This window comes from Dorea sp. AF36-15AT (assembly GCF_003477705.1).
Taxonomy (GTDB): domain Bacteria; phylum Bacillota; class Clostridia; order Lachnospirales; family Lachnospiraceae; genus Claveliimonas; species Claveliimonas ammoniilytica.
In genome coordinates, this window is record NZ_QUDV01000006.1 from 1 (window position 1) to 175,808 (window position 175,808).

At 44.2% G+C, this 175,808-nt stretch carries 170 protein-coding genes, 2 pseudogenes and 3 riboswitches; of the genes and pseudogenes, 161 read left to right on the top strand and 11 right to left on the bottom strand.

Annotation, left to right across the window (positions count from 1 at the left end; genetic code table 11):
* Nucleotides 1–240: 240 nt before the first annotated feature.
* From DWZ93_RS09520 to DWZ93_RS09740, 46 genes are all read left to right on the top strand, one after another.
* Nucleotides 241–1,107 carry a YitT family protein gene (locus DWZ93_RS09520; RefSeq protein WP_330421760.1) on the top strand — a complete coding sequence of 289 codons (867 nt, stop codon included), beginning with the start codon at nt 241–243 and terminating at the stop codon, nt 1,105–1,107.
* Between the two features lie 63 nt (nt 1,108–1,170).
* Complete coding sequence (locus DWZ93_RS09525) at nt 1,171–2,382, top strand: carboxylate--amine ligase (protein WP_118452750.1); 1,212 nt, start codon at nt 1,171–1,173, stop codon at nt 2,380–2,382.
* 18 nt (nt 2,383–2,400) lie between these two features.
* Entirely contained in the window at nt 2,401–3,120 is a 720-nt protein-coding gene (locus DWZ93_RS09530) for an aspartate/glutamate racemase family protein (RefSeq protein WP_118452751.1), read from the top strand.
* A 41-nt stretch (nt 3,121–3,161) separates the two neighbouring features.
* Nucleotides 3,162–4,685 carry a Mur ligase family protein gene (locus DWZ93_RS09535; protein WP_243061256.1) on the top strand — a complete coding sequence of 508 codons (1,524 nt, stop codon included), beginning with the start codon at nt 3,162–3,164 and terminating at the stop codon, nt 4,683–4,685.
* A gap of 78 nt (nt 4,686–4,763) precedes the next feature.
* Nucleotides 4,764–5,390 (top strand): hypothetical protein, encoded by a 627-nt coding sequence (locus DWZ93_RS09540; RefSeq protein WP_118452752.1) that lies wholly within the window; start codon nt 4,764–4,766, stop codon nt 5,388–5,390.
* A 106-nt stretch (nt 5,391–5,496) separates the two neighbouring features.
* On the top strand, nt 5,497–7,023 hold the full coding sequence (locus DWZ93_RS09545) for a UDP-N-acetylmuramoyl-L-alanyl-D-glutamate--2,6-diaminopimelate ligase (protein ID WP_118452753.1): 1,527 nt from the start codon (nt 5,497–5,499) through the stop codon (nt 7,021–7,023).
* Nucleotides 7,002–9,227 carry a replication restart helicase PriA gene (gene priA, locus DWZ93_RS09550; protein WP_118452754.1) on the top strand — a complete coding sequence of 742 codons (2,226 nt, stop codon included), beginning with the start codon at nt 7,002–7,004 and terminating at the stop codon, nt 9,225–9,227. The genes DWZ93_RS09545 and priA overlap by 22 nt, the downstream gene beginning before the upstream one ends.
* 44 nt (nt 9,228–9,271) lie before the next feature.
* A complete protein-coding gene (def, locus tag DWZ93_RS09555; RefSeq protein ID WP_118452755.1) occupies nt 9,272–9,742 on the top strand; it encodes a peptide deformylase in 471 nt (156 codons plus the stop codon).
* A 2-nt stretch (nt 9,743–9,744) separates the two neighbouring features.
* A complete protein-coding gene (gene fmt / locus DWZ93_RS09560; RefSeq protein ID WP_118452756.1) occupies nt 9,745–10,671 on the top strand; it encodes a methionyl-tRNA formyltransferase in 927 nt (308 codons plus the stop codon).
* Nucleotides 10,672–10,746: 75 nt separating this feature from the next.
* Nucleotides 10,747–11,448: a zinc metallopeptidase gene (locus DWZ93_RS09565; protein WP_118452757.1), complete on the top strand. Its 702-nt coding sequence runs from the start codon at nt 10,747–10,749 to the stop codon at nt 11,446–11,448.
* A 29-nt stretch (nt 11,449–11,477) separates the two neighbouring features.
* Nucleotides 11,478–12,779: a 16S rRNA (cytosine(967)-C(5))-methyltransferase RsmB gene (gene rsmB, locus DWZ93_RS09570; RefSeq protein ID WP_118452758.1), complete on the top strand. Its 1,302-nt coding sequence runs from the start codon at nt 11,478–11,480 to the stop codon at nt 12,777–12,779.
* A 34-nt stretch (nt 12,780–12,813) separates the two neighbouring features.
* The gene (rlmN, locus tag DWZ93_RS09575; RefSeq protein ID WP_118452759.1) at nt 12,814–13,872 is read left to right on the top strand and encodes a 23S rRNA (adenine(2503)-C(2))-methyltransferase RlmN; all 1,059 of its coding nucleotides are present in this window, start codon (nt 12,814–12,816) and stop codon (nt 13,870–13,872) included.
* A complete protein-coding gene (locus DWZ93_RS09580; protein ID WP_118452760.1) occupies nt 13,873–14,616 on the top strand; it encodes a Stp1/IreP family PP2C-type Ser/Thr phosphatase in 744 nt (247 codons plus the stop codon).
* On the top strand, nt 14,613–16,616 hold the full coding sequence (gene pknB, locus DWZ93_RS09585; RefSeq protein WP_279220013.1) for a Stk1 family PASTA domain-containing Ser/Thr kinase: 2,004 nt from the start codon (nt 14,613–14,615) through the stop codon (nt 16,614–16,616). Before DWZ93_RS09580 ends, pknB begins: the two co-directional genes overlap by 4 nt.
* A gap of 2 nt (nt 16,617–16,618) precedes the next feature.
* Nucleotides 16,619–17,497: a ribosome small subunit-dependent GTPase A gene (gene rsgA / locus DWZ93_RS09590; RefSeq protein ID WP_118452761.1), complete on the top strand. Its 879-nt coding sequence runs from the start codon at nt 16,619–16,621 to the stop codon at nt 17,495–17,497.
* A 2-nt stretch (nt 17,498–17,499) separates the two neighbouring features.
* Entirely contained in the window at nt 17,500–18,162 is a 663-nt protein-coding gene (gene rpe, locus DWZ93_RS09595; protein WP_118452762.1) for a ribulose-phosphate 3-epimerase, read from the top strand.
* The gene (locus DWZ93_RS09600) at nt 18,155–18,817 is read left to right on the top strand and encodes a thiamine diphosphokinase (protein ID WP_118382816.1); all 663 of its coding nucleotides are present in this window, start codon (nt 18,155–18,157) and stop codon (nt 18,815–18,817) included. Before rpe ends, DWZ93_RS09600 begins: the two co-directional genes overlap by 8 nt.
* Before the next feature lie 245 nt (nt 18,818–19,062).
* A complete protein-coding gene (locus DWZ93_RS09605; protein ID WP_118382815.1) occupies nt 19,063–20,355 on the top strand; it encodes a substrate-binding domain-containing protein in 1,293 nt (430 codons plus the stop codon).
* Between the two features lie 85 nt (nt 20,356–20,440).
* Nucleotides 20,441–21,949, top strand: coding sequence for a sugar ABC transporter ATP-binding protein (locus DWZ93_RS09610; protein WP_118452763.1), 1,509 nt, complete (start codon nt 20,441–20,443; stop codon nt 21,947–21,949).
* A gap of 18 nt (nt 21,950–21,967) precedes the next feature.
* The gene (locus DWZ93_RS09615; protein WP_118452764.1) at nt 21,968–23,620 is read left to right on the top strand and encodes an ABC transporter permease subunit; all 1,653 of its coding nucleotides are present in this window, start codon (nt 21,968–21,970) and stop codon (nt 23,618–23,620) included.
* Between the two features lie 143 nt (nt 23,621–23,763).
* Nucleotides 23,764–25,368: a response regulator gene (locus tag DWZ93_RS09620; protein ID WP_118452765.1), complete on the top strand. Its 1,605-nt coding sequence runs from the start codon at nt 23,764–23,766 to the stop codon at nt 25,366–25,368.
* Between the two features lie 23 nt (nt 25,369–25,391).
* Nucleotides 25,392–27,239, top strand: coding sequence for a cache domain-containing sensor histidine kinase (locus DWZ93_RS09625; RefSeq protein ID WP_330421761.1), 1,848 nt, complete (start codon nt 25,392–25,394; stop codon nt 27,237–27,239).
* The gene (locus tag DWZ93_RS09630; protein ID WP_118382810.1) at nt 27,226–28,182 is read left to right on the top strand and encodes a substrate-binding domain-containing protein; all 957 of its coding nucleotides are present in this window, start codon (nt 27,226–27,228) and stop codon (nt 28,180–28,182) included. Before DWZ93_RS09625 ends, DWZ93_RS09630 begins: the two co-directional genes overlap by 14 nt.
* Entirely contained in the window at nt 28,145–29,221 is a 1,077-nt protein-coding gene (locus tag DWZ93_RS09635; protein ID WP_330421762.1) for a galactose ABC transporter substrate-binding protein, read from the top strand. Before DWZ93_RS09630 ends, DWZ93_RS09635 begins: the two co-directional genes overlap by 38 nt.
* Nucleotides 29,218–29,805 (top strand): DUF6553 family protein, encoded by a 588-nt coding sequence (locus DWZ93_RS09640; RefSeq protein WP_243007022.1) that lies wholly within the window; start codon nt 29,218–29,220, stop codon nt 29,803–29,805. Before DWZ93_RS09635 ends, DWZ93_RS09640 begins: the two co-directional genes overlap by 4 nt.
* A gap of 22 nt (nt 29,806–29,827) precedes the next feature.
* A complete protein-coding gene (locus tag DWZ93_RS09645; protein WP_118452766.1) occupies nt 29,828–31,108 on the top strand; it encodes a galactokinase in 1,281 nt (426 codons plus the stop codon).
* Nucleotides 31,109–31,138: 30 nt separating this feature from the next.
* Nucleotides 31,139–32,635: a UDP-glucose--hexose-1-phosphate uridylyltransferase gene (gene galT, locus DWZ93_RS09650; protein WP_118452767.1), complete on the top strand. Its 1,497-nt coding sequence runs from the start codon at nt 31,139–31,141 to the stop codon at nt 32,633–32,635.
* A 225-nt stretch (nt 32,636–32,860) separates the two neighbouring features.
* The gene (locus DWZ93_RS09655; protein WP_118452768.1) at nt 32,861–33,793 is read left to right on the top strand and encodes an AEC family transporter; all 933 of its coding nucleotides are present in this window, start codon (nt 32,861–32,863) and stop codon (nt 33,791–33,793) included.
* Nucleotides 33,794–33,945: 152 nt separating this feature from the next.
* Nucleotides 33,946–34,590 (top strand): vWA domain-containing protein, encoded by a 645-nt coding sequence (locus DWZ93_RS09660; protein ID WP_118452769.1) that lies wholly within the window; start codon nt 33,946–33,948, stop codon nt 34,588–34,590.
* Nucleotides 34,587–35,402 carry an ADP-ribosylglycohydrolase family protein gene (locus DWZ93_RS09665; RefSeq protein WP_118452770.1) on the top strand — a complete coding sequence of 272 codons (816 nt, stop codon included), beginning with the start codon at nt 34,587–34,589 and terminating at the stop codon, nt 35,400–35,402. The genes DWZ93_RS09660 and DWZ93_RS09665 overlap by 4 nt, the downstream gene beginning before the upstream one ends.
* Nucleotides 35,403–35,828: 426 nt before the next feature.
* A complete protein-coding gene (gene ychF / locus DWZ93_RS09670) occupies nt 35,829–36,929 on the top strand; it encodes a redox-regulated ATPase YchF (protein ID WP_118452771.1) in 1,101 nt (366 codons plus the stop codon).
* Nucleotides 36,930–36,963: 34 nt separating this feature from the next.
* Nucleotides 36,964–37,830: a prolipoprotein diacylglyceryl transferase gene (gene lgt, locus DWZ93_RS09675; protein ID WP_118452772.1), complete on the top strand. Its 867-nt coding sequence runs from the start codon at nt 36,964–36,966 to the stop codon at nt 37,828–37,830.
* A 185-nt stretch (nt 37,831–38,015) separates the two neighbouring features.
* A complete protein-coding gene (gene nifJ / locus DWZ93_RS09680) occupies nt 38,016–41,552 on the top strand; it encodes a pyruvate:ferredoxin (flavodoxin) oxidoreductase (protein WP_118452773.1) in 3,537 nt (1,178 codons plus the stop codon).
* Between the two features lie 78 nt (nt 41,553–41,630).
* On the top strand, nt 41,631–42,428 hold the full coding sequence (locus DWZ93_RS09685) for an SseB family protein (protein ID WP_118452774.1): 798 nt from the start codon (nt 41,631–41,633) through the stop codon (nt 42,426–42,428).
* A 97-nt stretch (nt 42,429–42,525) separates the two neighbouring features.
* Nucleotides 42,526–42,691, top strand: a riboswitch (Lysine riboswitch).
* A gap of 147 nt (nt 42,692–42,838) precedes the next feature.
* Nucleotides 42,839–44,449: a Na+/H+ antiporter NhaC family protein gene (locus DWZ93_RS09690; RefSeq protein WP_442873180.1), complete on the top strand. Its 1,611-nt coding sequence runs from the start codon at nt 42,839–42,841 to the stop codon at nt 44,447–44,449.
* Between the two features lie 115 nt (nt 44,450–44,564).
* Nucleotides 44,565–44,756, top strand: a riboswitch (cobalamin riboswitch).
* A 152-nt stretch (nt 44,757–44,908) separates the two neighbouring features.
* Nucleotides 44,909–46,111, top strand: a complete 1,203-nt coding sequence (locus DWZ93_RS09695; protein ID WP_118452776.1) for a sirohydrochlorin cobaltochelatase — start codon at nt 44,909–44,911, stop codon at nt 46,109–46,111.
* A 19-nt stretch (nt 46,112–46,130) separates the two neighbouring features.
* Entirely contained in the window at nt 46,131–46,682 is a 552-nt protein-coding gene (locus DWZ93_RS09700) for a hypothetical protein (protein ID WP_118452777.1), read from the top strand.
* 169 nt (nt 46,683–46,851) lie between these two features.
* Nucleotides 46,852–49,776, top strand: coding sequence for an insulinase family protein (locus DWZ93_RS09705; protein ID WP_118452778.1), 2,925 nt, complete (start codon nt 46,852–46,854; stop codon nt 49,774–49,776).
* Between the two features lie 36 nt (nt 49,777–49,812).
* The gene (gene era / locus DWZ93_RS09710; RefSeq protein WP_118382752.1) at nt 49,813–50,709 is read left to right on the top strand and encodes a GTPase Era; all 897 of its coding nucleotides are present in this window, start codon (nt 49,813–49,815) and stop codon (nt 50,707–50,709) included.
* A gap of 53 nt (nt 50,710–50,762) precedes the next feature.
* Nucleotides 50,763–50,960 (top strand): hypothetical protein, encoded by a 198-nt coding sequence (locus tag DWZ93_RS14640; protein WP_147345566.1) that lies wholly within the window; start codon nt 50,763–50,765, stop codon nt 50,958–50,960.
* Complete coding sequence (gene recO, locus DWZ93_RS09715) at nt 50,902–51,642, top strand: DNA repair protein RecO (protein ID WP_118452779.1); 741 nt, start codon at nt 50,902–50,904, stop codon at nt 51,640–51,642. Before DWZ93_RS14640 ends, recO begins: the two co-directional genes overlap by 59 nt.
* 78 nt (nt 51,643–51,720) lie before the next feature.
* Nucleotides 51,721–53,121: a glycine--tRNA ligase gene (locus DWZ93_RS09720; protein ID WP_118452780.1), complete on the top strand. Its 1,401-nt coding sequence runs from the start codon at nt 51,721–51,723 to the stop codon at nt 53,119–53,121.
* Nucleotides 53,122–53,280: 159 nt separating this feature from the next.
* Nucleotides 53,281–54,432, top strand: a complete 1,152-nt coding sequence (locus DWZ93_RS09725) for an aminotransferase class V-fold PLP-dependent enzyme (protein ID WP_118452781.1) — start codon at nt 53,281–53,283, stop codon at nt 54,430–54,432.
* 107 nt (nt 54,433–54,539) lie between these two features.
* Nucleotides 54,540–55,814, top strand: coding sequence for a double-cubane-cluster-containing anaerobic reductase (locus DWZ93_RS09730; RefSeq protein ID WP_118452782.1), 1,275 nt, complete (start codon nt 54,540–54,542; stop codon nt 55,812–55,814).
* Nucleotides 55,815–55,829: 15 nt separating this feature from the next.
* Nucleotides 55,830–56,090 carry a DUF3343 domain-containing protein gene (locus DWZ93_RS09735; protein ID WP_118382747.1) on the top strand — a complete coding sequence of 87 codons (261 nt, stop codon included), beginning with the start codon at nt 55,830–55,832 and terminating at the stop codon, nt 56,088–56,090.
* Between the two features lie 41 nt (nt 56,091–56,131).
* Nucleotides 56,132–56,902: an acyl-CoA dehydratase activase gene (locus DWZ93_RS09740; protein WP_118382746.1), complete on the top strand. Its 771-nt coding sequence runs from the start codon at nt 56,132–56,134 to the stop codon at nt 56,900–56,902.
* Between the two features lie 68 nt (nt 56,903–56,970).
* Here DWZ93_RS09740 and DWZ93_RS09745 read toward each other — a convergent pair whose 3' ends face one another.
* The gene (locus DWZ93_RS09745; RefSeq protein ID WP_118382745.1) at nt 56,971–57,204 is read right to left on the bottom strand and encodes a polya polymerase; all 234 of its coding nucleotides are present in this window, start codon (nt 57,202–57,204) and stop codon (nt 56,971–56,973) included.
* Nucleotides 57,205–57,534: 330 nt separating this feature from the next.
* Here DWZ93_RS09745 and DWZ93_RS09750 point away from each other — a divergent pair, with 330 nt between their 5' ends.
* From DWZ93_RS09750 to sdaAA, 59 genes and pseudogenes are all read left to right on the top strand, one after another.
* On the top strand, nt 57,535–58,452 hold the full coding sequence (locus tag DWZ93_RS09750; RefSeq protein ID WP_118452783.1) for a beta-ketoacyl-ACP synthase III: 918 nt from the start codon (nt 57,535–57,537) through the stop codon (nt 58,450–58,452).
* A gap of 90 nt (nt 58,453–58,542) precedes the next feature.
* Nucleotides 58,543–58,761 (top strand): acyl carrier protein, encoded by a 219-nt coding sequence (acpP, locus tag DWZ93_RS09755; RefSeq protein ID WP_118382744.1) that lies wholly within the window; start codon nt 58,543–58,545, stop codon nt 58,759–58,761.
* A gap of 12 nt (nt 58,762–58,773) precedes the next feature.
* Entirely contained in the window at nt 58,774–59,712 is a 939-nt protein-coding gene (gene fabK / locus DWZ93_RS09760) for an enoyl-[acyl-carrier-protein] reductase FabK (RefSeq protein WP_118452784.1), read from the top strand.
* Complete coding sequence (gene fabD, locus DWZ93_RS09765; RefSeq protein WP_118452785.1) at nt 59,705–60,634, top strand: ACP S-malonyltransferase; 930 nt, start codon at nt 59,705–59,707, stop codon at nt 60,632–60,634. Before fabK ends, fabD begins: the two co-directional genes overlap by 8 nt.
* Nucleotides 60,619–61,356, top strand: a complete 738-nt coding sequence (fabG, locus tag DWZ93_RS09770) for a 3-oxoacyl-[acyl-carrier-protein] reductase (RefSeq protein WP_118452786.1) — start codon at nt 60,619–60,621, stop codon at nt 61,354–61,356. The genes fabD and fabG overlap by 16 nt, the downstream gene beginning before the upstream one ends.
* Nucleotides 61,357–61,370: 14 nt before the next feature.
* The gene (gene fabF, locus DWZ93_RS09775; RefSeq protein ID WP_118452787.1) at nt 61,371–62,609 is read left to right on the top strand and encodes a beta-ketoacyl-ACP synthase II; all 1,239 of its coding nucleotides are present in this window, start codon (nt 61,371–61,373) and stop codon (nt 62,607–62,609) included.
* Between the two features lie 11 nt (nt 62,610–62,620).
* Nucleotides 62,621–63,058: an acetyl-CoA carboxylase biotin carboxyl carrier protein gene (gene accB / locus DWZ93_RS09780; RefSeq protein WP_118452788.1), complete on the top strand. Its 438-nt coding sequence runs from the start codon at nt 62,621–62,623 to the stop codon at nt 63,056–63,058.
* A gap of 16 nt (nt 63,059–63,074) precedes the next feature.
* Complete coding sequence (gene fabZ, locus DWZ93_RS09785; RefSeq protein ID WP_118452789.1) at nt 63,075–63,515, top strand: 3-hydroxyacyl-ACP dehydratase FabZ; 441 nt, start codon at nt 63,075–63,077, stop codon at nt 63,513–63,515.
* The gene (locus DWZ93_RS09790; protein WP_118452790.1) at nt 63,508–64,857 is read left to right on the top strand and encodes an acetyl-CoA carboxylase biotin carboxylase subunit; all 1,350 of its coding nucleotides are present in this window, start codon (nt 63,508–63,510) and stop codon (nt 64,855–64,857) included. The genes fabZ and DWZ93_RS09790 overlap by 8 nt, the downstream gene beginning before the upstream one ends.
* Nucleotides 64,854–66,551: an acetyl-CoA carboxylase carboxyltransferase subunit alpha gene (locus DWZ93_RS09795; RefSeq protein WP_118452791.1), complete on the top strand. Its 1,698-nt coding sequence runs from the start codon at nt 64,854–64,856 to the stop codon at nt 66,549–66,551. Before DWZ93_RS09790 ends, DWZ93_RS09795 begins: the two co-directional genes overlap by 4 nt.
* A 72-nt stretch (nt 66,552–66,623) precedes the next feature.
* Complete coding sequence (locus DWZ93_RS09800) at nt 66,624–67,061, top strand: MarR family winged helix-turn-helix transcriptional regulator (RefSeq protein WP_118382736.1); 438 nt, start codon at nt 66,624–66,626, stop codon at nt 67,059–67,061.
* A gap of 190 nt (nt 67,062–67,251) precedes the next feature.
* Complete coding sequence (locus tag DWZ93_RS09805) at nt 67,252–67,734, top strand: hypothetical protein (RefSeq protein WP_118382735.1); 483 nt, start codon at nt 67,252–67,254, stop codon at nt 67,732–67,734.
* Nucleotides 67,735–68,012: 278 nt separating this feature from the next.
* The gene (locus tag DWZ93_RS09810) at nt 68,013–69,077 is read left to right on the top strand and encodes a cobalt-precorrin 5A hydrolase (RefSeq protein WP_118452792.1); all 1,065 of its coding nucleotides are present in this window, start codon (nt 68,013–68,015) and stop codon (nt 69,075–69,077) included.
* Nucleotides 69,078–69,558: 481 nt separating this feature from the next.
* Entirely contained in the window at nt 69,559–70,353 is a 795-nt protein-coding gene (cobK, locus tag DWZ93_RS09815; RefSeq protein ID WP_118452793.1) for a precorrin-6A reductase, read from the top strand.
* 2 nt (nt 70,354–70,355) lie between these two features.
* A complete protein-coding gene (gene cbiD, locus DWZ93_RS09820) occupies nt 70,356–71,516 on the top strand; it encodes a cobalt-precorrin-5B (C(1))-methyltransferase CbiD (RefSeq protein ID WP_118452794.1) in 1,161 nt (386 codons plus the stop codon).
* Complete coding sequence (gene cobI / locus DWZ93_RS09825) at nt 71,516–72,220, top strand: precorrin-2 C(20)-methyltransferase (RefSeq protein ID WP_118452795.1); 705 nt, start codon at nt 71,516–71,518, stop codon at nt 72,218–72,220. The genes cbiD and cobI overlap by 1 nt, the downstream gene beginning before the upstream one ends.
* A complete protein-coding gene (cobM, locus tag DWZ93_RS09830) occupies nt 72,217–73,719 on the top strand; it encodes a precorrin-4 C(11)-methyltransferase (protein WP_118452796.1) in 1,503 nt (500 codons plus the stop codon). Before cobI ends, cobM begins: the two co-directional genes overlap by 4 nt.
* Nucleotides 73,712–74,947: a precorrin-6Y C5,15-methyltransferase (decarboxylating) subunit CbiT gene (gene cbiT / locus DWZ93_RS09835; protein ID WP_118452797.1), complete on the top strand. Its 1,236-nt coding sequence runs from the start codon at nt 73,712–73,714 to the stop codon at nt 74,945–74,947. Before cobM ends, cbiT begins: the two co-directional genes overlap by 8 nt.
* Nucleotides 74,944–76,344 (top strand): cobyrinate a,c-diamide synthase, encoded by a 1,401-nt coding sequence (locus tag DWZ93_RS09840; protein ID WP_118452798.1) that lies wholly within the window; start codon nt 74,944–74,946, stop codon nt 76,342–76,344. Before cbiT ends, DWZ93_RS09840 begins: the two co-directional genes overlap by 4 nt.
* Before the next feature lie 12 nt (nt 76,345–76,356).
* On the top strand, nt 76,357–77,412 hold the full coding sequence (gene cobT / locus DWZ93_RS09845; protein WP_118452799.1) for a nicotinate-nucleotide--dimethylbenzimidazole phosphoribosyltransferase: 1,056 nt from the start codon (nt 76,357–76,359) through the stop codon (nt 77,410–77,412).
* 14 nt (nt 77,413–77,426) lie between these two features.
* Nucleotides 77,427–78,188 (top strand): adenosylcobinamide-GDP ribazoletransferase, encoded by a 762-nt coding sequence (locus DWZ93_RS09850; RefSeq protein WP_118452800.1) that lies wholly within the window; start codon nt 77,427–77,429, stop codon nt 78,186–78,188.
* Between the two features lie 3 nt (nt 78,189–78,191).
* Nucleotides 78,192–78,812 (top strand): histidine phosphatase family protein, encoded by a 621-nt coding sequence (locus tag DWZ93_RS09855; RefSeq protein ID WP_118452801.1) that lies wholly within the window; start codon nt 78,192–78,194, stop codon nt 78,810–78,812.
* Complete coding sequence (gene cbiB / locus DWZ93_RS09860; RefSeq protein WP_118452802.1) at nt 78,809–79,771, top strand: adenosylcobinamide-phosphate synthase CbiB; 963 nt, start codon at nt 78,809–78,811, stop codon at nt 79,769–79,771. The genes DWZ93_RS09855 and cbiB overlap by 4 nt, the downstream gene beginning before the upstream one ends.
* Before the next feature lie 27 nt (nt 79,772–79,798).
* Nucleotides 79,799–80,863 (top strand): pyridoxal phosphate-dependent aminotransferase, encoded by a 1,065-nt coding sequence (locus DWZ93_RS09865; protein ID WP_118452803.1) that lies wholly within the window; start codon nt 79,799–79,801, stop codon nt 80,861–80,863.
* 11 nt (nt 80,864–80,874) lie between these two features.
* Complete coding sequence (locus DWZ93_RS09870; protein ID WP_118452804.1) at nt 80,875–82,377, top strand: cobyric acid synthase; 1,503 nt, start codon at nt 80,875–80,877, stop codon at nt 82,375–82,377.
* Nucleotides 82,377–82,907: a bifunctional adenosylcobinamide kinase/adenosylcobinamide-phosphate guanylyltransferase gene (locus tag DWZ93_RS09875; protein WP_118452805.1), complete on the top strand. Its 531-nt coding sequence runs from the start codon at nt 82,377–82,379 to the stop codon at nt 82,905–82,907. Before DWZ93_RS09870 ends, DWZ93_RS09875 begins: the two co-directional genes overlap by 1 nt.
* Nucleotides 82,904–83,284 (top strand): bifunctional adenosylcobinamide kinase/adenosylcobinamide-phosphate guanylyltransferase, encoded by a 381-nt coding sequence (locus DWZ93_RS09880; protein ID WP_118452806.1) that lies wholly within the window; start codon nt 82,904–82,906, stop codon nt 83,282–83,284. The genes DWZ93_RS09875 and DWZ93_RS09880 overlap by 4 nt, the downstream gene beginning before the upstream one ends.
* 5 nt (nt 83,285–83,289) lie before the next feature.
* The gene (locus DWZ93_RS09885; protein ID WP_330421764.1) at nt 83,290–83,943 is read left to right on the top strand and encodes a precorrin-8X methylmutase; all 654 of its coding nucleotides are present in this window, start codon (nt 83,290–83,292) and stop codon (nt 83,941–83,943) included.
* Nucleotides 83,944–83,945: 2 nt separating this feature from the next.
* The gene (locus tag DWZ93_RS09890) at nt 83,946–84,566 is read left to right on the top strand and encodes a TetR/AcrR family transcriptional regulator (RefSeq protein ID WP_118452807.1); all 621 of its coding nucleotides are present in this window, start codon (nt 83,946–83,948) and stop codon (nt 84,564–84,566) included.
* Nucleotides 84,567–84,743: 177 nt separating this feature from the next.
* Nucleotides 84,744–86,501: an ABC transporter ATP-binding protein gene (locus tag DWZ93_RS09895; RefSeq protein WP_118452808.1), complete on the top strand. Its 1,758-nt coding sequence runs from the start codon at nt 84,744–84,746 to the stop codon at nt 86,499–86,501.
* 1 nt (nt 86,502) lies between these two features.
* Entirely contained in the window at nt 86,503–88,236 is a 1,734-nt protein-coding gene (locus DWZ93_RS09900) for an ABC transporter ATP-binding protein (protein WP_199665927.1), read from the top strand.
* Nucleotides 88,237–88,472: 236 nt separating this feature from the next.
* Nucleotides 88,473–89,516, top strand: a complete 1,044-nt coding sequence (locus tag DWZ93_RS09905; RefSeq protein ID WP_118452810.1) for a helix-turn-helix domain-containing protein — start codon at nt 88,473–88,475, stop codon at nt 89,514–89,516.
* 310 nt (nt 89,517–89,826) lie between these two features.
* Nucleotides 89,827–91,215 carry an aminopeptidase gene (locus DWZ93_RS09910; protein ID WP_118452811.1) on the top strand — a complete coding sequence of 463 codons (1,389 nt, stop codon included), beginning with the start codon at nt 89,827–89,829 and terminating at the stop codon, nt 91,213–91,215.
* A gap of 168 nt (nt 91,216–91,383) precedes the next feature.
* Complete coding sequence (locus tag DWZ93_RS09915) at nt 91,384–92,076, top strand: HAD family hydrolase (protein WP_118452812.1); 693 nt, start codon at nt 91,384–91,386, stop codon at nt 92,074–92,076.
* A gap of 407 nt (nt 92,077–92,483) precedes the next feature.
* Nucleotides 92,484–93,002, top strand: a complete 519-nt coding sequence (locus DWZ93_RS09920; RefSeq protein WP_243061259.1) for a hypothetical protein — start codon at nt 92,484–92,486, stop codon at nt 93,000–93,002.
* 109 nt (nt 93,003–93,111) lie between these two features.
* A riboswitch (cobalamin riboswitch) is annotated at nt 93,112–93,328 on the top strand.
* Between the two features lie 165 nt (nt 93,329–93,493).
* Entirely contained in the window at nt 93,494–96,373 is a 2,880-nt protein-coding gene (locus DWZ93_RS09925) for a hypothetical protein (protein ID WP_118452813.1), read from the top strand.
* On the top strand, nt 96,374–97,573 hold the full coding sequence (locus DWZ93_RS09930; protein ID WP_118452814.1) for an ABC transporter substrate-binding protein: 1,200 nt from the start codon (nt 96,374–96,376) through the stop codon (nt 97,571–97,573). It abuts the gene before it with no gap.
* A gap of 10 nt (nt 97,574–97,583) precedes the next feature.
* The gene (locus tag DWZ93_RS09935; RefSeq protein WP_118452815.1) at nt 97,584–98,645 is read left to right on the top strand and encodes a FecCD family ABC transporter permease; all 1,062 of its coding nucleotides are present in this window, start codon (nt 97,584–97,586) and stop codon (nt 98,643–98,645) included.
* Nucleotides 98,646–98,649: 4 nt separating this feature from the next.
* Entirely contained in the window at nt 98,650–99,756 is a 1,107-nt protein-coding gene (locus DWZ93_RS09940) for an ABC transporter ATP-binding protein (protein WP_118452816.1), read from the top strand.
* A 107-nt stretch (nt 99,757–99,863) separates the two neighbouring features.
* Nucleotides 99,864–102,497, top strand: coding sequence for a pyruvate, phosphate dikinase (gene ppdK / locus DWZ93_RS09945; protein ID WP_118452817.1), 2,634 nt, complete (start codon nt 99,864–99,866; stop codon nt 102,495–102,497).
* A 396-nt stretch (nt 102,498–102,893) separates the two neighbouring features.
* The gene (locus tag DWZ93_RS09950) at nt 102,894–103,655 is read left to right on the top strand and encodes a nucleotide-binding protein (protein ID WP_118452818.1); all 762 of its coding nucleotides are present in this window, start codon (nt 102,894–102,896) and stop codon (nt 103,653–103,655) included.
* The gene (locus DWZ93_RS09955; RefSeq protein WP_118452819.1) at nt 103,652–104,932 is read left to right on the top strand and encodes a nitrogenase component 1; all 1,281 of its coding nucleotides are present in this window, start codon (nt 103,652–103,654) and stop codon (nt 104,930–104,932) included. The genes DWZ93_RS09950 and DWZ93_RS09955 overlap by 4 nt, the downstream gene beginning before the upstream one ends.
* A gap of 4 nt (nt 104,933–104,936) precedes the next feature.
* Nucleotides 104,937–105,974: a nitrogenase component 1 gene (locus DWZ93_RS09960; protein ID WP_118452820.1), complete on the top strand. Its 1,038-nt coding sequence runs from the start codon at nt 104,937–104,939 to the stop codon at nt 105,972–105,974.
* Nucleotides 105,975–105,993: 19 nt separating this feature from the next.
* The gene (gene hypF / locus DWZ93_RS09965) at nt 105,994–108,342 is read left to right on the top strand and encodes a carbamoyltransferase HypF (RefSeq protein WP_118452821.1); all 2,349 of its coding nucleotides are present in this window, start codon (nt 105,994–105,996) and stop codon (nt 108,340–108,342) included.
* 39 nt (nt 108,343–108,381) lie between these two features.
* Complete coding sequence (locus tag DWZ93_RS09970) at nt 108,382–108,591, top strand: HypC/HybG/HupF family hydrogenase formation chaperone (protein WP_021738051.1); 210 nt, start codon at nt 108,382–108,384, stop codon at nt 108,589–108,591.
* Nucleotides 108,591–109,646, top strand: coding sequence for a hydrogenase formation protein HypD (hypD, locus tag DWZ93_RS09975; RefSeq protein ID WP_118452822.1), 1,056 nt, complete (start codon nt 108,591–108,593; stop codon nt 109,644–109,646). Before DWZ93_RS09970 ends, hypD begins: the two co-directional genes overlap by 1 nt.
* 17 nt (nt 109,647–109,663) lie before the next feature.
* Nucleotides 109,664–110,671 carry a hydrogenase expression/formation protein HypE gene (hypE, locus tag DWZ93_RS09980; protein ID WP_118452823.1) on the top strand — a complete coding sequence of 336 codons (1,008 nt, stop codon included), beginning with the start codon at nt 109,664–109,666 and terminating at the stop codon, nt 110,669–110,671.
* A gap of 3 nt (nt 110,672–110,674) precedes the next feature.
* Entirely contained in the window at nt 110,675–110,848 is a 174-nt protein-coding gene (locus tag DWZ93_RS15265) for a DUF6455 family protein (RefSeq protein WP_243061260.1), read from the top strand.
* Nucleotides 110,841–111,116, top strand: a complete 276-nt coding sequence (locus DWZ93_RS09985) for a TM1266 family iron-only hydrogenase system putative regulator (protein ID WP_118382703.1) — start codon at nt 110,841–110,843, stop codon at nt 111,114–111,116. The genes DWZ93_RS15265 and DWZ93_RS09985 overlap by 8 nt, the downstream gene beginning before the upstream one ends.
* Complete coding sequence (locus DWZ93_RS09990) at nt 111,113–111,874, top strand: nitrogenase iron protein NifH (RefSeq protein ID WP_118452824.1); 762 nt, start codon at nt 111,113–111,115, stop codon at nt 111,872–111,874. Before DWZ93_RS09985 ends, DWZ93_RS09990 begins: the two co-directional genes overlap by 4 nt.
* Nucleotides 111,875–113,212, top strand: coding sequence for a nitrogenase component 1 (locus tag DWZ93_RS09995; RefSeq protein WP_118452825.1), 1,338 nt, complete (start codon nt 111,875–111,877; stop codon nt 113,210–113,212). It begins immediately after the preceding gene.
* Entirely contained in the window at nt 113,209–114,315 is a 1,107-nt protein-coding gene (locus DWZ93_RS10000; protein ID WP_118452826.1) for a nitrogenase component 1, read from the top strand. Before DWZ93_RS09995 ends, DWZ93_RS10000 begins: the two co-directional genes overlap by 4 nt.
* A gap of 329 nt (nt 114,316–114,644) precedes the next feature.
* A complete protein-coding gene (locus tag DWZ93_RS10005; protein WP_158574307.1) occupies nt 114,645–116,021 on the top strand; it encodes a Na+/H+ antiporter NhaC family protein in 1,377 nt (458 codons plus the stop codon).
* Nucleotides 116,022–116,023: 2 nt separating this feature from the next.
* On the top strand, nt 116,024–117,190 hold the full coding sequence (locus DWZ93_RS10010; RefSeq protein ID WP_118452828.1) for a MalY/PatB family protein: 1,167 nt from the start codon (nt 116,024–116,026) through the stop codon (nt 117,188–117,190).
* Nucleotides 117,191–117,302: 112 nt separating this feature from the next.
* A pseudogene (locus tag DWZ93_RS15270) lies at nt 117,303–117,431 on the top strand (type II toxin-antitoxin system HicB family antitoxin); the annotation flags it as partial.
* Between the two features lie 139 nt (nt 117,432–117,570).
* Nucleotides 117,571–118,629 carry a coiled-coil domain-containing protein gene (locus DWZ93_RS10015; RefSeq protein ID WP_118452829.1) on the top strand — a complete coding sequence of 353 codons (1,059 nt, stop codon included), beginning with the start codon at nt 117,571–117,573 and terminating at the stop codon, nt 118,627–118,629.
* A 139-nt stretch (nt 118,630–118,768) separates the two neighbouring features.
* The gene (locus tag DWZ93_RS10020; RefSeq protein WP_118452885.1) at nt 118,769–120,103 is read left to right on the top strand and encodes an MATE family efflux transporter; all 1,335 of its coding nucleotides are present in this window, start codon (nt 118,769–118,771) and stop codon (nt 120,101–120,103) included.
* A 14-nt stretch (nt 120,104–120,117) separates the two neighbouring features.
* Complete coding sequence (gene sdaAB, locus DWZ93_RS10025; protein ID WP_118452830.1) at nt 120,118–120,786, top strand: L-serine ammonia-lyase, iron-sulfur-dependent subunit beta; 669 nt, start codon at nt 120,118–120,120, stop codon at nt 120,784–120,786.
* Complete coding sequence (gene sdaAA, locus DWZ93_RS10030; protein WP_118452831.1) at nt 120,787–121,668, top strand: L-serine ammonia-lyase, iron-sulfur-dependent, subunit alpha; 882 nt, start codon at nt 120,787–120,789, stop codon at nt 121,666–121,668.
* 38 nt (nt 121,669–121,706) lie between these two features.
* Here sdaAA and DWZ93_RS10035 read toward each other — a convergent pair whose 3' ends face one another.
* Nucleotides 121,707–122,075 carry a metal-dependent transcriptional regulator gene (locus DWZ93_RS10035; protein ID WP_118382695.1) on the bottom strand — a complete coding sequence of 123 codons (369 nt, stop codon included), beginning with the start codon at nt 122,073–122,075 and terminating at the stop codon, nt 121,707–121,709.
* A 229-nt stretch (nt 122,076–122,304) separates the two neighbouring features.
* On the opposite strand from DWZ93_RS10035, the gene DWZ93_RS10040 reads away from it, so the two are divergent.
* The 5 genes and pseudogenes from DWZ93_RS10040 to DWZ93_RS10060 all read left to right on the top strand — a co-directional run.
* Nucleotides 122,305–122,517, top strand: a complete 213-nt coding sequence (locus tag DWZ93_RS10040; RefSeq protein WP_118382694.1) for a FeoA family protein — start codon at nt 122,305–122,307, stop codon at nt 122,515–122,517.
* A 23-nt stretch (nt 122,518–122,540) separates the two neighbouring features.
* On the top strand, nt 122,541–122,762 hold the full coding sequence (locus tag DWZ93_RS10045; RefSeq protein ID WP_118382693.1) for a FeoA family protein: 222 nt from the start codon (nt 122,541–122,543) through the stop codon (nt 122,760–122,762).
* 72 nt (nt 122,763–122,834) lie between these two features.
* Nucleotides 122,835–125,015, top strand: a complete 2,181-nt coding sequence (gene feoB, locus DWZ93_RS10050) for a ferrous iron transport protein B (RefSeq protein ID WP_118452832.1) — start codon at nt 122,835–122,837, stop codon at nt 125,013–125,015.
* A gap of 29 nt (nt 125,016–125,044) precedes the next feature.
* Nucleotides 125,045–125,221: a FeoB-associated Cys-rich membrane protein gene (locus DWZ93_RS10055; protein WP_199665535.1), complete on the top strand. Its 177-nt coding sequence runs from the start codon at nt 125,045–125,047 to the stop codon at nt 125,219–125,221.
* An 11-nt stretch (nt 125,222–125,232) separates the two neighbouring features.
* Nucleotides 125,233–125,460: pseudogene (locus DWZ93_RS10060) on the top strand (transcriptional repressor); the annotation flags it as partial.
* A gap of 133 nt (nt 125,461–125,593) precedes the next feature.
* On the opposite strand, the gene DWZ93_RS10065 reads toward DWZ93_RS10060, so the two are convergent.
* The 3 genes from DWZ93_RS10065 to DWZ93_RS10075 are packed head-to-tail and all read right to left on the bottom strand — an operon-like array spanning nt 125,594 to nt 128,208.
* A complete protein-coding gene (locus DWZ93_RS10065; RefSeq protein WP_118382689.1) occupies nt 125,594–126,109 on the bottom strand; it encodes a DUF4364 family protein in 516 nt (171 codons plus the stop codon).
* The gene (locus DWZ93_RS10070) at nt 126,084–127,058 is read right to left on the bottom strand and encodes a TIGR01212 family radical SAM protein (protein ID WP_118382688.1); all 975 of its coding nucleotides are present in this window, start codon (nt 127,056–127,058) and stop codon (nt 126,084–126,086) included. Before DWZ93_RS10070 ends, DWZ93_RS10065 begins: the two co-directional genes overlap by 26 nt.
* A 1-nt stretch (nt 127,059) precedes the next feature.
* Complete coding sequence (locus DWZ93_RS10075; protein WP_118452833.1) at nt 127,060–128,208, bottom strand: NAD(P)-dependent malic enzyme; 1,149 nt, start codon at nt 128,206–128,208, stop codon at nt 127,060–127,062.
* 305 nt (nt 128,209–128,513) lie between these two features.
* Between DWZ93_RS10075 and rho the strand changes: the two genes are divergently transcribed.
* The 11 genes from rho (at nt 128,514) to DWZ93_RS10130 (ending at nt 140,337) form a co-directional block, all read left to right on the top strand.
* Nucleotides 128,514–129,839 carry a transcription termination factor Rho gene (gene rho / locus DWZ93_RS10080; protein ID WP_118382686.1) on the top strand — a complete coding sequence of 442 codons (1,326 nt, stop codon included), beginning with the start codon at nt 128,514–128,516 and terminating at the stop codon, nt 129,837–129,839.
* A 95-nt stretch (nt 129,840–129,934) separates the two neighbouring features.
* Nucleotides 129,935–130,135, top strand: coding sequence for a 50S ribosomal protein L31 (rpmE, locus tag DWZ93_RS10085; RefSeq protein ID WP_118382685.1), 201 nt, complete (start codon nt 129,935–129,937; stop codon nt 130,133–130,135).
* Nucleotides 130,136–130,201: 66 nt separating this feature from the next.
* The gene (locus tag DWZ93_RS10090) at nt 130,202–131,140 is read left to right on the top strand and encodes a DUF1385 domain-containing protein (protein ID WP_118452834.1); all 939 of its coding nucleotides are present in this window, start codon (nt 130,202–130,204) and stop codon (nt 131,138–131,140) included.
* Nucleotides 131,103–131,972 carry a peptide chain release factor N(5)-glutamine methyltransferase gene (gene prmC, locus DWZ93_RS10095; RefSeq protein ID WP_118452835.1) on the top strand — a complete coding sequence of 290 codons (870 nt, stop codon included), beginning with the start codon at nt 131,103–131,105 and terminating at the stop codon, nt 131,970–131,972. Before DWZ93_RS10090 ends, prmC begins: the two co-directional genes overlap by 38 nt.
* 43 nt (nt 131,973–132,015) lie before the next feature.
* Entirely contained in the window at nt 132,016–133,089 is a 1,074-nt protein-coding gene (gene prfA, locus DWZ93_RS10100) for a peptide chain release factor 1 (protein ID WP_118382682.1), read from the top strand.
* Nucleotides 133,090–133,257: 168 nt separating this feature from the next.
* Entirely contained in the window at nt 133,258–135,249 is a 1,992-nt protein-coding gene (locus DWZ93_RS10105; RefSeq protein ID WP_243061262.1) for a bifunctional metallophosphatase/5'-nucleotidase, read from the top strand.
* Nucleotides 135,250–135,274: 25 nt separating this feature from the next.
* Nucleotides 135,275–136,210 carry a DUF2156 domain-containing protein gene (locus DWZ93_RS10110; RefSeq protein ID WP_118452837.1) on the top strand — a complete coding sequence of 312 codons (936 nt, stop codon included), beginning with the start codon at nt 135,275–135,277 and terminating at the stop codon, nt 136,208–136,210.
* Nucleotides 136,207–137,394, top strand: a complete 1,188-nt coding sequence (locus DWZ93_RS10115) for a pyridoxal phosphate-dependent aminotransferase (RefSeq protein WP_118382678.1) — start codon at nt 136,207–136,209, stop codon at nt 137,392–137,394. The genes DWZ93_RS10110 and DWZ93_RS10115 overlap by 4 nt, the downstream gene beginning before the upstream one ends.
* Before the next feature lie 3 nt (nt 137,395–137,397).
* Nucleotides 137,398–138,456: a histidinol-phosphate transaminase gene (gene hisC / locus DWZ93_RS10120; protein WP_118452838.1), complete on the top strand. Its 1,059-nt coding sequence runs from the start codon at nt 137,398–137,400 to the stop codon at nt 138,454–138,456.
* Between the two features lie 2 nt (nt 138,457–138,458).
* Nucleotides 138,459–138,971, top strand: a complete 513-nt coding sequence (locus tag DWZ93_RS10125) for a COG2426 family protein (RefSeq protein ID WP_118382676.1) — start codon at nt 138,459–138,461, stop codon at nt 138,969–138,971.
* Nucleotides 138,972–138,975: 4 nt separating this feature from the next.
* Entirely contained in the window at nt 138,976–140,337 is a 1,362-nt protein-coding gene (locus DWZ93_RS10130) for an MATE family efflux transporter (protein ID WP_118452839.1), read from the top strand.
* 179 nt (nt 140,338–140,516) lie between these two features.
* On the opposite strand, the gene DWZ93_RS14850 is transcribed toward DWZ93_RS10130, so the two are convergent.
* From DWZ93_RS14850 to DWZ93_RS10150, 4 genes are all read right to left on the bottom strand, one after another.
* On the bottom strand, nt 140,517–141,674 hold the full coding sequence (locus DWZ93_RS14850; RefSeq protein WP_199665929.1) for a tyrosine-type recombinase/integrase: 1,158 nt from the start codon (nt 141,672–141,674) through the stop codon (nt 140,517–140,519).
* Nucleotides 141,675–141,853: 179 nt separating this feature from the next.
* On the bottom strand, nt 141,854–142,231 hold the full coding sequence (locus tag DWZ93_RS10140; RefSeq protein WP_118452840.1) for a PH domain-containing protein: 378 nt from the start codon (nt 142,229–142,231) through the stop codon (nt 141,854–141,856).
* Between the two features lie 226 nt (nt 142,232–142,457).
* Nucleotides 142,458–142,922, bottom strand: coding sequence for an ImmA/IrrE family metallo-endopeptidase (locus DWZ93_RS10145; protein ID WP_118452841.1), 465 nt, complete (start codon nt 142,920–142,922; stop codon nt 142,458–142,460).
* 44 nt (nt 142,923–142,966) lie between these two features.
* Nucleotides 142,967–143,311, bottom strand: coding sequence for a helix-turn-helix domain-containing protein (locus DWZ93_RS10150; RefSeq protein WP_118452842.1), 345 nt, complete (start codon nt 143,309–143,311; stop codon nt 142,967–142,969).
* 159 nt (nt 143,312–143,470) lie between these two features.
* Here DWZ93_RS10150 and DWZ93_RS10155 point away from each other — a divergent pair, with 159 nt between their 5' ends.
* Entirely contained in the window at nt 143,471–143,713 is a 243-nt protein-coding gene (locus tag DWZ93_RS10155) for a helix-turn-helix transcriptional regulator (protein ID WP_118452843.1), read from the top strand.
* Between the two features lie 122 nt (nt 143,714–143,835).
* Here DWZ93_RS10155 and DWZ93_RS10160 read toward each other — a convergent pair whose 3' ends face one another.
* Nucleotides 143,836–144,255, bottom strand: coding sequence for a hypothetical protein (locus tag DWZ93_RS10160; protein ID WP_118452844.1), 420 nt, complete (start codon nt 144,253–144,255; stop codon nt 143,836–143,838).
* Nucleotides 144,256–144,350: 95 nt separating this feature from the next.
* Between DWZ93_RS10160 and DWZ93_RS10165 the strand changes: the two genes are divergently transcribed.
* From DWZ93_RS10165 to DWZ93_RS10350, 38 genes are all read left to right on the top strand, one after another.
* Complete coding sequence (locus DWZ93_RS10165) at nt 144,351–144,554, top strand: hypothetical protein (protein WP_118452845.1); 204 nt, start codon at nt 144,351–144,353, stop codon at nt 144,552–144,554.
* Nucleotides 144,555–144,776: a hypothetical protein gene (locus DWZ93_RS10170; RefSeq protein WP_118452846.1), complete on the top strand. Its 222-nt coding sequence runs from the start codon at nt 144,555–144,557 to the stop codon at nt 144,774–144,776. It abuts the gene before it with no gap.
* Nucleotides 144,773–144,967: a hypothetical protein gene (locus tag DWZ93_RS10175; protein ID WP_118452847.1), complete on the top strand. Its 195-nt coding sequence runs from the start codon at nt 144,773–144,775 to the stop codon at nt 144,965–144,967. The genes DWZ93_RS10170 and DWZ93_RS10175 overlap by 4 nt, the downstream gene beginning before the upstream one ends.
* Nucleotides 144,957–145,160: a hypothetical protein gene (locus tag DWZ93_RS10180; RefSeq protein WP_118452848.1), complete on the top strand. Its 204-nt coding sequence runs from the start codon at nt 144,957–144,959 to the stop codon at nt 145,158–145,160. Before DWZ93_RS10175 ends, DWZ93_RS10180 begins: the two co-directional genes overlap by 11 nt.
* An 83-nt stretch (nt 145,161–145,243) precedes the next feature.
* On the top strand, nt 145,244–145,624 hold the full coding sequence (locus DWZ93_RS10185; protein WP_158574308.1) for a DUF3846 domain-containing protein: 381 nt from the start codon (nt 145,244–145,246) through the stop codon (nt 145,622–145,624).
* Nucleotides 145,611–145,847, top strand: a complete 237-nt coding sequence (locus DWZ93_RS10190; protein ID WP_118452850.1) for a YdbC family protein — start codon at nt 145,611–145,613, stop codon at nt 145,845–145,847. Before DWZ93_RS10185 ends, DWZ93_RS10190 begins: the two co-directional genes overlap by 14 nt.
* Entirely contained in the window at nt 145,847–146,272 is a 426-nt protein-coding gene (locus tag DWZ93_RS10195) for a hypothetical protein (protein WP_118452851.1), read from the top strand. Before DWZ93_RS10190 ends, DWZ93_RS10195 begins: the two co-directional genes overlap by 1 nt.
* On the top strand, nt 146,272–147,447 hold the full coding sequence (locus DWZ93_RS10200; protein WP_118452852.1) for a DUF2800 domain-containing protein: 1,176 nt from the start codon (nt 146,272–146,274) through the stop codon (nt 147,445–147,447). The genes DWZ93_RS10195 and DWZ93_RS10200 overlap by 1 nt, the downstream gene beginning before the upstream one ends.
* A 1-nt stretch (nt 147,448) precedes the next feature.
* Nucleotides 147,449–148,054 carry a DUF2815 family protein gene (locus tag DWZ93_RS10205; protein WP_118452853.1) on the top strand — a complete coding sequence of 202 codons (606 nt, stop codon included), beginning with the start codon at nt 147,449–147,451 and terminating at the stop codon, nt 148,052–148,054.
* A gap of 46 nt (nt 148,055–148,100) precedes the next feature.
* Nucleotides 148,101–150,071: a DNA polymerase gene (locus tag DWZ93_RS10210; protein WP_330421766.1), complete on the top strand. Its 1,971-nt coding sequence runs from the start codon at nt 148,101–148,103 to the stop codon at nt 150,069–150,071.
* Nucleotides 150,072–150,082: 11 nt separating this feature from the next.
* Nucleotides 150,083–152,503 carry a virulence-associated E family protein gene (locus DWZ93_RS10215; protein ID WP_118452855.1) on the top strand — a complete coding sequence of 807 codons (2,421 nt, stop codon included), beginning with the start codon at nt 150,083–150,085 and terminating at the stop codon, nt 152,501–152,503.
* Nucleotides 152,504–152,765: 262 nt separating this feature from the next.
* Entirely contained in the window at nt 152,766–153,050 is a 285-nt protein-coding gene (locus tag DWZ93_RS10220) for a VRR-NUC domain-containing protein (protein WP_118452856.1), read from the top strand.
* The gene (locus tag DWZ93_RS10225) at nt 153,040–154,422 is read left to right on the top strand and encodes a DEAD/DEAH box helicase (RefSeq protein ID WP_118452857.1); all 1,383 of its coding nucleotides are present in this window, start codon (nt 153,040–153,042) and stop codon (nt 154,420–154,422) included. Before DWZ93_RS10220 ends, DWZ93_RS10225 begins: the two co-directional genes overlap by 11 nt.
* Before the next feature lie 210 nt (nt 154,423–154,632).
* Nucleotides 154,633–154,956: a hypothetical protein gene (locus DWZ93_RS10235; protein WP_118452859.1), complete on the top strand. Its 324-nt coding sequence runs from the start codon at nt 154,633–154,635 to the stop codon at nt 154,954–154,956.
* Nucleotides 154,919–155,125 (top strand): hypothetical protein, encoded by a 207-nt coding sequence (locus DWZ93_RS10240; RefSeq protein ID WP_118452860.1) that lies wholly within the window; start codon nt 154,919–154,921, stop codon nt 155,123–155,125. The genes DWZ93_RS10235 and DWZ93_RS10240 overlap by 38 nt, the downstream gene beginning before the upstream one ends.
* A gap of 5 nt (nt 155,126–155,130) precedes the next feature.
* Complete coding sequence (locus tag DWZ93_RS10245; protein ID WP_118452887.1) at nt 155,131–155,571, top strand: hypothetical protein; 441 nt, start codon at nt 155,131–155,133, stop codon at nt 155,569–155,571.
* A gap of 129 nt (nt 155,572–155,700) precedes the next feature.
* Nucleotides 155,701–157,848 (top strand): hypothetical protein, encoded by a 2,148-nt coding sequence (locus tag DWZ93_RS10250; protein WP_118452861.1) that lies wholly within the window; start codon nt 155,701–155,703, stop codon nt 157,846–157,848.
* Between the two features lie 95 nt (nt 157,849–157,943).
* A complete protein-coding gene (gene terS / locus DWZ93_RS10255; protein ID WP_118452862.1) occupies nt 157,944–158,711 on the top strand; it encodes a phage terminase small subunit in 768 nt (255 codons plus the stop codon).
* Nucleotides 158,650–160,023: a PBSX family phage terminase large subunit gene (locus DWZ93_RS10260; protein ID WP_243061264.1), complete on the top strand. Its 1,374-nt coding sequence runs from the start codon at nt 158,650–158,652 to the stop codon at nt 160,021–160,023. Before terS ends, DWZ93_RS10260 begins: the two co-directional genes overlap by 62 nt.
* On the top strand, nt 160,007–161,419 hold the full coding sequence (locus DWZ93_RS10265) for a phage portal protein (protein ID WP_243061266.1): 1,413 nt from the start codon (nt 160,007–160,009) through the stop codon (nt 161,417–161,419). The genes DWZ93_RS10260 and DWZ93_RS10265 overlap by 17 nt, the downstream gene beginning before the upstream one ends.
* A gap of 1 nt (nt 161,420) precedes the next feature.
* Nucleotides 161,421–163,088 carry a phage minor capsid protein gene (locus DWZ93_RS10270; RefSeq protein ID WP_118452864.1) on the top strand — a complete coding sequence of 556 codons (1,668 nt, stop codon included), beginning with the start codon at nt 161,421–161,423 and terminating at the stop codon, nt 163,086–163,088.
* Nucleotides 163,081–163,347 (top strand): hypothetical protein, encoded by a 267-nt coding sequence (locus tag DWZ93_RS10275; protein WP_118145225.1) that lies wholly within the window; start codon nt 163,081–163,083, stop codon nt 163,345–163,347. The genes DWZ93_RS10270 and DWZ93_RS10275 overlap by 8 nt, the downstream gene beginning before the upstream one ends.
* Nucleotides 163,348–163,412: 65 nt before the next feature.
* Nucleotides 163,413–163,688, top strand: a complete 276-nt coding sequence (locus DWZ93_RS10280) for a hypothetical protein (RefSeq protein WP_118452865.1) — start codon at nt 163,413–163,415, stop codon at nt 163,686–163,688.
* A 9-nt stretch (nt 163,689–163,697) separates the two neighbouring features.
* Nucleotides 163,698–163,985 carry a ribosomal-processing cysteine protease Prp gene (locus tag DWZ93_RS10285; RefSeq protein WP_118452866.1) on the top strand — a complete coding sequence of 96 codons (288 nt, stop codon included), beginning with the start codon at nt 163,698–163,700 and terminating at the stop codon, nt 163,983–163,985.
* Nucleotides 163,986–164,069: 84 nt separating this feature from the next.
* Nucleotides 164,070–164,666 carry a hypothetical protein gene (locus tag DWZ93_RS10290; RefSeq protein WP_118452867.1) on the top strand — a complete coding sequence of 199 codons (597 nt, stop codon included), beginning with the start codon at nt 164,070–164,072 and terminating at the stop codon, nt 164,664–164,666.
* A 16-nt stretch (nt 164,667–164,682) separates the two neighbouring features.
* Nucleotides 164,683–165,663 carry a phage major capsid protein gene (locus DWZ93_RS10295; protein WP_118452868.1) on the top strand — a complete coding sequence of 327 codons (981 nt, stop codon included), beginning with the start codon at nt 164,683–164,685 and terminating at the stop codon, nt 165,661–165,663.
* A 13-nt stretch (nt 165,664–165,676) separates the two neighbouring features.
* Nucleotides 165,677–166,087, top strand: a complete 411-nt coding sequence (locus tag DWZ93_RS10300; protein WP_118452869.1) for a hypothetical protein — start codon at nt 165,677–165,679, stop codon at nt 166,085–166,087.
* Entirely contained in the window at nt 166,056–166,460 is a 405-nt protein-coding gene (locus tag DWZ93_RS10305) for a DUF6751 family protein (RefSeq protein ID WP_118452870.1), read from the top strand. Before DWZ93_RS10300 ends, DWZ93_RS10305 begins: the two co-directional genes overlap by 32 nt.
* 1 nt (nt 166,461) lies before the next feature.
* Nucleotides 166,462–166,845 carry a hypothetical protein gene (locus tag DWZ93_RS10310; protein WP_118452871.1) on the top strand — a complete coding sequence of 128 codons (384 nt, stop codon included), beginning with the start codon at nt 166,462–166,464 and terminating at the stop codon, nt 166,843–166,845.
* Nucleotides 166,832–167,251 carry a hypothetical protein gene (locus tag DWZ93_RS10315; protein WP_118452872.1) on the top strand — a complete coding sequence of 140 codons (420 nt, stop codon included), beginning with the start codon at nt 166,832–166,834 and terminating at the stop codon, nt 167,249–167,251. The genes DWZ93_RS10310 and DWZ93_RS10315 overlap by 14 nt, the downstream gene beginning before the upstream one ends.
* A gap of 10 nt (nt 167,252–167,261) precedes the next feature.
* Nucleotides 167,262–167,771, top strand: a complete 510-nt coding sequence (locus tag DWZ93_RS10320) for a hypothetical protein (RefSeq protein ID WP_118452873.1) — start codon at nt 167,262–167,264, stop codon at nt 167,769–167,771.
* A gap of 20 nt (nt 167,772–167,791) precedes the next feature.
* Nucleotides 167,792–168,211: a DUF6673 family protein gene (locus DWZ93_RS10325; RefSeq protein ID WP_118452874.1), complete on the top strand. Its 420-nt coding sequence runs from the start codon at nt 167,792–167,794 to the stop codon at nt 168,209–168,211.
* Nucleotides 168,212–168,217: 6 nt separating this feature from the next.
* Nucleotides 168,218–168,778 carry a bacteriophage Gp15 family protein gene (locus DWZ93_RS10330; protein WP_118452875.1) on the top strand — a complete coding sequence of 187 codons (561 nt, stop codon included), beginning with the start codon at nt 168,218–168,220 and terminating at the stop codon, nt 168,776–168,778.
* Nucleotides 168,775–168,927: a hypothetical protein gene (locus DWZ93_RS14855; RefSeq protein ID WP_199665931.1), complete on the top strand. Its 153-nt coding sequence runs from the start codon at nt 168,775–168,777 to the stop codon at nt 168,925–168,927. The genes DWZ93_RS10330 and DWZ93_RS14855 overlap by 4 nt, the downstream gene beginning before the upstream one ends.
* 64 nt (nt 168,928–168,991) lie before the next feature.
* Nucleotides 168,992–171,604, top strand: a complete 2,613-nt coding sequence (locus tag DWZ93_RS10335) for a phage tail protein (protein WP_243061267.1) — start codon at nt 168,992–168,994, stop codon at nt 171,602–171,604.
* A complete protein-coding gene (locus DWZ93_RS10340; protein ID WP_118452877.1) occupies nt 171,601–172,386 on the top strand; it encodes a hypothetical protein in 786 nt (261 codons plus the stop codon). The genes DWZ93_RS10335 and DWZ93_RS10340 overlap by 4 nt, the downstream gene beginning before the upstream one ends.
* On the top strand, nt 172,380–173,381 hold the full coding sequence (locus DWZ93_RS10345; protein WP_118452878.1) for a Gp37-like protein: 1,002 nt from the start codon (nt 172,380–172,382) through the stop codon (nt 173,379–173,381). The genes DWZ93_RS10340 and DWZ93_RS10345 overlap by 7 nt, the downstream gene beginning before the upstream one ends.
* Nucleotides 173,368–174,333, top strand: coding sequence for a hypothetical protein (locus DWZ93_RS10350; protein ID WP_243061268.1), 966 nt, complete (start codon nt 173,368–173,370; stop codon nt 174,331–174,333). Before DWZ93_RS10345 ends, DWZ93_RS10350 begins: the two co-directional genes overlap by 14 nt.
* On the opposite strand, the gene DWZ93_RS14735 is transcribed toward DWZ93_RS10350, so the two are convergent.
* Nucleotides 174,330–174,485: a hypothetical protein gene (locus tag DWZ93_RS14735; protein ID WP_158574309.1), complete on the bottom strand. Its 156-nt coding sequence runs from the start codon at nt 174,483–174,485 to the stop codon at nt 174,330–174,332. The genes DWZ93_RS10350 and DWZ93_RS14735 overlap by 4 nt on opposite strands.
* 211 nt (nt 174,486–174,696) lie before the next feature.
* On the opposite strand from DWZ93_RS14735, the gene DWZ93_RS10355 reads away from it, so the two are divergent.
* A complete protein-coding gene (locus tag DWZ93_RS10355; protein ID WP_118452880.1) occupies nt 174,697–175,683 on the top strand; it encodes a tyrosine-type recombinase/integrase in 987 nt (328 codons plus the stop codon).
* Nucleotides 175,684–175,808 lie beyond the last annotated feature (125 nt).

The following is a 175,808-nucleotide window of genomic DNA, read 5'->3' on the forward strand; positions in this document are numbered from 1 at the left end:
GGTAAGAAGATGTAGAGTTTCTTGTATACGGTTTTGAAGGTATATATGATGAGGCTGTAAGTTGAAAGACTTGCAGTCTTTTTTGTTGCGTTCAGGGCCAGGCAGAAGTGCCACACCCTTGACAATATGTGAAATTAAGCCTAGAATGAATAGCGGAAAGAGCAGTTGCGGATTATAGATTTATGAGTTAGATTTATAGTTTGTGGCTGTTTTTTATTATTATGGAGCAGGAGGTACATGATGGAGAATGCAAAGGTAAAAGACTGGGTACTTGATATAGGAGCTGATCTGCTCGGCGGTATGCTGATAGCACTGGGAATTTATAATTTTGCTTTGCATGCGAATTTCCCGGTTGCAGGATTTTCGGGTATTGCGATTATTTTATATCATGTATTTGGACTCCCAATTGGTATAGGAACAATTCTGTTGAATATTCCGGTATCCATATTCTGTTATAAGTTTTTAGGAAAGGGATTTTTCTTCCGTTCGGTCAAGTCTATGGTGATTTCATCATTGCTGATGGACTATGTGGCACCATTGTTTCCGGTATACGATGGAGAAAGACTGCTTGCTGCATTGTGTATGGGTGTGCTCTGTGGTCTGGGATATGCGTTGATCTTTATGCGGGATTCTTCAACAGGAGGTCAGGATTTCATCACAGTGTCCATTCGTAAGATTCGTCCGCATCTGACACTTGGCGTACTTACGATGATCTTTGACAGTACGACGATTTTGTTGGGTACATTGATTGTCTTCCATGAAATTGATGGGTTGTTATATGGTATTATTGTAACGTTTCTGATCTCAACGGTTATGGATCATTTCATGTATGGTATTTATAAAGGGAAACTTACTTTTGTAGTGACGGAACATGGCAAGGCAGTTGTAGATGCGATCGATAAGATCAGTGGCAGAGGAGCGACAATCGTTAAGGGAGTAGGTGGATATTCGCTGAAAGAAAAGGATATCGTTTTATGTGCATGTAATAATAAAGAAATGTATCAGATCAAGCGTCGTGTGCATGAAATCGATCCGGATGCATTTACGATGATTGTAGAGTCTAATGAGGTCGTGGGAGAAGGATTCCAGGAAGGGTCATTCGATTGACACCAGATAGGGTACGGAGTATAATAAACTGACAGTATTTCGACAAAGGGGAATATATAAATTATGGAATTTAAAGAAAGAGAATTTATCCCGGTGTTGCTGGGTGGGGATATTAACACTTACAGTGTTGCACGGGCATTTTATGAACAATATCAGGTGAAATCATATGTATTCGGTAAGTATCAGACCGGACCGAGTTTTAGGAGTAAGATCACGATTTATGAAGGGAATCAGGCAATCGATACGGACGATTATTTTATGAAGCGGATTAATCGTTTCGCGAATGAACATAAGGATAAGAAGATTCTTCTGATTGGCTGTGGAGATAGCTATGTGGCACTTGCAAGCCGCCATAAGAATGAGCTTCCGGCTAATGTAATTGCACCATATATTGATTTTGACCTGATGGATAGTTTACAGCAGAAGGAACGTTTCTATGAATTGTGTGAGAAACATGGTGTAGCATATCCTAAGACGATTGTATACAAGCGTGAGATGGGACTGGATTTTGCATGTGATTATCCATATCCGGTAATTTTAAAGCCATCGAACAGTATCGCATATTGGGAGCACCCATTTGAGACACAGAAGAAGATATATAAGATCAAAGATCGTGCAGAGCTTGAAAAGGTAATTGAAGAGATTTACGGCGCAGGTTATGATGATGATCTTATTATTCAGGATATGATCCCGGGTAATGATGAATATATGCGTGTGCTGACTTCTTATTCAGACCGTGATGGTAAGGTGAAGATGATGTGCCTGGGTCATGTGCTGTTGGAAGAACATACACCACATGGTTTGGGCAATCATGCGGTTATCATTACAGAGCCGAATAAGGAACTGATGGGACGTGTGAAGAATCTGCTGGAAGATCTGCATTATGTGGGATTTTCTAATTTTGATATCAAATATGATCAGAGAGATAACACATATCGTTTCTTTGAAATTAATACCAGACAGGGAAGAAGTAATTACTATGTAACCGGATCTGGCTTTAATGTAGCGAAGTATTTTGTAGAAGATTATATTTATCACAACGAACTTCCGTATGAAGAAGCAACAGAGGAACACCTCTGGATGACTGTTCCTAAGGGAGTCGCTTATAAACATGTGAAGAATCCGGAATATGTAGCGAAGATGAAGAAGCTGGTATCGGAAGGCAAGATGGTGAATCCTGTATTTAAGAAGGGGGATCTTGGAATGAACCGTTTCCTTAGAATGGTAAAAACACATCTGAAACAGTATAAGTACTTTGACACGTATTATAACTAGAGGTATCTAAAGAATAAAATGGAAGAATTAAAGAACAGAAAGATGTTGGGGATCATAGGCGGTATGGGACCGGAGGCCAGCTGTTATTTCTACGAGAATGTAATTGCACATACGAAAGCGGAAAAGGATCAGGAGCACATCGATATGGTGCTGTTGAGTCATGCGTCCATGCCGGATCGTACAGAAGCGATCCGTACAGGAGATGACACACATTTGATCAATCTGCTGTGTAATGATGCCAGAACACTGGAAACGTTGGGAGCATCGAATATTGCAATCACCTGTAATACATCGCATTATTTTTATAAACATATACAGAATGCAGTCAAGATTCCGGTGATCAATATGATTCAGGAGAGTGTGAACTATGCGGTACATAGGTATGACAATGTGAAGCGTGTGGGAATCATGGCGACAGATGGAACAATCGGCTCTAAGATTTATCACAAAGCCTGTAGAAAAGCAGGGGTGACGCCTGTACAGCCATCAGCAGAACGGCAGGCGGATGTGATGTCACTGATCTACGATGATATCAAGGCAGGGAAGAGCGGAGACCGTGCAAAATTTGATCGTGTGGTCAGTGAGTTTATGCGCAAAGGATGCGATGTGATCATCCTGGCATGTACAGAATTATCCGTGTTTAAGGGTAAGCATGAAGTGGCATCTATTTGCCTGGATGCAATGGATGTACTGGTGGAAGAATCCATCCGCAGATCCGGAGCGGAGTATGTGGAATAACGTAATAAAGCAGAAAGATCTGTTTTAACAGGAGGAAAAAAATGGCAGAGATGAAGCATTATACACTTGGGGAATATGTGAAGCTGCTGGAGGAAAAAGGTATGCTTGCAGAATATGATCTGCAGGGAAAAGACGGAGAAGAAATCGAACTTCTTACTTATGATTCCAGAGAAGTTACACGGGGAACGCTCTTTATCTGCAAGGGCGCTGCATTTAAGGCAGAGTACCTGAAGAATTCAATGAATCAGGGAGCAGTATGTTACGTCAGTGAAAAGAAATATGAATTAGAAAAAGAAGTACCGTATATTCTGGTGAAGGGTATCAGAGATGCAATGGCGGTACTTGCTAATTTCTTCTATAATAAGCCGTGGGAAGATCTTGAAGTGATCGGATTTGGCGGAACAAAGGGCAAATCTACTTCAACATATTATATGAAAGCGGTTGTAGATGATTATCTGGCGGCACAGGACAAGCCGGAAAGTGCCGTGATCTCAACAATCGACATATACGATGGTAAATCAAAAGTAGAATCACATATTACTACACCGGAGGCAGTAGAGTTACAGATGCATCTGCGCAATGCGTTGGACTGTAACATTGAATATGCGGAGATGGAGATCTCTTCACAGGCATTAAAGTATGGTCGTGTAGATGAGATGCAGTTTGATGTATCTGTATTTTTGAATATTTCGGAAGATCATATTAGTCCGATTGAACATCCCGATTTTGAAGATTATTTCCAGTCTAAGATGAAGATGTTTGAGAAGTCCAAGACTGCAGTTGTGAATCTGGACGCAGATTATATTGATCGGATTCTGGAAGCATCAAAAGCAGCCGGAGAGGTCGTGACATTCAGCACAAAGAATCCAGACGCAGATTATTATGCTTATGATATTCATAAAGAGGGAAAAGATATTCATTTTTCGGTAAAATGTGAAGCATTTGATGAAGAATTTGTACTTACCATGCCAGGCTTCTTTAATGTGGAGAATGCGCTTGGCGTAGTTGCAGCATCTGTGAAACTTGGCATTCCGACAGAATATATTCATTCTGGACTTCGACGTGCAAGATCCAGTGGACGTATGGAGTTTTATCACAGCAAGGACCATGAGGTCATGGCAATTGTAGATTATGCACATAACAAGCTAAGCTTTGAAAAGTTATTTTCGGCTATGAAAGAGGAATTTCCGGATTATGGACTGGTAGCTATCTTTGGATGTCCTGGCAAGAAGTCACTTCTTCGTAGAAAGTATCTGGGAACGATTGCCGGTCAGTATTCTAATATGGTATACTTAGTGGCAGAGGATCCGGGATATGAACCGGTGGAAGATATTTCCAAAGAGATCGCGCAGTATGTAGAAGCCCAGAATTGTCCGTATAAGATGATTGAGGACCGCGGTGAGGCGATCAAGGATGCGATCGAGACGGCAGAAGGTAAGACACTTCTTCTGGTTACAGGTAAAGGAGCTGAGACCAGACAGAAGTATGGCTGTGAATATCTGGACTGTCCTTCAGACGTAGAGTATGTACAGCGTTATCTGGCCGAGTATGACAGCAGACATTAGAAAGTTACAAAAGAATAAGGATTTAATGCCGATGGCGTAAATCATAAATGCGGAATGAGCGAAAGGAGAACATGTATCATGAAGAAACTGGTAGCAGCGTTATTAGCTGGAGTGATGGTATTTTCACTTGCAGCCTGCGGAGAAGAAGAGGATTTTGACGCAAAAGGTTATGTGGAGGGTGTGCTGGACGCAACCTATCATGGAGAATATGCGGCACATGCGGAGGATGTAGGCGAGAGCGAAGAGGATATTAAGAAAGAGCTGGAAGATAATAATATTCAGGTTGCCAAAGATGCTCTGGCTCAGTCCGGACTGACTGCAACAGACGATGAGATTGCGGCATATGTTGCTATGATTGAAGATGGATATAAGAAGATTACCTGGACAGTAAAAGACGCAGTCAAAGATGACAATGATAATTTTACTGTAGATGTAGAGATTACTCCGGTAGGTCTTCTGGATAATCTGCAGACAATCTTCACGAACAAGCTTCAGGAAGCAGTGGCAAATGGCGTAGATGAAAGTGGTTATATGGCAGTCTTTAATGAGGCTGTACAGGAAAGTATCAATCAGGCACAGACTTATGATCCACAGACAGTGACACTCAATGTTACTTATGAAGAGAATTCAGATGGTGATCATGTATACTCTATTAATGAGAGTGATATGGAGAAATTAGATTCTATCGCAACACATATGAACTAATGTAGATGTGAATACGGATAAAAGAGGCAGAGTAATCTGCCTCTTTTGTTACCATACAAGGCTTTCGGCATAAGATGATAGCAAGGAAGTTGTGGGATGTACGGAAATGAGTATTCGCATAAAGGAATTGATTTCAGGAGTTGAATATCGAGTTATACAGGGAACAACAGAGACGGTTGTGATGGAGATCGCATATGATTCCAGAAAAACAAAGTCCGGCAGTATGTTTGTATGTATCAAAGGATATCGGACAGATGGGCATGATTATATCGAAGAAGCTGTAAGGCGAGGAGCAGTTGCGATAGTTGTACAGCAATCATATGATTGGAAAAAAGACCGGCTGCCAGAGCAGATTGCAGTGATAGCAGTCCTGGATACGCGTATTGCACTGGCAGAGATAGCAGCAGCATTTTATCGTTATCCTGCAAAAGAAATGCAGATCATAGGTGTGACCGGGACGAAAGGAAAGACGACCACTACCTACATGATACGGGAAGGTCTTAGACAGGCAGGACATAAAACAGGATTGATAGGGACGATCGAAGTTGATGCTGATGGCGCAGAGACAGGGAGAGTTCAGGCAGAGACTCATACCACGCCGGAATCACCTGAGCTTCAGCAGTATCTCCGGATTATGGCAGATGCTGGATGTGATTCAGTGGTGATGGAAGTGTCTTCTCAGGCATTAAAGATGCATCGGGTAGAAGGAATTCATTTTACGGCAACGGTATTTACCAATCTGGGAGAGGACCATATTGGACCGGGAGAACATGCGGATATGCAGGAGTATCTGGAATGTAAGCGTAAATTGTTTTTACAGACAGAGTTCGCAGCCGGCAACCAGAATGATGTGCTTCTGGAGGAAGTGTGGGCGCAGACCCTTTGTAGAAAGGTCCGTTATATGGTAAGAGATGGGGAATGTGATGGACAGAATACGCAGATGGCAGATTACGTTGCAGAGCAGATTGAGTATATTAATTTGCAGGAAGAACTTGGAATAACCTGTAATGTGAGTGGGAATATGTCGGGAAGACTTACATTATCCATGCCGGGACAGTATAATATATCCAATGGGCTTGCTGCAATGGCAGTGTTGAAAGAAATGGGAGTGTCGGATGCAGTGATCTTTGAGGCCTTGCGGACAGTGCAGGTTCCGGGACGGATGGAGCAGATAAAACTTCCGATATTGACAGGATATAGAATTCTGGTGGATTATGCTCATAATGCTATGAGTCTGAAGAATAGTCTGAAGACATTACGGAATTATCAGCCGAAGAGAATTGTTGTCATCTTTGGATGTGGCGGCAACCGGTCAAAATCCAGAAGGATGGCGATGGGAGAGACGGCTGGGAGATATGCGGATCAGGTGATCGTGACGACAGATAATCCAAGATACGAAGATCCGGAAGCTATTATGAAAGAGATAGAAATAGGTTTGTTAAAAACAAATGTTTATTATACAATGATTGCAGACAGGAAAGAAGCAGTTTATTATGCAATCGAACATGCGCAGTCAGGAGATATGATCCTGATCGCGGGGAAAGGACATGAGAATTATCAGGAGATACGGGGCATCCGTTATCCGATGGATGATAAAGAGCTGGTGAGAGAATGTATGCAGATGTTATTGTAGATATTACACATGAAAAACTAGATAAAGTATTTCAGTATCGGATACCAGATACGCTGAAGGATCGTCTGTGTATTGGTTCGGAAGTAATCGTGTCATTTGGAAAAGGTGATCGAAAGATTCGTGGATATGTAGTTGGATTTTCTGAGAAACCGGACTATGCGCCGGAGAAGATTAAGCCGATTCTTGAGATTGATGAAAAGGGCATGGCAATTGAATCCAGACTGGTACGTCTGGCAGCATGGATGAAGGAAGCTTATGGCGGTACTATGATCCAGGCATTAAAGACGGTACTTCCAATCAAGAAAAAGGAACAGGAGCGGACGAAACGTACCCTGCGTCTGTGTCTTACAGAGCAGGAAGGAAAAGAGAGACTTGAACGGTATCTGGAGAAGAATCAGAAGGCAAGAGCCAGGGTACTTGCGGCACTTTTAGACAGTCCGGAAATGGATTACGGTCTGGCAGTGAAGAAGCTTCATGTGACCGCATCGGTAGTGCGTGCGCTGGAAGAGCAGGGCGTGTTGAAGGTGGAGTCTGAACGGGAATACCGGAACCCAAAGATCCAGAAGCGGGAACAGAACGTGCCGATCCGGTATACGCCGGAACAGCAGCAGGCAATTGAACAATTTCAGAGGGAATATCTGGCTGGGGATTATGGCACTTACTTGATACACGGAGTGACCGGGAGCGGCAAGACGGAAGTATATATGGAAATGATCCGGACGGTGGCAGCAGAGGGCCGACAGGCGATCGTACTCATACCGGAGATTGCGCTGACCTGGCAGACGGTGATGCGCTTTTATCAGATATTTGGTGCCCGTGTGTCGGTGATGCATTCCCGGATGTCGGCGGGTGAGCGGTACGATCAGATGCAGCGGGCAGCAAATGGTGAGCTGGATGTGATGATCGGGCCGAGATCTGCACTCTTTACCCCATTTCCGAATCTGGGATTGATCGTTATTGACGAGGAACATGAGAACAGTTATAAGAGTGAACAGGTACCGAGATACCATGCCAGAGAGACGGCGATCGCAAGAGCGGAGATGGAACATGCAAGTGTGGTACTGGGTTCGGCCACACCGTCTATGGAAAGCTATTACCGGTGCCAAATGCGGGAATATCGTCTGATAGAACTGAAGGAGCGAGTGGGAAACAGGCCGCTCCCGACAGTACATACGACGGATATGCGGGAAGAACTGGCACATGGTAACCGGTCAATCTTCAGTGATCTGCTCCGAGAGAAGATCAGAGACCGGCTGGAAAAGGGGCAGCAGACGATGTTGTTCATCAACCGGAGAGGCTATGCAGGATTTGTATCCTGTCGTTCCTGTGGATATGTGGTGAAATGTCCACATTGTGATGTGTCATTGTCAGCACATCGGAATGGCAAGCTGCTCTGCCATTACTGCGGTTATGAAGAACCGATGATAAAAGTATGCCCATCCTGTGGATCTCGTCATGTGGGCGGATTCAAGGCAGGAACTCAGCAGATCGAGGATCTGGTGAAACGGGAATTTCCGGAAGCCAGAGTCCTGCGAATGGATATGGATACGACGAAGAATAAAGATGGTCATGAAAGAATATTATCTGCATTTGCGGATGGCGAAGCAGATATTCTGGTTGGTACGCAGATGATCGTGAAGGGACATGATTTTCCGGCAGTGACGCTGGTGGGAGTGCTGGCAGCAGATATGTCGTTATATTCTTCAGATTACAGATCCGGGGAGCGTACATTCCAGCTGCTTGTGCAGGCAGCTGGTCGTGCGGGAAGAGGAAGTGCGCCGGGTGAAGTAGTGATCCAGACTTATGATCCGGAGCACTACAGCATTAAAACAGCGGCAAAGCAGGATTATCAGGCGTTTTATCGGGAAGAACTGGAATTTCGTGACCGGATGGGATATCCACCGGTGGAGAATATGCTGGCAGTGCTTATGATGGGAGAAGAGGAGAACCTTCTGAATACAGCGGCAGAATATCTGAAGGCTTATGCTGAGCGGAGTGGTGGCAATTATCTGGAAGTAATCGGTCCGGCAGTACCGTATGTCGGTAAGGTCAGTGACATTTACCGAAAGATTCTCTATCTAAAATGTCCGAAATATGGTATGCTGATAAGAGTGAAAAATCAGCTGGAACGTTATATTAAGGTTAATTCCGGGTTTCAGACACTGAGAATTCAGTTTGATTTTAATCCGATGAATATATTTTAAGTGGTTCGGTTCTGGTGACCGGATCTGTGAAAGGAGAACAATAAATGGCACTGAGAGACATACGCGTGATGGGAGACGGGGTTCTGAATAAGACCTGCAAGGAAGTGACTAAGATGACACTTCGTACCAAGTTATTGATCCACGACATGCTGGATACAATGTACGATGCAGGAGGAGTTGGACTGGCAGCACCACAGGTGGGCATTCTTAAACGTATTGTTGTAATTGACATAGGCGAAGGACCGATCGTTCTGGTGAATCCGGAGATCGTTGAGGAGTCCGGAGAACAGACAGGAGAAGAGGGATGCTTAAGCGTTCCTGGCAAATCTGGCATTGTAACACGTCCGAATCATGTAAAAGTCAAAGCATTTAATGAAGATATGGAGCCGATCGAACTGGAAGGAGAAGAATTGCTTGCAAGAGCATTCTGTCATGAGATCGATCATCTGGATGGACATCTCTATGTGGAACTCGCAAAAGATGGCATCCATGATGTGGAGTACGAGGAGGACTAAGAATGAGAGTTATTTTCATGGGAACGCCGGATTTTTCGGTGGGAACACTGGAAGCACTTATAGAAGCAGGGCATGAGATTGTACTGGCAGTAACACAGCCGGACAAGCCGAGAGGACGCGGTAAGGAGATGCAGTACTCCCCGGTAAAAGAGGCGGCACTCGCACACGATATTCCGGTGTATCAGCCACAGCGGATTCGCAATGCAGAATGTGTGGAAGAATTAAAGAAATATCCGGCAGATGTGATGGTAGTTATCGCATTTGGACAGATTTTACCAAAAGAGATCCTGGATATGACAAAGTATGGCTGTATTAATGTACATGCTTCACTGCTTCCGGATTATCGCGGCGCAGCACCGATCCAGTGGGCGGTGATCAATGGTGAACCGGTCAGTGGCGTGACAACTATGCAGATGGATGAGGGACTGGATACCGGTGATATGATCATGAAGACGGAAATCGTGCTGGATGAGAAAGAAACTGGTGGTTCTTTACATGATAAGCTGGCAGAGGCCGGAGCAAAGCTGTGTGTGGAGACGTTAAAGGCGGTGGAAGACGGTACTGCAGTTCGCACGAAACAGGGCGAGACCGGTACGGATTATGCGAAGCAGCTGAATAAGAAGATGGGAGATATCGACTGGACAAAGCCTGCGGTAGAGATCGAGCGGCTGATTCGTGGACTGAATCCATGGCCAAGCGCATATACTTCATGGAGTGATAAGACTATGAAGATCTGGGAGGCTGAGGTTCTGGATAAAGAGTCAGGACAGGCACCGGGTACAGTTGCAGAAGTGGATAAGAAGACATTTGCAGTGCAGACCGGAAAAGGGATGCTGAAGATACTGAGTCTGCAGCTTCCAGGCAAGAAAAGAATGGATACCGATGCATTTCTGCGGGGTAATCAGATAAAAATAGGCGAAACATTGTAAAAAAAGTGTGAAAAACAGGTTATTGGCCTGTTTTTCGACTATAATAAGGAAAACGCATTACAGGGGGTAAGAACAATGTTTTATTATTATATGGATCCTACGTATATACTGGTGCTGATCGGTGTGGTAATCTGCATGGCAGCATCGTCTAAGATGAACCGTACATTTCAGAAGTATTCCAGAGTGCGCAGCCACAATGGAATGACCGGAAGAGAAGCTGCGGAGCGTATTCTGCACAGCCAGGGAATCTATGATGTGCGTGTAGAGCATGTATCCGGCAATCTGACAGATCATTATGATCCGAGAAATAAAGTACTGCGTCTGTCAGATGCTACATGGCAGTCTACATCTGTTGCGGCTATTGGAGTTGCAGCGCATGAGTGCGGTCACGCATTACAGCATGCAAGGGGATATGTGCCGCTTTCTATCCGAAGCACACTGGCACCAGTAGCAAGTTTTGGAAGCGGTATTGCATGGCCATTGATCATTCTGGGACTGATCTTTAACAATCATATGTCAGTGACATTACTGAATCTTGGTATTCTTGCGTTTTCACTGGCGGTACTGTTTCAGATTGTGACTCTTCCGGTAGAATTTAATGCATCCAGAAGAGCACTGCATCTGCTTGGCAGTACGGGAATGCTCTATGAACCAGAGGTATCCGATGTGCGTAAGGTACTGACGGCGGCAGCACTGACTTATGTGGCAGGAACAGCATCTGCAATCTTACAGCTGCTCAGAATTCTTATTCTGACTGGCGGAAGACGCAATGATTAAGAGCCTGAACAGTTACAAAAGGAGTATATATGGGAAATACAGTAAATGACCGGGAACTGATACTTGAGATCCTTCTGGCGGTAACCAGAGATGGAGAGTATAGTCATATTGCCCTTCGGAATGTGCTGGAGAATTACCAGTATCTGGATAAATCGGAGCGGGCATTTATTACGAGAGTAACCGAGGGTACATTAGAACGTATGATAGAACTGGATTACATTATTAACCAGTTCTCCAAGACAAAAGTCAATAAAATGAAACCGGTGATCCGGACGATTATCAGGAGCGCAGTCTATCAGCTGAAGTATATGGACAGCGTTCCTGATTCAGCTGTCTGTAATGAGGCAGTGAAGCTGGCTGGTAAGAGAGGATTTTCCGGATTAAAAGGATTTGTCAATGGCGTGCTGCGCAATATCAGCCGTAACCTGGACAGTGTGAAGTATCCGGATAAGTCAGATACGGTAAAGTGGCTGTCCGTAATGTACTCAATGCCGGAATGGATCATTACCGAATGGCTGAAGAATTATGATTGTGAGATGGTAGAGAAGATGCTGCAGGCATTTCTGGCTGAACGTCCAACAACGATCCGATGCAATCTGAGCCAGATAAGCAGAGATGAGCTTGCGGAAGAATTGAAGAAGGAAGGCGTGAAAGTACGCCTGTGTGATACCGTCGACAGTGCACTGTTTATCAGTGGATATGATTATCTGGGAGCATTGAAAAGCTTCAGAGCGGGACATTTCCAAGTTCAGGATATCAGTTCTATGGAAGTGGCAGAATGGGCAGATCCGAAAGAGGACGAGTATATTATCGATGTGTGTGCAGCACCGGGCGGCAAGTCGTTGCATCTGGCAGATAAGCTTACAGGAAAGGGACATGTAGAAGCGAGGGATCTGACGCCGTACAAGGTAGACCTGATCCGTGATAATATTGCGCGTATAGGCATAGATAATATAGAAGCTGTGTGTCAGGATGCAACGGTATACGACGAAGCATCTGAGAAGAAGGCAGACATTCTGATCGCGGATCTGCCGTGTTCGGGACTTGGTGTACTTGGTAAAAAGACGGATCTGAAATATAAAATGAATCCGGATACACAGGAAGAACTGGTTCATTTGCAGAGAGAGATCCTGTCTGTGGTACACCGCTATGTCAAGTCCGGCGGTAAGCTGTTATACAGCACCTGTACGATCCATAGGGCAGAGAATCAGGAGAACGCAGCGTGGTTTGCAGAGCAGTATCCGGAGTTTGAACTGGTAAGAGAACGACAGTTCCTTCCAGGAGTGGATGACAGTGATGGATTCTATATTGCTGAGTTTGTCAGAAAGTAAATACAGCATAGTCTGAAGAAATGAGAGAATGACGATGGAAAAGACAATCGAGAAAGTAGATGTACGTTCCTTGGATTATAAAGAACTGCAGGAAGAAATGACGAGAATTGGAGAAAAAGCCTTTCGGGGGAAACAGATCTATGAATGGCTGCATGTGAAGCTGGCAGACAGCTTTCAGGAAATGACCAATCTTTCCAGGAGCCTGCGGGAAAGGCTGGAAGCACAGTATGTGATCCGCAAGGTGGATATGCTGGAGCATCAGATATCGAAGAAGGATCCTACGGAAAAGTTCCTCTTTGAGCTGGAAGACGGCAATGTGGTAGAGAGTGTACTAATGAAATATAATTATGGCAATTCAGTTTGCATTTCATCACAGGTCGGATGCCGGATGGGATGCAAGTTCTGTGCCTCGACGATTGGTGGGAAGGTACGAAATCTGACTACATCAGAGATGCTGGGACAGGTGTACCGAATTCAGAAAATCAGCGGAGAGCGGGTATCCAATATCGTAGTCATGGGAACCGGAGAGCCATTAGATAACTATGATAATTTTCTGAAGTTTATCCATATGGTCAGTGATGAACATGGACTGCATATCAGCCAGCGCAATATCACAGCATCGACCTGTGGGATCGTGCCTAATATTAAGCGGCTTGCAGAAGAAAAGCTGCAGATCACACTGGCTTTGTCACTACATGGTTCCAGTCAGGAAAAACGACAGGAACTGATGCCGATCGCTTATCAGTATGATCTGTCAGAGGTACTTGCGGCATGTGAGGAGTATTTTGAGAAGACAGGACGGCGCATCACATTTGAATACAGCCTGGTGCAGGGTGTCAATGATACAGCGGAGGATGCGGCAAGACTGATTAAGATGTTGGGACATATGAATTGTCATATGAATCTGATTCCGGTGAATCCGATCAAAGAGCGCGCATTCCAGAAACCTAGCCGCAAAAATGCGGAGGAATTCAAAAATAAACTTGAACATAGTGGAATAAATGTTACAATAAGAAGAGAACGCGGTTCTGATATAGATGGGGCCTGCGGTCAATTGAGACGACGTCATATTACTTCTAAAAAGGAGAACTAGATGAAATATTATGCAATGACTGATGTCGGAAGACGGCGTGAAATGAATCAGGATTATGTATATGCAATGGGGCAGCCGATTGGTCCGTTCCCAAACCTGCTGGTGGTAGCCGATGGAATGGGAGGACACAAAGCGGGTGATTTTGCATCCAAATTCACAGTAGAAGTTGTAAAGCGTGAGATCGCAGGAAGCCGGAGCAGAAAGCCGGAGAAAGTACTGCATGACGCGATACAGGTTGCCAATCGGGAGCTGATCCGTGTGGCATCGAGGGATGTGAAGCTGGAAGGCATGGGTACGACACTTGTAGTTGCAACGGTGATCGGTGATACGCTGTATTTTGCCAATATCGGTGACAGCCGTCTCTATTTGATAGATGATAATATAAAGCAGTTGTCCAAGGATCATTCCCTGGTAGAAGAGATGGTACGTCTGGGTGGTATCAAAGCGGAAGATGCAAGGAATCATCCGGATAAGAATATTATTACCAGAGCCATGGGGGTGAAGGATGAAGCAGAAGCTGATTTTTATGAATTCAGGATCAAAAGGGGAGATAAGATTCTGATGTGTACCGATGGACTTAGTAACATGGTAGAAGACGAAGATATGTTTGGACTGGTGAAGGGGTCACGGGATGTTGTCGAAGCTGTTCAGATGTTGATAGACAGAGCGAACAGCAACGGAGGAAGAGATAACATCGGAGTGGTACTTGCCGAACCGATTGCAAGTGAGGAGAGTACGTGGTGAGCATTTATTTAGGTAAGCGATATGAAGTGTTAACGAAGATCGGCGCAGGCGGTATGGCGGATGTCTACAAAGGCAAAGACCATATGCTGAATCGTTATGTGGCGATCAAGGTATTGAAGAAGGAATTCAGAGAAGACGAGACATTTGTTAAGAAGTTTCGCTCTGAGGCTCAGGCAGCAGCCGGGCTTCTGAACCCGAATATTGTTAATGTATATGATGTAGGGGAAGATCGTGGTCTGTACTACATGGTCATGGAACTGGTAGACGGCATCACGTTAAAAGAATATATTGATAAAAAAGGCAGACTGTCTGCAAAGGAAGTTATCAGCATCGCCATTCAGATGTGTAATGGTATTGAGGCGGCACATGAACGACAGATCGTACATCGGGATATCAAGCCGCACAATGTGATGATTTCCAAGGATGGCAAGGTGAAGGTGACAGACTTTGGTATTGCCAAGGCTGCATCGTCAGCGACGGTCAGCACCTCTGCGATGGGATCCGTACATTATACTTCGCCGGAGCAGGCAAGAGGCGGGTATGTAGATACCAAGAGTGATATCTATTCCGTAGGTATTACCTTGTATGAGATGGTGACAGGTCATGTGCCGTTTGATGGTGAGACAGCTGTAGAAGTTGCTGTGAAGCATCTGCAGGAAGAGATTACGCCACCATCGGAAGAAGTGCCGGATATTCCGTACAGTCTGGAACAGATTATTTTAAAATGTACACAGAAGAATTCAGAGAGACGTTATGATAATATGGAAGATCTTATCAAAGATCTGAAACATGCATTAGTAGATCCGGATGGCGACTTTGTACAGATCATACCACAGAATAATGCAGATACTGTGATCATTACAGAAGATGAGTTGAATGATATCCGTGATTCTTATGATGACACGGATGATTACGATGATGATAGCTATGATGACGGTTATGATGATGAGTATGACGATGATTACGATGACGAAGACGAGGAGCATGACAGTGATGAAGTGAACCCGCGCATGAATAAGATCATGAAGATTCTTACGATCGTAGTAGCTGTATTGATCCTTGTGGTATTGGGAGTTGTAGTTGGTAAGGCTACAGGTGTCCTGAAGTTTAATAAAGGTATCCTGGCACTTGATACAGAGAATAAGATCAAGGTGCCGAATCTTGTAGGCAAGACAGAAGGCGAAGCGAAACAGATTCTGGAAGAATCCGGATTGAAGTGTAAGGTTACAGCCAGACGTGAGTCTAAAAAATATGACGAAGGATATGTTATCGAACAGAATCCGGAAGAGGGCAAACGCGTAAAGAAAGGCTATGATGTAGAGATTGTAGTAAGCTCTGGAAAGAAGACAGAAGAAGGTACAATCCCGGATGTATCCGGACAGGATGAAGCATCAGCACAGAAAGCTCTGGAAAATGCAGGATTTACCAATATTAAATCTGAAGCTGTGTATAGTGAAGAAGAGCAGGGTACTGTTATTGGCACGAATCCGAAAGCAGGAACTAAGGTTAGCAAAGATACAGAGATTACCATGCAGGTCAGCAAAGGTTCTGAGAAAATTACGGTACCGAATGTGGTCGGTAAGACAGAGTCAGAAGCCAAGAGTGCGATCACAGGAGCAGGTCTGACAGTGTCTACTGTTGAGACAGAGTATAATGAGAACTATTCAGAAGGTCAGGTTATCCGTCAGGATCCGGCAAGCGGCAAGGTGGAAAAGGGAACCAGTGTCAGTCTGGTAGTAAGTCTTGGCAAGAAACCGGAGACGAAGCTGACGGTACCGAATGTGGTCAATGTATCAGAGGCGAGTGCACGACAGATGATCAGCAATGCAGGACTGACTGTATCAGATACAACATATATTTCCAGTGATACGGTGGCAGCAGGATGTGTTATCAGTTGTAGTCCTGGTGTCGGATCGGAAGTGTCTAAGGGCACAGGAGTGAGTCTTGTGATCAGTACCGGTTCATCCGCTTCTGGTGGTAATATGGGAAATGAGCAGTAATTATGCAGGGTAAGATAGTGAAAGGTATTGCCGGATTCTACTATGTTCACGTAGTAGAATTCGGTATTTACGAATGTAAGGCAAAAGGTATTTTTCGAAAAAAAGGCACCAAACCACTGGTTGGTGATAATGTAGAGATCGATATTCTGGATGAAGAGACGAAACTGGGTAATATCCGTGAGATACTGCCAAGAAAGAATGAATTGATCCGTCCGGCGGTTGCCAATGTGGATCAGGCACTTGTGGTATTTGCAGTAAAGAAGCCGGCCCCACATTTTAATCTGTTGGATCGTTTTCTGGTTATGATGGAAAGCAAGGATATACCTGTTGTATTGTGCTTTAATAAACAAGATGTGGCCTCATTGGAAGAGATGCAGGAGATCAGAGAGATTTACGAGCCATCTGGATATCGTGTGGCATTTATCAGCGCACGGATGGAAGAGAATATTGACGAGATCAGAGAACTGCTGGAAGGAAAGACAACGACGGTGGCGGGACCATCCGGTGTGGGTAAGTCTTCGTTGATCAATTGTCTACAGCAGGAGATACAGATGGAGACGGGGGCAATCAGCCAGAAGATTGACCGCGGCAAGCACACTACAAGACATTCCGAGCTGATTACAGTAGATGAGAATACATATATCATGGATACTCCGGGATTCAGCTCGCTGTATACCAATGATTTTGAAAAAGAAGAACTCAAACAGTATTTTCCGGAATTTGAACCATATGAAGGACAGTGCAGATTCAATGGATGCGATCATGTGCATGAACCGGACTGTGCGGTGAAGCGTGCACTGGAAGAAGGTAAGATCAGCCAGGTAAGATATCAGAATTATCTGGAATTATATAAAGAACTAAAGGAAAAGAGGAGGTACTAGAATTGAAGTACGTAATTGCTCCTTCCATTCTGTCAGCAGATTTTACACAGCTTGGTAAGGATATCAAAGAAACAGAAGAAGGCGGTGCAGCTTACCTGCACTTTGACGTTATGGATGGTATGTTTGTGCCAAATATATCTTTCGGAATTCCGGTTATGAAATCGATCCGTAAGGCAACACACCAGGTGATGGATGCACATCTTATGGTGCAGGATCCAATTCGTTATGTGAAAGCATTTAAAGAGGCAGGTGCAGATCTGATCACGGTACATCTTGAGGCATGTCCGGATGTACGCAAGACGTTGACGGAGATTAAAGATCTTGGGATTATGGCAGGACTTTCTATCTGTCCTGAGACACCGGTAGAAGAGATTCGTGAATATCTGGAATATGTAGATATGATACTGATCATGTCTGTACATCCGGGTGCGGGTGGACAGAAGTTCATGGAAGAATCACTGGATCGTATCCGTGAGACCAGAAAAATGATTGAAGAAAGCGGAAAAGAGATCGATATTCAGGTTGATGGCGGTGTGAAGTTTGAGAATGCCCGTAAGATCCTGGATGCAGGAGCTAATATTCTGGTAGCCGGTTCTGCTGTATTCGGTGATAACATTGTTGAAAATACAAGAAAATTTGTGGAGATATTCAGAGACTATGAGTAAGTGTGCAATCATTGTCAGTGGGGGAACTCTTGATGAGGCATTGGCATTTGAAACGCTTAGGGAGTATGAAGAACCATGTGTGATCGGTGTAGATCGGGGCGTAGAATTTCTCTATCACCACAAGATCCGTCCGAATTATATCGTAGGAGATTTTGACAGTCTGCCAGAGGAGATCGTTACCTATTACAAGGAGCGGAACGATGTACCGATCCGGGAGTTTAATCCGGTGAAGGATGCAACGGATACAGAGATTGCAGTGCGTCTTGGTATGACGCTGGGATGTAGTAAGCTGATCATTCTGGGGGCGACAGGTGGAAGACTGGATCATTTCTGGGCAAATGTACAGACTCTTATGATTTCACATAAGGCAGGCATCTATGCGGAGATTCTGGATACACAGAATCGGATCCGTCTGATTGGCGGCGAGACACATATCCGTAGAGAAGATATGTACGGTCCGTATTTCAGTGTATTTCCGCTGGGTGAGATTATCTATGGATTTAATATTACCGGGGCAAAGTATCCGCTCAGGGACCATACGCTGACACCATATGACAGTCTCTGTGTGAGCAATGAGATCGCAGAAGGCGAAGATGAAGCGGTGATTGACTATTCCGGAGGTACCGTGATACTGATGGAGACGAGAGATCGATAAATAATAAAAGTAAAAAGACTATGCAGACGGACGAGATGGCAAAGTGGTCCAAAATGCATAGTCTTTTATTATGTACTGAATGGGGAAATGTTGAAAATATATAAAAATATTAAGAAAAACAATAGAATTTTGATAATTAATCCAAAAATATTCTATTCTTTCCTGGTGGGTTCGTTATTATAATTAAATTAATCAATTAAGCGAAGGGCTTATAGAACAAAACGACCAAATGGGAGGAAAGAAAAATGAAAAGAAAAGTAATTGCAACAATGCTGGCAGCAACGCTTGCATTATCTCTGGCAGGATGTGGAGGATCTTCAGGATCTTCAGGATCTTCAGGTTCATCTGATTCATCAAGTTCTTCAGAGAGCAGCACAGCCAACAAAGACAAACCACTGTGCTGGTTTAACCGTCAGCCATCCAACAGCTCAACCGGAGAACTGGATCAGGAGGCACTGAACTTTAACAAAGATACTTATTATGTAGGATTTGATGCTAACCAGGGTGCTGAACTTCAGGGCCAGATGGTTGTAGATTATATCAAAGCTAATGCGGACAAGATCGACAGAAATGGTGACGGAGTGATCGGTTACGTACTTGCGATCGGAGATATCGGACATAATGATTCAATTGCACGTACACGTGGTGTTCGTTCAGCTCTTGGTACAGGCGTAGAAGCTGATGGCGATGTTGATTCTACTCCGGCAGGAACAAATGTAGACGGATCATCTAAAGTTGTTCAGGATGCAACTCTTGAAATCGATGGAAAGACATTTACGATTCGTGAGTTGGCTTCTCAGGAAATGAAGAACGCAGCAGGAGCAACATGGGATGCAGCTACAGCCGGTAATGCAATCGGAACATGGACAGCATCATTTGGCGATGAGATTGATGTTGTTGTTTCTAACAATGATGGTATGGGAATGTCAATGTTCAATGCATGGGCAAAAGACAGTAAAGTTCCTACATTTGGATATGATGCAAACAGTGATGCGGTAGCAGCTATCGGCGAAGGATACGGCGGAACAATTTCACAGCATGCAGATGTTCAGGCTTATCTGACACTGAGAGTTCTTCGTAACTCACTTGACGGAGTAGATATTGACACAGGTATCGGTACAGCTGATGAGGCTGGTAACTGCCTGACAGAAGGTGAAGATTACAGATACAGCGAAGAAGACAGATCTTACTACGCATTGAATGTTGCAGTAACAGCTGATAACTACAAAGACTTTACAGATTCTACCAAGGTTTATGACAAGGTTTCTAAGCAGCTGGATTCAGAGAAGAGCCCATCTAAGAAAGTATGGCTGAACATTTATAACTCATCTGATAATTTCCTGAGTTCTACATATCAGCCACTGCTTGAGAACTACGATGATCTTCTCAACTTAACTGTAGATTACATCGGTGGAGATGGACAGACAGAGTCTAACATCACAAACCGTCTTGGTAATCCTGGAGAGTATGATGCATTTGCAATTAACATGGTTAAGACAGATAACGCAGCAGCATATACATCAATCCTTTCTAACTAAGAAGTAAGTAAAACAGTAAATGAATGAAATAAAGAAGGGCGTCGAGCTGGATGCCCTTCTTTCTCTAAGAAAAGGAAGCAGAGCTATGGCAGAGGATAAGAATAAGTACATCTTATCGATTAATGGCATGAGCAAATCATTCGGCAGGAATAAGGTTCTGAAACATATCGACCTGAATGTCAAACCCGGATCTATCATGGGACTTATGGGTGAGAATGGTGCCGGAAAATCGACAATGATGAAATGTCTATTTGGAACCTATCAGAAAGATGAGGGGACAATTATATTAGATGGACGGGAAGTTAATTTCTCAGGTCCGAAGGATGCGCTTGAAAATGGGGTGGCAATGGTTCATCAGGAGTTGAATCAGTGTCTGGAAAGAAGCGTAGTGGATAATATGTTCCTTGGACGATATCCGAAAAATTCATTCGGAATCGTTGACGAGGCAAGAATGAAAAAGGAAACGTCGAAGTTGTTCCGAAAGCTTGGAATTACAGTGAGTCTGACGCAGCCGATGAAGAAAATGTCTGTATCGCAGCGTCAGATGTGTGAGATCGCAAAAGCGATTTCCTATAATTCAAAGGTGATTGTACTGGACGAGCCAACATCTTCACTGACAGCACCGGAAGTGGAAAAGCTGTTTAAGATGATGCGGCAATTGAAAGCACAGGGAATTTCGTTGATCTATATTTCTCACAAAATGGACGAGATACTTGATATTTGTGATGAGATATCAGTATTGCGAGATGGTAATCTGGTTATGACGAAAGATAGCAAGGACACAGATATGAATGAGCTGATCGCAGCCATGGTTGGGCGTTCTCTTGATAACCGTTTTCCACCTGTGGATAATGAACCGGGAGAGACAGTTTTTTCTGTACAGAATCTCTCGACGAAATATGCACCAAAGCTTCAGAACATTTCGTTTGATATTAGAAAAGGTGAGATTTTTGGTTTTTATGGTCTGGTTGGTGCCGGAAGAACCGAACTTCTGGAAACTATATTTGGAATGCGTACCAGAGCAGAAGGTAATGTAATATACAATGGTAAAATCATGAATTTCAATTCTCCAAGGGAGGCAATGGATCATGGATTTGCATTGATTACGGAGGAAAGAAAGGCAAATGGTCTGTTCCTGAAAGGTGACCTTACCTTTAATACGACTATTTCAAATATGAATCATTATAAGAATGGAATTGCATTGTCACATGATCGTATGGTACGTGCAACTGCAGAAAAGATCCGAATCATGCGTACAAAATGCATGGGACCGGATGATATGATTTCAAGTCTTTCCGGAGGAAACCAGCAGAAGGTTATCTTTGGAAAGTGGTTGGAACGTTCGCCGAGTATATTTATGATGGATGATCCTACCAGAGGAATCGATGTAGGAGCAAAATATGAGATTTATGAACTGATCATTAATATGGCAAAACAGGGAAAAACAATTATTGTAGTTTCTTCTGAGATGCCGGAGATTCTGGGAATTACGAACCGTATTGGAGTAATGTCCAATGGTCGTCTGGCCGGAATCGTTAACACCAAAGAGACAGATCAGGAAGAATTATTGAGACTCAGTGCAATGTACTTATAATAGAGAGGAGCAGTGAATATGGCAGAGAACAGTGTAATTCTTTCGGTTGAAGAAGAAGCAAAGCTTTTGCAGCCGATTGATGAATACGTTGGTAAAATACAGGATCAGATTGACGCACTTCGCGTTGATGGAACCGATCAGGTTAATAATATCAGCAATTGTATTGCAATTGCGAAAGAAAACAAGAATTTATCAAAAGAAGAACAGGCAAAACTTATTGCTGAGTATAAACAAGAACTGGAAAAAGCAAAATCAGTAGAAAATGCTAATAAGCAGGAAGTCACCAGGTTGATTGCAGAAGCAGAAAGTTATCTTGCCAAGCATTACAATAGCGAGTATTACGATATTGTTGCAAAGAGCTGTGAGGCAGAAAAGAAAGCAGAAAACAGTAATTATGATAAGCTGAAACAGGATCTTCAGACTGAACATAAGCAGAGACTGAATAGTTTGAAAGATGCAGAAGACATCAAAGCAGAAAAGTATAATTATAAGAATAAACTGTTTGATGCTCAGATGGCACATGAATCCAGAATCCAGGAGATCAAAGACAGAAGACATGATGCATTTATGCATAAGTTCCATCTGATCGACCTTCTGAGAATGTCTAAATTCACGTTTGCACAGAAACGTATCCAGAGTTGGGAAAACTATAAATATTCGTTTAATGTATCTCAGTTCCTGTACAAAAACGGTCTGTATATTGTTATCATTATGATTTTTATTGCATTGTGTATCATTACACCGATGGTGAAAAATGCTCAGCTGCTTACAGTAACCAATATTCTGAACATTTTACAGCAGGCATCGCCGCGTATGTTCCTGGCTCTTGGTGTTGCAGGACTGATTCTTCTGACAGGTACGGACCTTTCTGTAGGACGTATGGTTGGTATGGGTATGGTTACAGCAACGATCATTATGCATAACGGTATTAATACAGGTAGTGTGTTTGGTCACATTTTTGACTTTTCTGCTATGGCACCTGTGCAGAAAGCATTACTGGCATTAGCTACATGTATTTTCCTTACAACTATGTTTGCGATGATCGCCGGATTTTTTATGGCAAGGTTTAAGATGCATCCGTTCATTTCGACGATGGCAAATATGCTGATCATCTTTGGACTCGTAACTTATGCTACCAAGGGTGTTTCGTTTGGTGCAATTGATGCTGCTATTCCAAATATTTTTATTCCACAGATCGGTAAGTTCCCGACAATTATTCTTTGGGCTGCAGCAGCAGTATTTGTCGTATGGTTTATCTGGAATAAGACAACATTTGGTAAGAACCTGTATGCAGTAGGAGGAAATCCGGAGGCAGCAGCAGTATCTGGTATTTCTGTATTCAAGGTGACAATGGGAGCATTCATTCTGGCTGGTATTCTGTATGGATGTGGATCATGGCTGGAATGCAACCGAATGATCGGTTCAGGAAGTGCAGCTTATGGACAGGGATGGGATATGGATGCCATTGCAGCCTGTGTGGTTGGTGGTGTGTCATTTACCGGTGGTATCGGTAAGATCTCAGGTGTAGTAACTGGTGTGCTGATCTTTACATCACTTACATACTCTTTGACAATTCTTGGAATTGATACCAACCTTCAGTTCATTTTTGAAGGAATTATTATTCTTGCAGCGGTTACGCTTGACTGTCTGAAATATGTACAGAAGAAATAATTAGAAAAACAGTAATGAGCAAGCCGCCTTTATTCGTCGGATAGAGATGAAAAAGGCGGCTTTTACGATATGATTGTTTAGTATCATATTATTTTCTGATATAATGATAACAGAAGTCCGGAGCGTGACAGAGGGGTATTAGAATGGAACAATACAAAGTGATCCTGGTAGATGATGAAGTGGAAGTGATTGATGCGATGCAGGCATTAATCCATTGGGATGAACTGGGATTTGAAGTGGTAGGCAGTGCGACAAACGGAGTGAAGGCACTGGAACTTGTGGAAAAACTTCAGCCGGATGTGGTGTTGACGGATATTAAGATGCCATATATGGATGGGCTGGAGTTAGCAAGAAGATTGAATAAGGACTATCCGAATATCTATATTCTGCTGTGTACAGGGTTTGATGAATTTGAATATGCGCAAGAAGCAGTACACCTTGAGATTAAGGAATATATGCTGAAACCGATCAATGCATCGGAATTATCCACAGGTCTGACAAAGTTGAAAGATACCCTGGATCGTGAGCGTGAAGAAAAATTAAATGTGCGTAAGCTGGAAGATTATTTTAAGGAAGTATTGCCTGCATTGCGTTCAAATTTATTCGTGTCATTAATAGAAGGTCGGATCAGCGAACAGGAATATCAGAGATTTCTTTCTGCATACCGAGTGGAAATGCAGGGTCCGCTGTATTGCTGTGTGATCTTCCATACATCCAGCACTCATGTGCCGGATGGTGTAGATCCTGTGCTTTTGTCAATGTCAGTTGAACGGGAAATCAAGGAGCGCCTGGCGACAGAATGGAAATGTCAGGAATTTATATATCTGGGGAATACACTCCTAATCGTGGAACTGGAGATGGAAGAGAAAATTGCGGAATTAACAGATGCGTGTGACCGGTTCTGCAGATGGGCATATCGGATTATGGGAGCAGTTGTAACTGCAGGAATAGGAAGAACAAGTGATAGTCTGTTTCATATCCATCTTTCTTATGAAGGTGCACGGGAAGCGGTGTCTTACAGAGTTCTGTATGGAACGAAACGTGCGATCAGTATCGGAGAGATTGTGCCGAAGGAACAGAATCTGACCATACAGGCAGAAGAGACCCGGATGCAGGAATTATTTCGGGCAGTGCATGTAGGTAATCAGGAAAAGATTGAAAAGGCGGTTAAAAAAGAAATTGAGATATTGCATAAAAACGCAGATACGATCGAACAGTATCGTTTGGCAACAATGGAGATTGTGAGTGGCTTTTACAGATTCTGTGTAAATAATTCAATAGATTTTAATGGAATATCCAAAGATATGCAGAGCAACTATGAAAAAGTACCGGAGATGGATGAAAGTACACTTGCGGCATGGCTGATAGAAGTATCCATGACGATTAGTGATATGTTAAAGAAGGCAAGGAACAGTACATCCAGAAGGCTTGTAACAGAGGCACAGAATCTGGTTAAGAATCGCTATATGGAAGCAGAAATATCACTGGATGAAGTGTGTTCGGTACTTGGGGTATCTAATTCCTATTTTTCCTCGGTGTTTAAAAAGGAGACAGGCAAGCCATTTATTACATATCTGACAGATTACAGAATGGACATTGCGGCAGATCTGATGGTAAATACGAATGATAAGAGTTATACGATTGCGGAGAAAGTCGGATATCCGGATGCTAATTATTTCAGTTATGTGTTTAAAAAGAGATTCGGAGTATCTCCGTCCAAGTACAGAACAAAGTATCTGCAAAAATAAGCTGGCTATGAGGGCAGAACAGAATGAAAGATATGAAGAACGATTCCGGAATAAGGAAAACCTTTGCCAAATTTAATATACAGTCGATTATTCTGTCTGTACTGATGACATTGTCTCTTGTAACAGTTACGGTTATGGGTTTTCTGCTGTATCATCGTTTTAAACTGGCATCGGATAAGAGCGCAGTGGCGAATACAGAAATGACGGTAGAAAGTACAATAGACAGATTGAATTCATCACTTCTGGATCTTCGACAGATTTCGGATGCAGCAAATTATAATATTGTGCAGGAATATGATATTTCCAGTCAGGAATTTACCAGGCAGTTCAGTATGCTGTATGAAACGAATGTAGATAAGATTCAGAGCCTTGCCCTGTATGGATATGATGGGATGCTGATTGAGTCAGAACCAGTGGCGACAGTTAAGGATAATGTTAAAGTTGCCGAGCAGAAATGGTACCAGGACGCCAGATCCGAGATAGAAAATATTCACTTTTCCACACCGCATGTTCAGAATCTGTTTGATGACGGAACATTTCGCTATCATCGGGTGGTGTCATTGAGTCGTTCGGTGGATATTAATGATGGCAGTACATCAGGCAGCGGTGTGTTGCTTGTGGATATGAAATATTCGGTACTTGAAGATATGCTGGAGCGGATCAATGAGACATCGAGTGGAATCTATTATTATCTGTGCAGCAGAGATGGAGAGATTATTTATCATCCCCGGTGGACGGAGATTAACAGGGGACTTTTTAAGGAAAAGAATAATAAAGCGGCATCTTATGAGGATGGAATCTATGAGATGAAGACGGACGGACAGAAAGAGAATATAGTAGTGGGAAGTGTTGCGTATACGGGCTGGAAGCTGATCGGTGTGGTGCCGGAGAGTGTGCAGGAAACCAGTATTAATAAATTCCGATATTACATTATTACAACAATTCTCATTCTGGTGATGATGTTGCTTCAGGTTAACCGTTTTATTTCCAGAAAGATATCCAGACCGATCAGAGAGTTAGATGAATCTGTTAAGGCATATGAAGCCGGAGCAATGCCAGATATTTATATCGGTGGATCGGCAGAAATTCGTCATCTGGGATATTCGGTACAGAAATCATATGAACAAATTGAAGCGCTGATGAAAGAGATTATTCAACAGCAAACAGAAAGACGAAAAAGTGAGCTGGATGCACTTCAGAGTCAGATTAACCCACATTTTCTCTATAACACATTGGAATCAATCACCTGGATGATCGAGGCGCAGAGAAATAAAGAAGCGGTTGTGATGATCTCAGAGCTTGCAAAACTTCTTCGTGTAAGTTTATCCAGGGGAAAGACGATTATCTCTATTGGAGACGAATTGCAGCACAGCAGAAGTTATATGAATATTCAGCGTGTACGCTATAAAGAACGATTTAAGGTAGAGTTTCTGATAGATGAAGAGATTAAAAATTACTGTATTGTAAAACTGGTGATTCAACCGCTTCTGGAAAATGCAATATATTATGGAGTAGGTAATATGGATGAGGATGATGATGGTCAGATCCTTATACGTGGAGAGAAGAAAGGTGAAGATATTTACATCAGCATAGAGGATAATGGAATGGGTATGCCGGAAGACATAAGGAGTAATATTCTGACAGATAACAGTAAAGTTCCAAAACATGGTTCCGGGGTAGGGGTGATCAATGTTCATTCCAGAATCAGTCTTATGTTTGGTCCGGAATATGGACTAGAAGTATACAGTGAGTTGGATGAAGGGACGAAAGTTGTGATTCATATTCCGGCTATTCCTTATACAAAAGAAAATGCGGAACAATTAGAAAAGCAAACATATGGACAGAGGAGGATGCCGGATGAAGAAGAGTAAATTCAGATTTATGGCAGCAGAGGTGATTCTTTTTGTTTTAACGCTGTTTTTTGTATATAAGATATTTAATCAGAATGTCGAAGAACCAAGGGTGGCAATCATTCTCCCGGAGTCAGGAGATCAACGTTGGGATGCATTGATTGAAGGAATGAAACAGTCAGCAAGTCTGAATAAGATTCATCTTATTATTTGTAATACAGATGAGATTGAGGATGCTGATGTTGAGCGGGAAGCAATCAGAGAACAGTTGGATAATCAGGTAGATGCATTTATTATATGTCCGTCGCCCGGAAGTGAGACAAAGGAAATGCTGGAGAATGAGTGTGCAGACATACCGATATTGCTGATCACAGAAGATATCTATGATGAAGAGCAGAAAGCATCTGGTCTGCCGGTGATTAAGCCGGATTATTATGAAATTGGTCAGACATTGGCGGCGCACTTGCAGGAAGATGGACAACGGCGAATTGGCGTAGTGGCTGGATGGAGAAAAAGTGATATCAGTGACAACGGTGTCAGAGGACTGAATGATGCACTGGAAGGCACAGATTGTGAGATTGCCTGGTACTATTACAATCAAAAGGAAAAGAAGGCATCTGAAATGGTGAGTGTGAAGGAGAAGGTAGATGCGATGGTTGTACTGGATCCCGATGCGTTGGTTGAACTTGGGGAACAGGCGGAAAACGGCACTTATTACGGAGCAGAAATATACGGTATTGGCAGCAGTGTTAAATCTATCGCATTGTTGGATTATGGATATATTACAGATATTGTACTTCTTGATGGATATGAGATTGGTTATAAGAGCGTAGAGGAAATTGCTGAAAAATTGAATCACAGATTCTACCAGTTGGAAAGCTGTAACACAGGAGTCAGAGAGCTTGATGGGGAAGAGCTGTTTTCAGATGATGATATGGAAAGGTTGTTGTATTCTTATGAGTAAAAAAGGCAGGATGGCACAAAGTATACTGGTTCTTGTGAGCACAATGTCATTTGCTGTTACAGGGTGTCGGCAGAACCAGAGAATACAGACAGACAGGGAAGTACTTCGGGTTGGTGTGGTGACATATACACAGGATGATCCATTTATTAATGCACTGACGGACAAGCTAAAAGAAGATCTGAAAGCTATGAGTACCAAAGATGTGAAAGTTATAGTTTCTGTTAAGAATGGAGACAATGATCAGAAAAATCAGGACGAAACGATAGAAGAAATGATTGATGCCGGATGCGATGTGCTGTGTGTGAATCTGGTAGACAGAACGGCTCCGGCAAAGATTATTCGACTGGCAAAGCAGGATGATATCCCAATCGTTTTCTTTAATCGGGAACCGGTTAAAGAAGACCTGATGCAATGGGAATATCTGTATTATGTGGGATGCAAGGCTGAACAGTCAGGTGTCATGCAGGGTGAGACAGCAGCAGAATATATTAAGAATCATCCGGAAGTAGATAAGAATCAGGATGGAAAGATACAATATGTGCTTCTGGAAGGAGAGGCAGGGCATCAGGATGCGATCAGTAGAACGGACTATTCTGTCAGAACAGTGCTGGATGCGGGCATATCTCTTGAAAAGCTCAGTTATCAGTTTGCTGACTGGAACAGAGGGCAGGCAGAAAACAGAATGAACCGTCTGATCAGTCAATATGGAGAAGGGATTGAATTGATCCTTTCTAATAATGATGAAATGGCATTGGGAGCCGTAGAAGCTTACCGAAAGGCAGGATATGAACCTTCTCAGAGACCGGTTATTTTCGGTATCGATGGGTTGGATGATGCACTGGAAGCAATTAAAGATGGGGAAATGCAGGGAACCGTGTATAACGACAAAGAGGATCAGGCATTGCAGATTGCGAAGCTTGCATATGAAGTGTTCAAGGGTGAACAGCAGGTGAGAAAGGAACTGAAGGAAGGCAGATATTATGTATCGCAGTATCAGCAGGTGGACAGCAGCAATGTGGAGGAGTTTTTAGACAGATGATCGGAGTAAAGCGAATGGATAAAACGTGGACAGATGAATTTTACCGGGAGATGGATGCAGATAAACGTCTGGTATTACTGAAAGAGAATATTGAGAGTAATCCAACAGAAGAGGATGCATTTCGAAAAAAGCTGTGGATTGCCAGATATGGCAGAAAAAAACCGAAGAAAGATGCGTATGTTGGATGTCTTATGGAGTTAAAATATCTGGCTGAGGGCGGTACGCTTGATATTGGCGGGAAAAAGAAACGACAGGCTGCCAGGATCGCAGCAGATATGTATCTGAATAGTCCGGAAGTACAGGAGGACAGATACCGGGAAATCTTACAGGAAGAACTGAAACATGTGTTTTTAAAATTCATGGAAGTAAGCAGTCAAGGAAGAGGGTTTACTTCACTGGTTTTTGGTATGGGACAGTTGTCGGATGAAGGAGTGATTAAAAAAATTGCAGAGCAGATCAGCACGATCGCATTTCAGACTCCGCACATGTTTCATATGGACAGGGAATTTTACATTTTACAACGAGCAGCACTTTCAGCGTTCCGGGAGGAATATCCGAACCGAGAGCATTTTCTGAAAAAATAAAAGAAAGAGGAGAACGAAAGCTATGAGAACTTGGAATGATCTATATAAAATGTTGAAGAATGGGGAGATGGATCGGTCATTGATGCAGACCGGATGTGAAGATATAAACGCATACAGGACACGTGCGACAGAAGTCATGAATGGATTTGAAAAAACATTTGGCGTAAAAGAGGATACTTTGGCAGCATTGTGTTCTGCTCCGGGACGTACAGAAATCTGTGGGAATCATACGGATCATCAGCATGGACATGTTCTGGCGGCAGCAGTGAATCTGGATTTCCTTGCATGTGTGTCACCGAATGGGACTCAGACTGTTCACTTCCAGTCAGAGGGCTGGCCGATGACGACGGTAGATCTGTCAGATCTAAAGCAGCAGGAAGCGGAAAAAGAGACGACGGCATCTCTGGTGCGGGGAGTAATGGCAGAACTCGCGAAAGCAGGATATACAATAGGCGGATTTGATATGTATGCTGTTTCTAATGTCCTGCCAGGTTCGGGACTGTCTTCCTCAGCAGCTTGTGAGATATTGTTGGGAGTGGCTGGCAATCATTTGTTTTGTCAGGATGAACTGGATGCGGTAACTCTTGCAAAGATTGGACAGAAGGCAGAAAACCAGTATTTTGGAAAACCGAGTGGGCTGATGGATCAGACAGCTTCTTCTGTGGGAGATGCAGTGGCTATTGATTTTGCAGATCCTTCTGCACCGATTGTGCGTTCAGTTACAGCGAACCTGGAAGAACTGGGTCTTGCGTTGTGTATTGTTGACTGTGGCGCAGATCATGCGGCATTGACCGGAGAGTATGCATCTATTCCTCGGGAAATGGAACAGGTGGCTGCATTCTTTGGGAAAAAAGTGCTTCGTGAAGTGCAGGAAGAAGAGGTATTGAAAGCAATGCCGCAACTTCGAAGAGCGGTTGGAGACAGGGCAGTTCTCAGAGCCTTACATTTTTATGCAGATGACAGAAGAGCGGTGGAAGAGGCAGATGCGCTGGAGCGAAGAGACAGGGATGCATTCCTGCAGCTGGTAAAAGAATCCGGACGTTCATCCTGGGAATTGTTGCAGAATATTACACCTGCCGGAGCTGTAGAAGCCCAGGATATGGCAATTGCACTGGAAGCGGCAGAAATTGCATTGAATGGAAAGGGAGCCTGCCGTGTACATGGAGGCGGATTTGCCGGTACAATCCAGGCATTTGTTCCGACGGAAAGTGTATCTGAATTCTGTGAAAAAATGGAATTGATGTTGAGAAAAGGATGCTGCCACGTGTTGAATATACGACCGACCGGCGGAATTGTACTTTAAAATATGTGGTGAAAACAGAGGAGGCGTGTCATGAATAGAAATGAGGCTATTACCGGTCTGGCAGAGTATGCGTTGGATAAGGAATTGATTCGACCGGAAGAAAAAATATGGGCAGTGAACAGCCTGTTGGATGTATTGGAAATAGATACCTATTCACTAGAAGAACTGCAGGAAAATGAGACAATAAATCTGACAGAGCTTCTGGATGTATTGTTAGATGATGCATATGAGCGAGGAGTACTGACAGAGAATTCGGTTGTATATCGGGATCTGCTGGATACGAAGCTGATGGGGTGCCTGACCCCACGTCCGTCGCAGGTGATGGACCGATTTGCGATGCTTCGGAAAGAATCTTCACAGAAAGCGACAGACTGGTATTATCAGTTCAGTCAGGACACAAATTATATTCGAAAAGACCGTGTGGCAAAAGACATCCGGTGGAAGACAGCTACAGAGTATGGTGATCTGGATATATCGATTAATCTGTCTAAGCCGGAGAAAGATCCAAAAGCTATAGCAGCTGCGAGGATGCAGCCTGCATCAGATTATCCGAAATGTATGCTTTGTGTTGAGAATGTAGGATATCCGGGAAGGCTGAATTTTCCGGCACGTCAGAATCATCGTATCGTTCCGATAGAGATTAATGGGACAGCCTGGTATCTGCAGTATTCTCCATATGTATATTATAACGAACATTGCATTTGCTTTAATGAGAAACACACGCCGATGAAGATTGACCGCGCTTGTTTTGCGAAACTTTTAGATTTCGTAAGACAGTTTCCACATTATTTTGTGGGATCAAATGCGGATCTCCCTATTGTAGGTGGCTCTATTCTGGCACATGATCACTTCCAGGGAGGACATTATACATTTGCCATGGAGAGGGCGCCGATTGAGACAGATATAATTTTTGATGGGTATAAGGATGTCAGGGCAGGAATTGTGAAATGGCCAATGTCCGTTATAAGACTTACAGCGAAAGCTCCGGAGCGCCTGGTAGAACTGGCAGACAGAATCCTTCTCAGCTGGCGCGGATATACAGATGAGAAGGCTATGATCCTGGCAGAGACAGACGGTGAGCCACACAATACGATTACTCCAATCGCAAGACGTCGTGGAGAAGACTTTGAACTTGACCTGGTATTGAGGAACAATCTGACTACACCGGAGCATCCATTAGGAGTGTATCATCCACATGCAGAGCTTCATCATATCAAAAAAGAGAATATTGGTCTGATTGAGGTGATGGGGCTGGCAATTCTTCCTGGCAGGCTTAAGACAGAATTGGCAGCAGTAGCGGATAAGCTTGTATCGGGCGAAGATATGACGAAAGACCCGCTGACAGCTGTACATGCGGAATGGGCGAATGATATTGCTGCTCGCTATGATATTACAGAAGATAATGCATGGACGATTGTTCAGGAAGAGACTGGACTGATATTTGCAAAAGTACTTGAACAGGCTGGCGTATACAGCAGAGATGAAGAGGGAAAAGAAGCTTTTCTGCGATTTGTTCATCAGGTATAATCTGGATTGTGGTTCTGCGAAAATTAGTATATGCAGAAGAAATCAAGGGAATCTTTCCGTAAGAAAAATAATGGATTGGTAGATTGTACATCAGATGTTGCACATTAATCAGCATCTGATGTATTTTTTTTGTGTTTTTCGTCAATTGTATTCATCCAGAAAAGCATCTATAATGAATCGGGTTAAGTAGAAAAGAGTAAAAGAAAGTCAAGAAAAGAGGCAAACATGCAGATAAGCATATTATTGATGAAACAGATCCTGGAACTTTTTCTGATGATCTTCATGGGATATGTCATTGTGAAGACAGGACTCTTGAAAGATGAAGACAGTAAGGTAATCTCTAAGATTGTATTGTATCTGATCATCCCATGTGTGATTATCAATGCATTTCAGGTGGAGTATACAGATGATAAAGTAAAAGGGCTGTTTCTGGCACTTGTGGCATCCGCGTTGTTACAGGTATTGCTGCTTTTGATTGTCTGGGGAATTGGAAGAGTATTCCATATGAATGAAGTAGAGACAACATCCATTTACTATTCGAATACGGGAAATTTGATCGTGCCGATTGTAACTTATGTGCTGGGCGAAAAATGGGTGTTATATGGATGTGTGGCTATGTGTGTTCAGCTTGTGTTTATCTGGACGCACTGTAAAAGCGTGCTTGGGAAAGAAGAAAAAACAGACTGGAAAAAGATTGTGTTAAATATCAACATGATCTCAGTATTTCTGGGAGTAGTGCTTTTCGTTACCAGAATACGTCTTCCGGAACTGGTCAACCATACGCTTAGTTCTGTAGGTTCCATGATTGGACCAGCCAGCATGATTGTTACAGGTATGCTGATCGCAGGAATGAATCTGAAAGAGATATTTTCACGTGGAAGAGTCTATGGGATTGCATTTATGAGACTGATCATAATTCCGCTGATTGCGCTTCTGATACTGAAAATAAGTGGACTGGCGACCTGGGGACAGGATAGTACAAAGATTCTTCTGATTGTATTTCTTTCTGTTATTACACCGTCTGCTTCAACTGTCACACAGATGTGTCAGGTATACGGAAATGATTCGCAGTATGCGAGTGCGATTAATGTAATTACTACAATATTTGCAATCATTACAATGCCGTTGATGGTACTTGTGTTTCAGATGGTGATATAGGAGAAGTGCTTGTATGAGCGCTTCTTTTTTTGAATAAATGCAGATGTATTGTTCTGTTATACAGGCTTCTGAAAAATGTCGCATACCATGCGACCATTCATTCTCCTGTTTTTCTTATAATGAAATCACAATAAAAAAAGGAGGATTTCAAAATGACAGAACTTGTATTTATCTTAGACCGCAGCGGTTCCATGTCGGGACTGGAAAAGGATACTATCGGAGGTTTTAATTCTATGTTGGAAAAGCAGCGTAAGGAGCCAGGTGATGCCGTGGTATCCACCGTGCTGTTTGACAACGAAACAGAGGTTATTCATGACCGTGTTGTTATTGCTGATGTACCAAATCTTACAGACAAGGAATATTTCGTGCGTGGCTGCACTGCACTTCTCGATGCGGTTGGAGGTGCAATCCACCATATTGGAAATGTTCATAAGTATGCCCGCAAAGAAGATGTGCCGGAAAAGACCCTCTTTATCATCACAACTGATGGTATGGAAAATGCCAGCCATCATTACACCTACGATAAGGTGCGCCATATGATTGAACGTCAGAAGGAACGCTATGGTTGGGAGTTCCTTTTCCTCGGTGCAAACATTGATGCGGCAGCTGAAGCCAAAAGATTTGGTATCGATGAATCTATGGCCGCAAACTATCACTGTGATGAGGTTGGAACGGTACTCAACTATGAAGTCATCAGCGAGGCAATTACCAGCGTAAGAACAAGCGCAGCACCATTGTCTGCTGATTGGAAAAAGAAGATTGATGCGGATTACAAGAAGAGAGGTGGAAAGAGATGATTGGAGCAATCTTAGGTGATATCATTGGTAGTCCTTATGAATTTGACCGTGGTAACAAGAGTAAAGAGTTCCCTTTATTCTCTCGCAAATCCACCTATACGGATGATACCGTAATGACTTTGGCTGTCGGTCTGACTTTTCTTGATGCACAGCCGAGTGCTTCAGATGATTGGATTTTGCAAAATTTGGCTAATCGTATGCGTCAATTTGGAAAGATGTATCCGAATGCCGGGTACGGAGGAATGTTCCGACAATGGCTTCGTAATCCAGAGTGCAAGGCTTACAATAGTTTTGGTAATGGCTCTGCAATGCGTGTTTCTTCAGTTGCGTGGTTATATAACAATATCGATGCTGTCAGACACGCAGCAAGGCTTTCAGCTGAAGTTACCCACAATCATCCGGAAGGAATCAAGGGTGCTGAAGCAACTGCCAGTGCTATTTTTCTGGCAAGGACAGGACATAGCAAGACAGAAATTAAGGAATATATGGAATATGAATTTGGTTATGAATTGAGTCGTACTTGCGACGAAATCAGACCCGGATATTTTCATACAGAAACCTGCATGGAAACTGTGCCGGAGGCCATCACGGCTTTCCTGGAGGGAGATAGTTTTGAGGATGTTATCCGTACTGCGGTATCCCTTGGTGGTGATTGTGATACACTGACGGCTATTGCTGGCGGCATCGCAGAAGGCTTCTATGGTGTTCCTGTCGAGCTGAAGGAAGAGTGCTATAAGCATTTGCCGGAGCCGTTGCTTAAGGTGTTGAAAGCGTTTGCGGAGTATCTCGAGCGAAATGCTACTGTGAATTAGGTCTTTCTTCCATCTTGTAAGTGATGTTGCTGGGGCAAGCAGCACGGCAGATCTTATTTGTGTAGTGACTTAAGCGGAAACTAAATTGTAAAAATAGCTGATCTGTACATTGAATTTGAAGCTCTAGTGTGGTAATCTATAAGTTGCTATATTGGAGCTTCTTTTGTTGGAAGGAGCTAAAATAAAATGAACATAGTGATATAGAACAAGCTACAAGTATGATAGTAGATGCGATGAAGCTATTAAGATATTAAAGGCTCAAAAAGAGAAAAATGAAAAGAAATTGATAAGGTGGCTTGTGCATTAAATGTAGGATAAAAATACATATATTATCATGTTTGGTGGCATTCGATATGGCACTTGGTGTGATAAATGGAAAGCGCAAACACTATGAATAAAGGAACTTTGAAGGAGGAAATATAAAAAATGAAACTAGGAATCGTGGGACTTCCAAATGTAGGAAAAAGTACATTATTCAATTCACTGACAAAGGCTGGAGCTGAGTCAGCCAACTACCCATTCTGTACCATCGACCCGAATGTAGGGGTTGTTACTGTACCGGATGAACGTCTGAATGTACTTGGTGAGATGTATCATACCAAGAAGATCATTCCGGCAGCAATTGAATTTGTAGATATTGCAGGGTTGGTAAAAGGAGCTTCTAAGGGTGAAGGACTTGGCAACCAGTTTCTGGCGAATATTCGTGAAGTGGATGCGATTGTACACGTAGTACGTTGCTTTGAGGACAGCAATATTGTACATGTAGACGGAAGTATCGATCCGATGCGTGACGTAGAGACGATTAATCTGGAACTGATCTTTTCTGATATTGAAGTGTTGGACAGAAGAATTGCCAAGACAGCGAGATCAGCAAGGAATGACAAGGCGGCAGCTAAAGAGCTGAAGCTTCTGGAGAAAATCAAAGCATATCTGGAAGATGGACGTCTTGCTAAGAATTTTGATGACTTTGAAGACGAGGAAGAGGAAGAACTGTTCCAGAGCTTCAATCTGCTGACTGCAAAGCCGGTAATCTTTGCGGCTAATGTGACAGAGGATGATCTGCCGAATGACGGAGAAGACAACGAAGGCGTACAGAAACTTCGCAAATATGCAGAAGAAGAGAAGTGTGAAGTATTTGTGGTATGTGCTCAGATCGAGCAGGAGATCGCTGAGTTAGAGGATGATGAGAAGAAGATGTTCTTAGAGGATCTTGGACTTAAGGAGTCCGGACTTGAGAAACTGATCCGTGCAAGCTACAGACTGCTAGGACTGATCAGTTACCTGACAGCAGGTGAGCCGGAGGTTCGTGCGTGGACAATCACCAAGGGAACTAAGGCACCGCAGGCTGCAGGCAAGATTCATACAGACTTTGAACGTGGATTCATCCGTGCAGAAGTTGTTGCATATGATGACCTGATCGCATGTGGATCTCACAATGCAGCTAAAGAGAAAGGGCTGATTCGTCTGGAAGGAAAAGACTATGTCGTACAGGATGGAGATATTATGCTGTTCCGCTTTAATGTGTAGAATGTGATCCGGAAAGAAAGAGAGTGTTGTTAATATGCATAAAACAATTGATTTTCCGAATCTCGGCATTCATTTGAAAAATGTGGGAAAAACGATCAGTGTATTCCATTTTGATATTGCATACTATGGGGTTATTATTGGCCTTGGCATATTGGCAGGTTTGTTGATGGCTATGCATGTGGCAAAGAAGACCGGACAGAATCAGGAAGATTATATAGATCTGGCTATTTATGGGGTTATCTTTGGTATTATCGGAGCCAGAGTATACTATGTTGTATTTTCCTGGGATATGTATAAAAATGATTTGTTAAGTATTTTTAATATCCGGCAAGGTGGACTGGCAATCTATGGTGGGGTGATCGCAGCAGTTATTACGGTGTTTGTATTTGCGAAAAGACGACATTTGGCAGTGGGGATACTCCTGGATACTGCCTGTCATGGGCTGGTGCTCGGACAAGCGATCGGACGCTGGGGTAATTTTTTTAACAGAGAAGCTTTTGGTAAATATACGAACAGTCTGTTTGCAATGAGACTTCCGTTGGATGCGGTGAGGATCGGTGACGTGACACAGCAGATGCGGGATGAACTGGAAATGATAGATGGCGTAGGTTATATTCAGGTACATCCGACTTTTTTGTATGAATCCGTATGGTGTCTGTTAGTGCTGGCATTCTTGTTCTGGTATCGATGCAGACAGAAGTTTCAGGGCGAGATTTTTTTAGTATATCTGGCAGGATATGGATTGGGCAGATTCTGGATTGAAGGTCTCAGGACAGATCAGCTTCTGATTCCGGGAATAGGAATACCGGTGTCAAGAGTTCTGGCACTGATTCTGTTTGTGGGCGCGACAGCAATCATTATCGTACATCGTAAAAAGATAAAGAAAGAGTCAAAAGAATAATATAGAATGATGCGAGGGACAGATTTCAGAGGAATCTGTCCCTTTAATATACAATGTAGTATGTTGTATTGGAAAAGGAACAATATATTCGGGGGAATAACTGGACTTTTAACAGGTCAGGGGATATAATAATTACATACGTCAAAATGAAATTTTAAGACAAAATTCTAAGGAGGAACATTGAAATGGCAAGAAAAATGAAGACCATGGATGGTAACCATGCAGCGGCTCATGCTTCCTATGCATACACAGACGTTGCAGCAATTTACCCAATCACACCTTCATCTGTTATGGCAGAAGCTACAGACGAGTGGGCAACACAGGGAAGAAAGAACATCTTTGGACAGGAAGTACAGGTTACAGAGATGCAGTCAGAGGCAGGTGCAGCAGGTACAGTTCACGGATCTCTGGCAGCAGGAGCTCTGACAACTACTTATACAGCTTCACAGGGTCTGCTGCTTATGATTCCAAACCTTTACAAAATAGCTGGCGAGCAGCTTCCAGGTGTATTTAACGTATCTGCTCGTGCTATCGCAAGCCATGCATTATCAATCTTTGGAGATCACTCAGATGTTTACGCCTGTCGTCAGACCGGATGTGCTATGCTCTGTGAGTCCAGTGTACAGGAAGTAATGGACCTGACACCGGTTGCACACTGCGCAGCTATCAAAGGACGTATTCCATTTATCAACTTCTTCGATGGATTCCGTACATCACACGAGATTCAGAAGATCGAGACATGGGATTATGAAGATCTGAAAGATATGGTAGATATGGACGCAGTTGATGCTTTCAGAAAGCACGCTCTGAATCCAAATCACCCATGTCAGAGAGGTTCAGCTCAGAACCCGGATATCTTCTTCCAGGCAAGAGAAGCATGTAACCCATATTACGATGCTATGCCGGCTATCGTACAGGAGTACATGGACAAGGTTAATGAGAAGATCGGAACAAACTACAAACTGTTCAACTACTATGGAGCAGAAGATGCAGAGCATGTAATCGTTGCTATGGGTTCTGTCTGTGATACAATCGACGAGACAGTTGATTACCTGGTGGCAGAAGGCAAGAAGGTTGGTATTGTAAAGGTTCGTCTTTACAGACCATTTAGCGCAGAAGCATTGATCAGTGCTATTCCGGACAGTGTTAAGACAATTACAGTATTAGACAGAACAAAAGAGCCGGGAGCACTTGGCGAGCCATTATACCTGGACGTTGTAGCAGCTCTGAAGGGATCTAAGTTCGATGCAGTACCGGTACAGTCAGGACGTTACGGATTAGGTTCTAAAGATACAACACCTGCACAGATCGTTGCAGTATATGAGAACACAACAAAAGCTAAATTCACAATCGGTATCGTGGATGATGTTACAGGACTTTCACTGGAAGTTGGAGCACCGCTTGTTACTACACCGGAAGGAACAATCAACTGTAAGTTCTGGGGTCTGGGAGCAGATGGTACTGTAGGTGCTAACAAGAACTCTATCAAGATCATTGGTGATAATACAGATATGTATGCTCAGGCATACTTCGATTACGACTCTAAGAAGTCAGGCGGTGTTACAATGTCTCACTTGCGTTTCGGTAAGAAGCCGATCAAGTCTACTTACCTGATTCACAAGGCTAACTTTGTAGCATGTCACAATCCGTCCTATGTTAACAAGTATAACATGGTACAGGAGCTGGTTGATGGCGGTACATTCCTTTTGAACTGCCCATGGGATATGGAAGGTCTTGAGAAACATCTGCCAGGACAGGTAAAAGCATTCATCGCTAACCACAACATCAAACTTTACACAATCGACGGTATCAAGATTGGTAAAGAGATCGGACTTGGCGGTCGTATCAATACCGTACTTCAGTCAGCATTCTTCAAACTGGCAGCTATCATTCCGGAGGAAGAAGCTATCGACCTGATGAAGAAAGCAGCTAAGGCTACTTACGGAAGAAAAGGTGATAAGATCGTACAGATGAACTACGATGCAATCGATGCTGGTGCTAAGCAGGTAGTTGCAGTAGAAGTACCGGAGAGCTGGAAGTCATGCGAGGATGAAGGTCTGTTCTCGCCAGAAGTTAAGGGTGGAAGAGAAGATACTGTTAAATTCGTTAAGAATATCCAGGCTAAGGTAAATGCTCAGGAAGGTAATACACTGCCTGTATCTGCATTTACAGATTACGTAGATGGTTCTACACCGTCAGGTACTGCTGCATATGAGAAACGTGGTATTGCAGTAGATATCCCGGTATGGAAATCAGAAAACTGTATCCAGTGTAACCGTTGTGCATATGTATGTCCGCACGCAGTTATCCGTCCGGTAGCATTGACAGAAGAAGATATGGCTAAGGCTCCGGAAGGACTGAAGACAATTGATATGATCGGTATGCCAGGTATGAAGTTCACAATGACTGTATCAGCTTATGACTGTACAGGATGTGGATCATGTGCTAACGTTTGCCCGGGCAAGAAGGGTGAGAAAGCACTTGTTATGGCTAACATGGAAGAGAATGCCGGAGAGCAGACATTCTTCGATTTCGGAACAGAGATTCCGGTTAAGCCAGAAGTTGTTGCTAAGTTTAAAGAGAATACCGTTAAGGGTAGCCAGTTTAAACAGCCTCTGCTTGAGTTCTCAGGTGCTTGTGCAGGTTGTGGTGAGACACCTTACGCTAAACTTGTAACACAGTTATTCGGTGACAGAATGTACATTGCGAATGCAACTGGATGTTCATCAATCTGGGGTAACTCTTCACCGTCTACACCTTATACAGTAACACCAGAAGGAAAAGGACCGGCTTGGTCTAACTCACTGTTCGAAGATAATGCTGAGTTCGGATATGGTATGCTGTTAGCTCAGAAGGCTCTGAGAGAAGGACTGAAATCTAAAGTTGAGACAGTAGCTGCTTCAGAAAAAGCTTCTGAAGAAGTTAAGGCTGCTTGTGCTGAATGGCTTGACACATACAGCTGTGGCGCTACTAACGGAACTGCTACAGATAAGCTTGTTGCTGCATTAGAAGGATGCGACTGCGAGACATGCCAGGATATCGTTAAGAATAAAGATTTCCTTGCTAAGAAATCACAGTGGATCTTCGGTGGTGACGGATGGGCTTACGATATCGGATTCGGTGGTGTTGACCATGTACTTGCAAGTGGTAAGGACATCAACGTTATGGTATTCGATACAGAGGTATATTCTAACACAGGTGGACAGTCTTCTAAGTCTACTAAGACAGGTGCTGTTGCTCAGTTCGCAGCAGGCGGTAAAGAGACTAAGAAGAAAGACCTTGCTGGTATTGCAATGAGCTATGGTTATGTATATGTTGCACAGATCGCTATGGGTGCTGACTTCAATCAGACAGTTAAAGCAATCGCAGAGGCAGAGGCATATCCGGGACCATCACTGATCATCGCATACGCTCCATGTATCAACCATGGTATTAAGAAGGGTATGAGCAAAGCTCAGACAGAGGAACAGCTTGCAGTTGAGTGCGGATACTGGAATAACTTCAGATTCAACCCGGCAGCAGAAGGCGCTAAGTTTACTCTGGACAGCAAAGAACCTAAGATGGAAGGATATATGGACTTCCTGAACGGAGAAGTTCGTTACAACTCTCTTGCAAGATTCTACCCAGAAAAAGCAGAAGTTCTGTTTGCTAAGAATGAAGCAGAAGCAAAGGATAGATACGAATATCTGAAGAAGCTCGTTACTCTGTACGGAGCAGAATAAGATTATTCAACAGAAAGATAAACTTAGGAGTCCGTCGGGTCATTCCGGCGGACTTCTTTTCAAAAAGGAGACCGGATCATGATGGTAAATAAATCCGAGAACAGAAAAAAAGAAATAGAACTGTTACAGACAGCGCCGGATCTGACAGCAATTGTATGTGACAGTACCAGACTGCCGTATGTAGAATGTGATATTGAGACCTGTGACGATCAAGTGTTGGTATATGAGAACAGGGAAATGGCGGAAAATGAAGCTAAGAAGATTGAGGACGCAGGATACAGAGTGCGTACTGCTCATCTTCCGCAGAAGCAGAGATTTGGATTTTTTGCAAATCTTTATTCTTTGGGCGTTAATGCGGTTCTGATCAACAAAGGAGAGGAATCACAGGTACGGCTGGATTTGGATAAGGTAATTAACCGTCCGGATATTCCTCGTTTTACATATGAGATCAGAAAGGCGTTGGATGCAGGAGAAAGGCCAAAGTTTCGTGTGGAGAATCCGGAATTTCATCTGACAGCTATCTACTTCACACAGCTTTCGCGCGGGACAAAGGCGCAGGAACATGAAGAAGAACTAAAAGAGCTTCAAGAAGAGATGATGACTCATTACCGGGAAGGATATTACATTGTGGCAAGAACTAAGGAAGGAACAACACCCCTTCTGAAGACAAAAGATGGTGGCTCTTTGCAGCCGATGTTTAGCGACATGCAGGAATTCCTGAAGTTCCAGCATGTGAATCCAACCATGAAAGTGGAGACGGCAGTTATGACAGAAGCAGAATTTCTGAAACATCTGGCAAAAGAGGCCACAGGAGTAGTAATTAATCCGCTTGGAATCAGTCTGCTTCTGCAGGTGAACCGTAAAAAATCGGATTAAAACCAGAGTATTGCTATGTCCGTATGAAGTGTTTGATAAAATAGTAACAGTTGACATTTTGATTCAGACATGATAAAACATATACTATATGAATAAGGTCTTGGATAGAGGCGCAGGTTTCATGAGTATCATATGACGATAGTGTGGCATACTGTTGTATGAGAAAGGGGAGACTGCCGAAGATGGATTTAAGCCAAAGGATTTGTCTGGGCTGCAGGAGAATATCTTGCGGACTGTCACGAAAGTGGAGCGCTATCATGATGAATATAAGTAAGATACATTTTATAAAGTGTTGATTTAGTAATTAAAGTCATGGATAGTGTGCGTAAGCATTGTCCATGACTTTCTTTGTATAGTAACACTAATGTTATAGAGTATCTAAGAGAGAAGAGAGGTATTATATGAACAACATGAAGAGAAAGATCGCATGGACGATATCTGCCATTGCATTAATGGTAATGTGCTGTCCGGTGATCGCATTTGCAGCAGACGGAGCAGAAGAGTATGTTCCAAATATGTACGCCAGCTTTTGGGCGTTGATTCCGCCGGTAGTGGCAATCGCGCTTGCATTGATTACTAAGGAAGTATACAGTTCGCTGTTTATCGGTATTGTGATTGGTGGCGTATTTTATTCTAACTTTACATTTGAAAAAACGGTTACACATGTTGTACAGGACGGATTCGTCGGAGTACTGGCTGACAGTTACAATATGGGTATTCTGATTTTCCTGGTAATCTTGGGAACGATCGTGTGTCTGATGAATCGTGCAGGAGGTTCGGCAGCATTTGGACGTTGGGCTGAGGTACACATTAAGACACGTGTAGGTGCACAGATTGCAACAATTATTTTGGGTATTCTGATCTTTATCGATGACTATTTTAACTGTCTGACAGTCGGAAGTGTTATGCGTCCGGTAACTGACCGTCATAATGTATCCAGAGCGAAGTTATCTTATCTGATTGATGCGACAGCAGCTCCGGTATGTATTATTGCACCAATCTCATCCTGGGCAGCAGCTGTTACAGGATTCGTAGAGGGTGAAGATGGACTGTCCATTTTTGTAAGAGCAATTCCGTATAATTTCTATGCATTACTTACCATTGTTATGATGTTTGGTCTGGTACTCCTCAAAGTAGAGTATGGTCCGATGAAAGTCCATGAAGATAATGCAGTTAAGAATGGAGATATTTATACAACTCCTGACAGACCATATGAGAATGCTTCCAAAGAAATCGTGAATCAGAAAGGAAGAGTTATTGATCTGGTCTTTCCGATCGTAGTGCTGATCATCTGCTGTATCATTGGAATGATCTGGTCCGGCGGATTCTTCGAGGGTGACGATTTTATCACTGCATTTTCTAACAGTGATGCATCCGTAGGACTTGCGGTAGGAAGCTTCTTCGCGCTGATCATTTCCATTGTGTTCTATCTGGTAAGACGCGTACTGAACTTCGCAGATTGCATGTCATGTCTTCCGGAAGGATTTAAGGCGATGGTTCCGGCTATCCTGATCCTGACAATGGCATGGACATTGAAGGCAATGACAGATAGCCTTGGCGCGGCAGAATTTGTGGCTAACGCAATGCAGCATGCGGCAGGAGGACTGATGAGTCTGCTTCCGGCGATCATTTTCCTGGTAGGATGCTTCCTTGCATTTGCAACCGGTACATCATGGGGAACCTTTGGTATCCTGATCCCGATCGTAGTAGCTGTGTTCCAGGGAACAAATGATACAATGATGATCATTTCTATTTCAGCGTGTATGGCAGGTGCAGTATGTGGAGATCACTGTTCACCGATTTCCGATACTACGATCATGGCATCTGCGGGAGCACAGTGTAATCATGTGAATCATGTATCTACACAGCTTCCATATGCTATCACTGTAGCGGCAATTTCATTTGTGACATATGTGGTCGCAGGTTTCGTGAGAACAGCATTTATCGCACTTCCGGTCGGAATCGTATTGACAATCGGAACCTTGCTGGTACTCCGTAAGATATATGGAAAAGAAGAATAATTGATATGATATGAAATGGGAATCCGAGAGGGTTCCCATTTTTCAGTATCGTGTGATTGGGGTTTGACAGACCTGCGACTCCGTGTTACATTAATTAGGTAAATGAGTGATGCAATTAAATACAGATGTGTGAGGTGTCGGTCGGATTACAAGTATGGTCTGACCGGTGAAAAGGGAAACAGGTGTGAATCCTGTACGAACTCGTCACCGTATTTCACGAGCAGAAGAAGTATCCACTGGGAGACCGGGAAGGATCGGATGCGTCAGAGTGATAAGCCGGGAGACCTGCCTTTCGCAGTACAGGAATGAGAATTCATGCCACGAGCAACTGGCAGTACGAAAGATAGATAAAAGACTATTTTGCTGATAGTTTTGTCTTTGCGTATCTTTGTTTTTGGAATCTTCGTTCTTGTACGGAACGGAGTATTTTTGTGTCCAAAATTCAAGGAGGAACGGAGCATGAAGAAGAAACTGGTGGCAGCGTTACTTACAGCAGCAATGGCAATGTCTCTGCTTGCAGGATGCGGAAGCAGTGACAGCAAGGGCAGTGATGCAGACAGCAAGGAGACTGCAGAAAGTACGGAGGATAGTGATCAGGAGGCAGCAGACAAGGTGGCAGACCTGATTGATGCAATCTATGTACAAGAGAGAACAGAGGACACTGACAAGCAGTGTGAAGAAGCAAAAACAGCATGGGATAAGCTGACAGATGCGCAGAAGGAACTGGTATCCGGAGAGAATGCTGATCCGGACTATTTTGGAAGAGATACAGGAGATGCATCAAAAGATGATCCGTTAAATGAAGATGAGATTGGGGAAAATGAACTTCTGGTCGTAAGCTTTGGTACATCATTTAATGACAGCCGTGCGACAGATATCGGTGGCATTGAGAAAGCACTTCAGGAAGCTAATCCAGACTGGTCTGTAAGAAGAGCATTTACCGCTCAGATCATTATCAACCATGTACAGGCCCGTGATGGTGAAAAGATTGATAACATGGATCAGGCACTGGAGCGTGCGGTCAATAATGGCGTAAAGAATCTGGTTGTACAGCCGACACATCTGATGCACGGAGCAGAATATGATGAACTGAGTGAAGCAGTTGAGAATTATAAGGACAAATTTGAGTCTGTAAAGATTGCAGAGCCTCTTCTTGGAGAAGTAGGATCTGATGCAACTGTGATCAATGCAGATAAAGAAGCTGTTGCAAAAGCAATCACGGACGAAGCAGTAAAGGCAGCAGAGTATGACAGCTTGGAAGCAGCAGAAGCAGACGGAACAGCATTTGTATTCATGGGACATGGTACTTCTCATGTGGCAAATGTAAGCTATGACCAGATGCAGACACAGATGGAACAGCTTGGATACAAGAATGTATTCATCGGTACGGTAGAAGGTGAACCAGAGGATACAGCCTGCGAAGCTGTTATCGACAAGATCAAAGAAGCAGGATACAAGAAAGTAATCCTTCGTCCTCTGATGGTAGTTGCAGGAGACCATGCAAATAATGATATGGCTGGTGATGATGACGATTCATGGAAGAGCCAGTTTGAAGCATCAGGAGCATTTGACAGTATCGAGACACAGATCGAAGGTCTGGGAAGAATCCCGGCTGTTCAGCAGATCTATGTAGAGCATACAAAGGCAGCTATTGAACAGTAGATTGTAGAGGCGGTAAAGTATGTTGAGAAAGAAGATAGCGGTATTATTGCTTTCCGCAGTTATGGCAATGACCATGCTCAGCGGATGCGGCGATAACGCTGCAAAAGAAGACAAAAAAGCAGCTACAGAAGATCAGAATAAGGATGATGCTTCAGAAGCTAAGGAAGAAGAGGCAGATGAAGCGGAAAAGGCACCGGTAGAAGATGGTGAATACTGGGTGGATTTTAATACTGACAGTGGTATGTTTCATGAAAATCCAGATTTCGATGGTGGTAAGGCAACATTGATCGTTGAGGATGGAAAGATGACGGTGCATATTACTCTGAATTCCAAGAATATCGTGCAGTTATTCTTAGGAACGGCAAAGGATGCACAGAAAGATGGCGCAGATCTGATCGATCCTTCTGGTACAGAAACGATTGAATATACAGACGGTTCAGAACCGAAAGAAGTATATACATTTGATGTGCCGGTAAAGAAACTGGATGAAGAGTTTGATCTGGCACTGATCGGTACCAAGGACAAGTGGTATGACCACAAAGTCAGCGTAAGTAATCCTGTGGCAAAGTAATAGAATAGAAATAGAATCTCGGCAGGTGGAACGTAGAGATATGTTCTGCCTGCTGTTTCTTTATGTGTGACATGTTCTCGATAAACATATCTTCCGGATGAAAAAAGAAATAGATTGTGTTACAATGGGAGATAATGATGAATGATTGAATAGAATTGGAGACTAGAGTATGAGTATAAGAGATTTGAATCAATACGAGATTATAAAGGATGAAGATCTGCAGGATGTCAAGTGCCACGGTTATCTGCTGAAGCATAAGAAAAGCGGTGCCAAACTTGTGCTGATGGAGGCAGATGATGACAATAAGGTGTTTTCGGTAGGATTCCGTACACCGCCGGAGGACAGCACAGGACTTCCGCATATTCTGGAGCATTCGGTACTGTGCGGATCTGATCATTTCCCAGTCAAGGATCCGTTTGTAGAGCTGGTCAAAGGATCGCTGAATACATTTTTAAATGCGATGACTTATCCGGACAAGACGATGTATCCGGTGGCAAGCTGCAATGATAAGGATTTCCAGAACCTGATGCATGTATATATGGATGCAGTATTCTATCCGAATATCTATAAGCATGAGGAGATTTTCCGTCAGGAGGGATGGAGTTATAAGCTGGATTCTGAGGATGCGGACCTGGAATACAACGGCGTTGTATATAATGAGATGAAAGGAGCATTTTCTTCGCCAGAGGGTGTGCTTGACCGAGTGGTATTGAATGAACTGTTTCCGGATACTGCTTATGCTAATGAATCAGGTGGAGATCCGGATGTAATCCCGAATCTCAGCTATGAGCAGTTTCTGGCATTTCATAAGAAATATTATCATCCGTCCAACAGCTATATTTATCTGTATGGTGATATGGATATGGAAGAGAAGCTTGTATGGCTGGATCAGGAATATCTGAGCAAGTTTGATGTGGCAGAGATTGATTCGCGGATTGCTTATCAGGAGCCATTTGCGAAGATGAAAGAAGTGGAGATGCCATATTCGGTTACCAGTGAGGAACCATTGGAGGATAATACATTCCTTTCTTATAATAAGGTAATCGGAACCAGTCTGGATAAAGAATTGTATGTGGCGTTTGAGATTCTGGATTATGCGTTGTTATCAGCACCGGGAGCACCGCTTAAGAAGGCACTGTTAGAGGCTGGAATTGGTAAGGATATTCTGGGCTCTTATGACAATGGCATATATCAGCCAATTTTTTCTGTAGTTGCTAAGAATGCGAATCCGGAGCAGAAGGAAGAATTTGTGACACTGATCGAGAAGCTTCTTACAGATATGACAGAGCATGGCATTGACAGAAAAGCACTGGAGGCAGGTATTAATTATCATGAGTTCCAGTACCGAGAAGCGGATTACGGACGTTACCCGAAGGGTCTGATGTACGGTCTGCAGATCATGGACAGCTGGCTCTATGATGAAAATGAACCGTTTATTCATATCCAGGCATTGGACACATTTGCATTTCTTAAGAAACAGATGAATACCGGATATTTTGAGAATCTGATCCGTGAGTATCTGCTGGACAATGAGCACGGTGTGATCGTAACGCTGAAACCGGAGCGCGGACGTACAGCGCGTATGGACAAGGAACTTCACGATAAGCTGCAGGCATATAAGGCAGGTCTCAGCAAAGAAGAGATTGCAGAATTAGTAGAGCGTACGAAGGCGTTGGAAATATACCAGTCAGAGCCATCCGATGCGGAAGCGCTGGCTACGATTCCTGTATTGAAGCGTGAGGATATCAGCAGAGAGATTGCACCGATCTATAATGAAGAAATGAAACTCGCAGGTATTCCGATGGTATTCCACGAGATTGATACCAATGGTATAGGCTATATAGATATTATGTTCGATATGTCAGAGGTTCCGGAGGAATTGCTTCCGTATGCGGGAATCCTGCAGGGTGTGCTGGGAATCATTGATACAGAGAATTATGAATATGGTGAACTCTTTAATGAGATCAATGTGCATACCGGCGGTATCGGTACATCGTTGGAACTTTACACAGATGTGACCAAGGCAAAAGAAAAAGAATTCCGGGCAACATTCGAGATCAAGGCCAAAGCATTATATGACAAGCTTCCAATTGCATTTAACATGATGCAGGAGATTCTGGTAAGATCGAAGCTGGATGATGAGAAACGTCTGAAAGAGATCATTGCCATGACAGCATCCAGATTGCTGATGCGGTTCCAGTCATCCGGACATACGACAGCAGCGCTCCGGGCAATGTCTTATGCGTCACCGTCAGCCAAGCTAAAAGATATGACTAGCGGTATTGAGTACTACCAGAATGTGGCAAGAATTGAGAAAGCATTTGATACAGAAAAGGATGAGCTGATCACCAATCTCATCAAGCTTACCAGAATGCTGTTCCGTGCTGACAATATGATGATCAGCTATACGGCAGAACGTGTGGGACTGGAAGGAATGAAACAGCAGATCAGCGCATTTGCGGAAGGCTTATATCTGCAGGAGAAAGAGAGCGGAAAGCACTGCGAGCTTCACTGTGAGAAGAAGAACGAAGGATTTAAGACAGCGTCCAAGGTACAGTATGTGGCACGTTGCGGTAATTTTATTGATCAGGGCGCAGAATATACCGGAGCACTGCAGGTACTGAAGGTTATTATGGGTTATGAATATCTGTGGCAGAATATCCGTGTAAAGGGCGGAGCATATGGATGTATGAGTAACTTTAACCGGATCGGAGAAGGTTACTTTGTATCTTACCGTGATCCGAATCTGGAACGCACGATGGAGATTTATGAAGGCGTGGCAGATTATCTGCGGACATTTACTGTCAGTGATTTTGATATGAATAAATATATCATCGGCACGATCAGTAATCTGGATCAGCCAATGACACCGGCACTGAAAGGTGACCGTTCTATGAACCTGTATATGAATCATGTGACAGAAGATATGATCAAAGAAGAACGTGCACAGGTACTGGAGGCAACACAGGAAGATATCAGAGGACTTGCAGGAATCGTGGAAGCGATGATGAAAGCAGAGCAGATCTGTGTCATCGGAAGTGAGGACAAGATCGAAGAAGCGAAGGATATGTTTGATACCGTGACCGGATTTTAGCCGGATTATGAGTATCTGAAAGATAAGGAGAACCAGATGAAAAAAGATTATAAATCAGGATTTGTAACACTGATCGGCCGTCCGAATGTGGGCAAATCTACATTGATGAATTACCTGATCGGACAGAAGATTGCAATTACATCGAATAAGCCACAGACGACTAGAAACCGGATTCAGACGGTGCTGACAACGGAGGAAGGGCAGATTATTTTTGTGGACACACCGGGTATCCACAAGGCAAAGAACAAGCTGGGCGAGTACATGGTTAATGTGGCTGAACGCACATTGAACGAAGTAGATGCGGTGCTGTGGTTAGTTGAGCCGACAACGTTTATCGGAGCCGGTGAAAAGCATATTGCAGATCAGCTGAAAAAAGTAACAACACCTGTCATTCTTGTTATTAATAAGGTAGATTCTGTGAAGAAAGAGGAAGTGCTGGCTTCTATTGCAGCATATCAGGACATTTATGATTTCGCGGCAATCGTGCCGGTATCGGCCAGAAGTGGGGAGAATACCAAAGAACTTCTGAAGGTAGTATATCAGTATCTGCCGTATGGACCTCAGTTTTACGATGAGGATACGATTACTGATCAGCCGGAGCGTCAGATCGTGGCAGAGCTGATCCGTGAGAAGGCATTACACTGCCTGAATGAAGAGATTCCTCATGGTATCGCAGTTGTGATCGACAGCATGAAGAAAAAAGGTAAAGTGATGCATATTGATGCCACGATCATCTGTGAACGCGATTCACATAAGGGTATCATTATTGGAAAACAAGGAAGTATGTTGAAAAAAATCGGAAGTACTGCGCGGTATGAGATTGAAAAAATGCTGGATATGCAGGCAAATCTGAAGCTTTGGGTCAAGGTAAAGAAGGACTGGAGAGACAGTGATTTCCTTGTGAAAAATTTTGGATACCGGGAAGATGAATAAAACGCCCCTTCCATAGGAGAACCTAATCCTATAACACAGGATGAGGTGATTGCATGGAAGAAACATACTGGAATAAATTTATGGCATCGGGTAAGGTTGATGATTATCTGGAATATAAGGGAATCCAAATCTGTCATTCGGTCATGGAGCATTATGGCAGATCATCAGATGCCGGGACAGAGGTAAGGCGAAGTGAATCAGATAACGGTTATGGGAATGGTGCTATCTGCTGTTCCGATCGGCGAGTATGATAAGCGGGTTGTCATACTCACCAGAGAAAGAGGCAAGATCAGCGCATTTGCCAGAGGGGCGAGGAAGCCTGGCAATGCACTGAGCGGAGTGATCAACCCGTTTTCATTTGGTGAATTTACAGTCTATGAGGGGCGGACATCATATACACTGGTGTCGGCCTCTATTTCCAATTATTTTGCAGAGTTACGAGAAGATATCGAGGGTGCTTATTATGGCTTTTATTTTGTAGAGATTGCATCCTATTACTGCCGAGAAGCTAATGATGAGAGAGAAATGTTAAAGCTTCTGTATCAGACAATGCGGGCACTTATCAATGAGAAGGTTCCAAATCGTCTGATCCGGTATATCTACGAGCTGAAGGCAATCTGCATTAACGGCGAGGCACCGCAAGTATTCCAATGTGTGGTGTGCGGAGATAAAGAGCGTCCAGGGAAGTTCAGTACGCTGAAGGGCGGCAAAGTATGTACCCACTGCATCCGGGATGTCTATGACGGTCTGGAACTTGACCCATCTACCTGGTATACGCTGCAGTACATAGAGAGTGCAAAGGTAGAACATCTGTATAATTTTACTGTATCGGATCTGGTGCTCAGAGAACTTGCGATGGTCATGGGAAGATACATGGATGTGTATGTAGACCATCAGTTTAAATCACTGGAAATATTAAAGCTGATGACTTGAAAACTCTGTATACAGACGGTATAATATGCGATAAGGGTGCATTTTGGCATCGAATAACAAAAGGAAAGAGGATTAATAATGGCAGAGAAGACAATGGATAAGATTGTGGCACTGGCGAAGTCAAGAGGATTCGTATATCCGGGTTCTGAGATCTACGGCGGCCTTGCCAATACATGGGACTATGGTAATCTTGGAGTAGAGCTTAAGAATAATGTAAAGAAAGCCTGGTGGCAGAAGTTTGTACAGGAGTCTCCATATAATGTAGGCGTAGATTGTGCGATTCTGATGAACCCGCAGACATGGATTGCCAGCGGACATCTGGGGGGATTCAGTGACCCATTGATGGACTGTAAAGAATGTCACGAGCGTTTCCGTGCAGATAAAATCATCGAGGATTATGCGCATGAGAACGGCATCGACATTGGAGACAGTATTGATGGATGGAGCCATGAGAAGATGCAGGAGTTCATCGCAGAGAACAATATTCCATGTCCGACCTGCGGTAAGCATAATTTTACAGAAATCCGTGAGTTTAACCTGATGTTCAAGACATTCCAGGGTGTAACAGAGGATGCTAAGAACGTGGTATACCTTCGTCCGGAGACTGCACAGGGTATTTTCGTTAATTTTAAGAACGTACAGCGTACATCCAGAAAGAAGATTCCATTTGGTATCTGTCAGATCGGTAAGTCTTTCCGTAACGAGATCACACCTGGTAACTTTACATTCCGTACCAGAGAGTTCGAACAGATGGAGATGGAATTCTTCTGTGAGCCGGATACGGATCTGGAATGGTTTGCATACTGGAAGCAGTATTGTCTGGACTGGCTGAGCAAGCTGGGACTTAAGGATGACGAAGTACGTTACCGTGACCACGATCAGGAAGAACTGTCATTCTACAGTAAGGCAACTACGGATATCGAGTTCCTGTTCCCATTCGGATGGGGTGAGTTGTGGGGTATTGCTGACCGTACAGATTATGACCTTTCCCGTCATATGGAGGTATCTAAGCAGGATCTGACATATTTCGATGATGAGAAGAAAGAGAAATACATCCCATACGTTATTGAGCCGTCGCTGGGAGCAGACCGTATGGTACTTGCATTCCTGTGCAGTGCATACGATGAGGAGAACATTGGTACAGAGGAAAAACCGGATGTCAGAACTGTGCTTCATTTCCATCCGGCACTTGCACCGGTTAAGATTGGTGTCCTTCCACTGTCTAAGAAGCTGTCTGAAGGTGCACAGAAAGTGTATGCTCAGTTAGCTAAGAAGTATAACTGTGAGTATGATGAGCGTGGTAACATTGGTAAGAGATACCGCCGTCAGGATGAGATTGGTACACCATTCTGCGTAACATACGATTTCGATTCTGAGGAAGACGGAGCAGTAACTGTAAGAGACAGAGATACCATGGAGCAGGAAAGAGTGAAGATCGAAGATCTGAACGCATATTTCGAGAAGAAGTTTGAGTGGTAAGTCGAACGCAGCATGCAAGCAAAGACGCGTCGGCTGCTTGCAGACGAAAGAGTCTTTGTGAAGCAGGCTATGTGAGCGCAGCGGACAGCGAGGAACCGAAGGTTTCGAGCCGGGCGTTCGACGTACGTCTGCAAGCATGTAAGTGATTCAGGAGAGTATATGAATCAAATTTATTTTGACAATGGCAGTACGTCATGGCCAAAGGCACCAGGTGTGCCGGAAGCCATGGCGGATTTGTTAGCTCACGGTGCATTTAATATTAACCGTGGCAATTATGAAGGCGCATACGAGATCGAAGGCGTCGTGCTGGATACGAGAGAACAGCTGACGCGTCTTTTTCATGCGAAGAATTCTAAGGGAGTAGTGTTTACACCGAGTGTGACCTATTCCCTCAATCTGTTTATAAAAGGCTTTTTGAAGCCCGGAGATCATGTGATCGTGACGGGGCTGGAGCATAATGCAGTGATGCGCCCGCTGGAACAGATGAAGGCTGTGGGTGTGGACTATGACATTGCACAGACAGACAGAGACGGCAATCTGGATCTTGAACATTTAAAATCACTGATTGGAGACAGCACCAGAGCGGTATTGGTAACTCATGCGTCAAATGTGTGTGGAACCGTAGTTCCGATTGAAGAAATTGGTAAGATCTGTCAGGAACATGATTTGATCTTTGCAGTGGATACGGCACAGACTGCAGGAACATTGGATATCGATATGGAGAATTGCGGGATTGATTTCCTGGCGTTTACCGGTCACAAGGGACTGCTTGGACCACAGGGAATCGGTGGATTTCTGATATCAGAGAGGCTGGATCGAGATATGAAGCCGTTGATTGCAGGAGGTACCGGAAGTCAGTCAGATTCTCTGCTGATGCCGGAGAATCTGCCGGATAAGTATGAGAGCGGTACAATGAACCTTCCGGGGATCATAGGATTGCATACGGCGCTGTCTTATTTAGAAGAACAGGGAATCGAACGCATACATGACCGTAAGATGTCGCTGACTGGATATTTTCTCGAGCGAGTGTCTGAGAATTCTAAGATACGGATCGTGGGTCGAAAAGATCTGGAACACAGAGTGGCAGTAGTGTCATTGGATTTTCAGACGGTGGACAATGCAGTAGCTGCCTTTGAACTGGAGCAGGCAGCAGGGATTATGACCAGAGTAGGACTACACTGTGCACCTGTGGCACACCGGTCGCTTGGCACTTTTCCGCAGGGAACCGTGCGGTTTGCATTCAGCGCATCGAATACAGAAGAAGAGATAGATATTTGTATAGAAGAAATAAATAAAATCGCCTACATATAGATGAAAACTATAACAAAAAGCCTTGTTATTATTGTGAATAATTGATAAAAATGTTACGATAAAAATAGATTAATTGTTCAAATGCGATAATAAGGAGGAAAAGAATTATGGCAGATAATCAGAAAATGTGGGAAGAACTGGGGATGAATCTGGAGCTGCATGATCAGTTGTGTCAGGTGCTTCCACAGGCGGTTGGGGATGTATTTCTCTCTCAGGAAAACCGCCCGGACGGAATGGACTATTATGATATGGTAGTTGCAGATATTCACGGTATCCGCCCATCAGAACTGATTGAACATCAGAAAAAAGGCGGCAAGGTATTTGGTACATTCTGTGTATACGTACCGGATGAGGTGATCTTCGCAGCAGATGCAATTGCGACCGGACTCTGCGGCGGATCTCAGTTCTGGGTACCGGGAGGCGAGAAGGTGCTTCCGAATAATACCTGTCCGCTGATCAAAGCATCTGTAGGAGCAAGACTTGACCGTACCTGTCCATTTTTCCGGATCGCGGATATGTATATCGGAGAGACTACCTGTGATGGTAAAAAGAAGGCATGGGAGATTTTGTCTGAGGACGTACCGGTACATGTAATGGATCTTCCGCAGATGAAACGTGCCAAGGATGTAAAGGCATGGGCAGAAGAGATTAAAGAGCTGATGCATGTGGTAGAAGAATTTACCGGTAACAAAGTGACAGCAGAGAAGTTAGCAGAAAGTATCAAACTGATTAATAATAAGAGAAAAGCGTTGGACAGACTGTATGCCTGTCGTAAGAATGAGAAGCTTCCAATCAGCGGTACGGATGCATTGGTTATTTCTCAGATTGCATTTTATGATGATCCGGCAAGATTTGCACAGATGACGAATAAACTGTGTGATGAGTTGGAGCAGCGGATCAAAGATGGTGTCAGTGTAGTGCCGGAAGGAACCAAGAGAATCATGCTGACAGGAACACCGCTTGCAATTCCGAACTGGAAGCTTCATAATATTGTTGAGACCAGCGGAGCAGTGGTTGTTTGTGAAGAAATGTGCACAGGTACCCGTTACTTTGAGCGTTTTGTAGACGAGAGTGGTACTACGATCGACGAGCAGATCGATGCAATCGCAGAGCGGTATATGGGCATTAACTGTGCATGCTTTACACCAAATCATGGAAGAATCGATGATATCCTCCGCCTGGCAAAAGAATACAAAGTAGACGGAATCATTGATGTGAATCTGAAGTTCTGTAACCTTTACGACACCGAAGGATATTTCGTAGAGCGTGCGATGAAGGAAGCAGGTATTCCGGTACTGGGAATCGAGACCGATTACACGGACAGCGATGCTCAGCAGCTTCGTACCAGAATCAGTGCATTTGTGGAGATGCTTAATAACTAAGGAGATATGGGATAGATGTCAGAGATTCAGCATTATATTCTGTTTCCTAATCATGACAATGCAATGCGATTATACCGCGAATTAAAAAAGCTGGGGGTTCGGGCAGTGATTGCTCCTACCCCCAGAAGTGCGAGTAAATGCTGCGGCGTGTCGTTGATGGTGGAAAAGGACGATCTGGATACGATATGGGAGACTGCAGAACAGAAGGAGATTGAGATTCTGAAAGTGGCAGAGGTGAAAAAGGACTTTAATCCACACCGCGACCGTTACTGTTAAAGATCGTAAAACGAAATAGAAGAAATCAGAGGGAAGACAAGATGTATTATGTAGGAATTGATATTGGATCTACTGCGTCCAAGACAGCAGTACGAGGAGATAAGGAATTAATGTTTGTGCTGCCGACAGGATGGAGCAGTAAGGAGACAACCGGAGTGATCCGTGAGAGGCTTCTGGAGGAAGGAATCGATGTGGAATCTGACGATGTGAAAGTTGTGGCAACAGGATATGGAAGAGTTGCAGTAGACTTTGCAGATTATGTGATCACAGAGATTACCTGTCATGCCAGAGGCGGCAGAGAGATGGCAGGAGATGACTGCTCGATCATCGATGTCGGCGGACAGGATACAAAGGTGATACTGGTATCAGGCGGCATGGTACAGGATTTTCTGATGAATGATAAATGCTCGGCAGGAACCGGTAAATTCCTGGAGATAATGGCGAATCGCCTGGGTGTAACTCTGCAGGAGTTGTTTGATATGGCAGATACTGGAGATGTGTTATCGATCAGTTCACTCTGCACCGTATTTGCAGAATCAGAAGTGATCAATTATATCGGTGAAGGTAAGAAACGGGAAGATATCGCAGCCGGTGTGGTAGATTCTGTAGCAGCGAAGGTATCACAGCTTGCAGGCAGAAAGAATCTGGCAGATAAGGTGATCCTTACCGGAGGTTTGAGCAACAGCGAATACTTTACCAGGATCTTATCAGAGAAGCTTGGCAAGAAAGTAGAGATGACCGAGAACGGACGGTATGCCGGAGCAATCGGAGCAGCGTTGCTGGCAGAAGAGAAAAGTAAGAGAAGAAGATAGCAATATAAAAAGGCGGTCGGAGATTCGAGGGTACTCGAACTCCGACCGCTATATTTTTATATATGAGTTTAGGCAATGTACTTGGTATCTATTGCGTAAGCTAACAGTTTTGAGATATCTTCGCGATTATGGAGGGCTAACTGAAGCTCTGAGAAATGGCCGTCAATAGAAAGGATATTCTGTGTGAGTTTGGATTTTAAGTCAATACGTGAGCCATCTTTCTTTACTAATTCTACTTTGTCTTTGCATTCATTTACTACGTTAAAAAATTCTTCTGAGTTATCGATATTAAAAAGTTTCATACTTTTCAAACTCCTTCCTTTGTTAAACATTTATCATCTTTTCTTTTGCTGATTTTATTTTAACTGAAATACAGAAAATATCAATGCATTTAATGTATGAATTATACAAAACCAAATGAAAAAAATTGTGCAATATTACAAATACGATTAAGGATGTCAAAGCTATAGATAAAAAAGACGATTCTTTGTGTAAAAAATAACAATAGAATAGCATTTCTGCCTTTCAAAAAAAGTACTTGCCAAATCTTTTTTATTATGATATTGTTTGAAGGTCAAAATATTTTAAAACAAAATAATATGAAAACAAAGGTAAATAAAGAGGCGGATATGATGATAGGAAAGATATGTGGCACAGGATCCGGTATTCCAGTAAAAATCATGGATAATGATGATCTGTCGAATATGGTGGATACGAATGATGCGTGGATCCGTGAGCGTACCGGCGTAGAGAAACGCCATATCGCAGAGTCAGAATCCACAGTGTCTATGGCAGTGGAAGCAGGCAGACAGGCGCTTGCACAGACAGGAATACGACCGGAAGAGTTGGATATGATAGTGGTGTCAACGATGTCACCGGATGCAGTGCTTCCTTGTACAGCCTGCGAAGTGCAAAAGGCTATCGGCGCAGAGGGTGCGGTCTGTTTTGATTTGCAGGCAGCATGTACAGGATTTATATTTGCGTATAATACAGCGCAGGCGTACATTCAGAGTAATATGTGCAGAACAGTATTATTGATCGGGAGTGAGAGATTGTCCAGGCTGGTAGACTGGACCGACAGAGGAACCTGTATTTTATTTGGTGACGGTGCCGGAGCAGCAGTTTTGAAGGCAGCAGAAGGAAGAGCCTATCTTCCGGCTTTTCATTCTGATGGAAAAAGGGGAGAAGCTCTGACCTGTGACAGATACATTCATATGGATGGAAGAGCAGTGTTTCAGTTTGCGGTAACCAGAGTGCCGGAGGTGATTCGTGAAGTACTCACAAAAAATGAACTGCTCATGGAGGATGTTGATTATTTTGTTCTGCATCAGGCAAATCGGAGAATTGTGGAAGCAGTGGCAAAAAGATTGAGACAGCCAATTGAGAAATTTCCGATGAATCTTCAAGAATATGGAAATACATCTTCTGCAAGTATTCCGATTCTTCTGGATGAAATGAATCGGTCAGGAAAGCTGAAAAAAGGTCAGAAGCTTGTAGTGGCAGGATTTGGGGCAGGTCTTTCGTGGGGCGCATCCATTGTAGAATGGTAAAAATGATTGAAAGGTAATTACCGGTAAGGAGCCGGATTACATAGATACAGAAAACTTAGAAATGAACAAATATGAAGGAGAATAAGAATTATGTTAGAAAGAGTAAAAGAAATCGTAGCAGATACACTGGGAACAGAAGCAGAGAAGTTGACTGAGGCGACTTCATTCAAGGCTGATCTGGATGCAGATTCACTGGATTTATTTGAAATGGTAATGGCACTGGAAGAGGAATTTGGTAAGGAAATCCCAACGGAGGATCTGGAGAAGATTGCAACGATTGGAGATGTAGTTGCTTATCTTGAGAAATAGGAGCTGGGTGATATGAAGACAGAGATTACAGAACTTTTAGGAATTCGTTATCCGATTATCCAGGGAGGCATGGCCTGGGTGGCAGATTATCATCTGGCGGCTGCCGTGTCTAATGCAGGAGGTCTTGGATTGATCGGAAGCGGAGGCGCACCGGCAGAATGGGTCAGAGAGCAGGTGCGAGAAGCAAAGAAACTGACAGATCAGCCATTTGGTGTCAATCTGATGCTGATGAATCCGGAAGCCGATCAGATCGCGAAAGTACTGGTAGAAGAAGGCGTGGCAGTTGTAACGACAGGTGCAGGAAGTCCGGAAAAATATATGAGCATGTGGAAAGAAGCCGGTATGAAGGTAATTCCGGTAGTGGCAAGCGTGGCGTTGGCAAAGAGAATGGAACGCTGTGGTGCGGATGCTCTTGTAGCAGAAGGAACGGAAGCCGGGGGACATATTGGAGAACTGACTACGATGGTACTGGTTCCGCAGATTGTTGATGCAGTATCTGTACCGGTAATCGCAGCTGGTGGAATCGCAGATGGCAGAGGAATTGCAGCAGCCTTTATGCTGGGAGCAAGAGGAGTGCAGATGGGCACACAGTTTGTGGTAACAAAAGAATGTAATGTTCATGAGAATTATAAACAGGCATTGATTAAGGCAAGAGATATTGATTCTCGTGTGACAGGGAGAACCACCGGGCATCCGGTCCGTGTCCTTCGCAATGCAATGGTAAAAGAGTACCTGAAGAAGGAACAGGCTGGAGTTCCATTTGAAGAACTGGAACAGCTGACACTCGGCGCACTGCGCAAGGCAGTAGTGGATGGAGATGTAACTAATGGAAGTGTTATGGCAGGTCAGTGTGCGTCGATGGCTCATGAGGTAATGACTTGTAAAGAATTGATCACAAAGCTGACTTGCGAGACAGATAAATTGATCGGAGGCTCAGGGTTCTATGAGTAAGATTGCATTTATCTATCCGGGACAGGGAGCGCAGAAAGCTGGCATGGGAAAGGATTTCTATGAAAACAGTCCGCTTGCCAGAGATATCTATGACCGGGCATCGGAATGTCTCAAACTGGATATGAGGGCATTATGTTTTGAGGAAAATGACTTGCTGAATCAGACGGAATATACGCAGGCAGCTATGGTGACAACCTGTCTTGCAATGACTGCGGTATTGAATGAACAGGGAGCAGAAGCGGACGTGACAGCAGGATTGAGTCTGGGAGAATACTGTGCCATTGCAGAGGCAGGTGCAATGGATCTGTTGGATGCGATCCGCCTGGTCCGAGTACGCGGACAACTGATGCAGCATACAGTTCCGACAGGAGAAGGCGCGATGGCGGCAGTGCTTGGAATGGATGCAGATCAGATTGATGCCGTGATTGAACCAATTGTGAATGTAACGGTAGCTAATTATAATTGCCCGGGGCAGATTGTAATCACAGGAGGAACAGCAGGCATCGAACAGGCATCCAAGACATTGAAAGAGGCTGGTGCAAAGCGGGTAGTTTCACTGAATGTCAGTGGACCGTTTCATTCACCGATGCTTCGGAGTGCAGGGGAAAAGCTTGGCAAAGAGCTGTTGACAGTACAGCTTGGTGAGTTGAAGATCCCATATGTAACGAATGTGACGGCAGAGTATGTGACAGACAGCAGCAAGATCCGGGAGCTTCTTACCAGACAGGTATATTCACCGGTGCGCTGGGAGCAGAGCATCCGGAAAATGATCGCACAGGGCGTGGATACGTTTGTGGAAATCGGACCAGGCAGAACCTTAACCGGATTTTTACGTAAAATCGATCGGAATGTGACGGTATATCAGGTAAATACCTGGGAAGATTCAAAGCAAATTATGGAGGAGTTATGGAAGAAAAAGTAGCGGTGGTAACAGGTGCATCCAGAGGAATCGGAAGAGCAATTGCAATGGAACTTGCAGAAAAAGGATACAAGGTGATTTTAAATTACTGTGGCTCTAAGGTTCGTGCAGAGCAGGCGGCAGAAGAAATCTGCGCAGCAGGCGGACAGGCAAAAGCCGTACAGTGTGATGTATCAGATTACATAGCATGCGAGACATTTATCAGCAATACTATCAAAGAGGAAGGACGGATAGATGTATTGGTTAATAATGCCGGAATCACCAGAGATGGACTTCTTATGAAGATGTCGGAGGAAGATTTCGATGCGGTGATCAATACGAATCTGAAGGGATGCTTTCACTGTATGCGATTTGTTTCCAGACAGATGTTAAAGCAGAGAAGCGGAAGAATCATTAATTTGTCTTCTGTATCCGGAGTGGCAGGTAATGCAGGGCAGGCAAATTATGCAGCATCTAAAGCCGGTGTGATCGGGCTTACCAAAACCGCTGCAAAAGAGCTGGCAAGCCGTGGAATCACAGTCAATGCAATCGCACCGGGATTCATCAATACAGAGATGACAGAGATATTATCAGATGCAGTAAAAGAAGGAGCCAGAGGGCAGATTCCATTGGGACATTTTGGAAGACCGGAAGATGTGGCAAAGGCAGCAGCATTTCTGGCATCGGAAGATGCGGCTTATATCACAGGCCAGGTGATTCATGTTGATGGCGGCATGGTCATGTAGAGAAGGAGAAGAGTATGAAAAGACGGGTAGTTGTAACAGGACTGGGGGCAGTCACCCCGATCGGAAATACAGTGGATGAATTCTGGACAGGGATTCGTACTGGTAAAACAGGAATCGGTCCAATTACCAGATTTGATGCGGAAGGATATAAAGCACAGCTTGCAGCAGAAGTAAAAGATTTTAATGCCAGGGAGCGTATGGATGTAAAAGCAGCCAGAAGAATGGAATTGTTTTCGCAGTATGCAGTGGCAGCTGCATTAGAAGCAAAAGAAGATGCAGCAATTGATATGGAACAGGAAGATGTGTTCCGTGTAGGTGTGATTATCGGGTCAGGAATTGGCAGTCTTGCGACAGTGGAACTGGCTCATGAGAAAATTGTGGAAAAAGGTCCGGGAAGAGTTTCTCCAATGATGATTCCATTGATGATATCCAATATGGCAGCGGGAAATGTATCCATTCAGCTGGGTGCCAGAGGAAAATGTACGAATGTAGTAACAGCCTGCGCATCAGGTACACATTGTATCGGAGACGCTTTTCGGGCAATTCAGTATGGAGATGCAGATGTGATATTTGCAGGCGGTACGGAAAGCGCAATCTGTCCGACCGGAGTGGCTGGATTCTCAGCATTGACGGCGCTCAGCACCAGTACAGATCCTATGCGAGCATCGATTCCGTTTGATAAAGACAGGGATGGATTTGTGCTTGGAGAAGGTGCTGGTGTGGTGGTTTTGGAAGAATTGGAGCACGCGAAAAAGCGTGGCGCAAGAATCTATGCAGAGCTTGGCGGATATGGAGCGACTGGGGATGCCTATCATATCACTTCTCCGATTCCAGATGGAAGCGGAGCAGCAAAGGCTATGCTTCTGGCAATGGAAGAAGCAGGTGTGACACCGGAACAGGTGGATTATATCAATGCACATGGCACCAGTACCCATCACAATGATCTGTTTGAGACAAAGGCGATTCATGAGGCGTTTGGAAGTGCGGCTGCGCATGTGGCTGTGAACTCAACGAAATCAATGATCGGTCATCTGTTAGGTGCAGCCGGCGGTGTAGAGTTTATTGTCTGTGTGAAATCAATTCAGGAAGGATTTATCCATCAGACGGTAGGAACAAAAGAGACAGATGAGGAATGTGATCTGAATTATGTACTGGGTTCACCGTTGGAGCAGGAAGTCAATGTTGCAATGTCCAATTCTCTTGGATTTGGAGGACATAATGCAACTGTACTGGTAAGAAAATACAAGGGATAGAGGTGACAGTAATGGAACTGAAACAGATACTACAGCTGATCGATGCAGTATCCGGATCCAGCCTGGACAAATTTGAATATGAAGAAAACGGTTCGAAGTTGTCTTTGGAAAAAGGAAAAGAGCCGGTCATTATGACGCAGGTGGCAGAAAATGAGGAAATGTCACAGACGTTGAAACCGTCGGCTGAAATACAGAAAGAAGAGAAAGAGTCAATCGGACAGATTGTGAAATCACCACTGGTAGGAACCTTTTATGCAGCACCGGCAGAAGATGCAGATCCGTTTGTGAAAACCGGGGATAAGATAAAACAGGGACAGGTACTTGCTATTGTAGAAGCTATGAAATTGATGAATGACATCGAAAGTGAGTACGAAGGTGAGATTGCAGAGATCTATGTTGAAAATGGACAGAGCGTAGAGTATGGTCAGCCATTATTTCGGATTATATAGATACAGGAGGACTGAGATGAGACATCTGGGAATCAAGGAAATTGAAGAAATTATTCCACACAGACATCCATTTCTGTTGGTGGATTATATTGAAGATTATGAGCCGGGAGAATATGCGGTTGGATATAAATGTGTATCCTTCAGAGAAGAATTCTTTCAGGGACATTTTCCACAGGAACCGGTAATGCCGGGCGTGTTGACCGTGGAGGCATTAGCGCAGACCGGAGCAGTAGCTATTCTTTCAAAAGAGGAAAATAAAGGAAAAATTGCCTATTTTGGCGGGATTCAGAAATGTCGCTTTAAAGGAAAAGTCGTACCGGGGGATAAAGTGCGTCTGGAGACCAGGATTATCAGACAGAAAGGACCATTGGGAGTCGGTGAAGCGGTGGCAAGTGTAGACGGCAAAGTTGTTGTTAGTGCAGAACTTACTTTTGTGGTTGGCCAGAATAATGATTAAGAAGGTATTGATTGCCAATCGCGGCGAAATTGCGGTACGGATTATTCGCGCATGCAGAGAGATGGGAATTGAAACCGTAGCAGTGTATTCAGAAGCAGATCGGGAAGCGTTACATACACAGCTTGCGGATGAGGCAGTCTGTATCGGTCCGGCATCATCCGCAGAGAGTTATCTGAATATGGAGCGGATTATCAGCGCAACAATCATTTCCGGGGCAGATGCAGTGCATCCCGGTTTTGGATTTCTGTCAGAGAACAGTCAGTTTGCCAGGTTATGTGAGCAGTGTCAAATCACATTTATCGGTCCTGACGCAGATACAATCGAGAGGCTGGGCAATAAATCACAGGCAAGAAATACGATGATCCAGGCAGGTGTTCCGGTTATTCCAGGAAGTAAAGAAGCACTATATGAACCGGAAGAAGCGGTTCCTGTTGCTGCAGAGGTAGGATATCCGGTGATCGTGAAGGCGGCTCTTGGCGGCGGTGGAAAAGGTATGCGTGTGGCGGCAGATGAAACAGAGCTTCGACATGCATTTTGTACAGCGCAGAAAGAAGCAGTAGCTGCATTTGGAGATGGAACGATGTACCTGGAACATTTTGTACAGCGGCCTAGACATATCGAATTCCAGATACTGGCGGATAAATACGGTCATGTCATACATCTTGGAGAACGGGACTGTTCGCTTCAGAGAAACCATCAAAAGCTGGTGGAGGAATCCCCGTCGCCGGCTCTCTCAGAAGCCCTTCGTGAGCAGATGGGAAAGGCTGCGGTGACAGCAGCCAGAGTTTCCGGGTATGAAAATGCAGGAACCATTGAATTTCTGCTGGAGCCGGATGGAAAATTTTATTTTATGGAAATGAATACGAGAATTCAGGTAGAACATCCGGTAACAGAATGGGTAACCGGTATTGACCTTGTAAAAGAACAGATTCGGATTGCATCAGGTGAGCCGCTTGCTTATACACAGGAAGAAATCCATCTGAGCGGACATGCAATTGAATGTCGGATCAATGCAGAGAACCCAAAGAAGAACTTTCGGCCATCTCCGGGAAAGATACATGATATTTATCTGCCGGGCGGAAAAGGAGTCCGCATTGATTCTGCCATCTACAGCGGATACGAAGTGCCTCCGTATTATGATTCCATGATCGCTAAGATTATTGTACATGCCCGGAATCGTCAGGAGGCCGTGGCGAAAATGCAGAGTGCACTAGGTGAGATTATCATTGAGGGAATTGATACCAATGTAGATTATCAGTATGAACTGATTGGACATCCCAGGTTTGCGTCAGGCGATACCGATATTGAATTTATAGACAGGCTCAGTGAGGAAGAATCATGAAACTGAAAAATATGTTTAAGAAGACCAGAAGAAATGATACGGCGCTGCGTGGGCATGACAGGCAACCGGAAGTCCCGGACGGACTGCTTCGTAAGTGTAACGTCTGCAAGGAGGCTATTTTTACGGATGAAGTACAGAATAATGACTGTATCTGTCCAAAGTGCGGTAATTATTTCCGGATACCAGCGTATCAGCGTGTCGATATGATTGCTGATGAGGGGAGTTTCGAAGAATGGGATGAAGATCTTGTGGGAAATAATCCTCTGCATTATGCCGGATATACAGAAAAACAGAAGATGCTGCAGGAAAAAACTGGTTTGAAAGAGGCGGTAATTACAGGTAAAGCACAGATCGGCGGAATAGAAACAGTACTCGGTGTCTGTGATGGACGTTTTATGATGGCCAGTATGGGACAGGCTGTAGGTGAAAAAATTACCCGTGCGTTTGAACGGGCAGAAGAAGAACAGCTTCCGGTGATTCTCTTTACATGTTCCGGTGGCGCCAGAATGCAAGAGGGAATTCTTTCACTTATGCAGATGGCAAAGACATCGGCAGCTATTAAAAAGCACAGTGATGCAGGACTATTATATGTTACAGTTCTGACCAATCCAACTACAGGAGGTGTGACAGCAAGCTTTGCCATGGAAGGTGATATTACGCTTGCAGAGCCGGGGGCATTGGTTGGATTTGCAGGTCCGAGGGTGATTGAACAGACAATCCATCAGAAATTACCGGAAGGATTTCAAAGGTCAGAATTTCTGCAGACGCATGGATTTGTAGATGCGGTTGTAGAAAGAAAAGATATAAAAAAATATCTATATAACGTATTAAGATTACATGTTAATAGGAAATGTGAAAAAGTAGTTATAGATAGTAGATTGGAAACAATGCACCAGAAGAATGGGGACAGAGAAAAAACAGCCTGGGAACGTGTGCAGATTTCCAGGGCAAAAGACCGCCCTTCCGGAAGTGATTATATTCGTGCACTTTTTACGGATTTTACTGAACAACGGGGTGATCGTTACTATGGAGATGACAGAGCCATCATTGGAGGTGCTGCCAGATTCCACGGAATTCCGGTAACTGTAATCGCACAGGAAAAGGGGCGTACAACGAAAGAAAACATCGAACATAATTTCGGAATGCCATCACCGGAAGGATATCGTAAGGCACTTCGCCTGATGAAACAGGCGGAAAAGTTTCATCGGCCAGTAATCTGTTTTGTGGATACACCGGGAGCATTTTGTGGTTTGGAAGCGGAAGAGAGAGGACAGGGGGAAGCTATTGCACGCAATTTGTATGAGATGTCTGCGCTCAAAGTACCAATCCTGTCAATTGTTATTGGTGAAGGAGGAAGCGGTGGCGCACTGGCATTAGCTGTAGCAGATGAAGTGTGGATGTTAGAGAATTCTATATATTCCATCCTGTCTCCGGAAGGATTTGCGTCGATTCTCTGGAAGGATAGTAAACGTGCTGAAGAAGCGGCGGGAGTGATGAAACTTACAGCGGCAGATTTAATGAATCTGGGTGTGGTTGAACAGATCATAGAGGAACCGGAAATGTTAAATATAAATACATTTTCCGAGGTGACGAATGTGATGGAACAAAAAATATATAGATTTCTGGAAGAAAAACAGAAGAAAACAGACATTAAATTAGTGGAAGAGCGGTATGAACGTTTTCGCAGAATGTAGGATTTTTGCACTGGCATATTTACATATTTCGTGCTAAAATAGTCATAGAAAAAAAGAAAGAGGAGTACGGATTTGGATACATACAAGGCAATTAACGATATTCTGGTTCATCTGTTTAATGAAATATGGGAGCTGGAAGAGAAGGCGATTATTACAGAAGAGTACAAAGATATCACCAATAATGATATGCACATTATCGAAGCAATTGGGTTGGGTGAAGGTAATAATATGTCTACAATTGCAAAAAAGCTCAATATTACCGTTGGTTCGCTGACAACTTCTATGAATAGCCTTGTGAAGAAGAAGTATACAGAGCGTATTCGGAGTGAGGAAGATCGGAGAGTGGTGTATATCCGTCTGACGGAAAAGGGGATAAAAGCATACCATCATCACGAAGAATTTCATAAAAAGATGACAGACGCAGTGGTAGAGGCACTGGATCAGGAAGAAGTACCTGTGTTGGTGAAGACATTGAACAGTCTGGCAGAGTTTTTCAGAAGTTACAGATGATAAATAGGCCCTCATGTTTTGCAAAAGTGGCATAGCATGAGGGCTTTACTATATGTTTATGATTTAGAAATGTATCTTTCCGGGTGAAGATGCCTGTCGCGGAATTCTGCGATTGTCAGATATAGTGCAGTATGATAAGATAATAATGAGAGTAAATTTTATTGATTTTCAAATCTAAAGGAGAAGCAATATGGAAGAGAATAAAGACTATCAAAGCAGCATGGAGTATAGCTATGGAGGGGGTAATGCAACTGTCCAGGCTCCAGTAAAGGAAAATGTCTTTCTGGGTGCAGTGGGTGCCCTGGCAGGAACATTGATCGGAGTTATTTGTATTGTGATCACAGGACAGCTTGGTTACGTTTCGGCACTGTGCGGTGTGGTTATGGGAGTATGTGCCTTGCGCGGCTATCAGATGCTTGGAAAAACAGTGAGTAAAAAGGGAATTATTATTACTCTTATCATTATGATTGTCATGATATATGTCAGCAATTGGATTACTTATGCAATTGCGGTTGCAGATGTATATGACGTGGATTTTTTCACTGCATTTCAGGCAACACCAGAAATTATCAGAGTTGGAGATGTCGCATCAGCATATTATAAAGATCTTGCGATGTTGTATCTGTTTACAGCTTTAGGAGCATTTTCGACAATTAAAAAATGTTTCAAGTAAGCATGAAATATTGAAGTTTGTTTAGGATCGAGCAGGTGTCAGCCTGCTCGATTTTATGTTATACTGTATTGGAAAATATTTATCTCAGTCGAGAAGATTCCCACCTCTTCAGGTGGTGAGTAATAGCAAATTTGTCTCAGTGGGAGTCCAATCTTCGACTGAGATAAACGCTCCGCGAGGATGCGCAGTGATTCTGATAGGAATATGTCAGCTTCGCTGACCAGAATCACGCGCCAAGTCTCACGGACGTTCGACTTGAACTATGGAGAATATTGCTAATGCTTCGGATCTTAAGTTTTACAAAAACAGGAATAGAATTAAATGAAAAGTTATGTAAGAAACTAAATAATGACTCTTGTGCAGGTTATGCGCCAAAACGCATATTGGATAGAAAGGAAGAATTGACTTATCTGCCGGAGAATATACCGGAATGGATTCAGGAGTATTGGGGTGTGGATGATTTCTTGTTCATCGGAGCAGCCGGTATTGCGGTTCGAATGATTGCGCCGAGTGTGAAGGATAAATATACAGATTCTGCGGTACTTGTGATGGATGAGAAAGCACAGCATATTATTCCATTATTGTCCGGACATATGGGCGGAGCCATTCCTCTGGCAGAGCAGATTGCAGACATTACGGGAGCCATTCCGGTGATCACGACAGCTACTGATGTACAGCGGAAGTTCGCTGTAGATGCCTTTGCGAGAGACCACTATCTGAAGATTGCAGACAGGGAGAAAGCGAAGCTGATTTCGGTTGCCGTATTGGAAGGCGAATCTGTAGGAATTTATGTTGAAGATGGTTATCCTCTTCTAAAGCAGAAAGCCATAAAAGAAACGGAGCAGTATACTGAATTAAAATGGTGTGATAGTAAAGACATGCTGAATGAATATGAGTATGGAGTATGTATATCCACAGATACTAAGGATAGTTCAAAGAGAATTCTGGTATTACAGATCGGTAATGTTGTAGCAGGTGTGGGATGCAGAAAAGGAACTGCCATGCAGATCCTGGAACAGGGCATATCTGAGACGATTGCACGGCATGGAATTGATCAGAGGCAGCTGGAAGCCATTGTAAGCATTGACCTGAAAGCAGAAGAAAGAGGGTTGAATGAACTTTCTGAGAAGTGGAAGGTTCCGTTTATCACGTACACTTCAGAGCAGCTTAAGAGTACCGGAGAGGCAAGCAGCAGCTCAGAATTTGTGCAGCAGGTTACCGGAGTGGATAATGTATGCGAACGGGCAGTAAAGTACTATCTGAAGGATGAAAAAGATGGAAAGATTATCCAGGAGAAACTGCGCTTAGATAGGATGACAGTTTCTCTTGGAATGCGGTATTAACTTGTTCATGAGGCTTATATCTCAGTTGATAAGTACAGTGATTGTTGAACTTGTTGAAAAATCAAATGAAAATTACAGGACGTTTACAGTCTGAGTTTTGTCTATGCGCTGGATCGCGTTAGTTATGATTTCTTCTGCGCGTTCACTGTTGCCAGTCTGTAACAGGGCGCGAATGGATTCCAGAAGAATACAAAGTTCCTGATTAGTCAAATTATCACTCACTTTCCATACCACCTTTCTTATAATGTATACAATACGAATCTATAACTATTTGTAATTACATCATATCAAAAGGAAAAATAAATGTAAAGATATAAGCCTTAGGAAATAGTTAATGAAAATATAAATTACATAAATGATATACTTTCGAAATACATATGTCAATATGTTTTTTGCGAGAGTTGCGTATTTCCTATGAAAATGATAAAATCGTGACAGAATATACATAGACATACAGATGATATAACAGGGTGGAGTGTACATGAAGATTTTAGTATTTGCGGGTACAACGGAAGGAAGAAGAATTGCGGAGTACCTGAATGATACCGTAGCGGACAGCTACGTCAGCGTGGCAACTGAATATGGCGGCAGACTTTTGGAGGAGTATCAGCATCTTCATCTGCTTACCGGACGGATGGATGAGGATGACATCACAGCATTTCTGAGTGAGAAAGAGATTGATCTGGTGATAGATGCGACGCACCCATTTGCTGTTCTTGTAACCGGTAACATTAAGCGAGCGTGTGAGCGGGCAGAGGTACGGTATCTTCGTTGCCTGAGGGAAGAGGAACATTTGGCAGAGGAGATGGAGCCAAACAGTGATGCAGACTGCACTGTGGTCTGGGTGGACTCTGTAAAACAAGCGATAGAGTATCTTAATAACACCAAAGGAAATATATTTATTTCTACTGGAAGCAAAGAACTGGGATTATATACGGAACTGGATGATTATCAAGAGCGTTGTTATGTGAGAGTATTATCAGTCTGGGAATCGGTGAAGAAGAGTATGGAACTTGGATTTGACGGAAAGCATCTGATTGCTATGCAGGGACCGTTTTCCAAAGAATTGAATGTCGCAATGCTCAGACAGACAGAAGCAGATTATTTTGTAACAAAAGAATCTGGCAAGACCGGAGGATTTGAAGAAAAATATGAAGCGGCTATGGAGACAGGGACTGTACTTGTCGTTGTGGGAAGGCCGGAAGAAGAAGGCTTCGGTGTGGAAGAGGTGTGTCAGAAGATTGCAGGACAGCTTGCGGATGAGCAGGAGGAATAGAGATGGCTAATACATCAATAGTCTGGAAGAATCAGACAAAACTTCGAACCGGATACACAACGGGGAGTTGTGCTGCAGCAGCAGCAAAGGCAGCTACTCATATGCTGGTGTCTGGAGAAGTGGTTGGAGAAGTATCGTTAGTGACGCCTGCTGGTATCCGCCTATATCTGGAAGTGGAAGATATTGTGAAAGAAAATAATTATGTCAGTTGCGCTATCCGTAAAGACAGCGGAGATGATCCGGATGTGACGAACGGTATACTGGTGTATGCTAGGGTGACATTTGCACAAGACGATGTAGTAAAAAGTAAAGTGATATTAGAAGCCGGTGAAGGTATCGGTCGCGTGACGCAGAAAGGGCTGGAACAGAGTATCGGAGATCCGGCGATTAATCTGGTGCCACGCAGGATGATCCGTGAGGCAGTAGAAGAAGAACTTCAGAAAGCCGGGATTGACTGTGGAGTCCGGGTGATGATATGGGTGCCGGACGGCGCGGAGATTGCGAGGAAGACATTTAATCCGAAGCTTGGTATTGAGGGCGGTATTTCAATTCTGGGGACAACCGGAATCGTGGAACCTATGAGCGAGAAAGCTCTGACAGATACGATTTTTGTAGAAATGAAGGTGCGCAGAGAGAATGGCATGGATTATTGTTATGTAGTGCCGGGCAATTATGGATCAGATTTTCTGCATGATACGTTGGGGTATCAGGAAGATGCTGCAGTAAAATGCAGTAATTATGTAGGAGAAGTGATTGATGATGCGGTACGGCTTCAGATGAAAGGAATTCTGCTGGTAGGCCATATTGGCAAATTCATCAAGTTGGCTGCCGGGATCATGAATACACATTCCAGACAGGCAGATGGGCGTATGGAGATTCTTGCAGCGCATGCTGCAATGGCAGGAGGCTCCAGAGAACTGATCTGTCAGTTGATGGAATGTATTACCACCACGGCGGCATTGGAATTGTTGGAAAAAGAAGGTATACTAAAAGAAGTCATGTCTACAGTGATGATTAAGATCGAGGAACATCTGAAACACCGGGCAGGAGACGTACTGGAGATTGGTGCAGTCATGTTTTCCAAAGAAATGGGAATTCTTGGCAAGACTTCTGATGCAGACAGACTTGCGCAGAAGATTCAGAGCAGAAAGAAGAATGTATAATGGATAAAGGTATACTATACGGCGTAGGAGTCGGACCGGGGGATCCGGAACTGCTGACGATAAAAGCTTTAAAGGTGATAAAGGAGTGTGATGCAATTGCACTTCCAGTGTCTGGTACAGCAGATAAAACACAGATTACAGCATATCAGATTGTGTGGAAAATATATCCAGATATTAACAAGAAAAGAATTATATTTCTTTCTATGCCGATGACAAAAGATAAGAAAGCATTACAGCAGGTGCATGCAGAAGGTGCAGAGCAGGTGTGCAGGAAATTAGACAAAGGAGAGAATGTTGCATTTCTTACATTGGGAGATGTAAGTATTTATTCAACGTTCCTGTACATACAGAAACTGGTGGAAGCATCTGGCTATGAGACGCGTGTGATACCGGGAGTACCGTCATTTTGCGCAGCGGCGGCAGTGCTTAAGACGGGGCTTGGAGAAATGGGTGATTCAATTCATATCTTGCCGGGTTCTTATGATATCAGCGAAGGAATGGAACTTTCAGGTACAAAGATTCTGATGAAGTCGGGAAGTAAGATTGGTCAGGTGAAAGAAGAACTGAAGAAGTATGACGGTCAGATACAGATGGTTACAAACTGTGGAATGGAAGAGGAACAGATATATCATTCGCTGGAAGAGATCCCGGAACAGGCGGGATATTATTCATTGATTATTGCAAAAGAAGGAGAAAAACGATGATTTGGTTTGTAGGGGCAGGACCTGGAGCAGAAGATCTGATTACCGTCCGGGGACAGAGATTATTAATGGAAGCAGACCTGGTGATCTATGCAGGATCGCTGGTGAATCCAGAATTATTAAAGTGCTGCAAAGAAAGCTGTGAAATCCGCAACAGTGCATTTATGACATTGGAGCAGGTGATTGATGCAATGGTACAGGCTGAGGAAGATGGTAAAAAAGTCGTACGTCTGCATACAGGAGATCCTTCTTTATATGGAGCGATTCGCGAACAGATGGATCTGTTGGATGAAAAACAGATTACGTATCAGGTGTGTCCGGGAGTCAGTTCCTTTAGCGGAGCGGCTGCAGCATTGCAGACAGAATATACCCTGCCAGACGTATCCCAGTCGGTGGTTATCACCAGAATGGCGGGACGTACACCGGTTCCGGAGAAGGAATCTGTGAGAAGCTTTGCAGAACATGGAGCAACCATGGTGCTGTTTTTAAGTACCGGATTGATCGGAAAGCTTACGGAAGAATTACTTGCCGGAGGATATACGGAAGATACCCCGGCAGCGATCGTATATAAAGCGACCTGGCCGGAAGAGAAAGTGTTCCGCTGTACGGTTGGGACGCTGAAGCAGACTGCGGATGAAAATCAGATTACCAGAACGGCATTGATCGTGGTGGGGAATGTATTGGATTGTGAATATCGGAGAAGCGATCTGTATCATCCGGAGTTTTCTACAGGATATCGGAGTGCACATGCGAAAAAAGAGGTATCAGGACATAAGCGGATCTATGTGATCGGTATGGGACCGGGGAATCGGAACAGCATGACCTATGAGGCAGCAGAGGTGATCGAGCGGTGTCAGGTGATTGCGGGCTATACAGTCTATGCAGACCTGTTAAAAAAAGAGTATCCGGGCAAAGAATATCTGACAACGCCGATGCGTCAGGAGACACAGAGATGTCAGCTTGCATTTGAAGAGGCTGCAAAAGGAAAAGAAGTGGCAATGGTATGCAGTGGGGATGCCGGGGTATATGGCATGGCTGGTCTGATGTATCAGATCGGTCAGGAATACCCGAATGTCGAGATAGAGGTGGTTCCTGGCGTGACAGCGGCATTGTCCGGTGGTGCAGTACTTGGTGCGCCATTGATGCATGACTTTGCTGTGATCAGTCTGAGTGATCTGCTGACTCCTTGGGAGAAGATTGAGAAGCGTCTGCTTATGGCATCGAAGGCGGATCTTGTAATCTGTCTCTATAATCCGTCTAGCAGAAAGCGTGCGGATTATCTGCAGAAAGCATGTGATCTGATGATGCAGTATAAAGCACCGGAGACTGTGTGTGGAATCGTACGCAATATCGGACGTGACGGAGAGTCCGCTGAGATTATGAGTTTGGCAGAACTTAGAAATAAAAAAGTTGACATGTTCACGACTGTATATATTGGAAACCAGGAAACAATAGAATTAAATGGGAAAATGGTAACACCAAGAGGATATCGCAATGTGTGATAAAATATGCGAAAGCGGATGTAGTGCAGTACTTATCGGCGCCGGGATGGGAAATGAAAATATGCTGACTCTGGACGCAAGAACCCAGATCGAGCAGGCAGATGCCTGTATCGGAGCGGTGCGTCTTCTGGAAGTATGCCCGAAAGAGAAACCGAAGTTTGCAGAGTATCGATCTGTGGAAATTATAAAGATTATAAAAGGACACCCGGAATATAGCAGATGGGCGATTGTCTTGTCTGGTGATGTGGGATTCTACAGTGGTGCGAAGGCATTGACGCAGGCATGTAAGGAGGCTGAGATTCCGGTCGATATCGTACCAGGGATCGCATCAGTTGTCTATCTGGCAGCGAAGCTTGGTGTATCCTGGGAAGATGCAGCTCTTCGCAGTATCCATGGCAGGAATCAGAATATTATCTATGCCATCGATCATCATACGAAGACATTTCTTCTGCTGGACAGGAAAAGCGGAACGGAGTTTTGTGAACAGATCCGGGAATATGGTATAGAAGATCTGATCTGTCATATAGGTGTCCGTCTATCATATGGGGATGAAACGATACGAACGATATCTGCCGGAGAACTGACGCCGGAAGATCTGGGAGAGCTTTCTACCATGTTGATTGAGAATCCGCATCCTGCGGAATCCGTATCGGCTCACTTGCCGGATGACGCATTTATCCGCAGTCAGGAAGGACATGTGGTGCCGATGACAAAGGCAGAAGTCCGGGCAGTCAGTATGGCCAAGCTTGGACTTACCAGAGAGGCAGTTTTTTATGATATTGGCGCCGGCACAGGTTCTGTATCAATTGAGGCGGCACTTCATGGGGAGCAGGTGCAGGTGTATGCGATTGAACAGCGAGAAGATGCGTGTGATCTAATCCGGGCAAACAGACGAAAGTTTCGGGCGGCACAGGTTCAGGTAATCCATGGAAGTGCGCCGGAGGCAATGGAAGGACTTCCGGCACCTACACATGCATTTATTGGTGGAAGCACAGGACATCTCCATGACATTATCCGTATGTTGAAGGAGAAAAATCCAGAAGTAACCGTAGTGATCAATGCGATATCCTTAGAAACAGTAGAAGAAGTGATGTGTGCAGTCAGATCAGGATTGCTGACAGATCCGGAGATTGTTCAGATGAACGTGGCTGCGTCCAGAGTATTGGGAAGATATCATATGATGACCGGACAGAATCCGGTGTATATTATTACGGAGAGAAAACAATGACAAAGCGACCGGGAATCCTGCTGGCAGCTCCATCCAGTGGCAGCGGCAAGACAATTGCTGCCTGTGGACTGATGGCTGCATTCAGGCAGATGGGGAAAAATATCCGGGCATGCAAATGCGGACCGGATTATATCGATCCGATGTTTCATCGGACAGTGCTTGGGATAGAATCTGAAAATCTGGATCTGTTTTTCAGCAGTAAAGAAGAGCTGCGGGAGATCTACCAGAATCATGGAAATGGTGCTGATCTGGTTGTGACGGAAGGCGTTATGGGGTATTATGATGGTATTTCATTTGGAAGTATGAATGGCAGTGCATGGGATATTGCCGGGGTACTGGAGCTTCCGGTCATATTGGTTGTTCCATGCCGTGGGATGGCATCTTCTGTACTGGCACTGTTGAAAGGATTTCTGGAATATCAGAAGGACAGCCATATCAGAGGCATTATCCTGAACCGTATTTCGCCGATGCTTTATCCGCGGATGAAAGAGATGCTGGATCATGGACTTGTGGATATGGGACATCCGGAGGTGAAGATCCTTGGGTATCTTCCAGAGAAAGAATGCTTTCGATTGGAGAGCAGACATCTGGGACTTGTAACACCGCAGGAGCTGACTGGATTAAAAAGTCAGCTTCAGGAAGCGGGAATGACAATCGCAGAGACAGTCGATCTGCCAGAGATTCTGAAAATTGCAGAACAGGCAGAGTGCCTGGAAGAAGAGAATCTGATAAAAAAAGAAGTGAATGGAAAGCAGAAGGTGCGCGTGGCTGTTGCCAGAGACGAAGCATTTTGCTTTTACTATAAAGAGAATATGAAATTACTGGAACAGGCCGGATGTGAACTGGTGCCATTCAGTCCTTTGGAGGATGAGACATTGCCGGAAGGCTGTTGTGGATTGATTCTCGGGGGCGGTTATCCTGAACTATACGGTGCCAGATTGGAGGAAAATGAAGGCTTGCGCAGGGAAATACGGGAGAAGATCGCAGACGGCATGCCATGTCTTGCAGAATGTGGTGGGTTTCAGTATTTGCAGGATGGACTGACGGATGCGGAAGGATACAGTTATCGTATGGCAGGAGTTATTCCGTCAGAGAGCAGTAATCAGGGGAGACTTGTGCGTTTCGGATATGCGACTATTGAGGCAGAGCAGGATGGCGCATTTTTAAAGAAAGGCGAACAGATACGGGCGCATGAATTTCATCACTGGGACAGTACAGATAATGGAGATAGCTGTCTGGCAGTGAAGCCGGATGGGAAGAGAAGATGGCAGTGTATACACATGAAAGGGAATCTGATGGCAGGCTATCCACACCTCTATTACCGCTCGCACCCGGAACTGGTGGAACGATATGTGAAAGCCTGCACAGAATATTCCAAAAAAGGAACCAGACGATAAAGGAAGCTAACTATGACATTAGAAGAATTACAAGAAGAGATACAGCCGGCTGATCAGGATGTGGTCAGACTGTCGAAAGAACGATGGATGAAGGTTGGGAAACCGCTGTTCAGCCTGGGTAAGCTGGAACAGCAGATTACCCGGATTGCCGGGATAAAACGGATTGCATGCTATGAAATTAAGAAGAAAGCATTGGTTGTCATGTGTGCCGATAATGGTGTGGTGGCAGAAGGCGTGACACAGACCGGGCAGGAGGTTACGGCAATTGTGGCAGAGAATTTCAGCCGTCATGAGACCAGTGCCTGTCTGATGGCAGAGGTGGCTGGCGTGGACATTTATCCGGTAGATATCGGTATGAACACGGATGTAAAGAATGTAACCAGAAAAAATGAAAAGACTGCATATGGAACGAAGAACTTTGCAAAAGAGCCTGCTATGACACGAGAACAGCTCTGGCAGGCAATCGAGACCGGCATTCGTATCGCCGGAGAGAAGAAGCAGGAGGGATATGATATTCTGCTGACAGGCGAGATGGGGATTGGCAATACAACGACCAGCAGTGCAGTGGCATCAGTACTTCTTAACCGTGATCCGGCAGTGATGACCGGGAAGGGAGCCGGTCTGGATGATGATGGTCTTAAGCGTAAGATTCATGTAATCGAGGATGCAATCGGACGATATAATCTCCGGCAAGCGGATGTGCTTACGGTGATGGCATCGGTTGGTGGATATGATATCGCAGGACTCTGCGGACTTTGTATTGGTGGAGCACGTTATCATATACCGGTCGTGCTGGATGGATTTATATCCGGGGTGGCAGCTCTTTGTGCAGTCCATTTGATTCCAGCTGTGGCGGATTATCTGATCCCATCGCATGTATCCAAAGAGCCGGCAGCTCATTATGTATTAGATGAACTCGGACTGTCACCGCTCATCACCTGTGATATGTGTCTTGGAGAAGGAAGCGGTGCAGTTGCTGTGATCCCCCTGTTGGAGATGGGATTGAAAGTCTACGGAGATATGGGGACATTTGAGGATATAAAGGTAGAGCAGTATAAGGTATTGTAATTCAGGAGAAATATATGAGTATTATAAATTCATTTTTTATCGCATTATCGATGTATTCCAGAATACCGGTTCCGAGAGTGGACTGGGAAAAAGAAAATATGCGATATGCCATGTGCTTTTTTCCCATGATTGGAGTTGTCATCGGAGTAGTTATGTATCTGGCAGGTTGGCTGCTGGATAAGACGTCTGTGGGCGGTCTGTTCCGTGGTGTGGTATTTACCTTGATTCCGATCATAATCACCGGAGGCATTCATATGGACGGTTTCATGGATACCATGGATGCGCTCGGATCCTGGGGAGACCGGGAAAAGAAGTTGGAGATTCTGAAGGATTCTCATGCGGGTGCATTTGCTATATTGGGAATGGGTTGTTATCTGATGTGGAGTGTGGCAGTATGGAGTGAACTTCCGGCAGAAGTGCTGAGAGTGTGCGGTGTAAGTTTTGTCCTTTCCAGAGCACTCAGTGGGTTCAGCGTAGTTACATTTCCGGCGGCAAGAAATAGTGGGTTGTTGAAGATGTTTCAGGACGGAGCACAGAAAAAAGTTGTCAGGATTACGATGTGTCTGTATGTGGCAGCAGCAGTGATCATGATGGCAGTGATGAACGCACGGGCAATGACAGGAGCTGTTACTGGCGTGATGATCGCATTTCTATATTATATAGTGGTGAGCCGGAAGCAGTTTGGGGGCGTAACAGGAGATCTGGCAGGATTTTTTCTGGAGACGGCAGAGCTTGCAATGTTTACCGGAATTTTAGTGACCTGCATTGGGAGGTAGCAGATGGAGATTATATGGGTACGGCATTTTATGACGCCAGGCAACCGTAAGAGACAATATATAGGAAGTACGGATGAACCACTGGATGAGGAAATGATTCCGCAGGATCTGAAAGACTATCCGAAGATTGATGCACTGACCGTCAGCCCGATGCTCCGATGCAGGCAGACAGCAGAAAGGATCTGGCCGAGTATGCCTTTTGAGACAGAACCGCTGATGCGAGAGTTGGATTTTGGCGAATATGAGCGAAAGACATATGAAGAACTGAAGAACAAGCCAGTATATCAGGCTTGGCTTGATTCCGGTGGTGCAGGTGCATTCCCTGGAGGAGAAGACCGGGAAGATTTTCAGAAGCGCTGCGTACAGGGAGCAGAGAATATGATCAGCAGACTGATTGCGGAAGACTGTAAACGTGCAGGTGTGGTAGTGCACGGTGGGACAATTATGGCGGTGCTGTCTGCATTTGATCCTGAGAAAAGACCGTTTTACCACTGGCAGGTATGTAACGGCAATGGATATATAACTGATATTGATCCGGAAGAGTGGAAAAAGGGAGTACATCTTTTTTATAATGTCCGGATTCTACACGAGATAGATATAATAGATGGAGAAAAATTACGATGAAGATATTATGTGTCTGCCTGATCGGTATGATACTGGACTGGATATTTGGAGATCCGGTATGGCTGTATCATCCGGTGCGGATTATTGGCAAATGGATATCGTTTTTGGAAAAGATACTCCGGAAGTTTGCCGGAGATCAGGAGGGGAATGAGAAGAAACTATTGATCGCAGGAGGAATATTGTGGATACTTGTGATCCTGACATCAGCAGCAGTGCCGATGGGAATTTTATATCTGGCAGAGAAGCTCAGCCCATGTGCAGCATTTGTGTTGGAGTGTTTCTGGTGCTATCAGCTATTGGCAGCAAGATCACTCGGAAAAGAAAGTAAAAAAGTATATAAGAAATTAATACAGGATGATTTGTCAGGAGCAAGGTTGGCAGTATCGATGATTGTCGGCAGGGATACGGAGAATCTGACAGTGGAAGGCGTGACGAAGGCGGCGGTGGAAACGGTGGCTGAGAATACCAATGATGGGGTGATCGCACCATTAATTTATATGCTGATCGGCGGTCCGATACTTGGATTTGTATATAAGGCAGTCAACACCATGGATTCTATGTTAGGATATAAGAACGAAAAATATTTGTATTTTGGCAGAGTGGCGGCGAAAATGGATGATGTGGCGGGATTTATTCCGGCAAGAATTTCAGCACTGCTTATGATTCTGGCATCCTGTCTGCTTGGGATGGATGGAAAGAATGCATTGTGGATCTGGAAGAGGGATCGAAGAAAACACGCAAGTCCGAATGCAGCGCAGACGGAAGCTGTATGTGCAGGTGCGTTGCAGGTGCAGCTTGCAGGGGATGCCTGGTATTTTGGGAAAAAACATGAGAAAGATACAATCGGGGATCCAATCCGGAACATTGAGCCAAAGGATATCCTACGGTCGGAGAAATTAATGATTGGAACAGAAGTGCTGACATTTCTGCTCTTCGGTGGCATCCGGCTGTTTTTCTAAAGAGTATTTTGACAATAGAGGTATGACATGAAATATACACACGGAGGAGACATCTACACAACTGAATACCGGCTGGATTTTTCGGCAAATATCTGTCCGTTCGGAGCCAATGAAGCAGTTCGCCAGGCAGCAATTCGTGGGATGGAAATGGTGACAGCTTATCCAGACAGTCAGTGTAGGAGATTGCGGCAGAAGCTGGCAGAGACACTGAAGATTCCGGTTGAGTGGATAATTGCGGGAAATGGTGCAGCAGATGTGTTATTTTCTCTGGTGCTGGCAGAAAAGCCGGAAAAGGGGATGATCCTTGCACCGGCATTTCAGGAATATGAACAGTCGCTTTGCAGTGCAGGCAGTCAGGTGATTGTGTGGGAACGGAATCCGGAACAGGGATTCAGGCTGGATGAAGAGTTTTTGGTGTGTCTGGAGAAGGAATTAAAAGAAGGGCTTGGAATAGTTTTCTTCTGTATGCCGGATAATCCGTCCGGTGTACTAATTTCAAAAGATATTCTGCTGCAATCGCTGGAACTGTGTGAGAAGTATTATGCGCGTATGGTTGTGGATGAAAGCTTCTGGGAATTTGCGTTTGACCAGGAAGCGGAGACGATGCTGCCATATATCGGGCAGTTTCAATCACTCTTTTTACTTCGTTCGTTTACAAAAATGTATGGCATTCCGGGACTCAGGCTTGGTTATGGACTATGTTCGGATACAGATCTCCTGGAACGCATGGAAGAAGTCAGACAGCCGTGGGGCGTATCGATCCCGGCGCAGGAAGCAGGAATCGCAGCACTGGATGAAACGGACTGGTGCAGACAGGTAAGAAGTTATGTGACAGAACAGAGAATGTGGCTTGTCGGAGAACTGGAAAGCATGGGATGTAAGGTATATCCGTCGTCAGCCAACTATCTGTTATTCTATCTGGATCAGGAGCTGATGGAACCATTGAAAAGAAAGGGTATCCTGATCCGGAATTGCAGTAATTACCGGGGACTTACAAAAGGGTATTATCGGATCGCAGTAAAGACAGAGGAAGAGAACAGACAGCTGATCGATGCGATACGTGATGTGATAGATAACACGGATTTGAGATAGGAGGATGATAGATGGCAAAGCCGATTATGATACAGGGAACCATGTCAAATGCCGGGAAAAGTGTGCTGACGGGAGGACTTCTGCGGGTGCTTGCGCAGGACGGTGTAAAGGCAGCTCCGTTCAAATCCCAGAATATGGCATTGAATTCATACATTACAGAAGACGGTCTGGAAATGGGAAGGGCGCAGGTAATGCAGGCAGAGGCGGCAGGTATTGAACCAATTGCGGCAATGAATCCAATCCTGTTGAAGCCGACCAATGATACAGGCTCACAGGTGATCATCAATGGAAAAGTGGAAGGAACTATGTCGGCCATGGAATATTACCGGAGAAAGACAGAGTATATTCCGGTGATCATGGAAGCATATGAAAAGCTGTCGAAGCAGTATGATATAATCGTAGTGGAAGGTGCAGGAAGCCCGGCGGAGATTAATCTGAAGACCAATGATATTGTTAATATGGGGTTGGCGAAAATGATCGACGCACCGGTGCTTTTGACCGGAGATATCGACAGAGGAGGTGTGTTTGCGCAGATTGTTGGAACCATTGTGCTGTTAGAGGAGGAAGAAAGGCGACGCATCAAGGGAACTATTATCAATAAATTCCGTGGAGATAAGGAAATCTTACGACCGGGACTGGATATGCTGGTAGAGCGAACTCATGTGCCGGTCTGTGGGGTAGTGCCGTACTTCTATCTGGATATTGACGATGAGGACAGCTTGTCTGAGCGTTTCGCGGGAAAGCAGGGAAATGGACCGATTGATATTGCGGTTATCCGTTTTCCGAGGATTTCGAATTTTACAGATCTGGCTGCGCTTGAATGCAGAGAAGAAGTATCGCTTCGTTATATCAGTCAGTCAGCAGATTTTGGCGAACCGGATCTGGTGATCCTTCCGGGAACTAAGAGTACGATCGCAGATCTTCTGTGGATGCGACAGAATGGATTAGAAGGAAAGATACTCCGCCATGCATCGGCAGGTGGTCTGGTATTTGGCATCTGTGGTGGATATCAGATGCTGGGAGCTGAAGTGCATGATCCTGACGGAGTGGAAGCTGGTGCTGGCAAATGTGTGCGAGGTATGGAACTTCTGCCTGCAAGAACAGTCTTTGAACCGGAAAAGCATCGGACACAGATAACCGGTCATTTTGGTATTGTACAAGGAATATTTGCGGAACTTACGGATGTGCCGTTTACCGGATATGAGATTCATATGGGTCAAACAGAAAAACTGAGAGACACGAGAGATCTTTTGCATCTGGACAATGGAACTGTGGACGGTATGCAGCATGGTAATGTTTATGGATGTTATATTCATGGTATTTTTGATCAGGCTGAGGTGGTAACAGCAGTTCTTAAGGCGATTCTTCGGCGGAAAGGTCTGGATGCAGATCAGGTGAAGAATATTGATCGAAAACAGTATAAAGAAGAACAGTACGATAAGTTGGCAGATATTATCCGGGAGAATCTGGATATGAAGATGGTCTATGAGATCATAGAACGTGGAGGAAAGTAATGCTGCATGTAGTAACCGGAGGCAGCGGAAGCGGGAAATCCGCTTATGCGGAAACAGAACTCCTACGCCTTGCGAAACAAAATAATTGCAAAAAATATTATATTGCTACGATGGAGCCATTTGGAGAAGAGACGCTTAAGAAAATTGAACGTCACCGGGAGATGCGTAAGGATAAAGGGTTCGATACGCTGGAGTGCTATGTGAATCTGAAAGGAACGGCAGAGACGATGACAGATCGTCCGGCGGTTCTGTTGGAGTGTATGTCGAATCTGACGGCAAATGAGATCTATCGACCGGATGGAGCAGGAGAGCGGACCGTGGACAGGATTGTGGACGGTGTGCAGGAACTCTGTGGCAGATGTGAACATGTGGTGATCGTTACCAATGAAGTGTGTTCGGAGTGTACCAGAGATTCAGCGGATATGAACCGGTATAAGAAGATTCTCTCGGAAGTGAACCGCAGGCTTGCACAGAAGGCAGATTGGGTAACGGAAGTGGTCTATGGAATACCAGTGGAGGTAAAGCGATGAAGATGATAATCGGTGGAGCTTATCAGGGACAGCTTGCATGGGCGAAAGCACATTTTCCAGAGATTGCAGATAAAGATTGGATGAATGGAAAAGAGTGCAAAGAAACAGATATATTTACATGCAAAGCTATTTATGGTTTCCATGAATATATACGAAATGTAAAAGAAGAACAGAGAGCTGTACTTGCAGACAAGCTGATCCATCAGAATCCAGGGATTGTTCTGGTCAGTGATGAGATTGGATATGGGTTGGTGCCGATTGATGCAGCCGATCGCTGTTACAGAGAACAGGTAGGGAGGATCTGTACGGAGCTGGCTGCCTTTTCAGATGAAGTGGTGCGTGTGGTCATGGGAATTGGTACAAAGATTAAGGGGTAACGAAGATGAAGATGATGAAAGAGATTGAACTGGAACAGGTGCTTCCGCAGGAGATTGAGAAGAGGAGTTTCGAAATTATCACAGAAGAACTGGGAGACGTGAAGCTGGTGCCGGGAACCGAACCTGTGGTAAAGCGCTGCATTCATACCAGTGCAGATTTTGATTATGCGAAGAATCTTGTATTTTCAGAGGGTGTAATAGAGCATGCACTGAAAGTATTGGGAAGTGGTGCAACGATCGTCACGGATACGCAGATGGCGATGGCAGGTGTTAATAAAAGAAAGCTTGCAGCACTCGGCTGTCAGATCCGATGCTTTATGTCGGATCCGGATGTGGCAGAAGAGGCAAAGAGGAGGGGTGTAACCCGCGCGGTAGTCAGCATGGAGCATGCGGCAAAGCTTCCGGGACCATTGATTTTTGCGATCGGTAATGCGCCGACAGCTCTGGTACATCTGTATGAACTTGTGAAGTCCGGGGCAGTGAAGCCGGAACTTATCATCGGTGTGCCGGTAGGATTTGTGAATGTCGTGCCGTCGAAGGAACTGATACTGACATTAGAAGATGTGCCGTATATCGTAGCAAGAGGAAGAAAAGGCGGCAGTAATATTGCAGCCTGCATCTGCAATGCGTTGCTGTATATGATGCCGGGAGGACGTTAGGATTGAAGCAGGATGCAAAACATAACACATTAGAACAAATTCATATAGCGGCAAAAAAGGAATTTCTGGAAAAAGGATTTAAGACAGCTTCGCTTCGGAATATTGTGAAAATGGCCGGAGTTACGACCGGTGCATTTTATGGACATTACAAGAGTAAGGAAGAATTGTTTGGAGCGCTGGTAGATGAGCAATATCATTATGTGATGGAATATTTCTGTCAGGCGCAGGATGAATTTGCGGAGCTTCCGGCAGAGGAACAGCCGAATCATGTGGGAGAGATATCCGTGGACTGTATGCTTGACGTGTTGCTCTATGCACAGAATTATCCGGAGGAATTTCAGCTTCTTTTGTGCTGCGCGGAAGGAACAAGATATGCGGGAATGATTGATGAAATGGTGGAAATTGAGGTAGAAGCGACACATCGCTATCAGGAGAGCCTTGACAGTGTGGGCAGACCGTCGCCGGAGATTGATTCTATGCTGGAACATATGCTGGCAACTGGAATGTTTAACACCTATTTTGAAATGTTTATTCATCAGATGCCACTTGATCAGGCGAAGATATATCTGAAAACTATGCACGAATTTTATACAGCTGGCTGGATGAAAATACTAAAACAGTAAGTTAAAACTAACGAAAATGCTTGACAAAAAAGGAATTTTTGGAGTATCTTTATAACAGTGTTATATATGACGACTGCGCCGCATGCAGTCTTTTCTTAAAATTGATAGTTAGTTACAACTAATTATTGATAAGGAGAAAAATAGCATAATTTAAAGAAGAGGAAAAGAGGTTTTAAGATGAAGAAACAAAGTTCCTTAGCAAGGCTCTTTGCGTATGCAGGCAATTACAAATACCTGACAATTCTGTCATGGATACTGTCTGTGATCAGTGCATGGATTGCGCTCGTACCATTCTATTACATTTGGAAAATCATCAGAGAAGTGCTGAATGCAGCACCGGAGTACAGCCAGGTAGAGCATTTATCCAGCTATGGGTGGTCTGCTGTGCTTTCAGCATTATTATCTATGGTAATCTATATTGGTGCTTTGATGTGCTCTCATATTGCAGCGTTTCGCGTGCAGGCAAATATGAGATCAGAAATGATGCATCATATTGTGACATTGCCATTAGGCTTTATGGATAGTGAAGGAAGCGGAAAAATCCGTAAAACGGTAAATGAATGCAGTGCAGCAACGGAAGCATATCTGGCTCATCAGCTTCCGGATCAGGCAGGGGCCTATGCTACACCGGTGGGACTGCTGGTGTTGCTGCTGGTATTTGACTGGCGGCTTGGATTGTTAAGTCTTATTCCTGTAGGTCTTGCATTTCTTATCATGGGAAGCATGACGGGGAAGAAGATGGAACAGAAGATGAAGGAGTATCAGAATGCACTGGAGGAAATGTCCAGCGAAGCTGTGGAATACGTGCGTGGTATTCCTGTCGTTAAGACGTTTGGGCAGTCTGTGTTTTCGTTTAAACGCTTCCGTACATCCATTGAAAAATATGAAAAATGGACGATTGCATATACAGAGGATCTGAGGATACCGATGGTTGCCTATACAACAATTATCAATGCGGTATTTACCATATTGATCGCGGCTGCATTTTTCTTTACAGCAAGTAATACATTTCTTTTAAATCTATTGTTTTACATTATTATCACACCGATCATTACAGTGACACTGAATAAGATCATGTTCTCCAGTGAGAATAAAATGATCGTGGCAGATGCACTGGCACGTGTGGATGGAATCATGGATCGTAGACCGCTGGAAGAGAGTGGACGGGAAGAGCAGCCAAAAGATCATTCGATTATCTTTGAACGCGTATCTTTCCGATATGAAGACGCTGCGAAAGATGCATTGCATCAGATCAATCTCAAAATCGGAGAGGGAGAACATGTGGCATTTATAGGACCGTCCGGCGGAGGGAAGACTACGCTGGCAAGCCTGATCGCAAGGTTCTTTGATGTGACGGAAGGCGCAGTGAAGATCGGCGGTGTGGATGTCAGAGATATTCCGTCAAAGGAGCTGCTGGAGCAGGTTTCATTTGTGTTTCAGGATAGTAAACTGTTGAAAATGTCTATTTATGATAATGTGCGTATGGGTAAGAAAGATGCTTCCAGAGAAGAAGTGATGGAAGCATTAAAGAATGCCCAGTGTGAAGATATTATAGAAAAACTTCCGGATGGTATGGATACGATTATTGGAACAAAAGGTACCTATGTATCCGGTGGTGAGGCACAGCGTCTGTCCATTGCACGGGCAATGCTTAAGAATGCACCGATTCTGATCCTCGATGAGGCGACAGCATTTGCAGATCCTGATAATGAGACAAAAGTACAGGAAGCGTTCAGCAGACTTTCTAAGGGCAAGACGGTTGTCATGATTGCCCACAGATTGTCTTCTGTAACCAATGCCGATCGTATCTTTGTATTAAAAGATGGTGAGATCGAAGAATCAGGTACTCATGAAAGTCTGGAAAAAGCAAATGGATTATATGCTCACATGTGGGAAAAATATAATCAGTCTGTATGCTGGAAGGTAGGTGTGTAATATGACATTAAAAGAGAAATTACAACACAGATATGCGCTTTCAGAAAAAGGTGCGCAGGATATGATCCGTGCATTTATTTCTGTAACGATCTCAGATATTGTTCTGATGTTGCCGGTAGGAATGTTATATATGCTGGTGAAATACTATATGGCAGATGATCTGAACGGCAGAGGAGGTTTCTTTGCAATTGGATGTATTGCGTGTCTGATCCTGATTGCTGTGACAACTTATATTCAGTATAATGCAACATTCTTAAATACTTACATAGAAAGTGGAGTGCGAAGAACTACATTGGCAGAAAAGCTTAGAAAGATACCATTATCTTTTTTTGGAAAGAAAGATCTGTCAGACCTTACCAGTGCGATTATGGCAGACTGTGCCACCATGGAGACAGCATCTTCGCATTGGATTCCGGAACTGATCGGTGCGTGTATTTCTACAGTATTAGTGGCTGTGAGCCTTTTCTTTTTGAACTGGAGAATGGCAATCGCAGCTCTTTGGGTACTTCCGGTTTCATTTCTGATCGTGCTCTGTTCCGGTAGAGTACAGAAGAATATGGCAGCCAAACAGATGACTCTGAAGATGGCGTGTGCAGACGGGATTCAGGAGTGTCTGGAAACCGTACGTGATCTGCGCGCCAATAATTCAGAAGACGAGTATCTGAAAGGACTTGATGATAAAATCCATGCAGTGGAAAAGCATGCGATTTTTTCAGAATTAACTACAGCGGTATTTGTGGCAGGTGCACAGATGATCCTGAAGTTTGGTATTGCAACAACTGCTTTGTTGGGGGGTATGCTTCTGGCAAAAGGTGATATTGATGTGCTGACTTTCTTTATGTTTCTGCTGCTGGTATCCAGATTGTATGATCCGATGCAGATCTCATTACAGAATCTGGCAGCGATTATTGCAACTGATGTCCAGTGTGAACGTCTGGATGAGATATTGTCTCATAAAGTACAGAAAGGAAAAACCGAACTTACGAATAAAGGCTATGATATTGAATTTTCGCATGTGGGATTTGCTTATGACAGCGGAGAAACGGTGTTAAAAGATGTTTCATTTACAGCGAAACAGGGTGAGGTTACAGCTTTGATCGGACCTTCCGGTGGTGGAAAGACAACGGTATCCAGACTGGCATCCAGATTCTGGGACGCACAGAAAGGACGGATTACAGTTGGAGGTATGGATATACAGAATGTGGATCCGGAGACGCTGATGTCTCTGTATTCCATTGTCTTTCAGGATGTAACATTATTTAATAATTCGATTATGGAAAATATCCGAATCGGCAGACAGGATGCAACCGATGAAGAAGTTATTGCAGCTGCAAAGCTGGCACATTGTGATGAGTTCGCAGAAAAAATGCCGAATGGCTGGAATACAATGATCGGTGAAAACGGCTCCGAATTGTCTGGCGGTGAGCGGCAGAGAATTTCGATCGCCAGAGCATTCCTGAAGGATGCACCGATCATTCTGCTGGATGAAGCAACAGCATCACTGGATGTGGATAATGAGACGGTTATTCAGGAATCACTTTCAAAACTGATCAGGAATAAGACCGTTATGATTATTGCGCATCGCATGCGTACGGTAGCCGAGGCGGATAAGATTGTTGTATTAAAAGATGGCGTAGTGGCAGAGATTGGTATTCCGAAAGAACTGGAAGAGAAAGGCGGCATCTATCAGCATATGGCAGCAGTACAGATGCAGGCGGCAGGCTGGCAGCTGTAAACGAAATAGTGACTTAATAATGAGCTGTTAAGACAGAGCGTGGCTTAAGACAGAGTCATGGTCTGTCTTTTTATATAGCGTTGACAAGCAAAAATATATGGCTGTAACAGGCAGAAATACGTGGTTGCAACTGTCAGTTGACAAATTGTATGGTATACCTTATGGTAAGCAAAAGAGGAAAATGTTATGCTGTGTTCACAAGAAAAGAAACGTGAGTTTTAGTCAGGAGGATAGATATGATCTTAGCAGATAAAATCATATTATTGCGAAAAAGAAAAGGGTGGTCACAGGAAGAACTTGCAGAACAGCTCAGTGTGACGAGACAGTCTGTATCAAAATGGGAAGGAGCACAGTCAGTACCGGATATTCAGAAAATTATACAAATGAGTGAGATATTTGGAGTTACGACAGACTATCTGTTAAAAGAAGAGATAGAAGATACGAAGACAGAAGATAAAGAGATCATTAATAGAAAAGAATCAGAAGATAATCCGGAAGAACTGCGGGTACTTACAATGAATGAGGCATCAGAATATCTCAGACTCCGCAGGGAAGCGGCACCGAAGATGGCCGGTGCCACATTGTTATGCGTACTGTCTCCGATAGCACTTCTTATGCTCAGTGCACTCAGTGAACGTCCTGAGTTCTCTTTGTCAGAAAATATGGCTGCTGGGATCGGACTGTGTGTGCTGTTGCTTCTGGTTACGATTGCGGTGGTAGAGTTTATGTCCTGTTATCATAAAGTGAAACAGTATGATTATCTGGAGAATGAAGCAATTCAACTGGAGACCGGAGCAGCAGAGATGGTAAAGAAACAGAAAGAAGAGTTTCGACCGGCGTACAGCCGTATGAATATCACAGGAGTGGTGCTGTGCATCTTGTCAGTATTGCCGTTATTCATGTCAGTTTGCGTGGAGGGACCGGATATCCTATATGTTGGCATGGTAAGTCTGCTATTGATCATTGTCGGCTTAGGATGCTATGCATTTGTTTATGCAGGTACGATACAGAATGCCATGGATAAACTGCTGGAAGAGGGAGATTATTCACGAAAAAGTAAGGAAGAGAAAAGCGTGCGCGGAACGGTCAGCGTTGTATACTGGCTGATAGTAACAGCAATTTTTCTTTATTATACATTTGGACCGCAGGGAAATGGCCAGCCGCAGTATAGCTGGTTTATTTGGGCAGTCGCAGGTGTACTCTACGGTGCTTTGATGACGGTGTGGACCCTCGTGGAGAAACGAAATAATATAGAAAACTCCAGTAGAGGAATTCTGTGATGTTATCTCAGTCGAGAAGACTCCCACCTCTTCAGGTAATGAGTAATAGCAAATTTGTCTCAGTGGGAGTCCAATCTCCGACTGAGATAAACGCTCCGCGAGGATGCGCAGTGATTCTGATAGGAATATGTCAGCTTCGCTGACCAGAATCACGCGCCAAGTCTCATGGACGTTCGACTTGAATGTCAGAATAACAGGGAAATGATATGGCATCTAAGATAGGGATGTGTTATACTAAGAATTACGCAGAAAGGACAGACTATATAAGCAAATGTCTGATCCAATAGTATAATTTAGGAGGTAGTGAAAAATGGAGAGAGCAAATGTATGGTCCTCATATAATCAGGATCAGATTGCTGAGTTAGAAGCTACAAATGCATTGTATAAACATTGCCTGGACGAAGGTAAGACAGAGCGTGAATGTGTGAAAGTCGCAGTTCGTATGGCAAAGGAAAAAGGATATCAGGATATCCGTGATCTGATTAAGAATCAGACACCTGTAAAGGCAGGAGATAAGATCTATGCAGTATGCATGGACAAGAGTGTATCTCTGTTCCAGATTGGTAAGAAGCCACTGGAAGAAGGTATGAATATTCTGGGAGCACACATCGATTCACCACGTATTGATGTAAAGCAGAATCCATTATATGAAAGTGAAGAATTTGCATATCTGGATACGCACTATTATGGTGGAATTAAGAAATATCAGTGGTTGACAATGCCGCTCGCAATTCATGGTGTGGTTGCTAAGACGAACGGAGAAGTCGTAGACGTATGCATCGGTGAGAGCGAGGAAGATCCGGTATTTGCAGTAACAGACCTGTTGCCACATCTGGCTGCCAAGCAGATGGAGCAGAAAGCCAATGCGATCATCGAAGGCGAGAAACTTGACGTGATCATTGGTAACCGTCCGCTCGAAGGAGTATCGGAAGATGAGAAAGAAGCAGTAAAGAAGAATATGCTTGCTATTCTGGAAGAGCGTTATGGAATGACAGAAGAAGATTTTGTTTCAGCAGAGTTAGAGATCGTTCCGGCTGGAAAGTCCAGAGACATGGGATTTGACAGAAGTATGGTAATGGGATACGGACAGGACGACAGAGTATGTGGATTTACATCTCTCTTTGCTATGCTGGATGTTGAAGCAGGAGACAGAACAACATGTTGTATCTTAGTAGATAAAGAAGAAATCGGAAGCGTTGGTGCAACAGGTATGCATTCAAGATTCTTCGAAAATGTAGTAGCAGAGATTCTTGCATTAATGGGTGAGACTGCTGATATTAAAGTAAGAAGAGCACTGCAGAACTCTAAGATGCTTTCTTCAGATGTAAGCGCAGCTTACGATCCGATGTTTGCAGAAGCCTTTGAGAAGAGAAGTTCAGCATTTTTCGGAAAAGGACTTGTATTCAATAAGTTCACAGGAAGCCGCGGAAAGAGCGGATCCAACGATGCCAATGCAGAATATCTTGCACAGATCCGCAAGGCATTAGATACGGATGGAGTAGCATACCAGTTCGCAGAGCTTGGTAAAGTTGATGTCGGTGGCGGCGGAACCATCGCATACATCATGGCAAACTACGGAATGGAAGTCATCGACAGCGGTGTAGCTATTCTGTGCATGCATGCTCCATGGGAAATCGCAAGCAAAGCCGATATCTACGAAGCATATAAAGGATATAAGGCATTTTTGAAAAATATGTAATACCAGGGTATAAAAGACAAGCCGTTCATGCTCGCATGAAACGGCTTGTCCTTTATACCCGCCAAAACATGAGGAAGAAGCCCGACAGGGCGGAATCCGAATGTTTTGAGGATTGAGAGAGCGCGAAGCGCGGAGCAATCCGAGATGTTACATAGAAGAGGAGTACATATGATAAAAGCTGTAATTTTTGATATTGATAATACGTTATATAGCTACGAACACAGTCATGAATACGGCATGAGATCATTAGCGGCTTATTGCAATCGCGTGTTTGGAGTATCGGAAGAAGAAACAGAAGAATGTTATAAAAGAGCTAACAAGATCATGATGGGCAGAATTGGCAGTGAGACAGCAGCCATGCACAATCGTCTGATGCGGATGCAGTGTATGTTGGAATTGTGGGACAAGCCATTATTTCCGCATACGGTGAATATGTATGACAGGTACTGGAATGCATCAATCGAGCATTCATTGATTTCGCCAGGAATCACCTGGTTTATGCAGAAATTGAAAGAACGTGGTATTCGTATTGGGATTGGAACGGATATGACTGCACATATTCAATACCGACGACTGGAATTTTTAAATCTTTCGCCATATATTGATTTTATTGTTACCAGTGAAGAAGCAGGAGTGGAGAAACCAACACCGCATCTGTTTGAATTATGTGTTGAAAAAGCAGGAGTACCTGCAGGTGAATGTGCATTTATCGGAGATAATCTTACAAAAGATGTAAAGGGCGCCTGGGATAACGGATTAAAAGGAATTTGGTATACGAAATGGATAGAACAGCAGGAAGAAACAGAATACCCGGTGATTCAGTCATTTGATGAGGTAGATGTAGAAGAGTTTTTGAAATAGAAAGAATGGTATATGTGATATGAAGTTCCTTTTGCGGTAATTAATAACTACAAAAAGGGACTTTTTTAAATGAGTTTATGTGACTTTTGTGGTAGGGCTGGGACATATAAAAAGGGTAAATGATACACAGTGGATATATACAAAAATGATAAATTTAAATAAACATAAAAACATATTGAAAAAGTTATGTTGATATGGTATGGTGGATAAACAAGAAAAAAGATTGAGAGAATATTCCGGAAGACAACTTGAAAAGAATCTTATTTGATGATAACATGGAGGCGAATGAGGATGACACAGGGAACAGCAGGAAGACTAGAAGAAAGACATGATAGGTATATTGAATTGATTAAACAATTCACGATTATGAACGATATATTTATGAGGAATGTTCTGAAAGAAAAAGCGTGCACAGAGTTTATCCTTCAAGTCTTCTGGATGCGAATATTTTAGAACCGGGGACAGAGTTTCAGAATCTCCCATGTACTACTGTAATATTTATTACAAAGAATGATGTGCTTGGTGGGGGCTTGCCGATTTATCACATTAGTAGGACAGTACGGGAAGTGGAAGCGGATTTTGGTGATGAGTTAGATATTATCTATGTCAATGGATCCAATCGTGACGATACGGAACTTGGAAGACTGATACATGATCTGAATTGCAGAGAAGCAAAGGATATGTACAGCAAGGTTCTTGCGGCACGGGTACATATGTTGAAAGAGACGAAAGAAGGGGTGGAGATTATGTGTGAAGAATTACAGGAATTATACGATGAAGGAGTAAAAGAAGGTGAAGTTCTTAAGGCTAAGCGTTCAGCATTGCTGCTGTCTAAAAAAGGAACTGCTCTTTCAGATATTGCGGAAGTATTGGAAGTAGGCATGGATATAGTACAAGAGTGGTTGTCTGAAGTCGTATACGAATAAAACAGGATCAAATACATGAAAGGATAGTACTTAATAAGAAAAGAAATGAGTCTGGAAGACGGCTGGTGAGTTGTTGACTTGCCGATCGTCAGATGCTATATTAACTAGGTAATTTTATAAAACGTTCGGTGCTGTTTAGCATGGCTGCGGAATAAGATTCTTTAAGCAGACTATGCCGGAACAGGTAAAAGGGAAACAGGTGAGATGCCTGTACGAACTCGTCACTGTGAGTAAATGGCTATGGCTGGAATGCCACTGGATAACTGGGAAGGCAGACATAGAGATACTTTACAAGTCAGGAAACCTGCCGGTCGTTGGTGCGGGGAATGCAGATTCCGGATCACGAGTAATTGATTGTACCGAAATGATCATGAATTCAAGGCTTCCTGTATTTCAGGTCAGGAAGGTTTGATTTTTGTAGAATTCTTTATTCTGATTATTTCCCCAGATAACAAAGACAACATGATATTGCAGAAGGAATGAGGAGAAAAATGAAGAGATATTATAAGCGTTTTCTTGCTCTTTGCTTAAGTGCGTCTATGCTTGTGTCACCGCTTAGCTATACGAAAGCTTATGCATCATCGGATGAAGCCGGTGTCACGGAAAACAGCAGTCAGAATGAAACTGTAGCAGAGTCAGAAAACAAATCAGAGAGTCAGAATCCGGCATCAGAAGAAGCTGGCAACGCGTCGAGTCAGGAAAAGGAAAATGTGTCAAACAATAATAGCAACACAGCAGACGCAGAAAAATCCGGCAGTGTAGCTGTTCAGCAGGAAAGTCAGCAAACAGCAGAGACAGGACAGGTGCAGAGTGAAGCATCAGATGGAGAGAATGTTGTAGTACAGACAGCAAATGCACCAACTGTAACGAGTAATACTGTTCAGGTAGTAAAAGAAGATGGAAATGTATTTGCAATGTTCAAAATTACCACTTCAACGGTTAAGAAAAATGGAGAACTGTATGATGTGTCATTTACTACAAGCAGCAACAGTTATGATAAGATTTATCTGGGATCAAAAAACGATGAAACAAAAGAACCTGTAATTAGTAGAAGTGCAGATGGAACCAATACATTTACATTTAAAGTAGATGCATCTAAAGTTGGAAAAGTGCAGTCGGTAGTACTGGGAAAGCCAGATGGAAGCTGGTATACCAAGGCTGATCTGTGGATTTATATTCCGGAGGAAACAGTGACGGAACCGGGAACGAATCCAACACCGGAGCCAGAACTGACTCCGAGACCAGAACCAACTCCGACTACCCCGGAAGATGGAAGCTATAACAACATAGGCGTAACATCCAGTGCGTCCATGTTTAAAGTTGTAGATTGTAAGCTAGTGGTAAAAGATGGAAAACTGACAGCGGTACTTACTTTAAGTGGAACTGGGTATGGATATTTATATAAGGGAACAAAAGAAGAAGCAGCAGCTGCAGATAAGAGCACATGGATTCCATTTGTGGAAGATGTAAATGGAAAGTATACCTATAGCCTGCCATTAAATTCTCTTGCAGAAAACAAAGTAAAGTTAGCGGCGTATTCTACAAAATATGCAAAATGGTATGACCGTGAATTAACATTTGATTTTTCTAACATGAATAGAATATATCCGACAGCAGCGGATGGCATATACTCTATTGAAGTGGAAACTGGCGCGGCTATGTTTAAAGTAGTTGACTGTAAGCTGACAGTTAAGAATGGCTTGATGTCAGCGGTAATCACTTTGAGTGGTACAGGGTATGATTATCTCTATATGGGAACGGGAGCAGATGCTGAGAAAGCAGATCGTAAATCATGGGTTCCATATGTGGTAGATGCAAATGGCAAGTATACCTATACCATTCCGGTAGAGGCGTTGGATAAGGAAATTGCAGTAGCCTCTCATTCTATTAAAAAGAATCAGTGGTATGCTCGTACTCTTACATTTAAATATGACACGTTACAGAAGATAAGTGATGACAGCAATACAAATCCATCCAACCCATCTACTCCGTCTAAGCCGTCGGATAATAATGGTAATGGTAATTCTGGTGCATCAAAGCCAAATGACGGCAAGGCGGACAATGAATCCAAGTGGGAGGCAGATACCAGTGGATCTACATCTGCTGTCAACAGTTCTACTACATTAGTTGATGGCGTATATACGCCAGACAGATTTAGCTGGTCAGGTGGAACCGGTAAGGTAAAGATCAGCTGTAATAAGGTTACGATTACGAATGGGCAGGCATTTGCAACGCTGGTATTTGACAGCGATCATTACCAGTATGTAAAGACAAATGGAAAGACTTACTATACAACCAAAGGCGGTGGAATGGCGACGGTTGTAATTCCGGTAGCTTTGAATGAGAATAATACGATTCTGGCTATGACGGATAAAATGTCTGTGGCGCATGAGATTGCTTATACGATTTTTATATATCTGGCGGCTGCTGGCAATGGAAAAGGTGCAGGGACTATTCAAAATAAGACATTGGATGACAAAGCACCTGAGATTATGGGACTGAATTATGAGTCTGAGACGAAACTGGAGCATGCAGAGTATTTTAAAATCTATCATTATGATAAAGGTATTACACTTCTGGAAGTAGATGTGACAAAAGACACCATCCGAGATCCGAAAAAGAAAGACTCTGATAATAAAGATACTGATACAAACAAAGATACAGATACGAACGAAGATTCGAATAAGTCAGAAGAGACTTCGAAGGATCAGACATCGGAAGCGGCGGATTCTGCGGAAGGCGGCGAGGCTGTAGTCGGTGAAACGGAACAGGCGGCAGAACTTTATAAAGGAAATGTCATCAAATATCTTCTTGTACCGGAGAATACTGTGATTCCTGTAGGACTCAGTGAGGATATGATCGTAGTACAGATGCCAACAGACCAAGCATATGTATCCGATAATGAGATACTGAAGCAGATGGAAGAGATGGACCTGCTAGATCAGGTGGCAGCAGTCGGTATGAAAAAAAAGAACTGTGAAGTCTCTGATATTGCGGATAAGATGTCAAAGAAAAAAGACGAAAAACAGGCAGAAGTTATCTACGGTGGTAAAGAGAGAGACCCGAAGTATCGAGATCTGGTAAAACAGGAAGTAAATCTCGCTCTGGTATCCAGTGAACTGCTTCCGGCAGAGGATAAGACCACGAAGAAGGGCAAGACCATTACGGAAGAAGACCAGATTGAGCAGTGGGAGAAGATTACTGAAAAGTATGCACTTCTTGGAATCCCGATGATCGTGGATCGTTCGGAAGATGAAAAGGATGATCTGGCAAAAGCAGAATGGATCAAGGTGTATGGTGTGATCTTCGGATGCGAGGATCAGGCAAATGCTCTGTATAACAAAGCCGTACAGCAGGCAGGAGAAAAGTAAATGAAGAAAAAGTTATTATATCAGGTGTTTGCGGTAATAATGATGGCGACATTTTTGGTAACAGGATGTGGTCAGAGCGGAAATGACAGTAAAGCTAGTAAAAGCAGTCAGCGAAGCGAGGCAAAAGCTTCTGATAAAGAGAAAGTGGATGCTCCGGAGATTCCGGAGCTGACTTTCGAAAGGGCAATGGATCTGACTTATGCAAAAGAATTTGATGTGTATTATTATAAGGATGGATATAAGCTGATTGATGTACATGAGGACAGACAGTATCTTATTGTTCCGGAGGGCAAGGAAGCACCGGAAGGATTGGATGAGGATATTGTGGTGATCAAACAGCCGGTACAGAACATCTACATGGCAGCAACGGCAACCATGTCGCTTTTTGACAGACTGGATGCATTGGATACTATCAGTTTTTCCGGACTGGAAGCTTCGGGCTGGTATGTGGAGAATGCTAAAGAAGCAATGGAGTCAGGAGAAATTACCTATGCTGGTAAATATAGCGAGCCGGATTATGAGAAGATCGTAGACGGAGACTGTAATCTGGCAATTGAGTCTACCATGATCCTGCATACACCAAAGGTACAGGAGATGATTGAAGAACTTGGGATTCCGGTATTTGTGGACTATTCCAGTTATGAAGCACATCCGCTTGGCAGAACAGAGTGGATCAAGCTGTATGGCGCAATGCTGAATAAAGAAGATCTGGCAGAATCATTTTTTGAAGATCAGGCGAAAGTAATCGAAGAACTGAAAGATTTCAAAAATACAGAGAAGACAGTTGCATACTTCTATATGAATTCTGATGGTTCTGTCGTGGTACGTAAGTCAGATGACTACATTCCGTCAATGATCGAGATTGCAGGCGGCAGATACATTTTCACAGACCTGAAGAATGCAGACAGCAATGCACCTTCTGTAAAGCTGACGATGGAAGAATTCTATGCGACAGCAGTAGATACGGATTATCTGATCTATAATGGAACCATTGACGGGCAGGTCAGCAGTATTGCGGATCTGGAGTCCAAGAGTGATCTCTTTGCGGAGTTCAAGGCTGTCAAAGACGGAAATGTATGGTATACTGGAAAAAATCTGTATCAGGCAACAGATACAGTTGGAGAACTGATCGGGGACATTCATCATATGCTGACGGATGGAGATGCGAGTCAGATGACATTTCTTGAGAAAATGAATTAGGTGAGGTACTATGCAGAAAGAACAGAAGCAGACAGAGAGCGTAAGCTTTCACAGTGAGAATTTCAAAAGGCGTTCCAGATATACAGTGGTATTTCTGGGGCTTCTGGCAGCATTTTTCGTGATCATTGTATTGAATATTAACACGGGAAATGTACATATTTCTGTACCGAAGATATTGAGAATATTATTCATGAGAGATGGGGATGCCGTAGAGTACAGTATTATCTGGAAAATACGGCTGCCCCGCATTCTTATGGCAGCGATACTGGGCGGAGCATTGTCTCTGTCCGGTTTCTTATTACAGACCTTTTTCTCGAATCCTATAGCGGGACCGTTTGTGCTGGGTATTTCTTCAGGAGCCAAGATGGTAGTTGCATTGGCAATGATTATATTTCTGAAACATATCGGACATTTTTCGTCAGGGGTGCTTGTGCTGGCGGCATTTATCGGATCTTTGTTATCGACCGGATTTATTTTACTGATGTCGCGAAAGATCCAGCATATGGCATCACTTTTGGTAGGTGGTATCATGATCGGATATATCTGCTCGGCGATTACTGATTTTGTAGTGACATTTGCAGACGATTCTGATATTGTCAATCTTCACGGCTGGTCATTGGGAAGCTTTTCGGGTTCCAGCTGGAGTAATATCAGGGTGGCAGCAGTCATTGTAGCTGTGGCGGCTGTATGGACATTTTTACTTTCCAAGCCTATTGGAGCTTACCAGCTGGGAGAGCATTATGCACAGAGTATGGGTGTTAATATTCAATTGTTCCGTATATTGATTATTTTGTTGTCCAGTATATTGTCTGCATGCGTGACAGCATTTGCGGGGCCGATTTCATTTGTAGGAATCGCGGTTCCATTTCTGACCAGAAAGGCATTTGGGACATCGAAACCTATTGTAATCATACCGGGTACATTTTTTGCGGGGGCTGTATTCTGCATGAGCTGTGACCTGATCGCGAGAATGGCACTGGCACCGGTGGAACTGAATATCAGTACGGTGACATCCATTGTGGGTGCGCCGATCGTCATCTATATGATGGTGAAACGTGAGAAAGGACGATAGAGATATGGCTGAGTATTATTTGCAGACCAAAGACCTGGCCGTGGGCTATCAGGGAAAGGCACTGATCCATGATATTAATTTTGGCATCTGTAAGGGCGAGATCGTAACATTGATAGGACCCAATGGTTCCGGGAAGTCTACAATCCTTAAAAGTATTACCAGGCAGCTCAGACTGGTGGGCGGTAAGGTGTTTTTTGATGATACGTCTCTGACGAATATTTCTTATAAAGAGTTGTCGTCCAGGATGGCAGTGGTATTAACAGAACGAATCCGGACAGAACTTATGACCTGTCACGATATTGTGGCAACGGGACGGTATCCGTATACCGGAAGACTCGGTATCCTGACCGCAGAGGATGAACGGATCGTAGATGAAGCAATGGCGGCAGTTCACGCACAGGAGATCGGCAATCGGGATTTTAATGCGATCAGCGATGGGCAGAAGCAGCGAATTATGCTGGCGAGAGCCATCTGTCAGGAGCCGGAGATCATTGTGCTGGACGAACCGACTTCATATCTGGATATCCGGTATAAGCTGGAACTTCTTGATATTCTGAAACGTATGGCAAAGGAAAAGGGAATTACGGTGCTTATGTCTCTGCACGAGATTGATCTGGCTCAGAAATGTGCGGACAGGATCGTCTGTGTGCGCGGGGAAGAGATTATGGCGTATGGAACGCCGGAAGAGGTATTTTACGAAGAGACCATAGAAAAACTATATGATCTAGACAATGGTTCCTATAATCCATTGTCCGGCAGTCTGGAACTTAAGAAGACAGAAGGAGAGCCGGAAGTCTTTGTCATTTCTTCCGGTGGCAATGGAACACCGATCTATCGGAAGCTTCAGCGGGAAGGCAGACCATTTGCGGCAGGTATATTGTATACCAATGATGTGGATTATCAGGCAGCAAGAGTACTGGCATCGAAAATCATTACAGAAGAACCGTTTGAAGAGATTAGCGACAATACATATAAAAATGCAGAAAATATGATTGATCAATGCCAAATTGTCGTGAATGCCGGAGTACATATAGGAAGCTGTAACCACAGAATGAGAAATCTATTGCAGTATGCACAAGAAAAAGGAAAACTAAAACGGGATTATTTATAAAAAACTGCCAATTTATGACAGCCAAATACTTGACGTATATGGTCAAAACCATTAAAATTATAAGAGCGACTTGACATGCAAATTATTATTTAGGAGGTCATTTAAAAATGGCAAGAAAATGGGTTTATTTGTTTAGTGAAGGTAACGCAAGCATGCGTGAGCTGCTTGGTGGTAAGGGAGCTAACCTGGCTGAGATGACAAGCCTCGGACTTCCGGTACCGCAGGGATTTACTATCACTACTGAAGCTTGTACTCAGTACTACGAAGATGGCAGAGAGATCAATGAAGAGATCCAGGCACAGATCAATGAGTACATTGTTAAAATGGAAGAGATTACAGGTAAGAAGTTTGGCGACAGCGAGAATCCGCTTCTCGTATCTGTTCGTTCAGGAGCAAGAGCTTCTATGCCTGGTATGATGGATACAATCCTGAACCTTGGATTGAATGAGACAGTTGTTGAGACAATTGCAAAACAGTCTGGTAATCCGCGTTGGGCTTGGGACTGCTACAGAAGATTTATTCAGATGTATTCTGACGTAGTTATGGAAGTAGGCAAGAAGTACTTCGAAGAGCTGATCGACAAGATGAAAGCTGACAGAGGAGTTAAGCAGGATGTAGATCTGACTGCTGACGATCTGAAAGAGCTGGCTAATCAGTTCAAGGCTGAATACAAAGAGAAGATTGGTGCTGACTTCCCGGATGAGCCGAAGGAACAGCTGATGGGAGCTATCAAAGCTGTATTCCGTTCATGGGACAACCCGCGTGCGAATGTATACCGTCGTGACAACGATATCCCATATTCTTGGGGAACAGCTGTTAACGTACAGTCTATGGCATTCGGTAACATGGGTGATGACTGTGGTACAGGTGTTGCATTTACACGTGACCCTGCTACAGGAGAGAACGGACTGTTCGGTGAGTTCCTGACCAATGCACAGGGCGAGGACGTAGTTGCCGGTGTTCGTACACCAATGCACATTTCTGAGATGGAAGACAAGTTCCCGGAAGCATTCGTAGAATTCAAGAAAGTATGCGAGACTCTGGAGAACCACTATAGAGACATGCAGGATATGGAGTTTACTGTAGAGCACGGTAAGCTGTACATGCTTCAGACACGTAACGGTAAGAGAACTGCTCAGGCAGCTCTGAAGATCGCTTGTGATCTGGTAGATGAAGGCATGAGAACAGAAGAAGAAGCAGTTGCTATGATCGATCCACGTAACCTGGATACACTGCTTCACCCACAGTTCGATGCTGCAGCACTGAAAGCTGCTACACCGATGGGTAAAGGTCTTGGAGCTTCTCCGGGAGCAGCCTGCGGTAAGATCGTATTCACAGCTGATGATGCTGTAGAATGGGCAGCTAAGGGAGAAAAGGTTGTTCTGGTTCGTCTGGAGACATCTCCGGAAGATATTACAGGTATGAAGTCTGCGCAGGGTATCCTGACAGTTCGTGGTGGTATGACATCTCACGCAGCCGTAGTTGCTCGTGGTATGGGTACATGCTGTGTATCTGGTTGTGGCGACATTGCAATGGATGAAGAGAATAAGAAGTTTACATTAGCAGGAAAAGAATTCCACGAAGGAGATGCAATCTCTATCGATGGTACTACAGGTAACATCTATGACGGAATTATTCCTACTGTTGACGCTCAGATCGCCGGTGAGTTCGGAAGAATCATGGCTTGGGCTGACAAATACAGAACTATGAAGGTTCGTACGAATGCAGATACACCTGCAGATGCTAAGAAAGCACGTGAGCTTGGAGCAGAAGGTATCGGACTTTGCCGTACAGAGCATATGTTCTTCGAGGAAGACAGAATTGCTGCATTCCGTGAGATGATCTGTGCTGATACTGTAGAAGAAAGAGAAGCTGCACTGGAGAAGATCCTGCCATACCAGCAGGGAGACTTCGAGGCTCTGTATGAAGCACTGGAAGGTAATCCGGTAACTATCCGTTTCCTGGATCCACCGCTTCATGAGTTCGTTCCTACAGAGGAAGAAGATATTAAGAAACTGGCAGAAGCGCAGGGCAAGACTGTAGAAGAGATCAAGACTATTATCGACAGTCTGCATGAGTTCAACCCAATGATGGGACATCGTGGATGCCGTCTTGCAGTTACTTATCCAGAGATTGCCAAGATGCAGACAAAGGCTGTTATCCGTGCAGCTATCAATGTTAAGAAGGCTCATCCGGATTGGGATCTTGTACCAGAGATTATGATTCCGTTGATCGGTGATGTAAAAGAGCTGAAATATGTTAAGAAGTTTGTAGTAGAGACAGCAGATGCTGAGATCGCAGCAGCAGGCGCAGATCTTAAGTACGAAGTTGGTACTATGATCGAGATCCCAAGAGCTGCTCTGACAGCTGATGAGATCGCTGAGGAAGCTGACTTCTTCTGCTTCGGTACGAATGACCTTACACAGATGGCATTCGGCTTCTCTCGTGATGATGCCGGTAAGTTCCTTGATGCTTACTATGATGCTAAGATCTACGAGAACGATCCATTCGCTAAGCTTGACCAGAATGGTGTCGGCAAGCTGATGGAGACTGCTATTAAGTTAGGTAAGCCGGTTAATCCAAAGCTTCACATCGGTATCTGTGGAGAGCACGGTGGAGATCCAAGTTCAGTAGAATTCTGCAACAAGATCGGACTGGACTATGTATCTTGCTCACCATTCCGTGTACCGATTGCTCGACTGGCAGCAGCTCAGGCAGCTATCGCTCAGAAGAATGCATAATTTGTGTGGCAGCAAATGTAAATTCGCGTAAGTTTGCGTGAATTGTCCAAACATAAATTAAGACTCCTGGAACTTTGGAGAGTAAACTCTGAAGTTCCAAGAGTCTTTTTTTGGGTATATCAGCGGTTCACATTGACTAACTTGCATGACAACTGGTAAAATAATTATTAGATTACTGCATCTGATTCATGCATCTGCAGAGCATTTGGTGAAGAAGATAGGGCAGCAATTAATGAGAATGATTTAAGACAAACGAATAAGACAACTCTGACGGCAAGGATGATCCGAGCAGGAATAGTTACGAGATAAGAATTTACAGAACCATTTTCTGACAGATTGCCGGAAAGATGGTTCTTTTTCTGTTTGTTAATTATATGCCGATTTCAGGAGGAAAGTATGTTAAAGGTAGCGATTTACGGAAAGGGCGGTATCGGAAAGTCCACAGTGACTTCTAATCTGGCAGCCGCTTTTGCAAACATGGGAAAACGTGTCATTCAGATCGGATGTGATCCGAAGGCGGATTCTACGATCAATCTGCTTGGCGGCGAGCCGCTTCGCCCGGTGATGAATTATATGAGAGAGGAAGATGAGGAACCGGATGAGCTGGCACAGATCTCGAAGGAAGGTTATGGAGGAATCCTCTGTATCGAGACCGGCGGACCGACACCGGGACTTGGCTGTGCAGGTCGAGGCATTATTGCAACATTCCAACTTCTGGAAGATATGGAATTGTTCGAACACTATAAGCCGGATGTGGTGTTGTATGACGTATTGGGCGATGTGGTCTGTGGCGGTTTTGCGGCACCGATCCGTGAGGGATATGCAGAGAAAGTTCTGATCGTTACGTCCGGAGAAAAAATGGCACTGTACGCTGCCAATAATATTTCCAGTGCGGTGAGCAACTTTGAGGATCGCAGCTATGCCCGTGTATTTGGTATCGTGCTGAATCATCGAAATGTGGAAAATGAGACAGAAAAAGTGCAGGCATTTTCTGAAAAAATCGGTGTGCCGATCGTAGGAGAAGTGCCGCGGAGTGATGAAATCATCCGTTGGGAAGATCAGGGAAAAACAGTGATTGAGGGTGATCCGGATTCTGAGATCAGCAGATGTTTCTTTGATTTGGCGGAATTATTATTGAAAGAAGAGGAAAATGCATGAGACAGGAAGCATATTTTTGTACAGTAGAAGAACTGAACAGTCGTGGAAAAGATAATATTCCGCAGCAGCTTATTTCCCATACGCATCTGATCTACAGTTCGCCGGCGACGCTGGCGTTTAACTCACCGGGAGCGGAGGGCTTTGGTGTCAAACGTGCGGGACTGGCGGTTCCGGATTCCATCATGCTGATCGTGGCACCGGGATGCTGCGGACGTAATACATCGGTTTTGAGTTCTATGCGGGCTTATCACGACCGTTTTTACTATCTGCTGATGGACGAGACAGATATCGTTACAGGACGTCATTTAAAAAAAATTCCAAAGGCGGTGGCAGAGATCTGTGAGGGGTTGGAGAAAAAACCGTCCGTTGTGATGATCTGCATTACCTGTGTGGACGCGCTGCTTGGAACGGATATGGAGCGTGTCTGCCGCAAGGCGGAGGAAGCCACTGGACTTCCGGTAAAACCGTGTTATATGTATGCTCTGACGAGAGAAGGACGCAAGCCACCGATGGTGCACGTGCGTCAGTCGATTTATTCTTTGCTTGAGCCGAGAAAGAAAAAAGGAAATGTGGTGAATTTATTAGGGTATTTTTCTCCGCTGGTGGATGACTGTGAGCTGTACGATCTGCTTCATGGTGCTGGCGTAAAGACAATTCATGAGATTTCCAGATGCAAGGATTATGAAGAATATCAGACGATGTCTGAGGCGAATTTTAATCTTGTGCTTCATCCGGAAGCAAGATTTGCGGCAGAGGATTTTCATGATCGGTTGAAGATCCCGTATATCGAGCTGCGCAGACTATATCAGATCGATAAAATTGCCAGTCAGTATCGTGCATTTGGCGTAGCACTTGGTGTGGAATTTGATGATGAGGAACCGCGGAAAACAGCAGAAGCTGCGGTGGCAAAATTTAAAGAACTTCATCCGGATGTATCTTTTGCAGTTGGTGAGTGGATGAACGGAGATCCATTTGAACTGGCGCTTGCTCTTGTGCGTTACGGTTTTCGAGTGCCGGAGATTTACGGAACGTTATCTGGTGAGAATTTTATTTATATAAAACAGCTGGCGGCACTGAGCCCGGAGACGAAAGTATTTTCCAATTTGGAACCGACGATGCTGTATTATGACGGAACGGATTCCGGGGTAAATCTGACCATCGGAAAAGATGCCGGTTATTATCATAAAAACTGTCCAAACGTGCTCTGGAACGGGGAACGGCAGCCGTACGGTTATGCCGGCGTCCGCAGACTGTTTGAGGCACTGGCGGAGGTATAGAGTAATGAGAGGACTGAGAAAATATCTGACACCTTTTGCACCGGATCAGTCCGGCGCGGTGTCTGTGTTATATGAATTTGGCGGGATCATCGTGATCTGTGATGCCGGTGGCTGTACCGGAAATATCTGTGGATTTGATGAGCCGCGCTGGTTTGAGAGCAAAAGTGCACTGTTCAGTGCAGGGCTTCGCGATATGGATGCAATCCTCGGACGGGATGACCGTCTGGTGGCAAAACTTGCGGATGCGGTGACAAAGCTGGATGCAAAATTTGCGGCGATCATCGGAACACCGGTTCCGGCGGTCATCGGAACGGATTACCATGCGTTGAAGCGCATGACGGAGAAAAAAGTAGATCTGCCGATTTTGACGGTGGACACCGATGGCATGGAGCTGTATGACAAAGGTGAGGAAAAAGCATGGTTGGAATTGTTCCGGGTGTTTGCAGGAGAAAAGGAAGACGTGATTCCGGGAAATATCGGAATCCTCGGCATGACACCGCAGGATATCAGTGACTTGCGAGCGGCAGACCGAATCCGGGGGCATTTTGCGGCAGAAGGGAAACATGCTATCTGTTATGGCATGGGAAACGGATTGGATGATGTGAAATCTGTATCTAATGTGGAAAAACATATCGTGGTGGCACCGGCAGCACTGAAAGCTGCAAAATATCTGGAGAGAACTTTCGGAACGCCGTATGAGATTGCTTATCCGCTGGTGGATGAATTGGTTTACGATATGGATTACAGCGGGAAAAAGGTACTGGTTGTGCAGCAACAGGTGATCGGAAATGCAATCCGTGAGGAAATTTTGAAAAAAGCGTCGGATGTGCAGGTGACGGTGGCAAGCTGGTTTATGATGAAGTCGGAACTTCGACAGGATGGAGATCTGCATCTGCGGGATGAGGATGATTATATGGAACTTGTGGAAAACGGTGATTTTGATGTGATCTATGCGGATCACTGTATGGAACGGATGACACCGAAATTTGCCGGAATATTCGTGGATACCGTGCATTTTGCAGTGTCGGGACGATTGAAATAAGATCAGGAGAAAATGGGGTATGAGCGAGGTTACGAAGAGGATCAGGGTATACGGTATCGTTCAGGGTGTCGGCTTTCGACCGACGGTGAGCCGCCATGCTGTGTCAAATGGGATTCGCGGAAATGTCTGTAATAAGGGACCATATGTAGAAATTTACGCACAGGGTTCCGGGGCGCAGGTCGATGGATTTCTCCAAGACCTTGAGGAACGTCCACCGAAGCGTGCGGCTATTTTGAAAATAAATACAGAAGATATTCCTGCAGAGAATGCGCCGCAGTTTGGGACATTTGATATTATCGAGAGTGAGAAAACGAAGGGCGAGATATTTGTTTCTCCGGATATTGCGATCTGTGACGAGTGCAAAGAGGAAATGTACAATCCAAAGGATCGGCGGTATCTGCATCCGTTTATCAACTGCACCTGCTGCGGGCCGCGGATGACGATTCTGGATTCACTGCCTTACGACAGAGAGCGTACCAGCATGAAGGAGTTTCCGATGTGTCCGGATTGTGCGGAGGAATATGATGATCCGAAGACAAGGCGTTACGATGCGCAGCCGGTGTGCTGCAATGCGTGCGGACCGGAGGTGTATCTGATTGGTAGAGGCGAGCGAGGCAGAGATGCTATCACGTATACAAGGAAGGTGATTCATGATGGTGGAATTGTGGCGATCAAAGGTATCGGCGGTTTTCATTTGTGCTGCGATGCAACAAATGAAGAGACAGTGAGCCGTCTGCGGATGTTAAAGCATCGACCGGCAAAACCATTTGCGGTTATGGCGAAAGATGAAACTGTAGTAAAACGGGAATGCATCGTGACACCGGAGCAGGAGCAGATTCTGACCGGGCATCAGAAACCGATCCTGTTATTAGACAGACGGTCAAATGGGGGACAGACAGAGAAACTGGCTCCATCTGTGGCACCGGGAAATCCCAAAGTTGGCGTGATGCTTCCGTATGCACCGGTTCAGTTATTGTTGTTTCAGTATGATGATGGAATCGAAATGCCGGATCTGCTGGTGATGACAAGCGGCAATACTTCCGGTGCGCCGATCTGCCGGGATGATGAGGAAGCAATCACAGAGTTATCCCATTTGTGTGATGCAATTTTATCTCATAATCGAAAAATACGGATTCGAGCCGACGATACGGTGATGGATTTTTATAAAAACGAGCCATATATGATCCGGCGTTCCAGAGGTTACGCACCGCTTCCATTTATGACATCAACAGACTGGAAGGGGCAGGTACTTGCGGTTGGCGGAGAACTTAAAAATACATTCTGTATCGGTGTGGACAGCCGTTTTTATCCGTCACCGTATGTGGGCGATCTGGAAGATCTGCGGACGGTAAAAGCCTTGCAGGAGACGATTCATCGGTTTCAGACGTTATTGGAGGTAGAGCCGCAGGTGGTGGTTTGTGATCTGCATCCGAAATACAATTCCACGGTTGTGGCAGAGAACCTCGGGTTTCCGATGCTACAGGTGCAGCATCATTATGCGCATGTTTTATCCTGTATGACGGAAAATGACTGTCAGGAGCCGGTCATCGGAGTATCATTTGACGGAACCGGATACGGAACAGACGGAACCATCTGGGGCGGCGAGATTCTGCTGGCAGATTATCAGAATTTTATAAGATTTGGCAGCATAACACCGTTTTTACAGATTGGCGGAGATGCGTCTGCAAAAGAAGGATGGCGTATCGCCGTGTCGATGATCTACGGATATACAAAAAACCGGGAAAAAGCATGGGAGATCATTGAAAAACTGGGACTTTGCAGTGAACAGGAATGCAAGGTACAGTTTACCATGGCAGACCGGAAGATCAATGCGGTAATGTCAACCAGTGCAGGACGGCTGTTTGATGCAGTCAGCGCGATTCTTGGAATCCGGCGGCAGTCAAGCTTTGAGGGAGAAGCGTCTACAGCATTGCAGTTCGCGGCAGAGGAGTTTGAGCAGAAAGGCAAACTGAACGGAAATGAGATATGGGATAATGTTCAGCCTGTGATATTAGGATCAGAGGGACGGTGTATATTAAATACAGAAGCACTGGTGCAATTGATAGTAGAAACAAAACTGCAAGGTGCTGACAGCGGAGCATTGGCGTATCTGTTTCACCAGACACTGGCGGAACAGATTGTGGCAGTCTGCATAGAAGCGCGTAAGAGCTCTGGCAGGAATAAAACAGCATTGAGTGGCGGCGTATTCCAGAACCGATTACTGCTTCATTTGACAGAAGAACGATTGGGGCAGGAAGGATTTGAAGTGCTGCGTCATCACATGATCCCTCCGAATGACGGGGGAATTGCAATCGGACAGGCGGCTTATGGGATGAACCGATTACAAATAGCGGAAAAAGAGATATAGCATTTGACATAGATTAAGCGTTTTTAGGAGGAAAGATAAATGTGTGTAGGTTTATCAGCAAAGGTAGTAAAGATCAGTAATGGCACAGCGGTGATTGATGCCGGCGGTGCCAAAAGAGAGGTTTCATCTCAGTTGCTGGAAGATCTGGAACCGGGAGATTACGTTATGGTTCACGCCGGTGTGGCAATTGCCAAGATCACAGATGAGGATGACAGCGAGACAGATCAGCTCATGGAGGAATTTTTGTAATGGGAGATACAAACGGTGAAAATAAAAAGAAAACCGCCAGAGAGATCATTGAAAATTATAATGGACCGAAGGTGCGGATCATGGAAGTATGTGGCACCCATACCCATGAGATATTCCGTCTGGGAATCCGTAAATTGCTGCCAGAGCAGGTGGAATTGATCTCGGGACCTGGATGTCCGGTCTGTGTAACACCAGTCAGTTTTATTGATGAGGCGATCTATCTGGCTCTGGAAAAAGGTGTGACCATCTGTACGTTTGGAGATCTGGTGCGCGTGCCGGGGACAAAAATGAGCCTCGCGGGAGCAAGGGAACAGGGCGCAAAAATCCGCATCGTATATTCTCCGGCAGATGCTGAAAAATATGCAAAGGAACATCCGGACGAGCAGGTGACATTTTTGTCGGTTGGATTTGAGACAACGACACCGGCGGGGTGTCTGTCTGTGAAAGCGGCAAAAGAAGATGGACTGGATAATTATTCTTTATTAGTTGCGAATAAAACCATGCCACAGGCTTATGAGGCATTAAAGGGCAGCGCAGATGTATTTTTATATCCGGGACATGTCAATGCCATCACAGGAACACGTTTATGCGAAGCACTGACAGAGGAAGGTGTCAGCGGTGTTGTGGCAGGATTTACCGCAAGGGAACTGATGACAGCACTGGCAGTTGCACTGGTGAAATTCCAGGAAGGGAAGCCGTTTTTTGTAAATTGTTATCCGCGTGTGGTAACACAGGATGGAAGCAAAGAAGCGCAGGAACTGGTAGATGAGATGATGGAAGCGTGCGATTCTGAATGGCGCGGTCTGGGTATGATTTCTGCGTCCGGCCTGCAGTTGAGACCAGAGTGGAAGAACTTTGATGCCCGTACCAAATATCAGGTGCCGAAGATGGAAGGAAAGCCGAATCCGGCCTGTCGCTGCGGGGATGTATTGCAGGGTAAATGTAAGCCGTCCGATTGCAAAGTATTTGGAAAAGGCTGTACACCGCAGCATCCGATCGGAGCCTGCATGGTATCCGGTGAGGGAGCCTGTTCTGCATATTATCAGTATTCATAAGAAAGAAGGAAAACAGCATGGAAAATAAAACAGTAACGATGGCACATGGTGCCGGGGGAAAACAGACTTCCGAATTGATTGATCAGGTGTTTAAGGCACATTTTGCAAACGCAGATCTGACGGCTGACGATGCGGCAGTATTGACTCCACCGGTCGGAAGAATGGCAGTGTCTACAGATGGATTTATTGTGTCACCTGCATTTTTCCCTGGAGGAAATATCGGCAAATTGTCAATCTGCGGAACTGTAAATGACCTTGCCTGCATGGGTGCAAAGCCGCTGTATCTGACCTGCGCATTCGTCATTGAAGAAGGATTCCCGATGGAAAAGTTGGAAGAGATTGCATCGGCTATGGAGAAAACGGCAAAAGAGGCTGGTGTACATATTGTATCCGGAGATACCAAGGTTGCCGGAAAAGGACAGGTGGACGGTGTATTTATTACTACCACGGGAATCGGCGAGATCCAGGATGGGGTAACGGTTGGCGGAGAGCTTGCAAAACCGGGCGATGCAATCATTGTGACTGGTGATATCGGACGTCACGGATGCACTATTTTATTAGAAAGAGAAAATTTTGGAATCGAAGCGGACGTGACCAGTGACTGTGCACCGCTGTGGGGAACCGTAAAAGCGGTGATGGATACCACACACAATCTGCATGTGATCCGTGATGCAACAAGAGGCGGTGTCGGAACAGTTCTGTATGAGATTGCAGGGCAGAGCAACGTGGGAATCCGTCTGAATGCTGCAGCAGTTCCGGTACAACCAGAGGTAAAGGGAGTCTGTGGTATGCTCGGATTGGAACCGTTATACCTTGCATGCGAGGGAAGACTTGTGATCATGGCTCCGAAGGAAGAGGCGGAAGATATTGTAGAAACATTACGCAAATGTCCGTATTCCGCAGAGGCAGCTATTATTGGAGAAGTCATTGCAGACGAACCGGGCAGAGTCGTAATGGAGACAGAGATTGGCACACAGGCACTGCTTCCACAGCCGGGCGGAGAACTGCTGCCAAGGATTTGTTAATGTATGAGTGGAGCTGAATCAATATATCAGCTGGGAGTCAATCCCTCAGCTGATATAGCCTCCGGCAGGATTGCAGAGGTGCGCAGTAGAAGTATGTCATGCAATTGCATGACGTGCACCTCACAGCAAGAATGCCGAGGTATTCTTGAAATGAAAAAGGAGACCGAATATGGATAACAGAGTGGCAGTTATTTCAATCATTGTAGAACGGGAAGACGCCATTGAAGAACTGAACAACCTGCTTCACGAAGCGCGTCAGTACATTATCGGAAGAATGGGTATCCCATATCGCTTAAAGGGAATCAGTATTATCAGCATTGCTATTGATGCACCGCAGGATAAGATCAGTGCGCTTTCTGGAAAAATCGGACATTTGAAAGGAATATCTGCGAAGACGGCATATTCCAATGTTATAACTCCGGCAGAAGGAGGAACAGACGATTGATCAGGATAGCAGTATATGGAAAAGGCGGAATCGGTAAATCTACGACCGTTTCCAATGTGGCAGCAGCTTTGGCAGAGACGGGGCTTAAGGTGATGCAGATTGGCTGTGATCCGAAAGCAGATTCTACGATATTGCTCCGTCATGGGGAAGCAGTTCCGGCAGTGCTTGATCTGTATAATGAGAAAAAACAGGCATTGCAGTTGGAGGATATGATCCGCATCGGATATAACGGTGTCATCTGCGTGGAGGCCGGCGGACCGACACCGGGACTTGGCTGTGCCGGCCGCGGGATTATCACGGCACTGGAAAAGCTAAAAGAACTGGGTGCATATGATGTGTATAAGCCGGATGTGGTTATATATGACGTACTCGGTGATGTGGTCTGCGGTGGATTTTCCATGCCGATGCGGAATGGTTACGCTGATAAAGTATTTATCATTACGTCCGGAGAAAATATGGCAATTCACGCAGCTGCGAATATCGCGATGGCAGTGGATAATTTTAAAAACCGTGGATATGCGGAACTTGGCGGATTCATTTTAAACCGCAGAAATGTTCCGAGAGAAGAGGAGAAAGTGGAAGAACTGGCAGAAGACTTCCGTACATCTGTCATTGGCACGTTGTCCCACAGTGAGCAGGTGCCACTTTCTGAGGAACAGAAAAAGACATTAATGGAATGCTATCCGGACAGTGCTATGGCAGGGGAATACCGCACTCTTGCAAATCAGATGTATGCCATCTGCAGGGAGGATGTATAGATGTTGCAGCGAGCAGGGAAAAAAATAGATTCAAAAGAGGCTGTGTTAAAAATCAAAGACGCATCGTATCCGGCTCCATTTGCTTCGGAACTGGAGTATAATTCTCCGGTGCATGGTAACTGGAACATTGTACATAGCGGAATGCAGGTACCGGAATCTATTCAGATCTATGTATGTGCAGACAATTGTATGCGTGGTGTTGTGCTGACAGCGGCAGAGATGAATGCGGCAGATCGTTTTTCATTTGTTATTCTGGAAGAGCAGGACCTGCTGAACAGTAATCTGGAGGATATTACCGTTGAGGGTGTGACGGATGTGTTGAACAAACGTGGAGATCATCCAAAAGCGGTGCTGCTGTTTACGGTATGTCTGCATCATTTTGTGGGAAGCAATCTGGATTACATTTACAGTGAATTGGAGCATCGTTTCCCGGATATCTGCTTTATTCGCTGTTATATGGATCCAATCATGCAAAAGCATGGGCTAACGCCGGATCAGAAGCTGCGGAAAGCCGTGTATGATCCATTGCCGGATGGGGAGCCGGATGAAAAAACAGTATCCGTATTGGGCAGTGACTTTGCATTGAATGAGAGCAGTGATATCAAGCGTTTATTAAAACGATATGGTTATACTGTGCGGGAACTTCCGACGTGCGACACGTGGCAGGATCTATTGGATATGAGCAAAGGCAAGGTATTTCTTGACATTTATCCGGCTGGCAAATACGGGATGGAGACACAGGCGCGCAGGCTGAATCGGGAGCATCTGTATCTGCCGGGAAGTTTCAATTATGAAGAGATCGAGCAACAGTTAAAGCAGCTTACGGATGCATTGGGACTTCCGGAACTGACAGAAGCGGAACTGACACGCGAGAAGGAATCCTGTGAATCTGCGCTGGCAGCAGCAAAGGATCTGATCGGAGATATGCCGGTTGCACTGGATTATCTGTATCATCCGAGACCTCTTGGGCTGGCAAAACTGCTTCTGACACATGGATTTAACGTCAAAGCGGTGTATCTGGATGGTATCAGCCCGGAGGAAAAAGACGCATTTGACTGGCTGCAGGAGTGCGCACCGGAACTGGAACTGATCGCAACGATCCAGGTGAAAATGCGGATGTTGCCAAGAGGCGGAGAAAAGGAAGTGCTTGCCATCGGACAGAAGGCAGCGTATTTTAGCAGAAGCCGCCATTTTGTTAATCTGGTGCAGGGAGAAGGTCTGTATGGATTTGATGGTATCCGCAGGACAGCAGAACTGATGATGGAAGCATACCGTGAAGAAAAAGATACGGAACAACTTGTGGTACAAAAGGGATGGGGGTGCGAGTGCTGCCTATGAGACAATCATATCGAATTATACCGATTTATACGGCAGATGTGTCCGGCGTGTGTTCCGCACTGTATGAACTGGGCGGAATGACCGTGATGCACGATCCGTCCGGATGTAACTCTACTTATAATACTCATGACGAGATCCGCTGGTACGATCAGGACAGCCTGATCTTTATTTCAGGTCTGACAGAGATCGATGCGATCCTGGGAAATGACCGGAAATTCATTGATGATATCGAGCATGCAGCCAGAGAACTGCATCCCAAATTCATCGCACTGGCAGGTTCTCCGATCCCATTTATGAACGGTACGGATTTTCCGGCAATTGCAAGAGTCATTGAGGTAGAAACCGGGATTCCGGCATTTCCTGTGCCGACGAATGGCATGCATGACTATGTGTATGGTGCAGGTATTGCACTGGAAGAAATTGCAAAGCGGTTTGTTGAAGTGCCCGATAGCAAGAAAGACGGTTCTTCCCGCAGTGTTAACCTGTTAGGCGTGACACCACTGGATTTTGGACCACAGGAAAATGTTGAATTATTAAAAGCTAATCTGGAGCAGTACGGATGGAAGGTTGTCTCAACGTGGGCAATGGGAGATGAACTTGAGACGCTGCAGCGATCTGCGGAAGCGGATGTGAACCTGGTGGTATCAGCCGTGGGACTGCGCGCAGCGAAAGTGCTTCGGGAAAAATTCGGAATGCCATATGTAGTCGGAACACCGAATCAATGGATGGTAGAAGAAATCTCAAATGCACTGGACAAGGCAGGTGTCAGACAGCCAGAGCAGCCGACGGTATATTTGCAGAACCGCATGCAGCAGGATGCAGACATTACACTGATCGGTGAACCTGTTACGATGGGATCTTTAGCAGCGGGTATCGAGAAAAAGTATGGATGTGCAGTTCGCGTCTTGTGTCCATTAAAAGAATGTGAAGCATTACTTGGTGGAAAAGATAAAGTATTGCTTGGAGAAGAAGCAATGGAAGAGGCATTGAAAGATGCAAAGATCATTGTGGCAGATCCGCTGTATCGCCCGATCTGTCCAAAGAACAGTAGCTTTTATGAACTTCCGCATGTGGCATTTTCCGGAAGGATATATATCAGATGAGAGATTAACGAACCTCTTGATTGCAGTACTGTTTGTAATTGGAACTTATTTCTTCCGCAAAGCGGCAGTATTAGAATAGAAAATAAATAGTTATAAGTATTCTTAAATTGTGTTTTAAAAACTTTGATGCTATACTGACTGCATTGAATATAAGGTGTTAGCGAATCTCCTGCTATCGGCATACCGGGAAAGCCGAGCTTTGGAAAAAGTGTAAGGAAGATTCGTTAACGCCTTTTCTGTTGTTCTGAACAGTTATATCAACAGGGCAGCAGTTCATTTGGCCAGATGAAATAGTAACAAATAGTTGTATAAAATGAATGGAGATTACTATGGAAAAGAAAAAAGCATCCCTTACTCTTTCATCCCTGGCAATCGTATTGATTGTCGCATTTATTGCGGTAGGGATTGGCGTATTTAATGTAAATATTGCGATACTGTTGTTTTTATGCTGGATGATTATGTGGCCATTTGCAGCGCATCTGGGTTACAGCTTCTCAGAAATGGAAGGCTTTGCATATGAGATGGCACAGAAATGTATTGCTCCGGCAGCGATCATCCTTGCGGTTGGCATGATGATCGCGTCATTTATGGCTGCCGGAACGGTTCCGACCATCTTAGTAGCCGGATTGAAACTGATCACTCCTAAATTCTTCCTTGCACTTACATTCGTCATGTGCTGTATCATGTCAGTAATCATGGGAACCTCATGGGGAACCCTTGGAACGGTAGGTATTGCGATGATGGGTGTTGGCGCTGGACTTGGCGTGAATCCTGCAATTACAGCAGGTGCGGTAGTCAGCGGCGCGTGGTTTGGTGATAAGATGTCACCGATGTCAGACAGCACGATCATGTGTTCTACGATTACAGAGACTTACATTATGGATCATATCAAAGCCATGATGCAGACTACAATTCCTGCAGCAGTTGTATCGTTAGTTATTTATCTGGGAATCGGTATCGGTATTTCCGGCGATAGCTACGATGCAAGTACTGTCGACAGTATTATGAATGGATTAAAGGGAATGTTTCACATCAATTTGATTCCGGTTATTCCGATTGTAGTTGTAATTGTGATGATTCTGATGAAAAAGGGAACCATCGTGTCTATGATGTCAGGAACCGTGGTTGCGATTCTGATCGCAGTGTTCTATCAGGGCTATTCTGTAGCTGATATGGGAACATTTTTATATAGCGGATTTACCTGTGAGACCAAGAATGAGATTTTGATCAGCCTGTTGAACCGTGGCGGTATGACAAGTATGCTGAGTCTGCTTGCAGTATTTGTAGGAGGACTTGGACTTGGTGGAATCCTGGATAAGACAGGAATGCTGGAACCTATTTTCCATTACATTACGGAGAAATACAAATCACCAAGAGGTATTATGCTGATGGCATGGTGTGCAACACTGCTGTGTATTCTGGTTATTGCGGATAATAACTTTGCTTTTGTCATGGTTGCAACCTTATTTGGAAGTGCATTCCAGAAATACAATCTGAAGAGCCAGAACTTATCCAGAATCCTGGAGGATGTAGGTACGCTTGGTAGTGCATTGGTACCATGGAATGTAGGCGCACAGTTTGCAGCAGGAGTATTAGGCGTATCGACACTGGCTTATATGCCGTATGCATTCCTGAACTGGATGACACCGATTCTTTCACTGGCATTTATCATTTTGCAGGTAAAGATAAAGAAGATTGAGGAATAAGAATGAAATATAATTTTGATGAAACAGGGGATCACAGGCAGGATGGATCGATCCGATGGGAACAGCCGAAAGGCAGAGACGATATCATTGGAATGGGAACCGCAGATATGGATTTTACCTGTGCACCGTGTATACGGAAAGTACTGCAGCCAATCTGCGAGGAGAATACATATAATTACCGATTCAAGCCGGAGAGTTATTTTCAGTCTGTGATACGATGGTTTCGAGAAAACTATCAGTTAGATGTGAAGAAAGACTGGATGAGCAATGTGCCGGGAACGATCGGAGCGGTTCGTCTGGTTATGGAGAAATTCAGTGAAAAAGGTGATTATGTATTGATGCATACACCTTACTTCACTCCGCTCAGAAGCGCGATAGAGGCATCCGGAAGAAAGTTCCTGGGAAATGCTATGAAGCTTCAGGGTGGAAGATATGAGATTGACTTTGATGATTTTGAAAAAAAGATCAAGGAGTACAAGCCTTCGATATTTCTGCTTGTGAATCCGCAGAATCCGACTGGGCGTGTATTTACACAGGATGAGCTGAAAATAATGGTAGATATCTGTGCGGCAAATCAGGTGCGGATTATATCCGATGAAGTACATTTTCTGATTACGTATGAAGATTATAAGCACATTCCGATTCTCGCTGTATCAGAGAAAGCCAGAGAGATTGCGATTCAGGTATTCAGCTTCAGTAAAGGCTTTAACATCATGAGCCTTCCGCATGGAATTGTGTTTATTGCAAATGAGAAAATGCAGAAGGAATGGATGGATTATCTGATTCCATATAGTTTTGCATATGCATCCAATTCTTATGCGATTGCAGCAGTAACAGCAGTGACTGGTGGAGAAGCGGATGACTGGCTGGAGCAGGTAACCGCATACCTGACTGCCAACAGAGATTACTTTATCGAAGAAGTGAGACGAAGAAAACTGCCGATCACACCATTAAAGCCGGAAGCCAGTTTCCTGTTTTGGATTGATTGTAGAGAATCTGGTATTGATCCGGAAAAAGTAGATGAAGTATTCATGGAGCAGGCAGGAATTCAGCTGAATAATGGTCTGGAACATGGCGAAGAAGGACGTGGATTTGTCCGCATGAATTTTGCAGTGACCAGAGCAACACTGGATGCTGCTCTGGATAGAATAGAAAAAATATTTTTATAGATTCTTATTGGTTCTGCTCCTGGTAAGCAGCAGAGCCATAATGCCGGATGCAGAAGAAGCCCTTCGGTATCGGAACTGAAGGATCCATCGATATGGATCAGAGCAGACATGACATTGTTCGAGGGCAGTGAAAAAGACTCTTAGCATTCCGGAATGGATGAATGAAGCTGCAATCAAAGCGGGAGTGAATTTCTCACAGGTGTTGCAGGAAGCGCTGATGGCAAAATTAAATATTCAATAGTTTGGAGAATAGAATCATATATAAGGCTTAAATATTCCTTAACATTTGACCTCTGAATTCTATGGGGTTGTTCTTTTTGAGAAAATGCTATATAATACCTAAGTGTTAACCCCAAAACATTCAGGAAAGGATTATATTTATGAGAATGCATAAAAAACGAATCGCACGGTACGGAACAGCCCTTATCTGTGCATTCGGTGTCGCACTGTCATCTATGCCGGTGCATGCAGAGGACATTAAGAGCCTTGAGAATAAGACCAGTAATCTGCAGGATCAACTGGACGGGATTAATCAGGATATGGTTGAGATCAGTGATAAGATTGCTGAGACCGAGGCACAGATTGAAGAGTCGAACAATGAAGTGTTCCGACTGGAAGCATCACTTCAGATTTCGCGTAACAATGAAGAGAAGCAATATGAAAATATGAAGTCCCGTATTAAGTACATGTACGAGAATGGTTCGGAGAGTATGATCTCTATGCTATTCAGTGCAGACAGCATGGCAGATTTACTGAATAAAGCAGATTTTGTTCAGAATGTCACCGAGTATGACAGGGATATGCTGGAGAACCTGGTGAAAGTACGTGAAGGTATCGAGACACAGGAAGATGACCTGAAGAGCCAGCAGACAGAACTGGCAGATCTGAAGGAACAGCTGAACAGCGAGCAAGCAGAATTGCAGGCGAAGGCTGCTGCCACATCGACAGATCTTGCTACATTTAATGCACAGCTTCAGGCAGCACGTGATGCTAAGGCAAAGGAAGAGGAAGCAGCGAAGCAAAAAGCAGCAGAAGCAGCTGCGAACACAACGACTTCTTCTAATAAGAATAATAGTTCGTCAAGTAACACGAATTCCGGAAGCAATAGTTCATCTAACAGCAATTCTGGAAGCAATTCCGGAAATAATCATGGTAACTATGTGATCCCATCAGGTGGCTTGACCCCGTCTAAGGGACGTATCTGGTTTAATGGACATTCTGAGACCTATTATTCACAGAAAGTACTTCCGGGAGGAGGACTGGCGATTCCTGGACGCCATATTGCGAGCGATGGTACGATTCGCGACAAGGATAATTACATCGTAGTTGCAAGTGATGATTATCCGAAAGGCACAGTTGTTCAGACTTCATTAGGAGCCGGCAAAGTGTATGACAGCGGAAGTGGAAAAGGTAATATTGACCTGTATACTGATTGGTAAGATCAGACACAGCGCCCTGTTTTCGGACAGGGCGTATCTTTTATTGTAAAATACTGGTATGATAGACAGAGAAGGGAATTATTGACAAAGGATTCTGAGGGAGTGAGTCAGATTGAAGAAGAATAAATATGAAATAGATATGTGCAATGGCACGATTATGGATAAGTTAATCTCATTTTCAGTACCGCTTATGGTGTCAGGAATTTTGCAGTTACTGTTTAATGCAGTAGATATTATCGTGGTAGGAAGGTTCAGTGGAAGTTGGGCATTGGCGGCGGTTGGTTCTACAACGGCGCTGATCAATGTGTTTACGAATCTGTTTATCGGCGTGTCGTTGGGAGCCAATGTACTTGCGGCCAGATTCTATGCTGCCGGAAGAGACCAGGAGATGTCTGAGACAGTACATACAGCGATCACATTTGCCCTGATCAGCGGTGTTGTAATGGCTTTCGTAGGATTAATCTGTTCCAGATATGCACTGGAGATCATGGGAACGCCGGATGATGTCATTGAGCAGGCAGCATTATATATGAAGATATATTTTATGGGGATGCCATTTTTTATGTTGTACAATTATGGTGCGGCGATACTGAGAGCGGTAGGAGATACAAAGCGTCCATTGATGTTTCTTATTATATCCGGAGTGATCAATGCAATACTGAATCTGATCCTGGTTATTGCATTTCATCTGGATGTGGCGGGAGTGGCGATTGCTACAGCCATTTCCCAGATGATATCCTGTATTTTAATCCTGCGCTGTCTGTACAAGACGGAGAGTAGTTATCAGCTTAGATTTTCTAAATTGACGATCAGAGGTGTGTATTTGAAGCAGATCTTTCAGGTGGGCATTCCGGCCGGCATCCAGAGTATGGTCATCAATCTGTCCAATGCGCTGCTGCAGTCATCAGTAAATTCATTTGGTTCTGTAGCAATGGCAGGTTATACAGCTGCAAACAATATTCTTGGCTTCTTATATATGTCTGCTAATGCAGTGACACAGGCATGCATGAGTTTTACCAGTCAGAATTATGGTGCGGGAAAGCCGAAGCGGATGGATCGTGTATTGATTGATTGTATGATATTGTCCTGCGGGATACTGTTAGTATTAGGAACATGTGCATATATGTTTGGTCCGGAGATTCTGCGGATCTACACATCAGAGGCAGAAGTAATAAAAAATGGCATGGCAATATTCTCATGTACCACAATTACGTATTTCCTGTGCGGAATCATGGATCTGTTCCCGGGAGCACTGCGTGGAATGGGATATTCAACAGTACCGATGATATTGTCGGTGCTTGGTACAGTAGGAACCAGAATCGTGTGGATCTTTATGATCTTTCCATCACACAGAGCATTGGATCTGTTGTTCATTTCTTATCCGGCATCCTGGTTTATCACAATTGTTATGCAGGTGATCTGTTACTGGTTTGTACGTAAGAAAGTGAAAATGAAATTTGTGGCACGGGCATGAGAAAGGAGAACGGTATGAATATATTTGAGATCATAGGACCGGTGATGGTTGGACCGTCCAGTTCACATACAGCTGGTGCAGTGCGTATTGGATTTGTGGCGCGTAATCTTCTGGGAGAAGAAGTAAAAGAAGCGGAGATACTGTTATATGGATCGTTTTTGGCTACTGGAAGAGGACATGGTACAGACCGTGCGCTGGTAGGCGGTCTAATGGGGATGAAGCCAGATGATTACCGAATCCCGAATAGTATAGAGATTGCAAAAGAGCGGGGAATCAAACTGAGATTTGGAGAGGCAATCCTAAAAGAAGGACATCCGAATTCCGCACTTCTTCGCCTGAAAGGAGAATCCGGTAAGAAGCTGGAGATTATCGGAGAGTCTCTTGGAGGTGGGAGAATCAATATCGCACAGATTGATGGTATCGAGACGAATTTCTCAGGAGAGAATCCGACGCTGATCGTACACAATCTGGATCAGCCGGGGCATGTATCAGAAGTGACGGCGATGCTTGCGCACAAGTCGGTCAATATTGCTACGATGCAGCTATATCGCTCTGGCAAAGGCGGGCGGGCAGTTATGGTAGTAGAATGTGATCAGGAGATTCCGGAAGAAGGCATACGTTGGCTGGAGAGAGTAGAAGGCATCCTGAAAGTAACTTATCTGAAGAAAGCGGAGGACGAGTAAATGGCAGAATATCACAGTATCAGAGAATTGCTGGAGATATGTGAATGTGGAAATCAAAAGATCTGGGAAGCTGTAATGGAACAGGAAGCGGCTGAAAGCGGATTGACGGAAGAACAGGTATTTCAGAAGATGGAGCGCATGTATGAAGCAATGCGTCTGGCAGATGAGAATTATGATGCAGAATTGCGATCCGGCAGTGGTGCAGCCGGTGGAGACGGTGAGAAGATGCGTGCATATAATGCCAGTGGGAAGAATCTCTGTAGTCCGTATACCAGTCTGGCGATGGAAAAGGCACTTAAGATGGCAGAGTCCAATGCCTGTATGAAACGGATCGTGGCAGCACCGACAGCGGGATCCTGTGGAGTGATTCCTGCGGTAGTGCTTAGCTATGAGGACTGTGAGCATGCATCGAAAGAAGAAATCGTGCAGGCACTCTTGGTGACAGCGGGGATCGGGAAAGTAATCGCAGAGAATGCATCAATTGCGGGAGCGTCTGGCGGTTGTCAGGCGGAGATTGGTTCGGCAAGTGCCATGGCAGCAGGAGCACTGGCTTATCTGCAGGGCGGTGATAATGAGCAGATCGTACAGGCGGCGACATTTTCTCTAAAGAATATGCTGGGACTTGCCTGTGATCCGGTGGGTGGACTGGTAGAAGTCCCGTGCATTAAGCGGAATGTGGCAGGTGTGATGAATGCAGTAGCAGGAGCACAGCTTGCTATGGCTGGTATCCGCAGCGCGATTACACCGGATGATACGATTGACAGTATGCGGCGGATCGGTAATGATCTTCCGGTTTGTCTGAAGGAGACCAGTACAGGTGGACTTGCGGTAACGGAGTCAGCGAAAAGAATTTTAGAAAAGATTAGTAAAAAGAATTTATAGAGAAAATAAAAAGAAGGCAACTGATAACGCAAAAGTTATCAGTTGTCTTCTTTAATGTGCTTCTTCAGTGCTGCGAAACTCTCTGCGCTGATTACATGTTCGATACGGCAGGCATCTTCAGCGGCAATTTCAGCATTGACACCAAGCTTGGTCAGCCATGCGGAAATGACCTGATGACGTTCATAGATGCGTTCTGCAACTTCTTTACCTTCCGGAGTAAGTGTGATGTATCCTTCCGGCGATACGACGATGTGACCACTCTGGCGGAGCTTTTTCATAGCAACACTTACGCTTGATTTCTTGAAATCCAGTTCGGTAGCAATATCTACAGAGCGAACAACCGGACACCGTTCGCTGAGGACCAGGATGGTTTCAAGATAATTTTCAGCGGATTCATTCTTAATCATTTATCATACCTCGTTTGCTAGTATCTTATTATCTTATTAATATACCATATTTAAATGAAAAGGGCAAATATGTAGAAAAAATCCAATTAAAAATGAGATATTTCGTCAGTTAGTTAAAACTAAGAAATATACTTGACATCTAATATATGTTAGTGTATACTAACGATGAAAATCATAGATGATAAGAAATATCATCTTTAATCTAACGCATTAAGAAAAGAGGTCGATTATGATGCCACTTACTATGGCAAATGTAGGTGAACCAGTAACAATTAAGAGGATTGGCGGAAAAGAAGAGACCAGGAAGTTTCTGGAAAGTCTGGGCTTCACGGTTGGTGGAACTGTCACAGTAGTATCAGACGTTCAGGGAAGCGTTATTGTTAATGTGAGAGATTCCAGAGTTGCGGTCGGTAAAGATATTGCAATGAAGGTTATGGTTTAGGAAGGTAAGAAAGGAAGAAGGAAATGAAGACTTTAAAAAATGTAGCCTGTGGTCAGACAGTAAAAGTAACCAAACTGACAGGTGACGGTCCGGTTAAGAGAAGAATCATGGACATGGGAATCACCAAAGGTGTAGATGTATTTGTAAGAAAAGTAGCGCCTCTGGGAGATCCGATCGAAGTCACTGTTCGTGGATACGAGCTTTCCATCAGAAAAGCAGATGCTGAAATGATCTGTGTAGATTAATTTTTTGCCCAATAGTTAGTAAGAACTTACTTTGGGAAGAAATGACAAACTAATAGGAAAAGGAGAAATGAAATGTCAGTAAAAATTGCACTTGCGGGTAATCCGAATAGTGGTAAGACAACATTGTTTAACGCACTGACAGGTTCCAATCAGTTTGTAGGAAACTGGCCTGGCGTTACAGTAGAGAAAAAAGAGGGTAAATTAAAAGGACACAAAGACGTTGTGATCATGGACCTTCCGGGTATCTATTCCCTGTCTCCATACACATTGGAGGAAGTGGTTGCCAGAAATTACCTGATCGGCGAGAGACCGGATGCGATCATCAATATCGTAGACGGAACCAATATCGAGCGTAACCTGTATCTGACCACACAGATTATGGAGCTTGGTATTCCGGTAATTATGGCAGTTAACATGGCTGATCTTCTGGAAAAAAATGGTGATAAGATTCACTTGAATAAACTTTCAGAAAAACTTGGCTGTGAAGTGGTATCTATTTCCGCACTGAAGGGAACTGGAATTAAAGAAGCAGCTGAAAAAGCAGTGAAGCTGGCTAATGCCAGAAAAGTGATCGAGCCTGCGCACGAGTTCAGTGCCAAGGCAGAAGAGATCATCAGTGCAGTAGAAAACCGTCTGACTGGTATTGTTCCGGCAGAACAGGAGAGATTCTTCGCTATCAAACTTCTTGAGAAGGACGATAAGATTGCATCTCAGATGAAGAGTGCACCGGATGTATCTGCTGAGATCAAAGAGATGGAAGATGCGTTTGATGATGATACAGAAAGCATTATCACAAATGAAAGATATGTATATATTTCATCTATCATCGGTGACTGCGTAACTAAGAACAGAGCCAAAGAAATGTCGACATCTGATAAGATTGACCGTATCGTGACCAACAGATGGTTAGCGCTTCCAATCTTTGCAGTCATCATGTGGATCGTTTATTATGTATCTGTAACAACTGTAGGTGCTATCCTGACAGACTGGACCAATGATACACTGTTTGGAGAATGGATCATTCCGGCGGCACAGTCTTTCTTCGAAGGAATCGGCTGCGCAGACTGGTTAACAGGACTGATCGTTGATGGTATTATCTCTGGTGTAGGTGCCGTACTTGGATTCGTACCACAGATGCTGGTACTGTTCTTCTTCCTGGCAATCCTGGAGTCCTGCGGATACATGGCTCGTGTAGCATTTATCATGGACCGTATCTTCCGTAAATTCGGACTGTCCGGTAAATCATTTATCCCGATGCTGATCGGAACCGGTTGTGGTGTTCCTGGAGTTATGGCTTCCCGTACCATCGAGAATGATCGTGACCGTAAGATGACAATTATGACTACAACATTTATCCCTTGTGGAGCGAAGCTTCCTATCATTGCCCTGATCGCAGGAGCAATCTTCAATGGAGCTTCATGGGTAGCACCGAGTGCTTACTTTGTAGGTATCGCAGCTATCATCTGCTCAGGTATTATCCTGAAGAAGACTAAGATGTTCGCGGGAGATCCGGCACCATTCGTTATGGAGCTGCCTGCATACCATATGCCAACCATCGGTAATGTACTGAGAAGTATGTGGGAACGTGGATGGTCATTTATCAAGAAAGCTGGTACAATTATTACATTATCAACAATCGTTGTTTGGTTCCTGCTGAACTTCGGATGGACAGATGCAGGATTCGGCATGTTGAACTTTGACGGACTCGAAGGAGCAGCTATGGAAGCAGCTCAGGCAGAGTGTATCCTTGCTAAGATCGGTAACCTGATCGCCTGGATCTTTACACCGCTGGGATGGGGCAACTGGAAGATGGCTGTTGCAGCTATCACAGGACTTGTAGCAAAAGAGAACGTAGTAGGAACATTCGGACAGCTGTTCGGTTTTGCAGAAGTAGCAGAAGATGGTACAGAAATCTGGGGACAGCTCGCAGGAAGCATGACTGTAGCAGCAGGTTACTCATTCTTGGTATTTAACCTCCTGTGTGCACCTTGCTTTGCGGCAATGGGAGCTATCAAGAGAGAAATGAACAATGCAAAATGGTTCTGGTTTGCAATCGGATATCAGTGTGGTCTTGCATACATCGTTTCACTTTGCATTTACCAGATTGGTACACTTGCTATGGGTGGTGGATTTGGACTTGGAACGATCGTGGCATTCATTCTGATCCTTGGATTTGTTTATCTGCTGTTCAGACCATACAAAGAAAGTAAGACATTAAATGTAAATGTAAGAAGCGTGGCAGGCGCTAAATAATTCTCCTGCCTGTTAAGGGAGGAATTGTCATGGGAACAATTGTGGTATTGGCGGTTTTGTTGGTGATCGTATATTTCGCGGCAAGAAGCGTGATTCGTGATAAAAAGAACGGAAAATGCAGTGGGGGATGCGCTGGATGCAGTGGATGCGCCGGAAGCTGTTCATCCGAACATACGACATCAATAAACCAGACAAAGAAGAAATAAGAGGTCTCAATATGAATGAACAGAAAGAACTGATCATTGCAAGGCTCAGGGAAAAAGGATGCCGTATCACAAAGCAGCGACTGGAACTTCTGGATGTTATACTTAATAATCAGTGTTCCAGCTGCAAGGAGATCCACTATCTTGCCTCTAAGGTAGACAGTGGGATTGGAATTGCAACCGTATATCGGATGGTCAATGAACTGGAAGATATCGGTGTGATCAGTCGTAAGATTGTGTATGACCGGGCAATGGCAGTATAACAGTAAGACAAACATATAAGAACATACAAAGGGGCTGTCGGGAAATAGATAGTTCCAAAGCAGGGAGGGTATGACTCGTTATGAGTCATACCCTCCCTTGTAAAATGAATGACTATCCAAGAAGCTTTGCCATAATAGTGGCGTAGAGCTCCTGGTTCTTTTTCTGCCAGTTGTCGGTTACAGCCTGTGCTTCGGCTTCGGAAGGCACTGTAATCGTAAGATCGATCAACGGCAGTGCGTTCTCGGTTACCTGACAGTGTACCGAATATTCCTGATTGGTATTGCGGTAGTAATCTGCTTTGACAGAACTTTCATTCTTTAAATCATATTTCTTTTCTTTCAGATATTCATTAACATCTTTTTGAATATCCTGTGAAATGTTGTTTTTAAAATAATCAATCGTAGAGGAACCGTCTTCTGTCAGATGATACAAGGTACGGTTATGTGTGGATTCATCCCGGATCAGTCCGGCATCCATCAGTTCCGACAGAGCCTGCTGCAGCTTAAAGTAAGTAGTATAGCCTTTGTCCAGCACGAATTCTGATATCTGCGATGTGGACAGCGGGAAATCTACACGATCCAGCATATATAATACGATTAGCTTATACAGTGTAAGTGGTTGTGCCATTGGTATAACTCCTTCCCTGCCAGATGTTCTGGGTTTTTAGATAGGCATTTAGCCGATTTAGCGTGTCGCGCTTACGCGTGGTCCATTGCGGCTCGATCAAGAGCTTAGATGGACCGTCGCCGGTTAACCGGTGAATCACAATGTCTGGTCTCAGATGGCTGATACAGTCACCTAAGAGTGCCAGATATTCATCCATAGTCATAACCGGAAATGGATGCTCGCGGTAATAATCCGCAAGATCCGTACCCTCCAGTATGTGGAGGAGCTGTAATTTGATGCCCTGGATATCCAGTGTATTTAGATATTGAACGGTCTCAAGCATCTGGTCGAAAGTCTCACCCGGAAGTCCGAGGATTACATGGACGATAACAGAGATTCCAATCCTGCGCAGATTCTCTACGGCTTCCAGAAACACCGAAAGCTCGTATCCCCGCCTGATGAATGTAGCAGAATCCGGATGGATGGTCTGCAATCCAAGTTCGACCCAGACTGGTTTGATCTGAGACAGTTCCTGCAAAAGTTCTAATACTTCCGGTCCGAGGCAGTCCGGTCTGGTAGCGATGGACAAGATTTCTACATCCGGCGCATTGATTGCTTCGGTAAAAACCTGGCGCAGTCGTTCGACAGGCGCGTAGGTGTTCGTAAATGCCTGAAAATAAGCAATGTATCCATCTGCGTGGAATTTGTTCCGGATGATTTCTTTACCCTGAATAAGCTGTTCGGTGACAGACAACGAACGGTCGGCTGCAAAGTCACCGGAACCTTTGGCACTGCAGAAGATGCAGCCGCGTGTCCCCAGCGTACCGTCTCTGGTGGGACAGGTCATGCCGGCATCCAGTGCGATCTTATAGAGCTTGTGCCCGTAAGTCTGTTTCAGGTAGTAATCCAGAGAATAAAAGCGTTTTTCGCCCCAGCGGACTGGCTGGGGCGTTCTGTTTTCTTTCTGCATATTATATCAGCTCTTTGACAGCTTTGCTCACGACATCAGCAATGATAGGATCCAGTGCATCCGGTACGATGTGTGTCTCAGTCAGTTCGTCGTCCGGTACCAGACTTGCGATTGCTTCCGCGCAGGCAAGCTTCATTTCTTCTGTGATCTTAGTAGCATGTCCTTCCAGTGCACCACGGAAAATGCCAGGAAATGCCATAACGTTGTTAATCTGGTTCGGGAAATCGCTGCGTCCCGTACCAACAACTTTGGCTCCGGCTTCTTTTGCAAGATCCGGCATGATCTCCGGAACAGGATTCGCCATGGCAAAGAGGATAGCATCGTGGTTCATAGAAGCGACCATTTCTTTGGTGACAATATTTGGAGCAGATACACCGACAAAAATGTCAGCACCTTTTAATGCGTCGGCAAGAGTTCCCTGTCTGCCTTCCAGATTGGTTACTTTCACCATTTCCTTCTGCATCCAGTTCAGATTCGGTGAGGATTCATTTAACATACCATTGATGTCACACATGGTGACATGCTTGAAACCATAACGGAGCAGAAGCTTAGTAATGGCAACTCCGGCAGAACCGGCACCATTTACAACGACCTGTGCAGTCTCTTTGTCTTTGCCTGCAACTTTCATAGCGTTAATAATGCCTGCGAGGACGATGATGGCAGTACCGTGCTGATCATCGTGGAATACCGGAATATCCAGGAGTTCTTTCAGTCGTTCCTCAATTTCAAAACAGCGTGGAGCACTGATATCTTCCAGGTTGATGCCACCAAATGCAGGTGCGATATTTACTATAGTACGGATGATTTCTTCTGTATCCTGTGTATCCAGACAGATTGGTACAGCATTAATACCACCAAGTTCTTTGAAGAGGACAGCCTTACCTTCCATAACAGGCATACCTGCCAGAGCACCGATGTTACCGAGTCCCAATACGGCACTTCCGTCAGAGACAACGGCAATTGTATTTGCTTTCATTGTATAAGTGTAGGCTGCCGTTGGATCCTTGGCAATAACCTTACAAGGTTCTGCTACACCTGGAGTATATGCGATAGCCAGATCTTCCCTTGTTCTGACGTGAGATTTGGCAGTGGTTTCAATCTTACCATTCCATTTCTTGTGCATCTGTAATGCAAGTTCATTTGCTGTCATATTGATTCACCTTTTCTTTATCTTCGTTAATGTTAGAATACAATGTCTTCGGAGTGTTCCGACGACATTAAATATCATAACATCCTTAACAGTTCAAGTCAAATTGGAAGAGCTATCAGAGTGGACAAAAAAGGTTTGCAAAAATATCAGAATCGTGTATAATAAGATACATAAATTCAACAGCCAGTTCGGCTGCATTCCCTATGCTAATGAGTGTGAATTAAAATTGAAGATTAATGAAGATTAATAACGGTGGTTAATAAGTTAATAATCAGAAAAGAACTCAGAAAGGAAACGAAGATTATATGATGAGAGAAAAGTATGAATCGCTTCCTCTGGCTACATTAAAAGAGCTTGCCAAAGCACGCGATATATCCGGTATATCAGGCATGAAGAAGGCACAGCTTATAGAACGTATGCTGGAAGAAGATATTCGCGATAAAGAGCGTTCTGCTAATACCGGAGACCGGGACAAGCAGGAGATTCACGATATAGATAAGTTGGACAGCGGTGAGACGGCCAGCGGTATTCTGGAAGTAATGACGGAAGGCTTTGGATTCATCCGTTGTGAAAACTATCTGCCGGGAGAGAATGATGTATATGTATCGCCTTCACAGATCCGCAGATTTAATCTGAAGACGGGAGATATCCTGGAAGGTAATACGAGAATTAAGACACAGCAGGAGAAATTCAGTGCATTGTTGTATTTATCTAAAGTTAACGGTATTCATCCTGCAATTGCTGCCAAGAGACCAAACTTTGAAGATCTTACACCAATTTTTCCAAATAAGAGATTATCTCTTGAGACGGGAAAGACCAGCACTGCCATGCGTATCATGGATCTTATGTCTCCAATTGGTAAGGGCCAGCGAGGTATGATCGTATCGCCACCGAAAGCCGGTAAGACAACGCTTTTAAAACAGGTGGCATTGTCTGTGCGAAAGAATAATCCGGAAGTGCATATGCTGATTCTTCTGATTGATGAACGCCCGGAGGAAGTAACCGATATTAAGGAGGCAATTGAAGGAGCAAATGTGGAAGTAATCTATTCCACATTTGATGAATTGCCGGAGCATCACAAGCGGGTATCCGAGATGGTGATTGAGCGTGCTAAGAGACTGGTAGAGCATGGTAAAGATGTTATGATTCTTCTGGATAGTATCACCAGACTTGCAAGAGCTTATAACCTGACGGTAGCACCGTCTGGAAGAACGCTGTCCGGCGGTCTTGATCCGGCAGCACTTCATATGCCGAAGCGATTCTTCGGTGCAGCAAGAAATATGCGCGAAGGCGGAAGCCTGACCATTCTTGCAACAGCACTGGTAGATACGGGAAGCCGTATGGATGATGTGGTATATGAGGAATTTAAGGGAACCGGTAATATGGAGCTGGTGCTTGACAGAAAGCTTTCTGAGAAGCGTATGTTCCCGGCAATCGATATTCCGAAGTCCGGAACCAGAAGAGAGGATCTGCTGTTGTCTCCGGAAGAGCTGGAAGCGGTAGATCATATGCGCAAGGCACTCAATGGAATGCGCTCTGACGAGGCAGTAGAGAATATCTTAAATATGTTCTCGAGAACCAGAAGTAATAAAGAATTAATTCAAATGGTAAAAAAGACAAAATTAATCTAGACAATGTAAAAGTTTTATGATACAATAAATAAGCTGTTTATGAAACGAAATAAAGTGCATTAAGCACGACGATAATAAAGAAGAGGTGAAACGAAATGAAAGAAGGAATACATCCAGCATATCATCAGGCAACTGTAACTTGTAACTGTGGTAACACTTTTGTAACAGGATCTACAAGCGAAGATATCCACGTAGAAATCTGCTCTAAGTGCCACCCATTCTACACAGGACAGCAGAAAGCAACACAGGCTCGTGGTCGTGTAGACAAGTTCAACAAGAAATACGGATTAAAATAATCCAAGAAGGTAACGGGTTGAGATTTTACGGAATCTCAACCTTTTCTATTATCAGGAGGACAATATATGAAATCTTCAGGTATCGGCGGACAGGCTGTGATGGAAGGCATCATGATGAAGAATAAGGATGACTATGCAGTGGCAGTGCGGAAGCCGGATGGAGAGATTGTAGTGGATAAGCAGACATACCGCAGCATTGTTGGAAATCATAAGGCTCTGACTAGAATCCCATTTGTCAGAGGAGTGTTTAATTTTATCGACTCGATGATCATTGGTATGAAGACCTTGATGTTTTCAGCCTCCTTTTTTGAGGATGAGGAAGAAAAGAAGCCGATGACAGAGGCAGAACAGAAGAAGAAAGAAAAACAGGAAAGTGCGTTGATGACCGGGACAGTGATCGTGTCAATTGTATTTGCGGTTGCAATTTTTATGGTGTTACCGTACCTGTTGTCCGGCCTTTTGAAACGATGGATTCCCTCTTATGGAGTTCGTACTGTAATCGAGGGTCTGGTGCGAATCGGCATTTTTATTTTGTATATACTGCTGATTTCCCGCATGGAAGATATTCAGCGTACTTTTATGTACCATGGTGCAGAGCACAAGTGTATTAACTGTATTGAACACGGATTGCCATTGACAGTGGAAAATGTCAGAATCAGTTCCAGACAGCATAAGCGCTGTGGAACCAGTTTTCTGTTCTTTGTATTGATTATCAGTATCTGTCTTCTTTGTATTGTGAGGGTAGAAACGGTACTGATGCGTGTGGTGGTTCGTATCGCATTACTTCCGGTTATCGCAGGTATTTCCTATGAGATTCTGCGACTTGCAGGTAACAGTGACAATCCACTGATCAATCTGCTTAGTAAGCCAGGACTTGCAATCCAGAAGCTTACGACAAAAGAACCGGATGACAGTATGATCGAGGTGGCTATTCAGGCAGTGGAAGCGGTATTCGACTGGAGAACTTATGAAGCAGAAAACTTTAACACTGAAACAATTATATAAGGTAGGAACAGTAAAACTGGCTGAGGAAGGAATTGAAGAATTCTCATTGGATGCATGGTATCTGTTGGAGTATGTCACAGGTGTCAGTAAGGCAATGTATTTTGCAGAGCCAGAGCGTGCTGTGTCTGAAGAAAATGCGGACAGGTATATAGATTGTATCAGACGGCGCGCAGCGCATATTCCATTGCAGCATATTACGGGTGAACAGGAATTCATGGGTTATCCGTTCTGTGTGAATGAACATGTGCTGATTCCGAGACAGGATACGGAGATTCTGGTAGAAGAAGCAATCCAGGTTATGCGTCCGAAGATGAAGGTCCTTGATATGTGTACTGGATCCGGATGTATTGTTCTCAGCATTCTGAAAATGTGCAGAGAGAAATACTATATGACGGATCTTCAGGGGATCGGCGCAGATGTGTCAGAAGAAGCCTTGAAAGTGGCCAGAGAGAACGGCAGGCGGTTGGGAGTCCCGGTGACATGGATACAGAGTGATCTTTTTGCGAAGATACCGGAAGAGGGGAAGTATGACGTGATCGTGTCTAATCCACCGTATATTGAGACAGCTGTGATCGACACACTGCAGGAGGAAGTACGGCTTCATGATCCGTACATTGCACTGGATGGGAAAGAAGACGGTCTGTATTTCTATCGCAGGATCATTTCCGAAGCAGGTAAATATTTAAAACCGCAGGGGAAACTTATGTTTGAGATTGGCTGTGATCAGGCAGAGGCGGTTGAAGAACTTATGAAAAATGCCGGTTATGAACAGATAACCGTAAAAAAAGACCTGGCAGGACTTGACCGGGTAGTGTATGGAACGTTACAATGAAATAATGTCAGGTGAGTAAGATCACCGATCAGGAGGTAAAAAGATGTTTGATAAATTAGAAGATATCGTGCTTCGTCTGGAGGAAGTTTTGAACCAGCTTCAGGAGCCGGATGTAGCGAATGACCAGAATCGCTTCCGCAAGCTTATGAAAGAGCAGGCAGAACTGACTCCGATTGTTGAAGCATATAAGGAATATAAAGCGTGTAAGCAGAATATTGAAGACAGTCTGGAGCTTCTGAATGAAGAGTCCGATGAAGAGATGCGCGAGCTTGCAAAAGAAGAATTAAATGAATCCAAAGCGAGAGTAGAGGAGCTTGAGAATGAACTGAAGATTCTGCTTCTTCCTAAGGATCCTAATGATGATAAGAACGTTATCGTGGAGATCCGTGCAGGTGCAGGTGGAGATGAGGCGGCATTGTTTGCGGCAGAGATCTACCGTATGTATGTACACTATGCAGAGAGCCGCAGATGGAAGGTAGAACTGGTTGAGTGCGAAGAGATCGGTATCGGTGGTATGAAGAATGTGACCTTTATGATTGACGGTCAGGGTGCATATTCCGTTATGAAATATGAATCCGGTGTACACCGTGTACAGCGTGTGCCTGAGACAGAGTCCGGCGGACGTATTCATACATCTACAATCACAGTAGCAGTAATGCCTGAGGCAGAGGATGTAGATGTACAGATTGATGAGAAGGACATTCGTATTGATGTCATGCGTGCATCCGGTAATGGTGGACAGTGTGTCAATACCACAGACTCAGCAGTACGACTGACTCATTATCCTACGGGAATTGTAATCTATAGCCAGACAGAGAAGTCACAGCTGCAGAATAAAGAAAAGGCATTTGCATTACTGCGTGCCAAGTTATACGATCTGGAATGTCAGAAGCAGCACGATGCAGAGGCTGAGGCAAGAAAGAGCCAGATCGGCACCGGAGACCGTTCTGAGAAGATTCGTACTTATAACTTCCCGCAGGGAAGAGTGACAGATCATCGTATTGGTCTGACCTTATATAAGCTTGATAAGATCATGAATGGAGATATCCAGGAGATTCTGGACGCATGTATCGCAGCAGATCAGGCAGCTAAGATAGCTTCTATGAATGAAGATTAATAAAATGAAGAATAAGTAACAGGATGAATCAGAGTTAACCGTGGTTCGTCCTGTTCTTTTTGCGTTCGATTTGATTGACAGCGTCACGGGAGTTCTATATAATTTATAAATGGCATAGTGTCGAAAAAAGATTACTACAGTATGAAGAATTGGTAAGGGAGAATAATGATGAGAAGACGAATTAAATCAGCTATGCTGATGATTATAATGGTATGTACTCTGTGTGTGAATTCTGTCGTGGCGGAGGCGGAGTCTGCGACAGATTCAGGCGACAGGGTGACTATATTATTTACACATGATATTCATTCCAGACTGGATGAATATAAGGCAAGCCAGGCAGACGGGGAGACTGAGATGATAGGCGGGCTTGCCAGAATTAAAACAGAGATTGACAGAGTAAAAGAGGAAGATCCGGCAGCATTTGTATTTGATGCCGGAGATTTTTCTATGGGTACGCTCTATCAGACGATATATGAGACAGATGCGGCAGAGCTTACCATGCTTGGCAAGATTGGTGTGGAAGCAACTACTTTTGGCAATCATGAATTTGACTACCGTGCAGAGGGACTTTCCAATATGTTCCACAGTGCGTTACGTAATGCAGAAGAAGATGCCGAGCTTACATTGCCACAGTTCCTGATTGCGAACATCGATTGGAAAAAGAATAAATCCGATGATAATAAACTGATTCAGACAGCACTGGAAGATTATGGTAGTAAAGAATATACGGTGATTGAGCATGATGGTGTGCAGATTGGCGTGTTTGGTGTACTGGGAGAAGATGCAGCAGCCTGTGCGCCAGAGAGCGGTCTGGAATTTGACGATATTGTAGAGACTTCTAAACGTGTAGTAAAAGAACTGCAGAAGAAAGATGTAGATATGATTGTCTGTCTGTCTCACAGTGGAACCAATGAAGATGAAGATAAGTCTGAGGACGAGATTCTTGCGGAGAAAGTACCAGAGATTGATGTGATCATCAGCGGACATACACATACTACATTGGAACAGCCGATCATTCATGGCAATACGGTGATCGCATCAGCAGGATGCTATGGAGCAAATCTTGGTGAGATGAGCCTTGTACCGGATGGTGATGGCAGATGGACATTGGAAGAATATAAGTTAAAAGCAATGGATGGCACGGTAGAGAAGGATGCGGATATTGAAGCAGAACTTGCACAGTACCGCAGTGTGATTGATGAAGAATATCTGTCCAGATTTGGATATACAATGAATCAGGTATTGGCAGAAAATGACGTGGCATTTGATTCAGTAGATGATATGTATGCAGAACACAGAGAGGCGGGACTTGGTAATCTGATATCTGACTCTTATATCTATGCAGTGAAGCAGGCAGAAGGTGAAGATTACGAGCCGGTGGATCTGGCAGTTGTAGCGACAGGTGTAATTCGTGATTCCTTCCCAAAGGGAGAAATTACGGTATCGGACGCATTTAATGTAAGCGCTCTTGGTATCGGAGCAGACCGTATTACAGGATATCCGCTGGTTAGTGTATATTTGACCGGAGCAGAACTTAAGACGGTAGCAGAGGTGGATGCTTCGGTGTCTTCGCTGATGAGTGCTGCACAGCTTTATCCAAGCGGTATGGCGTGGACATTTAACCCGCACCGCATGATTCTGAATAAAGTGACGGATGTGTATATGACGACTGATCAGGTAGGCAAGGAAGAGCCTTTAACACAGGAGAAGCTTGAGAATATTCAGGATGATAAGCTGTACCGTGTGGTATCGGGACTTTATTCTGCGCAGATGCTTGGCGCAGTAGAAGGACAGTCTAAGGGCATCCTTAAGATTACACCGAAGAATGCAGATGGAGAGCCTATTACAGATTTTGAAAAGTATATTATCCACGATCAGAATGGCGCGGAAGTAAAAGAATGGTACGCACTGGCAAGCTATCTTGAATCCTTCTCTGAAAACGATAAGGGTGTGTCTGTAGTACCTGAACGCTATGAGAAGACAGAGAACCGCAAGGTTATCAATGACAGCCGGAATCCGATCGAGTTACTGAAACATCCGAATAAGATCGCATTGGTGATCTATGCTGTTATTCTGGTACTGATCCTGTTGATTGTATTGGTTGTCCGGATATGCTATACTAAAATCCGTGCAAGAAAAAATAAGAAAGAGAATAAGTAAGAAAAGTAATATAAGAAGGTAAGTTATGATAGAGATAGGCTTTAAGAAGATAGAACTGGAAGATAAAGATCTCATCACACATTATTTCAAGCATCATACCAGCAGAAGCTGCGAGCGTACATTTGTGAATGTATATTTATGGGCGCGATTTTATCATGTGAAGTTTGCTGAGGTAGAACATACATTGGTATTCCGTACGGAGGATGAGGATGGATTCTCTTTTGCATACCCGGCGGGAGAACCGGAGAATGTTAAGAAAGCGCTGGATGTGTTGATGGTATATAGCAAGGAGCGGGGAGTTCCGTTCCTCATGTATACTGTGACACCGGATAATTTTGAATATCTGGAGAAATGGTATCCGGGAAGATTTGAGATTGAATATGTGGAAGGTGATGCAGATTATGTATATGAATCTGAGAAACTGGCCACACTTTCCGGCAAGAAGCTTCACAGCAAACGTAACCATGTTAATAAGTTTAAAATCGTATATGCAGACCGCTGGTCTTATGAACCGATCAGTGAGGATAATCTGGAAGAATGTGTACAGACAGGTTTGAAATGGCGTAATGAAAATGGCTGTGAAGAGGATGAAGAGAAGAATGCAGAGCTTTGTGTGACGCTGAATTCCCTGCGACTCTTTAAAGAATTAGATCTGGTAGGTGGCGCATTAAGGGTGGATGGCAAGATCATAGCATTTACCATCGGAGAACCGCTTTCTGAAGATACATTTGTTGTGCACATTGAGAAGGCGCTGGGAGAGATCGAAGGCGCTTACACGATGATCAATCAGCAGTTTGTACAGCATGCCTGTATGGATTATAAATACGTGAACCGCGAAGAAGATACAGGTTCCGAAGGACTCAGAAAAGCGAAACGATCTTACCGTCCGGCATTCATGGTAGAAAAGGGATGGGTAAGAGAAAAGACACAAGATGATCAGATACGGGAGGTAGAAGAATGATAGCAGAGAAAATGAAAGGCCTGGTAGCGAACAGTTCCGCTATTCGTGCCATGTTTGAAGAAGGTAACCGTCTGGCAGGTATTTACGGTGCTGAGAATGTATTTGATTTCAGCCTGGGCAATCCAAATGTACCGGCTCCGGAGGCTGTAAAGAAGGCAATCGAAGATCTGGTTGAGAATGAGGATCCGTTGGTACTTCATGGATACACCAACAGCAACAGTGGTTACGCAGATGTCCGCGAAGCGGTAGCAAAGTCTCTGAACGAACGTTTTGGTACAGCATTTGAGGGAAAGAATATTATCATGACCGTAGGTGCAGCAGGAGGCCTGAATGTTATCCTGAAGACGATCATCAATGCAGGAGATGAGGTGCTGACATTTGCCCCATATTTCGGTGAATACAGAGCCTATGTCAATAACTTTGACGGTGTACTGGTAGAGGTATCTCCGAATACCGTAGATTTTCAGCCGAAGTTGGATGAATTCGAGCAGAAGATCACACCAAAGACAAAAGCAGTTATTGTGAATACACCGAACAATCCGACCGGTGTGGTATATTCTGAAGAGACCATTAAAAAGATGGCAGCTATTATGGAAGCAAAGCAGAAAGAGTATGGAACAGAGATTTTCCTTATTTCTGATGAGCCTTACCGTGAACTGGTATACGATGGAGCAGAGGTACCATATCTGACCAAGTATTATGATAATACGATCGTAGGGTATTCTTACAGCAAATCCCTGTCATTGCCGGGTGAACGTATCGGATATCTGGTAATTCCGGATGAAGTGGCAGACAGCGAAGATATGCTTTCAGCAGCGAACGTAGCAAACCGGATCCTTGGATTCGTAAATGCACCGACCTTACAGCAGAAGATCGTAAAGGCGTGCCTGAATGAAAAGACGGATATTTCCTACTATGACAGAAACAGAGAAGCACTGTACAATGGCTTGAAAGAGTGTGGATTCGACTGCATTAAGCCAGAGGGAGCATTCTATCTGTTTGTGAAGTCGCCGGTTGAGAATGAAAAGGAATTCTGCGAAGCAGGTAAGAAATACAACATTCTGATGGTTCCGGGAAGTTCTTTTGCATGCCCGGGTTATGTAAGACTGGCATATTGTGTATCTTATGAGACGATTGTAAATTCACTTCCGAAATTTGCTGAACTTGCGAAGGAGTACTTTTAGAATATGAAAGCATTTGAGAAGAATATACGAAAGGTAGAGCCGTACGTGCCGGGCGAGCAGCCTGGCCGTAGGGTGATCAAATTGAATACCAATGAGAATCCGTATCCGCCGGCACCAGGCGTGCAGAAGGCAATGGAACAGATCAGTCCGGATAAGCTCCGGATGTATCCGGATCCGACAGCCAGTGTGCTGGTAGACAGCCTGGCAGAGTATTATGGCGTGAATAAAGATCAGGTATTTGTTGGCGTGGGATCAGATGATGTACTGTCGATGTGTTTCCTGACGTTTTTTAATTCCGAGAAACCAATCCTGTTTCCGGACATTACCTATTCTTTCTACAAGGTGTGGGCAGATCTTTACCGGATTCCGTATATCTGTCCGAAGCTTATGGATGATTTCCGCATTCGCAAGGAAGACTATTATCAGGAGAATGGCGGCGTCATATTCCCGAATCCGAATGCACCGACCGGAATCTATGAAGGTCTTGAGTTTGTAGAAGATATCATTGCGCACAATCAGGATGTGATCGTGATTGTAGATGAGGCATATATTGACTTTGCAGGAAAGTCTGCACTGGAACTGATCGATAAGTACGAGAATCTGATCGTGGTACAGACCTTTTCCAAATCCCGCTCTATGGCAGGAATGCGTATTGGATATGCCATCAGTAATCCGACGCTGATCAAATATCTGAATGATGCCAAATATTCATTTAATTCCTATACTATGAATCAGGCGGCGCTGGTATGTGGCGCGGAAGCTGTGAAGGATAAGGTATATTTTGAGAAGACCGTTCAGAAGATCGTAGAGACGAGAGCATGGTCTGTGGAACAGTTCAAAGAACTGGGATTTCAATGCCTGGATTCGCAGGCAAACTTCATATTTGTGATGCATCCGGAATATGATGCGAAAGAGATGTTTGAGGCATTGAAGAAAGAAGACATCTATGTAAGATTCTGGGGCAGTGAGCGCATTGAACAGTATATGCGTGTGACTGTGGGCACCAGAGAAGAGATGGAAGCGTTGTTTGCTTTCCTGAGAAGATATATTAAAGGAGAATAATTATGACAGAGACACTTGTGCAGGGGATTATCCATGCATTGAGCGGTACATTGAGCAAAGAGGCAATTGTATTCGTGATCTCAATGATCCCGATTCTGGAGCTTCGAGGAGCACTTCTGGTGGCAGGACCTGTGCTTGGTGTACCGGTAGCAAAGGCAATTCCGCTTTGTGTAATCGGTAATATCGTTCCGGTGCCATTTATCCTGCTTCTGATCACACCAATCTTTACTTGGCTGAAAGGCACGAAGACCTTTAAACCGATGGTACACAGACTGGAAGCACGTGCCATGAGTAAGAGTGATCAGATTGAGAAATATGAGTTCTGGGGGCTGGTACTCTTTGTGGGAATTCCGCTTCCAGGTACAGGAGCGTGGACAGGATCGCTGATCGCAGCACTTCTGGGTGTGAAGTTCCGCAAAGCATTTCCGGCGGTTGTGCTTGGAATCTGTATGGCGACAGTGATTATGTGGTTTATTTCATATGTAATTTTAGGCGGTGTACATTTACTGGGGTAATCAAATGAAAAAGAAGAAAGATACAATTGATCTGACCAAGGGATCAGTTGCGAAGGGGATCGTTGCATTTACGATTCCTTTAATTTTCGGACAACTATTACAACAATTATATAATATGGCAGATGCCTGGGTAGTCGGTAACTTTGCGGACAATACGGCATTTGCAGCGGTAAGCACATCGGGAAGCCTCGTCTTTCTGGTGGTAGGAATGTTTAATGGTATTGCTATCGGAGGAGGAGTGGTGATATCCCGCTATGTGGGAGCTGAGGATGAGAAAAATATCGAGAGATCGATCCATACCAATATCCTGTTCGGTATCATTGCATCGGTGTTGATGACAGCGATCGGGCTGATTTTTGCTCCGCAGATTCTGAATATGATGGATGTGCCGGAGAATGTGCTACCACAGTCACTGACCTATTTTAAGATTTATTTTGCAGGCAGTGCAACGATCATCATGTATAACATTTTCATGTCCATTATGCGGGCACTTGGAGACAGTGTGCGGCCGATGTATTATCTGGCGATCTGTTCTGCTGTGAATGTGGTGCTGGATCTGATCTTTGTGGCAGTCTTTCACTGGGGCGTGGCAGGAGCGGCTATCGCAACGGTGATCGCACAGGGCTTAAGTGCTGTACTCTGTATATTAAGGATGAGGAAGAATCAGGGATGCACAAGGGTCAGTATTAAGAAGCTGAAATATCATGCGCATATCATGGGAGATGTGATTCGTCAGGGACTTCCGGCTGGTATCCAGAATTCAGTTATCAGCATTGGTAATCTGGTAGTGCAGACCAATATCAATTCCTTTGGAGAATATGCCATGTCGGGCGCAGGATCACATTCAAAAGTGGAAGGCTTTGTGTTTATCCCGATCATGGCGATGTCTTTAACGATGTCTACGTTCATCAGCCAGAATCTGGGTGCAAAGGAGTACGAACGCGCAAAGAAAGGAGCAATCTTTGGTATCGTAAGCTGTGCCGTAGTTGCTGCGGTGATTGGCATTATGGAATACATCTATGCGCCATGGCTGGTAGGAATCTTTGCCAAGGCACCGAAAGCGGCTGAATTTGGCGTGATACAGGAGCGTACAGTGTGTCTGTTCTATTTTCTGCTTGCGTTCTCACACAGCGCGACAGGCGTGTTGAGAGGCTGCGGCAAGTCTGTGATACCTATGGCAACGATGCTTGGTTTCTGGTGCGGGTTCCGTATTGTGTATGTGACCATTGCAATACGTATTGTTCCGGTATTTAAGACTATCTGTTGGGCCTATCCGATCACATGGTCACTGAGCAGTCTGGTATTTCTGCTGTTCTTGTTAAAGACGGACTGGACGCACAGTTATGAGAAGATTACAGCACGATAGAAGGATTAACATTTGCATGCCTAATTTAACTTAAACTTAAGAATCACGAAAATTGTGTAAACCAACAAAATAAAGGAAAAAGTGCCGTGAGCCCAGTAAAATCAAGGACTTTCGGCACTTCTACTTTGACTTTGTTAGACACAGAAAATACGGCATAAATACAGTTCGTTAGTGACACGTTAGCGACAAATTTTTATCTTCTCAATTTCTAATCTCAGATCTTCCAGTGTACGGTGTAAGTACACTTTATTTGTTACATCGCCAAATGCATGCCCAAGCATTAATTTTTTGCATTTCCAGTCTATCTTGTAATCATCACACAGCTTGCTGAATGTATGCCGACAGTCATGTGGTGTGTGCTGCTTCAATCCAAGTTCTGAAAGAGTGGAGGTCATCTGTTCGCGAAATTTATTAGGAGTGCATGGCAACAGAGTGCCTTCGCGGGATATTTTCTTTTCGACAAGTGGCATGATCTCAGAGTGGATCGGAACGATCCGGTTCTTGCCTGCATCGGTCTTTAGCCCACCGAAGAAATATTTCTTTTCCAAGTTCACTTCCAAATCGATATATTCCGAGATCCGGAACCCGGAATAACACATGATTAATAACATTTCGGCTGTTGGGTGATCAGAGTGCTTCCAAAGTACCAGCAGATCATCGTCAGTGAATGGCACACCATGTTCGTCATCATCTGGGATTCCAATCTGTACATAATCGGAATACTTTTTGTCGCACAAGTCATTGGCATCGGCGTATTTGTACATCTGGTTGTACAGGTTTTTTACGAGCTCCAGAGAAGAGTGCTTCAATCCTTTTACCGTGTTGCAGTCATCCAGAACAGCTTGAAGATCATCTGTGGTCAGCGATCGGAAACTTTTGGAGTGTAGCTCTTCGCAGTTTTTAAATGCAGCGCGATAGCTGTTCTCAGATGACGTTCGCTTTTCTTTTTTGGTCGTATATTCCTTTTTAAACTTCCATTGATAGAAATCCTTGAATACATCCTCGAATGTCTTCTGATCGGCAATCTCGCGCTGTGTCTGGGTGTACTTGCCGAGGATCGTGGCGATCATGTTATTCAGTTCGGCATTTCCGGATTCGGTCAGTTCTTTTTCCCTGCCAGGATAATACTCTCCGTGCTTGTACCAGGTAAGGACTGTGAAACCTTTATACCAGTCATCCACGTAGCAGAGGGCTTTCTGTGCCACCGGATTGCCGTCCTCATCGAATTTTTCTGTAGGAGGGTAAACTCCATAGGGGTTGGTTCTATTCTTGCCGGAAAGGCGCTTTATGGAGCCGTAGCCGTTTGGTAATTTTGGATGTTTCTTTCTTCGTGCCATTATATCAGTCCTTCCTATGTGCGACGTCGCACAAAAATGGGTATAAAAAATACACCTATGCAGGTGCCAAGAAAATGTGATATAATACTCTTGCTTAGGGATTATTATATCGTGTCCTTGACACTGTATAGTATCTTTGATTCCGCCTCTGTTGTCAGCAGGGGCGGTTTTCTTTTTTATTATTTCAGTGCATACATTCCAATAACTTGTCCAATTTGAACGATGTTACTTGATCCTGAAAATTCAAATCTGACTTTGCCGAGTCCACTGAAATACATCTCAAGTTCACTATCTAAATCAAAAACTCCAGCTGTTTCAACAGAGAATGCTGAAATTTTAGCATAAGGCAATGAAGTGAAGTCTTTCTTTGCCCCGGTTAATCCCTGGACGTTACATGAGATCACTCGCTTGTTCGTAAATACAACAAAGTCACGAATGCTTTTGTATGCACCAATAACAAGTTCATCATTGATAAGAAGTGGTTCTATATCTTTCATTACTGCCTCAGGTTTAGTCTGTTTCAACTTTACGAATGAACTGTTTTTAAAATCGATCATAATACATTCCTCTCTTTTCCTTTGTATTTTATTACACACAACATATATAAACGCCGAAGCGATTATATCATTTTAATGTAGCAAAACGACACATATATTGAAATATGTTAATCTTTATGCATATTCTAAATATGCGGATGCAACCATACTAAATCCGCTTACCTTTAGACTCTTCTGATAGAGTCTCCATTTGGCTCCTGACTCCACAGGAGCTTCTCTACTTTTATCATTCAATTTTTCCTACAGCCAAATATGGAATAAACATGATGTAGTAGTTATCTACAGTCGTTCCAACACCATATTTCTGTCTGTAGCATTCAATACATTCTGCCAAAAATTCATTGGTGACTTCCAGATACTCAGCCACCTCATATCGATTCTGGCATCCGGCTTCGTAGGCTCTGATCAGACCTTGCAAGCCGATCTGTTTATTGTACGCCCAGAGTCTTGCCTGACGTTCCTGTTTGCGGTTCTGGGCAGACTCCATATCTATAATTTTTCCAACGGATGTATGGTGATGTCCCATCTCTTCTGCCAGGGTACACGCTTTCTGTGTAGAGTCCATATCTTTTTTTATGGCTACAACACCATCACAGTACAATCCTTTAATCCGATCACTTTCAAATGTATAGTCCACAACTTCTATACCGTCCTCGCAGGCTTCTTCCTGTAAACGCTCGTATGTATTCATATAAGCACCTCCCACTCAAGTATATCTGACAAGCTGTCCAATAATTAGGACTGCTTTCTTTTTGTCTTTACGTATTCAGCAAAGTTCTTGATTTCTTCCAGTTCGGATTCTGTATATTCTTCGCCATCGAAGTGTGCGGCGAGAGTAGTTGGCTGATAATCCTCCCAACCCATAAGATAAGCTGGAGAGACGTTGAGAGCGTTGGCAATTTCTTCCAATTTATCTACAGGCATATTTTTTATATATCCAGTTTCATATCTTTGAAGAGTAGATTTGCTGATTCCAACTTTCTCAGACAGAGTCTGATATGACATATTAAGCTCTTCACGTCTATTTTTCATTCTTTTCATTATATCTTGCATTTTTTCGCTTATTTCTTTTTCACTCATATCGGTACCTCCGTATAATGTTAATTATAAACTATTTTTTCATATTTGCAACATATATTTAAAGAATATTAAAAAAATGTTGCATATATGGGTTGACAAGATAATCTAATAGGTGTACTATACAAATATCCCAAATATGCAACGAAAGGAAGTGGAGAGATGTCATTTGATAAATTAAAGGGGAAAATGGTTGAGGCGCATGTATCTCAAGCAAAATTATCAGAGAAATTGGGTATTACTGTCCAGTCTTTGAATGCAAAGCTCAATGGACGAACACAGTTCACTTTGGAAGAAGCAGTTAGAATTACTGAGTTCTTGAATTTGAAAGATCCTATAGATATTTTTTTTGACCCAAGCGTCCCGAAAATGCAACGAAAGACAGACACACAAGACGATGGTTAGGAGGTGAACAGGGGTGAACATCAATATTATGTGCTTTATTGCTGTAACAATCATAGCAATAGCGTGTGGGATTGCTGAATATAAAATGAAGCTCCCGAATTGGAAGCTTCTGGTATCGTGGACTATTCTGATGGAAGTATTAGCGGTTCTCCTTTTAATAGGCAGGCTAACGACTTAGCGATTCCGTTAAAGAGCTCACGAGCTTCAGTCCAGTCATCAGATTCAATCCTATCGTTTAGCTCATCTAAAAATGACCATAAAGACTGTGGAGTATAAGCGTATATGTGGAAAAAGCTTTCGGCACATTCTTTGCAGGTAGTAGTAGTTGGATGAGAAATACATTTGCCGACTTTAGAAATGAAATCTTCGATGGTTGAAGCTCTGGCGGCGTTGTATGTACTGGTATGCTTCTCTTGAATATCAAGCTTTCGAAGCTTGAGCTGATGACGATTAGTAAGAATGGTTGTGATTGCCGGACTAATGATAGAAATAGCCAAAGCAATCCATGCAGCAGTGGCGCTCCAATCAATTTGATGCTCCATAAAAATCCCCCTTTCATAATTATTTAGTGTGGCAGTGCCTGTAATTAAAGTATAGGAGAGTACAAGAAAAATCACAAGAGAAAGAAGGTGTAAGAATGAAACGATTATGTCCAGCATGCTTCACGGAATTGTCAGCAGAAGCAAATTACTGTTCGATATGCGGAAAATGCGTGAGAGGAACAGTAGAACAGACAAAACAGTTTCTGGGAGGACCAGAAGAGACTATTGTAGTCGGAATTGCGGACAGTGCGATTCTGATCGGGGGCAAGAAAGCCACAATAATAGAAGAAGGTGAGTAGATGAAAGACATTCTAACAGCCAACCAGACAGCCAGGGTGATTGGCTGCGGACCACAGAGAGTCCGAGAGCGGATCAAGAGAGGTATCTGGACATTTGGCAGCGTAGTAACCAGAAAAGAATCCGGGAACGCCCAGAAAAACACTTATGAGATCAACAAGCATAAGCTGGCGGACTTTCTTGGGATTCCAGTAGAGGAAGTAGACAGGAGGTTGGGAGCATGAAAGCACAGACAATGAAGCAGATCGGCACGGCGCTGATCGTGATCGGACTGGCGGGAGCATATTACACGATTGCTACCATGAATAACCGTGGCGGAGTGATGGCACTGGATTTTGTGAGAGAAGCAATCTGGTGTGTGGTGATGTCCGTCGGGGCGCATTTGAGAGGAAGGGGTGAGATAGGTGGAGAATAAGCAGAGAATCCTGGACTTGCTGTTATCGGCATTACAGGAGACACGTAATCTGCATGATCTGGTGGAGCTGGAGTACAGGGCAGACCGGGAACTGGTGTATGCGAAGTTTGCCAGTGGAAATTACAAGATCGTGAATGTCGCAATGGACTCAGGAACAGCAATGATCTGCGATGTGGTACATCAGATCGTATAAAAAAGAGTGCTCTCATAAGCCCGGCAAGGCGAGAAGCACTCAGAAAATTAGTCAACTTTATTATAACGGATAAGGAGACAAAAGTGAAGACATTAAAGATAACAACTAACAATGAGATTTTAATTGTCGATGTGGATCTTAATGATTATAAAAGCATTAAGAAGGAACTTGGAGGGTATGCAGAGAGTGTACTTACTGGAGTTATGCATGAGTATTTTAAAACATCAGTACTCATGCTGGTGGATGAGGAGGGACTGATTAAAAACCTTCCAATCAATGTGGTGGCATCTCATTTCTATGGCTACCAGATTCATGGACAGGTCATAGCCGGGGATGTGATCTTTGCAATATCACTTGGTGAGAACATGACTGGATTTGGAGAAAGGGATTCGGAGCAGTGGATGGATAAGATGTTACGCGATTTTCCAGTGTTGAGAAGGAGCAGAAGTAATGACAGCAAATAATTATGAGATCAAAGAAAATATTCTGACTTTACCAAAAGAGAATGACTCAGATATTTATCATAAAGAACTGAATCTGATCAGTTGGTATGGAAAACCAGTAAAATTTGATATCCGGGGATGGTCGGATGATCACACCAGGATGACAAAAGGAATCAGCCTTACAGAGGATGAATTCATACATATTGCCCGTGTGGGGCTTGAAAAATTAGGAGGTAAAGCATAATGGCACAGATTACAGTTACATTTGACAGTTACGAGGAAATGAAGACTTTTGCAGAGGAGCTTCTTGGTACAAAGAATGCACCAGTCAGCGCAGATAGTAAGGAGGTACCGGCACAGACACAGAGCGTACCCGTTTCACAGCCAGCCCCGGCGGCACCAGTAATGCCAATAACAACAGGACAGGCACCTGTGCAGACAGTGCCAACAGCGCCAATTCAGCCACCAGTAACGCCTGTACCGACCACAGAACGTACATACACACTGGATGAACTGGCAAATGCCGCAATGACTTTGATGGACAAGGGCATGCAGTCACAGTTACAGGAGCTTCTGGCAAGCTATGGCGTGGAGGCACTTCCTGCACTTCCGAAGAATCTGTATGGAAACTTTGCAACTGCGCTTAGAGGAATGGGGGCAAATATCTAATGGGACATGCAGAAAGAGCACATGCACTGTTAAGTGCATCAGGTGCACATCGGTGGCTTGTGTGCACACCGAGCGCGAAGCTGGAGGAACAGTTTCCGGATTCTACATCAGAAGCAGCCAAAGAAGGTACACTGGCCCATGAACTGGCAGAGTTAAAGGTACGACATTATTTCTATACTCCGGATTTTGGAAAGAAAAAATACACGACCAGAGTCAACAAGCTGAAAAAAGAGGATCTCTGGAAGGATGAGATGGAACGGTACACTGATGAATATCTGGATATGTTAAGGGTTACAGCGCTTGGTCTGGGAGCTCCACCATATGTTGCCATAGAACAGCGTCTGGATTTGAGTGACTGGATTCCGGAAGGATTCGGTACTGCAGACTGTGTGATGGTGTATGGAAACACGGTGCACGTATTTGATTTCAAATATGGAAAGGGAGTGCAGGTGGACGCGGAGCAGAATCCTCAGATGATGTTATATGCGTTAGGGGCTTACAGGGCATATAAAATGCTGTATCCGATAGCGCAGATCAAGATGACGATCATACAGCCGCGTATCGATCATATCTCAGAGTGGACTTGTACCCTGGAGGAATTATTAGCTTTTGGAGAAGAGGCAAGATCAAAAGCAATGCTTGCGATGGAAGGAAAGGGTGATTATCATCCGGATGAAAAAGCCTGCCGGTTCTGCAGGGCGAAGGCACAGTGCCGGGCAAGATCTGACCATAACGTGAAGAAAGCATTTAATATCGGAGAGTTACCACCGCTGATCAGCGCAGAGGAAGCCGGAAAAAGGCTTCTGGAGCTTCAGGATGTGGTCAAGTACCAGAAGGATCTACAGGACTGGGCATTGAGTGAGTGCCTTGCCGGAAAGGATGTTCCTGGATGGAAAGCCGTAGAAGGAAGAAGCACAAGAGACTGGACGGATATGGATGATGCTTTTGATAAGTTGATCAAAACCGGAATAACGCCGGAGGAAATGCTATACGAGAAAAAGCCATTGACTCTGGCTCAGGTAGAAAAACTGATCGGTAAAAAGGAATTTCAGGATGCGGTCGGAGAATTTGTCGTAAAGAAATCTGGAAAGCCGACCTTAGTAAAAGAATCAGATAAAAGAGAAGCAATTACGAATAGAGTGACAGCCGAACAGGCATTTGAGGAGGAAAAGTAATATGAATAATTTATGCAATGTAACTACAGGAAAAGTGAGATTTTCGTTTGTACATTTATTTAAGCCTTACGCATATCAGCAGGGGCAGGAGGAAAAATATTCGGTAACAGTGCTGATACCGAAGACGGATGTTGATACGAAGGCAAGAATCGATGCTGCGATTGAAGCTGCTAAGCAGAAGGGAACTGCCGAGAAATGGAATGGTATTTGTCCACCGATCATTCCAACTCCGGTCTATGATGGGGATGGGGTGAGACCATCAGATGGAATGGAGTTTGGTCCTGAATGCAAAGGGCACTGGGTGTTCACGGCGTCCTCCAAAGCGGATTATCCGCCAGAGATTGTGGATGCTGTGGGGAATCCGATCATTAATCAGTCAGAGGTATACAGCGGAATGTATGGACGTGTGAATGTAACATTTTTCCCATATATGTTCGGAGGAAAGAAAGGAATCGGATGCGGACTGGGACCGGTACAAAAACTGGAAGATGGAGAGGTGCTTGGAGGAAGCATGCCGAAAGCATCTGCCGCATTCGGAACAGGAGCACCACAGCATGTTGCTGGCGGTACACAGAGAATCAATCCGATCACAGGATTGCCTATGTAGAGAGGGAGGTCATACCGACCTCTCCCATTAGCAGAAGGAGAACATTGTGAAACATTTAAGCATAGACATCGAAACAAAAAGCAGCGTAGATATCGGAAAAGCCGGATTATACAGATACGCACAGTCGGAGGATTTTGAGATTCTTTTATTTGCGTATCGCTATGACGGCGGAGATGTCCAGATCATTGATTTGGCACTTGGTGAGAAAATGCCAGATATGGTGTTGGGTGATTTGGAAAATCGAGATGTTGTGAAACACGCTTATAATGCCGCATTTGAGTGGTACTGCCTGAACCGTGCCGGTTACACGACTCCTTTAGAACAATGGAAATGCACGATGATCCACGGCTTATATTGCGGATATACAGCCGGACTTGATGCGACAGGAAAGGCTATCGGTCTCCCGCAGGATAAGAGAAAACTAACGACAGGCAAGGCGCTGATTCGGTATTTTTGTACACCATGCAGACCAACGAAGAACAACGGTAACCGTATCTGGAACCTGCCAAAGCATGCTCCGGAAAAGTGGGAACTGTTCAAAGAGTACTGCCGGCAGGATGTTATAACGGAGAGTGCGATTCTCGCAAGACTGAATGCATTTCCTGTTCCGGAAGAGGAAGAGAAACTGTGGCAGATGGATATTCGCATGAACGCTTTTGGGATAAAGGTGGATTCAGAACTGATCCGGGGTGCTCTACAGGTCAATGAGCAAAGTACAATTCTTCTTGAGACAGAAGCGAAAGAAATAACGGGACTGAATAACCCGAATAGCTCCACACAGTTACTGGACTGGATCCATAAACACGGGGTGGAAATGGACAACCTACAGAAGGCGACTGTAACAGAAAAGTTAGCTGATGATCTTCCGGACAATGTGAGACGGGCGCTGGAAATCAGGCAGCAACTTGGAAAGACGTCAATCAAAAAGTATGTGGCTATGGACGTAGCGAAAGGAAACGATGACAGAGTGCGAGGACTTACACAGTATTATGGCGCGAACCGGACAGGACGATGGGCGGGACGATTGGTGCAGATGCAGAACCTTCCGAGAAATTATATCAAGTCCCTAGATTATGCAAGAAAACTTGTAAAGGCTCAAAACTATGACGGAATCAAGCTCTTATACGGGAATGTGCCGGATACGCTGTCACAGCTTATCCGGACAGCATTTATCCCGTCACAGGGGAACAAATTCGTGGTTGCCGATTTTTCGGCAATCGAAGCGAGGGTGATAGCGTGGCTGGCAGGAGAGACATGGGTAAATGAAGTGTTTGCTACCCACGGAAAGATCTATGAAGCCACAGCTTCGCAGATGTTTCATGTACCAATAGAAAAGATAGTGAAAGGAAATCCGGAATATTCACTGCGCCAAAAAGGAAAGGTGGCGACACTTGCCCTTGGGTATCAGGGTGGATCAAATGCGCTGATCGCCATGGGGGCTCTGGATATGGGGCTGTCAGAAGAAGAACTTCCGGATATCGTACATAGATGGAGAAATGCAAATCCAAGGATCAGGGATCTGTGGTATGCAGTTGAAGAGGCAGCACTTGCAGCTATGCGGACAGCACAGCCACAAGCAATATACAATCTGATCTTTAATGTTGAGAGTGATATCGTATATGGACAGAATTTTTTGACAGTTCAGCTGCCAAGCGGACGGAAGTTATATTATCCCAGACCGTTTTTGAAAGAGAACCAGTTTGGCAAGATGGCGATCCATTATTACACAGTCGGACAGCAGACAAGGAAATGGGAAGTGACATCTACCTATGGCGGTAAGATGACTGAGAATATCGTACAGGCGATCGCAAGAGACTGTCTGGCGGAGACGTTGAGAAGAATTGATGCCAAAGGACTACAGGTGGTATTCCATGTGCACGATGAAGTAATCATTGATGCACCGATGGATACGACTGTGGAAGAGATCTGTGACTTGATGGCAGTCCCGATGCCGTGGGCGCCGGGGCTGATCCTGAAAGGTGCAGGATTTGAGAGTAACTATTATAAGAAAGACTAGGAGGCCGTAAGGTGGAAAATAACAGAACTCTGCTGATCAGCATGGCAGGAACAAGAAAAACAAAACACTGGCCGAGAACGGAGCTTACATGGGCGGAGTTTGTGGAAAAATTGAAGACTCCGGTCCGCAGTACGGAATCTCTGGATGAATATCTGAATTATGCGAAGGTAAAGCAGGATGAGTTAAAAGATGTGGGAGGATTTGTAGGCGGTACGTTTGCAGGAGATATAAGAAAGGCAGCGTACGTTGAGGGAAGAGACCTTCTGACACTGGATTTGGATAATATACCGACAGGAAAGACAGAGGACATACTGAAGCGAGTAGCCGGATTAGGATGCAACGCTGTTGTTTACAGTACCAGAAAGCATTGTGGCTATAAACCGAGATTAAGGGTGGTCGTGCCACTGGATACGACCGCCAGTGCGGATGAGTATGAGCCAGCAGCAAGAAAGCTTGCGTCCCTGATCGGAATGGAATTCTGTGATCCGACAACGTTTGATGTTGCGAGACTGATGTACTGGCCAAGCTGCTGCAAGGACAGTGAGTATATCTGTGAAGTGTATGACCGCCCGTTCTGCAGTCTGCAGGGACTCCTTCAGATGTATGGGGATTGGACAGATATTTCCCAGTGGCCACAGGTGCCGGGAACGGATGCTGTAGAAAGACGCAGACTTGCAAAGCAGGAGAACCCGACCGAAAAGAAAGGTGTCATCGGTGCATTCTGCCGGACGTACAGTATTACCGAGGCAATGGAGAAATTCATTCCGGGAATGTATGATGCTACGGATGTAGAGGGCAGATATACCTATACCGGAGGATCTACCGTTGGCGGAGCTGTCGTGTATGACGGGGATTTGTTTCTGTACAGCCACCATGCAACGGATCCATGCTCCGGATTACTAGTCAATGCATTTGACCTGATCCGACTGCATAAATTTGGTGATCTAGACCAGGAGGCAAAAGAAGGAACACCGAACAGTAAAATGCCGTCTTTTATGGCGATGACAAGACTTGCGAGCAATGATAAGGCAGTGTCCGCATTATTGGCGAAAGAGACCTTTGAGAAGGCACAGGATGCCTATGACAACGCTGACAATTCAGAAGATTTGGATCTTGCATGGCTGGACCGTCTGGCAAGAGATGGAAACGGTAAAATAGCAAAGACGATCAATAATGCTGTACTGGTATTGGAAAATGATCCCCTGTTAAAGGGAAAGATCGTGACAGACGAGTTCGCCAGCTGCGGGCTTATCCTTGGAAAGGTTCCGTGGAGCAAAGAGGATGGGAAGCGCAGATGGAGAGACGAAGACGATGCAGGATTCTATAACTATATGGAGTTGTTTTACGGAATCACTGGAAGGGATAAGCTGGACAGTGCACTGCTGATCGTAAGCAGCCAGAACAGGATCAATGATGTAAAAGAGTACCTGAAGAGTCTGACCTGGGACGGTAAAAAACGTATCGATACCCTGTTGTCGGATTATCTGGGTGCAGAGGATAACCTTTATACACATGCAGTCATGAGGAAATCCCTGTGTGCTGCAGTAGCAAGAGCCATAGTAGGTGCAGTGAAATATGATTACATGCCAATCTTTACAGGTCCACAGGGGATCGGAAAGAGTACATTCCTCAGTATCCTTGGGAAAGAATGGTTTTCGGATTCACTGACCAGTTTTGAAGGGAAGGAATCCGCAGAGCTGATACAGGGAACCTGGATCAACGAGGTAGGGGAACTGACAGCCATGACGAAGCAGGAGACGAATGCCGTCAAGCAGTTCCTGAGTAAGACGGATGATATCTACCGCGCTGCTTACGGGCGCAGGACGAATAAATATCCCAGACGGTGTGTATTCTTCGGCACCAGCAATGAAGAAGAATTCTTAAAGGATATGACGGGAAACCGCCGGTTCTGGCCGGTGGATGTCGGGGTGCATCCGGCAAAGAAATCTGTGTGGAATGATCTCCCGCAGGAAGTGGATCAGATATGGGCAGAAGCCTACATGTACTGGAAAATGGGAGAGCCCTTATATATGTCCAAAGAAGAGGAAGAGATGGCTGCAGAGATGCAGGAGAGCCACAGGGAGTCCTCTGGAAAGGAAGGCATCATCCGCGAATTTCTGGAACGTAAGATACCGTCAAACTGGGACTCTTTGAGTCTGTTTCAGAGAAAGCAGTACTGGAATGGGAATCTGCATCTGGATGAAAAGACAGAGCTTGTAGACCGGGATAAGGTGTGCGCTTTGGAGATATGGACGGAGTGCTTCGGCGGTGAGGCAAAGTACATGAAACGGATGGACAGCAGGGAGATCAACCAGATTTTGGGGAGCATGCGAGGGTGGAAACCCAATCGTTCTAAGAGAAGATATGGACCACATGGAATCCAGAAAGGGTTTGAGCCTGTTGCCAAAAGCGTTGCCATAGCAGAAAATTGATGGCAACTTAATGGCAACACGGCAACGGGCAAAAAATAGGGGTGTTGCCAATGTTTCCGATGAAAATGAAAAGTGTAACGGATTCAGCAACAAGAAAACCCCCGAAAACAAAGGATTTTTAATGTAATGTTACCAATGTTGCCATTATTTATATATGAAGATAAAAATAAATAATAAAAAACGTACATGGCGTATATAACGCACATAATACAGGGGTACATATACGTGTGTACGCGAGGAACAGTAACAGGAGGGATGTTAAATGCTAGAGCGCGAGATAGAGAAAAAACTGGTGGACGGTGTAAGAAAGCTGGGAGGCAGGGCGTATAAGTTCGTCAGCCCTGGCAACGATGGGGTGCCGGATAGGATCGTGGTTTTTCCGCAAAGAGTGCCTAAATTTATCGAACTGAAGACAGAGTACGGAAGATTATCCGACCTGCAGAAAGTGCAGATCAAGAGACTCAGAAATTTAGGTCAGGACGTCCGGGTGCTGTATGGGTTGAGAGACGTGGAAAGATTTCTGGAGGAGATGCGACATGGAATTTAAACCTCATGCCTATCAGGCGCACTGCATCCAGAAGATCATAGAGATCAACAAGATCGGATTATTTCTTGACATGGGGCTTGGAAAAACAGTCACTACACTGACAGCGGTGAAAGAACTGAAATACAATCGCTTTCAGGTCAGAAAGGTTCTGGTGATTGCACCGAAGAAAGTGGCAGAGGGAACCTGGACGAAGGAAAAGGATAAATGGGAGCACACGAAAATGCTTCGGGTATCTCAAGTTCTTGGAAGCCAGACAAAAAGGATCCGGGCGTTAAATACGCCGGCAGATATTTATATCATCAACCGGGAGAATGTGTGCTGGCTGGTGGATTATTACAAACAGACATGGCCATTCGACATGGTGGTTGTGGATGAATCTTCCTCGTTCAAGAGTCATAATGCGAAAAGGTTCAAGGCACTGGCAAGCATGGGAAGCCACATCAACCGGATGGTGGAACTGACAGGAACCCCGTCACCGAATGGGCTGGAAGATCTTTGGAGTCAAATATTTTTGCTGGATGGCGGTGAGAGACTTGGTAAGAGATATACACAGTTCCGGGAGAGATACTTTGATCCGGGAGACCGGGGACAGAATGTTATTTATAATTACAAAGCAAAGCCGGGAACGGAGGAGAGCATCCTGTCCAAGATATCAGACATCTGTATCAGCATGAAGGCTGAGGATTACCTGCAGCTTCCAGATATCATTTATCATCAGGTGCCGGTGACTTTGGACACGAAAGCAGAGAAAGCTTATAAAGAGCTGGAGCGAAAAATGGTCCTGGCACTTCCGGAAGACGAAGAAGAGATCAGTGTTACAAGTGCAGCAGCTTTGAGTAATAAATTGTTACAGTTGTCGAATGGTGCGATCTACGATGAGGACCACGAGGTACATGAAATTCATGGCTGCAAGATCGAGGCCTTTCTGGAGCTGATCGAGAGCCTGCAGGGAAAATCAGTCCTGGTATTTTATAATTTCCAGCACGACAGGACACGGATATTGAAAGCACTGAGCAAACTGAACCTCCGGGTGAGAGAGTTGCACACGACAGAAGACGAGGATGCCTGGAACCGTCATGAGGTCGATGTGCTGCTGACACACCCGGCAAGCAGTGCCTACGGTTTGAACCTGCAGCAGGGCGGGAACCATGTGATCTGGTTCGGATTGACATGGAATTATGAATTATATACCCAGGCAAATAAACGACTGCACAGGCAGGGGCAGGAGGAAAAAGTAATTATCCATCATCTGGTGAGCAGTGGGACAAGAGACGAGGACGTTATGCTGGCTCTGGAGAAGAAGGACGATGTGCAGAACTGGGTCATGGAGAGTCTGAAAGCAAGAATCCGGAAGATACGACAGGAGGTGTAAAGTGATGCACTTAAGCGAGGCAAAGAAAAAAAGCATGATAGAAAAATGGGCGGAAAAGCATAAGGCACTTGTTAGCTGTCCCGGATGTAATGAAGCCATCCGGGAGGACGACGATCTTGAAACAATCGAATACATAAAAACAAGACGGGGCACTGAGATATTTTTACATCGTGGATGTGTGGAAAAAGTGTGGAAAGGGCGAGGTAGACAATGAATAGAATCAATAGAGCATTAACCATCCTGATGGCATCTCTGGCATTAACCGGATGTGCTGACCAGCAGGAACAGGCAGAGCCGACGCCGATCACTGTTGAGAAGAAAGATATCACGGATACGGCGGAGTTTAAACAGGCGGTATCACAACGTGTGGATGAGGTGTTGGGCGGCGAAGTCAGTTTAACAGTATATCTTGATACGGCAGAGGATTTTAATTACATAGGCGAGATGGAGATCATCAACGATGGTTCGGACGGAACCAGACCGGTGATATTCATTCATGCCGATCACAAGACCGAAGAAAGCGGGTGGTGGTAGATGCGGAAGAAGAGAGACAAAAAAAGAACAGAAGATAGCTCAGAAGAAGCATTATGACGGTCTGGAAGCCAAGACAGATGAGAAAGCTCTGGCAGACTTCCGGAAACCGGCATATCAGAGTGTGAGTGCGTCAGAGTATATCAGACGGAAATACGGCAAGGGGGAGTGATGCGGATGGAAGAAGTGATGACAAAAGAACGTCTGGAGTCATACCGGAGCAATAAGATGGAGATCCTGGAGTTGGATTATGTATTGGAGAATCGGTGGCGATCAGATACTATGATTGGGAATGATGTGATATTTGATTACAGCAAGGGATATCCGATGCCCCAGAGCGTGACGGGATTTGATTATGAGAAATACAGCCGATTGCAGGAAAGAGACCTCAGACGTAAGAAGAAACTGGAAGCAGAATGCAAAGAGATTGAGGATTTTGTGAGCGGAATCACGGATAGTGTGACCAGGAGAATCTTCCGGATCTATTACATTGATGGACGGAAGAACGTGACACAGAGGGATGTGGCGAAGAAGATTCATTTGGATCGCAGTCGTGTGAGTAGAAAAATTGATGATTTTTTGAAAAACGCACAAAAAGCACAGAACGCACATTTATAATAATACTTGAGCCAAAGGCGGAAAACCGGCGGCTTATAAAAACTCCATATGACAACCACCCAAAAGACATTTTATGTTTAGCAGATGAATATATTAATTAATATTCTTACATATAAGGGGGAGTTTGACATGATCAGTAACTGGGAGTATACTTTGAATAAAAGAGTCGGAGATATGGAGGAAAACATAGTGACTTTAGATAGTATACTCGTGAAAGTGAAAAAGCAAGGAAACCAATTTAAATTAAATCCTGCTTATAAAACAATACGTTACATTGAAGAAAAAGAATACAGACAAGATGTATATAAATATGTAGAGCCTAATTTTATCGCATCATATATAAAAACAAATGTTAATCCAAGGTTTATTTTATTTTCAGCCCCAGGTGCAACGGGAAAGACAGCGTTGGCAAAATATATTTGTCATACTAAAAATGGTATTTATTGGGATTTGCCAGAAAATAAAATTGCTGAATATAGTTTTCAAGGAGCCATTACAGAAGCGGTCGGGTTTGAAAATATAAGTAATTTTATGCAAAGTATAGTAGAAGGATTAAATTTTCTGGTTATAGATGCGTTTGACGAAGCTGAGGCTGGATCAGGAAGATCAGGAATAGAATTCTTTTTAAGAGATCTGAATAATGTGACGAGTGGTAGTAATAATACATGTGCAATCCTTTTGGCAAGAACTGAGAGTGCAATCTTTATAAAGGAATTCTTCGAAAAAAATAATATCCCATATGGTCATTACGAAGTGGGATACTTTGAAGAATATAATTCTAAAACATATATGAGAAACAAACTGGAAAAGTGTGATGTGGAAATATCATCAGTTGTAAATGAATGTATTGAAGAGCAGTTCAAGGAAATACATAGAATTTTCCCAAGAAATGGAGCAAAAGAATTCTTGGGATATGCGCCGGTTTTAGATGCGTTGGCTGCTTCATATAATAAAGAGAGAAATACGGTTAATCTCTTGCAGTCTATTTCAAATGGAGAAAAAAATTGTACAATTATAGTAAAGATTCTCGATGATTTATTAAATAGAGAACAGAATAAATTTATTAAGGCATTAAAAAATAAATTTTCAAAAAATAAGATAGATATTAAATGGGAGGAAATATATAACAGAGAAGAGCAGATTTATCGTATTATAGGAATGCTTTTGTTTGATGATTCAACACTTTTTGCTGAAATTAGTAAGGAGATTCCAGTTGAGTATCGTGATGAATATTTGGAAGTTGTAAATACGCAGTTACCACAACATCCGTTTATATGTTCAAAAGACTTAAAAAGCAGGGTTGTGTATGATTTTACTGGTCCAGCTTTTAAAGATTATGTAATTGCATACGGTCTTGCAGAGGTAGCTACATCTGACTTTGTAAATGAGTTTTTTGCTCAAAATGTAAAATACTGTCCATCACAGTTACTTGTAGAATTTTTTGAATTATTTTCTGGTGGGAATGTAAAAGGTGAACAAGTTTCATTGATGTATAATTCCTTTAAAGCGCATGCTCAATTAGGAGATTCCAGTGCTTTGCGTATAAGTGGGGATAAAGAAGAAGGCTACGTAGAATTTGTGTTAATGAGAAATGGTGAGGAAACTCTGAATATAGAGTTTGCTATAACAAACATAGATAAAGGAATCTATATTAGTCAGTTATCGAATTGCTACATAGATATTGAAGGAAAGGTGTATGTAGGAAGCGTAGCTGGTGAAGCTAGAATTAATAATTCGGTTATTATTTGTGATGAATTAATATGGAGTAGTGAACAGATATTGATAGAAGCTTATTCTCCTGGAAAATGTATTTTAACAGCTGGAAAATTCAATAATATTACGCCGAATATTAATCCAAGATTTGAAGTCAAGACGGATAAGAAGGCAAATTTGCGTGTATCGGCAAGCAATTTAGGAAATTACTATAAACTGTTAGGATATAAGGATGATGGAAAATTTGAATTTGATTATTCGGTTTACGAAGAATTTTCTAATATTGTTAGGCGCATATTTAGCTGCTTGAGATCACACAGTAAAGATACGCCAGCGAGAAAAATGGATTTTATAGATAATAGAATAGTAAACAACAATGAAAAGAAGAAAGATATTTTGAAATTTTTATTAAATGAAGGAATTCTTTATACAGATGAACAGGACTGGTTGTATAAATTGGAAACAGACAAACTTTCCACATTTAAAATTATGTGGAATAATGTTAAAAATGGAGATTTCGAATCACTTCGTGATTTATATGATAAATATGTATCGGTACATTAGTTGAAATTATAAACATTAGAAATGAAAAGCACTCAGGGTAAACGGGGGTGCTTTTCTAATACAACAAAACAAACGAAGAAGAGAGCGGTGGTGATGTGGCTGATGTAAAAGAGCAGATTAAGAAAGATTACTTGTCTGGCATCCCGCCCAAGAAATTGGCGGAAAAGTATGATACCAGTTTGAATACGATAAAGAGTTGGATTAAGCGGTATGGCTGGTCTGAGATAAAAAAACGGGGTGCACTCTCAAATACGCAGGGTGCACCCTCTGTTGCATCCAGAAAAAGGAAGCAGGGGGGTCAGCCAGGCAACAAGAATGCCGAAGGTAGCGGAGCACCGGAACAAAACAAGAACGCTGAGAAGCACGGATTCTTTTCGAAGTATCTTCCGGAAGAGACATTGTCGATCATTCAGGAGATGCCGAAGAATCCGCTGGATGTCCTGTGGGATCAGATACAGATTGCTTATGCTGCCATTATCCGGGCGCAGAAGATCATGTATGTCCGTGATCAGAATGACAAAACTAAGGAAATGACCTTGGATGGAAGTGAAGCTACCGGATATGATGTACAGCAAGCCTGGGACAAGCAGGCGAACTTCCTGTCAGCCCAGGCAAGGGCGCAGAAGACATTGGAGGGTATGATCAACCGGTATGAGGATCTGCTGCATAAGAACTGGGATCTTGCGACAGAGGAGCAGAAAGCCAGAATAGTGCAGTTAAAGGCTAATACTGAGCGGATTCAGAATGGTAGCAATGATGATGGAGAGGACGGTGTGACGATTGTCAACGATGCGCCAACAGGTGAAGATATCGGATATAGTGATCCCGAAGTACTTGCAGATATTCAACAACAAGAAGATTAAGCACATTATCCTGACTTCCGGACGTGCTGGCACAAAGTCCAGCTATGCTGCTATCAGGACAGATTATCAGATTGTATCAGAGCCGCATGGTTCAGCGGTGGTTCTTCGTAAGCATCACAATAAGCTTCGGAAGACAGTGTACAAGGAGATGCTCCGCGGGATCAATCGTCTGGGGATTTCTAAGAAGAAATTCACGATCACGAAATCACCAATGGAGATTACGTACAAGAAATACGGCACGACCATTTACTTTTCCGGATCAGACGGTATCGATGACACAAAAGGTATTATCGATGAGGATAAGCCGATCAAGTTGGTTGTGTTGGATGAGTTGACGGAGTTCTTCGATGATGGTGAAGGTGAGGATGAGCTGAGCAATATCGAGGCGACATTCGTTCGAGGTAATAGCAGCGGATTCCAGATGATCTATCTGTACAACCCGCCGAAGAATCCAAACGCACCGATCAATCAGTGGTGCAAGAAGATGGAGAAGCGTGACGATTGTATCCACATTCACACGGATTACAGGGACGTTCCGGTCAAGTGGCTGGGGCAGGACCTGATTGCATCTGCAGAAGCTATGAAGCAGGCTGATGAGAAAATGTATCGTTGGGTATGGCTTGGCGAAGCGGTCGGTGTGGATGAGCTGATTTATTACATGTTTGGGGACAGGCACAGGCAGAAGCCGGATCCAGACAGGAGATATGACAGAATCTACATCGGTGGCGACTATGGACAGCAGAATGCAACGACGTTCCAGGCATTTGGATTGGACAGCTACCGACAGAAGTTCCCTGGTCTGGGTGAATATTATCACAGCGGCCGGGAGACAGGCAAACAGAAGAGCCCATCAGAATATGCGAAAGACTTGGTTGAGTTCATGAATAATCTGCATGAACTGTATGAAAACCGAGTCTTTTATATTTTCCTTGATCCGTCAGCAAAAGGTCTGGCAGAAGAGGTGCGGCGTGCTACCAGAACTGGGCTGGATTATCAGGTGATACTCAGGGATGCGGAGAATGATGTTGGTCTCGGTATCAGCCGGGTGCAGAAGGCATTATGCTTTGACATCATGAGTGTGTCTCCGAAACAGGAGAATGCGGTCAGAGAGTTCGGTACCTATGAGTATGACAAAAAGTCGATAGAAAAGGGTAAGGAAGTACCCGTAAAAGAATCAGATCACTGCATGGATGCTATCCGGTATGTGGTTATGGGTGCCTGGAAGAGACTAAAACACTGGCTTCCAAGAGAAGTGCAGGATGATAAAGCGGATATATTGACCAAGGAGGTGAGAGATGATGAATATCTTTAATTATTTTAAAAGAATTGGCATCGATACGGTAGATGCAGCGTTCTATCGAAAGATAGCAGAATGGATATCTTGGTATCGGGGGAGCGTTCGAGGCTTCTCTTTTTACAGGGTGTATACAGGACGAGGCAAATATAATCGATGCAAGCGAAAGAGCATGGGAATGGCTAAAAAGTTGAGTGAAGATATCGCGGATCTGCTTCTGAATGAGCGAGTCACGATTACACTGAGTGATGAGACGACTCACAATTTTGTTCAGCAGGTGTTGGAAGAGAATCGTTTTCTGGTCATGGGGAATGATTACCAGGAGCGTAAAGCATTTACCGGTACAGTGGCATATATTCCATATCTGGATGATATGGAAGTGACAGAAGATGGTGAGATCTTATCGGGAACGATCCAGATTAATTATGTGGATGCGCCAAATATCTATCCTGTAAGTTGGAATAATGCCCGTGTAACAGAGTGCATTTTCACATTTCCACATACAGTTGCCAGAAAGAAATACGTTCAGGTGCAATCGCATTTATTGGAAAATGGGGAATATGTGATCAGGAATGTGGTACTTCGGTGTGAATCTGGAAGTCCAGAAGGAACGGAGCTCAGCGAGGAAGAATGGAAACAGCTTAAGCCATTTAAAACGCTTGCAAAGGAGACGAAAACGGGATCAGCGGATCCGCAGTTTGTTATTGATCGGCTGAACATCACAAATAATGCGGATGAAAGCAATCCAATGGGGCTGGCTATTTTTGCAAATTCCATTGATGTACTTAAGAAGTTAGATATTGAATACGATTCTTACTGCAATGAGTTCGAACTTGGCAGAAAGCGTATTTTCGTAAAGCCAGAGTTGTTGACGAATGAAGATGGATCACCTGCTTTTGATCCGAGCGACAGTGTTTTTTACAGTATGCCGGAAGATGATAACAATAAAGAGGGATTGCTTAAAGAAGTCGATATGTCGCTTCGTACAGAGCAGCATAGTAAGGCAATTAATGATGATCTGAACTATTTGTCATTGAAATGCGGATTTGGCACGGATCGATACCAGTTCGGTGGCAGTGGTGTGAAAACAGCTACAGAGATCATATCAGAGAATTCAGATATGTATCGCATGATCAAAAAGCATGAGATTCTTCTGGAAGATGCGATGAAGCAATTGATTCAAATTATCATCCGTCTGGGAATCGTGCTTCGTAACCCGTTAAATCTGGAGACCGACATCGTTATAGATTTCGATGACTCCATCATTGAGGACAAGGAGACGGAGCGAAACAGGGATCGTCAGGATGTCAGCATGGGAGTAATGAGTCATGCAGAATATCGGGCTAAATGGTATGGAGAGACACTGGAGGAAGCAGCAAAGAAATTGCCAGAACAGAATCAGGTGATGGAGTAGTATGCGGGACGAGTACAAGAATAAGGTTGTCAGCAAGATTGCCAGTAAGTATCAGGATCTGGAAGAACGAATCATGCAGGATATTGTCCGGAGAATTCAGAAAGCTGGTGAGATCACCAGTACAGCTGACTGGCAGATTAACAGATTGCGGATTCTCGGGTATTCGTCGGAGGATATTGAAAAAAGTATTAAGGATGCGCTGAATGCATCATATCCGGAGATGTTTGAGTTGTATGACAAGGTGATCAACTGGGAATATGTCCGGAATAAGGATGTATACGAACAGATCAATGTCAAGTACATACCGTTTGAACAGAACAAACAACTGCAGCAGCTCACGGACGCCATTATAGAACAGAGCCTGTCTGATATGGAGAATATCACCAGATCGATGGGATTCTATCTGGATTATGGTGGAAAGAAGGTGCTCACTCCATTATCACAGGTCTATGCCGATTACCTGGACAGTGCTTGTATGGATATTGTATCTGGGGCATTTGATTACAACAGCGTCCTGAGACGGACTGTTACGCAGCTCACGAACAGCGGACTACGGAAGATTGATTATGCTTCAGGAAGAGCTGATCGGGTGGATGTGGCTGCCAGAAGGGCGGTCATGACTGCAGTCAGTCAAATTACCGGAAAGATATCTGAGTACAACGCACAGAAGCTTGGAACAGAGTATTTTGAAGTGGAGTGGCATGCGGGAGCACGTCCGACTCATGCAGTGTGGCAGGGACGTGTCTGGTCGAAAGAGCAGTTGTATTCAGTCTGTGGGCTAGGTACCGTGACCGGACTTCTGGGAGCTAACTGCTACCATACTTATCATTTGTTCTTTCCAGGATTATCCGAACGTAACTGGACAGATGATTGGTTGGAAGAGCAGAACCGAAAACAAAATGAACCAAGAGAGTTCCTAGGTAAAGAATATACTTTGTATGAAGCCAAGCAGAGACAGCGTCAGATGGAAGTGGCTATGCGTGCTCAGCGCGAGAAGGTGCGGTTGTTGCAAACCGGTAAAGCTGATCGGGATGAGATCATCCTCCATAAGGCGAAGTATCAGGGGCAGCTGAATGAGTATTCCAGATTCTGCCGGAAGATGGGACTTACAGAAGAGCGTGAGCGTATTTATCTGGATATGCGTGGTCATGTGGCGACAAACACGAAATGGCAGAATGCCATGTTCCCGCCAGAAATGATTAAGAATGCATCTAAAGATATTGCGCAGTATCGGAGATACAAAGAAGTTCTTGGAGATTCCATAGGTTCGCTTGCTAAGTTTGGTCAGGTGAAATATAATGATAGTGAGAAGTGGAAAAAGCTTCAGAATAGGTTTTCCACATATCTTGAAATCAACAAGAAAGATTGGTCTGAAGAATTTAAAAGTAAGTCCAAACAGGCATATGATAGGTTCGCGAAAGAGAATATTATAATGTCTGTACATGCACTTAGTCGAATTCCTCGATTGAATAAGCCTGGATTGCCGGAAGTGTCAGAAGAAATGCTGATAAAAATAATTAGAGGTGAGTCTAATTATGCAGAGGGAGAAGATAGGCAAATCTATTTTATTCAAGAATTACAGTTGTTAATTGTGAGAAATAAAGGAACTGGAGATATTGTATCTGTTGTGAGAAGAAACAATCCGAAGGAGGTATGGAAAAATGTTTGAGAAAATAATGAATTATATCAAAGATTTTTTGGAAAATACTCCAGAGGATATCTATGATTTTTCTTGTGAACTGGAAGGAATGCTAATTATTCATTATGACGAAATGTATAAGGAACAGCCAAGGGCTACAAGAATATTGAATGAAGAAACGCCTGATATTTGCGCATCCGGAGAACCGGGAATGAAACCAGAAGAGATTGAAAAATTTAAACGTGAGTTGGAAATTGAATACAACAAAGCGTTAAAAGCAGTTGTGTAGTTACCACCAGTTGATAAGACCGGTGGTATTTTTATACTCATTTTTAAGGCGAGGAGGTGAGAAAAGTGAAGAAGAGAGTGGCAATAGCATTGACTGCTATTTGTATGGCGGTAGTGTGCTTGACAGGATGCCAGACTGTAACAAAGAATTACGGTGGAGAGATGACAGTAAACCTTGAAGCGAATCAGAAGTTGGAAGAAGTTACATGGAAAGATAATTCACTGTGGTATCTTACGCGACCTATGACTGATGAGGATGTAGCTGAAACGCATTCATTTCAACAGCAGACAGATCTGGGAGTTTTTGAAGGAACTGTAACTATCGTAGAGTCAAAAGAATAAGGACAAAATATGATAATCGTGAAGATAAAAGATAACGGCATTAACATGGTCGGTCATGCTGATCGGAAAGATCAGACTGGCATTGATCGTGTGTGCGCTGCAGTATCAGCTTTGACCTGCAATCTGATCAATTCTCTAAGGGATTTGACTGGTGACAGAATTCGGGCAGATACAGGCGGTGGTATGACAGTAATTGAATGGGAGAATCTGTCAGATGGAGGTAAGCTTCTGGTGGATTCGTGGTTTCTGGGACTTGTAGACATCAACCAGGAATACAAATGTATAGAATTTCAGTAACAAGCACCCGAGAGGGTGTTTTTATTATGTCCAAAACATGAAGACAGAAAAAGCATTGGAAAGCACTCATATTTGGAGGTAAGAATGAAAAAAAGAATGTGTTTACAGCTCTTTGAAGACGGCGGCGGAGCTGGCTCTGGTGGTCAGGGTGGAAACGCCGGAGATGGTAACGGCAGCCTGGGAAATGCCGGTGGATCAGGAAACCAGGGGACATACAGTTATGCGCAGGCAGAAGAGATTGCCAATGCAAGGGCAGAAAGAGCCGAAAAGGCAGCGCTCCGTTCTTATTTTCAGCAACAGGGAATGACAGAACAGCAGGTGAATCAGGCAATTGCTGATTATAAGGATCAGCAGAAAAAGAATCAGCCAAATGTAACGCAGTTGCAGCAGGATCTGGAGAATTCCAGAAATGAAGTGCAGCGGATGAAGAATGAAAAGTTCTTGTCTAGTAAGGGTGTCAAAGCAGACGACCTGGACTATGTGGCTTACAAGGTTTCCAAAATGGTAGATGATAAGACAACATTTGAAAAGGCTGCGGAGAAGTATCTGAAAGAAAATCCGAGATATGTAGGAGGCAACACTTACCGTGTGTCTACCTCTTCCGGAAGTTCCTCAGAAGGCTCTGGTGGAAGTGCAAACGCTTCTATCAATGACCGTATTCGTGCTGCAGCGAGACGATAAACGGAGGGTGAAAGCAATGAATAAGAACAGAATGAATTTGAGAATTTTCGATAATGATGTGAACATTATCGATCGTACTGGTGCGGAGTCTCTGATCCCTACTCAGGAAGCGAATGAGATTATCCAGGGCACAATCACACAGTCAGCAGTTCTTTCCAGAGGACGAAAGCTGGCGAACATGACCAGCAGACAGTATAAAATGCCGGTGCTGGATATGCTGCCGATTGCTTATTTTGTAAATGGCGATGCAGGTCAGAAGAAAACTACAAAACAGGCATGGGATAAGAAATACATCACCGCAGAGGAGATTGCAGTAATTGTTCCGATTCCGGAGGCTGTTCTGGATGATTCTGAGTATGATATCTGGGCAGAAGTTAAGCCGAGAGTCGTAGAAGCATTCGGACGTGTTATTGACGGAGCGATTCTGTTTGATGTGGATAAACCATCTACATGGAGAGATGGCGTGGTTGCAACTGCGACAAAAGCCAGCTCTGTAGTTACATTAGGTTCTGCGGATCCATTGTATGACAGGATCATGGCAGAAGATGGCGTGATTGCAAAGGTTGAAAACTCTGGCTATTTTGTAAATGGCCACATGGCAGATATTTCCATGAGAGCTAAGCTTCGTGGATTAAAGAATGAAAATGGTGATCCGCTGTTCAAAACAGATATGCAGGGTTCAACTCAGTATGCGCTGGATGGTTCACCAATGAACTTCCCGAACAATGGAGCATTTGATAAGTCAAAGGCACTTATGATCTCCGGTGATTTTTCACAGTTGGTATATGCTATCAGACAGGATATCACCTTTAAATTGTTTACTGAGGGTGTTGTACAGAATACGGATGGATCTATTGCCTATAACCTGATGCAGAATGACATGGTAGCTCTGAGAGCGACTATGCGTCTTGGATGGGAGATTCCCAACCCAATCAACAGCCTGCAGAAGGATAAGACAAAGAGATGTCCATTTGCGATTCTGAAAGCAGGAGAATAAGGATGTGATGTAAATGTATGTGGATTATGCATATTATGCTTCAGAGTATGGTGGCGAGATAATTCCGGAGGAGAAATTCTCCGGATACGAACGCCGGGCAGAAGCTTACATTCGTAAAATCACATATGTTCGGGGTGATATTTTTTCAATGGAAAGCGATATGGTAAAAGATGCAGTATGCGCTGTAGCAGACGTATACTGCAGTTATGATCAGAAACAGGCATCGGCTGGAATGGTCAAGTCTGAAAACAATGACGGATATAGCGTTACGTATGTTACGGAACAAACAGACGGACAGACAACGGAGGAAGTACTTTGCAAAAAAGCTTATGCGGCTGCATCTGCATATCTGCTTCCAACCGGATGGCTATCGAGAAAGGTGGGATGCTGTTATGTTGGCGAATGCAACGATTACAATCTATAACCGGAAAACCGGCAGTAAAACCACCTTTGACACCTGGAATCGAACGGTGATCCGGGGCGTGCATGTGTATGTGGACCATAAAGTATCTGCAGGTGATTCCGGACTGAACAGCGCAGAAGTGTACAAGATCCGTATTCCTGCTGATGTGGAGAATGCGGATCAGTATCTTCCGCCGGAAGAGTATGCAGAACTAGAGAATCCGGCTGGATATTGGACAATCCAGAATGATGATCACATTGTTCTGGGTGAATGTAGCAAAGACATTGTGAAGCCAGCAGATCTGCTAAAGATGAGCCAGCGGCATTGCAAAGTGTTGTCCTGGTCTGACAACCGGTTCGGTGGACTTCCACATTGGAGGATTGGAGGGGCGTAAGATGGCACAGAAGAAGCAATTTAGTATCACGACTCCCAGAGGTAGTATCACAACTGTACAAACTGACGGAGGTATTGTGACAGCTAAATTAGAGTGGAATCCGGCATTTGCGAGCCAGAAGGCAGAGTCCTTTTCTAAGGCGCAGGCATTTGTAGATTCCGAATGTCTTAGATATATGAACCCACTCTCACCAAGGAGAACCGGCATGATGATCAAGTCCGCAACGCTTGGCACGGTGATTGGATCCGGATATATTGAATACCTGACGCCTTATGCCCGCCGGCAGTATTATGAACACAAATCACGGGCAAGGTGGTTTGAGACCATGAAGGCGAGCAAGAAAGACGTAATCAGAGAGGGGGCTGAGAAGCTTGCCGGACGTTAAGAGACCGATTATTGATAGTATCCGGGAGTACATTGCCACTTGTCCGTACATCGATGATCGAAAGATTAATATTGATTATCTCGGTGATGGAATGGAATATTCCATTGATCCGATCGGGGCAGATCCCATCTACAAAAGATATACCGATGGAACCTGCCTGAAACAGTTCCAGTTTGCTTTGACCAGTAAAGAAGCTTATGACGGTGATGCCAGAACCGGCATTGCGAACAGCGGTTTTTACCAGTCGTTTGAAGAGTGGACGGAACAGAACAACTTAGATGATATTCTCCCAGAGCTGGATGGGCACGATGCCATAAAGGTGGAAGTGCTGCAGTCCGGCTATTTGTTTGCACCGGATGTAGACCTGGGACGGTATCAGATGATCTGCAGATTGATTTACAAATAGGAGGTAGAACATGGCAGGAGATACAAATAAAAAGAAATTAGTAGGCAGGCATAAGCGGGTAGCGTTTATGGATGTTGCCGGTGATGGTAAGACATTTACCAGGATGACAGGATTCACGTCAATGTCAGATTCAAAGAACTCTACAGAGTACAGCAGACAGTATGTGGATGAAGCATCAGAACGATCAGACGTAGTTGGATATGCCCCGTCTATGGATTATGAGTTTGACCGTTATACAAATGATGCGGTGCATGCAAAGCTGGCAGGGATTACAGATGATGAGATTCTGGGATCAGATGCACAGGTAACTGTTGTGGTTGTGGATCTTTTTGACGCTACGGCAGAAGATGCCAATACATGTACAGCCAGAAAGCGTGACTGGAGTGTGATTCCGGATTCAGAAGGTGATGGAACGGATGCACTGATCTACAAGGGTAGTCTGAAAGCAGCAGGAGAGATCGTAAAGGGTACTGCGACAACGACAGATAAGTGGCAGACGTGTACGTTCGCAGCAGAGTAAAAAGATAGGAGTGTGAGCCGATGAGCCTTTTTAAATATGGAGATCTTGAAAGAGAGATTGATTTTACGGATGTAGAGTTCCTGGAGAATCTGGATGAAGCAAAGGAACTGATTAAGGAAGAAGCAGCGCAGGTGCCGAAGGTAGGAAAGACCGCTGATATCATCCGCGCACAGTGTCAGTGCTATTTTAATTTCTTCGATCGTGTAATCGGAGAAGGAGCGCATGAGGAAATGTTCGGTGGGAAAACCAGTCTGAACGCGTGCTTGAATGCTACAGATGCACTATTGGCTTTTGAGAATAAAGAAGCCGACAAGCTGAATCAGAAATATGGTAATTATACTGTTCAGCAGCATGGTAATAGACAGCAGAGACGAAAGTATGATAAGAACAATCGCAATAAGAATCGCGGCAATGGAACTTATTACAACGGTAATAGGTAATGCGTTATGAATATTCTATTTGAAGAATTCCCGGATTCAGTGTGTGTGAATGGAGAAAACTACCCAATTGAGACAGATTTCAGAGAATGGATCCGTTTCATTCAGTTGGTAGAAGATGATGAAGTTCCTTGGCAGATTAAATGCCAGTTGATGATGCAATGGTATACAGATGGAATGCCAGATGATTTGGAAGGAGCTGTCTATGCGCTGGGAGGATTCCTCGAAATGAGGGTAGATAGATCTGACAGTGAAGAACATTCGGAATCAGTGCCGAAGCAGCTGTATTCCTTCGAGCAGGATGCAGACTGTATTTACAGCGCATTCCGGGAGGTATATGGAATCAACCTGCAGACGGTTCCATACATGCACTGGTGGGAATTCCAGACGCTATTTATTGGACTTCCAGAGAAGACGGAGATCAAGCAACGGATCATGTACCGGAACACAGATCTCCGGGATATCAAAGATAAGGATGAGCGTAAGCGGATCCAGAAGATACAGCGAGCGATTTCGCTGAAAAAGAACAGAAAAATGACAGATTATGAGATAGGGGATATGTTTGCATGATAAAGAAGATTGGCATCCCGACAGAACGGAAGTGGTTCAGATGCCCCTATTGCGGTAAGAAGCTACTGATTTATGATGATACCGCCGAGTGTAATGGCGTGTACCTGAACTGTCGGGAGTGTAGAAAAGAGGTAAAGATTAAGATCTAAGCACATGTGAGCCGTTGAGCCGTGCTATTAGCCTAGAAAGGGTGGTAGTGTGGCAGACGGCTATTTGAATTTTGATACAAAAATTAATGAAAAGGGATTCAACGAAGGAGTTGGCAAGCTAAGTAAACTTGGAAAATCCGGGCTGTCGATAGTATCTAAGGCAATGACCGGAGCTGTGGTTGCAGTTGGAACTGCTGCTGGCGCAATCATAAAGTCATCACTTGGCGTTGTTGCGAATATGGAACAGCAGGTCGGTGGTGTAGAAACCCTATTTAAGGATAGCGCGAATACAGTTATCGATAATGCTAATAGGGCGTATAAAACGGCAGGAATGTCTGCAAACAACTATATGGAAACTGTAACCAGTTTCTCGGCATCGCTGTTACAGAGCCTTGGAGGAGATACTGCGAAAGCAGCGTCTTATGCAGACAGGGCTATCGTGGATATGTCCGACAATGCAAATAAGATGGGCACAAGTATGCGTGACATCCAAAATGCTTATCAGGGTTTTGCGAAGCAGAACTATACCATGCTTGATAATTTAAAGCTTGGTTATGGTGGTACTCAAGAAGAAATGAAGCGGCTCGTTTCCGATGCAGCAAAACTTACAGATGTCCAGAAAGAACTCGGTGTTACAGTTGATGCCAACAGTCTATCCTTTGGAAATATTGTAAATGCTATCAGCGTTGTGCAAAAGCAGATGGGAATTACTGGAACTACTTCGAAAGAAGCAGCGACCACGATTGAAGGTTCTGTAAGCTCTGCTAAAGCAGCTTGGGAAAACTTTGAAGCTGGAGTTATAAGTGCAAATGACCTTGTAGAGACATTCTGGACTGCAACACAGAACATTTTTACAAATTTAGGTCAGATCATTCCAAGACTAGGAAAAACAGGGATAGATGTTGTTAGTGCGCTTGCTGGAAAAATTGGTGGCGCTGTTCCTCAGGTAAAAGGCTTCACTGATGCAATTGAGAGTATTGCTGACAAACTTGGCAGTATGGATACCGGACAACTTACGAATCTTGGTAAGATGTCCGCAGTTCTGATTGGAGCCGCGCCTGCGTTATCTCTAATTGGTAAGGGTGCCGGAACATTTTCTGATGCTCTTGGCGGACTAGGAAATGTCACTGGTGGGGCAATTACTGCTATTAGTAAGCTTCCCGGTACAGTGAAAAGCGCGTCTGCATCTCTTGGGAAGGCTGGAACAGCATTCAAGAATGTCGGTGATGCTATCGCATTGCCGTTCCAGGATCTCGCACCAAAGATTGCTCCGGCAATCAGTAAGTTGGGAGGATCTGTTTCCGAAATGTGGAATGCCGGTCCCGGTGGAAAGCTCACAAGTGCTGTTACACAGACAGCCGGAAAAGTAGGAGAGTCGTTTGCAAAGGTAGGTCCTAAATTAGCAGAGAAGTTTCCAACAATTACCGGTAAGGTCGGAGAGCTTGGGAAAAAGGTATCTGCAATCGTTCCGAAATTTGGAGCAGTTGGGGAAAAGATAGCTAGTTACGGTGGAGTGATCGGAGATTCGTTCAAGCCAATTCTGTCCAAGGCAGCTACATTTGCACCGGCATTCCTGAAATGCATGAACATTGCTGGAGGACTCGGTATTGTCGTAGCAGGACTCGGGCTCTTGCAGGGCGCGTTCGGTGATCAGATCGGACAGATCCTTACGATGGTCCAGACAAAAGGGCCAGAGGTAATCACAAATTTCTGCAATGGAATTACAGCAGCACTTCCGAACTTGATTGCGCAGGGAGCTATGTTGCTTAACAATTTGTTACAGGCAATTACAGCAAATCTGCCGGCTATCATTAGTGGTGGAATTTCCATCGTATCAACACTGATTTCTGGAATTGCACAACAGTTACCTACATTGATCCCGACAGCATTAATGATGATTGTTACATTGGTAGGATCGCTACTTTCCAATGTAGGTCAGATCGTGGATGCCGGTATCGACTTGTTGGTTGGTTTGGCGCAGGGATTGGTAAATGCATTGCCGCAGCTGATTAATCAGGCACCGACTATTATCGGTCAGTTGGCGACGGCGATTATTTCGAACCTGCCGAAAATCTTACAAGCCGGAATTAAGATCATCACAATTCTTGCGACCGGACTTGTACAGGCAATTCCACAACTGATCGGTAAGATTCCGGCTATCATTAGCCAGATCAAGAATGCATTTACCAGTGTGAACTGGGGCAGTGTTGGAATGAATATCGTCAAAGGCATTGCCAGTGGATTAACAAATGCGGCGAAGAGCCTGGCAGATGCAGCGGCAAATGCAGCAAGTAATGCATTGGATTGGGTGAAGTCAAAGCTTGGTATTCACTCGCCGTCACGAGTATTCCGTGATCAGGTTGGTAAGATGATGGCTCTTGGTATGGGCATTGGATTCGAGAAGAATATTCCGATCAGATCCATGAGTGCAGGAGTTCAGAAAGCAGTATCCGGATTGCAGAGATCCGTAAATATTGCGATGTCAGGCGGAGTTGACACACCGTCAGTAGACAAGTTAAAGAACCAGCCGGGATTTGATGACAAAGGTTTAATTGATTATGACCGTTTGGAGAAAATCCAGATGAGAGCTGCAGAAAAAATGGCGAAGCGTCCAATTTTCCTTGGAACCAAGAGGATAGATGAACCATTGCCGAAAGGAGCGGTGCCGGCATTATGATAAAGGCATATTATAAAAATAGTAAAGGAGAGGTGCTTTGGTTGACCAAGGCGCCTTTTCGTACTGTTGAGGCTGATTGGTTTGACAGTACGTGGGAAGAGACAGAGGACGGTTATGAAAAGGTAGTTACCTTAGATGTCTTTGGAAAGAGAATGGAGTTCGTGCAGAACATGGAAACTCTGTACAGAATCATTTCTGTAGACGCTGAGACGGGCAAATACGGACGTTTGTATGTGAATGATACATTCTTACCATGCCAGATTTACAAGACCAAGAAAACAGGATGGAAGGGGTATGTGTATACGGAAGTGGAGCTCACATTCCTTGCACCGGAGTTGTCGTGGATCACAGTTCTGGAGAAGAGGTTTTATCCGCAAACAGAACCAGTTGCAGTAAGTGGATTAGATTTTCCTACGGATTATCCATTTGAGCTTGTGGAAGAAAAGCGAGGATCTGGAGTGTTTGAAATTGATCACATTATTCCATCAGATTTTGAAATGGTGATCTACGGTCCATGTTCAAATCCAAAGGTGTTGATCAATGGGTATCCTTATGAGATTTTAACCACATTGGAGAAAAATGAGTATCTGATATTAAATACGCTAGAAGAGACAATCACGAAATATCTATCCAATGGCATGACAGCGAATTTGTTTAATGCCAGAGGATATGACTATTCCGTATTTGAACAGATACCACCCGGATTAATATCTGTGAATTGGAGCGGAGAGTTTGGAGTGGATCTGTATATCTTTCTGAAGCGGAAGGAGGCAGCATGGTAATACTAGCAACGCATCAAAGAGAGATTGGCAGTAATCCACTGAAGAGAGCCAACTGTACCTTCGACGTGAACGGGGAAATGAAGTTCTCCGTGAAGATTGCCCGGAGCTATTGGACTAAAGATATGACATATGGGAATCTGGTGTACATTCCGGATACGGAGTATGGCGGGATCATCGGCAAGGTTCTTACCAGTACAACACTGGATTACGTGGAACTGAAAGGTTACACCTGGCGCGGAAGATTGGCATACAAAGCCATTGAGCCGCCATCCGGAAGGGATTATAAGGTTGTGTCAGGAGAACTCAACAAGGTACTCAAAGCATTGATAGAGCCGGAATTTGATGGATTATACGTGGTATCCAGTGAAGATACAGGCGTATCTGTAAGTAATTATCAGTTTGATCGGTATTGCACGTTGTTGGAAGGTGTCACGAAGATGCTGACTTCGGTTGGATATCGGCTGGATATTCAGCACAAGCGGGAGAAGGGCGTTCCGGGGTATGTTTTGATCAGAGCAATTCCAATCGTAGATTATTCTGATCAGATTGAATTGTCCAAAGACTGTGGATTGAATTATACGATGGAAGACATTCGAGATGGAGTTAATCATCTGATCGTCACCGGCAAAGGGGAATTGCAGGACAGAAATGTATTTCACCTGTATGCTTGGCCGGATGGGAGTATTAAAAAGACTCAGTATTACACCGGACTGGATGAGATTGTCCAGGTCTACGAGAACACATCCACTGAGACAGATCAACTGGAAGACCAGTCACTTGATAAGTTGACTGAGCTGATGAGTAAGAAGAAATTCAGCATGGATGTGGAGAAGCTTGGCATTGATGTAGGTATCGGAGATATCGTTGGCGGACGAGATTACCTTACTGGTATGTATGGAGCAAAGCCTATCGAGAACATTACCTGCAGCGTAATTGCAGGAGTAACATCGAAAGAATATGAATTGAAAGGAGAAAATGACGATGGAGATAGTTAGTGGAAGAACCGGAAGCCCGCATGTGACAAGTCAACAGTTCAGGCAATTTGTCGAGGGAACAGTTGGACAGGAGAGTTATATTCTAACATCCGGTGAAAATTTAGAACCGGAACTTGCGTCGAATAATATATTGAAGATTCGAAGCGGTATGATGAGTCATCATGGAAATATTTCCAGTATAAAAATTGGAACTTATGATGAGGTGGAACTGACTAATGGTAGTCAGGGAATGAAGCGCATTGACCTAGTGGTGAATCGGTATACAAGGAATGCTGAGACGAATGTTGAAGCAAATAATTGGGTAGTTATTACAGGAACGCCAGCGGCGTCTGATCCAGCTGTGCCGGCATATACTGTTGGCAATTTGCAGGAGGGAGATTTGACTGATGATTGCCCGGTATTTGAAGTGCATTATGACGGATTGAATGTCACAGAGATCAAAAAGCTATTGGATGTAGCTGATAATTTGGGGAAGATGAAAAAAGAGCTTGCTGAATTAAATGGCAAGATCAATCATAATTCCAACAAGCACATTCTGATCGGCAAATGGAGCAGTGCATGGAATCTTTCCGATACTGCCAAAAATATCGGATCTAAAAAAGCCGCGATTGATAACGAATACTATAAGACCACCACCGGAGCGGATTCTGCCGTGACCGTCAAAAAGTCTGGGTTGTACTACGTATCAATGTATGCGCAGGGATCAGCTGCTTCCGGTGCATCGGCATCCATACAGGCACAGGTTGTAGCAAGTGCCACAGTAGTAGATGATGCATACGTCCTGTTTGGAGCTGGCTATTCCTATAATGGATTAAGTGCGAACATCAACATTGGGCGCGTAGTGTTCCTACAAGCTGGAACAGTGCTCACGCCACAGCTTAAGAAATCCTCGGCATCTGGAGCTGCGTCAACCACAGGAAGCTCTTATATGGAGGTTGTGCATATTTATTAAGATAAGGTTATTGCACCAGCCGGTGAATAGTAGAGCAGTCCTGTAATCCGAAAGCGTCCGTTGACATTCTTGTTGAATACAGCGTATAGATTCTCACCTTGCCAAGTTACGCCCTCAGCATGTAAAGAGTCAGCATTTCCGTCTCCATTCATGATGACGGCTCCTGAATTTTGCGGAGTAGCATCTGTTATCCCAAACAACGAATTGATCTTTGTAATGGTGGTTATCAATGCACTGGAGTTACCAGTTCCATACGGAGTCATTGTGAAAGAAATGAACCGGATATTGTTCGCATAATTGCCATTTAATTAAGGAAGCGCTTGGCGAAAATGCTACACTCAAATAAAAAAAGGAGTGTAGCAGATGGAACAAAAGATTATGGAAGTAATGAGAAGAATGCAGGACATATTGTCAAAAGAACAGCTTCGAGAATTGCAGTCAGCTCTCAGAGTTACGTTTAATGGATGCGAGCTACAGCCAAGAAGTGAGCTGATGGTGCTGGATGACAGTTGGAATGGTGATTTGGAAGACTTTCTGATGTCCAAGGCTCTGGAAGGGAAGAGCCAGGCGACAATCATCCGGTATCGGTACGAACTGGAAAGATTGTTAGCGTACATCAACAAGGCAGTAATTGATATTACAGATTCGGATATATCGAATTACATGAGGGTATACAAGAGAATCCGGAACATTAAAAACAGCACTCTTAAAGGTGTGCGGTCGATATATAGCAGTTTCTTTTCGTGGCTGCGTGATCGAGACCGGATCCGAAAGAATCCGATGGTGTTGGTGGAAGACATTAAGGTTCCGATCAGGGTGAGAGAACCGTTCACTGATGCAGAACGGGAGAAACTTCTGAGAGAATGCCGAACGCTTCGGGATAAGGCTATGATGGAATTTCTATATTCCACAGCTGTCAGAGTCGGAGAATTGGTAAAGCTGAACCGGGGCGACATCAGATTTTCCACAAAGGATCTGATTGTATGTGGTAAAGGCGACAAGGAACGAGTTGTTTATTTGAATGAACGTACTCACATGTACCTGTTGGAATATCTGGAGAGTCGAACAGATACAAATCCGGCACTGTTCGTGTCATTGCGATCGCCGCACAAGAGGCTGACAGATAAGGGCGTGGAAGATATTGTTCGTAGGACCGGCAGAAGAGTTGGCGTGAAAGCGTACCCGCATAAGTTCCGAGGTACATCAATTACCAATGCTCTCAATAGAGGAATGCCATTGCAGGAAGCATCCTGTATGGCAGGTCATGTCAAATCAGACACAACATTAAGGTATGCTCAACTGGATCAGGATTCAGTGAGATACCATCACAAGAAATATTTAAGTGCATAACATAAAAAATAAATAGGAAAGGAGACTCCCCTTTAATCTCCGTGTTGTCAATACATCCGGCTGGTAGTCGGGTGCTTTTGTTATGCGCTTTTATATAGTAACTATTAACTTTAGATTCAAAGGAG

Excerpts from the sequence above, each read along its gene's own strand:
- DWZ93_RS09850 (WP_118452800.1), top strand. The coding sequence starts at position 77,427 with ATGAGTATTATAAATTCATTTTTTATCGCATTATCGATGTATTCCAGA.
- DWZ93_RS10205 (WP_118452853.1), top strand. The coding sequence starts at position 147,449 with ATGAATAATTTATGCAATGTAACTACAGGAAAAGTGAGATTTTCGTTT.
- DWZ93_RS10195 (WP_118452851.1), top strand. The coding sequence starts at position 145,847 with ATGGCACAGATTACAGTTACATTTGACAGTTACGAGGAAATGAAGACT.
- DWZ93_RS10015 (WP_118452829.1), top strand. The coding sequence starts at position 117,571 with ATGAGAATGCATAAAAAACGAATCGCACGGTACGGAACAGCCCTTATC.
- DWZ93_RS09875 (WP_118452805.1), top strand. The coding sequence starts at position 82,377 with ATGCTGCATGTAGTAACCGGAGGCAGCGGAAGCGGGAAATCCGCTTAT.
- DWZ93_RS10070 (WP_118382688.1), bottom strand. The coding sequence starts at position 127,058 with ATGCAGAAAGAAAACAGAACGCCCCAGCCAGTCCGCTGGGGCGAAAAA.
- DWZ93_RS09910 (WP_118452811.1), top strand. The coding sequence starts at position 89,827 with ATGGAGAGAGCAAATGTATGGTCCTCATATAATCAGGATCAGATTGCT.
- cbiT (WP_118452797.1), top strand. The coding sequence starts at position 73,712 with ATGTGTGATAAAATATGCGAAAGCGGATGTAGTGCAGTACTTATCGGC.
- DWZ93_RS10140 (WP_118452840.1), bottom strand. The coding sequence starts at position 142,231 with ATGATCGATTTTAAAAACAGTTCATTCGTAAAGTTGAAACAGACTAAA.
- DWZ93_RS09955 (WP_118452819.1), top strand. The coding sequence starts at position 103,652 with ATGAGACAGGAAGCATATTTTTGTACAGTAGAAGAACTGAACAGTCGT.
- hisC (WP_118452838.1), top strand. The coding sequence starts at position 137,398 with ATGAAAGCATTTGAGAAGAATATACGAAAGGTAGAGCCGTACGTGCCG.
- DWZ93_RS10350 (WP_243061268.1), top strand. The coding sequence starts at position 173,368 with ATGGAGATAGTTAGTGGAAGAACCGGAAGCCCGCATGTGACAAGTCAA.
- rsgA (WP_118452761.1), top strand. The coding sequence starts at position 16,619 with ATGCAGGGTAAGATAGTGAAAGGTATTGCCGGATTCTACTATGTTCAC.
- DWZ93_RS10225 (WP_118452857.1), top strand. The coding sequence starts at position 153,040 with ATGGAATTTAAACCTCATGCCTATCAGGCGCACTGCATCCAGAAGATC.
- DWZ93_RS09535 (WP_243061256.1), top strand. The coding sequence starts at position 3,162 with ATGGCAGAGATGAAGCATTATACACTTGGGGAATATGTGAAGCTGCTG.
- DWZ93_RS10165 (WP_118452845.1), top strand. The coding sequence starts at position 144,351 with ATGAAACGATTATGTCCAGCATGCTTCACGGAATTGTCAGCAGAAGCA.
- DWZ93_RS09985 (WP_118382703.1), top strand. The coding sequence starts at position 110,841 with ATGGATAACAGAGTGGCAGTTATTTCAATCATTGTAGAACGGGAAGAC.
- DWZ93_RS10110 (WP_118452837.1), top strand. The coding sequence starts at position 135,275 with ATGATAGAGATAGGCTTTAAGAAGATAGAACTGGAAGATAAAGATCTC.
- DWZ93_RS09895 (WP_118452808.1), top strand. The coding sequence starts at position 84,744 with ATGAAGAAACAAAGTTCCTTAGCAAGGCTCTTTGCGTATGCAGGCAAT.
- fabF (WP_118452787.1), top strand. The coding sequence starts at position 61,371 with ATGAAAAGACGGGTAGTTGTAACAGGACTGGGGGCAGTCACCCCGATC.
- DWZ93_RS10290 (WP_118452867.1), top strand. The coding sequence starts at position 164,070 with ATGAAAAAAAGAATGTGTTTACAGCTCTTTGAAGACGGCGGCGGAGCT.
- DWZ93_RS10000 (WP_118452826.1), top strand. The coding sequence starts at position 113,209 with ATGAGACAATCATATCGAATTATACCGATTTATACGGCAGATGTGTCC.
- DWZ93_RS09620 (WP_118452765.1), top strand. The coding sequence starts at position 23,764 with ATGGAACAATACAAAGTGATCCTGGTAGATGATGAAGTGGAAGTGATT.
- DWZ93_RS09995 (WP_118452825.1), top strand. The coding sequence starts at position 111,875 with ATGTTGCAGCGAGCAGGGAAAAAAATAGATTCAAAAGAGGCTGTGTTA.
- DWZ93_RS09705 (WP_118452778.1), top strand. The coding sequence starts at position 46,852 with ATGAGTATAAGAGATTTGAATCAATACGAGATTATAAAGGATGAAGAT.
- DWZ93_RS09885 (WP_330421764.1), top strand. The coding sequence starts at position 83,290 with ATGAAGATGATGAAAGAGATTGAACTGGAACAGGTGCTTCCGCAGGAG.
- cobM (WP_118452796.1), top strand. The coding sequence starts at position 72,217 with ATGATTTGGTTTGTAGGGGCAGGACCTGGAGCAGAAGATCTGATTACC.
- hypE (WP_118452823.1), top strand. The coding sequence starts at position 109,664 with ATGGAAAATAAAACAGTAACGATGGCACATGGTGCCGGGGGAAAACAG.
- sdaAB (WP_118452830.1), top strand. The coding sequence starts at position 120,118 with ATGAATATATTTGAGATCATAGGACCGGTGATGGTTGGACCGTCCAGT.
- DWZ93_RS14735 (WP_158574309.1), bottom strand. The coding sequence starts at position 174,485 with ATGAATGGAGACGGAAATGCTGACTCTTTACATGCTGAGGGCGTAACT.
- DWZ93_RS09740 (WP_118382746.1), top strand. The coding sequence starts at position 56,132 with ATGTATTATGTAGGAATTGATATTGGATCTACTGCGTCCAAGACAGCA.
- DWZ93_RS10115 (WP_118382678.1), top strand. The coding sequence starts at position 136,207 with ATGATAGCAGAGAAAATGAAAGGCCTGGTAGCGAACAGTTCCGCTATT.
- DWZ93_RS10240 (WP_118452860.1), top strand. The coding sequence starts at position 154,919 with ATGCCGATCACAAGACCGAAGAAAGCGGGTGGTGGTAGATGCGGAAGA.
- DWZ93_RS10235 (WP_118452859.1), top strand. The coding sequence starts at position 154,633 with ATGAATAGAATCAATAGAGCATTAACCATCCTGATGGCATCTCTGGCA.
- DWZ93_RS09960 (WP_118452820.1), top strand. The coding sequence starts at position 104,937 with ATGAGAGGACTGAGAAAATATCTGACACCTTTTGCACCGGATCAGTCC.
- rlmN (WP_118452759.1), top strand. The coding sequence starts at position 12,814 with ATGGAAAAGACAATCGAGAAAGTAGATGTACGTTCCTTGGATTATAAA.
- DWZ93_RS09745 (WP_118382745.1), bottom strand. The coding sequence starts at position 57,204 with ATGAAACTTTTTAATATCGATAACTCAGAAGAATTTTTTAACGTAGTA.
- DWZ93_RS14640 (WP_147345566.1), top strand. The coding sequence starts at position 50,763 with ATGGAAGAAACATACTGGAATAAATTTATGGCATCGGGTAAGGTTGAT.
- DWZ93_RS09735 (WP_118382747.1), top strand. The coding sequence starts at position 55,830 with ATGTCAGAGATTCAGCATTATATTCTGTTTCCTAATCATGACAATGCA.
- acpP (WP_118382744.1), top strand. The coding sequence starts at position 58,543 with ATGTTAGAAAGAGTAAAAGAAATCGTAGCAGATACACTGGGAACAGAA.
- DWZ93_RS09940 (WP_118452816.1), top strand. The coding sequence starts at position 98,650 with ATGGCTGAGTATTATTTGCAGACCAAAGACCTGGCCGTGGGCTATCAG.
- DWZ93_RS09795 (WP_118452791.1), top strand. The coding sequence starts at position 64,854 with ATGAAACTGAAAAATATGTTTAAGAAGACCAGAAGAAATGATACGGCG.
- DWZ93_RS10010 (WP_118452828.1), top strand. The coding sequence starts at position 116,024 with ATGAAATATAATTTTGATGAAACAGGGGATCACAGGCAGGATGGATCG.
- DWZ93_RS09790 (WP_118452790.1), top strand. The coding sequence starts at position 63,508 with ATGATTAAGAAGGTATTGATTGCCAATCGCGGCGAAATTGCGGTACGG.
- cbiD (WP_118452794.1), top strand. The coding sequence starts at position 70,356 with ATGGCTAATACATCAATAGTCTGGAAGAATCAGACAAAACTTCGAACC.
- DWZ93_RS10045 (WP_118382693.1), top strand. The coding sequence starts at position 122,541 with ATGAAGACTTTAAAAAATGTAGCCTGTGGTCAGACAGTAAAAGTAACC.
- DWZ93_RS09700 (WP_118452777.1), top strand. The coding sequence starts at position 46,131 with ATGTTGAGAAAGAAGATAGCGGTATTATTGCTTTCCGCAGTTATGGCA.
- DWZ93_RS09905 (WP_118452810.1), top strand. The coding sequence starts at position 88,473 with ATGATCTTAGCAGATAAAATCATATTATTGCGAAAAAGAAAAGGGTGG.
- DWZ93_RS10285 (WP_118452866.1), top strand. The coding sequence starts at position 163,698 with ATGATAATCGTGAAGATAAAAGATAACGGCATTAACATGGTCGGTCAT.
- fabD (WP_118452785.1), top strand. The coding sequence starts at position 59,705 with ATGAGTAAGATTGCATTTATCTATCCGGGACAGGGAGCGCAGAAAGCT.
- hypD (WP_118452822.1), top strand. The coding sequence starts at position 108,591 with ATGGGAGATACAAACGGTGAAAATAAAAAGAAAACCGCCAGAGAGATC.
- DWZ93_RS10330 (WP_118452875.1), top strand. The coding sequence starts at position 168,218 with ATGAATATTCTATTTGAAGAATTCCCGGATTCAGTGTGTGTGAATGGA.
- hypF (WP_118452821.1), top strand. The coding sequence starts at position 105,994 with ATGAGCGAGGTTACGAAGAGGATCAGGGTATACGGTATCGTTCAGGGT.
- DWZ93_RS09630 (WP_118382810.1), top strand. The coding sequence starts at position 27,226 with ATGAAGAAGAGTAAATTCAGATTTATGGCAGCAGAGGTGATTCTTTTT.
- ychF (WP_118452771.1), top strand. The coding sequence starts at position 35,829 with ATGAAACTAGGAATCGTGGGACTTCCAAATGTAGGAAAAAGTACATTA.
- sdaAA (WP_118452831.1), top strand. The coding sequence starts at position 120,787 with ATGGCAGAATATCACAGTATCAGAGAATTGCTGGAGATATGTGAATGT.
- DWZ93_RS09870 (WP_118452804.1), top strand. The coding sequence starts at position 80,875 with ATGGCAAAGCCGATTATGATACAGGGAACCATGTCAAATGCCGGGAAA.
- DWZ93_RS10245 (WP_118452887.1), top strand. The coding sequence starts at position 155,131 with ATGGAAGAAGTGATGACAAAAGAACGTCTGGAGTCATACCGGAGCAAT.
- DWZ93_RS10175 (WP_118452847.1), top strand. The coding sequence starts at position 144,773 with ATGAAAGCACAGACAATGAAGCAGATCGGCACGGCGCTGATCGTGATC.
- DWZ93_RS10310 (WP_118452871.1), top strand. The coding sequence starts at position 166,462 with ATGGCACAGAAGAAGCAATTTAGTATCACGACTCCCAGAGGTAGTATC.
- DWZ93_RS10355 (WP_118452880.1), top strand. The coding sequence starts at position 174,697 with ATGGAACAAAAGATTATGGAAGTAATGAGAAGAATGCAGGACATATTG.
- DWZ93_RS10125 (WP_118382676.1), top strand. The coding sequence starts at position 138,459 with ATGACAGAGACACTTGTGCAGGGGATTATCCATGCATTGAGCGGTACA.
- DWZ93_RS10145 (WP_118452841.1), bottom strand. The coding sequence starts at position 142,922 with ATGAATACATACGAGCGTTTACAGGAAGAAGCCTGCGAGGACGGTATA.
- rho (WP_118382686.1), top strand. The coding sequence starts at position 128,514 with ATGATGAGAGAAAAGTATGAATCGCTTCCTCTGGCTACATTAAAAGAG.
- DWZ93_RS09625 (WP_330421761.1), top strand. The coding sequence starts at position 25,392 with ATGAAAGATATGAAGAACGATTCCGGAATAAGGAAAACCTTTGCCAAA.
- cbiB (WP_118452802.1), top strand. The coding sequence starts at position 78,809 with ATGAAGATATTATGTGTCTGCCTGATCGGTATGATACTGGACTGGATA.
- DWZ93_RS10005 (WP_158574307.1), top strand. The coding sequence starts at position 114,645 with ATGGAAAAGAAAAAAGCATCCCTTACTCTTTCATCCCTGGCAATCGTA.
- DWZ93_RS09655 (WP_118452768.1), top strand. The coding sequence starts at position 32,861 with ATGCAGATAAGCATATTATTGATGAAACAGATCCTGGAACTTTTTCTG.
- DWZ93_RS09530 (WP_118452751.1), top strand. The coding sequence starts at position 2,401 with ATGGAAGAATTAAAGAACAGAAAGATGTTGGGGATCATAGGCGGTATG.
- prmC (WP_118452835.1), top strand. The coding sequence starts at position 131,103 with ATGAAGCAGAAAACTTTAACACTGAAACAATTATATAAGGTAGGAACA.
- DWZ93_RS10345 (WP_118452878.1), top strand. The coding sequence starts at position 172,380 with ATGGTAATACTAGCAACGCATCAAAGAGAGATTGGCAGTAATCCACTG.
- DWZ93_RS09690 (WP_442873180.1), top strand. The coding sequence starts at position 42,839 with ATGAAGAGAAAGATCGCATGGACGATATCTGCCATTGCATTAATGGTA.
- feoB (WP_118452832.1), top strand. The coding sequence starts at position 122,835 with ATGTCAGTAAAAATTGCACTTGCGGGTAATCCGAATAGTGGTAAGACA.
- DWZ93_RS09640 (WP_243007022.1), top strand. The coding sequence starts at position 29,218 with ATGATCGGAGTAAAGCGAATGGATAAAACGTGGACAGATGAATTTTAC.
- DWZ93_RS09935 (WP_118452815.1), top strand. The coding sequence starts at position 97,584 with ATGCAGAAAGAACAGAAGCAGACAGAGAGCGTAAGCTTTCACAGTGAG.
- DWZ93_RS10020 (WP_118452885.1), top strand. The coding sequence starts at position 118,769 with ATGTGCAATGGCACGATTATGGATAAGTTAATCTCATTTTCAGTACCG.
- DWZ93_RS10320 (WP_118452873.1), top strand. The coding sequence starts at position 167,262 with ATGGCAGGAGATACAAATAAAAAGAAATTAGTAGGCAGGCATAAGCGG.
- DWZ93_RS09750 (WP_118452783.1), top strand. The coding sequence starts at position 57,535 with ATGATAGGAAAGATATGTGGCACAGGATCCGGTATTCCAGTAAAAATC.
- DWZ93_RS09805 (WP_118382735.1), top strand. The coding sequence starts at position 67,252 with ATGGAAGAGAATAAAGACTATCAAAGCAGCATGGAGTATAGCTATGGA.
- def (WP_118452755.1), top strand. The coding sequence starts at position 9,272 with ATGGCACTGAGAGACATACGCGTGATGGGAGACGGGGTTCTGAATAAG.
- DWZ93_RS09730 (WP_118452782.1), top strand. The coding sequence starts at position 54,540 with ATGGCAGATAATCAGAAAATGTGGGAAGAACTGGGGATGAATCTGGAG.
- DWZ93_RS14850 (WP_199665929.1), bottom strand. The coding sequence starts at position 141,674 with ATGGCACGAAGAAAGAAACATCCAAAATTACCAAACGGCTACGGCTCC.
- DWZ93_RS09540 (WP_118452752.1), top strand. The coding sequence starts at position 4,764 with ATGAAGAAACTGGTAGCAGCGTTATTAGCTGGAGTGATGGTATTTTCA.
- rsmB (WP_118452758.1), top strand. The coding sequence starts at position 11,478 with ATGGGAAATACAGTAAATGACCGGGAACTGATACTTGAGATCCTTCTG.
- DWZ93_RS09925 (WP_118452813.1), top strand. The coding sequence starts at position 93,494 with ATGAAGAGATATTATAAGCGTTTTCTTGCTCTTTGCTTAAGTGCGTCT.
- DWZ93_RS10155 (WP_118452843.1), top strand. The coding sequence starts at position 143,471 with ATGTCATTTGATAAATTAAAGGGGAAAATGGTTGAGGCGCATGTATCT.
- DWZ93_RS09900 (WP_199665927.1), top strand. The coding sequence starts at position 86,503 with ATGACATTAAAAGAGAAATTACAACACAGATATGCGCTTTCAGAAAAA.
- DWZ93_RS10200 (WP_118452852.1), top strand. The coding sequence starts at position 146,272 with ATGGGACATGCAGAAAGAGCACATGCACTGTTAAGTGCATCAGGTGCA.
- fmt (WP_118452756.1), top strand. The coding sequence starts at position 9,745 with ATGAGAGTTATTTTCATGGGAACGCCGGATTTTTCGGTGGGAACACTG.
- ppdK (WP_118452817.1), top strand. The coding sequence starts at position 99,864 with ATGGCAAGAAAATGGGTTTATTTGTTTAGTGAAGGTAACGCAAGCATG.
- DWZ93_RS09660 (WP_118452769.1), top strand. The coding sequence starts at position 33,946 with ATGACAGAACTTGTATTTATCTTAGACCGCAGCGGTTCCATGTCGGGA.
- DWZ93_RS10275 (WP_118145225.1), top strand. The coding sequence starts at position 163,081 with ATGTTTGAGAAAATAATGAATTATATCAAAGATTTTTTGGAAAATACT.
- DWZ93_RS10265 (WP_243061266.1), top strand. The coding sequence starts at position 160,007 with ATGATGAATATCTTTAATTATTTTAAAAGAATTGGCATCGATACGGTA.
- DWZ93_RS09970 (WP_021738051.1), top strand. The coding sequence starts at position 108,382 with ATGTGTGTAGGTTTATCAGCAAAGGTAGTAAAGATCAGTAATGGCACA.
- DWZ93_RS09580 (WP_118452760.1), top strand. The coding sequence starts at position 13,873 with ATGAAATATTATGCAATGACTGATGTCGGAAGACGGCGTGAAATGAAT.
- DWZ93_RS09520 (WP_330421760.1), top strand. The coding sequence starts at position 241 with ATGGAGAATGCAAAGGTAAAAGACTGGGTACTTGATATAGGAGCTGAT.
- DWZ93_RS09525 (WP_118452750.1), top strand. The coding sequence starts at position 1,171 with ATGGAATTTAAAGAAAGAGAATTTATCCCGGTGTTGCTGGGTGGGGAT.
- DWZ93_RS10065 (WP_118382689.1), bottom strand. The coding sequence starts at position 126,109 with ATGGCACAACCACTTACACTGTATAAGCTAATCGTATTATATATGCTG.
- DWZ93_RS10190 (WP_118452850.1), top strand. The coding sequence starts at position 145,611 with ATGACAGCAAATAATTATGAGATCAAAGAAAATATTCTGACTTTACCA.
- DWZ93_RS10220 (WP_118452856.1), top strand. The coding sequence starts at position 152,766 with ATGCTAGAGCGCGAGATAGAGAAAAAACTGGTGGACGGTGTAAGAAAG.
- lgt (WP_118452772.1), top strand. The coding sequence starts at position 36,964 with ATGCATAAAACAATTGATTTTCCGAATCTCGGCATTCATTTGAAAAAT.
- DWZ93_RS09725 (WP_118452781.1), top strand. The coding sequence starts at position 53,281 with ATGAATCAAATTTATTTTGACAATGGCAGTACGTCATGGCCAAAGGCA.
- fabZ (WP_118452789.1), top strand. The coding sequence starts at position 63,075 with ATGAGACATCTGGGAATCAAGGAAATTGAAGAAATTATTCCACACAGA.
- DWZ93_RS09635 (WP_330421762.1), top strand. The coding sequence starts at position 28,145 with ATGATGATATGGAAAGGTTGTTGTATTCTTATGAGTAAAAAAGGCAGG.
- DWZ93_RS09545 (WP_118452753.1), top strand. The coding sequence starts at position 5,497 with ATGAGTATTCGCATAAAGGAATTGATTTCAGGAGTTGAATATCGAGTT.
- DWZ93_RS10170 (WP_118452846.1), top strand. The coding sequence starts at position 144,555 with ATGAAAGACATTCTAACAGCCAACCAGACAGCCAGGGTGATTGGCTGC.
- DWZ93_RS09565 (WP_118452757.1), top strand. The coding sequence starts at position 10,747 with ATGTTTTATTATTATATGGATCCTACGTATATACTGGTGCTGATCGGT.
- DWZ93_RS09865 (WP_118452803.1), top strand. The coding sequence starts at position 79,799 with ATGAAATATACACACGGAGGAGACATCTACACAACTGAATACCGGCTG.
- DWZ93_RS10040 (WP_118382694.1), top strand. The coding sequence starts at position 122,305 with ATGATGCCACTTACTATGGCAAATGTAGGTGAACCAGTAACAATTAAG.
- rpmE (WP_118382685.1), top strand. The coding sequence starts at position 129,935 with ATGAAAGAAGGAATACATCCAGCATATCATCAGGCAACTGTAACTTGT.
- DWZ93_RS10295 (WP_118452868.1), top strand. The coding sequence starts at position 164,683 with ATGAATAAGAACAGAATGAATTTGAGAATTTTCGATAATGATGTGAAC.
- cobK (WP_118452793.1), top strand. The coding sequence starts at position 69,559 with ATGAAGATTTTAGTATTTGCGGGTACAACGGAAGGAAGAAGAATTGCG.
- DWZ93_RS09855 (WP_118452801.1), top strand. The coding sequence starts at position 78,192 with ATGGAGATTATATGGGTACGGCATTTTATGACGCCAGGCAACCGTAAG.
- DWZ93_RS10130 (WP_118452839.1), top strand. The coding sequence starts at position 138,976 with ATGAAAAAGAAGAAAGATACAATTGATCTGACCAAGGGATCAGTTGCG.
- galT (WP_118452767.1), top strand. The coding sequence starts at position 31,139 with ATGAATAGAAATGAGGCTATTACCGGTCTGGCAGAGTATGCGTTGGAT.
- fabK (WP_118452784.1), top strand. The coding sequence starts at position 58,774 with ATGAAGACAGAGATTACAGAACTTTTAGGAATTCGTTATCCGATTATC.
- DWZ93_RS09685 (WP_118452774.1), top strand. The coding sequence starts at position 41,631 with ATGATGGTAAATAAATCCGAGAACAGAAAAAAAGAAATAGAACTGTTA.
- priA (WP_118452754.1), top strand. The coding sequence starts at position 7,002 with ATGTATGCAGATGTTATTGTAGATATTACACATGAAAAACTAGATAAA.
- DWZ93_RS09880 (WP_118452806.1), top strand. The coding sequence starts at position 82,904 with ATGAAGATGATAATCGGTGGAGCTTATCAGGGACAGCTTGCATGGGCG.
- DWZ93_RS10035 (WP_118382695.1), bottom strand. The coding sequence starts at position 122,075 with ATGATTAAGAATGAATCCGCTGAAAATTATCTTGAAACCATCCTGGTC.
- DWZ93_RS09915 (WP_118452812.1), top strand. The coding sequence starts at position 91,384 with ATGATAAAAGCTGTAATTTTTGATATTGATAATACGTTATATAGCTAC.
- DWZ93_RS09665 (WP_118452770.1), top strand. The coding sequence starts at position 34,587 with ATGATTGGAGCAATCTTAGGTGATATCATTGGTAGTCCTTATGAATTT.
- DWZ93_RS15265 (WP_243061260.1), top strand. The coding sequence starts at position 110,675 with ATGAGTGGAGCTGAATCAATATATCAGCTGGGAGTCAATCCCTCAGCT.
- DWZ93_RS09695 (WP_118452776.1), top strand. The coding sequence starts at position 44,909 with ATGAAGAAGAAACTGGTGGCAGCGTTACTTACAGCAGCAATGGCAATG.
- DWZ93_RS10160 (WP_118452844.1), bottom strand. The coding sequence starts at position 144,255 with ATGGAGCATCAAATTGATTGGAGCGCCACTGCTGCATGGATTGCTTTG.
- DWZ93_RS10300 (WP_118452869.1), top strand. The coding sequence starts at position 165,677 with ATGTATGTGGATTATGCATATTATGCTTCAGAGTATGGTGGCGAGATA.
- nifJ (WP_118452773.1), top strand. The coding sequence starts at position 38,016 with ATGGCAAGAAAAATGAAGACCATGGATGGTAACCATGCAGCGGCTCAT.
- accB (WP_118452788.1), top strand. The coding sequence starts at position 62,621 with ATGGAACTGAAACAGATACTACAGCTGATCGATGCAGTATCCGGATCC.
- DWZ93_RS10340 (WP_118452877.1), top strand. The coding sequence starts at position 171,601 with ATGATAAAGGCATATTATAAAAATAGTAAAGGAGAGGTGCTTTGGTTG.
- DWZ93_RS10105 (WP_243061262.1), top strand. The coding sequence starts at position 133,258 with ATGAGAAGACGAATTAAATCAGCTATGCTGATGATTATAATGGTATGT.
- DWZ93_RS10055 (WP_199665535.1), top strand. The coding sequence starts at position 125,045 with ATGGGAACAATTGTGGTATTGGCGGTTTTGTTGGTGATCGTATATTTC.
- cobI (WP_118452795.1), top strand. The coding sequence starts at position 71,516 with ATGGATAAAGGTATACTATACGGCGTAGGAGTCGGACCGGGGGATCCG.
- DWZ93_RS09720 (WP_118452780.1), top strand. The coding sequence starts at position 51,721 with ATGGCAGAGAAGACAATGGATAAGATTGTGGCACTGGCGAAGTCAAGA.
- DWZ93_RS09930 (WP_118452814.1), top strand. The coding sequence starts at position 96,374 with ATGAAGAAAAAGTTATTATATCAGGTGTTTGCGGTAATAATGATGGCG.
- DWZ93_RS09645 (WP_118452766.1), top strand. The coding sequence starts at position 29,828 with ATGAGAACTTGGAATGATCTATATAAAATGTTGAAGAATGGGGAGATG.
- DWZ93_RS14855 (WP_199665931.1), top strand. The coding sequence starts at position 168,775 with ATGATAAAGAAGATTGGCATCCCGACAGAACGGAAGTGGTTCAGATGC.
- prfA (WP_118382682.1), top strand. The coding sequence starts at position 132,016 with ATGTTTGATAAATTAGAAGATATCGTGCTTCGTCTGGAGGAAGTTTTG.
- DWZ93_RS09950 (WP_118452818.1), top strand. The coding sequence starts at position 102,894 with ATGTTAAAGGTAGCGATTTACGGAAAGGGCGGTATCGGAAAGTCCACA.
- DWZ93_RS09610 (WP_118452763.1), top strand. The coding sequence starts at position 20,441 with ATGGCAGAGGATAAGAATAAGTACATCTTATCGATTAATGGCATGAGC.
- DWZ93_RS10075 (WP_118452833.1), bottom strand. The coding sequence starts at position 128,208 with ATGACAGCAAATGAACTTGCATTACAGATGCACAAGAAATGGAATGGT.
- DWZ93_RS10150 (WP_118452842.1), bottom strand. The coding sequence starts at position 143,311 with ATGAGTGAAAAAGAAATAAGCGAAAAAATGCAAGATATAATGAAAAGA.
- era (WP_118382752.1), top strand. The coding sequence starts at position 49,813 with ATGAAAAAAGATTATAAATCAGGATTTGTAACACTGATCGGCCGTCCG.
- DWZ93_RS09605 (WP_118382815.1), top strand. The coding sequence starts at position 19,063 with ATGAAAAGAAAAGTAATTGCAACAATGCTGGCAGCAACGCTTGCATTA.
- DWZ93_RS10090 (WP_118452834.1), top strand. The coding sequence starts at position 130,202 with ATGAAATCTTCAGGTATCGGCGGACAGGCTGTGATGGAAGGCATCATG.
- DWZ93_RS10325 (WP_118452874.1), top strand. The coding sequence starts at position 167,792 with ATGAGCCTTTTTAAATATGGAGATCTTGAAAGAGAGATTGATTTTACG.
- DWZ93_RS10270 (WP_118452864.1), top strand. The coding sequence starts at position 161,421 with ATGCGGGACGAGTACAAGAATAAGGTTGTCAGCAAGATTGCCAGTAAG.
- fabG (WP_118452786.1), top strand. The coding sequence starts at position 60,619 with ATGGAAGAAAAAGTAGCGGTGGTAACAGGTGCATCCAGAGGAATCGGA.
- DWZ93_RS09840 (WP_118452798.1), top strand. The coding sequence starts at position 74,944 with ATGACAAAGCGACCGGGAATCCTGCTGGCAGCTCCATCCAGTGGCAGC.
- DWZ93_RS09600 (WP_118382816.1), top strand. The coding sequence starts at position 18,155 with ATGAGTAAGTGTGCAATCATTGTCAGTGGGGGAACTCTTGATGAGGCA.
- DWZ93_RS09810 (WP_118452792.1), top strand. The coding sequence starts at position 68,013 with ATGCTTCGGATCTTAAGTTTTACAAAAACAGGAATAGAATTAAATGAA.
- DWZ93_RS10250 (WP_118452861.1), top strand. The coding sequence starts at position 155,701 with ATGATCAGTAACTGGGAGTATACTTTGAATAAAAGAGTCGGAGATATG.
- DWZ93_RS10305 (WP_118452870.1), top strand. The coding sequence starts at position 166,056 with ATGTTGGCGAATGCAACGATTACAATCTATAACCGGAAAACCGGCAGT.
- DWZ93_RS09615 (WP_118452764.1), top strand. The coding sequence starts at position 21,968 with ATGGCAGAGAACAGTGTAATTCTTTCGGTTGAAGAAGAAGCAAAGCTT.
- cobT (WP_118452799.1), top strand. The coding sequence starts at position 76,357 with ATGACATTAGAAGAATTACAAGAAGAGATACAGCCGGCTGATCAGGAT.